This is a genomic window from Rhodococcus sp. P4_F3_2, assembly GCF_056401335.1.
Genome location: NZ_JBFUJN010000012.1, coordinates 55252 through 284111, shown reverse-complemented (window position 1 = coordinate 284111; position 228860 = coordinate 55252). Strand labels below are relative to the sequence as shown.

Below are 228860 nucleotides of genomic sequence, written 5' to 3'. Positions count from 1 at the left end.
TCCCGATCCTGGCTGTCCTCGCGTGTCTCTGGTTGATGTTCAACCTGTCGGTGGAGACCTGGATGAGGTTCGTGGTCTGGATGGCCCTCGGAGTTGTCATCTACTTCGCCTACAGCAGGCAGCATTCGTTGATCGGGAAGCGTGAACGCGGCGAAATCGAGTAAATGTACAAAGATTATTATTTGTCTATCACTTGTACAAATAGCGTAGTACTGTCTATCTCAGGGTGAACTGACTCACAGTTGTCGAGTCGGTCCGAATCGAGGAGGTAGACCGTGTCGACGCACGTGAACTCGCAGTCCGGGCAGACGCTCCCGCCCGAGCAGTGGCGTGACAAGAAGAGATATCTTTGGCTGCTCGGCCTGGTGCCGCCGACGGCGGTCTTCATTGCCGTCGGATTGGTTGCGTTGTTCAACAGTCTCGGGTGGAACGCGGTCTCGCCGGTGTGGTGGTGGATCGGGCCTTTGCTCGTCTACATCCTGCTCCCGATCCTCGACATCTTCTTCGGTCCGGACGGCGAGAATCCGCCGGACGAGGTGATGGAGCGCCTCGAGAACGACAAGTACTACCGGTACTGCACCTACATCTACATACCGTTCCAGTTGGCCAGCCTGGTCCTGGCCTGCTATCTCTGGTCGGCGACCGACCTGTCCTGGCTCGGAATCGACGGGGGACTGGGGCTGATCTCCAAGATCGGTCTGGCGATCAGTATCGGTTGCGTCGCAGGAATCGGGATCAACACCGCACACGAACTAGGTCACAAGAAGGACGATCTCGAGCGCTGGTTGTCGAAGATCACTCTGGCGCAGTCGTTTTACGGCCACTTCTACATCGAGCACAATCGTGGACACCACGTGCGGGTCGCCACGCCCGAGGATCCGGCGTCGTCTCGCTTCGGCGAGAGCTTCTGGACCTTCCTGCCGCGCAGTGTGTGGGGATCTCTGCGCTCGTCGTGGTCCCTGGAGAAAGCCAGGCTCGATCGACTGGGTAAGAAGCCGTGGACAATTCGCAACGACGTCCTGCATTCGTGGTTGATGTCCGTCGTACTCTTCGGTGTCCTCGTCGCCGTCTTCGGGCTCTCGGTGCTGCCGTTCCTGGTGCTGCAGGCCGTCTTCGGATTCTGCCTGCTCGAAACCGTCAACTACCTCGAGCATTACGGACTGAAGCGTCGCCGTCTGGACAGTGGGCGGTACGAGCGCGCCGCACCGGAGCACAGTTGGAACAGCGATCACATCTGCACCAACATCTTCCTGTATCACCTCCAGCGTCACAGTGACCATCATGCGAACCCGACACGTCGTTATCAGACGCTTCGAAGCATGGACGGTGCACCCAACTTGCCCAGTGGGTACGCGAGCATGATCATGCTCGCCTACGTTCCGCCGCTGTGGCGAAAAGTAATGGATCCCAAGGTCCTTGCCCATTACGGCGGTGACATCACCCGAGTCAACGTTCAGCCGTCCAAGCGTGATCGCATTCTCGCCCGATACGGAGCAGCGTGATGAGCAGCTACCGATGCCCGGTGTGTGAATACGTCTACGACGAGTCGAAGGGTGCACCACGAGAAGGGTTTCCGGCAGGAACGCCGTGGGATGCCGTGCCGGACGACTGGTGCTGCCCGGACTGCGGCGTCCGGGAGAAGCTCGACTTCGAACCGATGCCGGCGACGGCGGGGAGTGAATCATGAACGACTACAAGCTGTATCAGTGCGCGCAATGCGGATTCGAGTACGACGAGGCAGTCGGCTGGCCGGAGGACGGTATCGAACCGGGCACTCGCTGGGGCGACATTCCCGAAGACTGGAGTTGCCCGGACTGCGGCGCGGCGAAGAGCGACTTCTTCATGGTGGAGGTCGAGCGGCGGTGAGATGCGTCGGCGTCGAACGGACCTAGGTGCGGCGGTAGTGTCGTCACCATGACTTCGACGCCAACTCGTCTGCCGCAGAAAGAAGCGTCGCGCCTGCTGCTGCGTACGTCGGTGCTCGATTCGATGCGTGAGTTGTTGACCGAGCGTGACTGGTCCGAGGTGACGCTGACAGTTCTGGCCAAGCATGCCGGTGTGAGTCGTCAGACGCTCTACAACGAGTTCGGTTCGAGGCAAGGGCTTGCCGAGGCATACGCGCTTCGCCTTGCCGACGGATTCGTCGATGCGGTGGACGAGGCCATGGTGGCGAACGACGGACGTGCAGTCGAGGCATTGACGGCGGGCTTCGGCTCGTTTTTCGCCTCCAGCGCAACCGACCCGTTGGTGATCTCTCTGCTCACCGGTGAGGCCAAGCCGGACCTTCTTCGCCTGATCACCACTGACAGCGCGGTCATCATCGAACGCGCGTCGTCGCGGCTTGCGGAGAGCTTCCAGCGAGGGTGGATTCAGGCGTCACCCACCGATGCCGGGATTCTGGCCAGGGCGATTGCGCGTCTCGGGCTCAGCTACATTTCGATGCCGCCGGAGTCCGAGGTTTCGGTGGCGGAGGATCTGGGCACATTGCTCGGGCCATTCATCGACGTGGCGCGCGAGGGTCGCGCAGTAGAGGGGCGGGAGAGGGCGTCTAACCGATAGCCTGGTACACCGATAGGCTTGTGCATAGTTTGCACGTCAACCAGGAGAGGCAGATGACGACCTCAGTTTCAACAACGCCCGTGGCCGAGAGCCGTAACGGCATCGACTTCAAAGTTGCAGATCTTTCGCTCGCGGAGTTCGGTCGCAAGGAAATCCGTCTGGCAGAGCACGAGATGCCCGGCCTCATGGCGCTTCGTCGCGAATACGCAGAGGTGTTGCCGCTCAAGGGCGCTCGCGTTTCCGGCTCGCTGCACATGACCATTCAGACCGCGGTTCTGATCGAGACGCTGACGGCGCTCGGCGCCGAGGTCCGCTGGGCTTCGTGCAACATCTTCTCCACGCAGGATCATGCTGCCGCCGCCATCGTCGTCGGTCCGCACGGCACCCCGGAAGAGCCCAAGGGCGTTCCGGTTTTCGCCTGGAAGGGTGAAACCCTCGAAGAGTACTGGTGGGCAGCGGAGCAGATGCTGACCTGGCCGGGCGAGCCCGCCAACATGATTCTCGACGATGGCGGCGACGCCACCATGCTGGTGCTCAAGGGCGCACAGTTCGAGAAGGCCGGCGTCGTGCCGCCGACGGACGACGACCAGGATTCCGACGAGTACAAGGTCTTCCTTGCGCTTCTGCGTCAGTCGCTCGCCGCTGACAAGGGCAAGTGGACTGCGATCGCCGAGTCCGTCCAGGGTGTCACCGAGGAGACCACCACGGGCGTTCTGCGTCTGTACCAGGTTGCCGCTGCCGGCGAACTCACGTTCCCCGCGATCAACGTCAACGACTCGGTCACCAAGAGCAAGTTCGACAACAAGTACGGCACACGCCACTCGCTGCTCGACGGCATCAACCGCGGCACCGACGTTCTGATCGGCGGCAAGGCTGCGYTGGTCTGTGGTTACGGAGACGTCGGCAAGGGTTGTGCCGAGGCACTTCGTGGCCAGGGCGCTCGCGTCGCGGTCACCGAGGTCGACCCCATCAACGCCCTTCAGGCGCTCATGGACGGCTTCGAGGTCAAGACAGTCGAGCAGGCCATCGGCTGGGCCGACATCGTGATCACGTCCACCGGTAACAAGGACATCATCACGTTCGAGCACATGAAGGCCATGAAGCACCAGGCCATCCTGGGCAACATCGGTCACTTCGACAACGAGATCGACATGGCAGGCCTCGAGAAGTCCGGCGACGTCACGCGGATCAACATCAAGCCGCAGGTCGACGAGTTCACCTTCGCCGACGGCCACTCGATCATCGTGCTGTCCGAAGGCCGCCTGCTCAACCTCGGCAACGCGACGGGCCACCCGTCGTTCGTGATGAGCAACAGCTTCTCCAACCAGGTCATCGCACAGATCGAACTGTGGACGAAGCCGGACGAGTACGACAACGAGGTCTACCGCCTCCCGAAGCACCTCGACGAGAAGGTCGCCAAGATCCACGTCGAGGCGCTCGGTGGCACGCTGACCAAGCTCACGAAAGATCAGGCTGAGTACATCGGCGTCGACGTCGAAGGCCCGTACAAGCCGGAGCACTACCGCTACTGACCCGGCGATTCGTCGCTGAGAATGTAGTGCCCGCCGTCCCCCGGTCTGCGCAAGCAGGCCGGGGGATAGGCTTGTCCGCCGTGGGAACACTGGTGGCATTGGAAGGCCTCGACGGAGCTGGAAAGCGAACGTTGATCGGCAAAGTGGAGACCGAACTCCGCCGCGGCGGCACGTCGATCGCGACTCTGGATTTTCCGCGGTACGGAAAGTCGATCCACGCGGATCTTGCTGCCGAGGCGCTCAAAGGATCACACGGAGACCTGGCCGAATCCGTGAACGCGATGGCAGTCCTGTTCGCCTTGGACCGCGCCGGTGCTGCGGCTCGGATCTCGGAACTGTTGTCCACCAACGACATTGTTCTCCTCGACCGCTATGTTGCCTCCAACGCTGCCTACAACGCGGCGCGAGTGCATCAGGGCGTGGACGGCGAGATGGTCGCCTGGATCCGTGAATTGGAGTTGGGTCGACTCGCTCTCCCCGCTCCCGATCTGCAGCTGTACCTCGACGTACCGGTAGCTCTGGCCGAGCAGCGCGCCCGCTCCCGTGAGGCCCAGGACGCGTCGCGTCAGCTCGACGCCTACGAGCGCGACGGCGGTCTGCAGGCCAGAACCGGTGAGCTCTACAAGCAGTTGGCAGCGACGAACTGGGCCTCACCCTGGTGGATCGTGGGGCCGGAGACGGACCCGGCCGATCTGGCACGCAGGCTCGCGGATTTCGCGTGATCGGTCACCCTGGCAGCCGGGATTCGAACTTTCCGGCACAGTAGAGGGAAAGACGCGGCACGCCGCACGGCCTCGTAACGGTCTGATTCATCGCTCCGAGATGCAACGATAGGGATATGAAACCAAGGATTCTGGTTGTCGACGACGACACGGCACTCGCCGAGATGCTCACGATCGTGCTGCGTGGTGAGGGTTTTGATCCCTACGTGGTAGGCGACGGAACCCTGGCGCTCGCGGCAGTGCGTGAGACGCGCCCCGATCTCGTCCTGCTCGATCTCATGCTTCCCGGAATGAACGGGATCGACGTATGCCGGGTTCTGCGTGCGGATTCCGGTGTGCCCATCGTGATGTTGACGGCCAAGACCGACACAGTCGACGTCGTGCTCGGCCTCGAATCCGGTGCGGACGACTACATCATGAAGCCGTTCAAGCCGAAGGAGTTGGTGGCGCGAGTTCGCGCTCGCCTGCGCCGCACCGAAGAGGAACCGGCCGAGCTGCTGAGCATCGCCGACATCGTGATCGACGTGCCGGCGCACAAGGTCAGCCGCGGCAGCGAGCAGATCTCGCTCACACCACTCGAATTCGACCTGCTGGTCGCATTGGCGCGCAAGCCGCGCCAGGTGTTCACCCGTGAAGTCCTCCTCGAGCAGGTGTGGGGATACCGCCACGCCGCCGACACCCGTCTGGTGAACGTGCACGTTCAGCGTTTGCGCGCCAAGGTCGAAACTGATCCCGAGAATCCCGAAGTGGTTCTGACGGTCAGGGGGGTCGGCTACAAGGCCGGACCGCCGTGAGCGGAGTTTCCAGGTGGCGTCGTCGTCTCAATCGACGGCTGACGCCATTTCTGYGGTGGTGTCACTCGATGAGCAACACCCTCGCGCACACGTGGCGACGCTCGCTCCAGTTGCGAGTGGTCGTCTCGACTTTGACGTTGTCCTTGATCGTCATCGTCATTCTCGGTGTCGTGCTGACCAGCCAGATCACCGATCGACTGTTGGAAACGAAGATCACCGCGGCAACCGAGGAAATGGACCGTGCCCGCGGCATCGTCGAAGACCAACTCGCGGGCGTCGACGATTCGACGGCGCTCAACGTTCAATTGGAAAGCGCTGCATCCGGACTGACAAGCCGTCGCAACCAGACCTCGGGCCAGGCCTCCGGGTCGGCCGGCACCTTCGACCCGGTGCTCATCGTGCCCGGGGACGGGCCGCGCCAGCCGACGAGTTCGGGACCGGTCGATCAAATCCCAGACAACCTGCGCGAGTTCGTCAAACGCGGCCAGATCAGCTACCAATTCGCGACGGTGTCCAACCCGAACGGTTACTCCGGTCCCGCGCTGATCATCGGTAGCCCCACCGCGTCGTCGATATCGGGACTCGAGCTGTACCTGATCTTCCCGCTCGCAAGCGAAGACCGGAGTCTGTCGCTTGTTCGAAGCACCCTGCTGATCGGTGGAGCCGTGTTGCTGGTGCTCCTGGCTGCGATTTCGCTGTTGGTTGCCAGGCAGGTCGTGCTTCCCATCCGATCGGCCTCACGAATCGCGGTGCGTTTCGCAGACGGCCGACTCAAGGAACGAATGCCGGTCCGCGGCGAGGACGACATGGCGCGCTTGGCCATGTCCTTCAACGAGATGGCCGAGAGTCTGTCCAAACAGATCACCCAGTTGGAGGAGTTCGGCAGTCTCCAGAAACGCTTCACCTCCGATGTCAGCCATGAACTCCGCACACCTCTGACCACGGTCCGCATGGCAGCCGACCTGATCTACGACGGCAGCGAAAACCTCGATCCGATGCTGCGTCGGTCGTCGGAACTGCTTGTCGCCGAGCTGGACAGGTTCGAGGGGCTTCTGGCGGACCTCCTCGAGATCTCCCGCCACGACGCCGGTGTCGCGGAACTCGCATCCGAACAACTCGACGTGCGTATGTGTGCGCGAGCGGCCGTTTCCACAGTTCGCCATCTCGCCCGCGAATCCGGCACCGAACTGATCGTGGACATGCCGGACGAGCCCGTCATGGCAGATGTCGATCCGCGCCGCGTCGAACGCATCCTGCGAAATCTCCTGGCCAACGCCATCGACCACGGTGAGGGGAAGCCGATTCTGCTTCGCCTTCGCGCCGACGACAATGCCCTCGCCTTCATCGTCCGCGACAGTGGCGTCGGGTTGCGTCCGGGCGAGGAGAAGTTGGTCTTCAACCGGTTCTGGCGATCGGACCCGTCCCGCGTGCGCCGCAGTGGCGGCACCGGACTCGGCCTCGCGATCAGCGTCGAAGACGCGAATCTGCACGACGGCAAGCTCGAGGCCTGGGGCGAACCGGGAGTCGGCGCCTGCTTCCGGCTGACGCTCTCGCGCACCCGTGGCAAGAAAGTCGTGTCGAGCCCACTGCCTCTCAAGCCGACGACCACAAAGTTCGTCCGCACCCCGAGCGAAGCCGACATCGTCGCCGATACCGTCGGCGAGGTCACGTCGTCCCTGCCGACTCCGCGCGAATCGGACTCGCGGAACGAGTCCAACGGTGGGGATCGATCATGATCGGAACCCGCCGCCGTCTGGCACTTCTCGCAACGACGCTCAGCGTGCTGTTGCTGACCGGCGCGTGCGCGAGTTTGCCGGAATCCTCCTCGCCGCAGGCAATCGGAACTCTGGCAACCGCTGTGCCCGGAACCTCCGTCGAATCACCGGCATCGGGGCGAGAGCCGGACTTGCTGGTACGTGACTTCGTCAAGGCGAGTACCGATCCGTCCAACCGGCATGCCGCAGCCCGTCAGTACCTCACCAAAGACGCGTCGGCGCGCTGGGACGACGCGGCCAGTGCCGTCATCGTCGACAAGATCGACACCCTGTCGGCGTCGCGAACCAGTTCCGAAGCGGTGTACACGATTCGTGTGAACAAGGTCGGTCGCCTCGACCCCGGCGGGCTGTACGTCCCCGAAGAGGGCAGCTTCGAAGCGAAGATGACGCTGACGTTGACCGATGGCGAATGGCGTATCAGCGATCTGCCACCCGGTGTGATCATGGAGCGCCCGCAGTTCCTCGGCGCATATCAGCGGAAGTCGTTGTTCTTCCTCGACCCGACCAGCCAGACAGTCGTCCCCGACCTTCGCTGGATCTCCGGCGGACAGGACCAGGTGGCAGCTCAGCTGATCGGCCTCATGATCGACGGACCGAAGGCAGCGCTGGCGCCGGCTGTACGAAACGAACTCGGCAATGGCGTGTCGGTGATCGGTCCGATCACCAAGGCCGACGGCAAGCCGGGACAGGTCGGAGTCGGTCTCGGCGGTGTGCGCATCAACTTCCGTCTGGACAATCCGATGGATGCTGCGACGCGCGGTTTGTTTGCAGCGCAAGTCATCTGGACGCTCGCCAATGCCGATGTCGCGGGACCGTACGTTCTGGAGATCGACGGCGAGCCGCTGGACGCGGCTCATGCGGAAGGCTGGACCACCGCCGACGTCGCGTCCACCAACCCGCTGGCCACCACGAGTGCGACCGTCGGACTGCACGCACTGCGCAACGGTTCACTGGTGAGCGTCAGCGAGCAGGAGGCGACTCCGGTGCCCGGTTTCGCGGGCAATGCGGGCAACCTCACGGCGGCTGCTCTCTCGCGGGACGGCAAGTTGGTCGCAGCCGTCGCAGACACCGCTCGGCCGGATCCAGCCACCCGGTTCGACTTGTCGCTCGGTACATACGGCGATGGTTCCGCTCCGGTGCTCGAAGGCAGCGCCATCACCCGGCCCTCGTGGGAACTCGACAACAACGCGGTCTGGGCGGCGGTGAACGGCAATACCGTCGTTCGGGTCGTCCGCGAACCAGGAACCGGTCGGGTGTCGGTCACCAACGTCGATGTCGGGGCCTTGACGTCGGTCGGCTCCACGATCTCGGAATTGCGTCTCTCTCGCGACGGCGTGCGAGCCGCGATGATCATCGACGGCAAGGTCTACCTGGCCGTGGTCGTGCGCACACCCAGCGGGGTCTACGCCCTGACGAGTCCGCGTGCTGTGGCGTCCGGCTTGGGAAGTACCGCGCTCTCACTCGACTGGAGCAACAGCGACACCATCGTGATCGCGCGCAGTGGAGCCGATATACCGGTCGTCCAGGTCGCGATAGACGGTTCACGAATGGACGCGCTGCCGAGTGGAAACCTGACCGCTCCCGTCACCTCCGTGGATGCGTCGCCGACCACCGAGTACGTCGCCGACGCGCGTGCGGTGTTCCAACTGAACAACAACGACCCCGCCGGGGATCGACGCTGGCGTGAAGTGACTGTGCTGACCGGACAGAAGGCGATTCCGGTTCTACCTGGCTGACGTCTCTGTGCTCTGGTGCATGTCTGTGCTCTGATGCATGTCGGTGCTCTGATTCATGATTCGGCCATGGGGGACAAGAAATTCGGTGCCGGATTGCTCGATCTGCTGTTGCCACGCGAGTGTGGTGGGTGTGGCCGCACGGGGACGCTGTGGTGCGGTGAGTGCGCGGAACTGCTGCGTGACCATCCGGTTCAATTGAGTCCGCGCGTAGACCCGGGCGTGCCGGTCTGGGCACTCGGCCGCTACGACGGCCCCAGGCGGCGCAGTGTGATCGAGATGAAGGAACGGGGTCGTCGGGACCTCGCGACGCCTCTGGGGATCGCTGTGGCCGGTGCATTGGGCACTCTGGAACGGTGGGGCGAGGTCGGCGGCGGGGGTCGTACGCCGATCATGCTGGTGCCTGCTCCCACACGCGCCCGAGCGGCGCGTTCTCGCGGGGGTGATCCGGTTCGCCGGATAGCCGAGAGTGTGCGCGAAAAGAGGGAAGTTGGTTCTGTCGAGGGGCGTCCGGTACGTGTCTGTCCGATTCTCCGGATGACGCGAGGCGTACGTGACTCGGTCGGACTGTCCGCGGCCGACCGAGTGACCAATGTGAACGGTCATGTGTCTCTCGACACCACTGCAGTCTCTTCGATTGTCGGGGACGGCGACATCGTCCTGCTCGACGACGTCCTGACCACGGGAGCGACTGCGGCAGAGTCGGTTCGGGCTCTCGCGCTCAGTGGGATTCGGACAACTCTCGTGCTTGTTCTTGCAGGGGCTTAGATGAATTTCGTTGGAACAGTGGCACTCGCGCGCGTTACGTACTAGCGTCGGCGGCACACCCGAAAATACTGGTAGGAGGTGGTACTTCGATACTGGTGCCGGGCGGATCCCCTCTCGGTACTTGCAGAATTTGCCGCCGCCCACCGTGGGGCGGGGCCGTAATTGGGAGGTACGAGTGACGACCCCTTCGCAAGCCTCGTTTTTCATCGAGGACGCCACCATCGAGCGTTCCGAGAATGCCGCAGCTCCGAGATCCGACGTCGTAGTCAAGGGACGAAATGTCGAGATCCCCGATCACTTCCGAATCTACGTTTCGGAAAAGCTGGCGCGACTCGAACACTTCGACCCCTCCATATTCCACTTCGACGTGGAACTTCAACATGAACGCAACCGACGACAGGCCAAGAGTTGCCAGCGCGTCGAGATCACCGCTCGAGGTAAAGGCCCGGTGGCCCGAGCCGAAGCGTCCGCAGACAGCTTCTACGCCGCCTTCGAATCGGTGATCGACAAGCTCGAGAGTCGCCTCCGTCGAACCAAGGACCGCAAGAAGGTCCATTACGGCGACAAGCGACCGGTGTCCGTCGCGGAGGCAACCGCCTCCCTCGTCGACGCAGACTCACTCGGAGTCACACCGGACATTTCGCTGAACGGCCAAGAGCCGGACGAGTACGACGGCCCGGGACGCGTGGTCCGCACGAAGGATCACCCGGCCGAGCCGATGACCATCGACGACGCTCTGTACGAGATGGAATTGGTCGGACACGACTTCTTTCTCTTCCATGACAAGGAGTCGGACAAGCCGTCCGTCGTCTACCGTCGTCACGCTTTCGACTACGGATTGATCCGCCTGACATGACCCAATCGGTGGTGGGTTTGCTCGCTCGCCGCCGGTAGCGCCTACCATGGAATCCGGCCGGAGTTTTCGGACCCCGGCCGGATTTTCAGTGTGTGACCCCTGTCGCCGAAGATTGAGGACGAAGAAGACTGTGCCGTCGCTGTCGCTATCGAAGCTGCTCCGTGTTGGTGAAGGTCGCATGGTCAAGCGGCTCAAGCACATCGCCGAGCATGTGGAATCTCTGTCGCCCGATGTCGAAGGCCTGACAGACGAGCAACTCAAAGCCAAGACCACCGAGTTCCGTGAGCGCTATGCCGCGGGGGAAACTCTCGACGAGTTGCTGCCCGAGGCATTCTCCGTGGCCCGTGAGACGTCGTGGCGCGTGATCAACCAGAAGCACTTCCACGTGCAGATCATGGGTGGCGCGGCCCTGCACTTCGGCAACGTCGCCGAGATGAAGACCGGTGAGGGCAAGACTCTGACGTCGGTTCTTCCGGCTTATCTCAACGCGATCGCCGGTGACGGCGTCCATGTGGTCACGACCAACGACTACCTCGCCAAGCGTGACTCCGAGTGGATGGGTCGCGTTCACCGCGCCCTCGGCCTCGAGACCAGTGTGATTCTCTCGGGCATGACGCCGGCTGAGCGCCGCGTCGCCTACGCAGCCGACATCACGTACGGCACCAACAACGAGTTCGGCTTCGACTACCTGCGCGACAACATGACGCATTCGCTGGACGACCTGGTCCAGCGTGGCCACGCGTTTGCCATCGTCGACGAGGTCGACTCGATCCTCATCGACGAAGCCCGAACCCCGCTCATCATCTCGGGCCCGGCCGACGGCTCCAGCAAGTGGTACAGCGAGTTCGCTCGCATCGCGCCGCTGCTGAAGAAGGACGTCCACTACGAGGTCGACATCCGCAAGCGCACCATCGGTGTGCACGAGGCGGGCGTCGAACTGGTCGAGGACCAGCTCGGTATCGACAACCTGTACGAAGCCGCGAATTCTCCGCTGGTGAGCTACTTGAACAACGCGATCAAGGCCAAGGAGCTCTACACCAAGGACAAGGACTACATCGTCCGCGACGGTGAGGTCATCATCGTCGACGAGTTCACCGGCCGCGTGCTGGTCGGCCGTCGCTACAACGAGGGCATGCACCAGGCGATCGAGGCCAAGGAGAAGGTGGAGATCAAGGCTGAGAATCAGACTCTCGCCACCATCACGCTGCAGAACTACTTCCGTTTGTACGACAAGTTGTCGGGCATGACGGGTACCGCCGAGACGGAAGCTGCCGAGCTTCACCAGACTTACACCCTCGGTGTGATCCCGATCCCGACCAACCGTCCGATGGTCCGAGTCGACAACGGCGACCTCATCTACAAGACAGAGGAAGCCAAGTTCGACGCGGTGGTCGACGATGTCGTCGAGCGCCACGAGAACGGCCAGCCCGTCCTGATCGGTACCACCAGCGTCGAGCGCTCGGAGTACCTGTCCAAGCAGTTCACCAAGCGCGGCGTTGCACACAACGTCCTCAATGCGAAGTTCCACGAGAAGGAAGCGACCATCATCGCCGAGGCCGGTCGCTCCGGTGCGGTCACCGTCGCGACCAACATGGCCGGCCGTGGTACCGACGTCGTTCTCGGTGGTAACCCGGACATCATCGCGGACATCGCGCTGCGCAAGAAGGGCCTCGATCCGGTCACGACGCCGGACGAGTACGAAGCAGCCTGGGACGCAGTCCTGGACGAGGTCAAGGCTGAGGTCAAGGCAGACGCGGAGAAGGTCCGCGACGCCGGCGGCCTGTACGTTCTGGGCACCGAGCGTCACGAATCGCGTCGTATCGACAACCAGTTGCGCGGTCGTTCCGGACGTCAGGGTGATCCAGGCGAATCGCGGTTCTACCTTTCGCTCGGTGACGAGCTCATGCGTCGCTTCAACGGTTCGGCCCTCGAGTCGATCATGACGCGCCTCAACCTTCCCGACGACGTCCCGATCGAAGCCAAGATGGTCTCGAAGGCCATCAAGAGCGCTCAGACTCAGGTCGAGCAGCAGAACTTCGAAATTCGCAAGAATGTCCTCAAGTACGACGAGGTCATGAACCAGCAGCGAACGGTCATCTACAAGGAGCGCCGCCAGATCCTCGAGGGTGAGGACATGGAGGGCCAGGTCGAGCAGATGATCACTGACGTGGTCACCGCCTACGTCGACGGTGCGACCGCCGAGGGATACGTCGAGGACTGGGATCTCGAGCAGCTGTGGACCGCGCTCAAGACGCTCTACCCGGTCGGCATCGATCACAAGACGTTGGCAGGGGAGGACGGCGCAGGCATCAACAGTGACCTGAGCCGTGACGATCTGCGAACCGCTTTGCTCGAAGACGCCCACGCGGCGTACAAGAAGCGCGAAGCCGAGATCGATGCGATCGCCGGCGAAAACGGTATGCGTGAACTCGAGCGTCGTGTCTTCCTCTCGGTCCTGGACCGCAAGTGGCGAGAGCATCTCTACGAGATGGATTACCTCAAGGAGGGAATCGGTCTGCGTGCGATGGCCCAGCGCGATCCGCTGGTCGAGTACCAGCGCGAGGGTTACGACATGTTCATCGGCATGCTCGACGGATTGAAGGAAGAGTCCGTCGGATTCCTCTTCAACCTGCAGGTCGAGGCAGCTCCGGCGCAGCCCGCGAGCGGAATCTCCGTCACGGCCGGCTCGGCCGCTGCGGCGTCCGCCACGGCGCCCAAGCCGCTCCCGACGCAGGAAGCCGCAGCCAGGACAACCGGAACTGCTGCCCCGACGGCGTTGCGCGCCAAGGGACTTGACGACGAAGGTCCGTCGCGATTGACGTACACCGGCCCGGACGAGGACGGCAAGGCGAAGGCAACGCGTGACTCGGCCGCCGACTCCGGTGACGGGGCGGCCTCGCGCCGCGAACGTCGTGAAGCAGCACGGACGCAGTCGAAGAGCAATCGAGCTCCGAAGTCCAAGCGCAAGCGCTGAGGTTCAGTACAGCTGAGCTACCAGCGCAGTTAGTACTCAGCAGGCTGGACGGTCACACCACGTGTAGTGCGGTGACCGTCCAGCCTGTTCCGTCTGTATGGTCGATCCGACCCGCGACGGCAAATGTCTGCGTGCCTCGTGTGTACGTCGCACAGACTTCGGCGGTACTCTTCGATACTGCTTGAACGTGGGTGCGGTGAACGGCCGCGCCGCCCAGCTTCCGGGCCGAAAATTCCGAAGTATAAAGTCGCGAAACAACTTCCAGGACGGACGGCGTCAATACGCCCTTGAGTTGCCGCGGATTTCGTCGCCGGTCGACGGTTTCGAGAACCAGGCGAAGTGATCGGTTCCAGAAGATGTCGGCACCCGCCAACTGCGGTTCCAGCACGTGAGTGAAACCGGCACTGGACGACGTCCCGTTGTGTGGTGTCTTTCGTGGGCGACGCAGCATTCGGTCGGTTCGGCACTGCGCTCGGTCGGGTCGGCACTGCGGCCGCGTAAGCGCGACGGTATGCGCGTGAGGCTCGAATTGTGGTGCCGGCTCGAGAATGATTGTGCAGTCCTGCTCCATGACATCCCCCCGGATGATCGTGCGTCCGAGATGGTCGTCTCGGACTTCGCTCCCCCGAGCGATGGTGAGAAGCATGACACGAAACGCTCGAGATGTCGCCGTGATCACCATCGCGACTTAGGGTGATGGCGTGCGGGGACTTCTGTTGGATGTCGGTGGCGTGCTGTTCGGTCCGGGATCGGATCTCGACGGCTTGAGCGCGGTCGTGCGCGCGGTGAAGGCCCGCGGAATCGTGACGGGAATCGTCAGCAACGATCCCGGCGGTGCCAATGCTCAGTGGTTGCGGGATCTCGGAGACGGGGTCTTGGTCGACGACGTGATCTTGTCCGGTGATGTCGAGATGGCGAAGCCCGACGCCGAGATCTATCTATTGGCGGCGAGTCGTTTGGGCGTCGAGCCGGAGGACTTCGTTTTCGTGGATGATCTCGAAATCAACGTCCGGGCGGCGGTGGCAGTCGGGATGGTCGGGGTCCACCACGTCGGCTCGGAATCGACCATCGAGGAGTTGTCGATTCTGTTCGATCTCGGCGAAGGAGGGGACACGAAGCCATGGTGAACAGACTGACGACTCAGGATGCTGCTTTCTACTTCCTCGAAGCCGGGACGACGCCGATGCATGTCGGCTCGTTGGGGATCTTCAGGCAACTGCGAAACGGGATCGATCACGAGGAATTGCTTCGTCTGGTCGAAGAGCGGCTCGGATCGGTTCCGCGTTACCGCCAGCGAGTGCGTGAGGTGGCGTTCGGCCTGGCCCGCCCCGTCTGGGTGGACGACTCGGATTTCGACATCACCTATCACGTACGCCGATCGGCTCTGCCCAAACCAGGTTCCGACGAACAGCTGATGGATCTGATCGCGCGGCTGACGTCGAGACCCCTCGACAGCACGAGGCCGTTGTGGGAGATGTACCTGGTCGAGGGGCTGAGCAGAAACAGATTTGCCATCTTCACGAAGTCTCATTCGTCGTTGGTGGACGGCGAGGCGGCTCCAGAGATCAGTCAGGTGATCTTCGATCCGGAGAAGAATCGAGCGCCAGGCCCCGAAGAATTGTGGATGCCCGCCAGGCCACCGAGCGATACCAGCTTGTTGGTCAGTGCAATGGCAGATCTCGTGACGAGCCCGGGGGAGGGGATCGCGCGGGCGCGTGCAGCGTTCAACGACGTGACCACATCCGTCACCGAGGCTGTGAGTGCACTCGGGAAACTCGCGGAAGTGGTTCGAACGGCGACCCAGGTGGCCCCGTCGAGCCCGCTCAACGCCACCATCTCGCGCAATCGACRCCTTGCGGTGGCCAAGACGTCTCTCGAGGACTATCGACGTATTCGCGCGCGGTACGGGTGCGAGATCAATGACGTGATTCTCACCGTCATCGCAGGTGCGATGCGGAACTGGCTGCTCTCGCGTGGTGAGCCGGTGACCGAGGCGACCATCGTGCGGGCGATGGTGCCCATGTCGGTGTACACGGACGGCCCCGAGAGTCCCGACGTCGACGATCCGCAGGCGCCGGGGCATGTTTCGTCGTTCCTCATCGACCTGCCTGTCGGTGAACCCAACGCGGTTGTTCGGCTCTCTCACGTGGCGCATGCGACGGAGGCATTCGCGCGTCAGGGTCGGCGGGTCACCGCGCAGACGATGGTGCGAATGTCCGGGTTTGCGCCGGCGACGCTGCATGCGATGAGCTCCCGTGCGGCCAGTAGTCTGTCGCAGCGAATGTTCAACTTGATGATCACCAATGCGCCAGGGCCACAGTTCCCGCTCTACCTCGGTGGGGCTCGGATGCTGGAGATGTATCCGGTGTCGCCACTGCTCAAGAATCAGACACTCAGCATCGCCCTGACGTCGTACGACGGAAATGTCTACTACGGTTTGAATGCCGACCGTGACGCGATGTCGGACGTCGACGTCGTTCGTTCGCTGATCTTCGAGTCACTCGAGGAATTGACGGATGCGAGTCGGTGACGAACGAGCATGAAGGTGGTCTCATGAGGGTGTACGTACCGGCGACGGTCGAGATTTTGCAGAAGTTGGTCGCAGATCAGGAGTTCGACCCGATGAGCCGGACGGCTTTTGCGGTCACCCCGACTCTGCGTGAGTCGTACGCGGCGGGCGATGACGACGAGTTGGCCGAGGTCGCCATGGGGGAGGCTGCGCGTGCGTCGCTGCGGCTGATCGCCGGAACCGAGGGTGACGTCACCTTCCGGCGTGCTGTCGTTGCCGCCGACGTCGACGATGCCGATGTGAAGTTGCGGCCCGATCTCGACGATTCTGTAGTTCGATTGGCGGGTCCTGTGACGATGGCTCAGGTTGCATCTGTGCATGTCGACCTCCAACAGGCAGAATCGGACATCGAGCGCGCTGCTGGCATAGTCGACGCGGCGGATCTCGGCGATGCTGATGCCGAGTTCACGCTCGGCGACGCGGAGGACCACGAGTTGGCGTGGTACGCCGCGCAGGAGTTGCCGTTCTTGCTCGACCTGCTGTGAATGTGCTTACCGTGAAGTAACCTACGGTACCGTAACCTGATAACCTACGGTACCGTAGGCAGTGGGTTCGGAAGGTGAGAGGTGGAGGTCTGATGGGTCTGAAGGACTGGATCGAGGCACCGGCAGCGTCGGTAGTTCCGGCAGCGCGGTCGAAGCTCAATCTGCTTCGTGGTGCGGCGGCGCGGCTGACCACACCATTGCTTCCCGACGACTATCTGCACCTCGCAAATCCGTTGTGGTCCGCCCGCGAGCTGCGTGGTCAGATCGTCGAAGTCCGGCCTGAGACCACGGATTCGGCGACCATCGTCATCAAGCCGGGGTGGGGATTCGACTTCAACTACCAGCCGGGGCAGTACATCGGCATCGGTCTGCATATCGACGGACGCTGGCATTGGCGGTCGTACTCACTTACTTCGCCTCCCAACTGGGAGAACAAGCGCATTTCCATCGCGGTCAAGGCCATGCCAGAGGGCTTTCTCTCGAGCCACCTCGTCAGCGGGGCCGTGCCGTCGGGAACCATCGTTCGGCTGGCCACGCCTTCGGGCAACTTCGCGTTGCCGGATCCGCCGCCGGAGAAGATCCTGTTCATCACCGCCGGCAGTGGCATCACTCCGGTCATGGGCATGTTGCGGACGATGAACCGGCGCGGTCAATTGCCCGACGTCATGCACATCCACTCGGCGCCGACGGAATCCGACGTGATGTTCGCCGACGAACTCACGGCACTGCACGCCGAGCACGAGGACTTCGTGAGTCACGTTCAGCTCACGCGCCGCGACGGAAAATTCAAACTCAGTTCTCTCGACACGGTCTGCCCCGACTGGCGTGAGCGCCACACCTGGGCGTGCGGACCCCTTCCGTTGCTCGACGAGCTCGAAGACGTCTGGAAGGCGGAAGGCATCGAGGATCGACTCCATATGGAGCGATTCGCGGTTTCACGCATCGACGCCTCGGCGGACGGCGGCACGGTCACGTTCGAGAAGTCGGGTAAGACGATCACCGTCGACGGCGCGACGACGCTTCTGGAAGCCGGCGAGCAGTCCGGCGCCTTGATGCCCTTCGGTTGCCGCATGGGCATCTGCCAGACGTGTGTCGTGCCTCTCGTCGCCGGCCACGCAATCGACCTACGCTCGGGAAAACAGCACGCGGAGGGCGAGCGGATTCAGACGTGCATCTCCGCTGCCGCCGGCGACTGTACGCTGGACGCATAGCTTCTAGGCACACGGAGGACCACGGTGGCCATCACCGATATCAAAGAGTTTTCGCACCTCACCGAGGCCGATGTCGAAGCTCTCGGACGTGAACTCGATCAGATTCGACTCGACATCGAAGACTCTCGTGGAATCCGGGACGCCCGCTACATTCGTCGCGTCATTCGCGTCCAGCGGGCGTTGGAACTCGGTGGGCGTATCGCGCTGTTCGGCAGTCGGTACCGACCGGCATGGCTGGTCGGCACGACCCTGCTGAGCCTGTCGAAGATCATCGAGAACATGGAGCTCGGGCATAACGTCATGCACGGGCAATGGGACTGGATGAACGATCCCGAGATTCACTCCGTTTCGTGGGAGTGGGATCAGACCGGTCCTTCCGAGCACTGGAAGCGTGCGCACAACTACCAGCACCACACGTACACCAACGTCGTCGGGATGGACGAGGACCTCGGTTTCGGGATCCTGCGTATGACGCGTGACGAGCCGTGGAAGCCGATCAACCTCTTCCAGCCGATCGCCAACGTGATCTTGGCGGCCACGTTCGAGTGGGGCATCGCGCTGCACGACCTCACGGCGGCAGCGGAGTTGGAGGGCGCGGAAAAGGGGCAACTGAACTCGCAGGCGAACAAAGACTTCGCGCGCAAGATCTTTCGTCAGGTGGGCAAGGACTTCATCTTGTTCCCCGCGCTGACGGGGCCGGCGTGGAAGTCGACCATGACGGCCAATGCCACCGCGAATCTCGTGCGCAACCTGTGGGCGTACGTCGTCATCTTCTGTGGTCACTTCCCGGACGGCGCCGAGAAGTTCACCGTTGCCGAATTCGAGCAGGAGACTCGTCACGAGTGGTACCTGCGCCAGATGCTCGGTAGCGCGAACTTCAATTCGGGCAAGCTCATGGGACTCATGAGTGGCAACCTGAGCTACCAGATCGAGCACCACGTCTTCCCTGATCTGCCGAGCAACCGCTACCCCGAAATTGCCGTGAAGATGCGTGCATTGTGCGAGAAGTTCGATCTCCCGTACACCACCGGTTCGCTCTTCAAGCAGTATCTCCTGGCGCTGCGCACGATCCACAAGCTGGCCTTGCCGGACAAGTGGCTGACTGCGACCTCGGATAATGCTCCGGAAACGTCCTCGGAACTACGGTTCCGTGACTCAGGGTTCCGGGACGCAGCCATGGCGATGGTCGAGGACCTGCGTACCGATCCGGTCACCGGCAAGCGCCTCGGATTGTTGACCGCACTCAAGTCGCAGGCGCGTTCTCGCATGCCGAAGCGCCGGAAGTGATATAGGTTACATCGGGAAAAACCTAACCTACGGTGCCGTAAGTTACGCTACAGTAGGTGCAGTTGATCTGAACGATTCGAAGTCATGATCGTTCTGCACTTACTACTTTGCGCCTAACTCACTGCTAGGAGGCTTTCCATGGCGATTGCAGATGTCAAGGAATATGCACATCTCACGGACGCCGACATCGAGGCGCTCGGCCGCGAACTCGACGCGATTCGTCGCGACATCGAGGAGTCGCGCGGCGAGAAGGACGCGCGCTACGTGCGCAACGTCATTCGCCTGCAGCGTTCACTCGAAATCGGCGGCCGCGCAGTGCTTTTCGCCAGCCGTCGCCGTCCGGCGTGGCTCGCCGGAGTTGGCCTGCTGACGCTCTCGAAGATCATCGAGAACATGGAACTCGGGCACAACGTGATGCACGGTCAGTGGGACTGGATGAACGACCCGGAGATCCACTCCACCTCGTGGGAGTGGGACGTCACCGGCCCGTCTGCGCACTGGAAGCAGACCCACAACTACCTGCATCACAAGTACACCAACGTCCTCGGAATGGACGACGACGTCGGATACGGACTCCTGCGCGTCACCCGCGATCAGCGATGGAAGCCCTTCAACGCCGGCAATCTGGTCTACAACACGCTGCTCGCGCTGTTCTTCGAGTACGGCATCGCCGCACAGCACCTCGAGCTCGGCAAGGTGGCCAAGGGCCGCGCCGACAAGGAAGAGACCCAGCGCAAGCTCCGCGAGGTCGGCGAGAAGATCGGCAAGCAGGTCCTGCGCGACTACGTCATCTACCCGGCCATCACCGGCCCGGCGTGGAAGAGCACGTTGTCGGCCAACTTCACCGCCAACACCCTGCGGAACGTGTGGACCAACGCGGTCATCTTCTGCGGTCACTTCCCGGACGGTGCCGAGAAGTTCACCAAGGAAGACATCGACAAGGAAACGCAGGCTCAGTGGTACCTGCGTCAGATGCTCGGTAGCGCCAACATCGAGGGCAGCGCGCTCATGGACTTCATGACGGGCAACCTGAGCTACCAGATCGAGCATCACCTGTTCCCCGATCTGCCCAGCAACCGCTACAAGGACATCGCGGTCACGGTGCGTCAGCTCGCGGACAAGTACGACCTGCCGTACACGACGGGCCCACTTGCCGTGCAGTACGCCAAGTCCTGGCGCACCATCGCCAAGCTGTCGCTGCCCAACAAGTACCTCAAGGACACCGTCGACAATGCGCCCGAGACGGCGTCGGAGCGGATGTTCGACGGCGAACTTACGTCGACTGTCGATCCCGTGACCGGGCGTCGTAACGGTCTCAAGAGCGCCATCGCACGTAAGCGCAAGAGTGGAAAGCTGCGCAGCCTTCTCGGCCTGCGCTGATTTCCCGCCTGCGCTGACCAGACGCAACAAGCGGCCCGACACCATTCGACATGGTGCCGGGCCGCTTTGCTGTTCTCGCGCTGGGGCGTCGTGCAGGGGTGTCGCTCAGTACTGATCGTTGGACTTGATCGCTTCCAGCAGTTGTCGCACAGCGACGACGCGTCGAGCGGATTTGCCCTCCAGCAGGTCGAGCTTGCATTCGGGGTCTGCCGGCGGCCCGAGGTGCGTGCATCCGCGCGGGCAATCCTCGATCGCCGCAGCGAGATCCGAGAATGCAGCCACCACGTTCTCGGGCGAGATGTGCGCCAGACCAAACGAACGGATGCCAGGGGTGTCGATCACCCAGCCGCCACCGGCGAGGGGGAGTGCCACCGATTGCGTCGATGTGTGCCGGCCCTTGCCGACGCCGGATACGATGCCGACCGCTCGATTGGCATCGGGGACAAGGCGATTGACCAATGTCGACTTTCCGACGCCGGAATGTCCGATCAGGGCGGTCAACTTGTGCTCGAGGATCTGCGTCAGTTCGTCCAGGGGATCGTCGCGACCGGCGACGACCACTTGGATGTCGAGGTCGGCGAATGTGCTCGCGAATTCCTCGGGTGGTTCGAGGTCGCTCTTGGTCAGGCAGACGATCGGTGTCAGGCCACCCACGTAGGCGGCGACCAGTGCGCGCTCGACAAAACCGGTGCGCGGTGGGGGATCGGCGAGTGCTACGACGATGAGCAACTGCTCCGCGTTCGCGACGACGATGCGTTCGAAGGGATCGGTGTCGTCGGCCGTCCGTCGCAGAACCGTAGAACGCTCGGAGACCCGGACAATGCGGGCGAGGGTATCGGTTTTGCCGGACAGATCGCCGACGATGTCCACCTGATCGCCGACGACGATGGGGGTGCGGCCAAGTTCGCGGGCGCGCATCGTGACGATCAGCCGGTCGGGATCGCCGCCGAGGACGCAACCCCAACGGCCACGATCCTTCGACACCACCATCCCCGATTCGGCCGAGAGATGTTCGGGCCGAGTCTTCGTACGGGGGCGGGATCCGCGGCCGGGACGTACCCGGACGTCGGACTCGTCGTACTGCCGCGGACTCAGAAGCTTGCCTTCGGTGTCGCCGGCGAACTCTCGAGCATGTCGATCCACATGTTCTCGAAGCCGGGCAGTGTCTTGGCTGTGGTTCCGACATCGTCGACGTCGACGCCGTCGACGACCAGGCCGATGATGGCGCCGGCTGTTGCCATGCGGTGGTCGGCATACGAGAGCCATTGTCCGCCATGGAGTTCCGCGGGAACGATCGTCAGGCCGTCGTCGGTTTCGGTGACGGAACCGCCGAGCTTGTTGATCTCGTCGGCGAGGGCGGCCAGACGGTCGGTCTCGTGCCCGCGCAGGTGTGCAATACCTCGTAGATGCGAGGTGCCCTCGGCGAGAGCGGCCAGGGCCGCGACGGTGGGGGTCAGCTCTCCCACGTCGTGGAGGTCGATGTCGATGCCGCGCAGTTTCTCCGGGCCGCGAACGGTCAGCACGCCGTCGGCAAGAGTGACGTCGGCGCCCATCGAGGCGAGGATCCCGCGGATCGCGTCGCCGGGCTGCGTCGTCGACGACGGCCACATCGGGACGCTGACGGTTCCGCCGGTAACAGCGGCTGCGGCCAGGAACGGTGTGGCGTTGGAGAGATCGGGTTCGATCGCCCAGTCCACGGCGCGCACCGGCCCCGGTGCCACCCGCCACGTGTCTGCGTCTCCGCCCGTGGCTGGTGTCGTCACGGAAACTCCGGATTGGCGGAGCATCTCGACGGTCATGTCGATGTGTGGCATGGACGGGACGGGCTTGCCGTCGTGGTGAACGGTGACACCCTCTTCGAAGGCAGCAGCCGAGAGCAGGAGACCGGAGACGAACTGCGACGAGCCGGATGCGTCGATGGTGACCGTTCCTCCGCGTAGGGATCCGGTTCCGGTGACGGTGAACGGGAGTGCGTCACCTTCGATCCGAGCGCCGAGACCGCGCAGTGCCTCCAAGATGGTGCCGAGGGGGCGGGTGCGTGCTTGCTCGTCGCCGTCGAAGCGGACGATGCCGTCGGCCATCGCGGCGAGCGGCGGCAGGAAGCGCATCACGGTGCCGGCCAGGCCGCAGTCGACCTCGCCGCCGCGCAGGGACCCAGGGGTGATGCGAAGCGTGGTCGGATCGCCGGCTTCCTCGACGCCGATGCCGAGGTCACGCAGAGCTGCGATCATCAGGTCGGCGTCACGGCTGCGAAGTGCACCGGTGATCGTGGACGGGCCATCCGCAAGTGCGGCAAGAATCAGAGCTCGATTGGTGATGGACTTGGATCCGGGCAGCGTCACCACTGCATCGACGGGTGCTTGGGCCCTCGGGGCGCTCCACAGACTCAGACTCACATGGTCCATCTTCTCTCATCGGTGGGGGAATGGTCGAAACCGTGCCACCCTGGGTGTCATGTGCGGAAGGTATGCGACCACAGCGGACCCGGCCACCCTGGCGGTGGAACTCGATGCGCTCGACGAGACGGACCACTCGGCGCCCGTCGAAGCCGATTACAACGTGGCCCCCACGACCGAGGTGTTGACCGTCGTCGAACGCCACGATCGGGAGAACCCCGACAGCGATCCGACCAAGAGGATTCGGCGGATGCGGTGGGGATTGGTGCCGTCGTGGACCAAGGAACTGGGCAAAGGCCCGGTCCTGTTCAACGCCCGCGCCGACTCGCTGGCGGAGAAGCCGGCGTTTCGGACCGCCTTCAAGTTCAAGCGTTGCCTGGTCCCCATGGACGGGTGGTACGAGTGGCAGACCGAGGCCACCGGCGGGAAAAAGGCAGCAAAGATTCCTTACTACATGCACCCCGCCGACGGATCACGGCTGTTCATGGCGGGCGTGTGGTCTGCCTGGCGGGACCCGAGGGTCGAGAACGCGAGCCCCGTCCTGAGCTGCTCGATCGTCACAGTCGACTCTCTCGGTCACCTCGAGCAGGTTCACGACCGCATGCCCCTCGCCCTGCCTCGTGACCGCTGGGAGGCGTGGCTCGATCCCGACAACACCGTCGATTCGCCTCTGCTCGAACCGGTGCCGGACCTCTTCGAGCGGATCGACGTCGATCGAGTCCGGCCGCTGGTCAACAGTGTCAAGAACAACGGGCACGAGTTGATCGAGCCGGACGTCGACCGTGCCGGCGAGCAGATCAGCCTGCTCTAGTGGTCAGCCGAGAGCCCAGGTAACGGTCACCTCGAACGAGACCTGCTGGGTTCCCGGGGCGAGAACCATGTCGGACATCGAGGCGTCGGGAGCGCGCATGGTCTGACCGCCGCTCGTGTCGTGTGCCTCGGTGATGGTCACGACGTTTTCGAGCGACGTGCCGGACAGATCCGCGTACTGCTCGGCACGGTTCTTGGCGTCTTCGAAGGCCCGGGTGCGAGCGTCGGCCAGAAGCTGAGAGTCGTCGTCGATGGCGAAGGCGACGTTGCCGAGCCGTGCCGCGTTTCCGCCCGCCGCGATGCCGGCGTCCAGGACAGAAGAGGCCCTGTCGAGATCGCGTACGACGATTCGTACCGAGTTGGTTGCCCGGTAGCCGGTCACGTTGCCGCCGACGAACGGTCCGCCGCTGGCGTCGTACTGCGTCTGGACGGACAGATCGCTTGTCTGTACGTCCTCGGGGGCCACACCGGCGGCGACTATCGCGTCGATCATCTGACGGGCCTTGTCATTCGACTCCGAGACCGCTCCCGATACATCCGGGGCAACCACCTCGATGCCGATGTCGGCATTGAGGATGTCCGGAGCTCCGCGGACCTGCCCTGATCCGACTACCGTGACTTCCTTGGCGGCATTGTCCGAACTCCCGCAGGCCGTCAGCGAGACGGTGAGGGCTGCCGCTGCAGCGGTCAGTGCAAGAGTTTTCAGGTGTGGTCGCATGGTGAGACCGTAGCGACCGGATACTCAGCCCGCCGCGATTTGCGCCGTGACCGCGCCACTCAGCTGCACGAGGTGCGTCGGAGCCAGCTCGATCTCGAGCCCGCGTCGACCGGCGCTGCAGAGGATGCGGTCCCAGTCGAGCGCCGACGCATCGATCACGGTCGGCAGTTTCTTGCGTTGGCCGAGCGGTGAGATACCGCCGAAGATGTAGCCGCTCGAGCGCTCGGCTTCGGCGCGATCGGCCATGACGGCTTTGCTCGCACCGAGGGCAGCGGCTGCGGCTTTGAGCGAGAGCTTGTTCGGGACCGGCAGGACCGCGACGGCGAGCTTGCCGGTGTCGAGTTTGACGACCAAGGTCTTGAAGATCTGTGCGGCCTCGACTCCTACCAACTCGGCCAGTGCAGTGACCGCCTCGTCGCCGAAAGATTCGGCGCGAGGATCGTGGTCGTAGCTGTGAACGCGGTGCGGTGTCTTCGACTTGTCGAGAAGTACGGTCGCAGGGGTCGCTGTTCCGGCCATGAGGAACACCCTATGTGGATCGCCGACAGGTACATCCGACCAGGCCGGGAACAGAGTCGCAGACTCCCGTGTTGGTACCAGTTGATGAAACTTGTCCCGAGAAGCGAAGGAGCGACCGTGCTGGCTGTGTGTGAGCCACCACCGGCCCGTGGGTCGGATCTTCAGTTGGCGGTAACCTTGATCCCTACGGCTAGTGAAGGGATCAGAGTGCTGGAACACGACCGGCCCAAGGACGAACCGTCAGGGGTAACTGAACCTATCGACGGCGCTGTGTCCGAAACGCCCGAAACTGCGGATGAGTTGATTGCCCGGTTCGAGCGCGACGCGCTCCCGCTGCTCGACCAGTTGTACGGCGCTGCCCTGCGCATGACGCGGAATCCGGCTGATGCCGAGGATCTCGTGCAGGAGACGTACGTCAAGGCGTACACCGCTTTCCGTTCGTTCCGTGCCGGTACCAACCTGAAAGCCTGGCTGTACCGGATTCTCACGAACACCTACATCAACTCGTACCGCAAGAAGCAGCGCCAACCCGCGCAGTATCCGACGGACGAGATCACCGACTGGCAGTTGGCCGCCACCGCCGAGCACACCTCGACGGGGCTGCGATCGGCCGAGGTGGAGGCGCTCGACGCGTTGCCTGACGACGACATCAAGGCGGCGCTGCAGTCGCTTCCCGAGGAATTCCGTATGGCCGTGTACTACGCCGATGTCGAAGGATTCCCGTACAAGGAGATCGCGGAGATCATGGGCACACCCATCGGAACGGTGATGTCGCGACTGCACCGTGGTCGCAAGCAATTGCGTGGTCTTTTGGCCGATGTCGCAAAAGACCGGGGATTCAATCGGGACGGCGCGGTCGACACAGCCACAGTCGCAGCCACCGAGACGGAAGGTGTCACACGATGAGTGAGCAGGACGAATTCGAAAGGCTCGACTGCTCGGCAGTCATCGCCGACGTCTGGTTGATGCTCGACGGTGAATGCGACGATTCAAGTCGTGCTCGCCTGCAGCGTCATATCGACGATTGTGGATCGTGCCTCGAGGCCTACGGGATCGAGGAGAAGGTCAAGAGCCTGATCAACCGTAAGTGCGGTGGAGACCACGCGCCGGAAAGCCTGCGTCAGCGGCTCACCGTCGAGTTGCGTCGGACCATCGTCATAACGACTACCGAAACCGACAGCTAGCCCGTCAGCGAAGATCTGAGCGGCAGCAGTCGGAAGGCAGTAACGCCGAGGGGCGGGGAAGAAATGCTCCCCCGCCCCTCGGACGTTTTGTTGCGCTACATGTCAGGCGTTTGGACGCTTGCCATGGTTAGCGGCGTTGCCCTTACGGCTGCGCTTCTTACGACCACGCTTACCCATGATTGGTCTCCCTTCTGTTTCTTTCGCGTCATTGTTTCACGCCGATGCCGGTGTGGTTCCATTGGCAGGTCGATCGAGTGATCCGTCGACGTATTTTCGTGGTCAGAGTGCAGTTCCGACAGAAGTGAGGTTCACGATGGCAGAAGACGTGCGCGCCGAGATGGTTTCGACGGTCTACCAGGTCGTCGTGAGCGAGGGAGACGTCGTTGCGGACGGCGACACCCTGGTCATCCTCGAATCCATGAAGATGGAGATTCCCGTCCTGGCCGAAGTTCCGGGAACGGTGACGACGGTGGGCGTCAAGGTCGGCGACGTGATTCAGCAAGGCGATCTGATCGCCGTGATCTCCTAAGCCGGACGATGTCCACTCTCAGTGACCTCCTCGCCGAACACACCGATCTTCCCGGTGCGGCGGTCGACCATCTCCAGCGCGTCGTGGGGGAGTGGCAACTGCTCGCCGACCTCTCCTTTGCCGACGTTCTCCTGTGGGTGGGCACCGAATCGGAGAAGAACCGATCCGAGGGGACGGTCATCTGCGTCGCGCATTGCCGGCCGACAACGGCATCGACGGCTTTTCCGGAGGACGCGGTCGGAACGGTCGTTTCCGAGTCCGAGCACCCGCAGGTTCTTCGCGCTCTCGTCGAGGGCCGCGTCGTGCGCGGGGAAGACGAGACGTGGCGTGAAGGAATGCCGCCGCGTCGGGAAGCCGTTCCGGTGCGTCTGGACGGGCGAGTCATCGCGGTTCTGAGCCGCGACACCAACCTGTCGCACCAGCGAGCGCAGAGTCCGCTCGAGCTCGCGTATCTCGATTGCGCCGAAGACCTGTGTCAGATGATCAGCGACGGAACCTTCCCGATCCGAGAATCGCGCTCCGACACGAACTCGAGCCCACGTGCGGGCGACGGCTTCATCCGTCTCGATACCGAAGGCACCGTCGTCTATGCCAGCCCGAACGCGCTCTCGGCCTATCACCGGATGGGTCTGAGTTCGGATCTGGTGGGCCAAGACCTCGCGGCGTTGACCCGTTCGTTGGTCACCGACCCGTTCGAGTCTCAGGAAGCTGCGGGATACATCCGAGATACGTTGGCGGACAAGCCCGGTCGCCGTATGGAAATCGAGGCGCGCGGGGCGACCGTTCTGCTGCGAGCCCTGGTTCTCAAGCCGGGCGGCCGGCATGTCGGTGCGGCGGTCGTCGTCCGCGACGTCACCGAGGTCAAGCGTCGTGATCGCGCTCTCCTGAGCAAGGACGCAACCATCCGCGAGATTCACCATCGAGTGAAGAACAACCTGCAAACCGTCGCGGCGCTTCTGCGTCTACAGGCCAGGCGAACCGGCAACGACGAAGCGCGACAGGCGTTGACAGAGTCGGTGAGGCGCGTGACGTCCATCGCCCTCGTTCACGACACCTTGTCGATGTCGGTGGACGAAGAGGTGGATCTCGACGAGGTGATCGACCGGTTGGTTCCCATGCTTTCCGATGTCGCGGGAGTGGGTGTGCCGGTGGCGATTCGGCGTGAGGGCAGTTTCGGAGTGTTCTCCGCCGAGCGCGCCACCCCGCTGGTCATGGTGCTGACGGAGTTGGTGCAGAACGCGATCGAGCACGCTTTCGATCCGGGAGTGACCGGCACGGTCACACTCAGCGCCGAGCGTTCTGCACGCTGGTTGGACGTGATCATCCACGACAACGGGCGCGGCCTGCCGGAGAACTTCGACCTCGAGAAGTCCGATCGGCTCGGACTCCAGATCGTGCGGACTTTGTTGGGCGCCGAACTCGGTGGCTCGCTCGGACTGCACCCGGGAAGCGGTGGCGGCACCGACGCGGTTCTGCGTGTGCCGCTCGGTAGACGCACTGCGCGTTACTGATTCGAGCAGCGTTAGCGATTCGAGCAGACAAAAAGCCCGACACCATGTGGTGTCGGGCTGTCGTCTTCGACTGTGCGGAGGGGCTGTTCTCCGCCGCGAGTCGAACGTCTCGGTTCTACCTAGACGGAAGTGCGTGCACGGGTACGTGCGTTACGACGCTTGAGTGCGCGGCGCTCGTCTTCGCTCATTCCGCCCCAGACGCCTGCATCCTGGCCGGACTCGAGAGCCCAGGACAGGCACTCGGCGGTGACGGGGCAGCGGTTGCAGACAACCTTGGCATCAGCGATCTGAGCAAGGGCCGGTCCACTGTTTCCCACCGGGAAGAACAGTTCGGGATCCTCGTCGCGACAGATTGCGTTGTGGCGCCAGTCCATCTTTTTTCGCTCCTTAATTGGGTGTGTATTCACACCATTTGGTACCAATGAGTTTGTGTGTGCGTCATCAATGTTTCCGCACTGTTACTTGTGAATGCTTTCACGAACTCGCGGTATGTCAATAGGTTTGAACGGGTTCGTGGGCCAACTCACTAATTTGTGACACACCTGACGGCCACCTGGGCGTCACCGGCATTTTACCCGATTTCGACTATTCGGCACCAGAGTTTTTGCAGGTCAAACGTGTTGCCTGACTCACGTCGGAATCGGTGCGAACACTTCCAGTGCATCCGGGACCGAGGTGAATTCGACTTTTTCGCGAAGTCCGATGTAGTCGCCGTCCATCTGCAGTCCGATCGGTCGCGACGATTCGATGGTGATTGTCGGGACGTCGTCGGTGCGTAGAAGGACCTTTGATTTCGGTTCTGCGCCGCGTGCGAGGAGCTGTCGCACAACCCGCAGAGACGGTAGGACTTTGGTGCTCGTCATGGCGAAGATGCCGAGTCCACTGTCGAAGGTCGTTCCCGGATTGGTGTGTACGGGACGCTCTTCCAGATATGTCCACGGGCTCGAGTTCGACACGAACGCGTAGTGGACTCCGGAGACGGGATCCTGATCGGGGAGGTGGACTGTCAGGGCGGGCTCGGCTCGCTTGGCACGGAAGAACGCCGCGATCGCGGTTCGGACATACCGGGCGGGTGTGGCGGCGTCACCGTTCTTACGGCTGGCGTCGACGGCCTCGCATACATCGGCGTCGAGGCCCATTCCGGCGTTGAACGTGAACCAACGGTTGTCGCAGTGTGCGAGCCCGATTCGGCGTCTCGTTCGTTCCGAGAGTAGATCGACGAGTTGGTTTGTGGCGTCGATCGGGTCGGCGGCAATACCGAGTGAGCGCGCGAAAACGTTTGCCGAGCCTCCCGGGACGACAGCGATCGTCGGGATCGGACCGACCGGAACCGATTTCATCGACGCGGGATGCGGTGACCCGAGCAGTCCGTTGACCACTTCGTTGACCGTTCCGTCGCCGCCGTGGACGATCACCGAGCCGAAGCCGTCTTCGTGGGCTTCGCGCGCCAGTTCGGCAGCGTGTCCCCGATGTGTGGTGTGCGCCACAGTAAGTCGCACCCGACTCTCGAGGGCGTGTGCCAACAGGTCACGACCGGCAGCGGTGGTGGAGGTGGCATTGGGGTTGACGATCAGCAGTGCGCGCACGGGGCATGAGCCTATCCGGTGTCGTGTTCTAGGCTGGCCTCGTGCCGAATACCGCCAGTCCGAACGCCCTGCCCAAGACAGTCACATGGGCAGGTGCCCTCGTGACGCTGCAAGGGCTGGTTGCCGCCGGGTTCGCGATCGTCGCAGTGATTCGCGGCGCGACCGGCCACGATCAGAGCGTCACCAACGGATACGGATTTGCTGCCTGGGTCGCGATCCTCGGCGGCGCGGTGTTGGCAGCCGGTATCGCTTTGCTGACGGGCCGCCGGTGGGGCCGGGCAATCGCCGTCGTCGCGCAGTTGCTGCTCCTGCCGGTCGCCTGGTCGCTCCTGACCGATTCGCATCAGGTGCCGCTCGGCATCGTTCTGGGTGTCGTCGTTCTCGGCGCTCTGGGCTGCCTGTTCTCGGCTCCGACGTCTCGATGGATGGCAGCGGAGTACGGAGCGTACGCAGACGAGGTGTCGCCGGAAGAGGGACACCCGGACGAGACCGAAGAGCCGCGGGACAAGTAGGACGGAACGCCTACCCTGCTTCAGTCCTACTCAGCTTCGGCGGCAAGAGCTCCGAGGTGGGTGCCGGTCAGGCGATACGTGGTCCACTCCGTCTTCGCGTCGGCGCCGAGTGACTCGTAGAACTTGATCGAGGGCGTGTTCCAATTGAGCACCGACCAGGACAGCCGGGTGTAGTCGTTGTCGGTGCACTCCTTGGCGAGCGCGGCCAGAAGAGCCTTTCCGTGGCCTGATCCGCGCTGGCTGGGCTTGACGTACAGGTCTTCGAGGTAGATGCCGTGGGCGCCGTCCCACGTGGAGAAATTGCGGAACCACAGCGCCATGCCGACGACGTCGTCAGCCGAATTCACAGCGACGTGCGCGAAGGCCGTCGCGGCCGGCCCGAACAATGCCTCGCCGATCTGTTCCGCCTTCACGGTGCACTCGTCGAGGGCCTTCTGGTAGTCCGCCAACTCGTAGATCATGTCGGTGATCGGCTGGACGTCTGCGGGCGTGGCGCGTCGGATCATGGGGAGAATCTTAAGCCTCAAGCCTCCACTAGCGGCGGCACGTTGTGATGGACGAGGTGGCTGGCGCCGTGCTCGTAACCGAGAACCGTGTAAGCGCCCGGGAACAACGCGAAACGCTTTCCTTCGGTGACCGGGAGCTCGAGCCAGCGGGCGATGAGCGCGCGTGAGAAGTGGCCGTGCCCGATCAGGATCACGTCCCGCTCGGGTAGCTGCGAACGCACCATCGACAGCACCATGTCGGTGCGGGCATGGATCTGATCGGTCTGCTCGCCGCCGGGGCACGGGTGTGTCCAGACGGTCCAATCGGGCACCGTTGCGCGGATCTCGGGCGTCGTGAGGCCTTCGTAGTCGCCGTAGTCCCATTCGGAAAGTGCATCCCAGGTTCGCTCTTCCGGCAGGCCGGCGAGATCACCCGTCAACTGTGCGCGCAGCCGCGGACTCGTCAGAATCATGGGGTTCCGGAGGTCGAGGGTTCGCAAGCGATTTCCGGTCGCGGTTGCCTGCATCTCGCCGAGCGGAGTCAGCGGAACCTCGGTCCGGCCCGTGTGTTTCCCGGTGCGTGCCCACTCGGTTTCACCGTGGCGCATGAGTACGACGCGAGCACCGAGGGGGATCGACGAGGGGGCGGACTGGGAGGTCATGTCGACCATCATTGCAGGCTGCCTCGCGTGTGTAGCTCGCCTCCTGGCGCGAAGTGCGCAAGGATCTACGTGTGACGACGGTTCTCGCAGTGGCGAATCAAAAGGGCGGCGTGGCTAAAACCACTACCGTCGCTTCTCTCGGTGCGGCTTTGTCCGCGCTCGGACAACGAGTTCTGGTGGTGGATCTCGACCCGCAGGGCTGCCTGACGTTCTCGCTCGGACACAACCCGGATCGCCTCGAGCGTTCGGTCAACGAGGTCCTGGCGGGTGATCTCGACGCGGTCGACGCCGTGCTGAAAACGGACGACGGTATGGATCTCCTGCCGGCCACCATCGATCTCGCGGGCGCCGAAGCGCTGCTCCTGATGCGACCCGGTCGAGAGTTCGCGCTCAAGCGGGCGCTGTCTCCGCTCCTGGGTTCCTACGACGTCATCATCATCGACTGCCCACCGTCGTTGGGTGTGCTCACACTCAACGGATTGACTGCGGCGCAGTCGGTTCTGGTTCCACTGCAATGCGAAACCCTCGCACACCGCGGCGTCGGACAGTTGCTGCGTACGGTTCGTGAAGTCCAAGCCATCACCAACCCGGATCTTGTTCTGCTCGGCGCACTTCCGACTCTGTACGACGCTCGAACCACGCACAGTCGCGACGTACTCGCTGACGTCAGTGACCGCTACTCCCTCGCCGTTCTGGCGCCGCCGATTCCACGCACGGTCAAGTTCGCCGAGGCCTCTGCTTCCGGCGCGACGGTCCTTGCCGGGCGAAAGAACAAGGGCGCGGATGCCTATCGAGAACTCGCCGACAATCTCGTAAAGCATTGGGCTGGAAATGAAGTCGTGACTTTCGCGCCGGAACTGGCGCTCTGAGGAAGGCGAGAGCTTCTAGTGCAGCGCGAACAAGGTATCGCCGCGCTGTTCCAGAACCGTCTCGCCCGCACTGGCGAGCACGATCGGCGTCGTCGTCTCACCGCGGTCGACTGCGATCATGCGCTGCACCGCTCCGTCCGACGGGCTGACGGCTGCAATCCCGCCCGGAACAGGGATGAGCATCTGACCGGCGACCATGCTTCCGGGCCCGGACGTTCCGTTGACTATCCACGTCGGAGCCAGATCGCTCAGGCGGAGGTTGACGGTCTGCGAGCCGGTCCACCACGTGATCGAAGCTTTGTCGGCGTGGGTGCGGGCCCCTTCGGTCACCGCTCCCTCGATCGGATAGTCGACGATCGGATTGCCGGTTCCGTCGAAAATGGTGATGCGAGAAGCGGTTCCGTTGGCGGCAGGGAGGTAGACGGCCGTCTTCTCGCCGGCCACGGCAAGCAGGCGGGCGCCTTCGGAGTCGAGGAGAATCGAGGATCCGTACTCTTCGGGTTCCTGGGCGTCCTTCGGTGCGGGGTTCATCACCGTCAACCTGTTGGAGGCTTCACCCGGGCAACGCTCGAGTACCGAGACTCGGTTGGCGCTCGACGCAGCGTCGAGCAGCGTGCATCCGGTGCGGGGTTGCTTGTTCGGATTGACCTTCGCGTCGACCCTGCCGTACTCGAGAGTTCGGACGAGGTCCGAGCGCCACAGTTCCATTCGCTCACTGCCGCGTGAGATCAGATAGGTGCCGTCCGCCGACAAGGTGACCGCGGAATCGGCGTCGCTGTTGCGCTGGTCCTTTCGGGCGCCGGTGTCGGCGACCAGTGACGTGACCTGAGAGCAACCGCGATTGTCCTGATAGACGCTGACGACGCGATCCCACGAACCGATCGCACCGCACAGGGGAATGTTGCGCGCGTATCGCCATACTTCTTCGCCTGTTGCCGGGTCGCGGCCGATCACGTCGGAACCGTCGGCGGTGACGACGGCATTTCCGACGGTGATGGGTGCCGTCGAGTCGGCACTGGGAGATTCCCACGTCTGCTTCAGGACGTCGGGTAACAACACCGACGTCGACAGAGGTGGGAGTGGAGATTCGGCGGTGACCGAGGTGGTTCCGCGCGCATCACTGCGCAACCACACCACGGTCACCGCCACGATTACGGCCAGCGCGATTGCCAGCGCACCGATCACATCTGAGCGAGTACGCCTTTCGGGAGCCAGCACATCGGCAGCTTACTCTGCGGCGCCTGCCGTCGCGGAAGCCGCGGGGCGACGACGCCGACGGCGACGCGGCTTGGCCGCTCCGTCTTCGTCCGAGTTCTCGGTAGCGGTTGCCGCCGGTGCCGAAGGGGGAGCTGTGGTGGCGCCGGCGGTGGTGGACGTCGCGGCGTCGGTCGAAGCACCGGCGCGGGTACGGCGGCGAGTCCGGTTGCGACGAGGCGCGGCCTTCTCTTCGTTGCCGTCGGCGTCGGCCGTCTTCGGCGCGTCTGCTTTGTCCGTTGCTGCCTTGTCGGTTGCAGCCTTCTCAGGGGCGGCCTTGGCCCTGCGAACAGTGCCCTTGGCGTCAGCCGGAATCGACAGCTCTTCGTAGAGGTGCGGCGAGCTCGAGTACGTCTCGACCGGATCGGGGATTCCGAGGCTCAGTGCCTTGTCGATGAGCTGCCAGCGAGGAATGTCGTCCCAGTCGACCAGCGTGACGGCGATACCGGTGCGTCCGGCGCGGCCGGTGCGACCGATGCGGTGGACGTAGGTCTTCTCGTCCTCGGGGCACTGGTAGTTGATGACGTGGGTGACGTCGTCGATGTCGATGCCGCGTGCGGCGACGTCGGTGGCGACCAGCACGTCGACCTTGCCGTTGCGGAAGCCCTTCAGGGCCTTCTCGCGGGCAATCTGTCCGAGGTCACCGTGGACGGCACCGACGGAGAAACCGCGCTCGGCGAGATCGTCGGCGACTTTCTGGGCTGTGCGCTTGGTGCGGGTGAAGATCATCGTCGCGCCGCGGCCTTCGGCCTGCAGAACACGGGCGACCATCTCGGCCTTGTCGAGAGCGTGCGCACGGTAGATGTGCTGGCTCGTGCGGTCGTGCACTGCGGAGGATTCGGCTTCCTCGGCGCGAATGTGCGTCGGCTGCGTCAGGAAGGTGCGAGCCAGGGTGATGATCGGGCCGGGCATCGTGGCGGAGAAGAGCATCGTCTGACGCTTGTCGGGGACCATGCCCATGAGGCGTTCGATGTCGGGGAGGAATCCGAGGTCGAGCATTTCGTCGGCCTCGTCGAGGACGAGAACGCCCACTTTGCCCAGGATCAGGTGCGACTGGTTGGCCAGGTCGAGCAGGCGACCCGGGGTGCCGACGACAACGTCGACGCCCTTCTGCAGTGCCGAGATCTGCGCCTCGTACGGCCGACCGCCGTAGATGGGCAGAACCTGGAGACCTCGGTCGCCGACTCGGAGGTACTTGCTGGCGTTCTCGAGGTCGCGAGCGACCTGGATGCACAGTTCGCGGGTGGGAACGATGATCAGAGCGCGAGGCGTGCCGTCGAGGACAGCCGTGCCGTTCTCGGCGGTGACGATGCGATGCAGGAGCGGGACGCCGAAACCGAAGGTCTTGCCCATTCCGGTGCGGGCCTGACCGATGAGGTCGTCACCGGCGAGAGCCAACGGAAGGGTGAGTTCCTGGATGGCGAAGGTGCGCTCGATGCCGATCTCGTTCAGTGCGCGGACGATTTCGTCGCGGACACCGAGTTCGGCGAAGCTCGGGGGTACATGGGTGTCGTCGAGCTGGACGGAAACGGTGTTCTCGGTTGCTTCGTCTTCGTGGTCGACAGTGATCTTGCTCAGGGGACTAGCCTTTCCTCGTGGCGGTACGCACGCACAAGGTAAGGGGCCAGGCCGTAAATCGGCCGATGTCGATGCCCTCTTTTTCTTCGGTCATGCCTACGCCTCAGCACTGAATTCCACTCGGACGAATTCGAACCGTCCGGAGATCTCGGCGAAGCGGGCAACAACCGTCGATGCAGGTGCGCGCACATTATCGGTGGGGTCCGCGTGAGCACAGTCGTGTCGGCTGACCTAAAGCAGCCGTCCCGGCTAACCATAAGAGCCGGGGGAACTGGCGAACTCCCAAGACCATTGTAGCTGCACGTTGTCCGCCCCTCGCGATGACATGTCGAAGATCACCGAATCGGACATGCGGTCCTTGGCGGTCGCGTCGGCCGTCGAAGCACTACAGTTCGTAGTCATGGGCGCACACGATCTTGATGCTTCGACGGACGCTGGAACCGGAGGCCGAGTCGCTTCCGATCACCCCGGCGTGATCGATTTGTTTGCCGTTCTCGCCTACGGCGAGATTTCGGCGTTCTACCGGTTGGCGGAGGACGCACAAATGGCACCGGACCTGCGAGGCAAGGTGGCGTTCGCCAGCATGGCCGCCGCCGAGATGGACCACTTCGAGACTCTGGAAACGGCGCTGACGGAACGTGGCCACGAGATCTTTGCCGTCATGGACCCGTTCGTTCGTGCTCTCGACAACTATCACGCGTCGACGACACCGTCGACGTGGCTGGAATCGCTCGTGAAGGCGTACGTCGGCGACGGAATCGCTGCCGATTTCTACCGCGAGATCGGGCACTCCCTCCCGGCGGATGTCGCCGAGATCGTCGAGGACGTGCTTTCCCAGACGGGCCACTCGGAGTTCGTGGTGCTCGAGGTGAAGGCAGCAGTGGAGGCCAGCACCCGCGCCAAGGACCGGCTGATGTTGTGGGGACGCCGTCTTCTGGGTGAAGCAATCACGCAGGCGCAGTTCGTGCTGGCGCAGCGTGAGGACCTCACGGATCTGGTGATCTCGGCCTCGGGTGACCTCAACGGAGTTGTCGCGTTGTTCGACGGTATGCAGGCAAAGCACGCCGAGCGGATGGCGATTCTCGGACTCGTCTAGGTGCCTGTTCGCTCTGGGCACAGCGTGCAGAGGAGCGTGGGCGGTCGCTGCTGCATTAGCCTTGCGTCGACAACGGATGTAATTCACGAACAGTTCGGAGGTTGACCGTGGAGGTCAAGATCGGTGTAATCGACAGCCCGCGTGAGCTCATCGTCAACAGCGAACAGACCCCTGACGAGGTCGAGACACTGGTCGCGGCTGTCCTCGGTGGCCGCGAGCCGGTTCTGGCTCTCGTCGACGACAAGGGCCGCAAGTTCCTGGTGCAGGCTTCTCGTGTGGCGTACGTGGAGATCGGTCCGTCCGATATCCGCAAGGTCGGTCGTGAGACTGCCCGCCCATTCTCGTTCGGGTTCCGGTTACTTGGTTTCGGCCTGCAGCGGCACGTGTGAGAGACCGCCCCACGCCAGTGTCACGGTGATTTCCACGGCCTCTTCCTTGGGGATCGGCCGCGCGGCTTCGAGCCAGTACCGCGCCGTGAACTGGCTGGCACCGACCAGACCGACGGCAAGAATACGCGCGCGATACGGATCGAGTCCGGAATCCTGACTGACCAGGTCGAACACGGCGTCGACGCAGGCTTCGGTGGCTTGTTCGACGCGTGTCTGGACCTGAGGTTCGCCCATGATGTCGGACTCGAACACCAGGCGGAAGCCCTGCGAGTCGTTGTCGACGAAGTCGAAGAACGCCTGGACTGCGGCGCGGACACGCTGTTTGTTGTCCGTCGTCGATCGCAGGGCTTGGCGTACGCCCGAGATGAGGCTGTCGACATAACTCTGCAGGACTGCGACATACAGTTCGAGCTTGCCTGGAAAGTGTTGGTACAGGACTGGCTTGCTGACACCGGCACACTCGGCGATCTCGTCCATGCCGGCCGAGTGGTACCCGTTCGCGACGAATACCTCACTTGCAGCTGCGAGGAGCTGGAGGCGGCGCGCATCGCGGGGGAGTCGGGTGCTGCGACGTGTTCCGGCAGGCTTGCCAGCCGTTGTACCGCGATCGGAGTCTGTCCGATCCGCGAGTTCTGTCATGTCGCTTCCAATCTGAGCAAAAGTAAATTCGGTCGGCGCGCGGATCCGCGAGTCGCGTGTGCGTACCCGCCAGTATCCTCCGTCACACCGGTCGTAGCCGAATGAACGATACCGTGTGTCGCCCGGGCGAGTCGCGCGTGCCTCGGTGAGCGAGACCAGCGGTCTTTCTCGTTACAGGACGGGTTGCCATGACACGCCAGGACCAGCATGTTTCGGTCAGCCCGGGCGAGTGACTTGCCGTGTGTGAGATTCTGGACGACGTGACTGACCCAGGGGGACCGCGCATGCGTGGACGAACTACGCAGAACCCTGAACGTGAGGAACGTCGAATGCGTAGCGGAACTGGAGCGCCCCGCGACGAACGTCGGCCAGAGGTGCCGGATGATCGTGCCTACGGCGAACGCGACTATCGCGGCATTTCCTCCCATCAGCCCTTGCGTGCCCAATGGGATCCGACCAAACGAGAAGTGGGCCGAACCCCGCGTAATCCGCGGCCCGACCGGGCAGCGCGAAAGCAGAGCAAGCTCGGGCGCTTCGTCTCGACCTACGGTTGGCGGGCCTACGCGATTCCGGTTCTCGTGGTGCTCACCATCCTTGTGATCGTCGACGCAGTACGTCCGGACGCCACAGACACCGCGAGCAAGACGTCGGCCACTGCCGACCTCGCACACAGCACCGACGGAACCGACGTCATCGGTGCGCCGCCGGCCGGAGACGGAACCTTTGCGTCGTCGATACCGTCCGGCGCTCTCCCCGACGGTGGTCCGTTCACCGTCGCGGGCGGCGGAACGTGGCACGTCGTACCGGGTACGACGGGCAAGGTCGGACAGGGAACCGAACGCGAGTTCACGTACACGGTCGAGATCGAGGACGGCGTCGACACGACCGGTTTCGGCGGTGACGAATCGTACGGACGCATGGTCGATCAGACGCTGGCAAATCCGAAGAGTTGGACCAATGATCCCAAGGTCGCGTTCCGGCGCGTCGACGCGGGCGAGCCGGACTTCCGGATCTCCTTGACCTCGCAGATGACTATCCGTGAAGGCTGCGGATACGAGATCGAACTCGAAGGATCCTGCTACAACCCGAGCATGGACCGAGTCCTGCTCAACGAACCGCGATGGGTGCGAGGCGCCATTTCGTTCCAGGGTGACATTGGTTCGTATCGGCAGTATCAGATCAATCACGAGGTCGGCCATGCCATCGGATACGCCGCTCATCAGCCGTGCGAGACCGAAGGCGGACTCGCACCGATCATGATGCAGCAGACCTTCGGAACCGCGAACAACGACATCGCTAGGCTTGATCCCGAGGGCGTCGTTCCGATGAACGGACTCACGTGCCGCTTCAATCCGTGGCCGTACCCCCGAGCGTGACCGGATCGAGAATCCCTGATCTCGTCTTGAACTAGGAGTGTTTCGCGGTGTCTGCAACACCCGTCGTATTGCCACCACTGGTGGAGCCGGCAGCCGAGTTGAGCCGGGAGGAAGTTGCCAGATACAGCCGGCACCTGATCATCCCGAACGTGGGCATGACCGGCCAGAAGCGGCTCAAGAATGCGCGAGTCCTGTTCATCGGCGCCGGTGGATTGGGTTCGCCTGCACTGCTCTATCTCGCGGCCGCAGGAGTGGGCACCATCGGGATCGTCGAGTTCGACGAGGTCGACATGTCGAACCTGCAGCGTCAGGTGATTCACGGACGCTCCGACGTCGGACGCCCGAAGGCGGTCAGCGCGAAGGAGTCGATTCTCGAGATAAACGAGCACGTCGACGTCCGGTTGCACGAATTCCGCCTGGACAACTCCAACGCGGTCGAACTGTTCTCGGAGTACGACCTGATCCTGGACGGTACGGACAACTTCGCGACGCGGTACCTCGTCAACGATGCCGCCGTCATCGCCGGAAAGCCGTACGTGTGGGGCTCGATCTACCGCTTCGAAGGGCAGGTCTCGGTCTTCTGGGAAGACGCCCCGGACGGCGCGGGACTGAATTATCGCGATCTTTACCCGGAGGCGCCGCCGCCCGGAATGGTCCCCTCGTGCGCCGAGGGCGGTGTTCTCGGAGTCCTGCCTGCGACCGTCGGTTCGATCATGGCGACCGAGGCGGTCAAGCTCATCACGGGGATCGGCGAACCGCTTCTCGGGCGCCTGATGATCTACGACGCTCTTGCGATGACGTTCCGGACGATCCGCCTTCAGCGTGATCCGACCCGCGTGCCGGTCACCGCCTTGATCGACTACGACGCGTTCTGCGGCGTCGTGTCCGAAGAGGCGAGCGCTGCTGCTGTCGGTTCTACGATCACGGCGCCGGAGCTGGAGGCCATGATCGGCGAGGGACGATCGATCGAGCTGGTAGACGTACGAGAACCAGTTGAATGGGACATCATGCATCTGCCGGGGGCGGTGCTGATCCCGAAGGACCGCATCCTTTCCGGTGAAGCTCTGGCGACGTTGCCGCAGAACAAGCAGATAGTTCTGTACTGCAAAACCGGCATTCGTTCGGCCGAGGCACTGGCCTTTCTCAAGAACGCCGGTTTCTCCGACGCAGTTCATGTTCAAGGCGGCGCGATCGCCTGGGCGAACCAGGTGGATGCGAGTCTGCCGGTCTACTAGGCGCGCCTCGCGGGAGGCGGCGCCGCGCACCGGTAGCGTTGGGGTGTGAGCACAGGCCAACCTCCCCAGCACGTGTGCTCCACCTTCGGCCTCCGTGAAGTCGATCCCATCCCACTCGGTGCGGATTGGGACGGCGGGTGGCTGTGTGGAGACGTCGTCCTTTCAGCAGTCGCGGATCATGCCCGCGCAGCGTGGTCGGCGAAGGTGCGAGAGAACCTCGAAGTCGACGGCGTTCGGCTGGCTCGACCGGTGCGTTCGACTGACGGTCGTTACGTCGTCTCGGGCTGGCGCGCTGACACATTCATCGTCGGATCGCCGGAACCACGTCACGACGAAGTGGTCTCGATGTCCTGCCGACTGCATGCGGCGACGGCCTCGCTCGAGCGCCCGCGCTTCCTTGCACAACCGCCGGTGCCGCCGTGGGCCGAGGTCGACGTATTCGTCGCCGCTGATCGCGCGGCATGGGAAACGGTTCCGCTGAGGATCGCGAAGGGCGTCGAGCAACTCGAGACGCCCACTCCGGACGGTCGCAAAAGTCTGGAACTGATTGCCGGGCTCGCTACTTTGCGGAAGCCGGTGCAGAGCCCGGACCAGCTCGTGCACGGCGATCTGTTCGGGACGGTGCTGTTCTCGGGCAGTATGGCCCCCGGAATCACCGACATCACGCCGTATTGGCGACCGGCTGCGTGGGCCGCCGCCGTCGCTGTGGTCGACGCGATCTCGTGGGGCGGTGCCGACGAGGCACTGGTCGGCCGGTGGGAAGATCTCCCCGAGTGGCCGCAGATGCTTCTACGTGCGGTGATGTTCCGCCTGGCAGTTCATGTTCTGCATCCCCGCTCGACGGCGGACGCGTTCCCGGGGTTGGCCCGTACTTCCGACATCGTGCGCTTGCTGCTCTAGATCGGGGCGCCGGTACCGAAGTCCGAGACCAGGCCCTCGAACAGCTCGCGTGCGGCGTTCGAGGCGGCCACGGTGTTCCCGTCGACGACAGCGTTGACGAGGTTTGCGTGCTGCGAGTGGAATCCTTCGCCGGTTGCATCGATGTGCTGTTGGATCGTGGTCTCGATGACGGGGAGCAGGGAGTCGTAGAACTCCAGGTAGACCTCGTTGTGGCTGGCCGCGACGATTGCTCTGTGCAGGGCGACGTCCGCGGTGGTGGCAGCGTCGATGTCCTGACCCTCCCATGACGCGGTGCGAAGCTCGAGTAGTCGCGTCAGTTCGGCGATGTCGTCTTCGGTTCGCCGTGCGGCGGCGAGGGTGGCCGCGGTGATGTCGAGTGCGCGCCGAAGTTCGAGTACATCCCGCTGGTGGGCGCCGGCAAAGTAGTTGCCGAGAGTGCCACCGAGGTCGGAGACAGCAACGACGTAGGTGCCCGATCCCTGACGACGTTCCAGCATTCCGGCGTGAACGAGCGCCTGGACCGCCTCGCGCACGGTATTGCGACCGGTCCCGGTCAGCTCCGACAGTTCCGGTTCGGTGGGGATTTTGGAACCGATCGGCCAGGTCCCGCTCCGGATCTCGTTGCGGAGTTGTTCGGTGACCTGCGAGATGAGACTTGCGCGTCGAACGGGTTGCACGTGGTTGTTTCCTCGGGTCCGGGTAAGTGGTGTGAATGTGACGTTAGATTACCGCGCTTGTGCGAGTTCGTCCGGTCATCCTATGATTTGCCGGTGACTGCTCAACTGGAGAGAACCGAAACCCGCTCGTTGATACAAGGCCGTGTGCTCGTTTTCGCTGCGATTGCGATGTCTGCGCTCGTACTTCGACTTGCGGTGACCTCGTTCTCGCCCTTGGCGGCCGAGATTCGCGACGAGATCGGCTTCTCCGCCTCGATCGTCGGTGTCTTCGGCATGGTTCCGACCGCAATGTTCGCCATCTTCGGTCTCATCACTCCCGCCATCGCGAAACGTATCGGGCTCGAGCGAACGGCCCTCGTTGCGATGCTCATGGCCGGCGTCGGAATGCTTTTGCGCGCCATGATGTCTCAGACATGGTCGTTGCTGGCCCTCTCAGCTCTGGCACTGGCAGGCATGGGAATCGGCAATGTCGTGATCCCACCGTTGGTCAAGCGGTACTTCTCGGATCGCCTCGCCACCATGAGTTCGGTCTACATCGTGGCCGTGCAGATCGGCACCATCGTTCCGGCGTTCGTCGCAGTCCCGGTCGCCGACGCCTTCGGGTGGCGGTTCTCGATCGGCTGGTGGTCCGCCTTCGGCTTCGCCGCAGCAGTGCCGTGGTTGATCACCCTCGCTCGCTCGCGCAAAGCTCGCGCGAACGAAGCCGGGTCCGTCGAGAATGCATCGGATTCGGTTGCGGCAGTGGCAGAACAGCCACGCGGTCAGGTCTGGCGTTCTCCCGTGGCCTGGGGGATGGCCGGCATGTTCGGCATGACCTCACTGATCACGTATTCGATGTTCACGTGGATTCCCTCGATCCTTCGTGACGCCGGAGCCAGTGATGCCTTCGGCGGAACGATGGTCGGAATGTTCTCGGTGATCGGGCTCGTCGCAGCGTTCGGTGCGCCGACCCTGTGCGCCCGCATGGCCAATCCCTTCCCTGTCGTGATCGCGTGTGCCGTCTGCTACCTGGTCGGCATGGGCGGGCTGTACTTTGCCCCGATGGCGGCGCCGGTCGTGTGGGTTGTCGTCCTGGGCCTCGGTCCGAGCACGTTCCCGATGTCGCTCACGCTGATCAACCTGCGTACTCGTTCGCACATCGGTTCCTCGGCACTGTCCGGCTTCACCCAGGGCATCGGCTACTCCGTTGCCTGCCTCGGTCCGCTCCTGTTCGGCGTTTTCCACGACGTGTCCGGTGGATACGCTGCGCCGTTCGGCCTGCTCGTCGTCGCTGTGATCGTGGTGCTCCTGGGCGCCTACCAGGCATGCAAGCCTCGGATGCTCGAGGATTCCTGGCACGCACCTGCGAAAAACTAGCTCACACCCGGTCTTGTTACCGGGTGAGGATCAATTGACTTCGCGGTCATCGCACGCAGCACCGGCGCAATAACCGTTTTCTACCTTTGGGTCTCCAACATATTCAGGAGGCCCTGGTGAGTCATTACATCGAGCATTGGGATGCAGAGGACGTCGACGCCTGGGAATCCGGCGGCAAGGACATCGCGAAGCGGAACCTGATCTGGTCAGTGGTAGCCGAACACGTCGGCTTCTCGATCTGGTCGATCTGGTCCGTGATGGTGTTGTTCATGCCGACGGATATCTACGGCATCGACGCGGCCGGAAAGTTCTTCCTCGTCGCAGTGCCCACACTTGTCGGGTCGGTCCTCCGCATTCCATACACGGTTGCCACCGCACGGTTCGGTGGTCGCAACTGGACCGTCATGAGTGCGCTGTTCCTCTTCGTACCAACACTTCTCACGCTCTACCTGATGATGAATCCGGGTGCGTCGTACACCACGTTCATGTTGGTAGCGGCCACTGCAGGTATCGGCGGCGGCAACTTCGCGTCGTCGATGACCAACATCAATGCCTTCTACCCGCAACGCCTCAAGGGGTGGGCGCTYGGTCTCAATGCCGGCGGCGGCAACATCGGTGTGCCGATGATCCAGCTGATCGGTCTGCTGGTGATCGCCACCGTCGGTAACCGTGCTCCGTGGATCGTGTGCGCTGTCTATCTCGTGTTCATTGCCGCTGCTGCCGTCGGTGCCGCGCTGTTCATGGACAACCTGGGCAACCAGAAGTCGGACCTGCGCTCGATGGCCAAGGCACTCAAGTTCTCCGAGTCGTGGGTGATCAGCTTCCTGTACATCGGTACGTTCGGTTCCTTCATCGGATTCAGCTTCGCCTTCGGTCAGGTTCTGCAGATCAACTTCCTCGCCGGCGGTGCCACTCCGGCCGCGGCCGCGCTGCATGCAGCACAGATCGCCTTCATCGGTCCGCTCCTCGGTTCGATCGCCCGGCCCCTCGGCGGCAAACTGGCCGACCGGATCGGCGGCGRCAAGATCACCATGTGGACGTTTGTCGCCATGGCATTCGCTGCATCGATCCTCGTGACGGCCGGAACGATGGACGACAACACCGCGGGCGTCGCCAGCGCCGGAATCATGGTGACATTCGTTCTCGGATTCATCGCCCTGTTCCTGCTCTCCGGCATCGGAAACGGATCCGTTTACAAGATGATCCCGGCGATCTTCGAGGCGAAGGCTCAGAGCTTCGACCACATGGATCGAAGCGAGAAGGCAACGTGGTCGCGCAGTATCTCCGGTGCTCTCATCGGATTTGCCGGTGCGGTAGGCGGTTTGGGCGGCGTCGGCATCAACCTGGTGCTGCGCGCGTCGTACAGCAGCCCCGCGAAGTCGGCGACCATGGCCTTCTGGGTGTTCCTGGCCTTCTACATCGCCTGCATCGCAGTCACCTGGTTCGTCTTCCTGCGCAAGCCGTCGACGCTGACCACAGACGTCGACGAGGCGAAAGTGGCAGTCACGGCGTGAGCGGTCCGCGGAATCTCAGAACTATCTCGTACCTCAGGGAAGTAGGCGTCATGAGCAAGTCGGTTGTTGTCATCGGACACGGAATGGTCGGACACCGATTCGTCGAGGCACTGCGTTCGCGCGACGAAGCGAACAACTGGTCGGTGACCGTACTCTGCGACGAGCAGTACGCAGCGTACGACCGAGTCGGGCTGTCCTCGTACGTCGGAGCGTGGGACCCCAAGGAATTGGCACTGGCCGGTAACGATTACGTCGGTGACAGCCTGGTCGACCTCCGAGTGGGGGAAGGCGCGCTCTCGATCGACAAAGATGCACGCACGGTCACGACAACAACCGGCGAGACGATCTCCTACGACGCTCTGGTGATGGCGACCGGTTCGTATCCGTTCGTGCCTCCCGTACCGGGGCACGACGGCGACGGATGTTTTGTCTACCGCACCCTCGACGACCTCGACGGTATCCGGGCCGCCGCCGAGAAGGCGGGTCCTGGCGCTGTCGGCGTCGTGGTGGGCGGCGGTCTTCTCGGACTCGAGGCCGCAAATGCTCTCTCGCTCATGGGAATGACGGCACATGTCGTCGAACACAATGCGCGATTGATGCCGATGCAGGTCGACGAGGGCGGCGGCGCACTGCTCGCTCGCCTCGTCACCGAACTCGGTCTCACCGTTCACACCGGAGTCGGGACGGCGGGAATCTCGCAGGCCGACAACGGAATCGTGGTCGAACTATCCGACGGCTCCACCATCGACGCGTCGCTGCTCGTCTTCTCCGCCGGAGTTCGTCCGCGTGATCAGCTGGCCCGCGACGCCGGCATCGCAGTGGGGGAGCGTGGCGGCATCCTGACCGACCTCGGCTGCGTGACTTCGGACGAGAACATCTATGCCGTCGGAGAATGTGCTGCGGTGGAAGGCCGTTGCTACGGTCTGGTTGCTCCCGGCTACACGACGGCCGAGATCGTGGCCGATCGTCTGCTCGGCGGCGCCGCGGATTTCCCGGGCGCCGACATGTCCACCAAGCTCAAGCTCATGGGCGTCGACGTCGCCAGTTTCGGTGACGCGATGGCGACCTCACCGGGAGCTCTCGAAGTTGTCCTCAGCGACGCGTCCAAGGGGACGTACGCGAAGCTCGTGGTCTCCGATGACGCGAAGATCCTGCTCGGCGGCATTCTTGTCGGTGACGCGTCGGCCTACGCGTCGCTGCGCCCGCTGGTCGGTCGCGAACTACCTGGTGACCCGGCGACATTGATCTCGCCTGCGGGGGAGAAGCCGGGTGCAGGCTCGCTGCCCGACGATGCAGAGGTGTGCTCGTGCAACGCGGTGACCAAGGGAGCCATCTGCGGCGCAATCGCGGCCGGCGCATGCGACATTGCTTCGGTGAAGGCGTGCACCAGCGCCGGAACCACCTGTGGCGGTTGCCTTCCCACTGTGAAGCAGCTGCTGGCCGATTCCGGCGTCGTGATGTCGAAGGCACTGTGCGAGCATTTTGCGCAATCGCGGGCCGAGTTGTTCCAGATCGTGCAGTCGACGCAGACCAGAACCTTCTCGGCGCTGATCGCCAAGTACGGCAAGGGCGCCGGTTGCGACATCTGCAAGCCCGTAGTCGCTTCGATTCTGGCATCGACGGACTCCGATCACATCCTGCACCGCCAGCAGGCGTCGTTGCAGGACACCAACGATCACTTCCTCGCGAACATCCAGAAGAACGGTACGTACTCCGTGGTACCTCGTATGCCTGGCGGCGAGGTCACGGGTGAGCAGCTCATCGTCATCGGTGAGGTGGCGCGTGATTTCGGCTTGTACACGAAGGTGACCGGCGGTCAGCGCATCGACTTGTTCGGGGCTCGTGTCGAACAGTTGCCCGCGATCTGGAAGCGTCTCGTCGACGCCGGGATGGAATCGGGTCAGGCGTACGGCAAGTCCCTGCGGACGGTCAAGAGCTGCGTCGGTTCGAGCTGGTGCCGCTACGGCGTTCAGGACTCCGTGGGAATGGCCGTCGACCTCGAGAACCGCTACCGCGGCCTGCGTTCGCCGCACAAGATCAAGTTCGGCGTCTCGGGATGTGCTCGTGAATGCGCCGAAGCGCGTGGCAAGGACGTCGGCGTCATCGCGACGGAGAACGGTTGGAATCTGTATGTGGGCGGCAACGGCGGACAGTCGCCCAAACACGCTCAACTGCTTGCCGGAGGCCTCGACGACGCAACCTTGGTCAAGTACATCGACCGCTACCTCATGTTCTACATCCGCACCGCCGATCGCCTCCAGCGCACGGCGCCGTGGGTCGAATCACTCGAAGGCGGACTCGATCACCTCAAGGCCGTTATTTGTGAAGACAGCCTGGGAATCGGCGAAGAACTCGAGGCTCTGATGGCCAAGCACGTCGAGGGCTACCAGGACGAATGGGCTGGTGTGCTGGGTGATCCGGAGAAGCTGTCGAGGTTCGTCTCATTTGTGAATGCACCGGAAGAAGCCGACCCGACGGTTGTGTTCGACGAGACCGGAGTGCGCAAGGTTCCAGTCCTGATGGGTATGCCGAGCATCCCTACGCGCCGGTAATAGTCGCGTAACCCGTGGGAAACACGGGGTCCGTAGAAACGTAGACAAGAACCCGCGCGACGTTGTCGCCGGATCGACAGGAGGACTTCGATGAGTGTCATCGATGCGCAGATCGCCAAGCTGGATTCGGATCGACTCGAATGGACGTCGGCCTGCCCGCTGAGCCATCTGATCCCTGGACGCGGGGTCGCCGTGCTTCTTCGCGGCGGCGAGCAGGTGGCGCTGTTCCTGCTAGAGGACGGCACACTGCGGGCTGTCAGCAACTTCGATCCGTACGGCCGCGCCGCGGTGATGTCACGCGGACTCGTCGGCGACCGGGACGGTGAACCGATCGTGGTCTCGCCGCTGCTCAAGCAGGCGTTCTCGCTGGTCGACGGCCGAGCGCTGGACGACTCCACGGTTGCGCTGCCGGTATACGGAGTTCGCGTGTGGGCAGGCGTCGTTCAGGTACACAGCCTTCAGATGCAGGGCGTTCGCTCGACTGTCGCCGATGCAGTCTCGTGAGTGACGACATGCCGTTGGCTGGATTCACGGTAGGTATCACCGCTTCGCGCCGCGCCGAGGAATTCGCGACGTTGCTGACTCGTCGGGGAGCGGACGTCGTTCACGCTCCGGCGATTCGGATCATCCCTCTCGCCGACGACCGCGAGCTCGAAAGGGTGACACAGCAGATCATCTCGGATCCTCCCGAGGTGGTTGTCGCCACCACCGGGATCGGATTCCGGGGTTGGCTGGAAGCAGCCGACGGGTGGGGTGAGGCGGAAAATCTCGGATCCGCGTTGGGCTCGGCTCGTCTGCTCGCGCGCGGACCCAAGGCCAAAGGGGCAATCCGCGCGGCCGACCTTCGTGAAGAATGGTCTCCGGCATCCGAGTCTTCCGCCGAAGTGCTCGAACATCTTCTTGCAGAAGGTGTGTCGGGAAAACGAATCGCCGTTCAACTGCACGGCGCCACTACCGAATGGGAGCCGATTCCCGATTTCTGTCAGGTGCTGCGCGACGCGGGCGCCGAGGTCATCGCGGTCCCTGTCTATCGATGGGAGCCGCCGGAGGATCCGACGCTRCTCGACCGGATGATCGACGCCATCGCTTCAGCCGGAATCGACGCCGTCAGCTTCACCAGTGCACCGGCCGTTGCGTCGATGTTGATGCGCGCCGACAAGACCGGGGATCTCGGCGACATTCTCGACGCGATGCGGGGTCCGGTGGCGGCAATGTGCGTCGGCCCGGTCACCTCGGCGCCGCTCGAAGCCTTGAATGTACCGACCACAGCCCCGGCGCGGGCACGTCTCGGGGCGCTCGCGCGACACATCGTCGACGAACTCCCGCAGCGAGCCAACAAGATTCAAGCCGGCGAACACGAAATCAGCATCCGCGGCGGTTGCGTTGTCGTGGACGGTGAAGTGAAGCAATTGCCGCCGGCTGCGATGTCGCTGATCCGCACTCTCGGTGCCAGCCCCGGCCGAGTCGTCTCCCGCGACGAACTTCTGGCTTCTCTTCCCGGTGGCGGCGGCGACACCCACGCCGTCGAGACCGCCGTCGCCCGATTGCGCGCGTGCCTCGGTGCGCCCAAAGCCGTTCAGACCGTGGTCAAGCGGGGCTATCGACTTGCCCTCGACCCCGGCGACTACGTACAGAATCCAGGTGACTATGCAACGCGATGACGATGTACTCGTAGTGGTAGCTCACGGCACGCGTAGCCCACGTGGCGTGGAAATGGTTGCTGCCCTTGCCGAAGCCGTCGGCACGCGCGTCGGACGCACGCGCGTTGCCTTTGTCGACGTGCTCGGTCCGTCACCTTCTGAAGTCCTCCGAGACACTCCGGGGCGAGCGATTCTCGTACCGGCCTTCCTGGCGTCCGGCTACCACGTTCACACCGATGTTCGACGCGAAGTGACGCTCAGTGGGCACTCGGCTGTGACTGTGACGCCCGCACTCGGACCCGATCCGGCGCTTGCGCGCGTGCTGCTCCGACGCTTGACCGAAGCGGGGTGGAGTCCAGGCGACGCGATAGTGCTTGCTGCCGCCGGGTCCTCCGATGCGCGGGCGCTGCGAGACGTCGAGCGTGCCGCGCTGATGCTCGCCGAAGCGGCGGGGATCCGGGTGGACATCGGATACATCGCGACCGGGCAACCGAAGGTAGCCGATGTGGTTGCAGCAGCACGCGTTCGCGGCGCGAAGCGAGTGTTCGTTGCCTCGTACCTCCTCGCACACGGACTGTTTCACGAAAGATTGCACGCTGCAGGAGCCGATGGTGTGACCGAACCGCTCGGCGTCGATCCGGGAGTGGTGGACCTTGTCGTGAATCGGTATGAGAGTGCGCGAAGGGAACTAGTATCGCTGCATGACGTCTCACTCCGTAACGCCGACGTATGCCGACCTGGTCGCCGCAGTTCGTGAATCCGACGTCAAGGCACAGGCTCTCATCGGCGGACTGACCGAAGAGCAGGCGCGGGAGCCCTCCGGGCTCCCCGGGTGGAGTCGGGGACACGTCGTGACGCACATGTCGCGCAACGCCGACGCGCTGGGCAGATTTGTCGCCGGAGTGCAGGGCGGCGAATCGGGGGAGATGTATCCCGGGGGACCGGACGCGCGCAATGCTGCAATCGAGGAAGGTGCAGATCGCCCGGCTGAGTTGTTGGCTCTCGACTACCGCTTCTCGGGAACGAGACTGGTCGACGCGTTGTGCGAGATCCAGGCAGATCGACTGGACACGCCGGTGCCGTGGCGCAAACCTGTGACGGCATTCGATCTGCCGATTCTGCGCTGGAACGAGATCGAGATTCACCTGATGGACCTCGACATCGGCTACACCTGCCACGACTGGCCTGCCGAGTTCGTGGAATTCACTCTCGCCCGTCAGTTGGGCGCACTGGAGACAGCGGTCCCGGGTGTACGTGTTCCTTCGCTGTCGGATGCGGAGACCTTGGCCTGGTTGGTCGGGAGGCCGACGAGAGTGGGACTGCCGACCCTCCCTGCCTGGCCTTTCTGAGACACGGCCTTTCTGAGACACGACCTTTCTGAGGATTAGAACAGGGTGGGGGCGCTGACGTCGTTGCGTGCTTGGGCCAACCGCGCACTCCACCGTTTCACCAACCACATCTCGACGATCTCGGGTTGGGTGCCGGCGGCATAGGCCCAACTGTCGAGCAGTTCGCAGTACCGGCGGTAGCGACGCGTCGTGAAGCCCGTGACGGAAGGATCCTCGAGCCAGCCCTCGTGGATGAGTGTCGAGACGCCGTACTGATCGATCATCTGAGCGCGTCGCCCTTCGTCCTGTACGCCCACCGCCCACATGAAAGCGGCCATGAGTGATACCCCCACGCCGGGGGTGAGCGGCCACCCGGACCAGGTGTCGCGTCGCACGACCGGCATCGACTTGTTTTTCGAACAGTGATCGAGAATGGCTGTGATCTGGGTCAGCGGATCCTCGTCTTCGCGGTGATGCGGATTGAAGACGTTGGGGAACCGCCGCGTGAACCGTCTGCTTTCGTGCGAGCCTTGCCAGGCCGCGCAGAGAAAGAGCAGTCCGAGGCCGTCGTGCTGGGCGACAACGAGGTCGCTCGACGGGCGAAGGTCGTTGCGTTGAACGATGGCTCGGCCTTCGGTGATCACTTTGCCGTCGAGATCACGCCCGCGCAGGCTGATGGTGTGACCGGCGTCGTTCAGGTGCGCGTTCCACCAATCCAGGTCGACGGTTGCTTCGTCGTCGAGGACGTGCAGTGGAAAGGTGCGGGAGCGGCACCACTCGACCAATGCGTCCGGCGGTTCGAATCCTTCGTCGACACGATTCATGGCGCGATGATCCCACGAGTCGCCGACAGGAATTCGTCCGACGCGCAGGTCACCGAGATGGAACCGGACACTCGCGGTACGCTCCGCTCATGAAATTGGCGTCCTCGCAGGTGCGGCCGGCGCTGTGGACGGTAGCCATCGCCTTGACGGCCACGGGTCTGAGCGGATGCATCGGTGCCGTCGATCGGACGGATTTCGACAACCAGATGCGCGAACGTGGCGGTGGGATGACGTCGGAGTTGGTGCGAGGCGGGTTCGACAGCCTCGCACATAGATACGGCGTCGACGCGATATCGGTGACCAGCATCGACATCAGCCCGATCGAGACGCTCGGCGTCACCGTTCGTGACCCCGGGAAGCCGTCACAGCTCGACAGATTCTCTTTCGACGGCGTCATTCTCAGCGAGCCCATCCCCGTGCAAGTCAGTGTCACCGACGATCTCGATGCGCGATCGTTCACGCTGGATCAAGTGCCGGCATTGGCGAATGTCGAGAAGTTGGTCGATGACGCGCTGGCGAGCAGCGGAGTCGACGACGGCGAAGTCTCCGGGATCTCGGTCAGTCGCACCGAGTCGATACAYGCCTCCGTGATGGTGGAATCCCCACGCTCGCGAGTACTTGTGGTCTTCGAGCCTGACGGAACTCCCTTTCTGGTGCAGCCGCTGTGAGCCGCCGAATCGCTCCGTTACTGATCTCGGTAGCGGTGATCGTGGTCGTGGGAATCTTTGCCGCACTGCTGTCTTCGGTGATCTGGCCCGGCCAGGTCGCGCACTTGGCGCCGATCTTCTGTGAAGAACCGACATCGAGCGCGATGGTCGTCTCGGATTCCTTTACCGACGGCGACGGTACGTCCACCAATTTCACGCTGTACTGCGTCGGACCGCGCGGTCAGACCGTTGATGCCGGCTGGCTGCTGCCGTTCTTGGTGCTGTGGGGCGTGTATTCGCTGGTGCTCGCGATCGTGGTCGGCGTGATCGTGCTGGCGGACGTCGGCCGGCGCGGGCGCCGAAACCGCTGACCCCGTCAGCGTGGGAGGACGACCAATTCGGCGACGGCGCCGTCGTCGGAGTGTGCCGGTACGAGTGCAAACGCCGAGCGTTCGATCAACCCCGCAAGGTGCGCGGTACGTACAGACGGATCGGCGCGCCAGCGACCGTCTTCGGATTGTGTCACCGGCAACAGGCGTACCGCATCGGAACTCACCGCAGCGGCGTTCTCGATGATGCCGAGTAGTGGCGGCGGCGTGTCGCTTCCGGTCAAGGCGGCCACGACGGTGGGCAGCATCGTCAACAGGGTGGTCACGGCGGCATACGGATTGCCGGGGAGGCCGAGAACCACCAGACCACTGGGCAGGACGGCCGTTATCTGAGATCCGCCGGGGCGCGAGGCGACTCGCCCGACAATCGTGCGAGCGCCGAGTCGATCGAGCGCACTGCGCATTTCGTCGGCAGCGCCGCCTCCCGTCGCACCGATGACGACGAGTAGATCGGCTTCCTGGTCGACTCCGTCTGCGAGCACCCGCTCGAAACTGTCCGCAGTGTCTCGCAGGTGCGAATTCGCCACGCACCGTACGCCGTTGCTTTCCAGTAGGTAGGGGAGAATCCCGCCGACGGAGTCGCGAGTTTGACCTTCACGCAGTGGACCGGTCCGCCGGATCTCGTCGCCGGTGACTATCAGGCGTGCCCGTACCGGACCACGGACGAGGGCGTCGAACACTTCACCGCTGGCAGCTGCGGAGATCACCGCCGGAGTCACCGCGGTACCTGTCGGGGCGATCGTGAATCCGGTGGTCCAATCTTCCCCTCGTGGTCGAGCGTCGTTGCGGTGCGGCGCATCCGGCAGTCTCCGTACCATCCGAGATGGCTCGTCGACGGACAGATACTCGTCACGAATTACCGAGGTGGCGCCGAGGGGCAGGTGTGCTCCCGTGGCAATGCGAATCGCTTCACCTTCGCCGAGTTCGAGTTGCCCGTCGGCGCCCGCGATGCGGATCTCGGTGCGGATTCGCCAGGGGCCCTCGCCGGAGACCGCGTACCCGTCCATCGCCGAAACGTCTGACCTGGGAAGATCACCCAGGGCGATCAGAGGCTGCGCGAGCGTTGCTCCGAGGCTGTCGGCGAGATCGGCACGGTGCGGCGGCAATGCTGTCAGCGAGTTCCTGACGGCGGCGCGGGCTTGATCGACCGTCAGCCGCGGATGGCTTCGCGCGCGATCGATGTCTTCCGGTGTGTCGCAGTCGGTCGTACCAGCGACACTCAGCGTCGAGAACGGCTCGGTGACAATCGCTTTCATAGGTTGGTTCTCCAGCCCCGAACTCTCCCGCAATGTGGACAGGCGTTGCCGGAGTTCGCGAAATGTCCATGCGGAGAACAGGAATTGGGTTCGGTTGTTCTCGTCCACGGCGCACGTCACCGGATTGTCCGTCGACGTGGCAGCGATCAAGGCATCGACTGATTCGGCCTCGATGTGCGGCAGGTCGGACGCCAGCACCACCACCACGGCGTTATCGGGTAACCGGGTCGCAGACAACCCGGCCCAGATCGCCTCGACAGGGCCGGCTCCGGCCGGAGATTCCTGAGTTTGGGTGATTCCAGGATCAAGTTCAGGTCGATGCGGGCCGACCACGACGACGGCGTCGAGATGTGACGCTGCTGAAAGCGCGATGTCGAGGAGCCTGCGACCGTGTACGAGAAGGCCAGGTTTGTCGACACCACCCATTCTGGTCCCGCGACCACCCGCCAGAATGACGGCGGCAGTCGGCGGCATGGTGGTCATGCCTCCATGCTGCCCCATCGCCGGGGTGAGGACGACCGGTGACACGGGATCAGAAGTGAAACCGTGCCTTCTTCAGGTCGATCCGACCCTCCTTGATCGGTACCCCTTCGAGTTCGAGCTTGGCGATCTGACGATGAGCCAGGTGCGCCGACGGTTTGCCGGAGGCGCCGAGAACCCGATGCCACGGCAGGTCGGCAGAGTCCGTCCGCATGATCCAACCGACCGTGCGAGCACTGGAAAGTCCTGCAGCATCAGCGATATCGCCGTACGTCGCCACGAAACCGGCCGGAATCGACGCGATGAGTCGCCGTACCTCTTCGATCTGCTCTTCGGTGGTGGCTGCCATGTCGGTTCCTTCAGAGCACGCTGCGAACGAGGGCGGCGACTTCGTCGGCCCGCACGTGCGGGACCATGTGGTCACAGTCGAATTCGACGCTGGTCAGATTTTCACCGAGGTGCTCGGTGAGCGCTGCCCGGAACTCGTCGGTGACGTACGGAGGCTGGACTTTCATTGCTTGAACCAGCACGGTCGGCATCGAAGGCGGTGGCAGCACGATCGGGCGAGCGAGTTCGCCCCACCCGGTCACGATCGCGGGCGTGGACAGGCGCCAGTTGACGCGCCCGTTGCCCAGTTGAATCAGGTGCTCGGCCATCTCGACGTCGAGGTCCTGGGTGGAAACCTCACCCCACGAGCCGTGAATCTTCTCGGAGTACGCCTCGGCCGCATCGGTGTAATCCGGTGAGCCGATTGTGAGTTCGGCCACTTCCTGCATGAAAGTCGGATCCAAGCCGATCGCTGGATCGAGCAGAACGAGCCCACGAACGCGTTCCGGCGCGGTGGCCGCGAGGTGAAGCGCCAGCATTCCGCCGAACGAATGCGCGACGATCACCACCGGTCCGTTTGCATGTTCGTCCAGTGTCTCGAGCAGGCTCTCCACGTGGGATTCGATGTTCCACGGGGGAGCCCAGGTCGAGCGTCCGTGACCACGCAGATCGGGCGAGATCCAGCGCGCTTGGGGCAGTTGGTTCTCTGCCATCGACTGCCAACGGCGGCCGTGACCGGTCAGACCGTGCAGCGAAAGGATCTCCGGCGCCCCGACGGGTCCGTAGAGATACGTATGGAGTGCAGACACGAGGTCAATCATGCCGGAAGCAGGCGATGTGTGAGTTGTCGGTGCGCTCTGGTGGAATGCCTGGGTGAGTGAGACGGCAACACGCAGCAAGGTCACCATTCCGCGGGCGCGGTTGGTGCACCGAACTGCGCCGTCTCCGATACCCCGAACGTGGGATGAAGGGACGACGCGGCTCTTCGCGCCGCCGTCCGAGGATCCGTTCCAGCTCGCGTTCGGCCCTGTTTCATTCGGTTCGGCAGCGGCTTGGAATCCCTGGCAGGTACTCGGCAGTCCCGGAACCGGCAAGACGTCCCTTCTCGTGGATCTGGCAGTGCAGAAGATCTCGGGTGGCGAAGATCCTGAATCGGTCCTGGTGCTCACCCAGTCACGCCGAGCCGCGACGCAGGTCCGCGAGCAGATCACCGCTGGGTTGCTCGGGTACCAACAGGAACGCGGACCGCAGGCAACCCGTGAGCCGCTGGTACGCACCGTTCACTCTTACGCCTTTGCCGTTCTCCGGCTTCAAGCCGCAGCACACGGCAACGCGCCGCCACGCCTGATCACCGGCGCCGAGCAGGACTCGGTGCTCCGCGAGATGTTGCGCGGCGACATCGAAGACGGTGCGCTCCGGTGGCCGGAGCGCCTGCGACCCGCATTGGGTTTGAACGGCTTTGCCGTCGAACTTCGAGATCTGATGCTGCGAGCCAACGAGCGCGGGCTCGGCCCCGAAGATCTGGTCAAGCTCGGCAAGAAGCGTGGCCGTCCGGAGTGGGTGGCGGCCGGGCGGTTCGCCGAGGCCTACGAGCAAGGCGTGCTGCTGCGCGGCAGTGTCGGTGTCGAGGCTCCGGAGGCGACGGCGCCGGCGCTCGACGCGGCCGAGTTGATCGGTGCGGCCTTGACCGCGTTCGCCACCGATCCCGAATTGCTTCGCTCCGAGCGCGCTCGGATCCGGCACCTCCTTGTCGACGACGCACAACATCTGGATCCGCAGGCGGCGCAACTGGTTCGGTTGATCGGAACCGGAACTGCGGGCACGGTCATCGCCGGTGATCCCGATCAGTCCGTCTTCGGATTCCGCGGTGCGGATTCGGCGTTCCTGCTCGGACTGGCCGAGCGCGGAGACGAGCGCCAGATCGTTCTGCCCGTCACGTATCGCAACAACGCCGACGTCGCGTCGATCGCGGCCAAGATCGCTGCGCGGCTGCCCGGCAACTTGGCTCATCGCATCGCGGTTCCATCCGATCTCACCGATSAGAATCCGGGACGGGCGTCGGTGCGGGTTCTCGGTACGACGGCCAAAGAGGCGGCAGTCGTCGCAGATACCTTGCGCCGGGCGCATCTGCTGGACGGGATTGCGTGGTCCGACATGGCCGTCATCGTGCGGTCGGTCCCGCGCACTCTCGCCCCTCTCCGGCGAGCCCTGCTCGCGGCGGGGGTGCCCGTCACGACCGCAGCCACCGAATTGCCGCTCGCGCGGCAACACGGAGTGTCCGGCCTGCTGCTGGTCCTCCGGGCGCTCGGCGGCGATCAGTTCACCGGCGACGACGCGCTTGCCCTGATGGCCGGTCCCATCGGCGGCGCCGAACCGGTCACCCTGCGCCGGTTGCGTCGTGGCCTGCGCCGAGTCGAGTTGGCATCGGGAAGTGATCGGGACTCCTCGGAGTTGTTGCGGCTCATTCTGATCGACGAGGATCGTGCGCAGTCCAAGCGCCTGATGGGCAAGCTGACAGACGTCGAAGCTGCGGCCCTCAATCGCGTGCTGTCGGTCCTTCGCAAGGCCCGAGTGCCTCTCGAGCGTGGTCTCGGGGTCGAAGAAGTTCTGTGGGCGGCCTGGCAGGCGACGGGGCTGGAACGGCGCTGGGCGGCCGCGTCGGCGCGCGGCGGACCGATCGGCTCACAAGCCGATCGAGACCTCGATGCCGTAGTCGCACTCTTCGACGCGGCTGCCAACTACGTCGACCGGCTGCCGCGTTCGCAACTCTCCGGTTTTGTCGACTACTTGACCAGCCAGGAGATACCGACCGACTCGCGGAGCCGATCGGTCATCGCTCCCGACGCCGTCACCGTGGTCAGCGCTCACGCCGCGGCGGGGCGCGAATGGGCGGTTGTGGCGGTGGCGGGTGTGCAGGAGGGGCTCTGGCCGAGTTTGCGGGCACGCGGCTCGCTACTGCGTACCGAAGCACTTATCGACCTGGTCAACGGAGTCTCCGACGGCAGTGACTCGGCTGCCGAACGACTCTCGCGAACCGCGCCGCTTCTGGCCGAAGAACGCAGGTTGTTCCTGGTCGCCTGTAGCCGTGCTCGTCGCCGTCTGCTGATCACCGCAGTCGAATCGGCTTCGGGGGACACCGACTTGGTGCCTTCGCGGTTCGTGGACGAATTGATCCGTGGTGACGCGTACTCGGACGACCCGTCCTCCGATCTCGACGTCGTTGCACCCGAGACCGGGGATACCCGGGTTCTGTCGCTGCCTGCACTGGTCGCACAGCTTCGCAGCGTGGTGTGTGATCCCGACATCGCGCATTTCGACCCCGAGAAGCATTCTCGGGCTGCTCGCCAGTTGGCCCGTCTGGCTGCGGCCGGAGTACGAGGCGCGCATCCGGATCAGTGGTACGGCACAGCCGAGCCGAGTACCGCTGCTCCCATGTGGCAGCCCGAGGACGGACCGGTTTCACTGTCCCCGTCCACCATCGAGCTTCTCGAAACATGTCCTCTCCGATGGGTGTTCGAGCGTCATGGTGGCAGCGACGGAGACAACACTCATGCGATCGCCGGTACGCTGGTCCATACTTTGGTGCAGGCACTGGCCGGCCGGATTCCACCGGATCAGGTCGAGAAGGCACTCGAAAACGCCTGGGAATCCATCGATCTGGGATCGCAGTGGTACTCGCGCCGTGAACTCAATCGAACGCGGGAGATGCTGGCGACGTTCACCGCATGGATGAACGCAACTCGCGGTGAGCTGACCGAAGTCGGCGTCGAGGTCGCGGTCGAGGGGGTCCTCGAACCGCGCGAAGAAGGAGCGCCTGCGGTCAAGCTACGTGGCCGGATCGACCGGCTCGAGCGCGACACCGAAGGTCGCCCGGTGGTTGTCGACGTCAAGACTGCGCGAAACCCCGTCAGTAACGAGGCCGCGCAATCTCACGCGCAGTTGGCGGCGTACCAGGTCGCAGCGGCCGAAGGTGCGATTGCCGGCGAACCGGCCACACAACCCGGCGGTGCACGCCTGGTATTCGTGGCCAAGTCCAACAAGAAGGACGGTGCGGCGCAGCGAGTTCAGCCGCCGCTGACGGCCGAAGCCGTCGAGATGTGGCGAGACGTCATTCACAACGCTGCCGCAGCGACCCAAGGACCGCAGTACCTGGCCAGGGTCAACGACGGATGTAGACATTGCCCGGTGCGTTCGAGTTGCCCGGCACACGACGAGGGACGACAGGTGAGTAACTAAGTGGCTGCCGCGACGCAGAAGGCACGCCGACCGAAGATCGACCCTGTCGACCTGGCGGTCGCGCTCGGTCAGCACCCTCCGACGCCCGAGCAGGCAGCAGTGATCGCCGCACCGCTCGGTCCGACATTGGTGGTCGCCGGCGCCGGTGCCGGAAAGACCGAGACGATGGCTGCTCGCGTCGTGTGGCTGGTGGCCAACGGCTTCGTCGACCCCGAGGCGGTTCTCGGCCTGACCTTCACGMGCAAAGCGGCGCAACAGCTCACGTCGCGAATCCGCAAGCGGTTGGCGCGGCTGGCGGGTTCGGACGTTCTGCGGGCACTCGACCCGACCGGCGGAGTGCGTTCCCGGATTCTGGCCGGCGAACCCGAAGTCAGTACCTACCATGCTTACGCGGGACGGTTGCTCTCCGAACACGGACTGCTGTTGCCCATCGAACCCTCGGCGACGTTGTTGTCCGAGACCGAACTGTGGCAGGTTGCGCACCGCGTCGTGAGCGGCTGGGACAGTGATCTGGACACCGACAAGAATCCGGGTTCGATCACCGAGACCGTTCTGGCTCTTGCCGGTCAGTTGGCGGAGCACCTGGTCGATCCCGAGCAGTTGCTCGAGGCACACACCGAGCTGGACAAGCTGATTCACACTCTGCCCGCCGGCCCGAAACAGCGGGGTGGACCGAGCAAGGAGTTGTTGAATTACCTTGATGTGCAACATAAGCGCATCGAACTGTTGCCTCTCGTCGCCCGGCTGGGTGAGACGCTGCGGCGTGAAGGCGCATTGGATTTCGGCAGCCAGATGTCGCTGTCTGCCCGGGTCGCCGCCGAGYATCCCGAGGTCGGGCAGACCGAGCGTGAGCGCTTTCGGGTAGTTCTTCTCGACGAGTACCAGGACACCGGTCACGCTCAGCGAGTGTTGTTGTCCTCGTTGTTCGGTGGGGGAGCCGACGGCCGCTTGGCACTGACGGCCGTCGGCGATCCGATGCAGTCGATCTACGGTTGGCGCGGCGCGTCGGCGGCCAACCTGCCACGGTTCGCAACCGATTTCCCGCTTGCCAACGGAAAGCCGGCTCCGACGCTCGAACTGCTCACCAGTTGGCGTAACCCGCCGGAGGCTCTCGAACTGGCAAACCTGTCGTCGGCACCGTTGCGTCGACGCGGTGTGGCGGTCAGCACCCTTCGTGCGCGACCGGGAGCCGTCGCCGGAGACGTTCGACTGGCGTTGCTGGGCGACGTCGAACAGGAACGTCAGTGGGTGGCGGAGAAGATCGCCGGAGAATACGAGGCGGCACGTGCCGAAGACCGCCCGACGCCCACGGCAGCGGTGTTGATCCGCCGGAACGCCGATGCCGCTCCGCTGGCCGAGGCCTTGCGGTCCAAAGGTCTGCCGGTCGAAGTTGTCGGGCTCGGTGGGCTCCTGCACACACCCGAGGTGGCTGACGTGATCGCCATGCTCCGGGTGGTCGCCGATCCGCTTGCAGGAAGCGCTGCCGTTCGGCTGCTCACCGGCGCGCGATGGCAGATCGGCGCGAAGGACCTGGCCGCACTCTCTCAACGCTCCCGCGAACTTGCCATCTCCGCGGGATACGGAACGGCGGGTGCGGTCACCGACGCCGAGGCGCTCACCTCGGCGGTCCACGATGCTCTGCCCGGGGAGAACGCCGAGCAAGCAGGATTGGTCGACTCGATCTCCGATCCAGGCCCGGCAGAACGCTATTCGGCTCTCGGGTACACACGCATCAACGCGATAGCGGCAGAGTTGGCGTCGTTGCGCGAACGTATCGGCCAGCCGCTCACCGAATTGGTGGCGGAGGTCGAGCGGGTGCTCGGGATCGGAATCGAGGCGGGCGCGCGGACCCGAGTCGGTGTCGTCGGGACCGCGGGCCGCGAGCATCTCGACGCATTCGCCGACGTCGTCGCCAACTACGCGACGCGTCCAACTGCCAATCTGACCGGGATGCTGGCTTTCTTCGCGGCAGCCGAACAGATCGAAAAGGGCCTAACACCAGGCGAAGTGGAGGTGGCGCCGGATCGGGTTCAGATCCTGACCGTGCACTCGGCGAAGGGGCTCGAATGGGAAGTAGTGGCGATCCCGCATGTCAGCGACGGGGTGTTCCCCTCGTCCACCGCGTCCGGATCATGGCTCGGGGCGCTCGCCGAACTGCCACCGTCGTTGCGTGGTGACCGGGCGGTCGACGCGGATTCGGCCGACGGAGTTCCGGTGCTCGACCTCGAGGAGCTCTACAACCGCAAGGACCTCGAGAACGCGATAACGGCGCACAAGAAGGCCTTGTCCAACCGTCGACTGGACGAGGACCGGCGGTTGTTCTACGTCGCGCTGACCAGAACCGAACGGGCGCTGTTCATCTCGGCGCATCACTGGGCGGAATCCGGTTCGGAACCGAAGGGGCCTTCGGAGTTCCTGGACGAGCTGCATCAGATGGTCACGGCCGACAACGATGCCGATGAGGAAGACTCACGCGGTGCGATCGGCGTCGTGGAGGAATGGGCGCCGGCCCCGGAACCCGATACCGAGAACCCGTTGGCCGCCACGCCCCGTACGGCGCAGTGGCCGCCGGATCCGCTGGGTGCGCGGCGCGGCGCCGTCGAGGCCGGAGCCGCGAGCGTCCTGTCCGCACTCGCTTCGCTGCCGCAAGACAGCGAAGAGGCGGAAGAACCGGAGGACGATCCGGAGAACTGGGCCTCGGACGTCGACGTGCTCCTGGCCGAGCGCGAGGCCCGCGCAAACGCGCGTGCCGAAGTGATTCTCCCGGCGCAGCTTTCGGTGACTCAGCTCGTCGACCTCAAGGCAGATCCGGACGAACTGGCGGCTCGCCTACGTCGTCCGTTGCCGTATCCGCCCAACCCGTTGGCTCGTCGCGGAACCGCTTTTCACGCCTGGATCGAGCGAAGGTTCGGTGCGACTCGGCTGTTGGATCTCGACGAGCTACCCGGCGCCGCGGATACCGGCGCGGGTCCCGAGACCGACCTGGTGAAACTTCAGGATGCGTTCTTGCGGTCCCCGTGGGCCAATCGCAGCCCGATCGAAGTGGAAGTTCCTTTCGAAACATCCATTGCCGGAACGGTTTTGCGCGGTCGGATCGACGCTGTGTTCGCCGATCCCGACGGCGGATGGACGGTGATCGACTGGAAGACCGGTGCCGAACCGTCGGCCGCCAACGAGGACGCTGTTGTGATGCAGTTGGCCGCGTATCGGGTGGCCTGGGCCGAATTGATGTCAGCCAGAGCTCGTTCGGCGGGGCGCAACGAACAGTTTCCGGCCGACAAGGTGCGGGCGGCGTTTCACTACGTTCGATCGGGTCGCACCATCGCTCCCGAGAACCTGCCGGACGGTGAGGCTCTCGCTCGCCTCATCCGAACGGCAGGCGCGCAAGATTAGCTTGCGTTTCGACGAGCCTTGAGTGCTTCGGTCACCAGCGGAACCTGCAGTGGGAGACGTGCGATCGAACCGATCTTCTGCGGTGTGGACGTCTTCGGGCTTCGGCACCAGTCGATCGCCATCTGGATGTTGGCGGGGAACACGGCAACAAAGAGCGCGGCGGCAAGGCCCGCGCCGAGCTTGCGGGTCTTCGGCACGGCCAAGGCAGCGCCGATCGCCAGTTCCGCGACGCCGGACACCTGGGTGTAGGTGCGGGCCTGTCCGGGAAGATGGCGGGGAACGGTGCTGTCGAAGAACGAGGGCGCTGCAAAATGCATGGTGCCGGCGCCGAGAAGGAGGGCCGACAAACGAAGAGCGGCCGCTTGGCTGGGAGTGGACGTCGAACCGGTGAAAGGCATTTGCCCAGCCTGCCTCACGGTGGACCTTCTTGCCACTACCGGCGCCACGACCCGCGCGCTATTCGGCGCCCGAGTTCCGAAGTCGATCTTCGAGGGTTACGCTGCCTGCCGATGTCCGTGTAGGTATTTCGTAAGTTCGAGTGAGAGAGTCGATGTATGGCCGGTAAGCTCCGGGCGCGTTTGACCAGGTCGGAAGCATTGACCGATCAGCCTGACTTCGCCCTTGTCGGGGTGCTGCGCATTCCCCAGCTACAGACAAGTCCGGCGCGGGCCATCTACAAGCGAGTTCTCATCGCGTTGGGTGCCCTCGGTGCCGCCGTGTTGATCGTCTACATCGATCGCGCCGGATACCGAGACGCACAGGACAACGAGCTGTCGCTGCTCGACTGCATCTACTATGCGACGGTTTCGCTCTCGACCACCGGCTACGGCGATATCACTCCGTTCACTCCGTCGGCGCGCCTGGTCAACGTCCTGTTGATCACGCCACTTCGAATCTTCTTCTTGATCGTGTTGGTCGGAACCACACTTTCAGCTCTGACCGAGAGTTCGCGTCAGGCGTTCAAAATTCAGCGTTGGAGGCAGCACGTGCGTAATCACACCGTCGTCGTCGGATACGGGACCAAGGGGCGGACGGCGATCGAAGCAATGCTCGGTGACGGTGTACCGGCGTCGGAGATCGTGGTCGTCGATACCGATCAGACAGTCCTCGACTCCGCGGCGAGCAAGGGCCTGGTGACGGTGTTCGGTTCGGCGACGAAATCGGACGTACTTCGGTTGGCAGGTGCGCAGAATGCGTCGTCGATCATCGTGGCCACGAATCGTGACGACACCGCAGTGCTCGTGACACTGACAGCCCGCGAAATCGCGCCGAAAGCCAAGATCGCCGCAGCCATCCGTGAAGCCGACAACGCGCATCTTCTGCGTCAGTCCGGCGCAGACTCGGTGGTCGTGTCCTCGGAGACGGCAGGTCGACTCCTCGGCATCGCGACCACAACGCCGACTGTCGTGGAGATGATCGAAGACCTTCTGACCCCGGAAGCCGGATTCGCGATCGCCGAGCGCGCAGTCGAACGTGACGAGGTCGGCGGCTCTCCGCGTCATCTCTCCGACATCGTGCTCGGGGTAGTTCGCGACGGCCGTCTGGTTCGCGTCGGTTCGCCCGAGGTGGACGCCGTCGAGGAGAACGATCGCCTGCTCTACATTCGCCGCGTCACGAACTGAGTGCTGCCGAGCTTCGTGCGCGCAGTAATGTCGTGAGCGTGAACGACTTCCAGCTGACCGAAACACCGCTGCTCTCACGCTCGAGCGTCGGCCGCGCCGAGGAATTGCGGTCGGATGCCGCCGCACTGACCACGGGTTGGGCGGACGCGCTGCTCGTCCGTGTGAATTCACGGGGTCAGGTCAAGGTCTCACCGGAAGGTCAGTTGGTCTTCGCCGAGGCAACCGAACTGGGTCCGGAACCGGTGCGCGGTGCAGTGTTCCTGGGAATTCGGGAGAATCACCACGTCTGGGCGGTGCGGGTGTCGCTGCTGGCGGGCACGTTGTCCGAATTGCGCATGCTCGGCGGAACACTCGACGACGCGGACGCCGGTTTGTTGACCGGTGCCGTCGCGATTCTCAACTGGCACGACAGTGCCGGATTCAGCGCTATCGACGGCGCACCGAGTGAACCCACCATGTCCGGCTGGTCACGCATTTCCACGTCCACCGGCCACGAGGAGTTTCCCCGAACGGATCCGGCGGTCATCTGCCTGGTGCACGACGGCGGCGATCGAGTTCTACTCGCTCGTCAGCCGACCTGGCCGCAGCGACGTTTCTCGATTCTCGCGGGATTCGTCGAGGCCGGGGAGTCACTTGAAACGTGCGTTGTCCGCGAGATCAAGGAAGAAGTCGGCATCGACGTGCACAGCGTTCGATACCTCGGGAGCCAGCCTTGGCCGTTCCCGCGCTCGGTGATGTTGGGCTTCGCCGCAATCGGCGACCCCGCCGCTCCGCTTCTGTTCGCGGACGGCGAGATCGCCGAGGGCACCTGGTTCACGAAGGACGAGGTGCGTGCCGCTCTCGAACTCGGCGACTGGGGTTCGGAAGCGGACGCGCCACTGCTGCTGCCCGGCTCGATCTCCATCGCTCGCGGAATGCTCGAGAGCTGGGTCAAATAGGAGCTGGGTCAGACAACAGCCTGAAAGGCTCTACAGACCCAGGGCCTGCTTGACCTGGTTGAGCGACGGGTTGGTCGCGACGCTGCCGTCGCCGTACTTCACGGTCGGAACGACGTGATTTCCACCGTTGACGCTGCCGACGAAATCGGCTGCTGCCGGATCGTTCTCGATGTCGATCTCGGTGTACTCGATCCCCGACGCGTTGAGCTGCGTCTTGAGGCGGCGGCAGTAGCCACACCACGTGGTCGAGTAGATGGTCAGGGCAGGCGCATTTTCGGTAGAAGTCACGGCCGATATAACACCACGACCGAGAGCGTTGTTCCGTATCGGCCCGTGTTCTCTTGCCCACATACCGTCGGGCGCGGCGAATGGAGTGTCGGAACGTCCTGCCATGATGGTCCCCATGCCTGCGGACACCGGACTGGATCCAGAACAATCGGCCGCCGTGCTCGCGCCACGCGGCCCGGTGTGTGTCCTCGCGGGCGCTGGAACAGGCAAAACCCGCACCATTACCCGCCGGATCGCGCATCTGGTCGCCGACGGTCATGTCTCGGCCGGGCAGGTGCTTGCCGTGACATTCACCGCTCGAGCGGCCGGCGAAATGCGTGGACGGCTTCGTGAGCTGGGGGTTGGTGGAAGTGGGCCGCAGGTACAGGCTCGCACCTTCCACGCCGCCGCTCTTCGTCAACTCAAGTACTTCTGGCCGCAAGTGATCGGTGACACCCCGTGGCGTCTGCTCGATCGGAAGTTCGCGGTTGTCAGCAGTGCCGCCGCTCGTGTCGGGTTGTCCACCAGTACGGAAAGCGTGCGCGACCTCGCCAGCGAAATCGAGTGGTCCAAGGCCTCACTGATCGCGCCCGAGGACTACCCACGCGCGATAGCCAAGATTCGTCGCGAGGCGCCGGTCGATGCCACCAAGGTTGCGCAGGTATACGCGGCATACGAAGAGCTGAAGGCACGTGGACAGGACGGAATGCTCCTCGATTTCGACGATCTCCTACTTCACACCGCGGCTGCGCTCGAAGAGCATTCGACGGTTGCCGACGAGTTCCGCGAGCGGTACCGCTGCTTCGTGGTCGACGAGTATCAGGACGTCACCCCGCTGCAACAGCGGGTGCTCGACGCCTGGCTCGGCGACCGCGACGACCTGACCGTGGTGGGCGATGCGAATCAGACCATCTACTCCTTCACCGGCGCCACCCCGAACTATCTGTTGGACTTCTCGCGGAAATTCCCCGAAGCGACCGTCGTCCGGCTCGAACGGGACTACCGCTCCACCCCTGAGGTCGTGTCGCTGGCGAACCGCGTGATCGGTGCAGCGCGCGGACGGATCGCCGGGACGCGTCTTCAGTTGATCGGGCAACGCGCTCCGGGGCCTGAGCCGGAGTTCATGGAGTTCGACGACGAGCCTGCCGAAGCGCTCGGCGTTGCGCGGGCGATCAAACGGCTGATCGCGGCAGGCACTCCAGCGGCCGAGATCGCTGTTCTGTATCGGATCAATGCTCAGTCGGAGGCGCACGAGCAGGCACTCACCAAGCTCGGCATTCCGTTCCAGGTGCGTGGTGGAGAGGGCTTTTTCACCCGCACCGAGGTCCGTCAGGCAGTGGCGGCGCTGCGTCAGGCCGCCGGACGAGACGACCTTCCCGAAGGCGCAGACAACGGCGAAGCGCTGGTTTCACTGGTTCGCGCTGTACTCGCGCCACTCGGTCTGACCAACGAAGAACCTTCGGGCACGCAGGCCCGCGAGCGCTGGGCGTCGCTCTCGGCTCTCGTGGCGCTGACCGAAGAACAACTCGTCCACGAACCCGAACTGTCGCTCACCGGGCTTCTACAAGAGCTCACAGCCCGAGCCGAGGCGCGGCACCCACCGACCGTGCAGGGCGTGACGCTGGCTTCGCTTCACGCGGCCAAGGGGCTCGAATGGGATGCGGTGTTCCTGGTCGGCCTCAACGACGGCACCCTGCCGATCCAACACGTTCTCGGCGACGCCAATTCGGGCGCCGACGACGTCGCGGTGGAGGAGGAGCGTCGGCTTCTGTACGTGGGGGTTACCCGCGCCCGCGAGCATCTGCAGCTGTCTTGGGCATTGGCTCGCAATGAGGGTGGACGCAAGTCCCGTCGCCGGTCGAGGTTCCTCAACGGGCTCATCCCCGAGGACTCACCGGCTTCGCGCGTTGCCGCGCCGTCGTCGGGGAACAAGAAGCGTCCGCGCTGCCGCGTCTGCGGCAAACCGTTGATCGGGACGTCGGCGACAATGCTCGGGCGCTGCGAAAAATGCCCGTCCAATGTCGACCTGGAATTGCTCGAGCACCTCAAGGCCTGGCGTCTGGACAAGTCCCGAGAACTCAAAGTTCCGGCCTATGTCGTCTTCAGTGACAACACACTGATGGCTATTGCCGAACAACGACCACAAGACAATCGTGGGCTGGTTTCGATCCCTGGAATCGGGCCGAAGAAACTCGACAACTTCGGGGAAGACGTACTAGCTGTCATTCGCGGCGAACTGCGTGCGGCAACACTCGATATCTGAAATGCGTCCGAATCGACAACGGTGAGTTACATAACCGCAGGTCAAAAATAGGTTGTGCAGATTCGACGAATTCTCTACTCTGGTTTTCAGTGTTACGGGGCAACCTGTGCGCAGAAACTATCCGGACCGACACGAAATGGAGGTGGCAAATAAATGACGAACTTGATCTCGTATGAAGCGTGCGCAAGCGCAAAGTTCGCTGTTGCCGCCCCCATGCTGCCGCGTGCAGCGGGATGGGCGCAGCATGCGTTCCGCCTGCGCCCTCAAGCAGCAGCAAAGAAAGCAGCTGTCGAGTCCGTGTTCTTAAGCCATCGAGGTATTTCTCGGTAGGACACATCCGTTCACTTACGGCCACGGACCCGCAGCCCCTGCGGACCGTGGCCTTTGTGTTGGATACCCCTCTTTATCCGGTTTCCGACTCGGCTCAGGTTCGCACCCATCGAACCCATATCGTGCGACACAGTTTCGCATCCGAGCACTAGGAGACCGAGTTGTCTGCCCAGACAATCCGCGTGGAATCCGAAAACTCCACCACTGCAGTAACTTCCACCGACGTCACTTCGGCTGCAGTCACGTTCATCGAGGTCGCGTCCACCCGCCGCGACCTGCCGTGCCGGGCATCCAACCCCGATCTCTGGTTCGCCGAAGCTCCGGCCGAACTCGAGCAGGCGAAGGCACTGTGCGCGCAGTGCCCCATCCGTTCCCGTTGTCTCAGTGCGGCTCTCGACCGCGCCGAGCCGTGGGGGGTGTGGGGAGGCGAGATCCTCGATCAGGGGGCCGTCATAGCGCGCAAGAGACCGAGGGGGCGCCCACGCAAGCAACTCGTGTGCGCGTGAGAGCCCTATTCGGCGGAGCCGGTGCCTTAGTCGGCGGAGCCGGTGTCATCCAGAACCGGCTCCGCGAACCCTGGCAACCAACGAGTCAGGATTTCCATGTACGGGGCATATGCGTCCAACTGGGCGMATATGCCGACCGAACCGAGAAGAACTCGGAAGATCATCAAATACTCGGCCGGAAGGTTGAGTGCACGGGCCGTTCGGAACTGCGCACTGTTGAAGTCAGTGGCGGTTCCGGCGGCCTTTTGCAGCCACGACCGAGTGAAATGAAATGACTCGGTCTGGATCGGGTCGGTGAAGGGTCGCAGGTAATCCGCGATCTCCTTGTCGGTCACCGTGCGTCCGGGAATCACGAAACCGTTGGCGCGCAACAACTCCGTCAATTCGTCGAATTGTTCCTCGACAGCCAAGCGCACCATCGTGCCGAGAACCCGTGGCAGTCCGTTCGGGAACGGCGCAGCCGCACCGAAGTCGATGACGCCGAGTCGGCCGTCCGCGAGAAGCATGAAATTGCCGGGGTGCGGGTCGCAGTGGAGCAAGCCGACACGGGCCGGAGACGCGAAGTGGAATTCGGCGAGTAGTGCACCGGCAGCATTGCGCTGCTCCGGCGTTCCACTTTCGATGATTCTGGTCAACGGGGTTGCCGTCATCCATTCGGTCACGACCACTTTCGGCGCGCTCGCCACGACGTGCGGGATCACGAATTGGGGATCTCCGTCGAATTCTTTTGCAAAAGCTCGCTGATTGTTCGCCTCGATCCGATAGTCGAGTTCTTCTTCGGTGCGCGCGGTGAACTCCTCGATCACGGGGCGCACATCGACACCGGGCATGACCGAACCGAAGAGACCGGCAAATCTGCCCAAGGTCTTGAGGTCGGCGCGTAGAGCTTCGTCGGCGCCGGGGTACTGAACTTTCACGGCTACGTCGCGGCCGTCCGCCCAGACCGCACGGTGAACCTGCCCGATGCTTGCCGACGCGGTCGGTTCGTCGTCGAACGACTGGAATCGGTCGCGCCATTTGGTTCCGAGTTGCTGATCGAGCATCTTGTGTACTTGCTTGGTCGGCAGCGGTGGGGCGGCGGCTTGGAGCTTGTTCAGCGACTCGCGGTACGGCTCCGCGAATTCCTCCGGAATCGCCGCCTCCATGACGCTGAGCGCTTGGCCCAGCTTCATCGCGCCGCCCTTGAGTTCGCCCAGCACCGCGAACAGTTGCTCGGCGGCCTTCGCGCTCAACTGCGCGTCGATCTCGCCTTTGTCGCCGCCGGCGAGCTTGCGTCCGAAGCCCATGGCGGCGCGACCGGCCATCCCCAGGGGGATGCTCGCGAGTTTGGCAGTACGGGCAGAACTCTTGCGTGGGATCTCGGACACCACACCATCATGTCTGACTGGGGCGTCCTTTGCCCGAAACAGGTGCCAGGTATTGGCAACTGCAAGATATTTGCCGAGGCCAGCGCCTGGTTGTGATCCGATACGGACGGAGCGCGATCTCGAGCGTCGACGACAGACTCGCCGCATACGTCGCCGCTGTCTCGGATATTGCGGAGTCGATCTCGGCCAGGGCCAGCGCGACACTTGCATGGATCATCGCCGATTCCGCGTGGCCGGCGCTGCCGAGTAGCTGCGCGGACAGATGAAGCCAATGAGGGTCGAGTTCGGATCGGATGATGTCGGCGCATCGCAGGCAACTCGACTGGCCCGGCACGACAAGAGGACCGATCACACCGTTGCCGTCGCGGATGCGGACGGAAAGGTGGGGGAGTCCGCAGCGAACGAGATCGCTGACCAGGCGAGGATCAGTGACAACGTCGTCGGCCAGGACCACCAGTTGTTCGTTCCACGTGCGCACGACGTCGGTGTTGCGATACCCGCGCGAGCGACGCGTGCTTACCCCGCCGGTGACCAGGGCGCGCTCGACGGCGTCCGAGAGTGGACCGACACCGTGGATCCGGACGGACACGGTCCTCCTGGCGGCAGTGTGGACGAATCCGGAATCGGTGAGTTGCTCGAGCAACTTCTCCGTCACCGAAGTCGAAATCCCGCGCGTCGATGCTTCCCACAGGATGGTCGCGCGGGATCTGGAGCCGTCCATTTTGCGGAGGATCGACTTCACCGCGCGCGGATCGACCCCGACAGGCAGCGTCAGCAGGACGGCACGTCCGGGTGTCCATCCCAGCTGCAGTCGACCGTCCGGGCGCGACAGAACAGCGATCCGCGGGTCCCATCGGGGTCCCGCGGATCGCTGTGACGTGCTGTTCTGTGTGGTGTCGTCTTGCGTGTCACCGGTCATCGTTCGATGCTGGCACGGCGGGCCGTCGGCGAGTCCGCGTCAGTGACGGTTATCCACAGGACGTCAGCATGGCTGAACTGCGAAAATGTGTCGAGAAGGAATTATTTCTCTTCGTCGTCCTCGCGGGTCTTGTCCATCGCTGCCTCGGCCGCACGCTCTTTTGCCTCGACGGCTTCGAGCTGGGCGATCGGGTCGTCGAAATTGCCGGCTTCGCCGCCGCCGAGGACCCGGGCGACAAATCCGTCCGGTGCGTCGAGATCGCTCGAATCGGGCATGAGGTCGGGATGTGACCAGACGCCGTCACGAACGTCCATACCGGCTTCCGCGGTGAGCTTCTGCCACAACCCGGCCGCTTCACGGACCTTGCGAGGACGAAGTTCCAGTCCGACCAGCGTCGCAAAGGTCTGTTCGGCGGGGCCGCCGGTGGCACGGCGACGCCGCAACGTCTCGCTCATCGCGGCAACACCAGGCAGTCGCTCGCCGAGTGCGGCGGTGACGACCGTCTCCACCCAACCCTCGACCAGCGCAAGCAGAGTCTCGAGCCGTTCGAGAGCGGCTTTCTGCTCCGGGGTGTTCTGCGGCTCGAACGTGCCCTGCTGCATCAATGCTTCGAGCTTGCTCGGATCGGTGAGAGCGGACGGGTCGAGGTCCTTGGCAAATTCTTCCATCGCCGAGAAGTCCATCGTGATCCCGCGGGCGTATTCCTCGACTGTGGCGAGAACGCGCTGTCGCAGCCACGGAACGTGACTGTAAAGGCGCTGATGAGCTGCTTCCCGCGCGGCGAGGAACACCAGAACTTCCTGATGCGGCTGTTCGAGACCCTCACTGAACGCCTGAACCGCAGCGGGGAGTAGGGCCGCGGTGCCCTCTGGTCCGAGGGGCAAGCCGATGTCGGTGGAGGAGAGCACCTCGGTGGACAGTTGGCCGAGTGCCTGGCCCAATTGCGAGCCGAACGCGAGTCCACCCATCTGGCCGAGCATGCCCAGCATCGGGCCCGCCATCTGCTGTGCTTCGGCGGGAAGTCCCTGGACCCACATGCCCGCCACCTTCTCGGCCACCGGATCACAGAGTCGCTTCCACGTGTCGATCGTGTTGTCGAGCCAGTCGTTCGGAGTCCAGGCGAGAGTGCGGCTCGCTCCGGCCGGAAGCGTCGTTGCGGCGTCCAGCCACATCTCGGCCAGATGTGCGGCGTCGGCGATCGCCTTGACATTGCCCTCGGTGATCGGTGTAACCGATCCGATCTGTTGGCGTGCCAGCTTCTTGGCGATGTCGTAGTTCACCGGACCGGAAGTACCGCCCTGGCCCATCGACGAGCCCATCCCGCTCAGCATCTGACCGAACTGGGTGAGCATCTGGCCGAGCTGAGCCGGATCGAATCCCTCACCGCCCGCGCCGAACCCGAACGGCGTGTCACCACCCCCGAACGGATTGCCACCCGCCGCGTTCTTGTCGCGATCGGGATCGTCGTCGGAGTTGGAGAAGCCGAACGGCATATTGCTCATACCTCAACGGTACAAGGCTCGAGCGGTCGGAGTCGCCCTCCGAGTCACGCTGACGGCGAACACGCACGGCGCTCAGGCGGTGCGATCGGTGCTCCGGCGCCTTCGCGCTTTACTCTGGATCAGGTGAATCGACGGATAGTGACGCTCTTGGCCGCACTCGCACCCATCGTCGTGTTGGGAGTCGTCGGAACAATGGTCACTGTTCCTTATGTCGCACTCGGCCCTGGCCCCACCTTCAACACCCTCGGCGACGTCGACGGTAAGCCCGTCGTCGACATCCAGGGGACCGAGGTCGATCCCACCGACGGCAACCTCAACATGACAACGGTGTCGGTTCGCGACGGCCTCAACGTCTTCGAAGCGTTCGGACTGTGGGCGAGTGGCAGCAACGGACTCGTCCCTCGCTCGGAGATCTATCCGCCTGAGAAGTCGAAGGAAGAGATTCAGCAGGCCAACACCGCCGACTTCCAGCAGTCCGAGGACAGTGCCGAGTTGGCTGCACTGCACTTTCTCGGCAAGCCGGTGGCACTCACTGTCTCGAAGGTGACCCCGGACGGCCCCGCTGCGGGTGCCCTGCAAGAAGGCGATGTCCTGGTCAAGATCGGCGACACTCCGGTAACCACCATCACCGGCGTTCAGGACACGGTCGGTGCGATCGCGCCAGGCACCGCGATCGACGTCACCGTCCTTCGCGAGGGTGTGGAGACCGTTGTGCCGGTCACCGTCGGGGCGCGGCCCAACAAGCCCGAATCGGGTTACCTCGGCGTCACGCCCAACGAGGTCCCGGACGTTCCCTTCACCGTGCAGTTCAACCTTGCCGACATCGGCGGTCCTTCTGCCGGACTGATGTTCACACTGGCCTTGGTGGACAAGCTGACTCCAGGGGAGCTCAACGGCGGAAAGTTCGTGGCCGGAACGGGCACCATCGACTCCGACGGCGAGGTCGGTCCGATCGGCGGTATCAGGTACAAGTTGATCGCCGCCTCCGAAGCCGGTGCTGAGACCTTCCTCGTGCCGGCCCAGAACTGTGACGAGGCGAAACAGAATGCGCCGGACGGGCTTCGACTCGTCAAGGTCGACAACCTGCCCGGCGCAGTGGACTCACTCGAAAGCCTCAACACGGGCGGCGACGCACCCCGCTGCTGAAACCTGCCTTGCCGAAGACAGGCTCGGTCAGTCTTCTTCTTTCAGTCTTCTTCGACCTCGTCGAGCGTCGCGTACAACGCGTGAACCAGGTGAGGTGCAAGACCGTCGTAGGTAAGCAGTTCCAGGTCACCGTACGGATCCGCATCCTCGTCGGGACGCATCTGCAGAAGCGACAGCGAAGGACCGTCACGGAGCACGCCGACGAACAGTCGAGCCTCGCGTCGATCGGGATGCGCGTTGGCCGTCAGTCGCGCGACCTCGTCCGCAGCATGCTGATCGGTCAATACCGGCGCCGTGGCGTGATCGAGATCCGATTCCGCCTCGGGCGGCAGGACGACGATCTCCTGAACCAGGATGCAACCCTGCACCGACTCGGGCCAATGCGTCGTTGCCAGGAACTCGTCGAGTGCCCGTGAACCGCCGATGATGTCCTCGGGAAGCGATTCCTGTTCGATCGGTGTGTATTCGGCGCCCTCGGCGAGTTGGTCGAGCAGTCCGGGTTCGGCCGCGGCGAGCATTTCGGTAGGCACCAACGCGTACAGCTTCGGCGGTTGATCCCAGCCTTCGGCGTCGATGTGGTCGACAACTTCATGAACGCACCGGGCGAGGGCACTCGGTGATCTGCTCATATTCTCTTCACTCACACGTTCATCCTCCCACCTTCTGTCCGGCTCCCTGCTCTCCGTGTTGTCAACCCGTGACCGTTGTTACGTAGAGTGGTCGGAAACGGCCAAGTCCACTCGGGCGTGGCCGCAGTGATCGATGCAATCGGTTGCGACGCCACGGCGTCGCCAAATCTTGGAGCGTGGCACGTGGGCATGCGGCCCCCCGCAGGTTTACCCTCTCTGTCCAGACGCAGTCGAATCTTGTTGGTGGTGGCTGTCGTAGTGGCGGCCTTGCTGCTCGTGGGGCCGCGACTGATCGGCATGTACACGGACTGGTTGTGGTTCGGAGAAGTCGGCTACCGCGGTGTCTTCACCAAGGTTCTGCTGACGCGATTCGTGCTCTTCCTCGTGGTCGGAATTGTCGTCGGAGCCATCGTGTGGCTCGCGATGCTTCTCGCGTACCGCGCACGTCCGGTGTTCGTTCCGGTCTCCGGACCCAATGATCCGATCGCGCGCTACCGCACGACCGTCATGTCGCGACTTCGTCTGTTCGGCGTGATCATTCCGGTCGCGATCGGCATTCTCTCCGGTCTCATCGCGCAGGCCAACTGGGTCACCATCCAGTTGTTCCTCAACGGTCAGCCGTTCGGCATCACCGATCCTCAGTTCAACTTGGACGTCGGCTTCTACACGTTCGATCTGCCGTTCTACCGCTTCGTTCTGAACTGGTTGTTCGTCTCGATTCTGCTTGCCTTCGTGGCAAACCTGGTCACCCACTACGTTTTCGGTGGGATCAAGTTGGCCGGGCGTGCTGGGACATTCACGACTGCCGCACGTGTTCAACTGGCTGTCATCGCCGGCACCTTCGTGCTCCTCAAGGCGGTGGCGTACTGGTTCGATCGGTACTCGTTGATGTCGAGTAGTCGTAAGGAACCGACGTTCACCGGTCCGGGCTTCACCGACATCAATGCGGTTCTGCCGGCGAAGCTGATTCTGTTGTCGATTGCGGTCATCTGCGCGTTGGCGTTCTTCGCCTCGATCTTCACGCGGGATCTTCGGATACCGGCCATGGCAGTCGCTCTCTTGGTTCTTTCGTCGGTGCTCGTCGGGGCGGTCTACCCGATGATCGTCGAGCAGTTCTCCGTCAAGCCCAATGCGGCGCAGAAGGAGAGCACGTACATCGAACGAAACATCGAAGCGACCCGTCAGGCGTACGGGATCACGGAAGAAAACGTCGACTACGTCGACTATCCGGGAGTTGGCACCAAGCAGCCCCAGGACGTTCCGGCCGACCGGACCACGATCGCGAACACCCGACTGTTGGATCCGACGATCCTCTCGCCGACGTTCACCGCTCAGCGTCAGCTCAAGAACTTCTACGGGTTCCCGCAGACGCTCAACGTCGACCGCTACGAACAGGACGGCCAGCTGCGCGACTTCGTTGTCGCAGCGCGTGAGCTGTCGCCGAACAATCTTTCCGGCAACCAGACGGACTGGATCAACAAGCACACGGTCTACACGCATGGCAACGGCTTCGTCGCGGCCCAGGCAAACGAAGTCACGGCCGTGCAGGGCGACAGTCAGAACAACACCGGTGGTTACCCGATCTACTCGGTCAGCGACCTGACGACCACGCCCGAGAACGAGAACCTCAAGGTAGACAATCCTCGGTCGTACTACGGCGAGGTGATCAGCCAGTCGGACGCCGATTACTCGATCGTCGGTTCCGTCGACGGCGAGGGACCTCGTGAGTACGACACCGACACCTCTAAGTACACCTACACCGGTTCGGGTGGTGTCTCGATCGGCAACTGGTTCAACCGTCTTGCCTTCGCGGCGAAGTACACCGAGCGCAACATCTTGTTCTCGAGTGCAATCGGCTCGAACTCCAAGATCATCTTCAAGCGTGATCCGAAGGAAAGGGTCGAGGAGGTCGCGCCTTGGCTGACGACCGACGGCGCTGCCTACCCCGCAGTGGTCGACGGCAAGATGCAGTGGATCATCGACGGCTACACCACCGCCCAGGACTACCCGTACGCGCAGCGCAGTTCGCTCGACGGGTTGGTCGAGGACAGTATCGACCAGACGACCGGGCGCCTCATTCCGCGTCAGGAGTTCTCCTACATCCGTAACTCCGTGAAGGCCACGGTCGACGCGTACGACGGCACGGTCACGCTGTACCAGGTCGACGAGCAGGATCCGGTTCTGAAGGCGTGGATGGGAGTCTTCCCGAACACGGTGAAGCCGAAGAGCGAAATCTCTGACGACCTGCAGGCACACTTCCGCTACCCGGAAGACATGTTCAAGGTTCAGCGAGAGATGCTGGCGAAGTACCACGTCGACGATCCGAGTGAGTTCTTCACCAACAACGCGTTCTGGTCAGTTCCGAGCGATCCGACGATCGACACGTCGGCCAACCAACCGCCGTACTACGTGCTGGTGGGCGACAAGGACACCGCGAAGGCGGATTTCCGTCTGACCAGTCCGATGGTCGGGTTCAGTCGTGAGTTGCTGTCGGCCTACATCTCGGTGGCGAACGACAAGGAGAACTACGGCAAGTTCACGGTGCTGCAGTTGCCGACCGATACGCAGACTCAGGRTCCACAGCAGGCTCAGTCTGCGATGACGTCGGATTCGCGTGTTGCTTCGGAAGTGTCACTGCTCAAGCAGTCGAACAAGATTCAGTACGGAAACTTGCTGACTCTGCCGATTGCCGAGGGTGGAATCCTCTATGTCGAGCCTTTGTACTCGCAGCGAAACTCGCAGAACGCGTTCCCTCAGTTGGCGCGTGTACTGGTGAGCTTCAGCGACACCAACGGCATTCGGATCGGTTATGCACCGACCGTCTCCGAGGCGATCAGTCAGATTTGGCCGGGCGCAGGTTCGGCAGCGACTGTCACTCAGCCGGCACCCGATCCGGATACCGGAGCGCAACCGGAAACGCCGACTACTCCGACGGCACCGGCCCCGCCGGCTTCTTCGGATGACGTCACGAAGGCGCTGGCCGAGGTCAATTCGGCAATGGCGGCATTGAAGTCGGCGCAACAGAGCGGTGACTTCACCAGCTACGGTGCTGCGCTCGACCGCCTGCAGAAGGCTGTTGATGCGTACCAGGCGCTGCCGAGGTAAGCGGCGTCAGTTCATGAACAGCAGAAGGCCCACCATCCGATCGGATGGTGGGCCTTCTTRTGTGCTCAGTGAAGCTGTATGAGCTGAATCAGCGCAGTGCTGCAACGATCGGTGCGTTGGCATCGGAGAGCTGCTGGAACTGTGCGGCGAATCCGTACTGGCCGGCGAGGTCACGAGCGGTGTCGTAAGCCTGCTGTGCGGCGGGCTTGAGCTCGGCCGGGATTTCGACGGCGGGAGCAACTGCGGGTGCCTCGGCGACGGGAGCCGGTGCTGCGGCGGGAGCCTCTTCGACTGCCGGCTCGCTTGCGACGGTCAGACGCTGGCCGCAGACGGGCCATGCGCCGGGGCCCTGGCTCTGCAGGGTGTTCTCGGCGACGCGGATCTGCTCTTCCTTGGAAGCGTTGGCGGGCGAGCCGGTGCCACCGTTGGCGGTCCAGGTGCTCTGCGAGAACTGCAGGCCGCCGTAGTAGCCGTTTCCGGTGTTGATGTTCCAGTCGCCACCGCTCTCGCACTGTGCGACGCCGTCCCAGTTGTGGGTGGCTGCGGAAGCGGTGCCGGTGCTCATGGTGAGGGGCACTGCGACAAGTGCGCCGGCTACTGCCAATGTGCCGAATGCACGCTTGCTGATGCTGGTGTACGTCATGTCGGGGTAAATCCTCTCCGCGCTTGCTGACATCGGCGGGCCTGCGGGTCGGCGATGATGCTGACTTTCCCGGGCGCTTGTCTCTCCGTGTCTCTGCCCCTCGAAGGTTTCGGGGGTTCCGATCCCGCGGGGCAGAGTGGAGCAGCGGCGGGTCGGCGTTCGCCCGGTTGATTCGGGCCGGGACCGACCGTACGGGAGCGCTGAACGAGGGTCGATTCGCGATTTTCCGGACCACCTGGTCTTCTCCCATCCAGGATTTTCGGCGTTTGTGCTGGTAGAGCCTTTCCGATGCCGTTTCGAGGTACGTTCGTTACATGCTTGTTATGTGTTGATGCTCACGGGAATTTTGTGAACCCAGTCACCCGATTCTTCGACTTTCAGGCGTGTATTTCGCTCCAGCGCAGGCGATTTGCGTTCCGTTCATCTGCTCGTGTAACTTTGTCAATGCATCGCGGGGTGGAGCAGCTCGGTAGCTCGCTGGGCTCATAACCCAGAGGTCGCAGGTTCAAATCCTGTCCCCGCTACTAGAAAAGGACCGCCGCACTGGATTTCAGTGCGGCGGTCCTTTTTTGTGCGCAGCCGTCGTAGGGTGGCGACGTGCGACTCTCGAAGATTCTTTTGGCGATGGCGGTGACTACTTCGCTGGTGACCACCGCTCTGGCGTTCTCGGCAAGATGATTGCGGCCGACGCTGAGCTGATTGCCGATTCGATTCGCTCCTACGCTGCCGGCGCTGACTCCGTCGGGGTGATCGCGCACAGTGCGGGTGGACTGAGCTCCCGGTACTACGCGAAGTTCCTCGGTGGCTCCGAAGTAGTGGATTCATTCGTTGCCATCGGTGCTCCTCAGTACGGTAGCCCCGGTGGCTGCGTACAAGGCCCTGCCGACGGTTACGACACCTGCATGTTCTCCGAAGTTCTCACCAAGCTCAATGCCGGTGAGGACACTCCTGGATCTGCCTACTATTCGGTGGTGCAGAGCTCAGGCGAGTGGGCGGACGGTCGGTTGGACGGGGGCCAGTGCCGGGTGTACATCGATGGCGTTCCCGGGGCCGGAACCGGAGCAGACCATCTCACCGAGCTCGAGCATCCAGAGGTCATCTCGGGAGCGATCAGCTCTTTGGGGCGCGACTGTGTCGGTACGTTCGTGGACGAGAACGACGGCGACATCACCTGGCCTGACACGTTGTTCCCGTCATTTCGGTAAAGCTTCAGGTCCGGGTTGTTCGGACGAGTAGACCGGCCACGTGCGCGCTCGCGGCAGTTCTCGCTCCCAAGGCGTCACCCGATTCGATGGCCGCGACTATACGAGCGTGCTCGGTGACGGCGATCCGCCGATTGAGCTCGAGGCTCCACATGTCCGAACGGTAGAGATGTGACTGTCCGTCGAGACGATGTAGGGCTTCACTGAGCGGGTGATTGCATGCAGTCTCACGAATCAAGGTGTGGAACTCGAGGTCCAGAGTCGAATCGCGACGCTGATCCGGCGGGCTCTCGAGAAGTTCGCGTTGCACCTGCACCATCTTGTTCAGCTGTGACACGGTTTCATGCGTGGCATTGGCCGTCGCGTTGAACGCCGCGAGACCGTCGAGTACCTCACGCACCTCGAAGACCGCGCGCAGAGACTCTGCGTCAAGCGAATCGACTTTTGCACCCGCATTTCGGGTGTGGACCGCGATGCCCTCGTAGATCAACTGCTGCACGGCCTCGCGGACCGGCGTTCGACTGACATTGAGCTTGCTCGCCAGCGCGGGAACACTCAGTGGTGTCCCCGGCGCCAGCTCTCCCGAAAAGATCAGTTCTCGAAGCGTCTCGTGCACGGACTCGGTGAGCAAAGCTCGTTCGGTGGTGGTCATCTTGTCCTCACTTCGATCCTGCACGATATCGACGGTACCCGGGAGCGCTATCCGGCGGCGCGCACCCGGTCAGCGCTGCGACTGTCGACCTCGGGCGCCGTCGCGCCTTTCAGTCCGGCCACTTTGGCCGCGATGTTCTCGGCGATCGTGATCGGCGGGTATCCCACCTCGCCCGGTTCGAGAGTCCCTGGCAGTGCTTCGATGACGGCGTCGTAGTTTCCGTCGAAAAAGAATGCGGCAGAGCGACGTCGGATGATCTGACCATCGACGATAGGTGGGTCGACTCGGTGCACTGTCGAGCGCCATCGGTCGTTCGTCCAGCGTGCCATTGCGTCGCCGAGGTTGATCAAGAGTGCGCCGTCGGCAGGTTGGACGTCGTGCCATACGCCATCGGCACTCAGAACTTGAAGGCCCGGAACTTGATCTGCCCACAGGATGGTCAAGATTCCGAAGTCGGTGTGAGCGCCCATTCCCGTCATGTCGCCGGAGATGCGGATCTCGCCCTCAGGCAGTGCGTAGTTGTTCATCTTCATCGCGTCGATCGAATGGTCGAGCATCGAATCGAAGTACTCGGGCTGCAATCCGAGGGCGTCGGTAAAGGCGCACATCAGGATTCGTGCCAAGCCCTGGGCATGACGGAAATACTCTTCGATTGCCGGTCGGAATCCGGGCGCGGCCTCTGGCCAAGTGTTGGCGGCGTAGCTGGACTCGGGTAGGTCGACGCCCGGATAGTCGCTCACCTCTGTGCCCACGACTATTGCTTCGTAGAAATCGTTCATCTGGTTCGCAGCGGCGACGCCCAGGCTCATGCTGAGTGATTCCGACTTCGGTGGCGAGTAGCCACGGTTCTCGGACGAGGGACGGCGATAGTTGTTCTTCACCGTCAGTGGGAGAGCAAAGAACTTGTCGAGAGCGTCGGCCAGTCCGTCGGTCGCCGATCGTGGAATGCTGTGTCCGACAATCTGTATGAATCCGACCTCCCGGCACGCGCGATCGAGTTGAGCTGCCACTTCCGCACAGGCAGTGCTGTTGGTGGCGTTTGCAGCCGATGCCTCGCCGGTGAGGTACGGGCTGATATCGATCGTAGGGATTTCGAAGGCGGGAATTTCGTGGGTCATTTAAAGTCCTTGCGGCCGGACGTGTGCCACTTACCGACGAGCACACGTGAGAGGAATCCAAAGGCAGAGAAGACGAGGACGCCGAACACCGACGCGATCACGATCGCGGCGATCAGATCCTCGGACTGAAGGCGGCTTCGGTAGACGTCGAGCAGGGTCCCGATCCCGGGTTGTCCTTTGGCGAAGAACATGTCGCCGATGATGGCACCGACGACAACAAGGCCGGAGGCGGTGCGGATGCCGGTGAGAATGGCCGGCATTGCCGCTCGCAGTTCGAGTTTCACCAGTCGATCCCAACGCGAGGCGCGGCCGAGGGTGAAGAGTTCGTGCAGTCCGCGATCGACCGATTGCAACCCGAAGTGTGTGTTGGTGATGATCGGGAAGGCCGCGATGAGAACGCAAACCAGGGTGCGCGCGGTCATGCCGTAGCCGAACCAGAGCCCGATGAGGGGGACGATGGCGAGGATGGGAATGACCTGCAGCACAACGGCATATGGATAGACGATCCGCTCGATCCACTTGGCCTGGCTCATCAGCACGCCGGTTCCGACGCCGACTGCCACCGCGACGACGAAGCCGACCAGCGCAACCTGTGCCGTCACTGCGAGGGCTTCGAGCATGGGAGAGAGGTGTTTCCAGTCGAGTAGCGACTTCGTCAGTACTTGACTCGGCGGCGGAAGGAGAAATCGACGTTCCGGGGTGAGAACGAGGTAGCTGACGATCGACCACGCTGCGACCGCGCCGGCAAGTGAGAGCAGCGGATAGAGCAGGAAGGTGCCGAGCGCTCTCATTCGAGAGGGCCGTCCGGACTGTGCCTGTGCTTGCGCCGTGGTCGCAGAATCAGTACGAACGGCGGTATTGCGTACGGTGGTGCCCTGTTGTACTGCAAGGACTTCGGTCATCGTGAGCTCCCATGGAGGCTGGCCGAGATCTCGGCGACGTGTTCGGTGTATCGGGCGTCGTAGCGCAGTTCCGGGCTACGCGGGTACGGGAAATCGATGTCCACGACCGAATGTATTCGTCCAGGCCTGGCGGTCATGACGACCACCTTGTTTGCGAGGTACACGGCCTCGGATACCGAGTGCGTGATGAACATCGAGGTGAACCCTTTGTCGGTGTAGAGCCTTTGGAGTTCTACCTGCATCTCCAGTCGTGTCATCTCGTCGAGCGCACCAAAAGGTTCGTCGAGCAGCATCACAGCGGGTGCGAGGGTGAGCGCACGCGCCAACGAGACACGCATCTTCATTCCGCCTGACAACGCATTGGGCAGTTGTTTCGCAAAGTCCGCAAGGCCGACTGCGCGGATTGCCTCGTCGGCGCGCAACTTTCGCGCTGCTTTGTCGCCGCCACCGAGTTCAGCCGATAATTCGACGTTGGCCTGCACGGTTCGCCAGGGGAGGAGAGTCGGCTCCTGGAAGATGAAGCCAACTGATTCGGTGTCGAGGGCAACCGCACCACTGGTCGGTCGCTCGAGGCCGGCCGCCATGCGCAACAAAGTCGACTTGCCACAGCCTGAGGGTCCGACCACGGCGACGAAGTCTCCTCGCTCCACGTCCAGATCGATGCCGTCCAGCGCGACAGTGCCGGTATCGAACTTCTTGACGACATCGGAAAAGACCATCTGCATCGGCGCGGTGAGCTTGCGAGCGTCGGCATCCTGCATCGTGTTCGCGAGTTCCATCTGAGCCTCCGGTCGGTAATGCATGCAAAAGTTCTTCAATATGTAGGAACTATCTTGAATTGCATGTATGTCGCCTAGATTTCTGAATGTAAATGTGAGGTGACATTGCAGGTGAAGCGAGAATACTGGCGCGCGTTACCTGATGGAAACAACGAGGCGATTGCATGTAATCCACGTGCTGCAGAGTGTGCTCATCGGATCACCCTTCTTGGTTCGCCCACATCCCAATTGTTTTCACGAAGGAGACGCTGTGTATTCAAATCGCAAGGTGCATTCCAATCGCAGAAGTGTGGGAGCGGCGGGCGCGGCACTGGCCATGTGTGCAGCCATCGGATTGACTGCGTGCAGCTCCAGTGAGGCTGAGACGGCGAAAGCGGAATCTCTCGAACCAGCTGCCGAGGCGCAGAACCTTGCGGGTCTCTGTCCGGAAAACATTGTGGTTCAACTCCAATGGCAGCCACAGTCGGATATGGGAGCGCTCTTCGAGATGCTCGGTCCCGGCTATTCGGTCGACACCGACGACAAGTCCGTCAGTGGGACTCTTGTCGCCGGAGGGAAGGACACTGGAGTCGACCTGACCTTGCGGGCCGGGGGACCGGCAATCGGGTTCCAATCCGTCAGCTCCCAGATGTACGTCGACGATTCCATCACTCTCGGCTTGGTGCACGGGGATCAGGTGATCGCGGCAGCGGCAAGTCAGCCCGTTGTGGCCGTCACGCCATTGCTCAAATACAGCCCGGCAATCCTCATGTGGGACAAAGAGTCTCATCCGGAATGGACGAGTGTTGCCGATATCGGCAAGTCCGACGCGAGTGTCGTCGTTTCCAAGGAGCAACTCTTTCCGCAGTGGCTCGTGGCGAAAGGACTACTGAAGCAGTCTCAGCTCGACACGAGCTACGACGGAGCTCCCTCGCGATTTGTCGGTGACCCGACCATCGCTCAGCAAGGATTCGCGAATTCGGAACCGTACACGTACGAGAAGGAGACGCCGGCGTGGGACAAGCCGGTTTCCTATGACCTGCTGAAAGATTCGGGTTTCGACATCTACGCGTCCAATGTTTCCGTTCGTGCCGACAAGGTCGAGACACTCTCGCCGTGTTTGAGCAAGCTGGTTCCGATCATTCAGCAGTCCACCGCGGACTACATCACTGCGCCGGATGCGGCGAATGCTGCCATTGTCGACGTCGTCTCGCAGGACGTGTCGTTCTCTCCCTACACCGAGGGCGAAGCAGCGTTCAGTGCCCAGCTCCTGAAAGAGAAAGGCCTGATCGCGAACGAGGCAGACGGATCCGTCGGCACGTTCGACATGACGCGAGTCGCTCACACCGTCGAAGAACTGAAGCCCATCCTGAACGCCGGGGGTGCGTCGATACCGCAGTCATTGACTGCAGAAGAGATCTACACCGACAAATTCACCGATCGGTCCATCGGAATCCGCTGAAGGAGCTCATTGCAAATGACGTACGACATGACAGAACTCAACCGCGAGACCCGCATGGGTGGCCTGGGCACGGAGACCACCGACCGTGAGGTCCGAAGAATCGATCTCTCGGATTTCGAGAACCGGCGCAGCGAGATCGCCGAGGAGTTGTGGTCGGCAGCGACCGACATCGGATTCTTCCAAATCGTCAATCACGGAATCGATCTGGACCAGGTCCGCGAGGCTTTCGCGGCGGCCGAGCGATTCTTTGCACTGCCCACCGAGGTCAAAGCGCAGTATCCGCTCAAGAAGGGTTTCAACTCCGGCTGGGAGAGCATGACGCAGGTGCGTCCGTCCATCGGAACGCCTGATCAGAAAGAGTCCTACCAGGTGACCCGCCCGCATATGGGTGATCTGTGGCCCACTGCAGACGAATTGGGTGGATTCCGCGAAACGATCCTGGACTTCGAAGCCAAGTGCTGGGGCATTGCGATGGACCTGTTGTCGTGCTTCGCCGAGAAGCTGGGATTCGAACGAGACTTCTTCACCAGGGCACATGACCCGTCGGTGGCCACCTACCAGAGCACACTGCGACTACTCCACTACTTCCCCCTTGCCGCCGACGCAGATGTCGAAGGGATGTGGCGTGCCGGAGCGCACACCGATTTCGATTGCCTGACATTGCTTTTCCAGCGTGACGGTCAGGGCGGGTTGCAACTGTGCCCGGGCAAGGAGATGGACACCCAGGAATGGACGTCGGTGGTGCCGGCCGAGGAAGCGATCACCTGCAACATCGGCGACATGCTGATGAGATGGAGTGATGACGTCCTGCCGTCGAATTTTCATCGAGTCAAGAGTCCCGGAGTCACCGATTATCGGGGAGCCCGCTACAGCCTCGCGTTCTTCGCTCAGGCGAACCGCGACGTGACCATCGAGGGGCCGGCGGGCAAGTACCCGCCGATCACTGCCGAGGACTACATCGACCAGCGAGTACGCGCGAACTTCGCGCGTTGATCCGTATCCCTTCCGTTACACACTTTCAGGAGAACTGGCGATGACTACCGCGCCCAAGAACATGACCGACGCGATCATCCGGGACGTGACGTTGTACAGCGGCGGGCAATGGCTGACCGGCCGCGACGTCGTCGTCTCGAATGGGGTGGTCGAATCGATCGAGAAGTCGACCGGCACCGCCACACCTGGAAGTGTGGACGGATCGGGGGCGTATCTGATCCCTGGGTTCGTCAACACCCATACGCACCTTCAGCAGTCACTGATGCGTGGGATCGCCGAAGGGACACCGCTTCTCGAATGGCTACTCGCGGTCGCAGAAGAGTCGGTTCAGATCACGCCGGAGCGCGCATACACGGCCACTGTCGCAGCCTCGCTGGAGGCATTGCGCAGCGGTACGACGACCCTGGTCGAACACATGTGGCCGCACCCGTCCAGCGAGGTTCACGACGCTGTGATCCGGGCGTTGCACGACACCGGGATTCGTGCGGTGCTGGGACGCGGAACCGCAGACCGGGCGGACAAGACGAGGAAGTGGGGCTTCGATCCGCGGCTCATGCAACCACTCGGAGATGTTCTCGCACATACGGATCAGATGATGCGCGACGTCGCCGGTTCCCGCATTGACGTGGCAGTCGCGGTACCCAACCCACGTTCGCTGACCCCGGACGGGATGTCGGAAGTGCGTGAGTTCGCGCAGGCTCGCGACCTCACGGTCTCGATTCACCTGCTCGAGACGCAGACCGACAACACGATGTGTACCGAACACGCGGGCATGAACGCGGTCGACTACCTCGATTCCCATGGGTTCTTGTGGGACCGGGTGCTGGCGGTCCACTGCGTCGAACTCGACGACCGTGGTCAGAAGGTGCTGGCGGAGCGCGGCGTTGGAGTGTCGTACAACCCCGTCAGCAACATGCGCCTCGGTAGCGGAATCGCGCCCGTCCCGAGTTTCCTCGACGCGGGGATCGCGGTGGGGTTGGGTGTGGACGGCGCAGCCAGCAACGACACTCAGGACATGCTCGAGACGCTGCGCACCGGCGCCTACGTGCAGCGAGCCGCGCGCGGCCGCGCCGACCTGTTCGGCTTCGAAGCCATGATCGACATCGCATCCGGCGGTGCAAACGCAGCACTCGGTCTGCCGGCCAGGTCTGGCGGGATCTCCGTGGGCGATCCYGCCGACCTCACCATGATTCGGTTCGAACGCGACTTCGGTTGCCTCCCGGTGCGAGATCCGGGCGCGTCCATTCTCACGACGGGCAGTCGTCAGATCGTGGACACGGTGTTGGTTGCGGGCGAGGTCGTGCTCCGCGACGGGCACTCCACTCGCGTCGACGAGGCGGAATTGATCCGGACGCTCAGCGCTTTGTGACTGTGCTCAGTCTTCGCTGATCTCCATCTCGATCAGGACGCGGCGCAACAGCTTTCCGGTGGCGTTGCGGGGAAGTTCGTCGATGAAGACGATCTCGCGGGGAACCTTGTAGCGCGCGAGATTCGACCGGACGTGATCCTTCAGCTCGTCGGAGTTCTGGTCGGCGCCGTGGGCGACGACGACAAACGCTCGCAGGCGGTGCCCGAAGTCGGCGTCCTCGACTCCGATGACTGCCGCTTCCAAGACGTCCTCTCGATCGGCGAGCAGGTTCTCGACTTCGAGCGGGTAGACGTTCTCGCCACCGGAGACGATCATGTCGTCGTCGCGGCCGTCGACGAAGAGGAGGCCGTTGGCGTCGAAGTGTCCGACGTCGCCGGTCGAGAGAAGTCCGTCGATACGTTCCTTGTCACGCCCGTCGGTGTATCCCTCGAAGCTCAGCCCGCTGGCGACGAAGATTCTGCCGATCGTGTGTGGGGTGGTGATCTTCTTGTTGTTCTCGTCGAACAGTTCGACGTGACAGGTCACCGGCGCGCGGCCCGCGGTTCCCGGCGCAATGGTCAGATCCTCGGGAGTCGCGACTGTCGCCACCGCGACCTCGGTGGATCCGTACAGGTTGTAGAGGACGTAGCCGAACGAGGCCGTGACTCGCTTGCACAGATCGGGTGAGAGTGACGAACCTGCCGAGAAGATGATCTTCAGGTTCGACGTGTCGTACTTGGACAGCACGTCGGGACCGAGGTCGATGATCCGAGTGAGCATCGTCGGGACCACGACCAGACTGTCGCACTTGTATTGTGCGACAAGTTTGATCGTGTTCTCCGGGTCGAACTTTCGATGCATGACGACGGTCTGGCCGAGCGCCAACGCGAGAGCGAACTGCGAGACGCCGGTTCCGTGGAAGGCGGGGGCCGCCATCATCATGGTCTGTCCGCGGCGCAACGGCACGCGGTCGAGGAACTGTGCCGACGCGAGAGGGGAGGTGTGGCCACGCGGCGCGCCTTTGGGAGTTCCCGTTGTGCCGCTGGTGAGGAGGACGAAGCCACCGTTCTTCTCGGGTGCCGGCACCGACGACGTGGTGCGTCCGGCGATGGCCTCGTCGAGAGTAGCTGCCGTGGAACCGTCCGCGGCCGTGCCCTCTGGCCAGGAACGATAGACGACGACGTCGTCCGGCAAGGCATCGGCGATGTCCGCGAACTCGTCGTCGTAGACGAAGGCGACCACCTTCTCACGCGCTGCGACGTCCACGAGTTGGGGCCGAGCGAAGCCCGTGTTCATGAGAACGAGCTTCGTTCCGTTCTTCGCTGCCGCCAGCATGGTCAGGACCAAGCCTCGATGGTTACGGCACATCGCACCCATGACGGAGTCGGACGTGATGCCGTCGGCCTGCCACGCCCGGACCAACGCGTTGCTCTGACGCTCTAGCTCGGCATAGGTGATGGGTCCGCGCTCGTCGATGATCGCCACCGCGTCGTAGCCGTTCTCGGCGTGTGCATGGACCGGCCCGGCAAAGGGTCCGTACTTGTCCACGGCTGCAATGGATTTGAGCCCGCGATCGAGGCGAGGGAACGGGACGAGTCCGGCTCGGAACATGACCCCCGCCGCGCCGATGGTGTCAGTGACCTTGGTGACCAATCCGGGCATACGTGAACCTCTTCCGAGCGTCGTTGTAGCCACCTCGAAAGGTGGCGGGGCGGAGTGTTTCGGGATCGGGTCTGTGCGACCGTCACTTCAGTTCGACCGTCACTTCAGTTCGGCGGACGACTTTCCGAGCAGGCGGCGTGCGACGATCAGCTGCTGGATCTGCTGGGTGCCCTCGAAGATGTCGAGAATCTTCGAGTCGCGGCCCCACTTCTCGAGCAACGGGCGCTGCGAGTAGCCGTAAGTGCCGGCCAACTCGACTGCCTTGAGCGTCACGTCGGTGCCGGTGCGGCCGGCCTTCGCCTTGGACATGGACGCTTCGAGCGAGTTCGGCTTCTTGTTGTCGGCCATCCACGCCGCGCGCAGAGACAGCAGGTACGCGGCCTCCCAGTCGGCTTCCAAACGGATGAACTCGGCTGCAGCTGCATGCTGGTTGTAGACCGGTGTGTCGTAGGAGATCTCGACACCGGCTTCGGTCAGGATGCCGCGCAGTTCTTCGAGAGCCGCGCGTCCGACGCCGACGGCCATGGCTGCAACGAGGGGCCGGGTGTTGTCGAACGTCTGCATGACGCCGGCAAAGCCCTGCTCCACGTTGACCTCCGGGCTGCCCAGGATGTTGTCCGCTGGAATGCGGCAATCCTGGAGCAGGAGTACTGCGGTGTCGGAGGCCTTGATGCCCAGCTTGTGCTCTAGGCGAGCAACGCTCAGGCCCGGTGCGTCACGCGGAACGACGAACGACTTGATGGCCGCTCGGCCCTTCGACTTGTCGACCGACGCCCACACGACGATGTGCGTCGAACGCTCACCGGCGGTGACGAAGATCTTCTCGCCGTTGAGAACCCACTCGTCGCCGTCGAGAACGGCGGTGGTGGTCACGGCGGCGGAGTCGGAACCGAAACTCGGTTCGGTGATGGCCATCGAGGCCCACACTTTGCCGAAACGTTCGAGCTGTTCGTCGGTTGACACTGCGGCGATCGCGGCGTTGCCGAGCCCCTGGTAGGGGATCGAGAGCATGAGTCCGACGTCGCCCCAAGACGTTTCGAGCGAGTTGAGGAGCGCAGACATGTTGCCGCCGTTGGCGTTGCCACCCTTGGCGCTCGCGTCGGACCGTCCGCCGCTGGCACCGCCGATGTCTCCACCGGAATCGGAGAGGCCTTCGACCATGGCGGCCATGGTGTCGAGCTCGACCGGGTACTCGTGCTCAGCGAGATCGTACTTACGTGAAATGGGTCGGAAGATCTGCGCCGCGACCTGATGTGCCTGGTTCGCTGATGCTTTGAGCTTCTTGGGAAGTTCGAGGTTGATCATCGTGGTTCTCCTGGAAGTTCAGCGGCGTCAGATGAGGACGATGCCCTCGGCAACGCCGATGGCACGGAGGTCGCGGTACCAGCGCTCGACCGGGTGTTCCTTGGTGAACCCGTGTCCACCGAGGAGTTGCACACCGTCGAGGCCGATCTGCATGCCCTTCTCGGAAGCCAGCTTCCGGGCCAGAGCGGATTCGCGAGCGAAGGACAAGCCCTGCTCGGCGCGTGAAGCGCCCCGAAGCGTGACCAGGCGCAGTCCGTCGAGTTCGATGCCGATGTTGGCGACCATGAAGGCAACCGCCTGGCGGTGGCTGATCGGCTCGCCGAACGCTTCGCGCTCGTTGACGTACGGAATCACGTAGTCGAGAACTGCCTGGCTGGTTCCGACGGCCATGGACGCCCAACCGAGGCGAGCCAGGCGAATCGCGTCGGCGTATTCGGCCTTGCGCTGCTCGGCGTCACCGTCGCCGAGCAGTGCGGACTCCGGCACAGCGACATCGGTGAGGATCAGGCGACCCAGGCCTGCGGCGCGCAGTCCCATGCTGGGATCTGCTTCGACGACGAGTCCCTTGGTGTCGGATTCGACGATGAAGAAGGACGGCTTGCCGTCGAGTTCTGCGGCGATGACGAAGAGCTCGGACGTAGCCGCGGCGGGCACCAAGCTCTTGACGCCGTTGAGCTTGTAGCCGCTGGGGGAGCGCACTGCCTTGGTCTGCAGGGCAAACGGATCGAACAGTGCGCGTGGTTCGTTGACCACCACTGCTGCGCCGGGGACCTGCTCGCCGGTGAAGGCCGGAAGGTAGGTCTTCTGCTGCGCGTCGGTGCCCCACTGCGTCAGTGCGACTGCCACACCGCTCGGTGCGAGGATCGGAAGTGCAAGTCCCATGTCTCCGTGCGCAAGTGCCTCGGCAACAAGAGAATTGGTGACTGCGCCGCGATCGGCGGCTGCTCCGTCGAGTTCTTCGGGAACGTTGATCAGCGTGATACCGAGCTCGGCCGCGCGCTTGGAGAGATCGGCGGGGGCCTGCGCTGCGCCGTCGGCGTCGTGCGCTGCGGGACGCAGGATCTCGGCCGCGAACTCGCGCACGGTCTCGACGATCATCTTCTGGTCGTCGTCGGGGGTCAGATCGAAGTAGTCGGCGTTCTTGCTCGGGTTGTCGGGCAGGCGCTTGGGTGCGCCGTTGCCAGAGACCTTCTGGAATCCTCGAGTGGCGGCACCCAGGGTTTTGAAGCCCGTCTTGGTGCCCTCGTAGGTCACGCGATCGATGGTCTGACGCAGATTGAACTTCTCGGCCAGTTCCGAACCGGTGATCTTGGTAAGCACACGCATGGCTGCGCCCATGGCGTCGCGTTTGATCGGGTTCAGGCCGACGGCGGACGTGTCGCGGGGCGCACCCTTGGCGCCGCCGCGCTGCGCGCCCGATTCGCTGCGCTGAGCGCTCTTGTCGGGGGCAACACTGTCTTGCTTGGTCATGATCACCAGCTGTTTCTCGGTGTTGGGGCGTTGGACGATCCTTATCTTACTCATCAGTAAGGTCTGTTGTCGAGAAACCGCGAAATGATGCGCGTCATAGGCTCGAGGGGTGAACCGGACAGAGGTGCCAGATCGGATACAGCGGTACGTGCGCTACACGCCGTTGGTGGTGGTCCCGTGCCTGTTGATCGCCAGCACGTATCCGGGGGAGTATCGAGTTCCCCTCACCTACTGGATTCTGTCGATGCTGTYGGCGCTCGCCTTCGTCGCCGGCCGTCGATGGCCGGTCTTCGCGTCCCTGGTCATCTCGGCGCTCGCCGTTCCGATGTTCGTCGCCGACGCCTGGGGGCTGTCCGAGCTTGTTCCGTATCTCGGGGCGGTCGCCGTCGTCGACGTCACGATGCGGGCCGAGCGTAGAGAAATGGTTGCCGTATCGGCAGCAGGATGGTGCGGTTCGGTGCTCGCGGGGATCTGGTTCGAATCTCACGAAGCGTTCTGGTCTGTCACGACGGCTGTGAAAGTGCTTGCGTACGTGGGGTTGCCACTGCTGCTCGGGCTGTATCTACGCTCGCAGCGTGAATTGGCCGCGAACAATCTTGCGCAGACCCGCGCTGCGGAGCGCAGTGCGCTCGCCCGCGAACTGCACGACCTGGTTGCGCACCACATGGCATCGATCGTCCTGAGAATCGGCGTGGCTCAACATGTCTTGGCGCCCCAGGACGAGGCCGTGCGTGAGGTCCTCGCGGATGTGCGTGGGACTGCGTCCGATGCGCTGGCCGATATCCGTCGCCTCCTGGTCGCACTTCGTGATCCTTCGCTCGGTGAGGTCGCTCTGGTCGAGCCGGATGCCGTCGAGGCGGAAATCGAGGCGGCGATAGATCGTGTGCGTGCGGCGGGTTTCGAGGTGCAGGCAGTCTTCGATGCCCAGGAGAATGTCGAGTCAGGCGCAGCCGATCTCGACGCGATCGGGAGGCTGACGTTGTTGCGGGTGATTCAGGAATCACTGACCAACGTCATGAAGCACGGCGACAAGAAGGGGCTGGTATCGGTCTCGGTCGGTCGCGAAGACAACCGGGTGCATGTCAGGGTTGTCAACCACGTCGAGGGATCGCCTCGGAGTGCAGGTCATGGCCTGGTGGGAATGCAGGAGCGTGCGGAGTTGGTCGGCGGCGAGATGACCGCGGGCACCAACAGTGACGGGAAATGGGAAGTGCACGTGAGTATTCCACTCGTTGTCTCGGGCGATGTCTCGTGATCAGCGTGCTGATCGTCGACGACCAGCGACTTGTGCGCGCCGGTTTGCGGATGCTGTGCGCGGCAGCCGAGGACATGACCGTGGCCGGTGAGGCGTCGAACGGCGTCGAGGCGGTAGCGCTCGCTGCAGAATTGGATCCCGACGTGATTCTGATGGACTTGAGAATGCCCGGGCTGGACGGGATCGGTGCCACGCAGCAGATCGTCAAGGCCGGTCGTCGAGCGCGCATTCTCGTGCTGACCACCTTCGACGACGACGATCATCTGTATCCCGCACTCGCCGCGGGGGCTTCGGGGTTCTTCGTCAAGGACACCGAACCCGCCGAGCTGCTCGGCGCCATTCGGCGGATCGCCGAGGATGAGATGGTGTTCACTCCGGAACTTCTCCGCCGCGTTGTGGATCGAGCGGTGATCGGTGGTATCGCAGACACTGCTGTGACGGGCAAGGTTCCGTTGACCGATCGCGAATCGCAGGTCCTCGCACTGGTGGCAGAAGGGAAGAGCAATCAGGAGATCGCGGACACGCTGCATCTCGGTGTGACCACGGTGAAGACGCACGTGGCGAACCTGATGTCGAAGACCGGTTGCGACAATCGGGTTCGCCTCGCCGTGTACCACTTGCAGAACTTTCAGTGACCGGAGTGCGAACCAGACGAAGGCATCGGCATGTCCATCGGCATGTCCATCTGCATCGGAGCCGCCTTCTGCCCCGGTTCGAGGACGAGGAATTGGCCCATCATCCCTTGGTCCTCGTGCATCAGCAGGTGGCAGTGGAACATGTACGGGAACGTGGGATCGGTGTACTCGGACCACTGCAGTGCGACGCGAACCCTGCTGCCCGGCGGTGTGTAGACGGTGTCCTTGAGTCCGCGCAAGTGCGGCGGGGGAGTGCGACCGTCGACGTCGAGGATCTGGAACTGTACGTCGTGGACATGGAAATTGTGTGGCCAGTTGTCCTTGTTGGTGATCGTCCACACCTCGGTCGCGCCGACCTCGGCCTCGAAGTCGATGCGGTTCATGTCCATTCGTTGCCCGTTGATCATGTACCACTGCAGATCGAAGGTTCGGGAAACGCTAGCCTTCGACGGATCGAGACGCGGTAGTACGGCCAACTGCGCCGGGAGAGTCGACCGTGACGTGCGGCTGGCAACCCCCCGCAGTTCGATGATGTCGAAGCGGTCGTTCATGCCGAAGTTCTCGGCGTCGGAGGAACTCACGCCACCGCCGTCCTCGATCGGGAACGACACCAGTGTGGTCGTCGCACCGGGGTCGACGCGAACCACGATCTCGGCTCGTTCACCGGGGCTGAGCTGAATCCGCTTGATCGCAATCGGTGATTCGAGCAGTCCGCCGTCGGTGGCAATCAGATCGAACGTGCGGTCGTCGGGGAACCCCAGGTTGTAGAGACGGCCGGAAGAGCCGTTCAGGATGCGCAACCGGACGACCCCGGTGGTGACGTCGAGGTAGGCGTCGGAGATGCCGTTGGTGACGATCGTGTCGCCGAGCAGGCCGATGTCGGTCGGATCTGATTCGTCGAAGCTGCCGTCGGCGAGGAATCGACGATCCTGGATTATCAGCGGAACATCGTCGACACCATAGGTTTTGGGGATGTCCAACGCCCGGGTGTCGGCATCGTCGATCAGGAACAGTCCGGCAAGACCGCGCTGCACGTGCCGTTCGGTGGATCCGTGCGGGTGTGGGTGATACCACAGCGTCGACGCCGGCTGACCGATCGTCCACGCCGGTTCCCAGCGTCCGCCGGCTTCGATGGTCTGGTGCGGGCCACCGTCGTATCTGGCGGGCAGATGCATGCCGTGCCAATGGACGGTCGTGGGCTCTGCCAGTGTGTTGTCGATCGTGAATGCGACAGATTCTCCGCGTTCGGCGCGGACGGTGGGCCCCAGAATGGATCCGTTGAAACCCCAAGTGTCGGTGAGTTTTCCCGCGACGATCTCGGTGGTCCCGGCACCGGCACGAAGTGTGAAGTGGCGAACACCTGCGTCGTCGACGGTGGATTCGGCAAGCGGCGGAATCGGTAGCGGACGCGAAGTTCCGGCCTCCGCCAACGTGGCGCTCTTCGCTGCCGGGTCGGCGCCGCAGCCCACCGCGAGCCCGAGGGGCGCTGCGGCCAGACCGAACAGAATCGTGCGCCTGGAAATCCGGTTCATCGTTCTCCTGGAAGTAGTGCGTGATCAACTACTTCCAGTCAACGGGCCGAGATGTCGTGCCGAATCCTGCCGACGGGCCTGTCGGAACTCCTCCCTCGGACCCTTGCGGCGGGTGGGATGTTCTGGTATCCGGGTGGTTACCGCAGGCGGGCTAGAACGTCTTCGTGCAGCAGTCCGTTGGTGGCGACCGCGCTGCCGCCGTGCGGACCTGCGCCGCCGTCCAGATCGGTGAACGCGCCGCCGGCCTCACGGACCAATACGTCGAGCGCTGCCAGATCCCACAGGGAAACCTCGGGTTCGGCAGCAATGTCGACGGCGCCTTCGGCCACTAGGCAGTAGGAGAAGAAGTCCCCGTAACCGCGCACGCGCCAGACGTGGTCGGTGAGTTCGACGAACTGATCGCGAATTCCGCGGTCCTTCCACCCCGAGAGGCTCGAGAAGCTCAGGCTCGCTGACTCGCTGCGATCGACGGCGGATACCTGGATCGCCCGCGCATCACTGTCCCCGAAGGACGTATGTGCGCCCAAACCTGTTGCAGCCCACCATCGCCGATTCAGGGCGGGTGCGCTCACGACGCCGATAACGGGGACGCCGTCCTCGAGCAAGCTGATCAGCGTGGCCCACACCGGTACGTTGCGGACGAAGTTCTTGGTCCCGTCGATGGGGTCGACCACCCACTGCCTGCCCTCGAAGACTGCGTCGCCGCCGAATTCTTCGCCCAGTACGGAATCCTCCGGTCGGTGCTCACCGAGTGTCGCGCGCACTGCACGCTCGACAGCGAGGTCGGCGTCCGAGACAGGGGTGAGGTCCGGCTTGTCGTCGACTCGAAGATCGAGCGCACCGAAGCGGGCGCGAGTGATCGCGTCAGCCTCGTCGGCGATACGGAGGGCGAGTGCGAGGTCGGATGCGCGATCGGTCACGGGTACACAACCTACCGGCTCAAACCGGGAGGACTTCGTTCAGCTTTCCGGTGGCGACGTCGAAGACGAATCCGCGTAGGGAGGTCGTCGCGGTGACGAACGGACTGTTCTCGATGCGCTTCAACGACTGACGGACGTCCTCGTCGATGTCGGGGAACGATTCGGCAGCCCAGTTGGGTTTGATGCCGATCTCGTCCTGGATGGATCGCTTGAAGTCGTCGTCGGTGAACGTCAGCATTCCGCAGTCGGTGTGGTGGATGAGGATGATCTCGGTAGTTCCCAGCAGACGCTGGCTGATGGCGAGGGATCGGATCTCGTCGTCGGTGACGACTCCACCCGCATTGCGGATGACGTGCGATTCACCTTCCTGGATCCCCAGCACCCGATAGACGTCGATGCGGGCGTCCATGCAGGCGAGAACGGCAACGTGCTTGCTGGGTGGGAGGGGGAGCGGACCGGTGAACTGCTCGGCGTAGGCGGCGTTGTTCTGCAGGTATTCGTCGGTGACAGTCATCACTCCAGTAGGTTCCCTCGGACCCTGGTTGGCAAGGCTTCCAGTCGCGGTGATCCCAATAGGTGACGCACGGGGGAGCGGACAGGGTGACGCACAGCAGAGCCCAGGTCGGCACCCGGTAGCCTTGAGAACCGTGCATCCCGACGTAATTGCAGACCTGAACGCCCTCGACACCACCCTTCGCACCTGCGAATCGGTTGTGGACGTCGAGGAGCTGCGCCGACGCATCGACGAGCTCGAGCACCAGGCGGCCGACCCCGGTCTGTGGAACGACCAGGAACACGCCCAGCAGGTCACCAGCCAGCTCTCCCACGCCCAGGCGGAGCTTCGCCGCATCGTTGCACTGCGCGAGCGGCTCGACGAGATGCCGATCCTCTACGAACTGGCAGAAGACGAAGGCCCCGACGCGGTGGCCGATGCCGACGCCGAGCGGGCGAGCCTGCGTGACGACATCGCGGCGATGGAAGTCAAGACCATGCTGTCGGGCGAGTACGACGAGCGCGACGCACTCATCAACATCCGCTCCGGCGCCGGCGGTATCGACGCCGCAGACTGGGCCGAGATGCTCATGCGTATGTACATCCGCTGGGCGGAGAAGCACGACTACGGCGTCGAGGTCTACGACACGTCGTACGCCGAAGAAGCCGGACTCAAGAGCGCGACGTTCGCGATCAAGGGCCCGTACACCTACGGAACGCTGTCCGTCGAGATGGGCACCCACCGGCTCGTCCGAATCAGCCCGTTCGACAACCAGGGGCGTCGCCAGACGTCGTTCGCCGAGGTCGAGGTCCTGCCGGTCGTCGAGACGACCGACCACATCGAGATCAACGAGAACGACATCCGCGTCGACGTCTACCGCTCGTCCGGTCCGGGTGGCCAGTCCGTGAACACCACTGACTCCGCCGTTCGACTCACACACATCCCGACGGGAATCGTCGTCACCTGTCAGAACGAGAAGTCGCAGCTCCAGAACAAGGTGTCGGCGATGCGCGTCCTGCAGGCCAAGCTGCTCGCGGTCAAGCGTCAGGAAGAGCGCGCCGAGATGGATGCGCTCAAGGGCGACAGCGGCAGCTCGTGGGGCAACCAGATGCGTTCCTACGTTCTGCATCCGTACCAGATGGTCAAGGACCTGCGTACCGAGTACGAGGTCAACAACCCGTCGGCAGTGCTCGACGGCGACATCGACGGGTTCCTCGAGGCCGGCATCCGCTGGCGCATGAGCGAGAACCAGTCCGCATAGCGTTCGGATACCGAAAGGCACGATGACTTTACTTCGACCTGGGCAGAACCTGCTCGATTGGCTTCAAACCACCGGTTTGTCCGTCCTCATGACCGTGCTCGGCGCGATGATTCTCGCYCGGTTGGTCAGTTGGGGCGGCAACAAGGTCACCGACCAGATCGACTCCAACTATCAGTTGGGCGATGCGCTGGTTCGCTCCGAGGCGACCAAGCATCGCCACTCGGTCGCGCAGGTCATCACCTGGGTGGTCATCACGTTCATCTACGTGATCGCGACGCTGAAGGTTCTCGACCAATTGAATTTGCCGATCGGCAGTCTCGTGGCGCCGGCAACTGTTCTCGGTGCGGCGCTCGGTTTCGGTGCACAGCGCGTCGTGCAGGACATTCTTGCCGGTTTCTTCATCATCACCGAACGCCAGTACGGCTTCGGTGACACCGTGCGACTTGCGATCACCGGCTCCTCCGACGACGCCGAAGGTGTCATCGAGGACGTGACCCTGCGCGTGACGCGGATGCGAAACTCCGACGGCGAGGTCATCACCGTTCCCAACGGCCAGATCGTGAAAGCGACCAACCTGTCCAAGGACTGGGCACGCGCCGTCATCGACGTTCCGGTTCCGGCGACTGCCGACCTCACCCGGGTCAACGAGGTACTTCGTCAGGTCGGAGTCGACGCGATGGCTGACCGTGGACTCAAGAAACTGCTGCTCGACGAGCCCACTGTCATGGGCGTCGAAAGCCTCGAGGTCGATCAGGTCAACGTGCGGATGGTTGCGCGCACGCTGCCTGGCAAACAATTCCAGGTCGGGCGAGCACTTCGTGTCCGCGTCGCCGCAGCACTGCGACGTCAGGGGATCACGGTGTCACCGGATCTGCACACCGCACGGACCGAGGAGGCGAGCGAATGACCGATCAGGAACCGCGCCGCGGACTCGACCGCCTGATTCACCTGGACTGGCTTCCGTCACGGATCTTCGGTGGCCGGATGCGCACCTCGACGTTCATTCTCGTGGTCGCCTGGATCCTCACGTATCTGCTGCACACGTACCTCAATCCGGAGGAAACGGCAGCAACTCCGCCGCCCAGCGTCGACACGTCCGTCACCGAGCCGTACATCGCTCCATCGGTCAAACCGTCGACGACGACCCCCGTGCCGTCCTCGACCGAGCAGACGACCACCTCCGAGGCTCCGTCCTCGGAATCGAGTACGGGCAGCTCCGGTTCTCCGACGCCGACTTCTGGTCCTGCGCCTGCTCCGGGAAACGCCGAACAGTCCGCGACCACGGTGCCGACGACTCCTGCGACGACGACCGTCCCGCAACCTGGTGCGGCAATGCAGGCACCGACGTCGGTGCCACAGTCACCTGCGACCACCGGTACCGGATAAGGACGAGGGTGCTCGCGCGTGGCGCCAAGGTCACCGTTAGATAACGGCTAGACTGGCTAGTTGTGATCAGCATGAAGAATGTGTCGAAGTCCTACAAGGCCTCCACCAGGCCGGCGCTCGACAAAGTCAGCGTGGAGGTGGAGAAGGGGGAGTTCGTCTTCCTCATCGGCCCCTCCGGCTCTGGCAAGTCGACGTTCATGCGGTTGCTGCTCAAGATGGAGTCGCCCACGTCCGGTGACATCGAGGTCGCGGATTTCCACGTCAACAAGTTGGCGGCCCGCCGCGTGCCGAAGCTTCGCCAGAGCATGGGCTGTGTTTTCCAGGACTTCCGCTTGCTTCAGCAGAAGACGGTGTCCGAGAACGTCGCCTTTGCGTTGGAAGTCATCGGCAAGCCCCGCAACGTCATCGCGCGCACTGTGCCCGAGGTCCTCGACATGGTCGGTCTGGCCGGCAAAGCCGATCGACTGCCCACCGAACTCTCCGGCGGTGAGCAGCAGCGCGTCGCCATCGCCCGCGCATTCGTGAACCGCCCGCTCGTGCTGCTCGCCGACGAGCCCACCGGCAACCTGGACCCCGAAACGAGCCAGGACATCATGCTGCTGCTCGAGCGGATCAACCGCACAGGCACCACCGTCGTGATGGCGACCCACGATCACCACATCGTCGACTCCATGCGTCGACGCGTCATCGAACTCGATCTCGGCAAGGTGACCAGAGACGAAGCGCGGGGTGTGTACGGCGTCGGCAGGTAGCGCCGACTACGACCACACGTCCCGTACGCCCACCGGTTGTCGTGAAACAACCGGCCTCTCGAAAAGGAATCGGATTCCCCGATGCGCGCCAGCTTTATTTTCAGCGAAGTCCTGACCGGCCTACGCCGCAACATCACGATGACCATCGCCATGATCTTGACGACGGCAATCTCCCTCGGTCTCTTCGGCGGTGGTCTGCTGGTCGTGCAGATGGCAGGCAAGACCCAGCAGATCTTCCTCGAACGCGTCGAGGTGCAGATCTTCCTGACCGACGACATCTCTTCGGCTGATCCCGGTTGCGAGCAGGAGATCTGCAGTTCGTTGCGCAAGGAACTCGAGCAGACTCCGTCCGTCGTCGCGGTTCAGTACCTCAACCGCGAAGACGCCGTGAAGGATGCCACCGAGCGCGTGTTCAAGGACCAGCCCGAGCTGGCAGCGCTGGTGAGCCCGGACAGCTTCCCGGCGTCGTTCAAGGTCAAGCTCAGTGACCCGGAGCGGTTCGGCGTCATCAACGACACCTTCGGTTCGAGGCCCGGCGTCGAGAGTGTGCTCAATCAGCGCGAGTTGGTGGACCGACTGTTCAGCGTGCTCGGTGGAGTGCGCAACGCAGCGTTCGCGATCGCGATCGTCCAGGCGATCGCGGCCATCCTGCTGATCGCCAACATGGTCCAGATCGCCGCGTTCACGCGTCGTACCGAGGTCAACATCATGCGGTTGGTCGGCGCGACGCGGTGGTACACCCAGCTTCCGTTCCTTCTCGAAGCCGTCGTGGCGGCCTTGATCGGTGCGGTGCTCGCCATTGCCGGACTGTTCACGGCGAAGAACGTCTTCATCGACGGGGTCCTGTCCGATGTCTACGAAGCCAACATCGTGGCGCGGATCTCCAACAGTGACGTGCTGTTCGTCTCGCCGATCCTCGTGCTTGCCGGCGTCGGAATGGCCGCGGTGACGGCGTACGTCACACTGCGTCTGTACGTCCGCGAATAATCGGTTTGCACGAGCTTCTATGCTGGAACAGCAAGAACCATTCGACAGCAAGACAGCGGACTGAGAGGCCCGGACAGTGAAGGAAAAGGGCCGCAAGGTCATTGCGACCAATCGCAAAGCACGCCACAACTACACGATCATCGACACCTACGAGGCCGGTATCGCGCTCGTCGGGACCGAGGTCAAGAGTCTGCGTGAAGGCAAGGCGTCGCTCGTCGATGCGTTCGCCACCGTGGACAACGGCGAAGTGTGGTTGCGCTCGTTGCACATTCCGGAGTACACGCAAGGCACGTGGAACAACCACTCTCCGCGCCGCACCCGAAAGCTCCTGCTGCACAAGCGTGAGATCGAGCACCTCGTCGGCAAGACCCGCGAGGGAAACCAGACACTGGTTCCGCTGTCGATGTACTTCAACGACGGCAAGGTCAAGGTCGAACTCGCGCTGGCAAAGGGTAAGCAGGACTACGACAAGCGCCAGGACATGGCCAAGCGGACCGCCGAGCGCGAGGTGACCCGCGAGCTCGGTCGTCGTATCAAGGGCATGCGCTGACCTCCATCCTGCTTGCCCTCGTGGCGGCAGTTGCCTACGGAGTCAGCGACTTCGTCGGGGGAGTTGCATCACGACGAGTTGCCGCACTGCGTGTGGTGATCGTCTCGTATCCGCTCTCGCTCGTCATCGTTCTGATCGCAGCACCTTTCGTTTCCGGGACGCTGACGCTGAACGGTTTGATCTGGGGCGCGATCGCGGGCGTCACGAGTGGTCTGGCGGTGTGGTGGTTCTATCTCGCGCTGGCAACTGGCCCCATGTCGGTGGTCTCGCCGCTGACAGCTGTTCTGGTGGCGGGTATTCCGGTCCTCGTCGGATTCGCATTCGGTGAGCGGCCGGGGTTGATCGCGTACCTGGGTATTGCCGTCGCGCTGGTCGCCGTCGTCCTGGTCAGCCGCGAGTCGCCTGACGACACCGCGGGTGAGGTCGCCGGCGGAATCACTCTCCGCTTCACCAGGCAAGTGGCGCTTCTGACCGTCGGAAGCGGTGGCGCATTTGCTCTCTCGTTCATCGCACTTCACCAGATCGGCGAGGGCAGCGGGCTGTGGGCGTTGGCCGTATCTCGCGGCGCCGCGACCGTCGTGGTGTGGTTGGTCGCGCTGGCGGCCGGTCACTTCGTTCTCCCACGAGGCGAGCCACTCAAACTCGCGGTGTACGTCAGCGTCCTCGACGTCGTCGCGAACGGGACGATGATCTACGCCTTCCAAGGCGGAATGCTCTCACTGGTCAGCGTGATCGGTTCGCTGTATCCGGCTGCGACGGTTCTGCTCGCCATGGTGATGCTGGGCGAGCGGGTAAGCCGCGTGCAACAAGCGGGAATGCTGTTGGCGCTGGCGGCAGTCGGCATGATTGCCGTCGCGGGCGCCTAGATTCTTTCGAGTTCCAGCGTTTTCAGTCCTAGTGTTTCAGCCGCGTCTGTCGGCCGGCGCTGCGCGTAGGTGAACACGCTCGCCCTGTTTCCCGAAGAGACTGATCGCCTCCGCAGGTCGGCTGTCGGCAGCGCTGATGCGGTGCGGAATGTGGGTGTCGAACTCGGCGGCCTCACCTGCCCCCATGATGAAATCCCGGTCGCCGAGTTGGAGTCGGATGCGCCCGGACAGAACGTAGACCCACTCGTAGCCCTCGTGGGATCCCGGTTCGCGATCGTCGTCGGTGGGGGAGATGATCATCTTGTAGGCCTGGAGGTTGCCGGGCTGACTGGTCAGCGGAATGACCGTCATGCATCCGACCGTTCGAGGTTCTTCTCGAACGCGGGGGTCCTTGATCTTGCTGTTCACCAGGTCGTCCAACGGGACGCCGTGTGCCTTGGCGATCGGCAGCAGCAACTCCAAGTTGGCTCGGCGAGTACCGGATTCGAGTCTCGAGAGTGTGCTGACGCTGATGTCGGTGGTCTCCGACAGGTCGGCCAGGGTCATGTCGGACTGCTGGCGCAACGCACGTAGGCGAGGGCCGATGCCGGCTAGAACGGCTTCGAACGATGTTTCGGTCATGGATCTATTTTGCCAAAGTGGCAACAGTGTTTGTCAAGAACGCGATCTCTTGTCATTCTGGATTCATGACGCAGAACTCATTCGACGTAGCAGTAATCGGAGCCGGCGCGGCAGGGCTGAACGCCGCACTCATCCTTGGTCAGGCACGCAGGTCCGTGATCGTCTTCGACAACGGATCACCACGGAACGCGGCCGCCGATCACATGAACGGATTCCTCTCCCGCGACGGCATGAACCCCGCCGAATTGTTGACCATCGGCCGAGGTGAGGTCCGCAAATTCGGCGGCGAGTTCCATGACGGCACCGTTGTCTCCGTGACACGGGACGGCGAGAAGTTCTCGGTAGAACTGGCTGACGGCAGCAAGATTCAGGTGCGCAAGGTCCTCGTTGCAACGGGTCTGACGGACCGCCTGCCGGTCGAACTCGAAGTCTTCGGCGAGCGTTGGGGCCGCGACGTGTTGCACTGCCCGTACTGCCACGGGTACAGCGTGCGCGATCAGCCGCTTGGTGTCATCGCCAAGAGCGCGGAATTTGCGATGCACCAGGCCCTCATGGTTCGCCAGTGGTCCGACGACGTAGTTCTCTTCCTCCATCGAATCACCGAACTGAGTTCCGAAGATCGGGAAAAGCTTGCAGCTCGCGATATTTCGATCGTCGAGGGTGAGATCGCTGGTCCCGTCGTCGAGGATGATCGGTTGGTGGGCGTGCGGTTGGCCGACGGCACTGTGGTCGCGCGTTCGGCGGTCTTTGTCGGTGGCGCTCTCACGATGGACCCCAACGATGCGATCTTGCGCGCATTCGGCGCGCAGCGCGCTGAGACGATGATGGGCGATTTCGTCACAGTCGACATGATGGGGGCGACGAGCGTGCCCGGCGTGTTCGCTGCGGGCAACGTCGTCGACCCGGGTGCCCAGGTCATCATGGCCGCAGCCGCCGGGGCGAAGGCTGGAGCGGGGATCAACATGATGTTGACCAACGACGACCTCGAGGTTGCACTCGCGCTTCGCAGTTGAATTGTGCGTAGCGTGGGGTGATGGACGCAGTGAGAGTGTTGATCACGGGTGCGACCGGATACATCGGCGGACGTCTTGCCCCTCGTCTGGTCGAAGAGGGCCATCGCGTTCGAGTGGTGGTGCGCAGCCCGGAGAAACTGCGAGATGTGCCCTGGCATGATTCGGTGGAGATCAAGCGTGGGGATCTGACCGACAGTGCCTCCCTCTCAGGTGTTTTCGACGATATCGACGTGGTCTACTACCTCGTTCACGCCATGGGCGGTGGAGGGTCGTTCTCGGATATCGACAAGCGAAGCGCGGAGAACGTCGCCGCCGCTGCTCGCGATGCGGGGGTGCGCCGGATCGTCTACCTGGGCGGGCTTCATCCGTCCGACCGAGAGTTGTCGACTCACTTGCAGTCTCGGCTCGAAGTCGGTCGGATCCTCCTCGACTCCGAGGTTCCGACAGTTGTATTTCAAGCTGGGGTGGTGATCGGATCGGGTTCGGCGTCCTTCGAAATGGTGCGCCACTTGACCAATCGGCTTCCGGTGATGACCACACCCAAGTGGGTGCACAACAACATTCAGCCGATCGCGGTGCGTGACGTACTCCACTATTTGATCGCAGCCGCGGCGACAACGCCGGAGGTCAACCGCGCCTTCGACATCGGTGGGCCAGATGTCATGCAGTACGGCGAGATGATGAACACCTACGCCGACGTCGCAGGATTGGTACGCCGACGCATCCTCGTCTTGCCCGTCCTCACCCCGCGTCTGGCAGGTCACTGGGTGGGATTGGTCACGCCGATCCCGCGGGGCTTGGCGATGCCACTGATCGAATCACTGCAGAACGACGCGGTGATGCACAACCACGACATCGACGACTTCATCCCGCCTCCGGCCGGTGGCCTCACACCGTACCGGGAAGCTGTGCGTTTGGCGCTTCGCAAGATCGAGACCGGTGAGGTGGAGACGGCGTGGTCCGGTGCGACGATCGCGGGAGCGCCGTCCGATCCTCTTCCGTCCGACCCGGACTGGGCAGGGGAGGCAGTTTACGTAGACCACCGCGAACGTGACTGTGCTGCGGATCCGAAAACCCTCTGGTCGGTCGTCGAGTCGATCGGCGGCGAGAATGGTTGGTATTCATTCCCTTTGGCGTGGGCCATCCGGGGGTGGATGGACCGCGCGGTCGGCGGGGTCGGACTGCGCCGGGGTAGGCGGGATCCACGTCGGCTCAACACCGGTGAAGCCCTGGACTTCTGGCGGGTCGAAGAAATCGATCGAGGCAAGTTGCTCCGGTTGCGCGCCGAGATGAAGGTCCCGGGCGGAGCATGGTTGGAGTTGCGAGTGTCGGAAGGTCCGGCGGGTGCGGATGGACGGCCGGTGGGTTCGCATCTCGATCAGCGTGCGGTCTTCTTCCCTCGCGGGCTCGCCGGCCGGGCGTACTGGTACTCGATCCTGCCTTTCCACGGAGTTGTCTTCCAGGGGATGATCACCAACATCACCGGTGCTGCAGAGCGTGAGACCGCAGCTATCAGGGAATCAGCTGCGGCGAAGGACACGGAAAGTGCCGCCGATTAATTGGTATGACTTCCGAACTTCGGCGCGTTATAGTGAATAGCCCCACGAAAGACGCGGGGCACACACGGGGCTGAACGGTTTCGACTGCGTGTGTTGAGTTAGGGGAAGCGTGTCGGTGCAGGCAAGAGACCACCGTAAGCGTCGCTGCAAACCTATAAGCGCCGATTCCAATCAGCGCGACTACGCTCTCGCTGCCTAAGTAGCGAAGCGTGTCTGTCAGCCCGGGGTTGCCCTCGACCCGGTTCCTGGCATCAGCTAGAGGGCTTTACTGTTCGGCTCGGTCACGGAGTCGAATGGGACATCAAACAGTGACGAGCACACGCTCTCCGGCCCGACCTTTTTGCGGTCTTGCTGCGGCACTCTGCTGAGCGCCCGGGACTTCTTGCGATCAGGAGCCGAAGAATCCCAGGTCGACCGAGCCGACGAAGCCGGGAGCTTCCTTGGCCAGCGGCTTTCCGTCCAGATCGGCAGGCAATGCAACGCCCAGGCTTTGGAGGATGGTCGGCGTGATGTCGGCGATCGTGTACGCGTCGGTGGTCTTGCCGGCCGCGTATCCCGCACCGCGTGCAACGACGAATGTCGTTGCTTCCGCCGGCGTCTGGCCGCCGTGCCCTCCAGCAGGCTTGTGGCCGTGATCCGCAGTGACCAGAACCGTCCACTTCTCACCGGTCTTCGCTGCGCGTTGATCAACGGCATCGACAATCTTGCCCACCTGAGCGTCGACCGAGGCAATGGACTCTTCGTACGCAGCGCCGTTGGTGCCGCCGCTGTGCCCCGCGCCGTCCACCTGATCGAGTTGGGTGAAGATCAGGTCAGGTCCCTTGTCGGTGATGTCGCGGGCGACGGCGTCAGCGGTCGCAGCATCGGTGGCCGCTCCGGAACCTGCATCGGCAGTGGTGACGACAACGTCGGCTTTCGGCGTGCCGCTGGATGCGATGTTGTCGATGCCGCCCCAGGTGGAGATCGACTCGGTGAGCAGAGAGGGCTGTGCTGTTTCCAACCGTGTGAACACGCTCGGGTAGAGGTCGAAGCGGGCGCCTGCGTACGTGTTGTCCTTGACACCGTGCTTGGTGTCCCAGACTCCGGTCAGGATGGTCGACCACGACGGTCCGGAGATGGTGGTGTGGCCGAGGATGGAAGATTCTCCGCTGGTTCCTTCGGCGATCAGCTTCTGGAGACGGGGAGCGTCGGCGGTCTTGATGTGGCTGAGCATGGTGCCGTCAAGGCCGATGACAACTGTCTTCTCGGCGGCCGACGGATTGAGGTCGGACGATCCGGGAATTGCTGCAGCAGTTGCAGTTCCGGCAGCAACAGCGCCGGCGAGGAGGAGTGTGATAGCGGCTGAGGTGCGTGCGATTTTCTTGGTCACGCTCAAGATATTGCGATAGGACTAGACCAATTGCACTACCTGAATGCGAGGGTTGTCCGATTGTTCACGACGGATTCAGATTGGACTAGACCAATGTTTGCTCACGCGGCCCAGCCGTCGAGGATGACGCTGACCGCGTGATCGAGGTGGAGGGGCTCCCCGCTCCACGCCGGCACGATCGCGTCGTCGGGTACGTCTCCGCGCAATAGGTCATCGGCGAACCCCTCTGTTGGCGGTGCTGGGTCGATGACGTCTCCATTGGCGTAGTGGAACTCGAACTTCTGCTCGCCGAGTGCAGAGATCGTGAACTTGCCGTCGTGCAGCGCGCGGTGGCAGGTACCGCAAAGCATGATCAAATTGTCCAAGTCCGTATTGCCGCCGCGTCCCCAGAATTTCACGTGATGTGCGTGCAGGAAGCGGGTCCGTCCGCATCCTGGTGTGCGGCAGCATCCGTCGCGGTAGTTCAATGCCAACATTTGTTTAGCGCTGACGACGCGAGTCCGCCGACCTAGATTCAGAACGCATCCTTCCTTGGTCGTACCCAGGCGAAGCTTGGCGTTGCAGAGCACTTCCTCAGCGGCATTTTGAGGCAATGCGGGTCCGCTCGGCACTCGGACGGTGTTCGCTTCGTGGAAGAACACAACTTCGTTCGCGGCGGCCTTGGTCGTGCGGTCCGTGACTGAGGCGGTGGCGAGCTCTGCCATCGCGACGAGACCTGGCCCGATATTTCCGACCGGGTTCTTTGCGGCCTTCTCGTCGACGGGGCGGACGGCGGCGATTCGGGTGCGTTCACGTTCCGCCACAGCTAACGCTGCGAGGATTCGGGCGCCGTCCTGTGCAGGCAGGCGTCCTTTGATGACAAATTCGCCCGTATCCGGGTCCCAATGCCAGCGGACCTGAAGATGTTCGACCGCTTTGGTTTTGCCGGATTCGTTGTCGGTTGCTTTACGCAGACCTGCGGCGAGACGATCGATCTGGGCTGCGGGCGCCTCACATCCGAACCGAACCATCTGCTTTTCGTTGGAAGGCGTGGTGACCCGGGTGAGGGCGCGAACCTTCGAGTAGGACAGGCGGCCTTGCTCGAAGGCCTTCCGCATCTCGGGCAAAGGTCGGAGCGCTTTGGCGACGCGAACGTATTCACGGCCGGTGTGCAGGCTCATTCCGCACTTCCACGACAACCAGTGGGCGCACGAGTGCAGTCCCGGACCGGTCCATCCGCGGTCTTCGTCGAATTTCGACAGGAGGGCAAGGAATCGAGCCGTGGCCGCGGCGATCTGGCCGGCGAGGGCGCAGATTTCCGAGCCGAGCTGATCCACGTCGTCTCGGTTGGAACCCTGCGTATCTTCATCGATCGGTGGTGCGTTCTCGGTTAATGCTGCGTTCATGGTTGCCCCCCGGCTCGCGTCCGACATCATTTCGAATGTACGTTCGATGATAGATGTGGGTGCCGACACCTTCACGGATACGGGGTGAAAGCGTCCCCGCGGGGACGTCTAACTGCTTCCGATCGAGTACTCGGTGTAGGTGCCGACATCCTTGAAGCCGAGGTTTCGATAGAGCTGTGCGCCGTCGCTGGACGCCTGAAGTACTGCTGTTCGGGCACCTCGCTCGCGGGCGATGTCGAGTGCGACAAGGGTGACCGCCGAGCCGAATCCGCGTCGGCGAGCCGTTTCGAGTGTGACGACGCCATACAGGCCGGCGACGCCGGCGGCAAAGTGGACCTCGGCTCCGGCGACAGGCTGGGAGTTCGCGTACCCCACGACAAACGAACTCCGCGAACGCTCATCGAGGGCGGCATCAGCGGTGTCTTCGAAGAATCCAATTACTGCGGCTGAGGGCGGCGACCAGTTGGCGGCCATCACGGCGGCGTAGTCGGCGAGCTGGGTACGAGTAGTCACCCGATGAACGGAGAGTTCTGGGACAGGCGTCGGATGAGGGACGACGTCAAGGTCCGCCGTCATCGCTCGTTCTTCCTCGGAGCGCACGCAGCCGAGGGCGGACAGGCGAGCCCCGAGGTCAGAGGGATTATCGCGGGGTCCGGTCCACCAGGAGAACGGACGTCCGGTTGCCCGAATCGAGGCGAGGATGTCGATCAGTCGCCGATCTTCGGGCCCGTCGGCAGGTACGGCGAAGCGAGCACGAGCGATGATGTTGAAAGTGTCGTCGGCGAGGCCGCTGTCTGCGACGACAACGTCCGCAGTGACCGTGACCGATGCAGTCGGCAAGTGTTCATGCAGGTGGCAGGCATGGGAAACCAAGTTGGCGTCCATGGCGTCGAGGACGTCACCGACGAGTGCTTCACGATTCACAAAAGAAATTCTACGAACCCCATCCAAATGGTTTTCGGCTCCGAATGCCATGCATGACGCCCAACCGACGGCAACAGCAGGACGGTGACCAGCACCTGGTGGTGCTCGTGCTGCCTGGAGGAAAGGTCTCGAGCCATCGCCCGGCTCGCGCCTGGCATCTGTCCAACCTTCGGATGCGCCCGTTCACCGCTCAGCTTCGCCGCTCCGGTGTGAGAGCGGTGCAGGCTCGCTATCGGGTGCGTGGTTGGAACGGTGCCGAGCGCAGTCCGGTCGCTGACGCTCGAGCCGCACTCGACGCGATAACGAAACGTAATGCACAAGCTCGGGTGATTTTGCTGGGCCACTCGATGGGCGGACGGGTCGCCGCCGAACTGTGTGGCGATCCGGCGGTGGTCGGTGTGGTTGCGCTGGCGCCGTGGTGGCCCGATGGAACGTCGGTGAATCTGCGTTCGGACACACCACTGGWTGTGCTCCACGGCACGGCCGACTCGTGGACCGACTCGGCAGCGTCTCGTCGGAAAGTTGACGAACTGCAGAAGTCGGGTAAGAGCGCTGAATGGATCGGCATCGACGGCGCAGGCCACTTCATGCTCCGTCGGGCGGCGACCTGGCATCGCCTCGTCGCGGATGCAATCGCAGGAATGAGTCGCGGGGTAGCCGCAACAAAGATGGGAGAACGACGATGAGTTCCGACAAGCGCAAGGTGGCCGTCGTCGGTAGTGGTGTCGCAGGTCTGACAGCGGCGTGGGTGCTCAGTAAGGACAGTGACGTCACCCTCTACGAAGCGGATTCACGGCTCGGCGGGCACGCGGACACCCATTCGGTCACCGACCCGGAAGGGCGAAGCCTCGCCATCGACACGGGGTTCATCGTCCACAACGATCGCACCTATCCGACATTGTTGCGATTGTTCGCAGAACTCGATGTGCCTACGCAGGAATCCGATATGAGTATGTCGGTCAGGTGTGGGGGTTGCGGGCTCGAGTACTCGGGGGGCCAAGGGTTGCGCGGCGTTCTCCCGACGCCGGGGCTCCTTGTCAACGGCAGCTTTCTGTCCATGTTGATGGAGGTCAAGCGCTTCCATCGCCGTGCCCGCGCCCTGCTCGACAACACGGATCCGTCGGCACCCGACCAGACACTGGGAGTGTTTCTGCGCAGCGGCCGGTTCTCCGACTACTTCACCGCTCACTTCATGACTCCGCTCGTGTCGGCAGTCTGGTCGTGTGATCCCGGCTCGGCGCTGAAGTATCCCGCGCGGTACCTGTTCTCGTTCCTCGATCACCACGGAATGCTGAGCGTCACTGGATCGCCGACCTGGCGAACAGTCACCGGTGGATCGGGCGAATACGTTCGTCTCGTCGCCAAAAGTATCGGGGATATCCGCCTGAACACGCCAGTTCGCGCCGTCCACCGGTTCGACGATCGCGTCGACATTCGTGACGGCGACGACCAGATCCAGACCTTCGACGCAGTTGTGGTCGCAACGCATCCGCAGCAAGCACTGAAGATTTTGGCGGATCCGACGCCTGCCGAATCCCAGGTCCTCGGCGCAATGCCGTACTCCGTCAACCACACCCAACTTCACACCGACGAAAATGTGCTGCCCGGCAACACCAATGCGCGCGCGTCGTGGAACTACTACATCCCTGAATGCAACGCGAAGCCGGATCACGTTCTGGTCAGCTACGACATGACGAGGTTGCAGCGGCTGCCGGAGACCGGTCGGCGCTACCTGGTGACGTTGGGGGGAGACGAAATGGTGTCCCCGGACTCGGTGATCGATCAGATGACCTACGAGCATCCGCAGTACACACCCACCTCCGTCGCCGCTCAAGCGCGGCTTCCCGAGTTGGACTCGGACGTGCTCGCGTTTGCCGGTGCGTACCACGGATGGGGTTTCCACGAGGACGGTGCACTGTCTGGCCTGCGTGCCGCCGAACGCGTCGGAGGTCGGTGGCCGTGACTGCACCCATCACGCCGTCCATCGTTCATACGAGCATCCGACACGTACGAACGGAGCCGTTGCACAACGAGTTCGAGTACCGAAGCTACAGCTGGCTCGTCGACGTCGACGATCTGCCCGAGCTCCCGAAGGCACTGCGATCCTTGGCGAAGTTCGACGCCGGAGATCACCTCGGCGACCCCACCCGATCGATTCGTGCCAACGTCGAGTCTTTTCTGGCAACTAACGGATTGGAGTTCGCCGGCGGCCGCATCCTCATGCTTGCGAACGCACGTGTTCTCGGGCATGTGTTCAACCCACTGAGTGTGTTCTGGTGTCTGAACGACGACGGCAGTCAGCGGTGCGTCGTTGCCGAGGTTCACAACACCTACGGCGAGCGGCATTGCTACCTGCTCGAAACCGACGAACGCGGCGGGGCTCGCACGTCCAAAGAGTTCTACGTGTCTCCGTTCAACGATCTGGACGGCGAGTACCGGATGCGATTACCGCTACCCGACACCGCGCTCGCGCTCTCGATAGTTCTGGCCCGTGACGGCAAGGCGCCATTCGTAGCCACGGTGTCCGGTCGTTGTGTGCCGGCGACGACGCGCGAGATCGTCCGCAGTGCGCTCTCCATCCCGCTGGCTCCGCTCCGAGTCGCCGCGCAGATCAGATTTCAAGGAATCCGGCTGTGGGCCAGGCGCTTACCTATCGTTCCCCGACCGCAACATCACCCGCAGGAGGCAGTGCAATGACCACGACCACTCTCGGCACCGAACCTTCCGCTCACACGATCGAATCCGAGCGGTGGCCGGGCGTTGCCACGGTGCCCAGCGGTTTCAAAGTGAGGGTTGCGTCGCCGGTTGCCCGCGCTCTGTTCCACAAGGCGGTCGCGCGCTTGCCGCTGCGCGTTCAGATGCCCAACGGTGAGTTCTCCGGTGGAGGTAGTCCGGATTCGCCGTTGATGGTCATCCACCGTCCAGACGACTTCGCTGCTCGTGTGGGCGACAGTGGGTTGATCGGATTCGGCGAGTCGTACATGGCGGGCGATTGGGAAGCCTCCGACCTCACCGCGGTCCTGGAAGTCTTCGCCTCCCGGGTGGCGACGCTGATTCCCGACTTCCTGCAGCGGCTACGAGGCCTCTACATTCCGAAGCAGCCTCGCAGTGAGCGGAATTCGACGCAGAACACGCGCTCGAACATCTCCCGGCACTACGACCTCTCGAACGAGATGTTCGAACTGTTCCTCGACGACACCATGACGTATTCCAGTGCTCTCTTCGAGGATCTGTCGGTGGGAGCTACCCCGTCGTGGGACGCGTTCGCAGCGGCTCAGCATCGGAAGATCGATCGCCTGCTGGACGGTGCGGGTGTCGGTCCCGGTTCGCGAGTACTCGAAATCGGCACAGGCTGGGGAGAATTGGCGATCCGAGCAGCCGAGCGCGGAGCAACGGTGCGCTCAGTGACACTGTCGGTCGAACAGCAGGAATTGGCGGCGAAGCGGATAAGCGCTGCGGGACTGGCCGATCGCGTTCAGGTCGACCTTCTCGACTATCGGCAAGTGCAGGGGGAGTACGACGCCGTCGTGTCGGTCGAGATGATCGAGGCTGTCGGCCACCAGTACTGGGGAAGTTACTTCCAGACGATCGACGCCCTGCTGGCGCCGGGTGGGCGCGCGGCGATCCAAGCCATCACGATGCCGCATGATCGGATGCTCGCGACCCGCAACACCTACACCTGGGTGCACAAGTACATCTTCCCCGGCGGATTTCTCCCGTCGGTGCGGGCGATAGAGGACGTCACCGAACGCATGACAACCCTTCGGGTGCGTGAGCGGATGTCGATGGGCGATCACTACGCGCAGACGTTGCGGCTGTGGGACGAGCGTTTCAGTGCTCGCACCGACGAAGCGTCCGCGCTCGGGTTCGACGCAGTGTTCGCGCGCATGTGGCATTTCTATCTCTGCTACTCCGAGGCGGGGTTTCGCTCGGGATATCTCGACGTCCAGCAAATTGTTCTCGATCGGAGGAATCAGCGATGACCGCCACGATGGATCGAACGGCACAAGGTACCGGCGTTGCGGGCCGTCTCTCGGACATCCTCAGTCCACTTGTCGGCGGCGAACTTCCGGTGAGATTGACTGCCTGGGACGGCAGCACAGCAGGTCCGGAAGATGCTCCGAAAGTGACGCTCTACAGCCCGAATGTGCTGCGACGCTTGCTCTGGAATCCCGGCGAGTTGGGAGCGGCGCAGGCATATGTTCTCGGTGAACTCGACGTCGAAGGCGATCTCGGTGATGCGCTCACACACGTGTGGAAGGTCTCTGCCGAGCGGGGGTTCGGGTCGATCACCCCGACCCCGTCTCTCGTCCTGGCCGCGGTCAAGGCTGCGCGATCCTTCGGTGCTTTCGGGAGACCTTTGGCTCCACCGTCGTCGCAGGCTCAGGTGAAGGGCCGCTTGCACAGTCTCGCCCGCGACCGCGAAGCGATCGGGCACCACTACGATTTGTCGAACGATTTCTACCAACTGATCCTCGATCAGAACATGGCGTACTCCTCGGGCTATTGGACTTCCGATGCGCCGGAATACACGCTCGAAGACTCACAGACAGACAAGCTGGATCTGGTGTGCCGCAAGGTCGGTCTCGATCGGGCGCGAGGCCTACGGTTCCTCGATGTCGGCTGTGGTTGGGGCTCGCTGAGCCTGCATGCAGCGCGTGAGTACGGCGCTCGGGTTGTCGGCATCACGATCTCGGCGGAGCAGAAGGCTTTTGTCGACGCGAAGATCCGCGCACTCGGTTTGGAAGACTGGGTCGAGATCCGGCTCCAAGATTATCGTGAGATTCCAGACGGTCCCTTCGATGCGGTCGCGTCGATCGAGATGGGTGAGCACGTCGGTGAGGACAACTATCCGACATACGTGAAAGCGCTCCACGACAACGTTATTGCCGGTGGCCGTGTGCTGATTCAGCAGATGTCACGCACCGGTGCGCACCCCGGGGGAGGTCCGTTCATCGAGTCGTTCATCGCGCCGGACATGTACATGCGGCCGGTCGGTCGCACTGTTGCGATGATCGAGGAGGGTGGACTCGAAGTCCGGGACGTGCACGCCCTGCGTGAGCACTACGTGCGGACCGTCGACGCGTGGATCGAGACCTTCGAATCGAACTGGGATCGCGTCGTGGATCTCGTGGGTGTCGAAGTCGCTCGGGTGTGGCGTCTCTACCTCGTCGGCGGAGGAATGGCATTTCGGGACGGCAGGATGGGCGTCGATCAGATTCTGTCGGTCCGGCCGCACGGTGATGGTCGATCGGATATGGAATCGGTCCGGCCGCAGTGGGTGTCGCGGCGATGAACGGATTCGACTGGGGCGCATTCGGAGTGGTCACGCTCACGAGCCTGTTGGCGATCGCCGTCGGAATGGCAGTGACAGCCACCATCGGTGTACGGATCGGGCGGCACAATGTTGTCGACGTGTCGTGGGGCGCCGGCTTCGTTCTGATCGCGCTCGTGTCCGCGGTAGTTGGAACCGGCGACCTCTGGCGCCGGTTGCTGATGCTTGCGCTGGTGGCGATCTGGGGTCTGCGGTTGGCGACGCACATGGCGATCAGATCCCGCGGCAAGGGTGAAGACCCGCGGTACGAAGAAATGCTCGGACGAGCGACGGGTAATCGAACGCTGTATGCGATCCGCAAGATTTATCTCACGCAGGGGATTTCGTTGTGGTTCGTCTCCCTGCCTATCCAGGTCGCAGCAGTATCGAACGGTAGCTTCGGGCTTCTTGTTGTGCTCGGAATCGTGCTGTGGATTGTCGGCGTCACGTTCGAGACGGTCGGCGACCGGCAGATGGAGGAATTCAAATCCGATCCGGGTAGCCGTGGCCACATCATGGATCAAGGCTTGTGGGCGTGGACGCGGCATCCCAACTATTTCGGCGACGCATGCGTCTGGTGGGGGATCTTCCTCGTCTCGGCGTCCGTGTGGCCGGGAGTGGTGACTGTCCTCTCGCCGATCGCCATGACGTACTTCCTGGTCTTCGCCACCGGTGCGCGGTTGCTCGAGCGACATATGGAACAGCGTCCGGGTTATCGCGAGTATCAGCAGCGGACAAGTTACTTCATTCCGCGCCCGCCGAAAGCCCGATCCGGGACGTAGGCTCTTTCGGGTGAGGCGAGAGCATGGGTGATCTGAAGCTGCCGGGTGCGGTGGGAGCGGTTGCCGTCGGCGGAGCACTGGGGGCACTGAGTCGATACGGGCTGGGGGAGCTCTTTCCCCACATCTGGACGACGCTGGTCATCAACGTCGTCGGCTCGTTCGTTCTCGGTGTTCTCGCGGCCCTGCTCGTCCACAACAAGGTTGGGTACCTCTTTCTCGGCACCGGGTTCTGTGGCGGCTTCACCACTTTCTCGTCCTTCGCGGTTCACGCCGTGACGGAGAGTCCGTGGCGATCGATTCTCTATGTACTCGGGACACTGATTCCCGCGATCCTCGCCGCTGCACTGGGCAAAGGGCTCGGTGAACGCTGGATCCGCGCGCGGGACGGAGCGTCGGCATGACAGTTCTCCTGGTGGCACTCGGCGGCGGCGCTGGTGCGAGTGGCCGGTACCTGTTGGCGCGGTATGTGCCCGCGTACAAGGGATTCCCGGCTGCGACGTTCGCCGCCAACGTGATCGGCTGCTTCCTCCTTGGATTGTTCACCGGGGCAGCTCTTTCCACCGAGATGGCTGCACTTCTGGCGACCGGATTCTGCGGTGGCTTGTCCACCTACTCGACCTTTGCGAACGAAAATGTCGGGATGGTCGAGAGGCGCCAGACGGCCCTCTCGCTGATCTACATCGTCGTCAGTTTGATCGTCGGACTGTCCGCTGCGTGGTTGGGAATCCAGATCACGGATTGACCGATCCGGCGTCGAGCGTGCACGCCACGCGGCCAGGGTAGACAATTGTCCACAGTCGCGTCGACACAGTGGTCGACCACCGGGCCGAGGGGGATTCGTGGCGCACGAACGAGCAGGACAAGTGGCTCTGCCAGAGGATCTGATCGACGTTCCTCATCTGGTCACCGCGTATTACACGCGCATCCCGGATCCCGAGAACCCGATGCAGCAGGTACTTTTCGGCACTTCGGGACATCGCGGTTCCAGTCTCGACGCGGCGTTCAACGAAGCTCACATCCTGGCGACAACCCAGGCGATTGTCGAGTACCGTGCTTCGCAGGGCATCGACGGACCACTGTTCATCGGCCGCGATACACATGCGCTCTCGGAGCCTGCCTGGCTGTCGGCCTTGGAGGTCCTGGTCGCCAACGACGTCGTCGTCCTCGTCGATTCACGTGATGCCTACACGCCCACCCCGGCGGTCAGTCACGCGATCTTGCGGTACAACTCGACGGGACCGGAGGCAAAGGCCGACGGCATCGTCGTGACGCCTTCACACAATCCGCCGCGTGACGGCGGCTTCAAATACAACCCGCCACACGGCGGACCCGCGGATACGGATGCGACGTCGGTTATCGCCGATCGAGCGAACGAGCTACTGCGCAAGGGGCTTTCCGGGGTACGGCGTGTCACGGCGGCGCAGGCACTGGACCGCGTTGAACGCTACGACTTCCTCCGGTACTACGTCGAAGACCTCCCCTCTGTCCTCAACCTCGATGCAATCCGCGATGCCGGAATCAGGATCGGTGCAGACCCCCTCGGCGGGGCAAGCGTCGATTACTGGGGCGCGATTGCCGAAACTCACCGACTCGACCTCGAAGTGGTGAATCCTCTCGTCGATCCGACCTGGCGATTCATGACGCTCGACACTGACGGCAAGATCCGCATGGACTGCTCGTCGCCCGACGCGATGGCGTCGCTGATCGGAATTCGGGATCGCTACGACATCGCGACCGGAAACGATGCAGACTCCGACCGCCATGGCATCGTCACGCCCGACGGCGGTTTGATGAACCCGAATCACTATCTCGCCGTTGCCATCGAGTATCTCTTCGCGAACCGGCCAGGGTGGCGCGCAGACACCAAGGTGGGCAAGACACTCGTGAGTTCCTCGATGATCGACCGCGTGGTCAGCAGTGTGGGCCGCGAATTGCTCGAGGTTCCAGTCGGTTTCAAGTGGTTCGTTCCCGGTCTGCTCGACGGGTCCGTGGGATTCGGCGGCGAGGAAAGCGCCGGTGCATCCTTCCTCCGCCACGACGGTTCGGTCTGGACGACGGACAAGGACGGCATCATCCTTGCGTTGCTCGCGTCGGAAATCACCGCAGTGACGGGAAAGTCTCCGTCTGCGCATTACGACGCGTTGGCCGAGAAGTTCGGGAGCCCGGCGTACGCGCGGATCGATGCGCCCGCGACACGCGCACAGAAGGCGGTCTTGGCGAAACTGTCTCCCGATCAGGTGAGTGCGACCGAACTGGCGGGTGAACCGATCACGGCGACACTGACCGCGGCGCCCGGAAACGGCGCGGCGATCGGTGGTCTCAAGGTGACGACAGAGAACGCGTGGTTTGCAGCGAGGCCGTCCGGCACGGAGGACGTGTACAAGATTTATGCCGAGTCGATGAAGGGCGCCGATCATCTGGCTCAGGTTCAGGCAGCGGCCAAGGACTTGGTGTCCGGCGTCTTGAAGGCGAACTAGCTCGCGGACCGATCGTGTCGCCCGGCTAGAATTCCGGGCGACATGAAAACTCGTGCAGCCAAGCTGCCACAGGAAATTTGGGTACTGGTCGCCGCCAGCTTCGTCATCGCCCTCGGATTCGGGTTGGTCGCTCCGGCTCTACCTCAGTTCGCGCGCAGCTTCGACGTATCGGTCACCGCCGCCACGATCGTGATCTCGTCTTTCGCATTCATGCGATTGGTGTTCGCGCCGATGAGCGGCACTTTGGTACAGAAACTCGGTGAGCGTCCGGTCTACATCGTCGGCCTTTTGATCGTCGCGGTCTCGACCGGTGCGTGCGCTTTCGCCGGGGAGTACTGGCAACTTCTGCTGTTCCGGTCGTTGGGCGGTATCGGGTCGACGATGTTCACGGTGTCGGCTCTCGGGCTGATCATTCGCATGTCACCGCCGGACAGTCGCGGCCGCGTCTCGGGGCTGTACGCGACAAGCTTTCTCATGGGATCGATCGGCGGCCCGCTGGTCGGCGGTGCGCTGTTGCAGTTCGGTCTGCGGATGCCGTTCATCATCTACGCAGTTGCGCTGGTGATCGCCGCGCTCGTTGTCTTCGTGAGCCTGCGTGGATCTCACCTGGCGTCACCGGACAAGGCTGTCGATGTGAAGTCGATGACTCTCGCAGAAGGGCTTCAGTCGCCGGTGTACCGGGCAGCGCTCGGATCGAACCTCGCCTTCGGCGGGGTGATCTTCGGAGTTCGCGTTGCCATGGTCCCTCTGTTCGTCGTGGAGTTCCTCGACCGAGACCCGTCGATAGCGGCCTACGCTCTCACGATCTTTGCCGTCGGAAACGCGTTGGTATTGATCGTGTCCGGACGACTCTCGGACCGCTTCGGACGCAAGCCCTTTGTCGTGAGCGGTCTGCTCATCTGCGGTCTGGGAACCATCGCAATGGGATTCACCGACAACCTTGTGGTGTTCTTCGCCATCGCCGCAGTGACTGGTGTCGGCTCCGGGCTCATGAGTCCGGCCCAGCAGGCCGCGGTTGCCGATGTTGTCGGATCGACGGCCCGAGGCGGACCTGTTCTGGCGGTATTCCAGATGATGTCCGACATCGGTGGGGTAGTGGCGCCGATTTGTGCCGGGCTGATCGCCCAGCATGTGTCGTACTCGGCGGCCTTCGCGGTGATGGGAGCCGTAGTAGTCGTGTCGGCGACGGGTTGGTTGTTCGTTCCGTCGCGAACGAAGCCCGTCGAATCCGTCGTCGAAGATCTGACTGATGTGACGGTGCTAACGGATACTCCTGCGCGGACAAACCTGGACTGACCGGGCATTCTGTACTCTCGATCGGGTGGCAATTCGCATCGTGAGTCTTGTGGCCCGATTGGGTTTGGCGGCCGTTTGGCTGATTTCCGGGGGACTCAAGTTCTTTGATCCCGTGCAGACGAAGATCGCGGTGCGCGCCTATCAACTGTTGCCCGAGTCGCTGGTAGGTCCGGTGGCGACGGCTCTTCCCCTGGTCGAAATAGTGCTGGGCCTGCTGATCCTCGTCGGGTTGGCGGTGCGAGTATCCGCTGCGGTCTCGGTGGTCATCCTCACGGTTCTCATTGCGGTGATCATTTCGGTGTGGGCCAGGGGATTGTCCATCGACTGCGGATGTTTCGGCGGCGGAGGTGCAGCCGACGTCGGCGCTTGGGACTATCTGAAGGAGATTCTCCGGGACCTGGGCTTCTTGGCACTTGCCGTCTGGCTGCTCGTGTTCCCGCGTTCGCCGCTCGCATTGGGGCCCGGATCACGCGCGGCGTTCTCAGTGGATACTCAGTCTTCAGTGGCAAGGTAAGCAATCGGTAAATCGTTTCGACGCACGAAGGACTGCATCAGCGTGAGCACCAAGAGCAGCAAGAACAAATACTCGCCGGAACCGGTCTCGAGCCGCTCCACTTACATCATCGGTGGCCTCGCGGTGCTCGTGATCGCGGCCCTCGTCATCGGCGGTGTCTTGTGGACGAACAGCAAGAACAAGCCCCAGAACGACGGCTACGGCTCCGTGCAGAGTTCCGAAGTTGCCGTCACGGTGCAGGACAACGGAGTGGTGCTGCTCGGCAAGCCCTCCGCCGCGACGACCATTGATCTCTTCGAGGATCCGCTGTGCCCGGCCTGCGCTGCCCTCGAGCACCTCAGTGGCCAGGCTCTCGCGGCCGCCGTCGACAACGGTGACGTCGCCGTGCGGTACCACATGCTGAACTTCCTCAACCGGGCGTCGGGCAGCGGTGACTACTCCACACGGGCCGGCGCCGCTCTGCTCTGCGTCGCTCAGGGTGGTGACGCGATCGCGTACTCCGCATTCCACAACAAGCTTTTCGCGACCGACACGCAGCCTGCCGAGGGCGGCAGCAGCGATCACACCAACGACGACCTCGCCCAGATCGCTCGTGATGCGGGCGCATCCGAGGACGTGGCAACCTGCATCTCTTCCGGCACCAACGTCGAAGCCGCCGCGGCTAATGCCGCAGCCGCGACGAGGAGCGGCCGCTTCGCTCTGACCAGGCGATTTGTTGCCCAGGAGTCAAGTGGTGTAACTTTCTTCCAGCAAGCGGAAAGCAGAAAAGCCGCTGCGAGTTCGACTGTTAGAGTGAATTGAATACGGGGCTATGGCGCAGCTGGTAGCGCACCACACTGGCAGTGTGGGGGTCAGGGGTTCGAGTCCCCTTAGCTCCACCCGAACAAATGCTCTGCACCAATCGGTGCAGAGCATTTGTTGTTTTCGAGCCAGTGTTGTCGACCCTGCGTTTTTCGAGTCTCTATTGCATGCAGCACAGTTCTGCCTAGATGTGTCGACCGCCATAACGCCAGGGCGTCAATGTTCAATAACGTCCGCGATGAGGCCTGATCATCCCGTGCATTCTCAGCATGGGGACCGTTGGCGGAACGGAGAATCATGAGTGCACACGTGGTCATAATCGGGGCAGGATATGCGGGCGTCATGGCAGCGAAGCGGCTCCATCAGGGCTGGCTACGACGCGACGGTCTCGTTCGACAGGGCGCTACCGCGTGCGGCACACCGAGTCTTCGGAGAGGTGACGACGATCGAGGCGGCGCTCGGCAGGCTCACCCTCGACGACGGCAGCGTGCTCGACTACGACTACTTGGTCTACGCAGTCGGAAGTAGGCAGTTACCCAGCACGATCGCCGGGGCGGACGAGCACGGGTTCGGCGTCGCCGAATTCGAGGACGCGGTCCGCCTCTCGTCCAGGCTGGCGACTCTCGACGAGAAGGCTGCGGTCTGCGTTGTCGGCGGCGGTCTCACCGGAATCGAGACTGCCGCAGAATTGGCTGAGCATCGAAGCAGCCGAATCACTTTGGTGACCGGAGGAATCGTGGCCCCGGACCTGTCAGAGCGTGCTCGATCGGCAATTCTCAGAACATTGACCGACCTTGGGGTTGATATTGTCACCGAATCCCGGGTGACTCGGATCGACGGTTCGTCCTGCGAGCTAGCGGGAGGTGTACGGGTTGAGGCCGATTGCACGATTCTCGCGACAGAATTCGGTGTCCCCGAGCTGGCGCGCCGAAGTGGCCTCCCGGTCGACGATCTCGGTCGTCTGAAGGTCGACGATCGACTGGAATGCTCGTCCCACCCCAACATCTTTGGTGCGGGCGATGGCGTCGCAGTCGGTGATCTTTCACTGAGGATGAGTTGTCAGGCCGCGATCCCCTTGGGAGTCCATGCGGCCGAAACGATCCTGCATCGACTCGAAGGTTCCGCGCCGCGCCCGGTGACTCCGAAGTTCGCAGGCCGGTGCATCAGTCTCGGGAGGCGGCGAGGTGTGTTCCAGCGGACCACTCGTGTCGACGAGTCAACGGGAGTGGTCATTGCGGGCAGGGCGGGTGCGTTCGTCAAGGAAAGGGTCTGTTCGTCGACGACCGAATGGGCTGTCACTCCACGCCGCTCTCCCTTCTACAGCTGGACGTGAGCCGCAGTTGGTCACGCTCGATCGCAGACTCGATCGATGATCGCCGCAGTCTTGCGGACGTACGGTTGACGGACGACGTCTTCGTGACACGCGTCGACGTCGTCGAAATCGAGGGAGCCTGTGGCGATGAGTGACCAGATCTCACGTCCACGGTTGTTGGTGGCTCCACGGATCACCGTGACAGGCGCGGCGCACGTTCGCATCCGATGCTTCCGGAGCGCCTGGCCGCCGATGTAGAGGAACACCGTCCACTGGGTGGCCGGTGGGTACTGCAGAATGCCGGCGAAGAGCGTGCGGATCCACATCGCCGCGACGGTGCGCCTGGTCGGCTTCCATCGAGTATTGGTGGATGGTTGTGGTGCGAGATCGACGATCGACGGATCCAGGCTGATGCCCGCTCGACCGGCCAGTCGTGCGGCAGTCTCGGTGGAGATTCTGGTGTCGAGAACGGTGACGTGCTCGACAGTGTCACCGGACTCGGACAGCTGTGACGCCATCTCCAGCGCCACGTAGCCGCCGTACGAGTAACCGGCGAGGAGGTATGGCCCGGTGGGCTGAATCTTCTTGATTTCGAATATGAAACGGCGGGCGCTTGCTTTCACTGACCGGTCGGGTAGTCCGCGAGATTCGAAGCCATGTGGCTGAAGTGCGTAAACCGGCCGATCGGTGTGAAGCGCTTTCGACAAGGTGGACAGCGTCGTCGATGGGCACCCCGCTCCGTTCATGATGAACAGCGGTCGCCCGGACCCTTCGAGCTTCAGCGGAACCATCGTGTTGTGACAGACACGATCATCGGGATCGATTCTGCACCGATCCACCAGCGCTGCAAGGTCTTTGACGGTGCTGGCGGCCGCGAACTCCGCCGCCGTGATCCGGATCCGGAACATGTCGTGAATCTTTGCCACCACTTCGGTTGAAGCAAGCGAATCGCCACCGAGTTCGAAGAAGTCGTCATCACGGTCGATGGAGTCGATACCGAGAATCGACTCCCAGATCGAGGACAACCACAATTCGGCGGGCCCGGCGAGAGTCGGTGGAGTGGACCGCACCTCGACGGAGGGCAGCGCTGTTCGATCGACCTTTCCTCTTTCGTTGCGCGGCAACGCTGGCATCAGAACAAAATGTCGGGGGAGCATCCAGGCCGGCAGATATGTCGCCAATTCGCGCCGCATCTCGGCGCCCGACCGTGCCATCACGGCTTTGGTCAGGACCACGTAGGCGACAATCTCCGGTCGATCGTTCTCGAGGACGACAGCCACGAAAACATCGGAGACGCCGGGAATTCGACGAATATGCGCCTCGACTTCCATCGGCTCTACCAGATAGCCCCGAATCTTGACGGCGTCGTCGACGCGTCCCCGCAGTTGTAGTTCGCCGCGTTCGTCGATACGGCCCCGGTCACCGGTCCGGTAGATGCTCACTCCGTCGCCGAGGCGCGTGAATCGTGCCGCAGTGCGATCCGGGTCACCGTGGTATCCATCGGCAAGATCGCTCGAGACAACCTGTATCTCGCCGATCTCTCCGTCGGGGAGAGGCACGCCGTTCACATCGACGATCTGTACATCCTTGCCGTCGCGAGCACGTCCGGCCGGAACCACTCCGACGGGTAGTTCGGAATGTGGTGGGAACGCGTTGTACGCGACGACACCGGTCTCGGTGGTGGCCAGCCAGTTGACGTACGTGACGCGAGCGAAGCCGTGACTGCGATGGCGCGCGTAGTCCTCGCCGTGCACTGCTTCCCCGTACGTCACGACGACCCGCAGCGATCCGAGCGAATTATCCGGTGCTTCATCGGATTCGAGGCTTGACCATGCCCGCAGGAATGACGGCGCGCAGTGCGCGGTCGTGATCGAATTCTCGATCAGCCAGTCGTCGATTCCCGAAACTCCGTCTACGCGTGGATCCCAGCAGAAGACCGTGACGCCGTTCATCAGTCCCATGATCAGGGCCGTGATTCCGGCTCCGAAACTGACGGGCAACAGGTTTCCGATGTGATCATCGGGGCGCAGGTCGATTGCTGCGGCAAGTTCGTCGGCTTTGTTCAGGCACATGGAGTGGCTCAACACGACTCCCTTGGGCGCTCCACTGGTCCCTGATGTGAACGCGATCATGGCAGGGTCGGAACTCGATGGTTCCAGCGCGTTGTCGAAACGGAAGCCGGTTGCGGCCGATTCGTCGAGGATCGACTGCAGCGCGACGGCGCCCGAGGCGCTCATGATGTGCGCTCGCCGGGCCTCGGGGAGTTGTGGGTCGATCATGACCAAGGGCCGACCGGAAATCAGAGTAGCGAGGATGGCGGGCACCGACTCGGCGGTTGGTTCGAGATCGACCGCAACCGGGCGAGCCCCGTGTGACCCACGCAGGCGAAGTTCGCGGACCAATGCATCGGTCCGGAGTTCGAGTTCGGCGAAAGTGATCCGGTCGCGTGGAGTCACGACGGCAACGCTGTCGTGCTGCATCGAGGTGACTCGGCGCCACCTCGACTCGATCGTCTCGTCGATGACTGCATAGCGAGTGCGCTCGAGACCTAAGTCGACAACCTTCATCACAGTAGCTCCGTCCGACTTTCAGCTATCTTTGAGCAAAGACTACATAAGGTTTGTGAAGTAGGTCCATAACAAACCGAAAGTAGTTTTACATACGTCCCCATCCTCCAGTCCGTCAGCTCCGAATACCTTGAGGAACCAATGCCGATCGAGCGTTGTACAGACGAGGAGCAATGACATGAAGTGGTCGGGGCGAAGTGCGATTGCGATTGCGGGAGTGTGCGCCGCAGCGACGCTGTTTTCGGGAACCGCGCAGGCGAGCCCACTCTGGGAACCTCTGCAGCCGGTGGCGAACCTGGACGCCGCGCGCTACGTAGGGGAATGGAACCAGGTGGCGGCGATTCCTCAGCCCTTCAACCTCGCGTGCGCGAAGGACACCCGGGCGAGTTACGGGATCGTCGATTCGTCGAACGTGAGCGTGAAGAACACGTGTACGACGTGGACCGGCCAAGCCAACGAGATCGTCGGGAATGCCCGAGTTACCGATCCAGCAACGGGTGCCCAGTTGCATGTGAGCTTCCCCGGGGTGCCCTCGCAGGAGAGTTTGGACGGTCCGCCCAACTACATCGTCACGTATATCGCCGACGATTATTCGTGGGCACTGGTGGGCGATCCACTCAGGCTTTCCGGGTTCGTGCTCTCACGGTCCCCGATTGTCGACGCGGCCGGCTGGAGTGAGATCCGTCGGGTCGCCGAATCCCGTGGATACAACGCGTGCACGATCTTGACGTCACCGACCACCGAGGGCACGTCGGACATCCGTCCGCTCTGCACGGTGTGAGTCTGCTGTCAGCGTGAACCTTCCGGAGCCACACTCCACTACGATCACTGATTGGTACGTGTGGTTTCGGAAGGTTGCGTGGTGGCGAAGAAGCAGATTCCCGTAATAGTCGTCGCAGGCTTTCTCGGTTCGGGAAAGACGACGCTGCTCAACCATCTTCTGCGCAACAACGACGGTGTACGCATCGGCGTGATCGTCAACGACTTCGGCTCCGTCAACATCGACTCGATGATGGTCGCCGGTCAGGTCGATTCGATGGTCTCTCTCAGTAACGGCTGTTTGTGCTGCGCTGTCGACGTCTCGGACATGGACGAGATGCTGAACAAGTTGGCGCACCGGCAATCCGGGATCGACGTCATCGTCATCGAGGCGAGCGGGCTTGCTGAGCCGCGGAACATGATTCGACTCGTCCTCGGAAGTGAGAACCCGTCTGTCGTCTACGGCGGCCTGGTGGTCCTGGTCGACGGAGCCAATTTCTCCACCGTTCGCCGCGAACATCCCGAGCTCGATCAACATGTCCGCCTGGCAGACCTGGTGGTAGTCAACAAGATCGACAGCGTTCCGGTCTCCGAGCGTGAGAGATTCACGGCCGGAATTCGCGAGTTGAATCCGCGAGCGCCGATAGTGGAGACGGCGCATTCACGGATAGACCCTGCTCTGCTGTTCGATTCCGGTGAGGTGACCCCTCCCGCTCCGGGCGATCAACTGAGCCTCGACGAGCTCCTGCGCGAGGGGCACGACGACGATCACGAGGACGGCTCGTGTCACCACGATCACCTGCACCACCGCTACGAATCGGTTGATTTCACGTCGGAGATGCCACTCGATGCCAGGGCTCTGACGCATTTCCTCGAGAATCAACCGCCGGGGGTGTACCGCATCAAAGGATTCGTGAACTTCGAGATTCCGGGTTACACAGGAAAATTCGAGATCCAATCGGTGGGTGATCATGTTCGGATCACGCCGCTGCGGTGGAAGTCGGGCGAACCTCGAACCACGCAACTGGTTGTGATCGGTACCGGGATGGATTCGGGAGTGGTCGGCAGCGCACTCCGCGCCTGCGTGCGCGAGGAAACGGTCGAACCGCACCCCGACGCCATGCTGGGATTGCACCGCTATACCGTCGGGGCGTGAGTGAATCAGATGTATCCGTGTACGAAGCGATTCGGCGACGGCGAGACGTTCGCGCCGAGTTCTCGGGAGAGGTCATCCCCGACGAAACTCTGATGCGCATTCTCGACGCCGCCCATCGCGCGCCGAGCGTGGGAAACACGCAACCGTGGGATTTTGTCGTCGTTCGTAATCCGGAGACGCTCAATACCTTCGCGGCACACGTCGCCGATGCCCGGCTGAAGTTCGCGCAGTCTTTGCCCGAGGATCGCCGATCGACGTTCGACCCCATCAAGATCGAGGGAATCGCCGAGAGCGGTACCGGCATCGTCGTCACTTACGACCCGTCACGCGGTGGCCCGAACATCCTCGGCCGTCATACCGTCGACGACACCGGACTGTTCTCGGCGGTACTCGCCATTCAGAATTTGTGGCTCGCCGCAGTGGCCGAGGAGATCGGCATCGGCTGGGTTTCGTTCTACGACGAGAAGTACCTCACCGAACTCATGGGCATTCCGTCGCCCGTACGCCCCATTGCGTGGCTGTGCGTCGGGAAGGTGACTGAGTTTCAACAGGTTCCGGATCTCGAGCGCTTCGGATGGCGACAGCGCCGGCCATTGGCCGACGCTGTCCACTACGAAACCTATTGAGTTGTACCGGGTGGCCTAGCGCGCGGGACGGCCCCCGGTGGAGCCTGCGGTGCGAGCGCCGCCGCCGGTGCGGGGACGGCGAGCGCCGCCGCCTGCATGTTCCTGACGGGCAACTCCGCCGGTGCGAGCACCGCGTGACTGACCGCCCTGTCCGGAGCGAGCCTGACCCGAACGTGCTGCGCCGCCGCGTCCACCCTGGCCGGCGGGACGCTGTCCGCGTCCACCGTTCGGCTGGGCCGGAGCCTTCGGAGCCGGCGTGACGTGCGGTGCGATGTCGCCGACCAACTTGACGACGTGCTCGGAGTTGGCAGTCGAACGAACCGGGGTCACCTTGATGGCTGCCTTACGCATGAGGATCGCGAGATCCTTACGCTGCTCGGGCAGAACCACGGTGACCACGTCGCCGGCGCTGCCTGCGCGAGCGGTGCGACCACTGCGGTGCAGGTACGCCTTGTGCTCGGCCGGCGGATCGACATGGACGACCAACTCGACGTCGTCGACGTGGACGCCGCGCGCTGCGACGTCGGTGGCGACGAGGACGCGCGCTTCACCGGCGGAGAATGCCGCCAGGTTACGGTCGCGAGCGGCCTGAGAGAGGTTGCCGTGCAGGTCCACTGACGGGATGCCCGACTCGGTGAGCTGGCGAGCCAACTTGCGTGCCTGGTGCTTGGTGCGCATGAACAGGATGCGACGACCGGTACCGGAAGCGAGCTTCTCGACCAGAGCCTTCTTGGCTTCGACGCCGTCGACGTCGAACACGTGGTGCGTCATCGCTGCGACGGGGGAGTTGGCCTCGTCGACCGAATGCATGACCTCGTTCTTGAGGAAACGCTTGACGAGCTTGTCGACGCCGTTGTCCAGCGTTGCAGAGAACAGAAGGCGCTGCCCGTCCTGCGGGGTGGACGAGAGGAYGCGGGTGACGACGGGCAGGAAGCCGAGGTCGGCCATGTGGTCGGCCTCGTCGAGCACGGTGATCTCGACGGCGTCGAGGCTGACGAATTTCTGCTTCATGAGGTCTTCGAGGCGACCGGGGCAGGCGACGACGATGTCGACTCCGGCCTTGAGAGCCTGAACCTGGCGGTGCTGCGAGACGCCACCGAAGATGGTGGTCACGCGCAAGTCGTATGCGGCGGCCAACGGTTCGAGGGTTGCGGTGATCTGGGTGGCGAGCTCACGCGTCGGTGCGAGCACCAGGCCGAGCGGTCGACCCGGACGACGCTTGCCCCCGGACAGTTCGCCGGCGAGGCGGGAGACCATGGGGATGGAGAACGCGAGGGTCTTGCCGCTTCCGGTCTTTCCGCGGCCCAGTACGTCGCGCCCCGAAAGAGTGTCGGGGAGGGTGTCGATCTGGATCGGGAACGGAGAAGTGATTCCGCCGTCTTCGAGAGCTTTCACCAGCGGTGCGCGCACACCGAGGGCTGCGAAGGTGGTAGCGGGCGTAGAGATGTCAGACAAGTGTATTCAGAGCCTTTCGGGCACGTGTTCGTGCCCGGATGCCGACACGGGAATTAACCGGTCGAACAATCAAGCACAGTGGTGGCGGCGCTGCCGGTCGGCAGGCTTCTTCGCCGTAAGAAGAGCGGGTGCATTGAGCACTCAGCAAGAAAATTTGCGTTCTACGACGCTGGATGCCCGATTTCAGGCACCTAGTGATCGCAACTCTACCTTCTCGGAGCGTTCGACCTACAACCCGACCCATTCGGAGACGCCGTTTGCGAAGTGTTGCCGCTTCCAGATCGGTACCTCGTGCTTGATGCGCTCCACCAGTTCGGCGCACGCGGCGAACGCCTCCGCTCGATGCGGGGCGGCGACGGCGGCGACCAGTGCGAGGTCACCGATCTCGAGGTGGCCGACGCGATGGATCGCGGCAACCGGCAGGCCGGTCGAGGCTGCAACCTCTTGGCAGCACGTCTCGAGAAAGCGTTCCGCGTCCGGGTGTGCCTGGTACTCCAACGCTGAAACTGCTTGACCTCCATCGTGATTGCGCACCGTTCCCGTGAACACCACAACAGCGCCGTTCTTCGGACCGGCAACGGCGGCGTCGACGGTGTCTGCGTGAATCGGTTGCTCGGAGATCCGAGCCAGTAGCTCACTCATCGTGTGCTCCTCCGCCTGCGACCTGCGCGAGCAGGTGATCGATGATGGGTTCGAGGACGGCGAGACCGTCCTTCACTCCACCGGGAGAACCCGGAAGATTGACGATGACCGTCGTACCTGTGAGACCTGCCACACCACGGCTCAGTGACGCGTGCGGGGTCTTCTCGAGGCCCTTGGTTCGGATCGCTTCTGCGACCCCGGGCAACTCACGGGTCAAGACTGCCCGGGTAGCTTCCGGCGTTGCATCCGTGGGGGAAGCACCGGTGCCGCCGGTGCTGATGACAAGCGACGGGGAGCCCTCCTTGGCGTCAGCGATGCCTGCCGCGATGTCTGCGTCGGCGTACACAAGCGGTCCACGCACCTCGAAGTCCCGCTCGCGTAGCCAGGCTGCGATCGTCGGTCCGGTGGTGTCGGGTCTGGTTCCGTTCGCGCCACCGGTCGAAGCGACGAGGACGGTTGCGGATCGTGGCGAGGCGAAGGCGTGCGCCGGAGATGTCTGTGAGTTCTGAGTGTCGCGGGTCCAATGTCCGTGTTTACCACCGTCTTTGGTGAGCAGGCGAACACCGTTCATGGTGGCTCCGGGATCGACCGCTTTGACCATGTCGTGCAAGGTCAGGCCGGCTACCGCGACGGCGGTGAGTGCTTCCATCTCGACGCCGGTCTGTCCGCGAGTCTTTGCCGTCGCTTCGACGGTGATCGAGGTTTCGGTGAACCCGAATTCCACCTTGACCGACGAAAGCGCGAGCTGATGACACAACGGGATCAGCTCGGACGTCTTTTTTGAACCGGCGATTCCGGCAATGCGCGCGGTGGTGAGGACATCGGCCTTGGGCATGCCGTCGGCGCGGACGAGGCGAACTACCTCGGCGGTCGTGACGAGTTCACCGGCAGCGACGGCGATGCGCGTCGTCTCGGCCTTGGCGCTGACGTCGACCATGCGCGCTCGGCCTTCGCTGTCGACGTGTGTCAATTCGGTCATGAGTGTCCTTTGAATCAGATCGAGTGAATCAAATCGAGGAAGTCGAGAGCGGGAGGACATCGACGAGATCGCCCGCTCCGAGTTCGGTCACGGCAGCGGGGACGTCGATCAGGACGTCGGCCCACGCCATTGCTGCAACGAGGTGCGAGCCGGGTCCGGCCACGAGTTCGATACCGTCCGCAGTTCTACGCGCGCGCAGGAACTGGCGCTTGCCATCCACCGAACGCAGCGGTGCAGTAAGTGGCAGCCGTTCGCGCGGGATCTCGGGCAGACCCGCGGCCCGGCGCAGTTCGCCGCGGGCGAAGACCTCGAACGAGACCATCGTGCTGACCGGGTTGCCCGGGAAACTCAGGACCGGCACTTCGTTCACGACTGCAGTGCCTTGCGGGCCACCAGGTTGCATTGCGACGTGGCCGAAGTGTGCACCCAGAGGGGTGAGAGTTTCCTTCACCACCTCGAAGTCGCCCATGGACACCCCACCGGAGGTGAAAACCAGATCGGCGACCGAGGTTGCGTACGAGAGTAATTCGCGGAACTCGGCGGGGTCGTCGCTGCTTCGGGCGACGGAGACGACATCGGCGCCGTTGGCTTCGGCCAATGTTGCCAAAGCTGGGCCGTTGGAATCGTAGATCTCGCCGGGTTCGAGAGTTGTTCCGGCACTTTTCAGTTCGGCGCCCGTCGTAATTATCGCGACCCGTGGCTTCGTGTACGTGTCGAGCGAGGCCAGGCCCACAGCACTCAGCGCGGCGATATGGCGAGGTTCCAAGTGTGTTCCGGCCGTGACCAGTAGCATTCCGGCAGTGATGTCACTGCCACGTTCGCGAACGAATTCGCCTACAGACCTGCCCCGTTCGATGGTGACCACGTGTTCGGTGACGCCCGTGGTGTCCTCGACGGGAACGACGGCGTCGGCACCCTCGGGGAGCGGCGCACCGGTCATGATGCGAAATGCCGATCCTGGAAGGTGTTTCGGTGGTTTTCCGCTTCCAGCGGCGATCACGCCTCGAACCGTCAGTGTGGTCGGAACCGAGGCCACAGAAGCAGCATCGACCGCATATCCGTCCATCTGTGAGTTGCGGAAGAGGGGCAGGTCCACCGGCGATGCGATATCCGAGCAAGTTATGCGCCCCAACGCTTCTGCCGTCGGAACCGCCGACGGAGAGAGGGTGTGCAGGCCGGTGAGCAATCCGGAGATGTGCGCAGCGTGTTCCTCGACCGAACGCGCGCTCATGACAGTAACCTCGACAACCTCGACATGTTTTGATCCTAGGCGGTGTGGTCCGTCCGACACACGGAGTACGGCTTTCGGTCATACTGGAGCAATACGGAAGTTGGTGAAGTGATGACAGTGGTCTCGATGGGAATTCCCACCGTGCGGTTTGACGCTGCCTCCCTCGCCGGTCGTCCCGAGACGGATCTCCTGGTCGACAGGTTCGGGCGTGTTGCCAGAGATCTGCGAGTCTCGATCACCGAGAAGTGTTCACTTCGTTGCACGTATTGCATGCCGGAGGAAGGCTTGCCGGCCATTGCTGCGGAAGACCTTCTGAGTGCCGACGAGATCGTTCGAGTAGTCGGAATCGGTGTCGAACGAGTCGGTATTCGCGAGGTGAGATTCACCGGCGGCGAACCGCTGATGCGTAGTGACCTCGAAAAGATCATCGCGGGGTGCGCCGCGCGCGTGCCAGGTCTTCCACTTGCCATGACCACCAACGCCGTTGGGCTCGAACATCGTGCCGCAAAGCTGGCTGCAGCTGGTTTGACCCGCGTCAATGTTTCCCTGGATTCGGTTGATCGCGCGCACTTCGCGGAATTGACGCGTCGAGACAGGTTGCCTTCGGTTCTCGCGGGAATCCGAGCGGCCGCGGTGGCTGGCCTTGCGCCGCTCAAGGTAAATGCCGTTCTCATGCGCGAAACGCTCCATGGCGCGGCGGACCTTTTACAGTGGTGCCTCGACGCCGGAGTCGAATTGCGGTTCATCGAACAAATGCCTCTCGATGCAGACCATGCTTGGGCGCGCGAGAACATGGTGACTGCGGCTGAATTGCTGTCGGTATTGAGTGACCGTTTCGAATTGGCCGCAATCGGTCGCGAAGACCCGTCGGCTCCTGCTGAAGAATGGCGTGTCAACGGGACTGAAATGACGGTGGGGATCATCGCTTCGGTGACGCGCTCGTTCTGCAGTGATTGCGATCGGACGCGAATGACTGCAGAGGGGACAATTCGGTCATGTTTGTTCAGTGACCGTGAAGTTGATCTGCGTGCCGCGCTCAGGGCCGGAGCAAGTGACGACGAACTTGCGGATTTGTGGCGCGGTGCGATGTGGAACAAGTGGGCAGGGCACGGCATCGACGCCGCGGACTTCGTTCCGCCGGAAAGAAGTATGGGAGCGATTGGTGGCTGATCCGCATTCGATCTCGGTTCGTTACTTTGCTGCTGCAGCGGATGTATCCGGTTGCCGTAGCGAGGTAGTCGCCATTTCGCCCGACAACACACTTGCCGAGTTGGTGGCGGTCTTGGTCGGGCGATACGGACCGGAGATGGAGCGAGTGCTGTCGGTCTCGGCTTTCCTCGTCGGTGACGAGTTGACCCGCGACGTCTCTCGAGCCTCCGGTAGCGCTGTCGATATTCTTCCGCCTTTCGCTGGAGGCTAGTCCGAGAATTGCCGGCGTAGCTATTTGTGGGCTGCCGTCGTATTGTCCTTTTTCGGTTTCCCGGTCCAAATATTTATATCTTGATCACTCCAGCTCAAGTGGCACCTATCTCCGTTTTCTCCATTGTTGGTCAATTGTCCAGCATTGGTCGTTTTGTTTAGTTTCTCCTACTTTTGGGGGAGTAAATGCACTTCTAATTGCCCAGGTGAATTGTCATCTGTTTGGATGACAAAAGAAATACCTTCGCTGTTGGTAATTGTCGACATGTGTTAATTTTGGCGCAATTCCACTCGGGATATGTGAAAGGTATTTCAATGTCGATTAATTCCACGCGCCGTGTCGGAGTCGTCATAGCGCTCCTCGGGGCAGCTGCACTCACCGCTCCGGCAATTGCTACTGCGCTTCCGTCCACCGGTTCTCTCGGCTCTTCTGCGCCGGAAGCCTCGTGCTCGACCCTGTCCACCGAAGCGACGCCGAACGGGTGGGGCATCCCGTTCACCGACGAGAAGGATCAGACCGCGTCGTACTCGGCCGACAACGTTCTCGACAAGGACGGTTCACTGAAGCTGGCCGTCGACGGTACCGGCGATCGTTCGGTTTCCTACCATTCGGCCGGCGGTATCAAGCTGTCCGACGCAGTCAGCAAGGCGATCGGTTTCGCCGAGCGCGCCGCCACGCCGACTGCGGCGTTCCAGCTCCGCCTCACCGGAACCACCGGCGGAAAGTTCGAGAACGGATTCACCACCTTGGTGTGGGTCCCGGGACCGGACGCGACGCCGACGGCTGACGGCGGCGTTCACGCGGATCTCCAGAAGGGCGTGTGGTGGAGCACTCAGAACATCGACGGCGCCAAGGACCGCGTGTCAGTGCCTTTGGCTGACATCGTCGCCGCGAACCCGAAAGCGGTAGTCGACCACTACGGCGTCAGTGTCGGGACCGGTTCCGCTGCCACCTCGACGCTGGTCGATGCGGTGCAGTTCAACGGATGCACCACCAACTTCGCGAAGAAGGATCCGGCTTCGGGAACGGGTTCGCTGGGCGACGTCTTCGGCAGCCTGTTCGGTAGCTAGTCGCTGGTAAGAGTTACTTCCACCAGTCATCCAGGGGTGTGACCGGCACCGTGCGCTTGTGACGAGTGTTGGCGAACATCTTCTCGAGCTTTTCGGCTACCTCGGAGGAAACGTCCTTTCCTTCGAGGTAGTCGTCTATCTGTGAGTACGTGACGCCGAGGGCAACTTCGTCGGGCAGCGCGGGTCGGTCGTCCTCGAGGTCGGCGGTCGGCACCTTGCGCCACGTGCTCTCGGGTGCGCGCAATTCCTGCAGTAGCGCAGCGCCCTGACGTTTGCTCAGGCCGGTGAGCGGCGTGATGTCGACGCCGCCGTCACCGAATTTCGTGAAGAAGCCGGTAATCGCTTCTGCGGCGTGGTCGGTACCGATCACCAAGTAGCCGAGCTGACCGGCAATCGCATATTGAATGACCATTCGTTCGCGCGCCTTGATGTTGCCACGGACGAAGTCGCGTAGTTCGCCGTTCCCCAACGCCTCGGAGGCCTCACGGGCTGTGGCGTCGGCGCCAGGCTTGACGTTGACCGTGAGAGAGCGGTCCGGCTTGATGAAGCCGAGTGCGATCTGAGCATCGGATTCGTCGGCCTGCGCGCCATAGGGGAGTCGAACGGCGACGAACTCGGCCTCGTGGCCTTCTTCACGAAGTTCAGCGACCGCGCGTTGGGCGAGGGCTCCGGCGAGCGTGCTGTCCTGACCTCCGCTGATTCCCAGAACGAACCCTTTGGCGGGGGTCGAGCGCACGTAGTCCTTCAGGAACTGGACTCGYGCGCGAACCTCCGCTGCGGCGTCGATTGTCGGCTTTGTGCCGAGTTCTTCGATGATGCTTTCACGCAGTGTGGCCATGAATGGACTCTAGCGATGTGAGCAGGCGCGTGCAGTGCCACCGTATCCGGGGCGGTACGGTCGCGCACATGAGTGCGAACAACGTTCTGGTGGTCAGTGCGACGAAGTCGGAAGCGGCATACGTGCCGCAAGGATACGAACTGCTGATCACGGGGATTGGAAAGGTCAGTGCTGCAACAGCAGTCGCCTCTGCTCTCGCGCGGTACGAGCGGGAGAATCTGCCGCTGGTCGTCAACATCGGGACCGCCGGTGCGCTGCACGCGCACCACGGTGGCCTCTATGTTCCCGGGGTTGTCATCAATCACGACATCAGCAGCACCGCGATCCGAGCGCTGGGGCACGACGTCGCGGACCGTTTGGTACTCGCCGGCGGTGACGACTCGGTGTTGGCGACCGGCGACGCATTTATCGCCGACACTGCGACCCGGGACGCTCTCGCTCAGCGAGCCGATCTGGTCGACATGGAGGGGTTTGCCATCGCATTCGCCGCGCAGGCTGCGGGTGCTACCTGCCGCCTCGTCAAACATGTCAGCGATCACGCGGACGACTCGGCCTTGGACTGGCCCGCGATGATCGATGCCAGCGCCCGCGAATTGGGGCGCTGGCTGCTCGACAACGTCTGATCGAGCCTGCAGCGTCTGGTCAAGCCTGCGCAGTCAGTATCAATCCGGTGTTGTCGGGCTTGCGCAGGGTCAGCGTGTCGGCGTCGACGGTGTAGCTCACTTCACCGTCGAGTACCGCCAGGATCTGACGCTCGATGTCCATGTTCTCCTCGGGGCAGGCCATTCGCGTGGTTGCCATCGGCGTGAACGTGACTGTGGTGTCGGATACCTGGGCGCTTCCGGTCATGCGATTGCATCCGGTGGTTCCGCTGACCGAACCGTCTGCGGCAATCGTGAGTTCGGGAGCTGACGTCTCCAGAGCCAGGCTCGTACTGATCGCATCGGGACTGATGAGTGACGTGACGGTCCACGTCGTGCCCTGCAGAGGTCGATCCGGCGTGACGATCTTCTTGTCCTGCAGAGTCACTGTGGCGTCGTCCGATGTCAGGGTGAGGGTGTCGCCGTCGAGGCTCCACGTCGGCGCGGAGGTCAGCAATGTTGTTGTCCAGGCGTCGGATTCGGCGATGCCGGGAGGGCAGCCCATCATGGTCGACGCCATGGTGCCGGTGGTCAGCTTGCCTTCGGTGAACTCGATCGAGCCGTTTGCCGTGTTGCATCCGGCGCTCGCGGACACTCGACCCGCTTGGCTGAAATCGAGAGTCAGCGGGCCGCCGCCGGGAATTTGTGTTCCGTCGACGGAGGTCGAGATGAAGACGCGGCCGGAGGGGTCCGTCTTGTCCTCGGGGGAGTCGGACGACGCGGAGCAACCGCTTACCGCGGCGATGGTCAGGAGGCCGATGACGGCAGCTGCGATGCGCATGGGCTCACATTAAGTGGTGGGACGGATCTGGGGAGTCAACATCGAGTAACGCGCCGGGCAAGGTCTTCCCAGCCGGCGGCCAGGCGCTCGGTGGTCATCCCGAGATCGCGCACCTGATGAAGGACAAGCGACGCTTCGAGCGGTGCCAACAGTGCTGAAGCGAGCAGATCGAGGTCGCCCTCGACACCGGCTCCTCGAAGAAGTCCGATGACGTGAGCGATGCCGAGCGCCCGGGCCGGACCGCCGAAGCGGTATTCAGGAGCGTTTTCCGCCGCTCGGAGGACTTCGCCCTGTACTTCCACCATGGCGATCCGGGCTCGTCCGAACGCGATGAGGCGCTCGATCGGCGGCGCGCCAGGACCCAACGGTGGGGGGCCGAACATGAATGCCTGCTGCAGTTCTCGCTCGGTGTGATCGAGCAGTGCCTGCATCAGTCCCGATCGATTGCCGAAGCGCCGAAAAACTGTGCCCTTGCCCACACCGGCCCGGCACGCGACGGCATCCATCGTGACCGCGTCGACACCTCGCTCGGCGACGAGGAGGGCTGCGGCGTCGAGCAGAAGTACGCGGTTACGTGCTGCGTCACCGCGCTCGACGGGTACGGCGCCGATCTGGGGGAGGGGGATTGCGCTCACGGGATCAGGTTACAGGGCCGGGGAATGTAAGTGGACCGCGGTCCGTTTAGTTGATATAACTTTCAACCGGAGCCACCAACCGCACCACTCTCGAAGGAATCTCGTTATGTCACAGACCAATGTTCTCGTTCTCGTCGGCAGCCTGCGCGCCGGATCCGTCAATCGCCAGCTTGCCGAGACGGCTGTGTCCGCCGCACCCGAGGGTGCAACGCTGACGGTCTTCGAAGGCCTCGCCGACGTCCCCTTCTACAACGAAGACATCGACGTCGAGGGTGCTTCCATTCCCGCTGTCGACGCACTGCGCGCCGCTGCGAGCGACGCTGACGCGTTCCTGCTCGTCACCCCCGAATACAACGGCACCATCCCCGCTGTTCTGAAGAACGCCATCGACTGGATCTCGCGTCCGTACGGTGTCGGTGCAGTCAAGGACAAGGCTGTCGCAGTCATCAGCGCTTCGCCCAGCGGTAACGGCGCCAAGTGGGCACACGAAGACACCACCAAGGCAGTCCGCATCGCCGGCGGCAAGGTCGTCGAGGACACCGCACTGAGCATCGGTGGAACCGGCGCACTGTTCGGTGAGCTGCACCCGCGTGAGAATGCAGAGGTGCTCGCTCAGGTCTCCAAGGTCGTCTCCGACCTCGTCGACGCCAGCAAGCAGCTCGTCAACGCGTAATCCGTTTCACGAGTGAGGGCCATGCCGGAAGGTATGGCCCTCACTCGTATGCGAGTCACGCCCATATGCGCTAAAGCCCTTCGCGTTCCATCGCGTCGTCGACGGCGTCGCGAACCGACTCGAAATCCTTGCCGGCCATCATCGCTTCGCCCATCGCGGCATCGATACGGTCGGCGACGACGGCGTACCGACGCTCCCAGTTCGCCTTGTCCTTCCGCCAGTAACCCATCACGTGCATGCGGGGTGCCGGGATTTCCCATGTTCGACGCAGATGGGCGCGGATGCGTCTGGCGGTCGCGGCCTCGACTGCGCACCAGATGTAGCCCTCGCCGGGAGGCAGGGGAATGGCAGCCAATTCGGCGAGCAGTGAGTCTGCTTCGTCGATCCATCGGTAGTTAGCGGCGGCGCGCGTCGTGAACGTCTGCTGTTCGCTCGGCGCGGGCACCTGTGCAATGACGTGGATCGGTAGACCGTCGGGTGCTTCTTCCAAGATCCGCCCGATCGCAGGCAGTGCGGCGTGATCGGCGACGAGTAGCAGCCAGTCGCACTCTGCCGGCGGCTTGAACCACCCGCTCGCAGTCGAAAGATGGACGGTCTCGCCCGGTTGCGCATTCTCGGCCCAGAGCGCAGCTCCGCCGTGGCCGTGGAGAACGAAGTCGATCTCCAGTTCGTTCTTCGAGGGCTGCCAGCGCCGGACCGTGTAACTACGGGCGTGAGGGGGGTCGAGGGGGAATCTGACGAGCACCCGTTCGTCGGGGCTCCCGCTCGTCTCGAAGTCGCTCAGGCCCGCACCGCCGAAGGTGATTCTGCGCATCTTAGGTGTCACCTGCTGCGTTCTCGTCACGGTTGCCTGGTGGCGCGGAGCTTCGTCCTTCGGGGGTGTTTCCACGACGCTCATGGTAGGTCCGAGTAGTGGTTTTCAGATGCTGTCGGGCCTGCGGCCGAAATGTGACGGGCGACACGCCGACGCGCCGGAAGATGTGTGCGCTGAACTGGGGCTACCTGGGAATTTCAACGATGTGACTCACAACATCTCGCGTTATGTGTTTCTGTCGGCCACTAGGTGTAGTGTCTTGAGCACTGAGAGACCACAACGCGGAACGCCTCGAGCGAGACTCCGGCAATCGGTCGAATCGGTGCTGAACATCACTACATCGGCCTTTGTTGGCTAAGCGAAAGAGGGACTCTCATGAGCATCACCGTCTACACCAAGCCCGCTTGCGTTCAGTGCAATGCCACCTACCGCGCCCTCGACAAGGCCGGTCTCGAATACAACATCATCGACATCACCGAGGATGCCGAAGCCCGCGACTACGTCATGGCTCTCGGGTACCTCCAGGCGCCCATCGTGGTTGCCGGTGAAGATCACTGGTCGGGTTTCCGTCCCGATCGCATCAAGACCCTGACCGTCGCTGCTTGAAGCGCCGCAGTGTCGGCGGTGGACACCTCCGCCGACACATCTGAGTAGTTCCGGGCACCGTACAAGAAATGGTGACAACCGATGACTTCGCTGGTCTATTTTTCCAGCGTGTCGGAGAACACCCACCGATTCGTTCAACGTCTCGGCCTGCCTGCGACACGTATACCTATCCATGACCGTGACGGCTCATTTCGTGTAAACGAGCCCTATGTGCTGATTCTGCCCACCTATGGTGGCGGGGTCACCGTGACAGGGCGCGACACCAGTTATGTGCCGAAGCCGGTCATTCGTTTTTTGAACAATCCACACAACAGGTCGTTGATCAGAGCAGTGATCGCGGCGGGAAACACCAATTTCGGTGAGTCCTTTTGCTATGCAGGAAACATCATTTCCCAGAAATGCCACGTTCCTTTTCTGTACCGGTTCGAACTCATGGGCACTGCCGAGGATGTCGACCGAGTACGAGAAGGCTTGGGGGAGTTCTGGAATCATCTCGAAACAGAGAAGGAGCACGGGCAGTGGCGCCAACCATCACTGACACGATCGCGGCAGGAAGCGTAGAGCGTGATGCACGCGGCGGCGATTCCACCAACGGTCTCGACTACCACGCACTCAATGCCATGCTCAACCTGTACGGCGCCAACGGTGAGATCCAGTTCGAGATGGATGTCGCTGCAGCCCGTCAGTACTTCTTGCAGCATGTCAACCAGAACACCGTGTTCTTCCACAACCTCGACGAGAAGCTGGACTACCTCGTCGAGGAAAACTATTACGAGCCCGAGGTTCTCGATCAGTACTCACGTACTTTCGTGAAGTTCCTGATCGATCACGCGTACGCCAAGAAGTTCCGCTTCCCGACGTTCCTGGGTGCATTCAAGTACTACACCTCCTACACGCTCAAGACCTTCGACGGTAAGCGCTACCTCGAGCGTTTCGAAGATCGTGTCTGCATGGTTGCGCTCACCCTGGCCGCAGGCAACGAAGACCTGGCCGTCGAACTCGTCGACGAGATCATCGCCGGACGCTTCCAGCCCGCCACCCCGACGTTCCTGAACTCGGGCAAGAAGCAGCGCGGCGAGCCCGTGTCCTGCTTCCTGCTTCGTATCGAAGACAACATGGAGTCCATCGGTCGCTCCATCAACTCGGCACTGCAGCTGTCCAAGCGTGGTGGCGGAGTTGCCTTGCTGCTCACCAATGTTCGTGAGCACGGCGCACCGATCAAGAAGATCGAGAACCAGAGTTCGGGTGTCATCCCGATCATGAAGCTTCTCGAGGACTCGTTCTCCTACGCCAACCAGTTGGGTGCGCGTCAGGGCGCCGGCGCCGTGTACCTGCATGCGCACCACCCCGACATCTACCGCTTCCTCGACACCAAGCGTGAGAACGCCGACGAGAAGATCCGCATCAAGACGCTCTCTCTCGGCGTCGTGATCCCGGACATCACTTTCGAACTGGCGAAGAAGAACGAGGACATGTACCTGTTCTCGCCGTACGACGTCGAGCGCATCTACGGAGTTCCGTTCTCCGACATCAACGTCTCCGAGAAGTACTACGAGATGGTCGACGACAAGCGAATTCGCAAGTCCAAGATCAAGGCTCGCGAGTTCTTCCAGACCGTCGCCGAATTGCAGTTCGAATCGGGCTACCCCTACATCATGTTCGAGGACACGGTGAACCGGGCAAACCCGATCGAAGGCAAGATCACTCACTCGAACCTGTGCTCGGAGATCCTGCAGGTTTCGACGCCTTCGCTGTTCAACGACGACCTGTCCTACTCGAAGGTCGGCAAGGACATCTCCTGCAACCTGGGTTCGCTGAACATCGCGAAGACCATGGACTCGCCCGACTTCGCGAAGACCATCGAAGTGTCGATCCGCGGATTGACGGCAGTGTCCGACCAGACACACATCTACTCGGTGCCGTCGATCGAGCAGGGCAACAACGACTCTCACGCCATCGGCCTCGGTCAGATGAACCTGCACGGATACCTCGCTCGTGAGCGGATCTTCTACGGCAGCGAAGAAGGCATCGACTTCACGAACATCTACTTCTACACCGTGCTGTTCCACGCACTGCGTGCGTCGAACAAGATCGCCATCGAGCGCGGCTCGTACTTCAAGGGTTTCCCGGAGTCGAAGTACGCCTCGGGTGAATTCTTCGACAAGTACACCGACCAGGTCTGGGAGCCTGCAACCGACAAGGTTCGCGGACTCTTCGCCGATGCGAAGCTGCACATCCCCACCCAGGACGACTGGCGTGAGCTGAAGGCTTCGGTTCAGAAGCACGGTATCTACAACCAGAACCTTCAGGCCGTCCCGCCGACCGGCTCGATCTCGTACATCAACTACTCCACCAGCTCTATCCACCCGGTGGCGTCGAAGATCGAGATCCGCAAGGAAGGCAAGATCGGTCGCGTCTACTACCCGGCGCCCTACCTGACCAACGACAACCTGGAGTACTACCAGGATGCCTACGAAATCGGGTACGAGAAGATCGTCGACACCTATGCTGCGTAGTGGTTACTACCGAAAAGGCGCACAGGGGTATCAGGCCGGCGGACGGCCTGGACCGTGCATCTTGCCGGCATTCTTCGGCATTCGACCGTGCTCGGTGAGTGCGCGCCGAAGGAGAAACTCGATCTGGGCGTTGGTACTTCGGAGATCGTCGGCGGCCCAGCGGGCAAGCGCGTCGTGCACCGCTGGGTCCAACCGAAGCAGGATCTTCTTACGCTCCGATCTCGGAGCTGGATCCGTGGCCATGTGGCCTTTCCTTTACTGGTAGAGCGAACCGGTGTTCAGCACCGGTTGTGCGTCGCGGTCGCCGCACAGCACGACCAGAAGGTTACTGATCATTGTGGCCTTGCGTTCCTCGTCGAGTTCGACGACGTGCTTTTCCTCGAGCTGCTTGAGTGCCATGTCGACCATGGACACCGCGCCTTCGACGATTTGCTTGCGTGCGGCGATCACTGCACCCGCTTGCTGGCGCCGAAGCATTGCGCTGGCGATCTCGGGTGCATACGAGAGCCTGTTGATGCGTGTCTCGATAACTTCGACACCCGCCGCACGCACGCGGGCGTGAACCTCCTCCGACAAGGTGGTGGTGATGATATCGGCGTTCTCGCGCAACGAGACTCGGCCTTCGGCGTCGTACGGGTAGCTGCCGGCGATATGGCGGACTGCCGCCTCGGTCTGCACCGAGACGAACTCCTCGTAGTCGTCCACCTGGAATGAGGCGAGCGCTGTGTCGGCAACTTGCCAGACGACCACCGCCGAGATCTCGATGGGATTTCCGTCGGCGTCGTTCACTTTCGCCTGACCGGTCTCGTGGTTTCGGATACGCGTAGAGATCGATCGACGGACCGTCAGCGGATTTGTCCATCGCAGGCCCGGCGTGCGCAGGGTGCCGCTGTACGAGCTTCCCAGGAGTTGAAGGACTCGGGCTTGATTCGGTTGCACCAAGGTCAGGCCCATCAGCAGGGGGAGTGACGCGATGAACAGCACCACACCGACCGGAATCAGGGCGAAGAGTCCCAGAACTCCGCCAACGACGGACAGCGCGATTCCGGCCAGGAAGAGAAGTACGCCGCCGAGGAGCATCCAGCTGCCGGACAGGTCCCAGCCTGGGCGTTCGGCGATCGTTGTGGTGGCGACTCCGGTCGGTTTCTCGGCCACGGTGGGTGTGCTGGTCATGCGGGACTCGCTTTCCATCGGTAAGTGATATTTAATTGATATCACATTTTTTGTACTCGTGGAGGGGCGCGTGCGACACATGTTGTTGTGTTGGCATCGCGGACCCGACACAACGGGTAGTGTTCAGGCAAGCCAACATTCGGCAGTATCTCTCTCGCTAGGTAGGAATTATGGTCAAGCTGGTCAGTCGCGTTTCCGCCATCAACTGGAATCGCGTCCAGGACGAGAAGGACGCCGAGGTATGGGATCGCCTCGTCAGCAATTTCTGGCTGCCCGAAAAGGTGCCGGTCTCCAACGACATCCCGTCCTGGGGAACGCTGACCGCGCAGGAGCAGCAGCTCACCATGCGCGTCTTCACGGGCCTGACGCTGCTCGACACCATCCAGGGAACGGTCGGCGCCGTCAGCCTCATCCCGGACGCGATCACTCCCCACGAAGAAGCGGTGTACACCAACATCGCCTTCATGGAATCGGTGCACGCGAAGAGTTACAGCTCGATCTTCTCGACGCTGTGCTCCACCCCGGACATCGACGACGCGTTCCGCTGGTCGGAGGAGAACCCCAACCTGCAGCGCAAGGCGCAGATCGTTCTCGACTACTACAACGGCGAGTCGCCGCTCAAGCGCAAGGTCGCCTCGACGCTCCTCGAGAGCTTCCTCTTCTACTCCGGCTTCTACCTGCCGATGTACTGGTCCTCGCGAGCCAAGCTCACCAACACCGCAGACCTCATCCGCCTCATCATCCGCGACGAGGCCGTGCACGGGTACTACATCGGCTACAAGTACCAGAAGGGCCTCGAACAGCTCACCGAGGCCGAGCGTGAAGAGCTCAAGAACTACACGTTCGAGCTGCTCTTCGAGCTCTACGAGAACGAGGTCGACTACACGCAGGACCTCTACGACGGCGTCGGCCTGACCGAGGATGTCAAGAAGTTCCTGCGCTACAACGCCAACAAGGCGCTCAACAATCTCGGCTACGAAGGCCTCTTCCCGAAGGACGAGACGGACGTCAATCCGGCTATCCTGTCGGCACTTTCACCGAATGCGGACGAGAATCACGACTTCTTCTCCGGCTCGGGAAGCTCCTACGTCATCGGCAAAGCCGTCAACACCGAAGACGACGACTGGGATTTCTAGAGCGACCCGCTCGGGATTTCTAGAGCGACCTATATACCGAAGCCCGACTCCTGCACACGCGGGAATCGGGCTTCGGTCGTCGATGGGGGAGTGGGTCAGCGCAGAAACCACGCTTCCGGCTTGTCCAGCAATGCTTTTGCGAGGCGCAGACGCGAGGTTTCCGTCATGTCCGAAGGCAATTCGCTCGGCGCGAACCACGCGACCTCGAGGTTTTCGTCGTCCGCCACGTGTGCATCTCCGCCGGTCCACCTGGCCAGGAAGCAGACGTCGAGGTACTGGGTCACGTCACCATTGGGGTACGTAATGGGTTCTGTGACATCGACACTCGTGATCCGAATCAATTCGGCGTCGACGCCGGTTTCTTCCTTCGCCTCCCGCACCGCCGCCGCCGACGGTTCCTCTCCGGGCTCGAGAACGCCGGACACGACGGCCCACTGACCGTTGTCGGCGCGGCGGGTGAGCAGGACCCGGCCGTCGTCGTCGCGGATCACGACGCTCACGCCGGACAGCCAGAGCGGCGCATGACCGACCTTCTCGCGCAAAGCGACAATGAATTCCGGGATCGGCATGATCAGAACCCGACCGTCACAGTTGTGGCGAGCCGCCTCGAATGTGGGAGTAGCGGTTCGTTCCAGTCAGCTCGCATATCCGTTCAAGGTTCCCTTCAAGTCCGCCAATACGGCACGGGCGGCAGTCATCCCGTTTCCGTTCCAGATTTCGTCTTCAGCRACGAACACACGCCGGTCGGTGGCGGCGGCGAGGTCCTGCCACTGGTCGCTCTTCATGATCTCGGTGCCGTAGGTACGGCCGTTCGGCCCGTCGAAGAGTACGTAGATCAAGTCACCTTCGGCGGCGCTGAGATCGTCGGCCGGAATCGGTGCTGTGGTCGCATCGGTCAATCGCTGCGCCGGTGGGCGCCGGACGCCGACGTCGCTGAGGATCTGTCCGGCGAAGGATGCGGGACCCTCGATCTGCAGGTCCTTCGAACCGAACCGAACCACTGATGCCTGCGTCTGTGATGCATTCAATGCGTCGCCGAGTTGCACGACGTCCTGCTGGTAGCGGTCCAGCTCCGTCGCAGCCGCGGACGAACGGCCAAGTGCCTGGCCGGCGAGGGCGAACTGCGCTTTCCAGTACACGGGATCCGCGCCGGCGAACACGGTGGGGGCGATGGCGTCGAGTTGCCCGTACAAACCGTCGGACGCCGGACTGGACCCGAGGATCAAGTCCGGCGCGGCGGCCTTCACGGCGTTGACGTCGGGTGCGCTCACGGGGCCGACGCTCGGAATCTCCGAGATGCCGAAACCGAGGTACGACGGTTGAGGCGAGTCGACACCGGTCGCGGCGCCCACTACCCGCTCCCACAGACCGAGGGCGCACACGGCGTCCATCGAGACGCTGTCGAGGACCACGATCCGTTGGGGATCGGAAGGAACCTCGGTTTCACCCGCAGTGTGTACGACTCGACGCTTCACCCCGGGGCCCGCTCCCGGGTCGGCTTGCGTCGGCGTCGGGCACGCGGTGGCGGTGTCGCGTTCGATGCCCATCACGCCGGCACCGGCGATCGACGTAGTGGTCCGGACGATGGTGCTCGCGGGATCGTCCGACGAGTCGGACGAGCAACCACCGAGGACGAGCATCGTGGCGGCGATCCCCAGGATCGAGACACGACGAATGGACGTGCGGGCGGACGTGCGTGAGAGAACGGACGTACGTGAGAGAACAGACAAGTCGACGGCTTCCTGTGTGAGCGGGCGCCGTTCAGGTTAGCTGTTCGACTCAGCTGTTCTGCTTGTCCACCTCGAACGTGTCCGAGAGGTCGTCGAGGATCATGTGGGCGCCCTGGATGCTGACCGGCGACATCCAACGTGAATCGTCCACGTCGACCTTGCGTCCTCGAAGGGTCTGCCACAGCGGGCTCTCGAGGAACGGCTTCGCAGCTTCGGCGCTCTTGCCCTCGGCGTCCTGCCAGGTGCTGATGAAGATGACGTCCGCGTCGGCTTCGTTGATCAGCTCGGGGCTGATCTTCATCATGATGTTTCCGGCATCGGCGGGGTCAGGTCCCTGGTTGTCCGGGCGCTTCAATCCGGCGTCCTGGAGGACGATGCCGCTGAACGAGGTGGTGCGGTAGAGGCGTGCCGTCGGTTCACCGGCGAATCGGACTACCGAGATGACCGGGTTGTTCGCCTTCTCGTTGATTTCCTTGCCGACGATGGCTGCGCGGGTTTCGTACTCGGTGATCTTCGCCTCGGCCAGTGACTCCTTGCCCAGCGCTTGACCGACCAGGCGGATGTTGTCCTTCCACGTCGGGCCGGTCGTCTGAGTGAAGACGGTGGGTGCGATTGCGGACAGTTGTTCGTAGTTCTTCCCGTCGCGGACCTCGGCGGAGATGATGAGGTCCGGCTGCAGTGCGGCGATCYTCTCGAGGCTTGCACTGCTGACCGTGCCGACCGAGACGGCGTCCGCGGCGAATTCCTCCCGCGAGGATCCGAGGTAGTCGGGCAGACCGGGCTCGCGGTAGTCGACGTAGCCGACGAGCGGGGATTCGAGGAGAAGGACGGCGTCGGTGAAGCTGTTGTCGAGCGCGACGATCCGCTGGGGTGCGGCCGGGATTTCGGTGCTTCCGCGGAAGTGCTCGACGGTGCGGGGGAATGCGCCCGACTCGGTCGAGGTGGTGGTTGCAGCGGGCTCGTCGTTACTCGAGCAGGCTGGAACGACCAAGGCGATCGAGGCTGCGACGGCTACCAGCGCGGCGCGGCGGGGAAAGAATTTCACTGAATACTCCTGAGGTGAGTTAGGCGAGGGTGACCTTATCAGTGGAGGAGTTGGCCGAAAACGGACACCGACCGAATTCTTCGACGCGCACGACACGCCGATTCGGAAGTGGGTTCGGACTCCCGGGGGAACATAAACCGCAGGTCGTTCGTTCGGTGCCGTGAAAAACGGATGCTCGAGTACGACGCAGAGTAGGACCGGGTCGCGGTGCCTCGGAGTCACGGTCTACGATTCGATGAGCGCAAGCCAGAAGCCGTTGTCCGCAGCCCGGGCGACGGACCCTGCGGGCGCAACCAAGGGCTCTTTGACGGAGTCTGCGGAGCGACCAAAGGCACATTCAGGAGGATCAGTGACTGCCGTAGCGCCCCAGCCAGTCCCCACGATAGCGCCGGCCAGGCCTTACCCGCCGCGGCAGGGACCCAAGGGCTCATTCATTTTCAAGATGATCACGACCACCGATCCCAAGGTGCTCGGAATCATGTACTTGGCGACTTCCATCGCCTTCTTCCTCATCGGTGGCCTCATGGCACTGATGATGCGTGCCGAACTTGCTGTACCCGGCATGCAGTTCCTTTCCAACGAACAGTTCAACCAGCTGTTCACCATGCACGGCACGATCATGCTGCTGCTGTACGCGACCCCGATCGTCTTCGGCTTCGCGAACTACATTCTTCCGCTCCAGATCGGTGCACCCGACGTCGCGTTCCCGCGTCTGAACGCGTTCAGCTACTGGCTGTACCTGTTCGGCGCGATCATCACGACGGCCGGATTCGTCACGCCCGGTGGCGCAGCAGACTTCGGTTGGACGGCATACACGCCGCTGACCAGCGCGCTGCACAGCCCCGGCGTCGGCGCCGACCTGTGGGTCTTGGGTCTGGCTGTCGCCGGCCTCGGCACCATCCTCGGTGGCGTCAACATGGTCACCACCGTGATTTGCCTGCGCGCACCCGGTATGACCATGTTCCGCATGCCGATCTTCACCTGGAACATCTTCATCACCAGCATCCTGATCCTGCTGGCGTTCCCGCTGCTGACCGCTGCATTCATGGGCCTGTTCGTCGACCGCCATCTCGGTGGACACATCTTCGACCCGGCAACGGGCGGTGTGCTGCTGTGGCAGCACCTGTTCTGGTTCTTCGGTCACCCCGAGGTGTACATCATCGCGCTGCCGTTCTTCGGCATCGTCTCGGAGATCTTCCCGGTCTTCAGCCGTAAGCCGATCTTCGGCTACAGCGGCCTGGTGTACGCAACGTTGGCCATCGCCGCTCTGTCGATCGCAGTGTGGGCTCACCACATGTACGCGACCGGCGCTGTTCTCCTGCCCTACTTCTCGTTCATGACGTTCCTGATCGCCGTGCCGACAGGTGTGAAGATCTTCAACTGGATCGGCACGATGTGGAAGGGGCAATTGACCTTCGAATCGCCGATGCTGTTCTCGATCGGCTTCCTGATCACCTTCCTCTTCGGTGGTCTGTCGGGCGTCATCCTCGCGAGCCCGCCGCTCGACTTCCACGTCACGGACAGCTACTTCGTCGTCGCCCACTTCCACTACGTGGTCTTCGGTACGGTCGTGTTCGCCACGTACGCCGGTATCTACTTCTGGTTCCCGAAGATGACCGGCCGCATGATGGACGAGCGCCTCGGCAAGTGGCACTTCTGGACCACGTTCGTCGGCTTCCACGGCACGTTCCTCGTCCAGCATTGGCTCGGTGCCGAAGGTATGCCGCGTCGTTACGCCGACTACCTGCCCTCGGACGGGTTCACGGTTCTGAACTCGGTGTCCACGATCTTCGCGTTCGTACTCGGTGCCTCGACGCTCCCGTTCATCTGGAACGTCTTCAAGAGTTACCGCTACGGCGAAGTGGTCACCGTCGACGATCCGTGGGGCTACGGAAACTCGCTGGAGTGGGCGACAACCTGCCCGCCGCCGCGTCACAACTTCACCGAGTTGCCGCGCATCCGCAGCGAGCGTCCGGCCTTCGAGCTGCACTACCCGCACATGGTGGAGCGAATGCGCGCAGAAGCGCACGTCGGCCCCGGTCACGGTGGGAAGAACGCCAGCACCGTGCTCGAAGATGCTCGTCACGAGCCGCTCACAGTCGGGGACGAAGGCGACCCCGGCACCGACAGCCGCTCCTGAGCGAAGTAACACACTGAAGTAATCAGCGAAGGCCCCGCCCGAGTAACGGGTGGGGCCTTTCGCTTGGCACAATAGTGACGATCAAGACGCGAACGAAGAAACGATCGGAGTTTTCGGTGGGTGCCTCTGACACCACTGTTCTGGTGACTGTGACCGGGCCGGACCGCCCTGGCGTCACCTCGGTACTGTTCGCGGCACTGTCGCGGCACGATGTGCGTCTGCTCGACGTGGAGCAGGTGGTGATTCGAGGTCGACTGACACTCGGCGTCATGGTGGCCTGCCCGAACGATCCCGAAGCCCTTCAGGAAGAGCTCGAACAGGCGATGGCGACGGTCGGAATGAACGTCGACATCGAAATCGGTGCCGATCCAGGTCGACCTGCAGTGTCCACTCACGCGGTCGTTGTTCTCGGCAGCCCCGTCAATGCCCGCGCAATGCGCTCGGTAGCACGCGAACTCGCGAAGCAGGGCGCCAATATCGACTCCATCCGTGGTGTCGCCGACTATCCGGTCACCGGCCTCGAACTCAGCGTCAGCGCAGCCGATACTGTCGACGGCGACGCGAAGCTGCGTACCGGACTCGCCGAGGTCGCCGCTCTCGAAAACGTCGACATCGCAGTCGAGCGCGCAGGACTGGCTCGCCGGGCCAAGCGTCTGATCGTGTTCGACGTGGACTCGACGCTCGTTCAGGGCGAGGTCATCGAGATGCTCGCCGCGAAGGCCGGCGTCGAGGACGAGGTCCGCGCCGTCACCGAAGCCGCGATGCGCGGCGAGATCGACTTCACCGAATCACTGCACCAGCGTGTGGCGACACTCGCCGGTCTCGACGCGTCCGTCATCGACGAGGTGGCAGAGAGCATCGAACTGACGCCGGGGGCGCGCACCACGATTCGCACCCTGCGCCGCCTCGGATTCCACTGCGGCGTGGTGTCCGGCGGTTTCCGCCAGGTCATCGAAGGCCTCGCACACGAACTCGAACTGGACTTCGTGCACGCCAACACCCTCGAGATCGTCGACGGCAAGCTGACCGGACGTGTGATCGGTGAAATCGTCGACCGCGCCGCGAAGGCCGTTGCGCTGCGCAAGTTCGCCGATCAGGTCGGTGTGCCGATGGAACAGACTGTCGCCGTCGGTGACGGTGCCAACGACATCGACATGCTCAACGCCGCGGGACTGGGTGTGGCGTTCAACGCCAAGCCCGCGTTGCGGGAGGTCGCGGACGCGGCTTTGTCGCATCCCTTCCTCGATGCTGTGCTGTTCATTCTCGGTGTGACCCGCGACGAGGTCGAGGCTGCGGACGCCGTCGACGGTGGCGTACGACGCGTACCGATTCCATGAGTTCCGATCCAGCAGTCAGTTCCGATCCCGATTCTCGCTGGCGCGAGCGCCACGCGGTGTTGGCCGCTGGGTACGGTGGGCGAGACGATCCCGCGGATCCGGCACTGGTGTTGGCGATGCCGATCATTCTCCACATCCCGAAGGCAGACCCGCCGAAGCGCACTGCACTGCTCGAGGCTGCCGCAACGGCGGCAGTGGCGCTGTGCCTGGACGAACGCGTCGGGTTCACCGAAGACGGGGAGCCCGGCCCGTGGCACGAGGACTATTCGGCGTGGGTGGGTGCCCGGATCCGGAAAGTGTCTCGCCGAGCGCGTGGAGCCCAGTGGCTCGCCGCGCAAGAGGTACCGGGAATCACCGTCGACGTGGATGGCGCCCAGGCGCGGGCTCTGGTTCCCGGGCCGGTCGGAGAACTGGACCCGCGAATCAAGAAGTTGCAGATCGGTGGCACCGACCTGGAGCACGACGAGCCTGGCCAGCCCGAGCCCGGTCTTCCGGTGCTGTGGATCGACTCGGAGCTCGAGATGACGGTAGGCAAGGCGTCGGCACAGGTAGGGCATGCCTCGATGTTGTTGGCAGCGGCCATGTCCGAGAAACAGTGCTGGGCATGGGCGCAGAACGACTTTCGCTGCTCGGTACGCGACGCAAGTCCGAAACAGTGGGCCGAGGCAGTAGACCGATTGAAGCGGTCGGAGGCTGTGGCGGTTCGTGATGCGGGCTTCACGGAAGTGGCACCAGGCTCCATGACAGTCATCGCGGTTCCGTAGAGACCTAACCGACCAGTCCAGTATCGACAACTTGGCTATGGATGAACAGTCCAGTGGCCTTCAAGATGGTCGAGTGTTGATACGGAGATTCGCCTCGCTGTTCGTTGGTCTGTGGTTGTACGGCTTCTCGATGGCCATGATGATCACAGCCGGCCTCGGACTGGACCCCTGGGATGTGTTCCATCAGGGCGTGGCCGAGCATGTTTCGCTGAGTTTCGGCGTGATCACTGCGATTACCGGTGCGGTGGTACTGCTGCTCTGGATTCCGATCCGTCAGCGGCCAGGGTTCGGCACGGTCGCCAATGTCGTGGTCATTGCAATCTCGGTGGATACTTCACTGGCCTTCTTGCCGGTCTTTGATTCCATGCCAGTTCGCGCCGCGATCATGGTCGCGGGAATCCTCCTCAACGGACTGGCCAGCGTTCTCTACATCGGGGCAGGCATGGGGCCGGGTCCCCGCGACGGGTTGATGACAGGACTGGTGGCGCGCACCGGCTTGTCGGTCAGGCTCGTGCGTACCAGCATCGAAATCGCGGTCCTCGCTACCGGATGGCTCCTCGGTGGAACGGTTGGCGTCGGAACAGTGTTGTACGCCTTCGGGATCGGGCCGACCATTCAATTACTGATCAAGGTGCTGCCGGATTCCATGACAGCAGCGGTTACCGGCGGACGTGTCACGGAACGTAAGGCCAAGACCGTGGGTCCGGTCAATGAGATCTCCGTGCCGACGGGAACTTCGGCCGTGGAGGCGGGTTCGCCGGTCGGTGACGCCGAATCGAACGATGCAGTCAATGTGCCGTCGAACCATTCCGGAGTGCCGACGGTGACCTGAACCGGTCCACCGGAATGCAGGATCAGGAGCCAACTGTCGTCACCGAGTGGGCGCCCGGTCCGAGTGTGAGACCGAACGTCGGCTCCGTCGATCCAGGCCTGCAGCGTTCGGTGACTCTCGTCGTACCATGCGGTGTCGTCGAACTCGACGCCGGCAGCGTCGAACCAGACGAGGTCCGGGTGCTCCAGTCTTCTTCTGCCTTCGAAGAATTCGGGCTGACGCAAGGCCGGTGCCGCTCGGCGTAATCCGAACGCTCGGGAGACGAACTGCACCAACGACTGATCGGCCGCCGTCCAGTCCAGGGCCCACGAATCGGCTGGGGAGGCAAGTGTGGGAACACAATACGCGTTGTTGTTTCCGCCGAGACTGTGGCCGAACTCGTCTCCGGCGGTGAGCATCGGTGTGCCTGTCGACAGCACGAGCGTGGCCAGTAGCGCCCGTACATGACGTGCCCTGGCGTCCTGAATCTCGGGATCGATGCTCGGGCCTTCGATTCCGTGGTTGAACGAATCGTTGTGATCGGCGCCGTCACGATTGTCTTCACCGTTGGCTTCGTTGTGCTTGTGGTTGTACGCGACCAGATCGGCGGCGGTGAACCCGTCGTGCGCTGTGACGAAGTTGATCGACGCCCATGGGCGACGGCCGCTGCCGGCAAAGATGTCCTCGGACCCGGCGAGGCGCGACGCGACCTTCCGGACGCTGGAGCCGCCGTTCCAGAACAGGCGAATGGTGCTGCGGTACTTGTCGTTCCATTCCGACCATTGGAGTCCGAAGTTTCCGACCTGGTAACCGTCGGCAGTGGCATCCCACGGTTCGGCGATGAGCTTGCACCGGGTCAGTACCGGATCGGAGGAGATGGCCGACAAGATGGACGCCCGCTGGTCGAAGCCGCCGCCGCGCGGCCTACCCAACGCGCTCGCGAGATCGAATCGGAAGCCGTCGACACCCATTTCGGTGGCCCAGTAGCGGAGGCTGTCGGTGATCATGCGGACGGCGATGGGGGAGCAGGCGTCGACCGTGTTGCCGCACCCGGTCAGGTCGATGTCGCGGCCGTCGCCGTCGAGAAGGTAGTAGCCGGGGCCGTCCAAACCTCGCCAGCTGACGCTGATTCCGTCGACACTCTGCTCGCAGGTGTGGTTGTAGACGACGTCGAGGATGACCTCGATGCCTGCCGCGTGTAGTGCGTCGACCATGATCCGGAACTCGGTGACTTCGCCGCCCGGAGTTGCCGCGTATCCGGGATGCGGGGCGAAGTACGACGCCGTCGAGTATCCCCAGTGGTTGCGCATCCCTCGCTCGCGGACGCTCTGTTCGGTCAGAAACGCCTGTACGGGAAGCAGTTCCACGGCGGTGACGCCGAGTGAGACGAGGTGATCGATCACGGCCGGTGCCGTCAGGCCGAGGTACGTTCCGCGGTGGGCGGCGGGTACTCCTGGATGACTGGCGGTGTACGCGCCCACATGCAGTTCGTAGATCACGCTTTCCTCCCACGGCGTCTCGAGGCGGGCTCCGGCGGGCACGAGGCCGGGAGTCACCACGGACAGCGGCACGTGGCCGAGCGAGTCGAGGGTAGACGGGTCGCCGAAAGGATCGTCGGCGTACGACAGGAGGGCACGGTGGTCACCGAGTTCCCCCTCGATGCGGCACGCCCACGGATCGATGAGCAGCTTGTGTGGGTTCAGTCTCAGTCCGGCGCGCGGATTCCACGGGCCGCTTGCCCGAATTCCGTATCGCTGCCCCGCACCGATCCCGGCGATGATCCCGTGCCAGATTCCGTACGTGTGTTGCCGGAGTTCGACGCGATCTTCGTTTCCGTCCTGGTCGATCAGGCAGATCTGGACGCTCGACGCAGCTGGTGCGTGGACCGCGAACTGGGTTCCGGAGTCCACGATGTTGGCGCCGAGTGGGAACGGAGACCCGGGCGTCGGGGTGCGAGTTTCGATGAGAGGCGACACGCAAGATGATCCTGCCGTGAACGGCCGGAGAATGTGCGGGAAGATGTTCGGGTGCCGCTACCTGATCCAGATCTGCTCATCGATTTCGACAACGTACTCATCCGTCGGGGAGGGTCCACTCTGGTGGGGCCCGTCACCTGGAAAGTGGAGCTGGACGAGCGATGGGTGGTGCTCGGACCCAACGGTGCCGGCAAGACCTCGCTGCTGCGCATCGCGGCCGGTGAGACTTTCCCGACCAGTGGTTCTGCCCACCTCCTCGGCGAAGTTCTCGGCAAGGTCGACGTCAACGAGTTGCGCCCGCGAATCGGTTTGTCCTCGTCGTCGTTGGCGAACCGCGTGCCCGGCGACGAGAAGGTCAGCGACCTAGTCGTGTCGGCGGGCTACGCCGTTCTCGGTCGGTGGCGCGAGGAGTACGAATCCATGGACACCTCGCGCGCTGTGGAGATGCTCGAAAGCCTCGGCGCCGAGCACCTGGCGGATCGCACGTACGGGACGCTTTCCGAAGGCGAGCGCAAGCGCGTCCTCATCGCGCGAGCCTTGATGACCGATCCCGAACTTCTTCTCCTGGACGAGCCCGCCGCCGGGCTCGATCTCGGTGGACGTGAGGAACTTGTGGCCAGACTCGCCGAACTGGCTGCCGATCCGGACGCCCCGGCTACCGTTCTGATCACCCATCACGTCGAGGAGATCCCGCCGGGATTCACTCACGCACTCCTTCTCAAGGAAGGTGAGGTCGTCTCTCAGGGCCTTCTGGACGACGTCATCACCGCCGAAAATCTGAGCGCGGCATTCAGCCAGTCCATCAGCCTCGACAAGGCGGACGGCCGATACTTCGCGCGCCGCGCAAGGCCGTCAGGAGCTCATCGCGCGTGAGCTTCAGTGGGACCTGAAATGCGTTCCAGATCACAGATCGCGTAGGTTCGCGAAGCATGGCTAACGAGAATGCAAACGCTGTCCCCGAGCCCAAGGATGCGTCGACCGTCATCTTGGTGCGCGATGCCGAATCCGGGATCGAGATCTTCCTGCTTCAACGAGTACAGGGGATGGCGTTTGCCGGGGGCATGACGGTCTTCCCCGGCGGAGGCGTCGACAAGTCCGATGCGACGGCAGAGGTCGAGTGGGCCGGACCGTCGGTCGAGTGGTGGGCCGAGCGGTTCAGCACGGATGTGGCTCGGGCGAAGGCTCTCGTCTTGGCTGCGGTGCGGGAAACGTTCGAGGAGTGCGGCGTTCTGCTCGCCGGACCGACCGGGGACACCGTCGTCGCGGACACGGCCGGCTACGCCCAGGACCGCGTTGCTCTCGAAAAGCACGAGCTGTCGTTCAGCGATTTCCTGAAGAAGGAGAACCTGGTCCTGCGAACGGATCTGCTGCGGCCGTGGGCGAACTGGATCACGCCGGTGGGCGAGACCCGCCGCTACGACACGCGCTTTTTCGTCGCAGCGTCACCGACCGGACAGATCGCGGACGGGGTCACCTCCGAGGCCGCCGAGGTGCGTTGGCAGAGCCCGCGGGACGCGCTGGCGCATTGGCGGGAGGGTGGCAGCATCCTGTTGCCGCCGACGTGGAGTCAGCTGACCGAATTGGCCAAGTTCAGCTCGGTGGCGGAGATACTCGCAGCCGAGCCGGAGATTCCCGTCATCCTGCCTACGTTGATCACCGACGAGGAGACTCTGCGCGTCGAGTTCCCGAATCAGGACGGTTACTACGTCGCCGGGCCGCATCCGTGGTCGGTCAAGGCGGCAAAGTAACCTCTCGATCATGGCTGAATTTGTGACTCTCGAGGTTTCCGAAGGCATCGGCACCATCCGTCTGGCGCGCCCGCCCATGAACGCTCTGAACCGTCAGGTCCAGGACGAGTTGGCTGCTGCCGCACATGCTGCGACCGTCGACAAGGCAGTCAAGGCCGTCATCGTCTACGGCGGCGAGAAAGTCTTCGCAGCAGGTGCCGACGTCAAGGAAATGGCCGAGATGGATTACGGCCAGATCCGTGACGCCATCGGTGGCATGCAGGCCGGGCTCGGCGCCGTGGCGTCCATCCCGAAGCCGACCGTTGCCGCGATCACCGGATACGCACTCGGTGGCGGACTCGAAGTTGCACTCTCGGCCGATCGCCGGATCGTCGGAGACAACGCCAAGCTCGGAGTTCCGGAGATTCTGCTCGGAATCATTCCCGGTGGTGGCGGAACGCAGCGCATGGCTCGTCTGATCGGACCGGCCAAGGCCAAGGATCTGGTCTTCACCGGCCGTTTCGTCGGGGCTGACGAGGCGTTGGCCATCGGTTTGGTCGACGAGGTCGTCGCTCCCGACGACGTGTACACCGCCGCTCGCACGTGGGCCTCGCAGTTCGTCGGGGGAGCGTCACGTGCGTTGGCTGCTGCCAAGGCAGCCATCGACGAGGGTCTGAACACCGACCTGGAATCCGGGCTCAAGATCGAGCAGCATCTGTTCGCCGGATTGTTCGCGACCAAGGATCAGGCGATCGGCATGGAGTCGTTCATCGCCAACGGTCCGGGCAAGGCCGAGTTCACGGGCGAGTAGGCTCCCCTAAACTAGAACTTGTTCATCTCTTACCAGCGAGTAGGATAGCCGCCATGACAGCCAGCCCGAATGACGACGCAACCGTCACGCCGCCCGCCGCTACCGACACCTCGGTAGTCGACCCCGCGCCGCGGCCGCACGCCACGGCCGAAGAGGTCGAGGCCGCTCGTAAGGACACCAAGCTCGCCCAGGTGCTCTACCACGACTGGGAAGCCGAAACCTACGACGACAAGTGGTCCATCTCGTACGACGAGCGCTGCATCGACTACGCACGTGGTCGTTTCGACGCCGTCGCGGGCGATCAGCCGCTCCCGTACGAGCGCGCCCTCGAACTGGGTTGCGGCACCGGATTCTTCCTCCTGAACCTGATGCAGGGTGGAGTCGCCAAGACCGGTTCGGTCACCGACCTCTCGCCCGGCATGGTCAAGGTCGCACTGCGCAATGCAGAAAGCCTCGGCCTTCCGGTCGACGGCCGTGTTGCCGATGCCGAGACCATTCCGTACGAGGACAACACCTTCGACCTGGTCGTCGGCCACGCCGTGCTGCACCACATTCCCGACGTCGAGAAGTCGCTGCGCGAGGTCCTTCGTGTCCTCAAGCCCGGCGGCCGTTTCGTCTTCGCCGGTGAGCCCACGACTGTCGGTAACTTCTACGCCCGCTGGCTCGGCCGCGCGACGTGGGAAGCAACCACGCGCGTGACCAAGCTGCCGTTCCTGGCAGATTGGCGTCGCCCGCAGGAAGAGCTCGACGAGTCCTCTCGCGCAGCAGCGCTCGAAGCAGTCGTCGACATCCACACGTTCGACCCCACCGACCTCGAGAACATGGCGAAGTCCGCGGGAGCCGATCAGGTCCACGCTGCCACCGAGGAATTCGCCGCGGCGCTTCTCGGATGGCCGGTCCGTACCTTCGAAGCAGCTGTTCCGCCGGAGAAGCTCGGTTGGGGCTGGGGACGTTTCGCTTTCGGTGGTTGGAAGACGCTCAGCTGGGTCGACGAGAAGGTGCTCCGCCACGTCGTTCCTCGCGGATTCTTCTACAACGTCATGATCACCGGCGTGAAGCCCGGCAACTGAATTGGGTTATGACTTCACCCTCGGCGACGTCGACTATCTCGGAAGTGATTCCGGCGTAGCTGCCTTGGCCGAGGTGGATCAGCTCGAACTGTCCACGCGTACGCGTCTGGCCGACATCGGCCGGGCGCGTACGCGTTTCGGTGATCACATGCCTGCGCTCGTGGACACCGTCCTGCTTCGACGCAAGGCCGCTTCGAAACTGCCCGGCAGTGATCAGTGGTTGTTCACGGACGACGCGATGCAGCAGGCCACTCCCGGTGTTGTGGCGGCGCACCGCGCGCAGCGTCTGATCGGGCGCGACGTCCACGACGTGACGTGCTCAATCGGCGCCGAACTGCATGCCTTGACCGGAGTTGCGCATCGCGTGATCGGCAGCGACATCGATTCCGTTCGCCTGGCGATGGCACAGCGCAATGTGCCGAGCGCAGCGTTGTTGCGGGCCGACGCGCTCCGCCCGACGACACGCGACACCGTCGTACTGGCGGACCCCGCCCGGCGATCGGGCGGTCGCCGCACTCACGATCCGGCAGCGTTGATGCCGCCGCTACCGGACCTCATCGAGGCGTACTCCGGCCGTGATCTCGCGGTGAAGTGTGCTCCCGGACTCGATTTCGACAATCTGGGCTGGGACGGGGAAGTCGAGGTCGTCTCGCTCGACGGCGGCGTCAAGGAAGCCTGCCTGTGGTCGACGGGACTGGCCGAGTCCGGCGTCACGCGTCGAGCTTCGGTGCTTCGCTCCGACGGGAGCGGGTGGGCGATCACCGACGCCGAGGACGACGTGATTCCGGAGCAAGCTCCGGGGGAGTGGATCATCGACCCGGACGGAGCGGTAGTGCGAGCAGGCCTCGTGCGCCACTACGCGGCCAGACACGGCCTCTGGCAGCTCGATCCACGCATCGCTTATCTGACCGGTGACAGCGTCCCTGAGGGAGTTCGCGGATTCCGGATCCTCGAGCAGATCAAGTACTCGGAGAAACTGCTCAAACAGACACTGTCCAAGCGGGACTGCGGTGTGGCCGAAATTTTGGTGCGAGGAGTCGACGTGGACCCGGCAGTGCTGCGTCCACGGCTCAAGCTCAAGGGCTCGCGTGCACTGAGCGTCGTGATCGTGCGGATCGGACGATCGGCGTCGGCCTTCATCTGTGAGGCTTCCCGCTAGCTCACTTGAAGACGAACAGCTCACCGATTGCGCTGGGCGTCAACACTTCGCCCTTGGGGCCGATCGAGGTGCCGACGGTGAAGCCGACTGCTCCCGGCAACGTGTCCTGATCCACCGTCTCACCGGTTTCGGTGTCGAAGGTGATCAGGCTCAGTCCGTTCTCACCCTCGCGGACGACGGTGTATCCGGTGTTGCCGGCGGTCTGCGCCGGAACGCCCAGTTGCAGAAGGTCTTTACGTTCCCAGGCCAGTTCGGCGTGATCTCCCTCGTCGCGCACGGCAAGGAGGTGGCCCTTGTCGCCGCCGGCGGGAATGATCAAACCGTCGTCGGACGTCGAGGCACTACCGGCCGAGTTGAAGCCGATGTCGTAACTCCACCTGGTGTCACCGGTTTCGGCGTTCACTGCCCAGAGAGATCCGTTGTTGTCGGTGGCGTAGACGGTCTTGCCGTCCTTCGACAGGTCCGGGCTCGACGCCGTTCCACCGGGAAGCGCGTCGGTGGACCACTCGCGGGTGATGGACGGATTGTCGCCGCCCGTGTACTTCATGGCGACCAGATCGGCTGCCTGAGAACTGGGTCCGTAGAAGGTGAAGTAGAACTTGCCGGTGCCCAGGTCCACTGCCGGGGTATTGGCCACCGGGCAGCCGGACGTGCCGAGGAAGCACTCGTTCAAACCCTTGTTGTCGGGAATGAGTTCTGCATTCGCGCCCTGGTCGATCGACGGCGGCGGGATCAGGTCGAACGACGGAACCACTTTTGCGCCGGTCTGCGGGTCGAGCACGTTGATCTGACCCAATTGGGTGATGAACAACAGGTTTCCGTCGCCGGTGAACTGTGACGAGAGAGGAGTGCCCACAACGAGCGTGCGCCAACGCAATTGACCAGTCTCGGTGAAGGACATCATCGCGCCGCTCTCGCCGACGTAGACATTGGTGGCCGTGTCGACGATGGGTGTGGACGCGACTACTCCGTCGTTGAGTCGAGCGCACCACTTCTTGCGACCCGTATCCATCTGGAACGAGAAGAGATTGCAGCCGTTCTCGGTGCGGGCGGTGACGAAGCTCTGGCCGTTCGCGGCCACCGAGGCGTACGCGGCAACCGGACCGCCGAGAGGGCGTGACCATGCGAACTCGACATCGCGTGATCCGGTGACCGGGCTCGTGTCGCTGTTGCGGGCGTCGGCATGCATGGCCGGCCAACCCGCCGACGCGTACCGGTCCACCCGTCCGTCGTCGCTGCCGCAACCGGCGATCAGGGCCGCAGCGATCGCCGTCGACACCATCACGGACGACCGTAGGACCCGCCGCATCACAATCTCCCTGCCTTCACTTGATCAAGAGCCCTCGGTAACTGCACAAGCCCGGACCAGAGACTATCCCGACCGGGGCAACGTGACGGGGCACACCCCGAGGGTCGGTGAGTCGGCCCCACGTAGGCTGAACACTCATGACGAGCATGTGGGGCGCACCGTTGCGCACTCGATGGCGGGGATCACGCCGAGGCGACAGCGATCAGGCCAAGTTCTTGACGGTCGATTCCCTCAAATGGGTTCTGGCGAACAAGGCGTACACACCCTGGTATCTGGTGCGGTACTACCGTCTCGCCAAGTTCAAGATGGCCAACCCGCACGTGATCCTGCGTGGCATGGTGTTCCTCGGCAAGAACGTCGAAATCCATTCGACCCCGGACCTGTCCCGCCTCGAGATCGGGCGCTGGGTACACATCGGCGACGGCAACGCGATCCGTTGCCACGAAGGTTCGCTGCGCATCGGCGACAAGGTCGTCTTCGGCAAGGACAACGTCGTCAACACCTACCTCGACATCGAAATCGGTGCGTCGACGCTCGTAGCCGACTGGTGCTACATCTGCGACTTCGACCACCGCATGGACGACATCAACACACCGATCAAGGACCAGGGCATCGTCAAGGGCCCCGTCCGTATCGGCCCGGACACCTGGGTGGCAGCGAAGGTCACCGTGCTGCGAAATACCCGCGTCGGACGGGGTTGTGTGCTCGGTGCGCACGCCGTCGTCAAGGGAGACATCCCGGATTTCAGCATCGCGGTCGGCTCGCCCGCGAAGGCGGTCAAGAACCGCAAGTCCGATTGGGAAGCCGGCGCTGCCGATCGTGCGAAGTACATCGCGGCACTCGAGGACATCGCACGCAAGAAGGCTGCTGCGGACGCTGCCGACGCGTCGTCGACGTCGTAGCTCACTTTTCGGCAGAACCAGCGATTACTTTCGGCGCCGCCACCGGTCTGTATCGGTATCGGCGCCGAAAGTCTGCGCCGGTGAAAGGAGTGCCGACATGAGCGAACAGACACCCGAATGGGTCGTGGCGCAGCGCCGCGAACTGGTGGGATTTCTCGAAGGCCTGAGCGCGGAGCAGTGGAACGCGCCGACCCTGTGCGACGGGTGGCGGGTCCGCGACCCCGACGCGTCGGAAGTCGGTGAGCAACAACTGCTTGCCTCGCTTCGCGACAACGTCGCACACCCGTGGAAGCCGCCGGGCGGTGGCTTCGAGGGCGCACTCTCACACGACGTGATTCACGGTCAGGACATTCGCGTGGCACTCGGCGACGACTACGTGGTGCCCGAAGACCGGCTCACTCGTGTGCTCAGCGGACTCTCACCCAAAACCGTGAAGTATTTCGGAACTGACCTCGACGGCGCTCGGTTGCGCGCCGACGACCGAGACTGGACGTACGGTGCCGGCGCCGAGGTTCACGGAGCGGCGCAGGACTTGTTGCTGGTGTTGTGTGGCCGGATGTTGCCACCAGGCCATCTGCTCGGGGATGCGAGTTCTCGCTTCACCGCGCCCCTCCCGACCCGCTGAGGTCAGCGCTTCAGCGACCAGGGAGCGGCCGCTCGGGAATCTGCGGCCGCGCCAACGGCTGCCGCACCCGACGCTTTGCGCCCGCGTAGACGTGAGCAGTCTCCTCGGCGACCTGATGCCAGTCGAAGTCCGACGTCAGGCGTGCCCGGGCGGCCACTGCCCGTTCCTGCGCCCCGGCGGGATCGTCGAGAACCTCGCGGACCGCCGAGGTGAGCCCGGCGATGTCACCCGGTTGGAACGACATCCCGGTCACCCCGTCGACTACCGCTTCGCCCAGTCCGCCTGCGGTGGACGTGATCAGCGGAGTGCCGGCTGCGGCCGCTTCGAGGGCGATGATCCCGAACGGCTCGTAGCGCGACGGCAGGACAATGGCGTCCGCTCCGTGCAGCCAGCTGAGCAGTTCCGTGTGATCGAGGTTGCCGAGAAAGTCCACTGCCCGCGCGACGCGATGTGTGCGCGCCTGTTGGTAGAGCCAGGTGAACTGGGTGCCTTCGCCCGCGATCGCGAGGGTCGTGCCGGGGTGGCTACGACGGATTCGGGGGAGTGCCGCGATAGCGTCCTGCACACCCTTCTCGTATTCCAAGCGGCCGACGAAGAGGAGTTTCGGCGGCCCTGACCGCGGTCCACGTTCGCGAAAGCTCCACGTGGTCACGTCGATTCCGTTGCGGATGACAGTGATCGGCGGCAGCGTCGGACCGTAGAGTTCGGTCACTTCTTCCTGCATGGACGCCGAACAGGTTATGAGAGAGTCGGATTCGTTTGCCAGCCACCACTCGACCGAGTGGACCTGGCGGTTGATGCGTCCGGAGATCCAACCGCTGTGGCGACCCGCCTCGGTGGCGTGAAGGGTGGAAACCAGTGGGACGTCATAGAATTCGGCCAAGGCGATCGCCGGATGTGCGACCAGCCAGTCGTGTGCGTGCACGACGTCCGGTTGCCAGCCCTCGCCCACTCCTGGCTTGTGCAGCGCCATCCCGGCACGGACCATCGCGTGACCCATCGCGAGGGTCCACGCGAGCATGTCCTCGCCGAAGACGAAGTGTGCCGGGTCCTCGGCCACTGCGACGACCAGTACGCCTTCGGAGATGTGCGTGACCGTCGGGTGCGTCGACGCGTCGGTGCCGGAGGGGCGGCGCGAGAGAACCACGACTTCGTGGCCTGCAGCCGCAAGCTCGGTGGCGAGATGGTGGACGTGTCGGCCGAGGCCGCCGACAACGACCGGTGGGTACTCCCACGAGACGATGAGAATCTTCACGACGCGCTCCCGTTCACCAGTTCTGTGTCAGGCAGGCGGCGAGCATCCAGCCCCGGGAACAATCCGTCGGCGCGATTCCAGCCTTCGGCCAGCCGCTCGGCCACGGCATCGCGGCCGGAAACGAGCGCTTCGGAGATTTCCCTGGTCGCGTGGGCGTGCTTGTGTGCGCGTTCGCGGGCGTACCCCGCGGCCGAATCCTTGCTCACCATGAATGCCCAATCGCTCGAAACTGTCATCAGTGTCTCGCGAAGGACCTGATCGTTGACCCGGTTTCGCAGTTCCGGTCGGCCGGGTGCGTTGTCGCGGCCGCGAGACTTGTCCACGGTGGTGAGGGCGGTATCGACCACCTCGGAGTTCAGTTGCACGAGGTCGGACACCTGATCGCCGGCCCATACGCGCCAGTCCTTGCCCGATCCCCAGGACGAATCCTCGAGCTGAACGGGTTCGCCCACGTATCCCGATTCCTTGGCGTCGGCGAGGGTGCCGACGCGAATTCCGGCTTCCGGAAGCGCGCGCAGGAGCTTCTCGAGCCACTGCGGGCCTTCGTGCCACCAGTGCCCGAACAGTTCGGTGTCGAATGCTGCGACCACGAGGGCGTCGCGGCCGATGCGGGTGGATTCACTGCGCAGACGCGCCCGAACGGTTTCGACGAAGTCGGCGACGTGCTTGTCGACGGCGGCGGCGGCGAGTTCGGGGTCGTACGGCAACTTGTCGGCGGAGTCGACGGTCCGTCCGGTGACCCGCGACGGCTTGAGGCCCGTCTCGTGGTCGTAGGTGTGGAAATCGCGGTAAGCAGCGTGACCCGGATATCCGGATTTCGGGGACCAGACGCGGTAGCTGACCTGCAGGTCGCGGCCGAAGGCAACCACGTCGGATTCTCGAACCGGGCGACCGAGGGACGTGTCGCCGCGCAAGGCGGGACCGTCGACCATGAAGTGGGTGACGCCCGCTTCGGCGTACCCGCGCTCCATGCCCGGGGTGTACCCGCACTCGGGCCCCCAGATCCCGGTCGGAGTGTGGTTCCACCGGGCATGCGCGTCGGCGAGACCTTCGCGGAGGGAGAACGCACGCAAGCGAGGGTCGAGCAGCGGTTGGAACGGGTGGGCCAGCGGCCCGCCGAGAAGCTCGAAGGCCTCGCGGTCGATGAGGTCGCGGAACACGGGTGAGGCGCCGTGCTGCCAATGAGTCTCGAAATCTTCGAGAGCCGCTGCGGACGCTCGGTGTTCGCGCGCTCCGAGTTCGCGGTGCGCTGCGTCCGGCATGCCGGCGGCCTCGTGTGCACGGATCTGCCAGTTGCCGAGCCAGTGATGCATACCGGCGAGGCAGTGGGGATCGTCCAACTGGGCCGCGAGCACCGGCGTGATTCCCAGCGTCAGCAGGTGCGATCGGCCCTCGTCGGCCAGTCGTCGTAGCGCGGCGGCGAGCGGAATGTACGACGCAGCCCAGGACTGGTAGATCCATTCCTCGCCGACGGGCCATCTGCCGTGGTTGGCGAGCCACGGCAGATGGGAGTGCAGAACCAGGGCGAACATCCCCGGTTCGGTGACGGGTGTTGCGTTACTCACTCGCCGGATTCCTTCACGGCAGTTTCCTTCGCAGCGCTGTCTTTCACGGCGATAGCGACGAGGTCGAGGCTGTCGTCGATGTCGGGTTCGCTGATGCTGAAGTCGTCGACGGTGATGCCCTCGACGTCGCGGGTGAGATCTTCGGGCCAGGGCTCACCGGCCAACGCGCGGTCGATCTGCGCGTTGATGAATGATCCGCCGTGCTTGGCGTCGAGTTCCTTCAGGCGTGAACCGTGGTGGACGCCGGTCATCAACTGAACGCGGAATCCGGCGTCTTCGAGCAATTCGGTCATTTCGGCGGCGTTGAGCTCACGAGTGTGGAAAGGGTTGAGCGGCGTGTCGCGGCCGGGGGAGAACGTGATCCGGTTGGGGGTACTGATCAGAAGTTCACCGCCGGGAGCGAGAACTCGGAAGCACTCGCGCAGGAACTGACCCTGATCCCACAGGTGCTCGATCACCTGAAAATTGACGACGACGTCAACCGAGTTGTCGGCCAGTGGAAGCTCGGCGAGGTTGCCGTGGAGCATCTCGACGCGGGGGTAGCGCGCGCGGACGTGTTCGACCGCGGAGATGTCGTAGTCGAGGCCGGTAACCTTCGTTGCGATGTCCGCAATCATGTTGGCGCCGTAGCCTTCTCCGGATCCGGCCTCGAGGACTCGGCGGTCCGTGCAGCGCTCCAGAAGTGCGCGGTACACCACTTCGTGGCGTCGGAACCAGTAGTTCTCCTCGGGGATTCCTGGCACGGTTCGTTCGCCCGTCAAGGGCAGGGGTGCGTCCTCGTGGTTGCTGACACTCGTTTCACTCACCCGTGCGAGATTAGTGCCATCCGAGTAGAACGTGTTCGCCGTGGTCCAGATCACTGCTGTCAATTCCTGTTCGTGCCGTTATGGTGGACGAGGTTCCACGTTAAGTTACCCACCGGTAACTTAACGTGGGGTAATCTAACGCACAGCCGACGTGAGCCGAGAAATTCGCCCGTGGGGAGACCTGTCGGACTCTCTTTTCGGACGCTCGGACTGCGCGAGCACCACAGACGATTTATCAGGTGAATTACACACAGGAGGTCGACGAAGACCCATGACGAATATCGTTGTTTTGATCAAGCAGGTCCCCGACACATGGTCCGAGCGCAAGCTGACCGACGGCGACTACACGCTTGACCGTGAAGCCGCTGACGCAGTCCTCGACGAGATCAACGAGCGCTCCGTCGAAGAAGCACTCCTGATCAAGGAAGCTCAGGGCGGTGAGGTAACGGTGCTGTCCGCAGGTCCCGACCGCGCCACCGACGCTATCCGCAAGGCTCTGTCGATGGGCGCCGACAAGGCCGTCCACATCAACGACCCGGCACTGCACGGCTCCGACGCGATCCAGACCGCATGGACGCTCGCTGCTGCTCTCGGACAGATCACCTTCGAGAACGACGAGCCTGCCGACCTGATCATCGCCGGCAACGAGGCCACCGACGGCCGCGTCGGCGCTGTTCCGGCCATCATCGCCGAGTACCTGGGCATCCCGCAGCTCACGCAGCTGCGCAAGGTCGTCGTCGCCGACGGCAAGATCACCGGTGAGCGCGAGACCGACGAGGGCGTCTTCGGCCTCGAGGCTTCGCTGCCCGCGATCGTCTCGGTCACCGAGAAGATCAACGAGCCGCGCTTCCCGTCCTTCAAGGGCATCATGGCCGCGAAGAAGAAGGAAGTTCTCGTTTACACGCTGGCCGACCTCGGAGTCGACCCGGAGACCGTCGGAGTTGCCAACGCCGGCACCACCGTGACGTCCTCCACCCCGAAGCCCCCCCGTACCGCTGGTGAGCGCATCGCCGACGAGGGAGACGGTGGCACCAAGATTGCCGCTTACCTCGTCAGCAACAAGGTCATCTGATCGCGCCCTTCTAGACATCCAGCAGAAGAACTCAGGGAGAGTTAAGTCATGGCAGAAGTACTTGTGCTCGTAGAGCACGCAGAGGGTGCGCTGAAGAAGGTCAGCACCGAACTCATCACCGCTGCACGCGCACTCGGTGAGCCGTCGGCAGTTGTCGCCGGCCCCGCGGGCACCGCAGCAAAGCTCGCCGACGCTCTGGCAGCAGCCGGAGCCGAGAAGATCTACGTCGCCGAGTCCGACGACATCGACGGCTACCTCGTCACCCCCAAGGTCGACGTTCTCGCCGCTCTGGTCGAGTCCACCAGCCCGGCAGCAGTCATCACCGCAGCCGGCACCGAGGGCAAAGAGGTTGCCGGTCGTCTGGCCGCACGTCTGGGCTCCGGACTGCTGACCGACGTCATCGAGATCAAGGCTGACGGCACCGGCGTCCACTCCATCTTCGGTGGCGCGTTCACCGTCGAAGCCAAGGCCAACGGCGACGTTCCCGTCTACTCGGTTCGTCCGGGTGCAGTCGAGGCTGCTCCGCAGGCCGGCGCAGGCGAGCAGATCACCGTCGAGGTTCCGGCTCAGGACGAGAGTGCCGTCAAGGTCACCTCGCGTGAGCCCATTGTCGGCGGCGACCGCCCCGAGCTCACCGAGGCGTCGGTTGTCGTCTCCGGTGGACGTGGCGTCGGCAGCGCGGACAAGTTCTCCGTCGTCGAAGAGCTGGCCGATTCCCTCGGTGCTGCAGTCGGTGCTTCGCGTGCCGCTGTGGACTCGGGTTACTACCCCGGACAGTTCCAGGTCGGTCAGACCGGTAAGACGGTCTCCCCGCAGCTGTACATCGCGCTCGGCATTTCCGGTGCCATCCAGCACCGCGCCGGCATGCAGACGTCCAAGACCATCGTCGCGGTCAACAAGGACGAAGAGGCACCCATCTTCGAGATCGCCGACTTCGGCATCGTGGGCGACCTGTTCAACGTCGCACCGCAGCTCACCGAAGCTGTGAAGTCCCACAAGGGCTAAAAAGCACAAACTGCTGTGCGCCTTTATCAACCCCCCGCGGTTGATAAAGGCGCACAGTGCTTTATTCACCCGGCCTGCATCGGCATGTCACTTCGTCGATACCGAGACGCCGTTCGCGCTCGATAAACCTTGCGCATGACAATTACGTCAGTCCTTCGCTCCGCGAGTGACAATCTCGGCCGTGAGGTCGCCCAGCCGAGATATTCCCTGATCGTCTCCTCCGACCGCGAGCATCGTGTCGCAGCGCAGCGCCTTCGATACCGAGTGTTCGCCTCCGAGCCAGGCTTCTCCCTCCCGGCGTCGGCCGGGGTCTTCGAACTCGACGCCGACGGCTTCGACGAATTCTGTGATCATCTACTCGTTCGTGACAACATCACCGAGGAGTACGTCGGCTGCTACCGAATGCTGCCGCCGGATTCCGCTGCGGCGGCAGGTGGGTATTACACCGCAACCGAATTCGACATCTCCGCGCTCGATCCGGTGGCGAACAGGATCGTCGAAATGGGTCGCGCGTGCGTCGATCCCGCGCACCGCACCGGATCCGTCCTGAGCCTGATGTGGTCGGGCATTCTGCACTACCTCGAACTGACCGGATACGAGTGGGTGATGGGCTGCGTCTCCGTGCCCATCTTGCCGAGCCCCGATTCAATTGCCGGCGCCGATGTCCGCGGCGTCCGTGACTTCGTGATGAACAAACACGCCAGCCCTGAGTCGCGGCGGGTGACGCCACGAAACTCGGTGGTCCTCGGCGGTCTGACGCTCGACGAGATTGCCTCACCGGAACGCGTGACGATGCCGCCGTTGCTCCGTGGCTACTTGCGGATGGGCGCGATGATCTGCGGGGAACCTGCTCACGATCCTGAGTTCGGTGTGGCCGATTTTGTTGCGCTGCAAGGCCTTCACTCCGCCAACAAGCGCTATCTGGAACGGCTGCGATCGGCGGCCGCCGCACACGAATCGGGGATCGGCTGATGACCGCGACGGTGCCGTACTGGGTGCCGACGAGCCCCTGCGGCGACGGGTGCCTACCTACGGACGCACCCGGTGTGTCGAGTATCACCGTGATGGCCCGCGGGATCATGGTCGGCGCCGCACTGGTGACTGCGCCGGTGCTCTCGGCCGGCTGGCTGCTCCCGCGCACCTGGCGTACGGAGATGCAACGCGGATACTCGCGCGCGTTGCTGCGTTGTCTGGGAATGAAGCTCACGGTCGACGATCAGCGGTTGGGGCGCGCCGAACCGGCGGGCGTGATGGTTGTCGCCGGTCACGTGTCGTGGACCGACGTCCTCGTCGCGAGTGCCGTTGCCCCGGCCAACTTCGTCGCCCGTGCCGACCTGCTCGACTGGGCAGTGCTCGGTGGTCTCGCGCGCCGGATGCGCGTAGTGCCCATCGATCGCGCCCGACTGCGTGAACTTCCCGGAACCGTCGACGTCGTTCGCGAACGACTTCAGCGTGGTGTCCGCGTAATGGTGTTTCCCGAGGGAACGACCTGGTGCGGGCGGGCGTACGGAGGTTTTCGCCCGGCGATGTTCCAAGCTGCCGTCGACGCCGAATGCCCGGTTCAGCCGATGGCGATCCGCTACGAGAACGCCGACGGTTCCCTGTGCACCGGACCGTGCTTTGTCGGCACCGAAACTATCGGTCAGTCCATCCGTCGGATCCTGCGTCAGAAGAACGTCGAGGTGAAGGTCAGGCTGGCTCCGCTCGAGGAGGCAGGGGAGTGTCGAGTCGACCTCGCGCAGCGATGCGAGAGAGCCGTACGTGGCGTCGAAACCATCGATTTGGCAGCTCACGACATCTTCGACCCCGCACCGGAACTCGTGACACAAGCCGTGGGACAAATCGATACCTCCCCGGCAATGACCGCTTAGCCTGCTGAGCGAGGCTGGGCGAACTCTCGTGCTGGGCTATCCTTGTCAAGCCATGACTCTGCCTGCACACAGTGCCCACGCCGGATTTCCGGTGTACCTCGATCATGCCGCCACGACTCCGATGTCGGCAGCCGCTATCGAGGCGATGACCGATACCTTCAAAACCGTGGGCAACGCGTCCTCGCTGCACGGTTCCGGCCGTGCGGCCCGGCGCCGCGTCGAGGAGTCGCGGGAATCGATCGCTGCCAGCCTGGGTGCGCGGCCTTCGGAGGTCATCTTCACCTCCGGCGGAACCGAGAGCGACAATCTCGCGGTCAAGGGCATCTACTGGGCTCGCCGTGACGCCGATCCGCGACGCACTCGCATCCTGGCCAGCTCCGTCGAGCATCATGCGGTGCTCGACGCCGTCGAGTGGCTCGAGCAGCACGAGGGCGCGCGCGTGACGTGGTTGCCGGTCGACGAGAACGGTGTCGTCGACCCGCAGACCTTGCGCGACGAGCTTTCCGTCCACGCCGACGAGGTAGCACTCGTGACGGTGATGTGGGCCAACAACGAGGTCGGCTCCATCATGCCGATCGTGGAGTTGGCGGAGATTTCGGCTGAGTTCGAGATTCCGATGCACAGCGACGCGGTTCAGGCCGTTGCGCAATTGCCGGTCGATTTCGCGGCGAGCAAGTTGTCCGCGCTGAGCATCGCGGCGCACAAGTTCGGTGGTCCGCACGGCGTCGGCGCACTGCTGCTCGGACGCCAGGTTCCGTGTGTGCCGCTCCTTCACGGCGGCGGACACGAACGTGATCTGCGTTCGGGCACTCCGGATACTGCGGGCGTTGTCGGGATGGCTGCGGCGCTGCGCGCAAACGTCGAGAACTTCGATTCCAGCACAAGGGAATTGGCGCAGTTGCGTGACCGTTTGATCGACGGAGTCCTGGAGATTCTTCCCGAGTCGGTGCTCAACGGCCCGACCGGATCCGATCGGCTTCCCGGTAACGCGCACTTCACCTTCCCCGGCTGCGAGGGCGATTCGTTGCTGATGCTGCTCGACGCAGCCGGTATCGAATGTTCCACCGGTTCGGCTTGCACCGCCGGTGTGGCCAGAGCCAGCCATGTCTTGATCGCGATGGGCGTCGAATCGCCCGTCGCGCGTGGCTCACTGAGATTTTCGCTCGGACATACGTCGAGTGTCACCGATGTGGACGCGCTGATCGCTGCGCTTCCACAAGTAGTAGAGCGCGCTCGGGCCGCCGGTCTTGCCGGTGCCGGTTCGCGTGGAGGGGATCGCTGATGCGAGTACTCGCAGCCATGAGCGGAGGTGTCGACTCCGCTGTCGCCGCCGCCCGCGCTGTTGCCGCCGGACATGACGTCGTCGGCGTTCATCTTGCGCTGTCCACGGCGCCGGGTGCATTGCGGACGGGTTCGCGTGGATGCTGTTCGAAGGAAGATGCCGGCGACGCCAGGCGCGCTGCCGACGTCCTCGGAATACCCTTCTACGTCTGGGATTTCGCCGATCGCTTCAAGGAAGACGTGATCGACGACTTCGTGGCGTCGTACGCAGCGGGTGAGACCCCCAATCCGTGCCTGCGGTGCAACGAGAAGATCAAGTTCACCGCACTGGCCGACCGTGCGGTCGCTCTCGGCTTCGATGCCGTGGCGACCGGTCACTACGCGCGCCTCGAAGGCGGCGTCCTGCGCCGGGCGGTCGACGCGGACAAGGATCAGTCGTATGTCCTCGGTGTGCTGACGGCTGATCAGCTTTCGCGCGCGATGTTCCCGATCGGTGACACACCGAAAGAACAGATCCGCGAGGAAGCCGCCGAGCGCGGTCTGGCTGTGGCGAACAAGCCTGACAGCCATGACATCTGCTTCATCCCGACCGGCGATACCCGAGCATTCCTGGGTGCGCGCATCGGCGTTCGTCCCGGAAGCGTCGTCGACGCCGATTCGGGTGAGGTCCTCGCTGCACACGACGGCGTACACGGCTTCACGATCGGACAGCGCAAGGGGCTCGGCGTCGAAGGTCCCGCAGGTGACGGCCGTCCGCGGTACGTGACCGCGATCGAGCCCGAAACCGGAACGGTGCGAGTCGGTTCGGCCAAGAATCTCGACGTCTGGGCCATCTCGGCCCAGCGCGCGATCTGGACCTCGGGCCAGGCGCCGGAAGGCCCCGTCGAGTGCATGGTGCAGGTTCGTGCGCACGGCGGACTGGCGCAGGCCGTCGCCGAGGCCGTCGACGACGGTACTTCGGGCGGCGGCATCTCCATTTCGTTGCGCGAACCACTGACCGGCGTCGCGAAGGGCCAGGCCGTCGTGCTGTATCGCCCCGACAGCGAACTGGGCGACCAGGTTCTCGGCAGTGGCACCATCTCCGGCACCGAATCCGAGCCGAACGCACTGTGACACAGCAGGTTTCCATCGGTGGCCTCGTCACCGGAATCGGATCCTGGCCGGGCACGGACGCCCGCGAAAGCGCCGCAACCATCCTTGGTGAACTGGGCGGTTTCCCACACCTGGTGGAGTTGCCGAGCCGCGGTCTCGGCGCTGACATGGTCGGCCGAGCAGGCGCGATTCTGGTCGACATCAACCTCGACGCCTCGACCCGCGCCTATCGCGTCGTGCCTCGGCGGGGCAACGTCGCGAAGCGAGCCGAGGACTTCCTGAATCAGGATCTCGACGCACTCGAGGAAGCCTGGGAATCGGCCCGTCTGGTCGGCGGAGACCACGTGATCAAGCTTCAAGCTGCCGGCCCGCTGACACTCGGCGCCGAGATCGAGGTTGCAAACGGTTCGCGAGTTCTCGTCGACCGTGGGGCACTCCGGGACATCGCCGAATCACTTGGTGAGGGGCTCGCGCGCCACGCCGCCGAGGTCACTCGTCGTACCGGTGCCCGAGTGGTGATCCAATTGGACGAGCCGCAGATCGCGGCAGTGCTGGCCGGTTCACTACCCGGGCGCACCAAGATGGAGAGCGTTCCGGCTCTGCCGGAACCCGAGGCGCTCGCCGTTCTCGACTCGACGATCAGCGGTTGCGGATTGCCCACAATCGTCCACAGTTGCGGCGCCGACATGCCGTGGGATCTGCTGAGGCGAAGCCAGGCGTTCGGCGTGAGCTTCGACATGTCGCTCATCGGCTCACGTGATCTGGACGGCATCGGCCAGTTGTTCGACGCCGGCAAGGAATTGGCGCTCGGTCTGGTTCCTTCCGCCCCGCCGGAAAAGCCGGTGACGTGGAAAGAGTGCGCGATGCCCGCCGTCACCCTGATCGATCGTCTCGGATTCTCGCGTGAACTCCTGCAGAACCAGGTCGCGGTAACCCCAAGCTGTGGTCTTGCGGGTGCGAGCCTCGAGTGGAGTCGAGCCGCCCTTCGGCTGTGCACAGACGTCGGCAAGGCATTGGTGGACGATCCGTCGGCGTTCTGATGTGTTGCGTTCTGATGTGTTGCGTTCTGACGTGGAGTCGTGTGGTGTGTCGGTGTGAACCGATAATCTTCTAGCTGTGACTGATACCGCGGATGCAATGCAGCCAGCGCCCAACGAGGCGCGCGAGCAGTGGACGGAGCTGGCCGAAGAGGTACGCCAGCATCAGTTCCGCTACTACGTTCGTGACGCGCCCGTCATTTCGGACGGTGCATTCGACACATTGCTCGGGCAGCTCAATGCTCTCGAAGAGCAGTACCCGGATCTGCGAACTCCCGACTCTCCGACGCAACTCGTCGGCGGCGGATTCGCGACGGACTTCACGTCCGTCGATCACCTCGAGCGGATGCTCAGCCTCGACAACGTCTTCGACGAGTCCGAACTCCGCGGATGGATCGCCAAGGTAGAGCAGGAAACCGGGCCGGAACTGCACTATCTCTGCGAAGTGAAAATCGACGGTGTCGCGCTCAATCTCGTCTACGAGAACGGCAAACTCGTGCGTGCGGCAACCCGCGGCGACGGTCGTACGGGCGAGTTGGTCACTCTCAATGCCCTGACGATCAACGACATCCCGGAGCGGCTCACCGCCACGGACGAATTCCCGATTCCAACCTTGCTCGAGGTGCGAGGAGAGGTGTTCTTCCGCCTCGAGGACTTCGCGGCACTCAATGCCTCCCTCGTGGAGGAGGGTAAGGCGCCGTTCGCCAATCCGCGCAACTCTGCGGCGGGCTCCCTGCGTCAGAAGAATCCTGCCGTCACCGCGCGTCGTCGCCTCGGCATGATCTGCCACGGGTTCGGGCGCATGGAAGGTTTCGAGCCGGCTTCGCAGTACGACGCCTACGTGGCCCTCTCCGCCTGGGGGCTGCCGGTGTCCACGCACACCTCGCGGGTGGTCGGCGCCGACGCCGTGGTCGAAAAGATGAAGTACTGGGGAGAACATCGCCACGACGTCGAGCACGAGATCGACGGGTTGGTGGTCAAGGTCGACGAGATGTCGTTGCATCGACGTCTGGGCACCACGTCTCGCGCACCGCGGTGGGCGATCGCATACAAGTACCCGCCGGAAGAGGTCACGACCAAGCTCCTCGACATCCGGGTCAGTGTCGGCCGCACGGGTCGCGTGACGCCGTTCGCGTACATGGAACCCGTCACGGTAGCGGGTTCCACTGTGTCCTTGGCCACGCTGCACAACGGATCCGAGGTCAAGCGCAAGGGTGTGCTGATCGGCGACACCGTGGTGTTGCGTAAGGCCGGAGATGTGATTCCCGAGGTCCTCGGACCCGTGGCAGACGTGCGTGACGGTACCGAGCGCGAGTTCGTCATGCCGACGCATTGCCCCGAGTGCGGCACGTTGTTGGCACCCGCGAAAGAGGGCGACGTCGACGTGCGATGCCCTAATCAGCAGTACTGCCCGGCGCAGTTGCGCGAGCGCGTGTTCCACGTCTCGGGGCGCGGAGCATTCGACATCGAGGTGCTCGGTTACGAGGCCGCGACCGGGCTGCTGGAGGCGAAGGTCATCGGTGACGAGGGCGATCTCTTTTCACTCGACGCCGAGAAACTGATCGAGGTTCCCATCTTCCGCACCAATGCGGGAGCACTGTCTGCCAACGGAAAACGCTTGCTGGCCAACCTGGATTCGGCCAAGGACAAGCCGCTGTGGAGAGTGCTTGTGGCACTGTCGATTCGGCACGTCGGCCCCACTGCCGCGAGGGCGTTGGCCGGCGAATTCGGTTCGCTGCAACGTATTCGGGAAGCGTCGGTCGACGAGTTGGCTGCAGTCGACGGTGTCGGATCCACAATCGCCGCCGCTGTCGTGGAGTGGTTCTCCGTCGACTGGCACCAGCAGATCGTCGACAAGTGGGCTTCGGCCGGAGTGCGTATGGAGGACGAGCGAGACGACTCGATTCCGCGCAATCTCGAGGGTCTCTCGATCGTCGTCACCGGTTCGCTCGAGACGTACTCGCGAGATCAGGCGAAGGAAGCGATTTTGGTGCGCGGCGGTAAGGCGGCTGGGTCGGTCTCGAAGAAGACTGCGTTTGTCGTCGTCGGTGAAGCGCCCGGTTCCAAGCATGACAAGGCAGTCGAATTGGGTGTGCCGGTGCTCGACGAAGACGGCTTCCGGCGGTTGCTCGAAGATGGCCCGGATGCGGTTGCTCCCACCGATTTGGACGAATCAGAGTGACTTTGTCCGATTTCTGAGATTGGTGTGCTGGGTGCGATAGTGACGCCATGATCGAGATTCGTGAAGTTCTACCGGCTGAGTTCGAGACCGTCGGGGAACTGACTGTGCAGTCGTACGTGGGTGGCGGATTTGTCGCCGGCGGATCGCCGTACGCGGAGCGCCTGCGAGACACCGCAACTCGGGTGGAGCAGGGGCGGGTGCTGGTTGCCGTTCTCGGCGAAGAGGTCGTGGGTTCTTTGACGATCGCCGAACCCGGCACGCCCTTCGCGGATGTTGCGCAGAAGGGCGAACTCGAGTTCCGCATGCTCGCGGTCTCGCCGCAGGCTCGGGGATCGGGCGCCGGAACCGCATTGGTTCGCGCAGTGATCGCCGAAGCCTACGACCGAGGCGATCACTCGGTGGTCATCTCGACGCAGCCCGAGATGGTCGATGCTCGTCGCATCTACGACCGCAACGGGTTCGTCCCCGATCCCGAGCGCGCGTGGGAGCYGATTCGCGGTATGGAGCTGACGGTCATGGTTCGCGGTCTGGCCTGATTACCCAGCCTGGTCAGCCCAGCACTGTCGCGACGATTCCGGCGAGATAGCCGAGGCGGGCTATCTCCGAAGGGCGAAATTCGGGTCCTCCGGGACGACCGAGCATGAGGACGCGATTGCCGGAGCCGAGCGGTGCGGCAGCGAGGCTGGTGTTCATCTCTCGCCAGACGTCCGGAACCCAGTCGGCCTCGCCGTCGAGGGCGGTGGGCTTGTCCAGTGGCATCCACGGAATGTCGGTGGCATGGGTTTCCGGCGCGCCGGCGCTACCGACGACGCGGTACGCACCGTGCTTGCCGATGTCCGCGACGACGCACCAGCCGACTCGCAGTACACGCGGCGCGCCGTCGACGAGGACCTGTAGTCGATCGTTTCGGGCTGTCGCAACGGAATCGATGAGTTCGAGCTCACGATGGGTGTCGAGAATCCCGGCGTAGGGGCGGATCGAATCGACCAGCACGTCGGGCAGATGCTCGGCAGCGGTGATCAAGGTGTCGGGCAGTGCGCCCGGTTCGACGTCGACCACGAGGTCGTCGATGGCAAAACCGTCGCCTCGCTCCACGACGTCGAGGGAGAGGATGTCTGCGCCCACGGATCCGAGAGCTACGGCGAGCGCGCCGAGGCTGCCGGGTCGGTCGGGCAGTTGGACGCGAAGCAGGTACGACACGTGCGTGCCTTTCGCTGATCGGTTCTCGCCCGGATCACGTCGACCCGGGCCACACCCATCTTTGCACTTGCTCAGCACGCGTTGGTGGGCGCCGCGGCGGGGTCACACCGGGTGCACATGCTTGTCACACGAGCGAAACACGAGGTGGATTCGACGTGGCGGTGGACACAGTAGGCGTGCGTACCGGTCGACACAGCAGGCGTGCTTACAGGTCTGTCGCGGCGAGGAACTAGGCTGGACCGGCAATGTTCACGTCCTCTTCCGAAAGGGGCCCCGCGGTGCCTGCCATCTCCCGTGACGAGGTCGCGCACCTCGCGCGGCTGTCCAGACTCGCCCTGTCCGATGCCGAACTCGACGAGTTCGCCGGTCAGTTGGATTCGATTCTCAACCACGTCAAGGTGGTCACCGAGGTTGCGGCCGACGACGTCCCGCCCATGGCGAACCCCAATGCCGTCACCAACGTGACGCGCCCCGACGTGATCGTGCCCGGGTTGACCCCCGAGCAGGCATTGTCCGGAGCACCCGCAGTCGAACAGGATCGCTTTGCGGTTCCGCAGATCCTTGGAGAGGGCGAATGACCGATCTGACCACGCTGGACGCCGCTGAGCTGGCCGGCAAGATCCACTCGCGTGAGGTGTCCTCGGTAGAGGTCACGCAGGCGCATCTCGACCGCATCGCTGCCGTCGACACCGAGTACCACGCCTTCCTGCACGTTGCCGGTGAACAGGCTCTCGAAGCCGCCGCAGCAGTGGACAACTCGCTCGCAGGCGGAAACGAACCCGCTTCGGCACTCGCCGGAGTTCCGATTGCGTTGAAGGACATCTTCACCACGACGGACATGCCGACCACCTGTGCGTCGAAGATTCTCGAAGGCTGGGTTGCGCCGTACGACGCGACCCTGACGAGCAAGCTTCGCGCTGCGGGCATCCCGATCCTCGGCAAGACGAACCTCGACGAATTTGCGATGGGCTCCTCCACGGAGAACTCCGCATTCGGTCCGACGCGTAACCCGTGGGATGTCACCCGCATCCCCGGCGGATCCGGTGGTGGTAGCGCTGCAGCGCTCGCGTCCCGTCAGGCCCCGTTGGCCATCGGCACCGACACCGGCGGTTCGATCCGTCAGCCCGCTGCGGTCACCGCGACGGTCGGAACCAAGCCGACGTACGGAACTGTCTCGCGCTTCGGGCTCGTCGCGTGCGCCTCCTCGCTCGATCAGGGTGGCCCCTGTGGTCGCACCGTGCTCGACACCGCTCTGCTGCACGAGGTCATCGCCGGACACGATCCGCGTGACTCCACGTCCATCGACGCCCCCGTGCGTCCGGTGGTCGCTGCGGCACGTGAGGGTGCAGCCGGGGACCTGCGCGGCGTCAAGGTCGGTGTGGTCAAGGAACTTCACTCCGACAGCTACCAGCCCGGCGTCATCGCTTCCTTCGACGCTGCTGTCGAGCAACTCAAGGCTTTGGGCGCCGAAGTTGTCGAGGTTTCGTGCCCGAGCTTCGAGCACGCGCTCGCGTCGTACTACCTGGTGCTGCCCAGTGAGGTCTCGTCCAACCTGGCCCGCTTCGACGCCATGCGCTACGGACTGCGCGTCGACGAAGGCAACATGAGTGCCGACCAGGTCATGGCGGCAACCCGCGCCGCCGGTTTCGGCCCGGAGGTCAAGCGCCGCATCATGATCGGTACCTACGCACTGTCCTCGGGCTACTACGACGCCTACTACGGTTCGGCGCTCAAGGTTCGTACCCTCATCGCACGCGATTTCGACAAGGCCTACGAGAAGGTAGACGTACTGGTCTCGCCGACCAGCCCGTTCACGCCGTGGAAGTTGGGGGAGAAGGTCGGCGATCCGTTGGCCATGTACCTCTCCGACCTGTGCACGCTGCCGACCAACCTGGCCGGACACTGCGCGATGTCGGTGCCATCGGGTCTGTCCGCGGACGACAACCTGCCGGTGGGCTTGCAGATCATGGCGCCCGCCATGGCTGACGAGCGCCTGCGCCTTTATTAACCCCCCGCGGTTAATAAAGGCGCACAGCAGTTTCAGGAGCAAGTCCCCAAAGCTGTCCCCTGATCGGTTCCGTAGCGGTGGCCGTGACCGGCGGGTACACCGAGCGAACCGAGCATGTCGACGGTGGTCTGCAAGAACGTGACGCCCGGGATCCACTGCGGGATCGGGCCGTCCTGCACGGCACGGCTCAGATCCGGCTTCTGCGTCGCGAGGGCGGGGGACCACCACACCACCGGGTCGGACGTGTTCGCGAGGACGGTTGCGCCGTCCGTTCGTGTCGCGCCGGCCGGGGGACCGGCCCACAACACGTCGCACGGGACGGTGGCACTGCTCTCGGACAGAGCCTCGGTCAGTGCGGCGCTGCCGCCGACGGCGCCGAGGCTCTGTCCGTAGAGGAACAGGTCCGGTCGCTCTTCGGCAGGCATCGCGGCAATGTGGCTTCCGACAGCTGTGAACAGGGCGGTGGCTGATTCTTCGGCGTCGTCGCGGCTGAACAGGAATGTCGCCCAACTGGGTGCGTCGGAGTATTGCTGTCCGACTATCGCGACGTCTCCGCCGAACCGTTGCTCGATACCGTCGACTGCGTGGGTGTCGATCCAGCCCGAGCCGGTCGGAACGGCCACCACGACGCTGTTGCGGGCGAAGCCGCCGACGCGATCGAGCTCACTCACGGCGAGAGCGGCACGCGATGCGGCATCGGGTGCGGAATCCACACCGGCGTAGACGCGCACCGAGTCTTCGCCTGCAGCAACGAACTTGCGTCCCTCCGCGCCCATCGAGGTCCACGAGATGAGCGATTCGGAGCTGCCTGTCGCGGAGGTCGAAAGTGGCTGTGTCAGAGCGGTGTCGATGTACGCGTTGGACTTGTCGAACGAATCGGCGAGACCGTTCCAGACGGCGGGACCGACGACCAACTGCACGCCGAGGACTCCCATGACCAGTGCGCCCACGCTCCGCGCGAAACCCATCCACCGCAGCGCCTTCGAAAGTCCGACCCCGAGGCCCCAGAGTGCAAGGGCGGTCAGCGAGGCAATGCACCCCGCCTCCACCCAGTGGATCAGCCCGGCAGGCGGTGCGCCCATCGCTGCTCGCAGCGAGTTCTGCCAACCGGCGGCGGCGAACATCGCAACTGCGGTGCCGGCAGTCGACAACCCGAACGCGGTGATGCGCCAATGACGTTCGTCGAATCGGGCCTTGACCCGGTCGGGGACGAGCCGACGGGCTACCGCGGAGAACGCCCACATCGCCAGTAGTCCGATCGCGACGAGCAGACCGCTGAACACCCCTTGGAGTACGGCTGATCTCGGCAGCAGTCCAGGGGCAAGTGAGACGGCGGACATCGCTGCCACGGCGACGCTCGCGGACACCCGGGGGAGTGCGAGCGCCCCGACTCGGGCGAGGACGGGGGTCCGTGACGCATTCAGAACGCTCATGCTGCAATCGCTTTCGGGGAGAAGGAGAACTCGTTCGACGGATCGAGGCGCCGCGATCGCATCAGGGTGAAGCCGAGGGCGGAAACTGCCAGAACTCCGGCCGTGCCGTAACCGAACCCCGATTCCGCGACCGGAGTCAGATAGCTTTGGCGCCAAGAGTTTCCGTTCACCGCTGTGACGGCGACATCGGCCATCGCGAAGCAATACCCACGTGAGAGAAAGGACGTGCGGTCTTCACAGGCCGCATGCATTCGCTCGTCGAGCTGACCGTCGAGGACCTGGCGGGCCCACGGCCCCAGTTCCGTTCCGTGCGAATGCGCGTAGCGGAGTAGGTCGTACCCGAGATCGTGTGCTTTGCAGGCCGAGTCGAATTCGTCGGGAAGCGGAATCGGTGACGAGCAGTCGCCGTGGGGGTTGGCGAGGTATCCGTCGACGACGGTAGGCGTGTAGCCGGCAAATGCGGCGAAATCCGACGGGATGGTGGTCGCAGCATCAGAGGCATCCGCGGTAGTCACAGTGGCGATCGCCCTGGATGCGTTCGAATTCTCGGTGCGCGGCGGCTCGGCTCCGCTCGCTCCGGCAGTGACGGTGATCGCTGCCGTTGCCGCAAGCGCCAGGGCAGCCCAGGTGCCGGCGCTTCGAGAGAGGTCTTTCACTCGTGTGATCCGCATGCCGTTCACGCTATGAACGGACAATCCTGGCGGTCATCGCTCTGGAGAGGGGTTCTCCGACGTGCGATCGGGTGAGAATTCCCTCCCCTGTGATACCTCGGAGGTAGGGGGATCTCACTCTGCAGTATGAGGACTTTCCGGGTTCGCCTTCATAGGCTTGACGGGTGATCAAGGTCCGAAGGAAGAACAGAGGCGCACCGGGTGTGCCCGCGCCGACATACACCACTGCCGGGTCGGTGCTGTCCGGCCTCGACGGGGCGGTCGTACATTCGGAGAAGGTGCGCCGGGCAACCAGTTTCGTGGCCCGCGGTCAGTTCTGGAACATCGTCATCGTAGTGATCACTCTGATCCTCTATTCGATTGCCTGGCCGACACTGCAACTGACGCATCATGTTTCGCCACCGATCATGCCGTTCGTCGCCGCGTTGGCCGCCTTTCCGTTTGTCCTGATCCGGATCAACGCTCCATTGGGGTGGGCGGTGTCGGCGGTGTCGGCACTGATCATCCCGTTGGTGTTCGACAACACGACTGGTTACGACTACCCGTGGCAGGTCGTCCACATCATCGTGCTGATGTCGTTGCTCGCCGCGGTGAGTCTGCGGGCGCCCATTCAGGTTGTCGGCGTCGCCTGGATCGCCACGGTGCTGCTTTTCCTCGGCAACGCTCCGGGAAGCGACGGAGCCGGTTGGGCCGTCGGGCTGAGCGCCCTGGTGGTCTTCTGCCTGCTGATCCGCTGGTTGGTTCTCTCGCGCCGTCAGTTGGCCAAGCAGGAGGAAGTCAGTGAACTCGAACGCACACGGCGCACGATCCTCGAGGAGAAGGCGCGGATCGCCCGGGACTTGCACGACATCGTGGCCCACCACATGTCGATGGTGGTCGTGCAAGCGCAGAGTGCGCCGTACCGACTCGATGCGGTCACTCCCGAGATCCGGACCGAATTCGAATCGATAAGTGAGACAGGGCGAGCAGCGCTCAACGAGATTCGTGGTCTCCTCGGAGTGCTGCGCAGCGACGGTGACTCCGTGGTGACGGCCCCGCAACCGGGCGTCGATCAGTTGGACGAACTGCTGCTCGGCAGTACCCGTGCGGGACTTCCGGTGTCGTGGCGAGTCGACGGAGATCGAGCGTCGGTCTCGGAATCCACGGGCCTTGCGCTCTACCGGATCATTCAGGAGTCGATTACCAATGCGGCCAGGCATTCACCAGGCGGACCCATCGAGGTCGCCGTGGCGTTCGGCCCGCAATCGGTGAGCGCGCTCGTGAACAACGGGCCTTCGCCATTGGGTGGCAATCAGCACTCGGCGTCGGAAACCACTGGTGGCAATGGAATACGCGGAATGCGTGAGCGGGCTTCGGCGGTGGGCGGCATGCTGTTGGCAAACCGGCGCGAGGACGGAGGGTTCGAGGTCCGGGCCGAGTTGCCGTCGATGCCCGCCTAGGCTGTCCGAGTGCCCATCACAGTATTCATCGCAGACGACCAGGCGATGGTTCGACAAGGGTTCGGAGCCCTACTCTCCGCCCAGCCAGACATCAGCGTGATCGGCGATGCGCCGGACGGCAAGATCGCCGTCGCCGAGGTCGCGCGATTGCGTCCGGACGTGGTGTTGATGGATGTTCGCATGCCCGAGATGAACGGACTCGACGCTGCCCGCCAGATTCTGTCCGCAGGATGGGAACCGCCGGTGCGAGTCCTCATGCTCACCACTTTCGACATCGACGACTACGTCTACGAGGCCCTGAGCGTCGGAGCGAGCGGGTTCATGCTCAAGGACGCACCGGCTGAGGAACTGATTCGGGCGGTACGCGTCGTCGCCGAAGGGCAGGCCTTGCTGGCGCCGACGGTGACGCGTCGCCTGATTGCCGATGTGACCAGCCGGCGGGCCGCACCGCGCGCACGGCCCGCAGCGCTCGATGCGCTGACCCCGCGTGAGCGCGAGGTCCTCGAACTGATCGCCCGCGGATTGTCCAACGTCGAGATTGCCGAGCGGCTGTTCGTCGCCGAGCAGACCGTCAAGACCCATGTCGGGAAGGTGCTGTCCAAGCTCGATCTGCGCGATCGCGCCCAGGCAGTCGTGTTGGCGTACGAAAGCGGGCTCGTCACGCCGGGTTAGGGGTCCCGTGCGGCGCGGCGTTGCGGCTCGGCAACGCCGCTATCCTGCGGCAATACGGTGACTGGGGGAAGATGGACACCAAGATCCACAATCCGGTCACGAGAGGTGCTGCACTATGCGAATCGGAATCCTCACGGGCGGCGGCGACTGCCCGGGCTTGAACGCGGTCATCCGCGCCGTCGTACGTACGTCGGCCGGTCGTTACGGCAGTACCGTGGTTGGATTCCGGGACGGCTGGCGAGGATTGCTCGAGGACCGCAAGGTCCCGCTCGACTCCGATGACCGCATCAACCGCATCCTCACCCGCGGCGGCACGATCCTCGGCACCGCTCGCGTGAACCCCGACAAACTCCGTGCGGGCCTCGATCAGATCAAGCAGACCCTCGACGACAACGGGATCGACGTCCTGATCCCGATCGGCGGCGAAGGCACACTCACCGCGGCCAGTTGGCTTTCCGAGAGCGGCGTACCCGTGATCGGTGTGCCCAAGACGATCGACAACGACATCGATTGCACTGACGTGACTTTCGGTTTCGACACCGCCTTGGCTGTCGCCACCGACGCCATCGACAGACTCCACACCACGGCTGAATCGCATCAGCGCGTCATGCTCGTCGAGGTGATGGGCCGGCACGCGGGCTGGATCGCGCTGCAAGCCGGACTGGCGTCGGGGGCACACCTGACTCTGGTTCCGGAACAGCCGTTCGACGTCGACGAGGTGTGCGCGATGGTCAAGAAGCGCTTCCAGCGTGGCGACTCCCACTTCATCTGCGTCGTGGCTGAAGGTGCGATGCCCGATCCCGCGTCGATGACTCTGCGCGAAGGTGGCATCGACGAGTTCGGCCACAAGATCTTCACCGGTGTCGCGCAGCAGCTCGGAAACGAGATCGAGCGCCGGATCGGCAAGGAAGTTCGCACCACCGTCCTCGGGCACATTCAGCGCGGTGGCACCCCGACGCCGCACGACCGCATCCTCGCCACTCGCTTCGGCGTTCATGCCACCGATGCAGCTCACCGCGGAGATTTCGGTCAGATGGTCGCGTTGCACGGAACGTCCATCGACCTCGTTCCGCTCGCCGAGGCGACCCGCAAACTCAAGACGGTGCCCAAGGAGCGCTACGAGGAGGCAGCCGCATTCTTCGGCTGAGCCGCAGACGCATAAACTGATCACCATGACTGCTGTCGATGCGCCCGACATCCTCGATTACGACGAAGTACTGACCAAGTACGAGCCTGTGATGGGTATGGAGGTGCACGTAGAACTCGGCACCGCGACCAAGATGTTCTGCCCGTGCCCCACCGAGTTCGGTGCCGAACCCAATACCCAGGTGTGCCCGGTCTGTCTGGGCATGCCCGGTTCGTTGCCAGTGGTGAACGCCGCCGCTGTCGAGTCCGCGATCCGGATCGGCCTTGCGCTCAACTGCTCCATCACGCCTTGGGGCCGATTCGCACGCAAGAACTACTTCTACCCGGATCAGCCGAAGAACTACCAGATTTCCCAGTACGACGAGCCGATCGCAACCGAGGGATACCTCGACGTGATCCTCGACGACGGGACGACGTGGCGTGTCGACATCGAGCGCGCACACATGGAGGAGGACACCGGTAAGTCCCTCCACGTCGGTGGCGCTACCGGCCGTATCCACGGTGCGAGCCACTCACTGCTCGACTACAACCGTGCGGGTGTGCCGCTGGTGGAGATCGTCACCAAGACCATCCACGGTGCCGGTGAGCGCGCACCCGAGGTTGCCCGCGCCTACGTGACTGCGCTTCGTGATCTGCTCAAATCACTCGACGTCTCGGACGTGCGGATGGATCAGGGATCGATGCGCTGCGACGCCAACATCTCGCTGATGCCGATCGGCGCCAAGGAACTCGGAACGCGTACCGAGACCAAGAACGTCAACTCCCTCAAGAGCGTCGAGGTCGCAGTTCGCTACGAAATGCGCCGTCAGGCAGCAGTTCTCGACGCCGGCGGCGAGGTCATCCAGGAGACCCGCCACTTCCAGGAAGCCGACGGCACCACGGCCGCCGGACGCCGCAAGGAAACGGCCGAGGATTACCGCTACTTCCCGGAACCGGATCTCGAGCCTGTTGCTCCGAGCGCCGAGTGGGTCGAAGAACTGCGCGGCACCTTGCCGGAGCTTCCCTGGATTCGCCGCGCGCGGATCCAGAAGGACTGGGGAATCTCCGACGAGGTCATGCGTGACCTCGTCAACGCCGGCGCCATCGATCTGGTGATTGCGACCACCGAGGCCGGTGCTTCGCCCGAGGCAGCGCGCTCCTGGTGGCTGTCCTACCTGTCGCAGCAGGCCAACACCCGCGGCGTCGAACTCGGCGCTCTGCCGATCACCCCGGCGCAGGTTGCGCAGGTCGTAGCTCTCATCGACAGCGGCAAGCTCAACAACAAGGTCGCTCGCCAGGTCGTCGATCACGTCCTCGACGGCGAGGGTGACCCGGAGCAGGTTGTCGCGGCCCACCCGGAGCTGGTCGTCGAACGTGACGAAACCAAGCTCAAGGCAGCCGTCGACGAAGCACTCGCGGCCAACCCTGACATCGCGGACAAGATCCGCAGTGGCAAGGTCCAGGCCGCCGGAAAGATCGTCGGCGACGTCATGAAGGCCACCCGAGGACAGGCAGACGCGGCTCGTGTGAAGGAACTTGTCATCGAGGCGTGCAGCTAGCGCACACTGAATTTCTGACACTGATGCCCGGCCGAATCGAATTCGGCCGGGCATCAGTGTTTTTCCGCTGTCGTTTTGCCGCTGTCGGTCTACAGACCAGGGACCACAACCGCACGGCCGCTGAGCGTTCCGGCAGCCAGTCGTCGATACGCTTCGGCACCGTTGTCGAGACTGAAGGTCTCCACCGCGATGTCGAAGATGCCGGCGTGGGCGAGGTCGATCAATTCGATCAACTCGTTGCGGGCACCCCAATACGGAACTGTCACCGAAGCCTCGTAAGGACTTTGGAAGAACCCGACTTTGGCGTGGGCCTGGCCGTCCCCGATCCCGACGATCGTGACGTCTGATCCGACGCCGGCGACAGCCATCGCGGTGTCGATGGTGGGCTGGTAGCCGACGAAGTCGAGAACCAGTGCGGCGCCTTGACTTCCAGTGATCTTGCGGACGTTCTCGGCCGCGTCCTTGTCGGACAGAACCACTTCGTGAGCGCCTACCTTGGTTGCCAGTTCGAGCTTGTCCGCGCTCACGTCCAAAGCGATGACCGTTGCCGCCGAGAGGTGACGGAGGAGCTGAATAGCGACGTGGCCGAGACCGCCGGTACCAATGACAACCGCGAACGAGCCTCCGCGAAGTTTCGGCAGAGAACGCTTGATCGCGTGATACGGCGTCAGACCGGCGTCGGTCAGCGGCACCGTCTTGACCGGGTCGAGGTCACCGATCGGGACAAGGTGGCGAGGAGAATCGACGATCATGAACTCGGCCAACGCGCCGGGTGCACCGAGACCGGGAGGATTGATTCCGAGTTCTTGGGCGCGAGAGCAATAGTTCTCGAGTCCTTGTGAGCAGTGCCAACAGTTGCCGCAACCCCAAGGCCCGTAGACGACGACATTGGTTCCGATGTCGAGACCTTCGACACCCTCGCCGACGGCGGCGACCTTGCCTGCGCCTTCGTGGCCGAGCGTGAGCGGAAGGCCGTAGGTGTACTGCTCTTCGGGCAGGCTCATGATGAAGTCGTCCGAGTGGCAGACGCCGGCAGCGGTGACTTCCAGGAGCACTTCACCTGGACCGGGCTCGGGTTTGGGAATCTCCGTGAGTTCGGGTTCCGCGCCGATTCTCGTGTACTGGATTGCCTTCATACCGACTCCTTTGTCGTGGTTGGCCAACCGCTCCTGGCACATGCGGGGTGTTTAGCCCCGCTAACAAAAGAGTACGCATCTGTGCATGTTCGGTCACGGGATCCGTGACCGAACAGACATGGCGCTTCGGCGATCGCGGCTCAGTCGATCCCGCCGCTGCCACTCGGCATCGGGATCTTGACCACCTTGTCGTCGTTCGGCCCCGGCTCGCCCGCGGTCTTGTTGATCGTGCTCGCCCACATCAAACCGTCGGATCCGAGCGCCAAACCGCCCAGTTGGCCGTACGTGTCTTTCGCCACTGCCGACGGCGCGGTGGTGATCGCTCCCGTTCCGGGGTCAGCGGCCAATGCGGAGATCGCTTTGCCGGCCCCCAACGCGACAGCTACCACTCCCTGCGCCGCAATGCACCCCCCGACGCCGGGCCGGTCGGGCCAGGTCCAAGCGGGCGACGTCACTGTGCCGTCGGAGCCGACGCGTTGGAGGCGATCTTCGAGAGTGGTTCGGTCGGTGACCCAGGTCGCGATGCCTGGATCGACACACACGCCGCCGCCGTTACCGATTCCGGACAGAACAACTTCCGGGCGAGGCGGCGCAGCGTTTGGCGTCAACGATCGGACTCGCAACAGTTTCCCCGCCAACGAGCCGGGATCCTGAGCAACCGCAGGGTTGCCGGTATCGCCTGTCAGGACCATGAGCTGGTCCGGGGCCGCGAACTCGAGTGATCCGCCGTTGCCGCTTGCACCGCGTGGGATTCCACCGAGGACCTCCTTGGCGGTGTCACCGGGAGCAATGCGGACCACCCGGTTGTCGGTTCCGGTGGTGACGTAGGCATAGATCAGGTTGTCTTCGACAAATGTGGGGGAGAGGGCGATGTCGAGCAGTCCGCCGTCGCCGCTGCCGTCGACGTCGATTTTGGCAACCTCGACCGGTGTCGTGTTGGGGGCTACCTGCATGATTCGGCCGGTTCGCCGTTCGGCCACCAGTCCGGAGTTTCCGTCCGGGAGTGTGACGAGGCCGCCGGTGGTGTCGAGACAGGTTGCGATCACGGCGGTGTCGGCGTCCTGACACGGCCCGAGGGGGCCGGTCCGCGGCGCCGGCGGCGTGGTCGACGGCGGTGGGTTCTCCGGCTGCACTTCGGCGCTTGCCTGGTTGGTCGGTTCGGGTGTGAACGGCGAGGCAGTCGATTCGTCGAAGTCCGCGCAACCTGCGAGCAACGATGTCCCGAGCACCAGAGCCAGTGCGCCCAGCGCTGCATGCCTACCCGTAGTCATGCCCAAGACGTTACGTAACCCACGGCAGATGCCGCCACGCCGGACCAAGGTTCCCCGTCGAGTTCRTGAATCGGCCATAGGCTCACCTACGTGACTGACGAGCGAAAAGATCCCAGCGAGTTGTCGGATGCGGACAAGCCGACGGGCAACGTGTCCAGTCCGTATGACTCGCCCACCGAACAATTTCCGACGGTGAGCGTCAAGAATCCGTTGCCGCGGACCGACGACGATCTCGATTTCGGTTCCACGAACGCCAACTCGCTGACCGAACAGATACCGACATACCGAGCGCCGGGCGCGGATCAGCCGACAGTGGCTCTCGAGCGAGAAACGGCGTACGACGCTCCGATCACCGCCGTCCCCACCGCCGAAGCCGTGGCAGGGACCACCGAGACTCCGCGGGGCCGAGGCACTCTCGACCTCGGTTTGCTTGCACTGCGTTTGGCCGTCGGCGGAACAGCACTGGTGCACGGTCTGCAGAAGTTGACCGGTATCTGGAACGGGCCGGGTCTGGGCGGTTTCGAGACGATGCTGGCGGATGCCGGGTTCCAGCAGGCGAAGTGGATGGCGATCCTCGGCGCCGTCGGTGAGGTCGCAGGTGGCGCCCTCCTGCTCCTGGGGTTGCTGACTCCCGTTGCGGCAGCATCGGTTCTGGCCGTGATGATCAATGCGTGGGCGCTGCGTCAGGCGAGCGCACCTGGACTGGAGTACTTCGCCCCGGCCGGTACCGAGTACGAAATGCTGCTCGGAATCTGTGCGGGCGTCATCATTTTGACGGGTCCCGGCCGTATTTCGCTCGACGGTCGTCGTGGCTGGGCAACCCGCCCGTTCGCTCCGAWTCGGAGAGCGGCGGTTCGTCTGTGAAGGATCAGTCCTTGACGAGTACCGGGTCGGCGTTCGCGGACGGGATGGCTGTTCCGTCCTTGAGCTTGCGACCGAGGACCGACTTGCGGTGACCGTAGGCGAAGTACACGAGCACACCGATGGCCATCCAGACGAGGAACCGGATCCAGGTCTCGACCGAGAGGTTGAGCATCAGCCAACCGCAGGCGAGCACGGCGACGATCGGCACGAAGGGCACCAGTGGGACGCGGAATCCGCGCGGCAGGTCGGGGCGGGTGCGGCGTAGGACGATGACACCGACACAAACCAGGACGAATGCGAACAGCGTTCCGATGTTGACCATCTCTTCGAGCGTGCCCATCGGGAAGAAGGCTGCCAGGACGGCGACGATGCCACCGACGATCAACGTGATGCGCATCGGGATGCCCTTGGCGTTGGTCTTGGCCAGGCTGCGCGGCATGAGGCCGTCACGGGACATTGCGAAGAGGACGCGGGTCTGGCCGAGCATCATGACCATGACAACTGTCGTGAGGCCGGCCAGGCCACCGAAGTTGATGGCGGTTTGTGCCCAACCGATTCCGTTGGCCTCGAATGCGGTTGCGAGGGTGGCGCTGGAATCGCCGACCAGAGGACTGCCGTCCTTGAGTTCGGTGTACTTGACCATGCCGGTCAGGACGAGTGTGACGGCAACGTAGAGAACGGTGACGATGGCGAGCGAGCCGAAGATTCCGCGTGGCAACGACTTCTGCGGGTTCTTGGTTTCCTCGGCCGTGGTGGCGACGACATCGAAGCCGATGAAGGCAAAGAACACGAGGCTGGCTGCGGCGAGCAATCCGTAGGCGCCGTAGCTACTTCCGCCTGCACCGGTCAGCCAGGAGAACAAGGTCTGATGGATTCCGCTTGCAGAGCTCTCGGATCCTTCGGACGGCGGGATGAAGGGAGAGTAGTTCTCCTTCTTGATGTAGAACGCGCCCACGACGATGACGAGCAGGACTACTGCGATCTTGATCGCGGTAATGATCGCGGAGACTCGCGAGGAAACCTTGGTGCCGATCGCGAGAATCAGGGTGATCGCGCCGATGATGAGCAGTGCGCCCCAGTCGAAGCTGATCGACCCGATGTGGGCGGTGGTGCTGCCGCTCGCCCCGATGACGTTGCCGAGGTACAGCGACCAACCCTTGCCGACGACGGCGGAGGCGAGAGCAAACTCGAGGATGAGGTCCCAGCCGATGATCCAGGCTGCGAACTCACCGAACGTCGCGTAGGAGAACGTGTATGCGCTGCCTGCGACTGGAACGGTGGAGGCGAACTCCGCATAACACAGCGCGGCAAGGCCACAGGCGATCGCAGCGAGAACGAATGCCAGTGAAATCGAGGGTCCTGCGACATTGCCTGCGGTTCGAGCAGTCAGCGTGAAGATGCCTGCGCCGATGACGACGGCGACTCCGAATACCGTGAGGTCCTTCGCGGTCAGTTCCTTCTTGAGCTTTGTCTCAGGCTCGTCGGTGTCCGCGATCGATTGCTCGACGGATTTGGTGCGCCATATGCCGACTCCGGGCATGTATTGCTCCTTGGTTGTTTCCCGTCGACCTTGTGGGTGGCGGGCGGTGGCTGACTGTCGTCGTTGTGATGTGCGTCTCAGCGACCTGATGAGGGAACCACTGGTGAGCGCCGTGTGCAAGTCAGCTCGCTCGAACTGACCGAAATGATCACCTGACTGGAAGTCATCCCCCCTCATGTATCTGAATTGATCAGCTGGTGTCTGGAACCCTACGTCCAAGTGAATTCGCTCACGAGCCGGACGCGCGATTCAGTCTGAAATGTCTGATAGCTCATATCGTTCCGTTCGTGTTCCGCGTGTCGGCCGACTATTCGGTACCTGTCGGTCGGTCTTGCGGTCAATGAGTCTCATAGTTGCGGTACGTCCGTACCAGAATTATGTATATGTGTATCCGCGCAAGACGGCTGACAGGCCACTGAACCCACTACGGCGCAGTGGCGTTCGGTGGTGGTACTCCGACGCCTCTCGACGCTTCCGAACTCGACCGGATGTGCGATGTCGCGGAATTCCGTATGGGCGCTGACCTTTCATCCGTTCTCGTGTGAAAGAAGTCCCTGGACGCTGCGCCGGCTCAGGTCGCTATGCGCAAGTTCCTACGTGTCGGCGTGGTTGTCGAAGGTGCTGCCGACGATGCGTACCAAACCGACGGGATGATCGGATTGGTTTGTGGTGCATGCTCGTACAACACCGGAGGAAGATTTTCCGGAGGAACTGGCGCGAATCTGATCCCGATTCATCTCGCACGCTGACAGAAAAGATCCCCGGCCGAAAAGCGGCCGGGGATCTTGTGTCCGTTCGTGGCAGAACTTACGGAACGTAGCGAACCGCTCCCTTGTCGGCGGACGTTGCCAGAGCGGCGTAGGCGCGTAGGGCTGTCGTCACGGTGCGCTGACGATCGACCGGCTGCCACGGGCGCTCGGAGGCCTCCATCTTCGCGCGTCGCTCGGCGAGGACGTCGTCGTCGACCAGGATCTCGAGCGTGCGCGAGGCGACGTCGATGCGGACCTGATCGCCGTTCTGGACGAGTCCGATGACTCCGCCTGCGGCAGCCTCGGGGGAGATGTGACCGATGGACAGTCCGGAGGTTCCGCCCGAGAAACGACCGTCGGTGATCAGTGCGCATTCCTTGCCGAGGCCTGCGCCCTTGAGGAAGGCAGTGGGGTGCAGCATTTCCTGCATACCGGGGCCACCCTTGGGGCCTTCGTAACGCACGACGAGAACGTCGCCGGCCTTGATCTTCTTCTGCAAGATGACCGAGACGGCTTCTTCCTGAGATTCGACGACGAGCGCCGGGCCCTGGAAGGAGAACAGTTCCTCGTCGATGCCGGCCGTCTTGAGGATTGCGCCGTCGAGTGCGATGTTGCCGCGCAGGACAACCAAGCCGCCTTCGACGGTGTAGGCGTTCTCGACGTCGCGGATGCAGCCGCCGGCCGCATCGGTGTCGAGAGCAGACCAACGGTTGTCCGTGGAGAACGGTTCGATGGTGCGCACGCCGCCGGGAGCCGCGTGGAAAAGCTCGATTGCCTCGTCGGTTGCCTTGCCGGAGCGGATGTCCCAGTCGTCGAGCCACTGGTCGAAGCTCTTGGTGTGCACGGTGGACACATCGGTTTCGAGGAGTCCGCCGCGGCGAAGCTCACCGAGCAGCGCGGGGATTCCGCCGGCGCGGTGGACGTCCTCCATGTGGTAGTCCGAGTTGGGGGAGACCTTGGACAGGCACGGCACCTTGCGGCTGATCGCGTCGATGGTGTCGAGGTCGAAGTCGACCTCGCCTTCCTGCGCCGCAGCCAGCGTGTGCAGGACGGTGTTGGTGGAACCGCCCATGGCGACGTCGAGAGCCATTGCGTTGCGGAACGCTGCCGGGGTCGCGATGTTGCGCGGCAGCACCGACTCGTCGCCGTCGCGGTAGTACTTGAGGGCAGCCTCGACCACGGTGGTGCCCGCACGAGAGAAGAGTGCGTGACGAGCCTTGTGAGTTGCCAGCGTGGAGCCGTTGCCCGGCAATGCGAGGCCGAGGGCTTCGGTCAGGCAGTTCATGGAGTTGGCGGTGAACATGCCCGAGCACGAGCCGCATGTCGGGCACGCGCTGCGCTCGACCTCGTCGAGGCCTTCGTCGGACACGGCATCGTTGGCAGAGGCCGAGATCGCCGTGATGAGATCGGTGGGGGCTTGGGCCACGCCGCCGACGACCACTGCCTTGCCTGCTTCCATCGGACCGCCGGAGACGAACACGGTCGGGATGTTCAGACGCATCGCGGCGTTGAGCATGCCGGGAGTGATCTTGTCGCAGTTGGAGATACACACCAGTGCGTCGGCCGTGTGGGCGTTTGCCATGTACTCGACCGAGTCGGCGATGATCTCGCGGCTCGGGAGCGAGTACAGCATTCCGCCGTGGCCCATTGCGATGCCGTCGTCGACTGCGATGGTGTGGAACTCACGAGCGACGCCGCCGGCCGCACTGATGGCCTCGGCAACGATCTCGCCTACGTTCTTGAGATGCACGTGTCCGGGTACGAACTGGGTGTACGAGTTCGCTACGGCGACGATCGGCTTTCCGAAGTCGGAATCCGTCATTCCTGTGGCGCGCCACAGGGATCGGGCTCCGGCAGCATTACGTCCGATGGTGGTGGTGCGTGACCTCAACGGGGGCATGGGCGTGTTCCTTATGTGATCGTTGCTGGTCCACTCAAATAGAAGCGAGGGCCTTCCAACGCTACTCGCGTGTTACGGGCGCTTCTCTTCGGGCTGGTCCTGTGAGTTCTCGGCGACCTCGGATTCTGCTTCCGCTTCTGCAGCTGCTTCTTCCTCTTCGGCTTCCTTGGCGGCGAAGGCTTCTGCCGCCGATGCATAGGGATCAGTGATGCGGCCGCCGCTGGCGATCGCGATCTCGGGAAGCCTGACGAAGCTGACCGCMGGCAGGGTCACCTCGGTTCCGTCGGTGAGTTCCGCGCGCGCCCAGCTGCGCTTCGGGAAGCGGAAACCCTTGACGTCGTCCCAGGCGAGGGTGCGCTTGGAGAACGTCGAGCGGACCTCGAGGCCGTCAGGGCTGACGGTGGTGCGCAGTCGCGCGACGAGATAGACGGCGATGATCGGAAGGATCAGCAACCAGCTGAAGGCGACGGGCCACCCGAAGATCGGGAAGCTGACCGCGAACAGGAGGAACGCGCACGCCATGTAAGCGAGCTGCGAAATGCGGATGACGTGCCGAAGTGGTTTCGGCGTGTGGGATGATTGAACCGGTGGCACGGGCTGCTGCGAAGTTGACACCTCTACATCTTCGCATTGCAGCCGATGTATCTCAGATTCTGGGACGGTCGACTCACCAAGTTTGCCGTTCGCGACTAGCGCCTCTACTGTCGAGTGCGTGAAACAGAATGAGTTGCTCGTAATCGGCCGGCGCGTCGTCGCCTGAGTCGATTTTTCAACTCACCAGATAACGACGCGCCACCCTCGCTCAGCAGATGCTGACGGGGGTTTTTTGTTGCCCGGAGCCAGAATCAGAGGATTTCCCAGTGAGCGCACCAACAGCACGGCCTCAACCCACGCCGCGCAAGTCAGGGACACCGAGCCCGACAACCGCGGCTGCCGCAACCCAGACGGCCAACCGTCGCCAGCTCCCGCCTGAGCGGGTAACCGGCGCGCAGTCTGTGGTTCGAGCCCTCGAGGAGCTCGAGGTCGACACGGTATTCGGCATTCCCGGCGGTGCCGTGCTCCCGGTTTACGACCCACTCTTCGATTCGGTCAAGGTCCGCCACGTGCTCGTGCGCCACGAGCAGGGTGCAGGCCACGCTGCCACCGGTTACGCCCAGGCGACCGGCAAGGTCGGCGTCTGCATGGCTACCTCGGGTCCCGGTGCGACCAACCTGGTCACGCCACTGGCCGACGCGCAGATGGACTCCGTTCCGATCGTCGCGATCACCGGACAGGTGGCGCGCTCGCTGATCGGTACCGACGGCTTCCAGGAAGCCGACATCTCAGGCATCACGATGCCGGTCACCAAGCACAACTTCCTGATCACCGACGCGATCGACATCCCGCGCATCATGGCCGAAGCCTTCTACCTCGCGGCCAGCGGTCGCCCCGGCGCCGTCCTGGTCGATATCCCCAAGGACATCCTGCAGTCGCAGACCACGTTCTCGTGGCCGCCGGAGATGCGTCTGCCGGGCTACCGCCCGGTCACCAAGCCGCACGGCAAGCAGGTTCGTGAAGCTGCACGTCTGATCGCCGACGCGAAGTCGCCGGTTCTGTACGTCGGTGGCGGCGTCATCAAGTCGGACTCCTCGCCGGAGCTGCTCGAATTGGCAGAGCTGACCGGTATCCCCGTTGTCACCACGCTGATGGCCCGCGGCGCGTTCCCGGACAGCCACGACCTCAACTGCGGTATGCCGGGAATGCACGGCACCGTTGCCGCAGTCGCCGCTCTGCAGCGCAGCGATCTCCTGATCACCCTCGGCGCGCGTTTCGACGACCGCGTCACCGGTCAGCTGAATTCCTTCGCGCCCGACGCCAAGGTCATCCACGCCGACATCGATCCGGCAGAGATCGGCAAGAACCGCTACGCCGACGTCCCGATCGTGGGCGACTGCAAAGAGGTCATCACCGAACTCATCGAGGCTATCCGTGCCGACATGGCCACGGGCACCACGTTCGAACTCTCGGAATGGTGGGCGTACCTGAACGACATCCGTCGTACCTACCCGCTGAGCTACGACCGTCCCACCGACGGTCAGCTGAGCCCGGAGTACGTCATCCAGACCGTCGGCAAGCTCGCCGGACCGGATGCCATCTACTGCGCTGGCGTCGGCCAGCACCAGATGTGGGCCGCGCAGTTCGTCGGTTACGAGAAGCCGCGCACGTGGCTCAACTCGGGCGGGCTCGGCACCATGGGGTACGCGGTTCCCGCAGCCATGGGTGCCAAGATGGGCATGCCCGACACCGAGGTGTGGGCGATCGACGGCGACGGCTGCTTCCAGATGACCAATCAGGAACTCGCAACCTGCGCACTCGAAGGTATCCCGATCAAGGTTGCCCTCATCAACAACGGCAACCTCGGCATGGTGCGTCAGTGGCAGACACTCTTCTACGAAGAGCGCTACTCCAACACCAACCTCGGAACGCACGGCGCCATCCGCATCCCGGACTTCGTCAAGCTCGCAGAAGCATTGGGCTGCCACGGAATTCGTGTCGAGCGTGAAGAAGACGTCGAAGCTGCGATCCGTGAGGCGCAGTCCATCAACGACAAGCCTGTCGTGATCGACTTCATCGTCACCGCTGACGCACAGGTGTGGCCGWTGGTCGCTGCCGGAACGAGCAACGACGAAATCATGGCGGCCCGGGGCATCCGGCCGCTGTTCGACGACGACGAGGCAGTTGCCGAGCCCGCCGTCATCCACGAAGCCATGTCACGCGAGCAAGCCGGACCCGCCGCGGGCACAGGGGAGGATCAGAAGTGAGCACCAGTCACACCCTCAGTGTTCTCGTCGAGGACAAGCCAGGCGTGCTGGCCCGCGTCTCCGCACTTTTCTCCCGCCGCGGATTCAACATCGAATCCCTTGCGGTGGGCGGAACCGAGATCCCCGAGATCTCACGTATGACCATCGTCGTCACGGTCGACGAGTTCCCTCTCGAGCAGGTGACGAAGCAGCTCAACAAGCTGATCAACGTCATCAAGATCGTCGAGCAGGACGGTGAAGCATCCGTCGCTCGCGAGCTCGTGCTCATCAAGGTGCGCGCAGATGCAAGCGTGCGCACGCAGGTCATCGAAACGGTGAACCTGTTCCGCGCCAAGGTGATCGACGTCTCCCCGGAGTCCGTCACCATCGAGGCGACCGGTACTCGGTCCAAGCTGGATGCACTGCTGCGGATGCTTGATCCGTACGGTATCCGGGAGATCGTTCAGTCCGGGGTCGTGGCAGTCGGTCGAGGGCCGAAGTCGATCACGGCCACCCGCTAGTACTTTTAGACACGTAAAAATCCAAGGAGAGGTTGAGAACTGTGGCAGTCGAGATGTTCTACGACGACGATGCCGATCTGTCGATCATTCAGGGCCGCAAGGTTGCTGTGATCGGCTACGGAAGCCAGGGCCACGCCCATTCGCTGAGCCTGCGTGACTCGGGCGTCGATGTGCGCATCGGCCTCAAGGAGGGCTCCAAGTCCCGCGAAAAGGCGCAGGAGCAGGGCCTGACAGTCGGTACGCCGGCCGAGGTTTCCGAGTGGGCCGACGTCATCATGGTGCTCGCACCTGACACCGCTCAGGCCAGCATTTTCAAGGGCGACATCGAGCCGAACCTCAAGGACGGCGACGCGCTGTTCTTCGGTCACGGCCTGAACATTCACTTCGACCTGATCAAGGCTCCGGAGTTCGTCACCGTCGGCATGGTTGCCCCCAAGGGGCCGGGCCACCTGGTGCGTCGTCAGTTCGTCGACGGCAAGGGCGTTCCCGCGCTCATCGCCATCGACCAGGATCCCAAGGGTGAAGGCCAGGCTCTCGCTCTGTCCTACGCCAAGGGCATCGGCGGAACCCGCGCAGGCGTCATCAAGACCACGTTCAAGGAAGAGACCGAGACGGACCTCTTCGGCGAGCAGGCTGTGCTCTGCGGCGGCACCGAAGAACTGGTCAAGACCGGTTTCGAGGTCATGGTCGAGGCCGGCTACGCACCCGAGATGGCGTACTTCGAGGTTCTGCACGAGCTCAAACTCATCGTCGACCTCATGTACGAGGGTGGCATCGCCCGCATGAACTACTCGGTGTCCGACACCGCTGAGTTCGGTGGATACCTCTCCGGGCCGCGCGTCATCGACGCCGACACCAAGGAGCGCATGAAGGCGATCCTGGCCGACATCCAGTCCGGCGAGTTCACCCGTCGTCTGGTTGCCAACGTCGAGAACGGCAACACCGAGCTCGAAGGCCTGCGCAAGGCCAACGCCGAGCACCCCATCGAGGTCACCGGCAAGAAGCTGCGCGACCTGATGAGCTGGGTCGATCGTCCGATCACCGAAACCGCGTAATTCGTAGTTTCACGCTCCACGTCTCCACTGGCCTGATGTCGCGCCGGTTCAATTACGTTGAACCAGCGCGGCATTGGGCCGGAGTCGTTTTCCGGGCCGGCTGAGTCCGGATTCATATTCCATCGAGAATTCGCCCGCGAAAGTGTCCACTATGTGGTATCGCCTACCGCGTTGTGGATTCGAAGTGAGCGCGCACTAAACTATCGGTGGTTAAACCACCTTCACACCCACCTAATCAGGGAGTTTGCACGTGAGCCAGCCTGGCCGTCCCGTTGTTCTGATCGCCGACAAGCTCGCGCCGTCCACAGTCGAGGCGCTCGGTGACGGTGTGGAGGTGCGTTGGGTCGACGGACCCGACCGCCCGGCGCTGCTCGCCGCGGTACCCGAGGCCGACGCGATTCTCGTCCGTTCCGCCACCACCGTCGACGCCGAGGTTCTGGCCGCAGGCACCAAGCTGAAGATCATCGGCCGCGCCGGTGTCGGCCTGGACAACGTCGAGATCCCCGCAGCCACCGAGCGCGGCGTGATGGTCGTCAATGCACCGACCTCCAACATCCACTCGGCAGCCGAGCACGCAGTTGCTCTGCTCATGTCGACCGCTCGCCAGATTCCCGCAGCAGACAAGACACTGCGTGAGAACACCTGGAAGCGAAGCAAGTTCAACGGCGTCGAGATCCTCGGCAAGACCGTCGGCGTTGTCGGACTCGGCCGCATCGGCCAGCTGTTCGCGCAGCGTCTCGCCGCGTTCGAAACCACCATCATCGCGTACGACCCCTACTTGCCCGCAGCTCGCGCCGCGCAGCTCGGCATCGAACTGGTCACCATCGACGAGCTCGTCGAGCGCGCCGACTTCATCTCCGTGCACCTGCCCAAGACCAAGGAAACGGCCGGCCTGATCAACGCCGAGCGTCTCGCCAAGGCCAAGGACGGCGTCATCATCGTCAACGCCGCCCGCGGTGGTCTGATCGACGAAGACGCGCTCTACGACGCACTGGTCTCCGGCAAGGTCCGCGGCGCCGGTCTCGACRTGTTCAGCACCGAGCCGTGCACCGATTCCAAGCTCTTCGAGCTCGACAACGTCGTCGTCACCCCGCACCTCGGAGCATCGACGTCCGAGGCTCAGGACCGCGCAGGCATCGACGTGGCGAAGAGTGTTCTCCTCGCTCTGGCGGGCGAATTCGTTCCCGAGGCTGTCAACGTCTCCGGCGGCCCCGTCGGAGAAGAAGTTGCTCCGTGGCTCGAGCTGGTCCGCAAGCTCGGTCTCCTCGCTGCGACGTTGTCGCCCGAAGCTGTGCAGACCGTGCAGGTTGTCGCCACCGGCGAGCTGTCTGCCGAAACCGTCGACATCCTCGGCCTGGCCGCACTGCGCGGCGTGTTCTCCGCCAGCAGCGACGAGGCCGTCACGTTCGTCAACGCTCCGGCACTGGCCGAGCAGCGCGGCGTCACCGTATCGGTCGAGAAGCACTCCGAGGCTCTTGCTCACCGCAGCGCGGTCGAGGTTCGCGCAGTTGCCGCGGACGGCACGGTCACGTCGGTCACGGGCGCACTCACCGGTCTGCAGCAGGTCGAGAAGATCGTCAACATCAACGGACGCAGCTTCGACCTGCGCGCCGAGGGTCACAACATCGTCGTTCACTACAGCGATCGCCCGGGCGTTCTCGGTGTCCTCGGCACCGTTCTCGGCAACGCGGGCGTGGACATCCTCGCCGCAGCACTGAGCCAGGATGCCGAAGGCGAAGGCGCAACGGTCATCTTGCGCGTCGATCGCGTCGTCGGAGACCCTTTATTAACCGCCCGCGGTTAATAAAGGCGCACAGTTCTACTGAGATGAGGACTCCATGAAGCTTGCGGTCATTCCGGGCGACGGAATCGGTGTCGAGGTCACAGCCGAAGCACTCAAGGTGCTGGGTAAGTTGGTTCCGGATCTGGAAACCACCGAATACGATCTCGGTGCCCGTCGCTACAACGCCACCGGCGAGTTGCTCCCGGCGGAAGAGCTGGACCAGATCCGTCAGCACGACGCAATCCTGTTGGGCGCCATCGGTGATCCGCGGATCGTCGCACCCGGCATCCTCGAGCGTGGTCTGCTGCTGAACATGCGTTTCCAGCTCGATCATCACGTGAATCTTCGCCCCGCACAGCTGTACCCGGGTGCGCTGTCGCCGTTGGCGGCCCAGCCGGAGATCGACTTCGTCGTGGTTCGTGAAGGCACCGAGGGCCCGTACACCGGTAACGGTGGAGCAATCCGCGTCGGCACCGATCACGAGATCGCGACCGAGGTGTCGATCAACACCTGGTTCGGCGCCGAGCGTGTTGTTCGTTATGCATTTGCGTTGGCGCAGACACGTTCCAAGCACCTCACCTTGATTCACAAGACCAACGTGCTCTCCAACGCGGGCGCAATCTGGACGCGTGCGATCGAGACAGTCGGGGCCGAGTACCCGGACGTCGAGACCGCGTACTGCCACATCGACGCTGCCACCATCTACATGGTGACCGACCCGTCGCGGTTCGACGTCATAGTGACGGACAACCTCTTCGGTGACATCATCACCGACCTGGCCGGTGCCGTGACCGGTGGAATCGGTTTGGCCGCAAGCGGAAATATCGACGCGTCCGGTACCAACCCGTCGATGTTCGAGCCCGTGCACGGCAGTGCTCCGGACATCGCCGGCAAGGGAATCGCAGATCCCACCGCCGCGATCCTCTCGGCCGCACTGCTTCTTCGCCATCTCGGACGCGAGGACGACGCCGCTCGCGTCGAGGCTGTGGTCGCTGCCGACCTGGCAACGCGCGGCGAAGGCCCCATCTCCACGACCGAGATCGGCGACCGGATCGCCGCAGCGCTGTAAGGATTTCTTTCACGAGACTGACGCGCGTAAGCCTTACGGCTTGCGCGCGTCAGTCGTTTCCGACACCCCGATAGACTGGCCAGTATGCGTCTTGGTCGAATTGCCAGTCCCGATGGTGTTGCGTTCGTCAGTATCGAAGGTGAAGAGGATGCCCTCGTCGCCAAGGAAATTGCGGAGCACCCGTTCGGGAACCCCACCTTTACCGGCCGTAGTTGGCCGCTTGCCGATGTTCGTCTGCTGGCTCCGATTCTCGCCAGCAAGGTGATCTGTATCGGCAAGAATTATGCAGATCACATCGCGGAGATGGGCGGAGAAGCTCCCGCGGATCCCGTGATCTTCCTCAAGCCCAATACGTCCATCGTCGGCCCGGGCGCCCCGATCGTCTTGCCTCCGACGTCCAACGAGGTGCATTTCGAGGGTGAACTCGCGGTGGTCATCGGTCAGCCTTGCAAAGACGTACCCGCGGCGAAGGCGTTGAGCGTGGTCCTGGGCTACACGATCGCCAACGACGTATCGGCGCGAGATCATCAGCGTCACGACGGGCAATGGACGCGCGCGAAGGGCCACGACACCTTCTGCCCGCTCGGTCCGTGGATCGAAACCAGCCTCGATGCGTCCGACGTCGACATCAAGACCGAGGTGAACGGTCAGGTCAAGCAGGACAGCAGCACCGCCTTCCTGCTTCACGACATTCCGAAGATCATCGAGTGGATCTCGGCGGTGATGACCCTCCTGCCCGGCGACGTCATCCTCACCGGAACCCCCGCCGGAGTCGGCCCGATCGTCGACGGAGATTCCGTGTCGGTCACGGTGTCGGGGATCGGCACGCTCACGAACCCGGTGACCGCAAAGAATTGATCTGACCCGGTTCGTTCCGTCATGTCACTACGAAGGCCCCATTCCCACCGGATGGGGCCTTCGTCGTGGTGTGAGTCGAGAGGTGTCTGTCAAAGAAAAGTTGCAAGATGGTAACTAACGTTCGGTGGCCGATTGGGATTGCCTTCCGGTTCGAGGTAATCGGGCCCTGGGACTGACCTGCGGGTTTCATGAGCCAGGCGAAGCTTCGTTCCTGATCCTCCTGGCGTTATGTCTGATTTAGCCAGGTTGAGAGAGTTCGCCTCGCGGTTTGCTGCCGCGGCTGACAACAGACCAAATTCCCTGAAATGTAACGCTGAGCAGTAGGGTGACCGATAACTGAAGAGAAGCCGATGGGGCAATCGAGTGGATTGCGCAGAAACGTGGTGATACATGACGACCTTCGCGGAAGGCTCCCGGACAGCGGCAGGGCAAGCGCAGAACGGTCAGCGGCCGGTGTGGCGAGACAAGAAGCGCTACCTGTGGCCACTGGGTTTGCTGGTGCCCCTCAGTCCGTTCGCTGCGTGGTTCCTGGTCGACAAATTCAGTCTCGGGCTCTTCTGGGCCATCGGGGCCTGGCTCATCGTGATCGTCATTCCCCTGATCGATCTATTGGCGGGCGAGGATGGTAACAGCCCACCGGACGAAGCGATCCCTGAATTGCAAGAGGATCGTTTCTACCGCTGGTGCACGTATCTGTTCCTGCCCCTCCAATACGTCGGTCTCGTGTTCGTCGCCTGGTGCTGGGTGAATGCACCGATGGCGGCGGGGGAGAAGTTCGCGCTCGCGATGACTGCCGGCGTGGTTGCCGGTGTGGGGATCAACGCGGCGCATGAATTAGGGCACAAGAGCGAGAAGCTCGAGAAGTGGCTCGCGAAAGTAGCGCTGGCGCAGTCCTTCTACGGCCATTTCTACGTCGAGCACAACCATGGTCACCACGTCCGTGTCGCGACGCCGGAGGATCCGGCCAGTTCGCGATACAAGGAAAACTTCTGGTTCTTCTTGCCGCGCAGTGTCATCGGCGGCCTGCGCTCGGGATGGCGGATCGAAAGCGCTCGCCTGCAGCGTCAAGGCAGACGGACGTGGAGCTATCGGAACAACATCCTGAACGCGTGGGCGATGAGTGTTGTCCTGTTCGGCAGCCTGATCGCGGTGTTCGGGTGGGAAATCGCACCGTGGCTGGCCGTTCAGGCGATTGCCGGATTCACGTTCCTCGAGACCGCCAACTATCTCGAGCACTACGGCTTGCTACGTGCGAAGCGGCCTGACGGCTCGTACGTTCGCTGCTCGCCCGAGGACAGCTGGAACAGCGACCACGTCGTCAGCAATCTGTTCCTCTATCAACTTCAGCGTCACAGTGACCATCACGCGAATCCGCGTCTGCGGTACCAGAGCCTGCGCAGTGCGGCCGAAGCGCCGCAACTTCCAGCGGGTTACGCGGTCATGATCGTGTGCGCGTGGGTGCCGCCGCTGTGGCGAAAGGTCATGGACAAGCGACTACTCGCCTACTACGACGGTGACATGACACGTATCAACGTCTTGCCGGGTAAGTGATCGGCGGGGTGGAGGAAGCGCTGCGGGACTAACCTGTAGTACGACCATCCATCATCGCCGAGCCAAGTGAGCCATGACCAACAGCGAAGTACGCGTCCGTTTCTGTCCGTCACCCACCGGAACCCCGCACGTAGGTTTGGTGCGCACCGCCTTGTTCAACTGGGCATTCGCACGACACCACGGCGGCACGTTCGTGTTCCGTATCGAAGACACCGATGCGCAGCGCGACAGTGAAGAGTCCTACCAGGCCATCCTCGACGCCCTCCGCTGGTTGGGGCTCAATTGGGACGAGGGCCCGGAGGTCGGTGGGCCGCACGCACCGTATCGCCAGTCCGAGCGTCGCGACCTGCATCTCGACGTCGTTGCCAAGTTGCTGGCCGCGGGCGAGGCCTACGAGTCCTACTCGACCAATGAAGAGGTCGAAGCGCGACACAAGGCGGCCGGACGCGACCCGAAGCTCGGATACGACAACTTCGATCGCGACCTCAGCGACGAGCAGCGCGCTGCCTACGTCGCCGAGGGTCGCAAGCCGGTCGTCCGCCTCCGGATGCCCGACCACGACCTGACGTGGAACGACCTGGTTCGCGGCGAGACCACGTTCAAGGCAGGCACCGTTCCGGACTTCGCGTTGACTCGCGGGAACGGTATTCCGCTGTACACGCTGGTCAACCCCGTCGACGACGCGTTGATGAAGATCACTCACGTACTGCGCGGTGAGGACCTGCTGTCCTCGACCCCGCGTCAGCTCGCGTTGTACGAGGCTTTGATCCGCATCGGTGTCGCCGATTTCACACCGTCGTTCGGGCACCTGCCTTTCGTGATGGGTCAGGGCAACAAGAAGCTTTCCAAGCGCGATCCCGAGTCCAACCTCTTCATTCACCGCGATCGGGGCTTCATTCCCGAGGGACTGCTGAACTACTTGGCGCTGCTCGGGTGGAGCATCGCCGACGATCACGACGTCTTCTCTCTCGACGAGATGGTTGCGGCCTTCGACGTCTCCAAGGTCAACTCCAACCCCGCGCGCTTCGACCAGAAAAAGGCCGACGCGATCAATGCCGAGCACATTCGCTTGCTCCAGCCGGCCGACTTCGCGGCCCGCCTGAAGTCGTTCCTGGTGGAGCACGGCCACATCAGCGCCGACGTCGATGAAGCCACGTTCACTGTTGCGGCGGACCTCGTGCAGACGCGCATCGTCGTCCTGTCCGACGCGTGGGATCTGCTGAAGTTCCTGTTCGTCGACGAGGCGTCGTTTGCTCTCGATCCGGCCGCGGCGGCAAAGAACCTGAAGGAAGACGCTGGTCCGGTTCTGGACGCGTCTCTTGCGGCGCTCGAGGCCACCTCGGAGTGGACTGCGGCCAGTATCGAGGAAGCACTCAAGAAGGCCCTCATCGAGGATCTGGAGCTCAAACCGCGTAAGGCCTTCGCTCCGGTTCGGGTCGCGATCACCGGCTCTCACATCAGCCCTCCGCTGTACGAGTCGATGGAATTGCTCGGTCGTGAGGTCTCGATTGCTCGGTTGCGCGCCGGTAGGGCAGCGGTAACCGCCTAGATCGGACTGTCTTCCGGCCGAAAATGAAGCAAAAACCTCCGGTGACCATACGATTTGGTATTTGGGGCAGGGGTACTGGTAATCTTCTTTTCGGCCGGAGACGAGCCGCCAAGCACAACAGCGAAGCGGATCGGGCAAGGCTGGTGAGCAAGACCTTGGGGTATGGTGTAATTGGCAACACAGCGGTTTCTGGTACCGCCATTCTAGGTTCGAGTCCTGGTACCCCAGCGGAAATCCGGTCGATTTTGTGGCCGGACTCAGACAAGCTAAGCTTGCTGAGCATCCAAGAGCAAGACTGAATACCACGTTTAAAAGCGTGTCCTGGCCCCGTCGTCTAGCGGCCTAGGACGCCGCCCTCTCAAGGCGGTAGCGCGGGTTCGAATCCCGTCGGGGCTACAAAGGAAAGACCCTCCGATCATTGATCGGAGGGTCTTTTCGTATGTGCCGGAAATGTCTCCGGCGATGCGAAAAACGATCACCCCCAGTCGAATTCGACTGGGGGTGATCGTCATCTCACTCTGTTGTCCGCGATCGGCTATCCGCTCTTGCGGCGGAACTCTCGCTTGTGATCGGCCGGGCCATGCGTGTTGTGGACCTTGGACTGTCCGTCGCGATGGTCGGTCGATTTGGCGTTCTGATGATTCTTCCGTTCGAGGGCTTCACGGAACTTTCGTTTGGTTTCCTCCGATTGGGATTCGGGTTCCGACGGGGTGTTGCTGTCGAGATCGCTCATATGCTCACTCCTTGTTGTTGGGCCTGTTGGTGAAACTACGCCGGCCCGAATTCGAAAGCTCGTGAATTTCGCTTCACGAATCTCGGGGTCTACGGCGATGGTGCAGTAGAACCGGAAAGAGGCATCGCCGGCATCCCGAGCTTGCGGTGATCCCACGAACGAGTTCGATCGGGAACGAACCGTACCGCGACGCGCTTGTGGAGCATCGCGTCGACGGCCGGGCGGAGATCTTCCGTGTACGGGCCCGTGTATCGCTCCCAGACACTGATTCCCACGGCAAAGAGAGCTTCCGGATCCTCGACGATCACTCCGGTGCCCTCCATCGAGACTCCTCGCAGCGTGTCGTACGTCAGACCGTCTTCGATCAGGACGGACATACGGGTGTCCCGGCGAAGATTGACCGCCTTCTGCGACTTGGCTTTGGTTTCGAACCAGATTTCGCCGTCGACTATCGCGAACCACATCGCGATCAGGTGAGGCATTCCGTCGGCGCTCAACGTCGCCATCGTTGCCGTACGGCTCTTTTCGACGAAGCTCGAAATTTCGGCCTCGGTCATCGTGATCTGACTACGCTGCTTTCCTGCCATGGTCGCGTCGTACTCCTACGTGCTCGAGGATCTGAAGGCCTTACTGTGTCACGAATTACAGACGCTTGTGGAGCGCTTCGGCAGCTGCGAGAAGGTCCGCCGCCCAGCGGGCTCCCGGTCGTCTACCCATCCGATCGATGGGGCCGGAGACCGAAATCGCGGCAATGACAGCGCCTGCCGAGTCTCGGACGGGAGCCGCGACGCTGGCGACACCCGGCTCACGTTCGGCTGCACTCTGTGCCCAGCCGCGCCGGCGAACCTCGAGGAGCACTCGTTCGCCGAACGACGCATCGGCGAGAACGGTCCGTTGGGTTTGTGGATCTGCCCATGCGAGAAGGACCTTGGCGCCGGAACCGGCATTCATCGGCAGCCTGGCCCCGACGAGAACTGTGTCGCGAAGGCCCGTGGGCGGTTCCATCGACGCGACGCAGATGCGTTGGGTGCCTTCCCGACGGTACAGCTGGACGCTTTCGCCGGTGATTTCGCGAAGGCGGGGGAGGATGAGTCCGGCCGCAGCAATGAGTGGATCATTAGCGGTGGCAGCGAGTTCGGCGAGTCCGGGCCCTGGGCACCACTGACCGTCCGAGTCGCGTGTGAGGAGTCGATGGACTTCGAGACCGACGGCGAGTCTATGGGCGGTCGCGCGCGGCAAACCGGTTCGTGCACAGAGTTCGGTGAGGCTGCACGGTTCCTCAGCTACTGCATGAAGAACGCCCATTGCTTTGTCCAGGACGCCGATGCCGCTATGCTGTCTCATAGGTCGATACCAGTTTCTCGCATAGTGGGATGATAGCGCATTTCCTGGTGGACTAGCGCATTTACAGAAGGGCTAGTGCATTTCCTAGGGGCAGCCTGCATCTGCTGCGAGGGCTGGGGACCTACTTCACGCGCGGCGGGCCAGCCCGTAGTCCGCCGACGCGAGGCTACGTACAGAGGTGGAAGACATGGCACAGAAAGCACGCACTCTCGCCGAGAAGGTGTGGGACGACCACGTTGTCGTGAAAGGGGAGGGGCAGGATCCCGACCTCATCTACATCGATCTCCACCTCGTTCACGAAGTGACGAGCCCGCAGGCCTTCGACGGACTTCGCTTGGCAGGACGCCCGTTGCGCCGTCCCGACCTGACGATCGCCACCGAGGACCACAACGTTCCGACGATCGACATCGACAAGCCGATCGCCGATCCCGTGTCCAAGACTCAGGTCGACACCTTGCGCCGAAATTGCGAGGAGTTCGGAGTTCGCTTGCACCGCATGGGCGATCTCGATCAGGGCATCGTGCATGTGGTCGGACCGCAGCTCGGCCTGACTCAGCCGGGAACCACCGTGGTGTGCGGCGACAGTCATACGTCGACGCACGGCGCATTCGGTGCGCTCGCAATGGGAATCGGCACCAGCGAGGTCGAGCACGTGATGGCGACGCAGACATTGTCGTTGCGCCCCTTCAAGACCATGGCGATCACGGTCGACGGCGAGCTGCCTCCTGGCGTCACGAGCAAGGACTTGATCCTGGCAGTCATCGCCAAGATCGGCACCGGCGGCGGCCAGGGCTACGTCCTGGAGTACCGCGGCGAGGCCATTCGCAAACTGTCGATGGAAGCTCGTATGACCATCTGCAACATGTCGATCGAGGCCGGAGCCCGAGCGGGCATGATCGCACCGGACGAGATCACTTACGAGTTCATCAAGGGCCGTCCGCATGCACCGTCGGGCACAGAGTGGGACGAAGCCGTCGCCGCGTGGGAGTTGCTCAAGACCGACGAGGGCGCCGAATTCGACAACGAGGTCCACATCGACGCAAGCGCATTGACGCCTTTTGTCACGTGGGGAACCAATCCGGGACAGGGTGCACCGCTCGGTGACCGTGTGCCCGATCCGGAACTGATCGTCGACGAGAGCGAGCGTCAGGCTGCCGAGAAGGCGCTCACCTACATGGGTCTCGACGCCGGCATGGCGCTTCGGGATGTTGCTGTCGACACCGTCTTCGTCGGTTCGTGCACCAACGGACGCATCGAAGATCTGCGCGCGGTGGCCGAGGTGCTCGAGGGTCGCCATGTGGCAGAGGGCGTTCGGATGCTCATCGTTCCCGGCTCGATGCGGGTGCGTGCTCAAGCCGAAAGTGAAGGTCTCGGTGAAATCTTCACGGCGGCAGGGGCCGAATGGCGCCAGGCCGGTTGCTCGATGTGCTTGGGAATGAACCCTGACCAGCTTGCTCCCGGCGAGCGTTCGGCATCGACGTCCAACCGGAATTTCGAAGGCCGACAGGGTAAAGGCGGTCGGACCCATCTGGTTTCCCCGCTCGTCGCGGCTGCCACGGCGGTCCGCGGAACGCTCTCGGCACCGGCCGATCTGGTCTGACCCACTTACCATCTCGAGGAGAATTTCGATGGAATCCTTTACCACGCACAAGGGTATCGGCGTCCCGCTGCGACGCTCGAATGTCGATACCGATCAGATCATCCCTGCCGTGTACCTGAAACGGGTGACGCGCACGGGATTCGAGGACGGGCTGTTTGCAGGCTGGCGCACCGACCCCAACTTCATTCTCAATCTGGCTCCGYACGACAAGGGAAGTGTCCTCGTAGCCGGTCCCGATTTCGGCACGGGCTCTTCGCGTGAGCATGCCGTGTGGGCTCTCTCCGACTTCGGATTTCGGGTCGTCATCGCTTCCCGGTTCGCCGACATCTTCCGCGGGAATGCCGGAAAAGCCGGTCTCGTAGCGGCGCAAGTCGAGCAGAGCGACGTCGAATTGCTCTGGAAGTTGCTCGAAGAGCAGCCCGGACTGGAATTGACAGTAGATCTCGAGAATCGGACCGTGAGCGCCGGAACTACGGTGGTGCCGTTCAATATTGACGACTACACACGGTGGCGTCTGCTGGAGGGTCTCGACGACATCGGACTGACATTGCGGCAGGTAGAAGCGATTTCCGAGTTCGAAAAGTCAAGGCCTTCATGGAAACCGACTACCCTTCCAGCCCGAATTTCGCAGGGCTGAACCGAAATCCGCAACTCCGCGCGGGAAGAGAAATAGGTCACCATTTCGCAGTCACGTTGAATGAGAATTGGCGTGGCACATAGACTCTTGCCGTTATCAGGTTTACCGTGGTTCTCAGTCGGTCCGACGGTGGACCACAATTAGCGGAGGAATTTCAATGAACAAGGCAGAGCTCATCGATGTTCTGACTGAAAAGCTGGGTTCGGACAGGCGCACAGCGACCGACGCAGTGGAGCACGTCGTGGACACCATCGTCCGCGCCGTCCACCGTGGCGAGAGCGTGACCATCACCGGCTTCGGAGTCTTCGAGCAGCGTCGTCGTGCAGCACGTGTTGCACGCAACCCGCGTACGGGCGAGACCGTCAAGGTCAAGCCGACGTCGGTTCCGGCTTTCCGTCCGGGTGCGCAGTTCAAGGCTGTTATCGCTGGTGGACAGAAGCTTCCGGCCACCGGCCCGGCAGTCAAGCGTGGCGTAGCAGCACCGGCCACCAAGGCTGCAGCCAAGAAGGCTGCTGCCAAGAAGACCGCAGCCAAGAAGGCTCCGGCMAAGAAGGCTCCGGCCAGATCTGATCCGCGGCTGCACCTCTTTTTGCTGTCTGGGAGAAGTGTGAATTCTCCTGTGTTTCAGTGCTTTGCAAAACTACCGAATCGAACTGGGGCCGGTTGGTCCAAATCCCTCAGGAGTTGGCGACTTTGGGGAGCGGGCTGTCGAGGTGATCGGCGGCGACGAGACGGCCGTCGAGGAACGAGAGCACCCAAGTGCTCGCCTTACGGTTGCGTGCAGAGGGCAGTGTTACACCGGCCGTATCAGCCCACCAGCGCATCAAATCGGGGATGACGCCTCCTTGGCTGCAGATCACTGGAGTGCCCTCCAGTGCGGCGATCTGCAGCGCACGTGCCCGAGCGGCGTCGGGATCGGCCTCGTAACCTTCTTCGGTCAGAAGAGGTTCCGTCGAAATCTCGACACCCAATGCCTCCGCCAACGGCATTACGGTGTCGATGCAGCGCGTACGGTCAGCCGCGAAAACCGAATCGGCTCCGAAGATTTTCAGCTGTTCGACCAAGGCGGCGGATTGTTCTTTGCCCTTGGCGTCGAGTGGACGCAAATTGTCGTCGCCCTTGTACCGCTTACGGCTTCCAGCCTTTGCGTGGCGGACGAGTAATACCGTTTTCGTGTCAGGCCGAATGGAAACGAAGCGGCGAAGAATCATTCGATCCATCGGGTAGGAAAGATGATCGGCGACCTCGGCGACCGGAAGCCAATAGAGAACATCTACTTCGTTATTCGGCCCGAAATCTCCGTCGACTGCTTCGGCCGACCAGTATTCGACTCGTTTGAGTTTGCGATGTCCCGGGATCGGGTACGTCACGCCACCGAGGTGCCTTCCGAAACGTCCGGTGATCGAGGTCTCTTCGCGGACCTCGCGAACTGCTGCGGTCAAGAAGGTCTCGCCTGGATCGAGCTTTCCTTTGGGGAATGACCAGTCGTCGTACTTCGGTCGATGTACGACGGCGATCTCGATGGCGGAAGGATCCTGGGGAGCCTTCCGCCACAGAACCGCGCCTGCGGCAAAGATGTTGGCTTTGACCGGCTTGTCGCTCATGGTGTGATCCGAGCCCGTCAAGACCCGCTGGCGGTGCGGCTGCGCATCAACGACTGTTGATGCTCACGTACGTCCTCACCGCGTTCGGGGGCAGCTACCCAACTGCCGTCCGGATGCAGTACCCAGCAGCGAGTTCGCGGATCGAGCGCGGAATCGAAGATGTCACCGAGTTGCTTCGACAGTTTCGGATCCTTGACCTGCACCATGACCTCGACGCGGCGATCGAGGTTGCGGTGCATCATGTCTGCGCTGCCGATCCAGAATTCGTCGGCCGAGCGGAAGTGGAACATTCGCGAGTGTTCGAGGAACCGCCCGAGAATGGAACGTACTTCGATGTTTTCGCTGAGGCCCGGAACACCAGGCTTGAGCGCGCAGATTCCGCGGACCACGATCTCGACGGGGATACCGGCCTTGGACGCGCGGTACAACGCGTCGATGACCTGCTCGTCGACCAATGCGTTGGCCTTCAAGCGGATACCGGCATCGCGGCCTGCGAGCTTGTGGGCGATCTCGTTGTCGATCCGCTCGATGATCCCGCGGCGAACCCCGTACGGCGCGACGAGAAGGTTGCGGTAGCTCGTCTTGCGGGAGTATCCGGTCAACGAGTTGAAGAGGTCGGTGAGGTCGGCACCGATCTCCGGTGCTGCGGTGAGCAATCCGACGTCCTCGTACATGCGCGCGGTCTTCGGGTTGTAGTTGCCGGTGCCGATGTGGCAGTAGCGACGAATTGTGGAACCTTCGCGCCTGACGACGAGGCACGTCTTGCAGTGAGTCTTGAGACCGACGAGACCGTAGACGACGTGAACGCCGGCCTGCTCGAGTTTGCGTGCCCACTTGATGTTGGCTTGCTCGTCGAAGCGCGCCTTGATCTCCACGAGGGCAACAACTTGCTTGCCGGCCTCGGCGGCGTCGATCAGTGCGTTGACGATGGGGGAGTCGCCCGAAGTTCGGTACAGGGTCTGCTTGATCGCGAGTACCTGCGGGTCGGCAGCAGCCTGTTCGATGAAGCGTTGAACGCTGGTGGAAAACGAGTCGTAAGGGTGGTGGACGAGCACGTCGCCCTCGCGCAGGGTCGAGAACACACTCTTCGGTGTCTCACGCTCGCCGAACGCCGGATGCGTCGCCGGGACGAACGGAGCGTCCTTGAGCGCCGGGCGATCGACGGCGTAAACCTGCCAGAGGCAGGACAAGTCGAGGAGCCCGGAAACCTCGATCACGTCAGCCGGATCGACGTCGAGTTCACGCAGAAGCAGTTCGAGCATGTGCTCGGTCATGTCGTCGGCAACTTCGAGGCGAACGGGCGAACCGAAACGACGACGCGCCAATTCACGTTCGAGTGCCTGCAGCAGATCCTCGTCCCGATCCTCTTCGACCTCGAAATCGGCGTTGCGTGTGATTCGGAAGGCGTGATGTTCGACGATTTCCATTCCGGGGAACAGCACGTCGAGATGAGCCGAAATCAGTTCTTCCATCGGGAGGAACGAATCGATGGTGGACGAAGACGTCGTGCTCTTGACTCGCACGAACCGGCCGACGTTGTCGGGAACCTTGACGCGAGCGAAGTGTTCGCCGCGGGTGACGGAGTCCTTCACTGTCACGGCGAGGTTGAGGCTCAGTCCGCTGATGTAGGGGAACGGGTGGGCGTGATCGACTGCCAACGGCGTCAGTACCGGGAAGACCTGCTCGTGGAAATGCGCCGATAGCCGGCCGTGATCGTCGGCGCTGAGGTCGGCCCATCTAACAATTGAAATGCCTTCTGCCGCCAGGGCAGGGCGGACCGAGTCGAGAAACACGTGTGCGTGCTTGTCGGCGAGTTCCTGGGTGCGACGCGCAATGAGCGCCAATTGTTCGCGTGGGGAGAGGCCGTCGGCGGACCTGACCGACAGTCCCGTCTCGTCGCGGCGCTTGAGTCCGGCGACCCGTACCATGAAAAATTCGTCGAGATTGGAAGCGAAGATGGCGAGGAACTTTGCGCGTTCGAGCAACGGCAGTGACTCGTCGGCAGCCAATGCGAGAACACGGGCATTGAAATCGAGCCAGCTGAGTTCGCGGTTGAGGTAACGATCCTCGGGAAGTCCGACGAGCAATTCGGGTAGCTCTGCCTTGGTAGCTGCAGGGGGAGCGCCCGGGATGTTGGTGGCGACCGCGACGGCCTGAGATCGCGGCGAGGTGGCCGCGCCGTTCTCGTGCCGGCCGGAGCTGTGGTCTCCGTCCGACTGGTCTTCGGAAATACGGTTTTCGAGTGCTTCGCCATTGCTCACTCGTCGATCATCCCCCACAATCGCGCGGTCCGACAATCGATGAAAGAAAATTCATCGACTGTTCGACGGCGTGGCCTTGAGTCTGGTCAACGAAGCCAATGTCGCGGGGCCTACTCCCAGTGCGCGCACGGTGTCGAGATCGGCGTGGGTGTCGACGTCGGTGCGCAGTCCCGGCCATTGGCCGTTGAGTGGACGAGCACCTGAATTAGCATGTCCCCGTGCGGATTCCGGACCGAATCGGGGGTCGAGCGCACTCTCGCCACACGCAAACAATGCGGAAGTGCCGGTGCCGTGGTGATCGACGACGACTGAACGTCCACCGCTTCGGGCGGCGGCCACGGCCTCCGTCAGTTCGCTCGGTCGCATCGCGGGCAAGTCGGCTTGCAGCACAACGAGGTCGACCACTCCGCGTTTGGCTCGGATATCGGCGGCCGCTGCACTCAACGCTGCGTTGAGGGTTTCCTCCGCGCGCGGTGAGGCGCCGTTGGTCAGCGAGATGTGGGGAGCTGGATCGGCGTAGACCGTCACGCCGACGGAATACGCAAGAGCGGCAACGGTCGGGTCTGGGGTGACCACCGTGACGGTGTCGATGGCAGAGACGGCGGCAACGGTCGCGAGGGTGTCGTGAAGCATGGCCAACACGAGGTCTGCACGCGCGTCCGCGTCGAGTTCGCCCGCGAGCCGGGACTTGGCCGATCTCAAGGACTTGACGGCCACTATCGCATGCATGGGGCGTTCGATCTCCGTGCGCGCATGCGGTGTCTCCACGACGTGTGGGTACGGGGGTTCCGCGCTGTCCATCCCTCGATCTTGCCAGTCATCACGCTCGGTGTCCGCGGCTGCCCACCGCAGTGCACCACAGGCGATACTCTGTGCAGACGATTTTTCTGGCGGCGACCCGCTTCGCCGGGTAGACGGGGTGAGCGTGTGAGTAAGGCAGCTGTATTGGGCGCAGGTTCGTGGGGAACAGCGTTGGCCAAGGTGATGGCCGAGGCCGGAACCGACGTGACGATGTGGGCCAGGCGTGAAGAGGTSGCGAAGCGCATCGACACCACGCACGAGAACAGCGACTATCTGCCAGGCATTGCTTTGCCTTCGTCGATTCGCGCGACCCACCACCACGAGGAGGCGATGGCAGGCGCTGACTTCATCGTGCTGGCGGTTCCCTCGCAGTCGCTACGGGGAAACCTGGAGCAGTGGAAAGGCTCGATCGGACCCGATGCGACTCTGCTGAGTCTGGCCAAGGGAATCGAGACCGGGACGCTCATGCGCATGAGCCAGGTCATCGTGTCGGTGACCGGCGTGGAACCGGGGCGCGTCGCGGTGCTCTCGGGCCCGAATCTTGCACACGAGATCGCCAGCGGGCAGCCAGCGGCCACGGTGATCGCCTGCTCGGATTCCTCGCGTGCCCTCGCTCTCCAGGATGCTTGCGCTACCGGCTATTTCAGGCCGTACACCAACTCCGACGTCATCGGTTGCGAGATCGGTGGCGCGTGCAAGAACGTGATCGCGCTGGCCTGCGGCATGGCCGCCGGTAGTGGATTCGGCGACAACACGGTTGCCAGCATCATCACCCGTGGTCTCGCCGAGACGATTCGGCTCGGTGTCGCGCTCGGCGCCAAGGCGTCGACGCTTGCAGGCTTGGCGGGCGTCGGTGACCTGGTGGCGACCTGCACGTCCGAGTTGTCGCGAAACCGGACGTTCGGAGAGCGACTCGGACGGGGCGGGTCGATGGAGTCGGCACAGAAGGCAACCAACGGTCAGGTCGCCGAGGGCGTGAAGTCGTGTACGTCGGTACGCGCACTCGCTGCCGGCTACGACGTGGAGATGCCGTTGACCGACGCGGTCCATCGGGTGTGCCACGAAGGCATGGCCGTCAGCGATGCGATCGGTCAGTTGCTCGGACGCCGGACGAAGCCGGAATGAGTGAAATTAATGTGAGTGATTTCGAGGGTTACGGGGATTCGACGCGCAGTGTGAGCGCCGTTGCGCGCGAACACGCTGCGGGTCAGCCCATGCAGCTGGGTCCGATATTTGCTGCGCCGTACCAACTTTCGGTGGACGAAGGCTCCGAGTCCGATACCTATGCTCGAGCGTCGAACCCGGGTTGGCGCGGACTCGAATCGGCGCTCGCGGCGCTCGAAGGAGCGGACCACGCACTCGTCATGGGGTCGGGGATGTCTGCGATCACCGCGACCTTGCGCAGCGTGCTCGTCGCCGGGGATACCGTCGTCGTGCCCTCGGACGGGTACTACCAGGTGCGGTTGTACGCGAACGAACGGTTGGCTCCGTTGGGAATCACCGTTCGCGAAGTCTCGACCCTGCAGATGGGCGACGCGAGTTTCGGGGAACTGCTCGACGCGTCACCGGGTCGCGTGGTCGTCGTCGCCGAGACGCCGTCCAACCCGGTGCTGGACGTGGTCGACCTTCGCGTGCTCGCCGACGTGTGCCACCGAGCGGGTGCGCTGCTGATCGTCGACAACACGACTGCGACACCGCTGGGGCAGCGCCCGCTCGAATTGGGTGCCGACGTCGTGGTGGCCAGCGGTACCAAGGCACTCAGCGGGCACAGTGACCTCCTGATGGGTTACGTCGCTACTTCCGATGCGGCGGTGAGTCAGCGGATCGAGCGTGAGCGACTTCTTTCGGGAACAGTGCTCGGCCCCTTCGAGACGTGGCTTGCGCACCGGAGTCTCGGCACGGCAGGCCTGCGATTCGGGCGTCAGTGCGACAACGCGCTGGCCCTGGCAGAGATGTTGGCCGGACACAAAGCGGTCCGGTCCGTTCGTTATCCCGGCCTTCGCGGTGACCCGTCCTACACAACGGCATCCGGTCAGATGAAACGATTCGGCGGATTGGTGAGCGTCGAGTTGGATTCGGCTCAAGCATTCCACTCGTTCGTCGAAGCGAGCAATCTCGTCACGGCCGCCACCAGCTTCGGTGGGATCCACACGACGGCGGATCGTCGTGCGCGCTGGGGCGATCCGGTCAGTGCGGGTTTTGTCCGAATCGCTTGTGGCATCGAGGACACCGCCGATCTCCTGGCCGACATCGAGCGCGCGCTCGACGCGTGAGCGGACCACGTCGATGATTTCCGGCCCGGCCCGATCGCGTGCCGAAGTCGATTCGGCGGTACGGTTTGACGCGTGAACAGCAGCCGTACCCGCGTGGCCGTGATCTTCGGTGGCCGGAGCAATGAGCATTCAGTGTCCTGTGTTTCCGCCGGAAGCGTCCTGAGCAACCTCGACCCGGATCGGTACGACGTCGTACCGATCGGCATCACAGTCGACGGTTCCTGGGTCCTCGGGTCGAGCGACCCCAGCTCCCTCGCGATCAGCGGGCGCGCGTTGCCGTCGGTCGACAAAGACGGAACGTCGGTGGTCCTCAGCGCGGACCCCACCCGCGAGGGCGAGGTCATCTCCTTCGACGGCTCCGACGCCGGTGCTGTGCTCGCGTCGGTCGACGTCGTTTTCCCCGTTCTGCATGGGGCTTACGGCGAAGACGGCACCATTCAGGGATTGCTCGAACTTGCCGGGGTTCCGTATGTCGGACCCGGAGTCCTGGCCAGCGCCGCCGGCATGGACAAAGAGTTCACGAAGAAGCTTCTTGCCGCTGAAGGACTTCCCGTCGGAGTGCAGGTCGTGCTTCGACCGGGAATCGCAACGCTGACCGAAGAGCAGAAGGCGGAGTTGGGCCTTCCCGTGTTCGTGAAGCCCGCTCGTGGTGGTTCGTCCATCGGCATCACCCGGGTGAGCAATTGGGACGGTCTGGACGGGGCGATCGCTCATGCGCGCCTGCACGATCCCAAGGTGATCGTCGAAGGCGCGATCATCGGCCGTGAGGTGGAATGCGGCGTCCTCGAATTCGCGAACGGTGACGTCAAGGCGAGTGTGGTCGCTGAGATCCGGATGCCGGATTCCGACACCGATTCGGACGCGTTTTACGACTTCGACACCAAGTACCTCGACGACGTCTGCGAATTCGACATCCCCGCGAAACTCGACGAGTCGGTGAGCGACCAGATCAGGGAGCTTGCAGTCCGCGCGTTCAAGGCACTCGATTGCCAGGGACTCTCGCGAGTCGATTTCTTCGTCACGGCTGACGGCCCGGTGATCAACGAGATCAACACGATGCCCGGGTTCACTTCCATCTCGATGTATCCGAAGATGTGGAACGCCACCGGAATCGATTACCGCACTTTGATTTCGACACTGGTCGACACCGCCATCGCTCGCGGTACCGGACTTCGCTGATCAGGGAACCGCGACCGGCGCCGGGTCGAGGGGCTTCTGTTCGAGAGTCGCCGTGATGGTGTCGGAGATCTCCTGAATCGGCGTCGGGCCGGTCCCGTCGGGGATCGTGATACCGATGTACTCACCGCGGTCTACGGCAAACCAAGTGCTCGCAGCCAGACCGACGTCGGTTCCCGAGACCTGGAACCATTGGACACCGTTCACAACCTGAAGTGCTGCAGCCTGGTCGAACTCGGTCGGACGGTCGAGCCCGCAGCGCAACACGATCGGCTCACCTTCGCTGCGCTGCCAAGCTGCCGCTCCAGCCGGAGCGGGGTCAACCAACTCGGCTTTCGTGAAGTCGTCGATCTTGTCGGGGAGCGCACCGAGGAGGGAAACGCAGGCCTCCGACTCCGCTGCCGGTGCCGGTACGGGTCCCAGCGCTACCGGCGAGAGTTCAGGGTTGTTTCCCGCTACGACGGCCGCGATCACCACTCCGACGATCAGGGCTACCGGGAGCGCGATGGCGGTGGCGATCAGCGCCGGACTGCGGCGCTCGGACGGATCGTCGTCGCTATCGGGGTCGATGTCGGCGTTGTCTGCGGTGGAGGTGTTTTCTGCCATGCTCAGTTCTTCGCTCGGGTCCTGGTCCAGTCGATCAGCGGTCTCGTCACTTCGCAGGGCACGTCGGTGAATCGGTAGGATTGCCGACACACGCGTGAGCTTGCAGAAGCATTCACGACCACAGCTAGAAGGTACCGCAGGCCGCTTACGAGCGAATTGCGTCGGCATTGGAGACACTCATCGCATCATCTGAGTTCGCTGCATCATCTGAGTTCACAGCATCATCGGAGTTCGGGTCAGAGCACACTGTTGAACAGGTGGGGGAGTTCGACGTGATCGCGCGATCTCTGGTCGGCCGAATCCAACCGGTCACCACCGAACTGGGGCCGGGCGACGATGCCGCGATCGTGACGTCCGGAGACGGCCGTGTGGTTGTCTCGTCCGACATGCTGGTCGAAGGTCGGCATTTCCGAATGGATTGGTCTTCGCCACGCGACATCGGCCGAAAGGCAGTGGCACAGAACGCTGCGGACGTCGTCTCGATGGGAGCACGGCCGACGGCATTCACCGTGTCTCTGGGATGCCCGCCTTCGACTCCGGTCGACGTGATCGACGCAATCTCCGCGGGAATCTGGGACGCGGCAACTGATCTGGGGGCCGGCGTGGTCGGCGGTGACCTGGTCCAGTCGCCGGTAGTCGTGGTGTCGGTGACCGTGCTCGGCGATCTGGGTGGCCGTCCGGCAGTTCTGCGTTCGGGAGCAAAGATCGGTGACAAGATCGCGGTCGCCGGGTTGTTCGGTTGCTCGGCAGCAGGGTTGGCTCTACTGCTCGACGAAGCCGTATTGCTCGACGAGGCCGAAAGCTTTCCAGATCTGCTTGCCGCTCATCGTGTTCCGAATCCGCCGTATCAATCGGCATGGGACGCCGCAGAATCAGCACATTCCATGACGGACGTATCCGACGGATTGATCGCGGACCTTCGACATCTCGCAGAGGCCTCGCACGTGCGGTTCGACATCGTCTCGGCCGCGGTTCCCACCTCATCCGATGTCGCATCGGCGGCCGAGGCGCTCGACGTCGATCCGCTGGACTGGATCCTCTCCGGTGGTGAAGATCACGGATTTGCAGCAACTTTCGGGCCTGAGGTCGAGATTCCGTCGGGTTGGACTGTGATCGGTTCGGTTGCGGCCGGTTCCGGCGTGAGCGTCGACGGTGCACTTCGCGAGAGCGGCGGGGGATGGCACAGCTTTTCGACCACCGGCACCACCGCGGTATAGGTTGCTTTCATGGCTGTATATGCACTTGGAGACAGAGTTCCGGACATTCATCCGGACGCATACGTTCACCCGGACGCGGTGGTGATCGGCGCTGTGACTCTCGCGGTGGGCACCTCGATCTGGCCGCAGGCGGTATTGCGTGGTGACTACGGAACCATTTCGGTGGGAACCGGATCCAACATCCAGGACGGAACTGTCATCCATTGCACCGCCATCGATGCGACTGTCATCGGTTCCGGTTGCGTGGTGGGCCACAACGCGCACATCGAGGGGTCGACCATCGAGGACCACTGCCTGATCGCATCGGGATCCGTGGTTCTCAACGGAACGGTGATCGGGACGGGGTCGATTGTCGCCGCGGGTGCGGTGGTGGCCAACAAGATGCAGGTTCCCCCGCGCAGCATGGCACTCGGTGTGCCCGCCAAGGTCCGTGCGGGATACGAAGTTCCGCTCGGCCACCTCGACGGAAACGTCAAGATGTACGCAGCCAATGCGGCGTACTACCGCGACGCGTTGCGCAGGCTCGACTGATGGCGCCGCTTGCAGAGATCGTCGATCCAGGGTGGGCGCGGGCACTCGAACCGGTCTCGGAGCAGATCTCCGCGATGGGTAAGTTCTTGCGCGAAGAGATCGCTGCGGGACGGGAGTATCTGCCTGCGGGAGAGAACGTCTTGCGTGCATTCACGAACCCGTTCGACGACGTTCGGGTGCTCATCGTCGGTCAAGATCCCTATCCGACGCCCGGTCATGCTGTCGGGTTGAGCTTTTCGGTTGCCCCGGACGTGCGGCCGGTTCCACGAAGTCTCGGTAATATCTACAAGGAGTATCACCAGGATCTCGGGTTGCCGATACCGCCGAACGGCGATCTGACGCCGTGGTCGAAACAAGGTGTGCTGCTTCTCAATCGCGTACTCACCGTGCAGCCGGGTCAAGCCGCTTCTCATCGTAAGAAGGGCTGGGAGCCGGTGACCGAGCAGGCTATCCGCGCTTTGGTGGCGCGGTCGTCACCGATGGTGGCGATCTTGTGGGGTCGTGACGCGGCCACTATCGCGCCGATGCTGGGCGACACACCGATCATCGAATCAGCGCACCCGTCACCGCTTTCGGCTTCGCGCGGCTTCTTCGGTTCGCGCCCGTTCAGTCGTGCGAACGAACTCTTGACCGGACTCGGGGCCGACCCGGTCGACTGGAATCTGGGCTGATCGAACTGCGCCTGCACTCACCTGGCATGCCGAACGTCGTGACACGACATTCGGCATGCCAGCTGACTAGGCCTGCTTTGCGGAAGTGAAATCGGGGCGACGCTTGTCGACGAATGCGTCGACACCCTCGCGCCCGATCGGGCTGTTCGCCGCGAGGGCGATGGACGCAGCCTCGGCGTCGAGTTGCTCGGCGAGCGAGTTCGTCCGCGACGAACGCAGCAGTGCTTTGATTCCCGAGTACGACGTACTCGGTCCGTTGGCCAAAGCGCGGGCGAGGCGAGCTGCCTCTTCCTGGACCTCGTCGTCGCCGACGAGTCGGGTGAGGATCCCCAGGCGGACGGCTTCGTCGCCACCGATCACCGAATCGTTGAGAAGAATCTCGCGAGCGCGTGCCACGCCGACGATGCGGGGGAGTGTCCACGACATTCCGCCGTCCGGGGTGAAACCGATGGAGGGGTACGCGGGGCGGAGCTTGGTGCCGGTGCCGCCGATTGCGACGTCGGCGAGGCAGACCAGGCTCATTCCGGCGCCGGCAGCCCATCCGTGGACCCCGGCCACCACTGGAGCGGTCGCGGCGTCGAGCGCGCGAACGAACACGTGGAAGACACGGGCAACCTCGGCGACGTACTCGCCGCGGTCAGGGGCTGCGGCGAACGCACGGACGTTGCCGCCGGCACAGAAGTTTGCGCCTTCGCCGACCAGAAGGATGCTCCCGATGTCGTTTCCGACTGTCTCGAGCGCCTGCGCGCCCTGAACCAGTCCTTCGTCGTCGAGGGAGGTGCCGTTGGCGGCGGTGGAAATGGTGATGCGGAGTACGCCCTCGTCGAGGGTCACTTTGCTCAGGTCATCGATGGAAGTCACTCAACGCACATTACGGGTGTCGGACAGCCATACGAAACACGGGGACACATAGATACAGACACATAGAAACAGCTCTGCCCCCGTCACCGAAGTGACGGGGGCAGAGCCTGCAATAGTTTGTGCTCGGGCAATCAGCCCCGAGCGACCTTGCCTGCCTTCAGGCAGGAGGTGCACACGTTGACCTTACGGGTGTTACCCGGGGCAACCTCGGTACGAACAGACTGAATGTTCGGGTTCCAGCGACGATTGGTACGCCGGTGCGAGTGCGAGACCGACTTACCGAAGCCGGGCCCCTTGGCGCATACGTCGCAGACGGCAGCCATAGTCGCGAACTCCTTGTTAGAAATGAATATTGAAGTGGTTACCCTACACGGTAGGGCAGCCAGAATTACAATCCGAATATACTCGACTTCGAACCGATCCTTGACCGCTCACTGTGCAGTCGAACGTGAAAACAGTCAATCCGCAACAAACAAAGTGCAGCATTATTTCGTGTAGCCCGTTCGAGGCAACCGTGTAAGAGTAACCGCTTCCGGCCCGAATGGCCAAACCGCCCGGTAATGACGGTTGCGCAGAAGCGTCGGACTACCCTCGACTGCACCGATCACCGATCTCTTTTTCATCGTCAGTCTTTCCATCGTCTGTCTGTCCATCGTGGAGGGGAACCGTCAGTGGGGGAAGTGCAACGCGTCGCCGAAGAAGCGGAATCCGTCGCGGACGGACATCTGCTGCGGCGCTGGGCCCGCCGGGCGGTCGACAGCCTCCAGAAACGTCGCGGTGAGATCAACAGCCTCAACGTCTTTCCCATCCCTGATTCGGATACCGGCACCAACCTGTTGTTCACGATGCGGGCCGCGCTCGATTCCGCCGAGACGATCGAGGACGACGTCCGCAGTGCAGGCCGCGTCGCGAACGCGCTGGCTCGGGGCGCGGTGTCCGGTGCACGGGGTAATTCCGGAGTGATCCTCTCCCAGGTGATCCGGGGTATCGCGGAGAGCGTTCAAGGCGAGCACATCGACGGCCGTAGCTTTGCGAACTCACTGACCACGGCGACGGGGCTGGCTTCTCGGGCTGTCTCCGATCTGGTGGAAGGCACCATCGTCACGGTTCTGCGCGCGTCGGGTGAGGCAGCGCAGGAGTGCGTCGACACCAGGACGCCGAGCGGCGAGGATCTTGCTTCCGTGGTTGCCGCCGCTGCCGATGCGGCTGCGATCGCGCTGAACAAGACCCCGGAGCAACTGGACGTTCTGGCGTCGGCCGGGGTGGTCGATGCCGGGGGATTCGGTCTGGTTCTGATCCTCGACGCTTTTGTCGAGGTGGTGACCGGGAAGTCGCAGGTTCGCGAGGATCTGGGGACGCCGGACCCGAGGTCGAGCGCAGTTGTCGACGTCAGCGCATTCGATCACGATTGGGCTCACAAGAGCCCGATCGAATGTGGTGATCACTCGGAACAGGATTTCGAGGTCATGTACCTCGTCGACGACTCGGACGACGATCGCATGACGGCGCTGCGCACGCGACTGTCCGTCCTCGGAGATTCGACGGTCATCGTCAGCGACGGCTTCGGTGGCTGGTCGGTGCACGTGCATTGCTGCGATGCCGGTGCAGCCGTGGAAGCCGGCCTCGAAGCCGGGAAGGTCCACGGTATTCGCATCAGCAGTTTTCTCGTCGACGAACGCGACCAGTTGGTGGCACGGGCGGAGAGGCGATTCCCGGGTGCCGGTGCCCGCGGCGTTCTGGCCGTCGTCGCCGGTGAGAGTGCGGCGGCGTTGTTCGAGAGTGAGGGTGCGACGGTTCTTCGGTGCGACGACGCGCCGGTGACACGTGCGCAACTGCTCGGCCGCATTCGTCAGATGGAGCGAAGTGAAGTTCTGGTGCTGCCGAACGGAGCCTTGACGGCTCAGGAACTGGTCGCAGTCAGTGCCGCTGCACGCGATCCGCTTCACCAGGTTCTGCTGCTGTCGACATCGTCGATGGTTCAGGGCTTGGCCGCACTTGCCGTTCACGACGCTCAACGCAACGTCGCCGACGACGGCTTCACGATGTCCGAGGCGGCGGCTGCGACGCGCTGGGGATCATTGCGAATTGCGGTCGAGCGTTCGCTGACGTACGTCGGGACGTGTGATCCGGGTGACGCGATCGGTCTGATGGGGCACGAGGTGGTGCTCATCGGTCCCGACGTCGCGGAGTCGAGTGCGCGACTGGTCGACCTCGCGCTCGGATCCGGTGGCGAACTCGTGACCCTACTCATGGGCGCCGACGCGCCGGACGACCTGGCCGGGCAGCTCGAGGCGCACGTCATCGCGCACCATCCGGGCGTCGACGTGCTCGTCTATCAGGGTGATCAGCCGGGTGACCTGTTCCAGTTGGGTGTGGAGTGATCGAATCGGGTCTGTCGGTGACTACTGATATACGAACACATGTGCTTACCGCGACACTGTGCTGGAGGAACTGATGGCGACGCTCGCCGACCCACTCGATCGGCTGCTGGGAAAGAAGACCGCGGACGCGCTCGACGAGGCATTCGAGATTCGGACGGTCGAGGACCTGCTGCGTCACTACCCACACCGGTACGCGTCGGCAGGCAAGGAACTTGCCGAGAAGGAGCCGCCCGAAGGTGAGCACATCACCATCATCGCGCGGGTGGCGTCGGCGGCGGTCGTGAAGATGAAGAACCGTCCGGGGCAGATGTTGCGAGTATCGCTCGCGACTGATTCGCAGACCGTCGACGTCACGTTCTTCAACCCGCAGAAGGTGCGGCACGTCATCAAGCCCGGCGTGCGCGCGATGTTCTCCGGGACGGTGAAGTACTTCCGCGGCAAGTGGTCTCTCACCCACCCGAGCTACCTGATTCTCCCGGAACCTCGTGTCGGCGAGGAGGATTCGGTAGTTCCGCTTGCATCCATCAAGGGGGCCGGTGACCTTGCCGGTCTGGCTCGCGCAAACCAGGATCCCGGCGCCGAACTCGACCTGTCCGTCTTCGACCGCGCATTGATCCCGCTGTACCCGGCGACCCGCGAGGTCGAGAGCTGGACCATCATGCGGTGCGTGCGGCAAGTGCTCGACCAACTCGATCCGATCGAGGAGCCGTTGCCCGCCGAGACTCGGGCCGAGCACGGATTCATCGGTTTGGACGAGGCGCTGCGTACCGTTCACCTCCCGGATACCAAGGAGGACATCGAACGATCTCAGGATCGTCTGCGTTTCGACGAGGCGCTGTCTCTGCAGTTGGTTCTCGCGATGCGTCGTCACGACAATTCCGAGCGTGTGGCACCGGCCTGCGCTCCGGTTGCCGGCGGGATCGCGGACCAGTTCGAGGAGATGCTCCCGTTCACTCTGACGGAGGGACAGCAAGCAGTCGCGGAGGAGATCTCCAGCGACCTCGCTCGCCCACACCCGATGAGCCGGCTTCTTCAGGGCGAGGTCGGGTCAGGCAAGACCATCGTGGCTCTGCGCGCGATGCTGCAGGTCGTCGACGCCGGTTATCAGTGCGCGTTGCTCGCACCGACCGAGGTCCTGGCAAATCAGCACGCGCGATCACTGCGCAAGATGATGGGCCCGCTGGCCGCAGGCGGTGAACTCGGTTCGGCCGAACATTCCACCCGTATCGCCCTTCTGACCGGCTCGCTGCCTGTCGCTGCGAAGCGCGCAGCGCTGCTCGAAGCCGTGACCGGCGATGCCGGGATCGTCATCGGTACCCATGCGCTCATCCAGGACAACGTGGAGTTCTTCAACCTCGGCATGGTTGTCGTCGACGAGCAGCACCGCTTCGGCGTCGAGCAACGTGATCAGTTGCGATCACGTGCCCGTGAAGGTCTGAGTCCGCATCTGCTGGTGATGACGGCAACGCCGATTCCGCGAACCATCGCCATGACGGTGCTCGGCGACCTCGAGGTCTCGACTCTGCGGGAACTACCGCGTGGGCGAACCCCGATCAAGAGCAGCGTCGTGCCCGCGAAGCAGAAGCCGCAGTGGGTGGATCGCGCATGGGAACGAATCCGTGAGGACGTTGCCGCTGGCCGTCAGGCGTATGTCGTGTGCTCACGCATCGGCGACGGTGAGCAGGGTGCCGGTGAGGACCAGTTCACCGAGGAGAAACAGCCCGAGACCAAGTCGGCAGTCGACGTCTTCGAAGAGCTGTCGAGTGGCCCGCTGGCTGATCTGCGAGTCGGGTTGCTGCACGGTCGACTGCCTTCCGACGAAAAAGACGTCGTGATGAGCGCGTTCAACGTCGGTGACATCGACGTCCTCGTCTGTACGACTGTCGTCGAAGTCGGTGTGGACGTTCCGAATGCGACGGTGATGGTGATCGTCGACGCCGAGCGGTTCGGCGTCAGTCAGCTCCATCAGCTGCGCGGACGAGTCGGTCGAGGCAAGCACCAGGGGCTGTGCATCCTCGTCACCGGAAGCAATCCCGGCGGACCGGCGTACGAGCGGCTCTCGGCGGTGGCAGCGACCAACGACGGGTTCGAACTGGCGCAACTCGACCTCGCGACCAGACGTGAAGGAGACATTCTCGGTGCGGCGCAGTCGGGCACAACCTCGAATCTGAGACTGCTTTCCCTCATGGCCCACGGAGACATCCTCGAGTCCGCCAGGGAGTTCGCTCAGGGAATCGTCGACTCCGATCCGTCGCTCGAGGATCATCCCGCCCTCGCTTCCATGGTGACCGCTGCCCTGGACTCCGACCGGATCGAGTACCTCGAGAAGTCGTGACGGGTATGACGACAAGCTGAAATCGAATAGCACGAGGACCACCGGGTTGGTTTCTCGATTCAGTCCGAAATATGAGACTCCGCATGTAGACGCAAGATGAAATCGGGGTAGTTTTCTCGAATGTTCTCCAAAGTGCTCGTCGCGAACCGCGGCGAAATTGCGATCCGTGCCTTCCGCGCCGCCTACGAACTAGGTGCCGGAACCGTCGCGGTGTTCCCGTACGAGGATCRGAACTCGATCCACCGGCTCAAGGCAGACGAGAGCTACCAGATCGGGGAGAAGGGTCACCCCGTTCGGGCGTATCTCTCAGTCGAGGAAATCGTCGCCGCCGCCAAGAGTGCCGGAGCCGACGCCATCTACCCCGGTTACGGCTTCCTTTCCGAGAACCCGGATCTGTCGGCGGCGTGCGCCGAGGCAGGCATCAAGTTCGTCGGCCCGTCCGCCGAGATCCTCGAGTTGACCGGAAACAAGGCTCGGGCCATCGCAGCGGCAAAGGCCGCCGGTCTCCCCGTGCTCGCGTCCTCGGAGCCGTCAGCGGACATCGACGAGTTGCTCGCGGCCGCCGAGGACATGACCTTCCCGATCTTCGTCAAGGCCGTTGCCGGCGGTGGTGGACGCGGAATGCGCCGCGTTGCGGAGCGCTCACAGCTCAAGGAATCGATCGAAGCCGCAGCGCGCGAAGCGGAATCGGCTTTCGGCGATTCGACGGTCTTCCTCGAGCAGGCCGTCATCGACCCCCGGCACATCGAAGTGCAGATCCTCGCCGACGAGCAGGGCAACGTCATCCACCTCTTCGAGCGTGACTGCTCGCTGCAGCGTCGCCACCAGAAGGTGATCGAGCTTGCTCCGGCGCCCAATCTCTCGGAAGAGTTGCGCGCCAAGATCTGTGCCGACGCCGTCGCGTTCGCGAAGGAGATCGGGTATACGTGCGCGGGCACCGTCGAGTTCCTCCTCGACAAGCGCGGCAATCACGTCTTCATCGAGATGAACCCGCGAATTCAGGTGGAGCACACCGTCACCGAAGAAGTGACGGACGTTGACCTGGTCCAGTCGCAGCTCAAGATCGCGTCCGGTTCGACGCTTGCAGAGCTTGGTTTGTCACAGGACACGATCAAGCTTCGCGGCGCGGCGCTGCAGTGCCGCATCACGACCGAGGATCCGGCCAACGGATTCCGCCCGGACACGGGCCGCATCACCGCGTACCGCACCCCGGGCGGAGCCGGTATCCGCCTGGACGGCGGCGCCACGCTCGGAGCCGAGGTCGGCGCGTACTTCGACTCGATGCTGGTCAAGCTCACCTGCCGTGGTCGTGACCTCGAAGCCGCTGTCGCGAGGGCTCGCCGCGCGGTCACCGAGTTCCGCATTCGTGGCGTCTCGACCAACATTCCGTTCTTGCAGGCGGTTCTCGACGACCCGGACTTCCGTGCTGGACGCGTGACGACCTCCTTCATCGAGGAACGTCCTCAGCTGCTGACTCTGCGTTCTTCGGCAGACCGCGGCACGAAGATCCTGACCTACCTCGCGGATGTCACTGTCAACAAGCCTCACGGTGAGCGGCCCTCGGCGGTGTACCCGCAGGACAAGCTGCCCAAGATCGATCTTTCGACGCCTCCTCCTGCCGGTAGCCGTCAGCGCCTGCTCGAACTCGGACCCGAAGGTTTTGCGAAGGCACTGCGTGAGCAGAAGGCCGTCGGCGTCACCGACACCACCTTCCGTGACGCGCACCAGTCGTTGTTGGCCACGCGAGTTCGAACCAGCGGACTGCTCGGAGTAGCCGGGCACGTTGCGCGGTTGACGCCGGAACTGCTCTCGATCGAAGCCTGGGGCGGCGCGACCTATGATGTGGGACTTCGCTTCCTGCACGAGGATCCGTGGTACCGGCTCGCCGCACTCCGCGAGGCGATCCCGAACATCTGCCTTCAGATGCTTCTTCGCGGCCGAAACACCGTGGGCTACACGCCGTATCCCGAAAAGGTCACGCGCGCATTCGTTCAGGAAGCCACCGACACCGGTATCGACATCTTCCGAATCTTCGACGCGCTCAACAACGTCGACCAGATGCGGCCTGCCATCGACGCGGTGCGTGAGACCGGAACGGCCCTCGCGGAGGTGGCGCTGAGCTACACCGGTGATCTGTCGGATCCGAACGAAACTCTGTACACGCTCGACTACTACCTGAAGTTGGCCGAAGAGATCGTCGATGCCGGCGCTCACGTGCTCGCGATCAAGGACATGGCAGGCCTGCTGCGCGCGCCGGCAGCTACCAAGCTGGTGACGGCGCTACGCAGCAACTTCGATCTGCCGGTTCACGTTCACACGCACGACACTCCCGGTGGACAGCTGGCCACGTACTTCGCAGCGTGGCAGGCGGGCGCCGACGCAGTCGACGGTGCTTCCGCGGCACTGGCCGGAACCACCAGCCAGCCTGCGCTCTCGGCCATCGTCGCCGCTGCCGCGCACTCCGAGTTCGACACCGGACTGAACCTGCAGAACGTGTGCGACCTCGAGCCGTACTGGGAGGCGCTGCGAAAGGTGTACGCGCCGTTCGAATCCGGATTGCCGGCGCCGACGGGTCGCGTGTACACGCACGAGATTCCGGGAGGCCAGCTCTCCAACCTCCGGACGCAGGCCGTTGCTCTCGGTCTCGGCGACCGGTTCGAAGAGGTCGAAGCCAAGTACGCCGACGCGGACCGCATGCTCGGGCATCTTGTGAAGGTGACGCCGTCGTCGAAGGTCGTCGGCGACCTCGCGCTCCATCTTGTCGGTGCCGGTGTGCCTTCGGAGGAGTTCGCCGCAGATCCGGCGAAGTTCGACATTCCCGACTCCGTGGTGGGCTTCCTGCGCGGTGAACTCGGTACGCCTCCCGGTGGTTGGCCGGAACCGTTCCGCAGCAAGGCACTCGAAGGACGTGGCCAGGCCAAGCCGGAAGCGACGTTGTCCGCTGAGGACGAGGTGCTGCTAGAGGGCTCGTCGAAGGACCGTCAGGCGACGCTGAACCGTCTGCTGTTCCCCGGCCCGACAAAGGAATTCCTCGAACACCGCGAGAAGTACGGTGACACGTCGCGGCTTTCGGCAAACCAGTTCTTCTACGGTTTGCGGCGCGGCGACGAGCACCGGGTCGAGTTGGCTCCCGGCGTGGAGCTGATCATCGGTCTCGAGGCGATCTCCGAGCCCGACGAGCGCGGCTACCGCACTGTCATGTGCATCCTGAACGGCCAGCTGCGCCCGGTCTCGATCCGCGATCGCTCCATTGCCAGTGACGTACCGGTGGCGGAGAAGGCCGACAAGAACAACCCGGGCCACGTGGCTGCACCGTTCGCGGGCGTCGTGACGCTCGCGGTCAAGGAAGGCCAGAAGATCGAGGCCGGCGACACCGTGGCCACGATCGAAGCGATGAAGATGGAAGCGGCGATCACCTCGCCGCGCGCCGGCGTCGTCTCGCGGATCGCGATCAGCGCCGTCCAACAGGTCGAGGGCGGAGACCTGCTGGTAGTCGTCTCGACGGGGGAGAGCGCCGCAGAGTGACACGCATCATCTCGGGACTCGCGGGCGGTCGACGCCTGCGAGTCCCGCCGAGCGGCACCCGTCCGACGTCGGATCGGGTTCGTGAGGCGCTGTTCAGTGCTCTCGAAGCGCGCATCGATCTCGAAGGGTGCGCGGTTCTCGACCTCTTTGCGGGTTCGGGTGCTCTCGGCCTCGAGGCGCTCTCGCGGGGAGCCGAGCACGTTGTTCTCGTGGAATCCGATGCCAAGGCTGCTGCCGTCATCAAGGCGAACATCGGCACTGTCGCGTTGCCGGGGGCGACGGTTCGCGCCGCTCCGGTTGCGGCCGTGGTCTCGGGTCCGAGTGCGCGTGAATACGACATCGTGATCGCGGACCCACCGTATGCGGTAACCGACGAGGCCGTCGTGTCCATGCTCGCTGATCTGCAGGCCAACAAATGGGTGGTGGAGGGCACGATCGTGGTACTCGAACGATCGTCGCGCTCCCCGGAGACCGTGTGGCCTCAGGGCTACGAGCCGATCAAGGCCAAGAACTACGGTGAAGCCCGCATCGAGCTGGCCACCTGCTACGGTCTGGACTCATGACTGGCGCCGTCTGCCCCGGATCCTTCGACCCTGTGACCAACGGTCACCTCGACGTAATCGGAAGAGTTGCTGCGCAATTCGACGAGGTCGTGGTCACCGTGCTGATCAACAAGAGCAAGCGTGGCATGTTCACGATCGACGAGCGGATCGAGATGCTCGAAGACGCGACGAGCCACCTGCCCAACGTTCGCGTCACGTCGTGGCACGGATTGTTGGTCGACTACGCGAAACAAGAAGGACTCAGCGCGATCGTCAAGGGTCTGCGCGGCGCGAACGACTTTGATTACGAGCTGCAGATGGCTCAGATGAATCAGAAGCTCACGGGCGTCGACACGCTCTTCGTTGCCACGAACCCGACCTACAGCTACCTGTCGAGTTCTCTGGTGAAGGAAGTTGCGACCTTCGGCGGCGACGTCTCCGACATGCTCCCGGCCAAGGTGCATTCTCGGCTACTCGCGCGTATCGCCGAACGAGCAGCCGAAAACAGCTGATCCCCGACACACCGACCACGACGACACCCCGTTGGCCGTTCTTCCGGCAAACTTGGACAGGAACGGGCACAGGTCCGAGTGGACCGGTGACGATGTGGGCCGATTTCGGCCGGTAGAGATTGGGGTTGCTTGTGTACCGCGTATTCGAGGCACTGGACGAACTGGTCGCAATTGTCGAAGAGGCGCGCGGTGTTCCCATGACCGCAGGGTGTGTTGTGCCTCGCGGTGACGTACTCGAGCTACTCGACGACGTCCGGGACGCAATTCCGAGTGAGCTGGACGACGCTCAGGACGTCCTCGATCATCGCGACAAATTGGTCGGTGACGCGCGAGCAAACGCCGAGAAGACAGTCAGCAGCGCCAATGCCGAGGCAACCTCGACTGTCGAGAACGCACGCGACGACGCCGACCGGATTCTGTCCGATGCCAAGGCTCAGGCCGATCGCATGGTTGCCGAAGCACGCGCGCACGCCGATCAGTTGGTCGAGGACGCCGAAGCAGAAGCGGAACGGACCGTCACCGACGGCCGTCGTGAGTACGAGGCCGTCACCGGACGGGCGCGTGCCGAGGCCGATCGGATGATCGAGTCCGGCCAGGCCTCGTACGAACATTCAGTGGCGGAGGGAACGGCGGAGCAGGCTCGTCTGGTGTCGCAGACCGAGGTTGTCCAGTCAGCTCACGCGGAATCCGCGCGAGTGATCGACGCCGCTCATGCCGAGTCCGACAGGATGCGTTCGGAGTGTGACCTGTACGTGGACACCAAGTTGGCCGAGTTCGAAGAGTTCCTCACCGGAACGGTTCGATCGGTCGGGCGTGGTCGTCAACAGCTTCGAACAGGTTCGGGAGTCCCCGACTACCAGGACGACGATCGTCGTTCGGAGCGTCGTCGCTAGAGCGAACGAGACAGTCGAGGGTGGGTCGTCCGATATGGGGCGGCCCACTTTTTCGTGGACGGAATTGGGATTTGCGTTGTAGCTGCCGTATTGTGGAGTGGTTGCCCATACCAGTTTCAACAGTTAGGTGAGTTCTCTTTGTCAACGCATCGTCGTAGTTCGTCGCATCAGTCAAGTGATGCGGGATTTTTGCTGGACACGGTCAAGCTCGGTCGTCGTCCAGGGTCGATGCGTACCGTCGAGAGAACAATTCAGTCCCCGAACCGTATCGGTCTCGATCTGATCGCGATCGAAGCGGGCGCGGACATAGATCTCGATCTTCGTCTCGAAGCAGTGTCCGAAGGCGTTCTCGTCACCGGAAACGTGCACGCACCCACCAAGGGTGAATGCTCGCGGTGCCTTGAACCTTTCACCGACACCGTGGACATCTATCTCACGGAGTTGTTCGCTTACCCGGACAGCACCACCGAGGAGACGACGGAAGAGGGAGAGGTCTACGCGGTCGAAGACGACGAAATCGACCTCGAACCGGTCATCGTCGATGCAGTCGGTCTGGCGCTTCCGCTCCAGCCTCTGTGCAGTGACGATTGCCTGGGATTGTGCTCAGAATGTGGCATTCGCCTGGCGATTGCGGAATCTGGGCATGGGCATGACATACTTGATCCTCGCTGGGCTGGTCTCGCGGCCAAATTTGGCGTGGAATCAAACACCAGCGAAAATCTTGTGATCACCGAAGCCGAGGAGAAGTAGAAGTGGCTGTCCCCAAGCGCAAAATGTCGCGATCCAACACGCGGTCGCGTCGTAGCCAGTGGAAGACCACTGTGCCCACCCTCGTTACCTGCCCCAACCGTGGCTGTGGCGAGCAGACCCTTCCCCACATCGCATGCCCGTCATGCGGTACTTACAAGGGCCGCCAGGTAACCGCTGCTGTCTAGTTCTCCCCGGAGAAAGACTATGACGAGCGAAAATACAGTTTCAGCCGCCGGCGGCGAGGGCAATCACGACAAGCTCCTCGCCGCTGTCGGCGTAGATATAGAGCCCGGTCTTCTGACCCTGGCTCTCACGCACCGCTCGTACGCGTACGAGAATGGCGGTCTGCCCACGAACGAGCGCCTCGAATTTCTCGGGGATTCCGTTCTCGGCGTCACGGTGACCGAAAATCTTTATCTGTCCCACCCTGACAAATCCGAAGGTGATCTGGCGAAGATTCGTGCCAGCGTGGTCAACATGCATGCACTCGCCGAGGTTGCCAGGACTCTGGGTGAAGGTGGACTCGGAGCTCACCTGCTGCTGGGTAAGGGCGAGGAAATGACGGGCGGCCGTGACAAGCCGTCCATCCTCGCCGACGGTATGGAGTCGATTCTCGGCGCCATACACCTGCAGCACGGCATCGATACTGCGAGACGTGTTGTTCTCGATCTGTTCGACGATCTACTCACTCGCGCACCGCTTCTCGGCGCGGGTCTGGATTGGAAGACGAGTCTGCAGGAACTGACCGCAGAACACGGTGCCGGAGTTCCCGTCTACGAGATCACCGCTACCGGACCCGATCACGACAAGGAATTCACGGCCACAGTTCTCATCAGTGGCAAGCCCTTGGGCGTCGGTGTCGGTCGTTCCAAGAAGGAAGCCGAGCAGAAGGCAGCAAGTTCGGCATGGAAGACGATGTCGGAGAATGCCGCTGCTAGCGCAGTCGCTGCTGACAACCC

General features: G+C 63.2%; 213 protein-coding genes, 4 tRNA genes and 3 pseudogenes (2 of these 220 only partly in view). 145 read left to right on the top strand and 75 right to left on the bottom strand.

Features of this window, described 5'->3' with window-relative positions:
* From AC1DWA_RS15450 to secA, 13 genes are all read left to right on the top strand, one after another.
* On the top strand, nucleotides 1-164 hold the 3' end of the coding sequence (locus tag AC1DWA_RS15450; RefSeq protein ID WP_019747776.1) for an amino acid permease. Its footprint begins 1333 nt before the window's first position; the window shows 164 of its 1497 coding nt (coding positions 1334-1497); its start codon lies off the left edge, out of view; the stop codon is at nucleotides 162-164.
* Between the two features lie 111 nt (nucleotides 165-275).
* Nucleotides 276-1502, top strand: coding sequence for an alkane 1-monooxygenase (locus tag AC1DWA_RS15445; protein ID WP_020907102.1), 1227 nt, complete (start codon nucleotides 276-278; stop codon nucleotides 1500-1502).
* Entirely contained in the window at nucleotides 1502-1687 is a 186-nt protein-coding gene (locus AC1DWA_RS15440; protein ID WP_003940827.1) for a rubredoxin, read from the top strand. Before AC1DWA_RS15445 ends, AC1DWA_RS15440 begins: the two co-directional genes overlap by 1 nt.
* A complete protein-coding gene (locus tag AC1DWA_RS15435; RefSeq protein WP_084326458.1) occupies nucleotides 1684-1866 on the top strand; it encodes a rubredoxin in 183 nt (60 codons plus the stop codon). Before AC1DWA_RS15440 ends, AC1DWA_RS15435 begins: the two co-directional genes overlap by 4 nt.
* A gap of 48 nt (nucleotides 1867-1914) precedes the next feature.
* The gene (locus tag AC1DWA_RS15430) at nucleotides 1915-2559 is read left to right on the top strand and encodes a TetR/AcrR family transcriptional regulator (protein ID WP_477846064.1); all 645 of its coding nucleotides are present in this window, start codon (nucleotides 1915-1917) and stop codon (nucleotides 2557-2559) included.
* 53 nt (nucleotides 2560-2612) lie between these two features.
* The gene (gene ahcY / locus AC1DWA_RS15425) at nucleotides 2613-4091 is read left to right on the top strand and encodes an adenosylhomocysteinase (protein ID WP_021332564.1); all 1479 of its coding nucleotides are present in this window, start codon (nucleotides 2613-2615) and stop codon (nucleotides 4089-4091) included.
* Nucleotides 4092-4171: 80 nt separating this feature from the next.
* Nucleotides 4172-4813, top strand: coding sequence for a dTMP kinase (locus AC1DWA_RS15420; RefSeq protein ID WP_211917008.1), 642 nt, complete (start codon nucleotides 4172-4174; stop codon nucleotides 4811-4813).
* A gap of 116 nt (nucleotides 4814-4929) precedes the next feature.
* Nucleotides 4930-5607: an MtrAB system response regulator MtrA gene (mtrA, locus tag AC1DWA_RS15415; protein WP_003941013.1), complete on the top strand. Its 678-nt coding sequence runs from the start codon at nucleotides 4930-4932 to the stop codon at nucleotides 5605-5607.
* Nucleotides 5604-7343, top strand: coding sequence for an MtrAB system histidine kinase MtrB (mtrB, locus tag AC1DWA_RS15410; RefSeq protein ID WP_477916792.1), 1740 nt, complete (start codon nucleotides 5604-5606; stop codon nucleotides 7341-7343). The genes mtrA and mtrB overlap by 4 nt, the downstream gene beginning before the upstream one ends.
* A complete protein-coding gene (gene lpqB, locus AC1DWA_RS15405) occupies nucleotides 7340-9118 on the top strand; it encodes an MtrAB system accessory lipoprotein LpqB (protein ID WP_020907106.1) in 1779 nt (592 codons plus the stop codon). Before mtrB ends, lpqB begins: the two co-directional genes overlap by 4 nt.
* Before the next feature lie 33 nt (nucleotides 9119-9151).
* Nucleotides 9152-9883: a ComF family protein gene (locus AC1DWA_RS15400; protein ID WP_024487220.1), complete on the top strand. Its 732-nt coding sequence runs from the start codon at nucleotides 9152-9154 to the stop codon at nucleotides 9881-9883.
* 175 nt (nucleotides 9884-10058) lie between these two features.
* The gene (gene hpf / locus AC1DWA_RS15395; protein WP_003940893.1) at nucleotides 10059-10739 is read left to right on the top strand and encodes a ribosome hibernation-promoting factor, HPF/YfiA family; all 681 of its coding nucleotides are present in this window, start codon (nucleotides 10059-10061) and stop codon (nucleotides 10737-10739) included.
* A gap of 130 nt (nucleotides 10740-10869) precedes the next feature.
* Nucleotides 10870-13713, top strand: a complete 2844-nt coding sequence (secA, locus tag AC1DWA_RS15390) for a preprotein translocase subunit SecA (RefSeq protein ID WP_046378336.1) — start codon at nucleotides 10870-10872, stop codon at nucleotides 13711-13713.
* Nucleotides 13714-13765: 52 nt separating this feature from the next.
* On the opposite strand, the gene AC1DWA_RS15385 is transcribed toward secA, so the two are convergent.
* Entirely contained in the window at nucleotides 13766-14359 is a 594-nt protein-coding gene (locus AC1DWA_RS15385) for an Rv3235 family protein (protein ID WP_046379867.1), read from the bottom strand.
* Nucleotides 14360-14414: 55 nt separating this feature from the next.
* On the opposite strand from AC1DWA_RS15385, the gene AC1DWA_RS15380 reads away from it, so the two are divergent.
* The 6 genes from AC1DWA_RS15380 to AC1DWA_RS15355 all read left to right on the top strand — a co-directional run bounded on the left by AC1DWA_RS15380 (nucleotide 14415) and on the right by AC1DWA_RS15355 (nucleotide 20645).
* Entirely contained in the window at nucleotides 14415-14840 is a 426-nt protein-coding gene (locus AC1DWA_RS15380) for an HAD-IA family hydrolase (RefSeq protein WP_020969221.1), read from the top strand.
* Nucleotides 14834-16243, top strand: coding sequence for a WS/DGAT/MGAT family O-acyltransferase (locus tag AC1DWA_RS15375; protein WP_477916790.1), 1410 nt, complete (start codon nucleotides 14834-14836; stop codon nucleotides 16241-16243). The genes AC1DWA_RS15380 and AC1DWA_RS15375 overlap by 7 nt, the downstream gene beginning before the upstream one ends.
* A gap of 23 nt (nucleotides 16244-16266) precedes the next feature.
* A complete protein-coding gene (locus AC1DWA_RS15370; RefSeq protein WP_070386989.1) occupies nucleotides 16267-16767 on the top strand; it encodes a DUF6912 family protein in 501 nt (166 codons plus the stop codon).
* A gap of 92 nt (nucleotides 16768-16859) precedes the next feature.
* A complete protein-coding gene (locus AC1DWA_RS15365) occupies nucleotides 16860-17978 on the top strand; it encodes a ferredoxin reductase (protein ID WP_003940928.1) in 1119 nt (372 codons plus the stop codon).
* A gap of 24 nt (nucleotides 17979-18002) precedes the next feature.
* A complete protein-coding gene (locus AC1DWA_RS15360; protein ID WP_020907111.1) occupies nucleotides 18003-19265 on the top strand; it encodes a fatty acid desaturase family protein in 1263 nt (420 codons plus the stop codon).
* A 138-nt stretch (nucleotides 19266-19403) separates the two neighbouring features.
* Complete coding sequence (locus AC1DWA_RS15355; RefSeq protein ID WP_019747790.1) at nucleotides 19404-20645, top strand: fatty acid desaturase family protein; 1242 nt, start codon at nucleotides 19404-19406, stop codon at nucleotides 20643-20645.
* Between the two features lie 105 nt (nucleotides 20646-20750).
* Here AC1DWA_RS15355 and rsgA read toward each other — a convergent pair whose 3' ends face one another.
* Nucleotides 20751-21788 carry a ribosome small subunit-dependent GTPase A gene (rsgA, locus tag AC1DWA_RS15350; protein ID WP_007731200.1) on the bottom strand — a complete coding sequence of 346 codons (1038 nt, stop codon included), beginning with the start codon at nucleotides 21786-21788 and terminating at the stop codon, nucleotides 20751-20753.
* Nucleotides 21737-23050, bottom strand: coding sequence for a 3-phosphoshikimate 1-carboxyvinyltransferase (aroA, locus tag AC1DWA_RS15345; RefSeq protein WP_397509946.1), 1314 nt, complete (start codon nucleotides 23048-23050; stop codon nucleotides 21737-21739). Before aroA ends, rsgA begins: the two co-directional genes overlap by 52 nt.
* Before the next feature lie 49 nt (nucleotides 23051-23099).
* On the opposite strand from aroA, the gene AC1DWA_RS15340 reads away from it, so the two are divergent.
* Nucleotides 23100-23852, top strand: coding sequence for an SOS response-associated peptidase (locus tag AC1DWA_RS15340; RefSeq protein ID WP_355332456.1), 753 nt, complete (start codon nucleotides 23100-23102; stop codon nucleotides 23850-23852).
* A gap of 3 nt (nucleotides 23853-23855) precedes the next feature.
* Here AC1DWA_RS15340 and AC1DWA_RS15335 read toward each other — a convergent pair whose 3' ends face one another.
* Entirely contained in the window at nucleotides 23856-24569 is a 714-nt protein-coding gene (locus AC1DWA_RS15335; RefSeq protein ID WP_477846063.1) for an SIMPL domain-containing protein, read from the bottom strand.
* Nucleotides 24570-24593: 24 nt separating this feature from the next.
* Complete coding sequence (ybaK, locus tag AC1DWA_RS15330) at nucleotides 24594-25088, bottom strand: Cys-tRNA(Pro) deacylase (RefSeq protein WP_355332453.1); 495 nt, start codon at nucleotides 25086-25088, stop codon at nucleotides 24594-24596.
* A 207-nt stretch (nucleotides 25089-25295) separates the two neighbouring features.
* Here ybaK and AC1DWA_RS15325 point away from each other — a divergent pair, with 207 nt between their 5' ends.
* Together AC1DWA_RS15325 and rsrA are read left to right on the top strand one after the other, a co-directional pair.
* A complete protein-coding gene (locus tag AC1DWA_RS15325; RefSeq protein ID WP_019747795.1) occupies nucleotides 25296-25994 on the top strand; it encodes a sigma-70 family RNA polymerase sigma factor in 699 nt (232 codons plus the stop codon).
* A complete protein-coding gene (gene rsrA, locus AC1DWA_RS15320; RefSeq protein ID WP_003940722.1) occupies nucleotides 25991-26272 on the top strand; it encodes a mycothiol system anti-sigma-R factor in 282 nt (93 codons plus the stop codon). The genes AC1DWA_RS15325 and rsrA overlap by 4 nt, the downstream gene beginning before the upstream one ends.
* Nucleotides 26273-26374: 102 nt before the next feature.
* Here the strand turns inward: rsrA and AC1DWA_RS15315 are convergent, their stop codons facing one another.
* On the bottom strand, nucleotides 26375-26449 hold the full coding sequence (locus AC1DWA_RS15315; RefSeq protein ID WP_022597109.1) for a 50S ribosomal protein bL37: 75 nt from the start codon (nucleotides 26447-26449) through the stop codon (nucleotides 26375-26377).
* Between the two features lie 136 nt (nucleotides 26450-26585).
* On the opposite strand from AC1DWA_RS15315, the gene AC1DWA_RS15310 reads away from it, so the two are divergent.
* Together AC1DWA_RS15310 and AC1DWA_RS15305 are read left to right on the top strand one after the other, a co-directional pair.
* The gene (locus AC1DWA_RS15310) at nucleotides 26586-26801 is read left to right on the top strand and encodes a biotin/lipoyl-binding carrier protein (protein WP_007731208.1); all 216 of its coding nucleotides are present in this window, start codon (nucleotides 26586-26588) and stop codon (nucleotides 26799-26801) included.
* 8 nt (nucleotides 26802-26809) lie between these two features.
* The gene (locus AC1DWA_RS15305; RefSeq protein ID WP_019747797.1) at nucleotides 26810-28312 is read left to right on the top strand and encodes a sensor histidine kinase; all 1503 of its coding nucleotides are present in this window, start codon (nucleotides 26810-26812) and stop codon (nucleotides 28310-28312) included.
* 119 nt (nucleotides 28313-28431) lie between these two features.
* On the opposite strand, the gene AC1DWA_RS15300 is transcribed toward AC1DWA_RS15305, so the two are convergent.
* The gene (locus AC1DWA_RS15300) at nucleotides 28432-28686 is read right to left on the bottom strand and encodes a WhiB family transcriptional regulator (RefSeq protein WP_003940950.1); all 255 of its coding nucleotides are present in this window, start codon (nucleotides 28684-28686) and stop codon (nucleotides 28432-28434) included.
* Between the two features lie 255 nt (nucleotides 28687-28941).
* Complete coding sequence (locus AC1DWA_RS15295; RefSeq protein WP_019747798.1) at nucleotides 28942-29898, bottom strand: diacylglycerol/lipid kinase family protein; 957 nt, start codon at nucleotides 29896-29898, stop codon at nucleotides 28942-28944.
* 41 nt (nucleotides 29899-29939) lie between these two features.
* Here AC1DWA_RS15295 and AC1DWA_RS15290 point away from each other — a divergent pair, with 41 nt between their 5' ends.
* The gene (locus AC1DWA_RS15290) at nucleotides 29940-30410 is read left to right on the top strand and encodes a hypothetical protein (RefSeq protein WP_020907115.1); all 471 of its coding nucleotides are present in this window, start codon (nucleotides 29940-29942) and stop codon (nucleotides 30408-30410) included.
* A 26-nt stretch (nucleotides 30411-30436) separates the two neighbouring features.
* Here the strand turns inward: AC1DWA_RS15290 and AC1DWA_RS15285 are convergent, their stop codons facing one another.
* Together AC1DWA_RS15285 and AC1DWA_RS15280 are read right to left on the bottom strand one after the other, a co-directional pair.
* Nucleotides 30437-30916 carry a GNAT family N-acetyltransferase gene (locus tag AC1DWA_RS15285; RefSeq protein WP_003940724.1) on the bottom strand — a complete coding sequence of 160 codons (480 nt, stop codon included), beginning with the start codon at nucleotides 30914-30916 and terminating at the stop codon, nucleotides 30437-30439.
* Nucleotides 30917-30933: 17 nt separating this feature from the next.
* Nucleotides 30934-31557: an acid phosphatase gene (locus AC1DWA_RS15280; protein WP_019747801.1), complete on the bottom strand. Its 624-nt coding sequence runs from the start codon at nucleotides 31555-31557 to the stop codon at nucleotides 30934-30936.
* 71 nt (nucleotides 31558-31628) lie between these two features.
* On the opposite strand from AC1DWA_RS15280, the gene AC1DWA_RS15275 reads away from it, so the two are divergent.
* On the top strand, nucleotides 31629-32426 hold the full coding sequence (locus AC1DWA_RS15275; RefSeq protein ID WP_003940948.1) for a ParA family protein: 798 nt from the start codon (nucleotides 31629-31631) through the stop codon (nucleotides 32424-32426).
* Between the two features lie 15 nt (nucleotides 32427-32441).
* On the opposite strand, the gene AC1DWA_RS15270 is transcribed toward AC1DWA_RS15275, so the two are convergent.
* Nucleotides 32442-33644: an Rv3212 family protein gene (locus AC1DWA_RS15270; protein ID WP_477916787.1), complete on the bottom strand. Its 1203-nt coding sequence runs from the start codon at nucleotides 33642-33644 to the stop codon at nucleotides 32442-32444.
* 9 nt (nucleotides 33645-33653) lie between these two features.
* Entirely contained in the window at nucleotides 33654-35258 is a 1605-nt protein-coding gene (locus tag AC1DWA_RS15265; protein ID WP_030244557.1) for a DEAD/DEAH box helicase, read from the bottom strand.
* 400 nt (nucleotides 35259-35658) lie between these two features.
* On the opposite strand from AC1DWA_RS15265, the gene AC1DWA_RS15260 reads away from it, so the two are divergent.
* Both AC1DWA_RS15260 and AC1DWA_RS15255 read left to right on the top strand, forming a co-directional pair.
* The gene (locus AC1DWA_RS15260; protein ID WP_029255047.1) at nucleotides 35659-36354 is read left to right on the top strand and encodes a ferritin-like fold-containing protein; all 696 of its coding nucleotides are present in this window, start codon (nucleotides 35659-35661) and stop codon (nucleotides 36352-36354) included.
* 107 nt (nucleotides 36355-36461) lie between these two features.
* On the top strand, nucleotides 36462-36743 hold the full coding sequence (locus AC1DWA_RS15255) for a DUF3107 domain-containing protein (RefSeq protein WP_477916785.1): 282 nt from the start codon (nucleotides 36462-36464) through the stop codon (nucleotides 36741-36743).
* Here AC1DWA_RS15255 and AC1DWA_RS15250 read toward each other — a convergent pair.
* On the bottom strand, nucleotides 36711-37382 hold the full coding sequence (locus tag AC1DWA_RS15250; RefSeq protein WP_003942309.1) for an HTH-type transcriptional activator FasR: 672 nt from the start codon (nucleotides 37380-37382) through the stop codon (nucleotides 36711-36713). The two genes, AC1DWA_RS15255 and AC1DWA_RS15250, sit on opposite strands and share 33 nt — an antisense overlap.
* Before the next feature lie 329 nt (nucleotides 37383-37711).
* Here AC1DWA_RS15250 and AC1DWA_RS15245 point away from each other — a divergent pair, with 329 nt between their 5' ends.
* Genes AC1DWA_RS15245 through AC1DWA_RS15235 form a run of 3 tightly spaced genes read left to right on the top strand, consistent with a single transcriptional unit; the run spans nucleotide 37712 to nucleotide 40893 of the window.
* Nucleotides 37712-38758 carry a DUF3152 domain-containing protein gene (locus tag AC1DWA_RS15245; protein ID WP_153212496.1) on the top strand — a complete coding sequence of 349 codons (1047 nt, stop codon included), beginning with the start codon at nucleotides 37712-37714 and terminating at the stop codon, nucleotides 38756-38758.
* 47 nt (nucleotides 38759-38805) lie between these two features.
* The gene (moeZ, locus tag AC1DWA_RS15240; protein ID WP_019747808.1) at nucleotides 38806-39993 is read left to right on the top strand and encodes an adenylyltransferase/sulfurtransferase MoeZ; all 1188 of its coding nucleotides are present in this window, start codon (nucleotides 38806-38808) and stop codon (nucleotides 39991-39993) included.
* A gap of 45 nt (nucleotides 39994-40038) precedes the next feature.
* Nucleotides 40039-40893 carry a TIGR02569 family protein gene (locus AC1DWA_RS15235; RefSeq protein WP_007731227.1) on the top strand — a complete coding sequence of 285 codons (855 nt, stop codon included), beginning with the start codon at nucleotides 40039-40041 and terminating at the stop codon, nucleotides 40891-40893.
* On the opposite strand, the gene AC1DWA_RS15230 is transcribed toward AC1DWA_RS15235, so the two are convergent.
* Nucleotides 40890-41570, bottom strand: coding sequence for a FadR/GntR family transcriptional regulator (locus tag AC1DWA_RS15230; RefSeq protein ID WP_020907120.1), 681 nt, complete (start codon nucleotides 41568-41570; stop codon nucleotides 40890-40892). The two genes, AC1DWA_RS15235 and AC1DWA_RS15230, sit on opposite strands and share 4 nt — an antisense overlap.
* A 93-nt stretch (nucleotides 41571-41663) precedes the next feature.
* Between AC1DWA_RS15230 and AC1DWA_RS15225 the strand changes: the two genes are divergently transcribed.
* The 7 genes from AC1DWA_RS15225 (at nucleotide 41664) to AC1DWA_RS15195 (ending at nucleotide 49981) form a co-directional block, all read left to right on the top strand.
* A complete protein-coding gene (locus tag AC1DWA_RS15225; protein WP_019747810.1) occupies nucleotides 41664-42926 on the top strand; it encodes an MFS transporter in 1263 nt (420 codons plus the stop codon).
* Between the two features lie 113 nt (nucleotides 42927-43039).
* Nucleotides 43040-44440, top strand: coding sequence for an MFS transporter (locus AC1DWA_RS15220; protein ID WP_477916810.1), 1401 nt, complete (start codon nucleotides 43040-43042; stop codon nucleotides 44438-44440).
* Between the two features lie 50 nt (nucleotides 44441-44490).
* Nucleotides 44491-46992, top strand: coding sequence for a nitrite reductase large subunit NirB (gene nirB / locus AC1DWA_RS15215; RefSeq protein WP_020907121.1), 2502 nt, complete (start codon nucleotides 44491-44493; stop codon nucleotides 46990-46992).
* Nucleotides 46993-47082: 90 nt separating this feature from the next.
* Entirely contained in the window at nucleotides 47083-47496 is a 414-nt protein-coding gene (nirD, locus tag AC1DWA_RS15210; protein WP_021343732.1) for a nitrite reductase small subunit NirD, read from the top strand.
* Nucleotides 47493-48653, top strand: a complete 1161-nt coding sequence (locus tag AC1DWA_RS15205; RefSeq protein ID WP_019747814.1) for a uroporphyrinogen-III synthase — start codon at nucleotides 47493-47495, stop codon at nucleotides 48651-48653. The genes nirD and AC1DWA_RS15205 overlap by 4 nt, the downstream gene beginning before the upstream one ends.
* A complete protein-coding gene (locus tag AC1DWA_RS15200; protein ID WP_477846116.1) occupies nucleotides 48640-49389 on the top strand; it encodes a sirohydrochlorin chelatase in 750 nt (249 codons plus the stop codon). Before AC1DWA_RS15205 ends, AC1DWA_RS15200 begins: the two co-directional genes overlap by 14 nt.
* Nucleotides 49334-49981: a maleylpyruvate isomerase family mycothiol-dependent enzyme gene (locus AC1DWA_RS15195; protein ID WP_020907123.1), complete on the top strand. Its 648-nt coding sequence runs from the start codon at nucleotides 49334-49336 to the stop codon at nucleotides 49979-49981. The genes AC1DWA_RS15200 and AC1DWA_RS15195 overlap by 56 nt, the downstream gene beginning before the upstream one ends.
* Nucleotides 49982-50016: 35 nt before the next feature.
* Here AC1DWA_RS15195 and AC1DWA_RS15190 read toward each other — a convergent pair whose 3' ends face one another.
* Nucleotides 50017-50784: an 8-oxoguanine DNA glycosylase OGG fold protein gene (locus AC1DWA_RS15190; RefSeq protein WP_477846061.1), complete on the bottom strand. Its 768-nt coding sequence runs from the start codon at nucleotides 50782-50784 to the stop codon at nucleotides 50017-50019.
* Nucleotides 50785-50873: 89 nt separating this feature from the next.
* Here AC1DWA_RS15190 and AC1DWA_RS15185 point away from each other — a divergent pair, with 89 nt between their 5' ends.
* Together AC1DWA_RS15185 and AC1DWA_RS15180 are read left to right on the top strand one after the other, a co-directional pair.
* A complete protein-coding gene (locus tag AC1DWA_RS15185; protein WP_134998777.1) occupies nucleotides 50874-51452 on the top strand; it encodes a hypothetical protein in 579 nt (192 codons plus the stop codon).
* Complete coding sequence (locus AC1DWA_RS15180) at nucleotides 51449-51802, top strand: hypothetical protein (RefSeq protein ID WP_020907125.1); 354 nt, start codon at nucleotides 51449-51451, stop codon at nucleotides 51800-51802. The genes AC1DWA_RS15185 and AC1DWA_RS15180 overlap by 4 nt, the downstream gene beginning before the upstream one ends.
* A gap of 5 nt (nucleotides 51803-51807) precedes the next feature.
* Here the strand turns inward: AC1DWA_RS15180 and AC1DWA_RS15175 are convergent, their stop codons facing one another.
* Genes AC1DWA_RS15175 through AC1DWA_RS15165 form a run of 3 tightly spaced genes read right to left on the bottom strand, consistent with a single transcriptional unit; the run spans nucleotide 51808 to nucleotide 54704 of the window.
* Nucleotides 51808-53559, bottom strand: a complete 1752-nt coding sequence (locus tag AC1DWA_RS15175) for an NTP transferase domain-containing protein (RefSeq protein ID WP_060938632.1) — start codon at nucleotides 53557-53559, stop codon at nucleotides 51808-51810.
* A gap of 49 nt (nucleotides 53560-53608) precedes the next feature.
* The gene (locus tag AC1DWA_RS15170; protein ID WP_019747820.1) at nucleotides 53609-53905 is read right to left on the bottom strand and encodes an MGMT family protein; all 297 of its coding nucleotides are present in this window, start codon (nucleotides 53903-53905) and stop codon (nucleotides 53609-53611) included.
* 10 nt (nucleotides 53906-53915) lie between these two features.
* Nucleotides 53916-54704: an alpha/beta hydrolase gene (locus AC1DWA_RS15165; RefSeq protein WP_195849581.1), complete on the bottom strand. Its 789-nt coding sequence runs from the start codon at nucleotides 54702-54704 to the stop codon at nucleotides 53916-53918.
* A 52-nt stretch (nucleotides 54705-54756) separates the two neighbouring features.
* Between AC1DWA_RS15165 and AC1DWA_RS15160 the strand changes: the two genes are divergently transcribed.
* Both AC1DWA_RS15160 and AC1DWA_RS15155 read left to right on the top strand, forming a co-directional pair.
* Nucleotides 54757-58119: an ATP-dependent helicase gene (locus AC1DWA_RS15160; protein ID WP_477916783.1), complete on the top strand. Its 3363-nt coding sequence runs from the start codon at nucleotides 54757-54759 to the stop codon at nucleotides 58117-58119.
* Nucleotides 58120-61512: an ATP-dependent helicase gene (locus AC1DWA_RS15155; RefSeq protein ID WP_477916781.1), complete on the top strand. Its 3393-nt coding sequence runs from the start codon at nucleotides 58120-58122 to the stop codon at nucleotides 61510-61512.
* Here AC1DWA_RS15155 and AC1DWA_RS15150 read toward each other — a convergent pair.
* Nucleotides 61509-61910, bottom strand: coding sequence for a DoxX family protein (locus AC1DWA_RS15150; RefSeq protein WP_477846060.1), 402 nt, complete (start codon nucleotides 61908-61910; stop codon nucleotides 61509-61511). The two genes, AC1DWA_RS15155 and AC1DWA_RS15150, sit on opposite strands and share 4 nt — an antisense overlap.
* Before the next feature lie 156 nt (nucleotides 61911-62066).
* On the opposite strand from AC1DWA_RS15150, the gene AC1DWA_RS15145 reads away from it, so the two are divergent.
* On the top strand, nucleotides 62067-63134 hold the full coding sequence (locus AC1DWA_RS15145; RefSeq protein ID WP_003942296.1) for a potassium channel family protein: 1068 nt from the start codon (nucleotides 62067-62069) through the stop codon (nucleotides 63132-63134).
* A gap of 38 nt (nucleotides 63135-63172) precedes the next feature.
* The gene (nudC, locus tag AC1DWA_RS15140; protein WP_477846059.1) at nucleotides 63173-64072 is read left to right on the top strand and encodes an NAD(+) diphosphatase; all 900 of its coding nucleotides are present in this window, start codon (nucleotides 63173-63175) and stop codon (nucleotides 64070-64072) included.
* Nucleotides 64073-64102: 30 nt separating this feature from the next.
* On the opposite strand, the gene AC1DWA_RS15135 is transcribed toward nudC, so the two are convergent.
* Nucleotides 64103-64360 (bottom strand): mycoredoxin, encoded by a 258-nt coding sequence (locus AC1DWA_RS15135; protein ID WP_003942350.1) that lies wholly within the window; start codon nucleotides 64358-64360, stop codon nucleotides 64103-64105.
* A gap of 103 nt (nucleotides 64361-64463) precedes the next feature.
* Here AC1DWA_RS15135 and AC1DWA_RS15130 point away from each other — a divergent pair, with 103 nt between their 5' ends.
* Entirely contained in the window at nucleotides 64464-66602 is a 2139-nt protein-coding gene (locus AC1DWA_RS15130; protein WP_029537946.1) for an ATP-dependent DNA helicase UvrD2, read from the top strand.
* Between the two features lie 512 nt (nucleotides 66603-67114).
* Complete coding sequence (locus tag AC1DWA_RS15125) at nucleotides 67115-67438, top strand: WhiB family transcriptional regulator (protein ID WP_003942321.1); 324 nt, start codon at nucleotides 67115-67117, stop codon at nucleotides 67436-67438.
* A gap of 26 nt (nucleotides 67439-67464) precedes the next feature.
* Here the strand turns inward: AC1DWA_RS15125 and AC1DWA_RS15120 are convergent, their stop codons facing one another.
* The 3 genes from AC1DWA_RS15120 to AC1DWA_RS15110 form a co-directional block, all read right to left on the bottom strand.
* Entirely contained in the window at nucleotides 67465-68808 is a 1344-nt protein-coding gene (locus AC1DWA_RS15120; protein ID WP_477916779.1) for an ABC1 kinase family protein, read from the bottom strand.
* Nucleotides 68809-68812: 4 nt separating this feature from the next.
* The gene (locus tag AC1DWA_RS15115; RefSeq protein WP_477846058.1) at nucleotides 68813-69724 is read right to left on the bottom strand and encodes a hypothetical protein; all 912 of its coding nucleotides are present in this window, start codon (nucleotides 69722-69724) and stop codon (nucleotides 68813-68815) included.
* Between the two features lie 101 nt (nucleotides 69725-69825).
* Nucleotides 69826-71226 (bottom strand): zinc-dependent metalloprotease, encoded by a 1401-nt coding sequence (locus tag AC1DWA_RS15110; RefSeq protein WP_019747829.1) that lies wholly within the window; start codon nucleotides 71224-71226, stop codon nucleotides 69826-69828.
* 123 nt (nucleotides 71227-71349) lie between these two features.
* Here AC1DWA_RS15110 and AC1DWA_RS15105 point away from each other — a divergent pair, with 123 nt between their 5' ends.
* Nucleotides 71350-72372, top strand: a complete 1023-nt coding sequence (locus AC1DWA_RS15105; RefSeq protein ID WP_042951437.1) for a YlbL family protein — start codon at nucleotides 71350-71352, stop codon at nucleotides 72370-72372.
* A 41-nt stretch (nucleotides 72373-72413) separates the two neighbouring features.
* On the opposite strand, the gene AC1DWA_RS15100 is transcribed toward AC1DWA_RS15105, so the two are convergent.
* Entirely contained in the window at nucleotides 72414-73016 is a 603-nt protein-coding gene (locus AC1DWA_RS15100) for a PPA1309 family protein (protein ID WP_019747831.1), read from the bottom strand.
* A gap of 174 nt (nucleotides 73017-73190) precedes the next feature.
* On the opposite strand from AC1DWA_RS15100, the gene AC1DWA_RS15095 reads away from it, so the two are divergent.
* Complete coding sequence (locus AC1DWA_RS15095) at nucleotides 73191-76106, top strand: UPF0182 family protein (RefSeq protein ID WP_477916808.1); 2916 nt, start codon at nucleotides 73191-73193, stop codon at nucleotides 76104-76106.
* An 88-nt stretch (nucleotides 76107-76194) separates the two neighbouring features.
* Here AC1DWA_RS15095 and AC1DWA_RS15090 read toward each other — a convergent pair whose 3' ends face one another.
* Nucleotides 76195-76749 (bottom strand): transglycosylase family protein, encoded by a 555-nt coding sequence (locus AC1DWA_RS15090; RefSeq protein WP_019747833.1) that lies wholly within the window; start codon nucleotides 76747-76749, stop codon nucleotides 76195-76197.
* A 450-nt stretch (nucleotides 76750-77199) separates the two neighbouring features.
* Between AC1DWA_RS15090 and AC1DWA_RS15085 the strand changes: the two genes are divergently transcribed.
* A tRNA-Met gene (locus tag AC1DWA_RS15085) sits at nucleotides 77200-77273 on the top strand.
* Nucleotides 77274-77423: 150 nt separating this feature from the next.
* Nucleotides 77424-77954 carry an esterase/lipase family protein gene (locus AC1DWA_RS15080; protein WP_477846057.1) on the top strand — a complete coding sequence of 177 codons (531 nt, stop codon included), beginning with the start codon at nucleotides 77424-77426 and terminating at the stop codon, nucleotides 77952-77954.
* Nucleotides 77955-77958: 4 nt separating this feature from the next.
* Here AC1DWA_RS15080 and AC1DWA_RS15075 read toward each other — a convergent pair whose 3' ends face one another.
* Genes AC1DWA_RS15075 through AC1DWA_RS15060 form a run of 4 tightly spaced genes read right to left on the bottom strand, consistent with a single transcriptional unit; the run spans nucleotide 77959 to nucleotide 81402 of the window.
* Complete coding sequence (locus tag AC1DWA_RS15075; protein WP_020907137.1) at nucleotides 77959-78603, bottom strand: GntR family transcriptional regulator; 645 nt, start codon at nucleotides 78601-78603, stop codon at nucleotides 77959-77961.
* A gap of 47 nt (nucleotides 78604-78650) precedes the next feature.
* Complete coding sequence (locus AC1DWA_RS15070; RefSeq protein WP_477846056.1) at nucleotides 78651-79721, bottom strand: isopenicillin N synthase family dioxygenase; 1071 nt, start codon at nucleotides 79719-79721, stop codon at nucleotides 78651-78653.
* Entirely contained in the window at nucleotides 79718-80623 is a 906-nt protein-coding gene (locus tag AC1DWA_RS15065; protein ID WP_477846055.1) for an ABC transporter permease, read from the bottom strand. The genes AC1DWA_RS15070 and AC1DWA_RS15065 overlap by 4 nt, the downstream gene beginning before the upstream one ends.
* Nucleotides 80620-81402: an ABC transporter ATP-binding protein gene (locus tag AC1DWA_RS15060; protein WP_019747838.1), complete on the bottom strand. Its 783-nt coding sequence runs from the start codon at nucleotides 81400-81402 to the stop codon at nucleotides 80620-80622. The genes AC1DWA_RS15065 and AC1DWA_RS15060 overlap by 4 nt, the downstream gene beginning before the upstream one ends.
* 250 nt (nucleotides 81403-81652) lie before the next feature.
* Between AC1DWA_RS15060 and AC1DWA_RS15055 the strand changes: the two genes are divergently transcribed.
* The 3 genes from AC1DWA_RS15055 to AC1DWA_RS15045 are packed head-to-tail and all read left to right on the top strand — an operon-like array spanning nucleotide 81653 to nucleotide 85205.
* Entirely contained in the window at nucleotides 81653-82843 is a 1191-nt protein-coding gene (locus AC1DWA_RS15055; RefSeq protein ID WP_477846054.1) for a nitrate ABC transporter substrate-binding protein, read from the top strand.
* A 15-nt stretch (nucleotides 82844-82858) separates the two neighbouring features.
* Nucleotides 82859-83836 (top strand): isopenicillin N synthase family dioxygenase, encoded by a 978-nt coding sequence (locus AC1DWA_RS15050; protein WP_020907141.1) that lies wholly within the window; start codon nucleotides 82859-82861, stop codon nucleotides 83834-83836.
* A 40-nt stretch (nucleotides 83837-83876) separates the two neighbouring features.
* Nucleotides 83877-85205, top strand: coding sequence for an amidohydrolase family protein (locus AC1DWA_RS15045; protein ID WP_020907142.1), 1329 nt, complete (start codon nucleotides 83877-83879; stop codon nucleotides 85203-85205).
* Between the two features lie 6 nt (nucleotides 85206-85211).
* Here AC1DWA_RS15045 and AC1DWA_RS15040 read toward each other — a convergent pair whose 3' ends face one another.
* From AC1DWA_RS15040 to AC1DWA_RS15030, 3 genes are all read right to left on the bottom strand, one after another.
* A complete protein-coding gene (locus AC1DWA_RS15040; protein ID WP_003942348.1) occupies nucleotides 85212-86846 on the bottom strand; it encodes an acyl-CoA synthetase in 1635 nt (544 codons plus the stop codon).
* A gap of 99 nt (nucleotides 86847-86945) precedes the next feature.
* The gene (locus tag AC1DWA_RS15035) at nucleotides 86946-88151 is read right to left on the bottom strand and encodes an acyl-CoA dehydrogenase family protein (RefSeq protein ID WP_003942363.1); all 1206 of its coding nucleotides are present in this window, start codon (nucleotides 88149-88151) and stop codon (nucleotides 86946-86948) included.
* 27 nt (nucleotides 88152-88178) lie between these two features.
* Nucleotides 88179-89627 (bottom strand): acyl-CoA dehydrogenase family protein, encoded by a 1449-nt coding sequence (locus AC1DWA_RS15030; protein ID WP_050655137.1) that lies wholly within the window; start codon nucleotides 89625-89627, stop codon nucleotides 88179-88181.
* Nucleotides 89628-89730: 103 nt separating this feature from the next.
* Here AC1DWA_RS15030 and AC1DWA_RS15025 point away from each other — a divergent pair, with 103 nt between their 5' ends.
* Together AC1DWA_RS15025 and AC1DWA_RS15020 are read left to right on the top strand one after the other, a co-directional pair.
* Nucleotides 89731-90876, top strand: coding sequence for a sensor histidine kinase (locus AC1DWA_RS15025; protein ID WP_477916777.1), 1146 nt, complete (start codon nucleotides 89731-89733; stop codon nucleotides 90874-90876).
* Nucleotides 90873-91511, top strand: coding sequence for a response regulator (locus tag AC1DWA_RS15020; RefSeq protein WP_477846052.1), 639 nt, complete (start codon nucleotides 90873-90875; stop codon nucleotides 91509-91511). Before AC1DWA_RS15025 ends, AC1DWA_RS15020 begins: the two co-directional genes overlap by 4 nt.
* On the opposite strand, the gene AC1DWA_RS15015 is transcribed toward AC1DWA_RS15020, so the two are convergent.
* From AC1DWA_RS15015 to AC1DWA_RS15005, 3 genes are all read right to left on the bottom strand, one after another.
* A complete protein-coding gene (locus tag AC1DWA_RS15015; RefSeq protein WP_477846051.1) occupies nucleotides 91505-93043 on the bottom strand; it encodes a multicopper oxidase family protein in 1539 nt (512 codons plus the stop codon). The genes AC1DWA_RS15020 and AC1DWA_RS15015 overlap by 7 nt on opposite strands.
* Before the next feature lie 137 nt (nucleotides 93044-93180).
* The gene (gene hisN, locus AC1DWA_RS15010) at nucleotides 93181-93963 is read right to left on the bottom strand and encodes a histidinol-phosphatase (RefSeq protein WP_019747847.1); all 783 of its coding nucleotides are present in this window, start codon (nucleotides 93961-93963) and stop codon (nucleotides 93181-93183) included.
* A gap of 19 nt (nucleotides 93964-93982) precedes the next feature.
* Nucleotides 93983-94477 carry a beta-class carbonic anhydrase gene (locus AC1DWA_RS15005; RefSeq protein ID WP_019747848.1) on the bottom strand — a complete coding sequence of 165 codons (495 nt, stop codon included), beginning with the start codon at nucleotides 94475-94477 and terminating at the stop codon, nucleotides 93983-93985.
* A gap of 133 nt (nucleotides 94478-94610) precedes the next feature.
* On the opposite strand from AC1DWA_RS15005, the gene prfB reads away from it, so the two are divergent.
* The 7 genes from prfB to AC1DWA_RS14970 all read left to right on the top strand — a co-directional run bounded on the left by prfB (nucleotide 94611) and on the right by AC1DWA_RS14970 (nucleotide 100258).
* Nucleotides 94611-95717 carry a peptide chain release factor 2 gene (prfB, locus tag AC1DWA_RS15000; protein ID WP_003942364.1) on the top strand — a complete coding sequence of 369 codons (1107 nt, stop codon included), beginning with the start codon at nucleotides 94611-94613 and terminating at the stop codon, nucleotides 95715-95717.
* 22 nt (nucleotides 95718-95739) lie between these two features.
* A complete protein-coding gene (locus AC1DWA_RS14995) occupies nucleotides 95740-96624 on the top strand; it encodes a mechanosensitive ion channel family protein (protein WP_019747849.1) in 885 nt (294 codons plus the stop codon).
* Nucleotides 96621-97103 carry an Rv3103c transmembrane domain-containing protein gene (locus AC1DWA_RS14990; RefSeq protein ID WP_046378360.1) on the top strand — a complete coding sequence of 161 codons (483 nt, stop codon included), beginning with the start codon at nucleotides 96621-96623 and terminating at the stop codon, nucleotides 97101-97103. The genes AC1DWA_RS14995 and AC1DWA_RS14990 overlap by 4 nt, the downstream gene beginning before the upstream one ends.
* Before the next feature lie 71 nt (nucleotides 97104-97174).
* The gene (ftsE, locus tag AC1DWA_RS14985; protein ID WP_020969258.1) at nucleotides 97175-97855 is read left to right on the top strand and encodes a cell division ATP-binding protein FtsE; all 681 of its coding nucleotides are present in this window, start codon (nucleotides 97175-97177) and stop codon (nucleotides 97853-97855) included.
* A gap of 81 nt (nucleotides 97856-97936) precedes the next feature.
* Nucleotides 97937-98842: a permease-like cell division protein FtsX gene (ftsX, locus tag AC1DWA_RS14980; RefSeq protein WP_003942367.1), complete on the top strand. Its 906-nt coding sequence runs from the start codon at nucleotides 97937-97939 to the stop codon at nucleotides 98840-98842.
* 76 nt (nucleotides 98843-98918) lie between these two features.
* A complete protein-coding gene (smpB, locus tag AC1DWA_RS14975) occupies nucleotides 98919-99392 on the top strand; it encodes an SsrA-binding protein SmpB (protein ID WP_003942330.1) in 474 nt (157 codons plus the stop codon).
* A gap of 8 nt (nucleotides 99393-99400) precedes the next feature.
* A complete protein-coding gene (locus AC1DWA_RS14970; RefSeq protein ID WP_075832889.1) occupies nucleotides 99401-100258 on the top strand; it encodes a DMT family transporter in 858 nt (285 codons plus the stop codon).
* Between the two features lie 36 nt (nucleotides 100259-100294).
* Here AC1DWA_RS14970 and AC1DWA_RS14965 read toward each other — a convergent pair whose 3' ends face one another.
* Nucleotides 100295-100879, bottom strand: coding sequence for a helix-turn-helix domain-containing protein (locus AC1DWA_RS14965; RefSeq protein ID WP_020907208.1), 585 nt, complete (start codon nucleotides 100877-100879; stop codon nucleotides 100295-100297).
* 65 nt (nucleotides 100880-100944) lie between these two features.
* On the opposite strand from AC1DWA_RS14965, the gene AC1DWA_RS14960 reads away from it, so the two are divergent.
* Together AC1DWA_RS14960 and AC1DWA_RS14955 are read left to right on the top strand one after the other, a co-directional pair.
* Complete coding sequence (locus tag AC1DWA_RS14960; protein WP_031332072.1) at nucleotides 100945-101892, top strand: NAD(P)/FAD-dependent oxidoreductase; 948 nt, start codon at nucleotides 100945-100947, stop codon at nucleotides 101890-101892.
* A 20-nt stretch (nucleotides 101893-101912) separates the two neighbouring features.
* On the top strand, nucleotides 101913-103451 hold the full coding sequence (locus AC1DWA_RS14955) for an SDR family oxidoreductase (RefSeq protein WP_020969261.1): 1539 nt from the start codon (nucleotides 101913-101915) through the stop codon (nucleotides 103449-103451).
* Between the two features lie 388 nt (nucleotides 103452-103839).
* On the opposite strand, the gene AC1DWA_RS14950 is transcribed toward AC1DWA_RS14955, so the two are convergent.
* The 3 genes from AC1DWA_RS14950 to AC1DWA_RS14940 all read right to left on the bottom strand — a co-directional run bounded on the left by AC1DWA_RS14950 (nucleotide 103840) and on the right by AC1DWA_RS14940 (nucleotide 107129).
* The gene (locus AC1DWA_RS14950) at nucleotides 103840-104820 is read right to left on the bottom strand and encodes an alkaline phosphatase family protein (protein WP_069145916.1); all 981 of its coding nucleotides are present in this window, start codon (nucleotides 104818-104820) and stop codon (nucleotides 103840-103842) included.
* Nucleotides 104821-104921: 101 nt separating this feature from the next.
* Nucleotides 104922-106205, bottom strand: coding sequence for an HNH endonuclease signature motif containing protein (locus AC1DWA_RS14945; RefSeq protein ID WP_477846050.1), 1284 nt, complete (start codon nucleotides 106203-106205; stop codon nucleotides 104922-104924).
* A gap of 108 nt (nucleotides 106206-106313) precedes the next feature.
* Nucleotides 106314-107129: a GNAT family N-acetyltransferase gene (locus AC1DWA_RS14940; protein ID WP_019747857.1), complete on the bottom strand. Its 816-nt coding sequence runs from the start codon at nucleotides 107127-107129 to the stop codon at nucleotides 106314-106316.
* Nucleotides 107130-107182: 53 nt separating this feature from the next.
* Between AC1DWA_RS14940 and AC1DWA_RS14935 the strand changes: the two genes are divergently transcribed.
* From AC1DWA_RS14935 to AC1DWA_RS14870, 14 genes are all read left to right on the top strand, one after another.
* On the top strand, nucleotides 107183-107815 hold the full coding sequence (locus tag AC1DWA_RS14935; protein WP_477916774.1) for an alpha/beta hydrolase: 633 nt from the start codon (nucleotides 107183-107185) through the stop codon (nucleotides 107813-107815).
* Nucleotides 107812-109092, top strand: a complete 1281-nt coding sequence (locus AC1DWA_RS14930; RefSeq protein WP_019747859.1) for an NAD(P)/FAD-dependent oxidoreductase — start codon at nucleotides 107812-107814, stop codon at nucleotides 109090-109092. Before AC1DWA_RS14935 ends, AC1DWA_RS14930 begins: the two co-directional genes overlap by 4 nt.
* The gene (locus tag AC1DWA_RS14925; protein WP_024487210.1) at nucleotides 109083-109826 is read left to right on the top strand and encodes a DUF1365 domain-containing protein; all 744 of its coding nucleotides are present in this window, start codon (nucleotides 109083-109085) and stop codon (nucleotides 109824-109826) included. The genes AC1DWA_RS14930 and AC1DWA_RS14925 overlap by 10 nt, the downstream gene beginning before the upstream one ends.
* A complete protein-coding gene (locus tag AC1DWA_RS14920) occupies nucleotides 109823-111112 on the top strand; it encodes an SAM-dependent methyltransferase (RefSeq protein ID WP_019747861.1) in 1290 nt (429 codons plus the stop codon). Before AC1DWA_RS14925 ends, AC1DWA_RS14920 begins: the two co-directional genes overlap by 4 nt.
* A complete protein-coding gene (locus AC1DWA_RS14915) occupies nucleotides 111109-112425 on the top strand; it encodes a class I SAM-dependent methyltransferase (protein WP_477846049.1) in 1317 nt (438 codons plus the stop codon). The genes AC1DWA_RS14920 and AC1DWA_RS14915 overlap by 4 nt, the downstream gene beginning before the upstream one ends.
* Entirely contained in the window at nucleotides 112422-113225 is an 804-nt protein-coding gene (locus AC1DWA_RS14910) for a DUF1295 domain-containing protein (RefSeq protein WP_046379875.1), read from the top strand. Before AC1DWA_RS14915 ends, AC1DWA_RS14910 begins: the two co-directional genes overlap by 4 nt.
* Nucleotides 113226-113248: 23 nt before the next feature.
* Nucleotides 113249-113626, top strand: a complete 378-nt coding sequence (locus tag AC1DWA_RS14905; protein WP_019747864.1) for a fluoride efflux transporter FluC — start codon at nucleotides 113249-113251, stop codon at nucleotides 113624-113626.
* Entirely contained in the window at nucleotides 113623-113967 is a 345-nt protein-coding gene (crcB, locus tag AC1DWA_RS14900; protein WP_019747865.1) for a fluoride efflux transporter CrcB, read from the top strand. The genes AC1DWA_RS14905 and crcB overlap by 4 nt, the downstream gene beginning before the upstream one ends.
* A gap of 97 nt (nucleotides 113968-114064) precedes the next feature.
* Nucleotides 114065-115702: a phosphoglucomutase (alpha-D-glucose-1,6-bisphosphate-dependent) gene (pgm, locus tag AC1DWA_RS14895; RefSeq protein ID WP_046378364.1), complete on the top strand. Its 1638-nt coding sequence runs from the start codon at nucleotides 114065-114067 to the stop codon at nucleotides 115700-115702.
* A gap of 42 nt (nucleotides 115703-115744) precedes the next feature.
* The gene (locus AC1DWA_RS14890; protein WP_029255079.1) at nucleotides 115745-116998 is read left to right on the top strand and encodes an MFS transporter; all 1254 of its coding nucleotides are present in this window, start codon (nucleotides 115745-115747) and stop codon (nucleotides 116996-116998) included.
* Between the two features lie 25 nt (nucleotides 116999-117023).
* A complete protein-coding gene (locus AC1DWA_RS14885) occupies nucleotides 117024-117512 on the top strand; it encodes a MauE/DoxX family redox-associated membrane protein (RefSeq protein ID WP_019747868.1) in 489 nt (162 codons plus the stop codon).
* 42 nt (nucleotides 117513-117554) lie between these two features.
* Nucleotides 117555-118313: a DsbA family protein gene (locus AC1DWA_RS14880; protein ID WP_477916772.1), complete on the top strand. Its 759-nt coding sequence runs from the start codon at nucleotides 117555-117557 to the stop codon at nucleotides 118311-118313.
* 4 nt (nucleotides 118314-118317) lie between these two features.
* A tRNA-Ala gene (locus AC1DWA_RS14875) sits at nucleotides 118318-118390 on the top strand.
* A 254-nt stretch (nucleotides 118391-118644) separates the two neighbouring features.
* Nucleotides 118645-119646, top strand: coding sequence for an NAD(P)/FAD-dependent oxidoreductase (locus tag AC1DWA_RS14870; protein WP_244891379.1), 1002 nt, complete (start codon nucleotides 118645-118647; stop codon nucleotides 119644-119646).
* Between the two features lie 11 nt (nucleotides 119647-119657).
* On the opposite strand, the gene AC1DWA_RS14865 is transcribed toward AC1DWA_RS14870, so the two are convergent.
* The gene (locus AC1DWA_RS14865) at nucleotides 119658-122192 is read right to left on the bottom strand and encodes an AMP-binding protein (protein WP_029255080.1); all 2535 of its coding nucleotides are present in this window, start codon (nucleotides 122190-122192) and stop codon (nucleotides 119658-119660) included.
* Between the two features lie 178 nt (nucleotides 122193-122370).
* On the opposite strand from AC1DWA_RS14865, the gene AC1DWA_RS14860 reads away from it, so the two are divergent.
* The 3 genes from AC1DWA_RS14860 to bluB all read left to right on the top strand — a co-directional run bounded on the left by AC1DWA_RS14860 (nucleotide 122371) and on the right by bluB (nucleotide 124733).
* Entirely contained in the window at nucleotides 122371-122973 is a 603-nt protein-coding gene (locus AC1DWA_RS14860) for a lipocalin family protein (protein ID WP_021334361.1), read from the top strand.
* Nucleotides 122974-123054: 81 nt separating this feature from the next.
* A complete protein-coding gene (locus tag AC1DWA_RS14855; RefSeq protein ID WP_029255081.1) occupies nucleotides 123055-124107 on the top strand; it encodes a CobW family GTP-binding protein in 1053 nt (350 codons plus the stop codon).
* Entirely contained in the window at nucleotides 124104-124733 is a 630-nt protein-coding gene (gene bluB, locus AC1DWA_RS14850; protein WP_019747874.1) for a 5,6-dimethylbenzimidazole synthase, read from the top strand. The genes AC1DWA_RS14855 and bluB overlap by 4 nt, the downstream gene beginning before the upstream one ends.
* A 15-nt stretch (nucleotides 124734-124748) precedes the next feature.
* Here bluB and AC1DWA_RS14845 read toward each other — a convergent pair whose 3' ends face one another.
* The 4 genes from AC1DWA_RS14845 to AC1DWA_RS14830 form a co-directional block, all read right to left on the bottom strand.
* Nucleotides 124749-126188, bottom strand: coding sequence for a DEAD/DEAH box helicase (locus AC1DWA_RS14845; RefSeq protein ID WP_477916770.1), 1440 nt, complete (start codon nucleotides 126186-126188; stop codon nucleotides 124749-124751).
* 228 nt (nucleotides 126189-126416) lie between these two features.
* A complete protein-coding gene (locus tag AC1DWA_RS14840) occupies nucleotides 126417-126830 on the bottom strand; it encodes a molybdenum cofactor biosynthesis protein MoaE (protein WP_003944730.1) in 414 nt (137 codons plus the stop codon).
* Entirely contained in the window at nucleotides 126823-127809 is a 987-nt protein-coding gene (gene moaCB, locus AC1DWA_RS14835; RefSeq protein WP_046378366.1) for a bifunctional molybdenum cofactor biosynthesis protein MoaC/MoaB, read from the bottom strand. Before moaCB ends, AC1DWA_RS14840 begins: the two co-directional genes overlap by 8 nt.
* A gap of 28 nt (nucleotides 127810-127837) precedes the next feature.
* Nucleotides 127838-129040, bottom strand: coding sequence for a molybdopterin molybdotransferase MoeA (locus AC1DWA_RS14830; protein WP_019747877.1), 1203 nt, complete (start codon nucleotides 129038-129040; stop codon nucleotides 127838-127840).
* A gap of 111 nt (nucleotides 129041-129151) precedes the next feature.
* Between AC1DWA_RS14830 and moaA the strand changes: the two genes are divergently transcribed.
* The 3 genes from moaA to AC1DWA_RS14815 all read left to right on the top strand — a co-directional run bounded on the left by moaA (nucleotide 129152) and on the right by AC1DWA_RS14815 (nucleotide 131530).
* On the top strand, nucleotides 129152-130210 hold the full coding sequence (gene moaA / locus AC1DWA_RS14825; protein ID WP_477846048.1) for a GTP 3',8-cyclase MoaA: 1059 nt from the start codon (nucleotides 129152-129154) through the stop codon (nucleotides 130208-130210).
* Complete coding sequence (locus AC1DWA_RS14820) at nucleotides 130203-130460, top strand: MoaD/ThiS family protein (protein WP_003944706.1); 258 nt, start codon at nucleotides 130203-130205, stop codon at nucleotides 130458-130460. The genes moaA and AC1DWA_RS14820 overlap by 8 nt, the downstream gene beginning before the upstream one ends.
* Nucleotides 130461-130774: 314 nt before the next feature.
* Nucleotides 130775-131530: a hypothetical protein gene (locus tag AC1DWA_RS14815; RefSeq protein ID WP_446696090.1), complete on the top strand. Its 756-nt coding sequence runs from the start codon at nucleotides 130775-130777 to the stop codon at nucleotides 131528-131530.
* Between the two features lie 13 nt (nucleotides 131531-131543).
* On the opposite strand, the gene nadE is transcribed toward AC1DWA_RS14815, so the two are convergent.
* Nucleotides 131544-132368: an ammonia-dependent NAD(+) synthetase gene (gene nadE / locus AC1DWA_RS14810; protein WP_046378368.1), complete on the bottom strand. Its 825-nt coding sequence runs from the start codon at nucleotides 132366-132368 to the stop codon at nucleotides 131544-131546.
* A 68-nt stretch (nucleotides 132369-132436) separates the two neighbouring features.
* Here nadE and AC1DWA_RS14805 point away from each other — a divergent pair, with 68 nt between their 5' ends.
* On the top strand, nucleotides 132437-132991 hold the full coding sequence (locus AC1DWA_RS14805; RefSeq protein ID WP_019747881.1) for a nucleosidase: 555 nt from the start codon (nucleotides 132437-132439) through the stop codon (nucleotides 132989-132991).
* A gap of 19 nt (nucleotides 132992-133010) precedes the next feature.
* Here the strand turns inward: AC1DWA_RS14805 and AC1DWA_RS14800 are convergent, their stop codons facing one another.
* Both AC1DWA_RS14800 and AC1DWA_RS14795 read right to left on the bottom strand, forming a co-directional pair.
* Nucleotides 133011-133790: an META domain-containing protein gene (locus tag AC1DWA_RS14800; protein WP_070796204.1), complete on the bottom strand. Its 780-nt coding sequence runs from the start codon at nucleotides 133788-133790 to the stop codon at nucleotides 133011-133013.
* Between the two features lie 35 nt (nucleotides 133791-133825).
* Nucleotides 133826-134425, bottom strand: coding sequence for a TetR/AcrR family transcriptional regulator (locus tag AC1DWA_RS14795; RefSeq protein WP_019747883.1), 600 nt, complete (start codon nucleotides 134423-134425; stop codon nucleotides 133826-133828).
* Nucleotides 134426-134531: 106 nt separating this feature from the next.
* Between AC1DWA_RS14795 and AC1DWA_RS14790 the strand changes: the two genes are divergently transcribed.
* Nucleotides 134532-135098, top strand: coding sequence for an NAD(P)H-dependent oxidoreductase (locus AC1DWA_RS14790; protein WP_019747884.1), 567 nt, complete (start codon nucleotides 134532-134534; stop codon nucleotides 135096-135098).
* Nucleotides 135099-135168: 70 nt separating this feature from the next.
* On the opposite strand, the gene AC1DWA_RS14785 is transcribed toward AC1DWA_RS14790, so the two are convergent.
* Nucleotides 135169-135996, bottom strand: coding sequence for a siderophore-interacting protein (locus AC1DWA_RS14785; protein ID WP_477846047.1), 828 nt, complete (start codon nucleotides 135994-135996; stop codon nucleotides 135169-135171).
* Nucleotides 135997-136287: 291 nt separating this feature from the next.
* On the opposite strand from AC1DWA_RS14785, the gene nrdH reads away from it, so the two are divergent.
* The 3 genes and pseudogenes from nrdH to nrdE all read left to right on the top strand — a co-directional run.
* Entirely contained in the window at nucleotides 136288-136518 is a 231-nt protein-coding gene (gene nrdH / locus AC1DWA_RS14780; protein WP_019747886.1) for a glutaredoxin-like protein NrdH, read from the top strand.
* An 81-nt stretch (nucleotides 136519-136599) separates the two neighbouring features.
* Complete coding sequence (gene nrdI / locus AC1DWA_RS14775; RefSeq protein WP_019747887.1) at nucleotides 136600-137079, top strand: class Ib ribonucleoside-diphosphate reductase assembly flavoprotein NrdI; 480 nt, start codon at nucleotides 136600-136602, stop codon at nucleotides 137077-137079.
* Nucleotides 137037-139031, top strand: a pseudogene (gene nrdE, locus AC1DWA_RS14770) (class 1b ribonucleoside-diphosphate reductase subunit alpha); the annotation flags it as partial. The gene nrdI and the pseudogene nrdE, both read left to right, overlap by 43 nt.
* A gap of 33 nt (nucleotides 139032-139064) precedes the next feature.
* On the opposite strand, the gene AC1DWA_RS14765 reads toward nrdE, so the two are convergent.
* Nucleotides 139065-139277: a type II toxin-antitoxin system antitoxin gene (locus AC1DWA_RS14765; protein ID WP_003944723.1), complete on the bottom strand. Its 213-nt coding sequence runs from the start codon at nucleotides 139275-139277 to the stop codon at nucleotides 139065-139067.
* 12 nt (nucleotides 139278-139289) lie between these two features.
* Nucleotides 139290-140207 carry an SPFH domain-containing protein gene (locus AC1DWA_RS14760; protein WP_003944699.1) on the bottom strand — a complete coding sequence of 306 codons (918 nt, stop codon included), beginning with the start codon at nucleotides 140205-140207 and terminating at the stop codon, nucleotides 139290-139292.
* 170 nt (nucleotides 140208-140377) lie between these two features.
* Here AC1DWA_RS14760 and nrdF point away from each other — a divergent pair, with 170 nt between their 5' ends.
* A complete protein-coding gene (gene nrdF, locus AC1DWA_RS14755; RefSeq protein WP_003944744.1) occupies nucleotides 140378-141343 on the top strand; it encodes a class 1b ribonucleoside-diphosphate reductase subunit beta in 966 nt (321 codons plus the stop codon).
* A gap of 95 nt (nucleotides 141344-141438) precedes the next feature.
* Here nrdF and AC1DWA_RS14750 read toward each other — a convergent pair whose 3' ends face one another.
* From AC1DWA_RS14750 to AC1DWA_RS14740, 3 genes are all read right to left on the bottom strand, one after another.
* Nucleotides 141439-141912 (bottom strand): NUDIX hydrolase, encoded by a 474-nt coding sequence (locus tag AC1DWA_RS14750; RefSeq protein ID WP_019747889.1) that lies wholly within the window; start codon nucleotides 141910-141912, stop codon nucleotides 141439-141441.
* A 66-nt stretch (nucleotides 141913-141978) separates the two neighbouring features.
* Nucleotides 141979-143073 carry an iron-siderophore ABC transporter substrate-binding protein gene (locus tag AC1DWA_RS14745; RefSeq protein ID WP_214500023.1) on the bottom strand — a complete coding sequence of 365 codons (1095 nt, stop codon included), beginning with the start codon at nucleotides 143071-143073 and terminating at the stop codon, nucleotides 141979-141981.
* 49 nt (nucleotides 143074-143122) lie between these two features.
* On the bottom strand, nucleotides 143123-144118 hold the full coding sequence (locus AC1DWA_RS14740; RefSeq protein ID WP_477916768.1) for an ABC transporter substrate-binding protein: 996 nt from the start codon (nucleotides 144116-144118) through the stop codon (nucleotides 143123-143125).
* A 349-nt stretch (nucleotides 144119-144467) separates the two neighbouring features.
* Here AC1DWA_RS14740 and ctaD point away from each other — a divergent pair, with 349 nt between their 5' ends.
* The 4 genes from ctaD (at nucleotide 144468) to yczE (ending at nucleotide 149191) form a co-directional block, all read left to right on the top strand.
* Entirely contained in the window at nucleotides 144468-146258 is a 1791-nt protein-coding gene (gene ctaD / locus AC1DWA_RS14735) for an aa3-type cytochrome oxidase subunit I (protein WP_020907234.1), read from the top strand.
* Nucleotides 146259-146374: 116 nt separating this feature from the next.
* Complete coding sequence (gene serB / locus AC1DWA_RS14730) at nucleotides 146375-147595, top strand: phosphoserine phosphatase SerB (protein ID WP_020969288.1); 1221 nt, start codon at nucleotides 146375-146377, stop codon at nucleotides 147593-147595.
* Entirely contained in the window at nucleotides 147592-148359 is a 768-nt protein-coding gene (locus tag AC1DWA_RS14725; RefSeq protein ID WP_046378372.1) for an aminoacyl-tRNA hydrolase, read from the top strand. Before serB ends, AC1DWA_RS14725 begins: the two co-directional genes overlap by 4 nt.
* A 37-nt stretch (nucleotides 148360-148396) precedes the next feature.
* The gene (gene yczE, locus AC1DWA_RS14720) at nucleotides 148397-149191 is read left to right on the top strand and encodes a membrane protein YczE (RefSeq protein ID WP_029255092.1); all 795 of its coding nucleotides are present in this window, start codon (nucleotides 148397-148399) and stop codon (nucleotides 149189-149191) included.
* Here yczE and glgX read toward each other — a convergent pair.
* Nucleotides 149104-151146 (bottom strand): annotated as a pseudogene (gene glgX, locus AC1DWA_RS14715) (glycogen debranching protein GlgX); the annotation flags it as partial. The gene yczE and the pseudogene glgX sit on opposite strands and share 88 nt — an antisense overlap.
* Nucleotides 151147-151197: 51 nt before the next feature.
* Here glgX and AC1DWA_RS14710 point away from each other — a divergent pair.
* The 5 genes from AC1DWA_RS14710 to AC1DWA_RS14690 are packed head-to-tail and all read left to right on the top strand — an operon-like array spanning nucleotide 151198 to nucleotide 155913.
* A complete protein-coding gene (locus AC1DWA_RS14710) occupies nucleotides 151198-152019 on the top strand; it encodes an ABC transporter ATP-binding protein (protein ID WP_003944728.1) in 822 nt (273 codons plus the stop codon).
* Between the two features lie 56 nt (nucleotides 152020-152075).
* Nucleotides 152076-152894 (top strand): NUDIX hydrolase, encoded by an 819-nt coding sequence (locus tag AC1DWA_RS14705; protein ID WP_153212476.1) that lies wholly within the window; start codon nucleotides 152076-152078, stop codon nucleotides 152892-152894.
* A 10-nt stretch (nucleotides 152895-152904) separates the two neighbouring features.
* Nucleotides 152905-153684 carry an enoyl-CoA hydratase/isomerase family protein gene (locus tag AC1DWA_RS14700; RefSeq protein WP_338480716.1) on the top strand — a complete coding sequence of 260 codons (780 nt, stop codon included), beginning with the start codon at nucleotides 152905-152907 and terminating at the stop codon, nucleotides 153682-153684.
* 53 nt (nucleotides 153685-153737) lie between these two features.
* A complete protein-coding gene (locus tag AC1DWA_RS14695) occupies nucleotides 153738-154754 on the top strand; it encodes a class I SAM-dependent methyltransferase (protein ID WP_003944733.1) in 1017 nt (338 codons plus the stop codon).
* A 1-nt stretch (nucleotide 154755) separates the two neighbouring features.
* Nucleotides 154756-155913, top strand: coding sequence for a THUMP-like domain-containing protein (locus AC1DWA_RS14690; protein WP_243617150.1), 1158 nt, complete (start codon nucleotides 154756-154758; stop codon nucleotides 155911-155913).
* A gap of 1 nt (nucleotide 155914) precedes the next feature.
* On the opposite strand, the gene AC1DWA_RS14685 is transcribed toward AC1DWA_RS14690, so the two are convergent.
* Nucleotides 155915-157222 (bottom strand): outer membrane protein assembly factor BamB family protein, encoded by a 1308-nt coding sequence (locus tag AC1DWA_RS14685; protein WP_007729417.1) that lies wholly within the window; start codon nucleotides 157220-157222, stop codon nucleotides 155915-155917.
* A gap of 137 nt (nucleotides 157223-157359) precedes the next feature.
* Here AC1DWA_RS14685 and AC1DWA_RS14680 point away from each other — a divergent pair, with 137 nt between their 5' ends.
* Together AC1DWA_RS14680 and AC1DWA_RS14675 are read left to right on the top strand one after the other, a co-directional pair.
* A complete protein-coding gene (locus AC1DWA_RS14680) occupies nucleotides 157360-158124 on the top strand; it encodes an acyltransferase (RefSeq protein WP_019747901.1) in 765 nt (254 codons plus the stop codon).
* Between the two features lie 97 nt (nucleotides 158125-158221).
* A complete protein-coding gene (locus tag AC1DWA_RS14675) occupies nucleotides 158222-158749 on the top strand; it encodes a maleylpyruvate isomerase family mycothiol-dependent enzyme (RefSeq protein WP_477916765.1) in 528 nt (175 codons plus the stop codon).
* Between the two features lie 10 nt (nucleotides 158750-158759).
* Here the strand turns inward: AC1DWA_RS14675 and AC1DWA_RS14670 are convergent, their stop codons facing one another.
* Genes AC1DWA_RS14670 through AC1DWA_RS14660 form a run of 3 tightly spaced genes read right to left on the bottom strand, consistent with a single transcriptional unit; the run spans nucleotide 158760 to nucleotide 162375 of the window.
* Nucleotides 158760-160004, bottom strand: coding sequence for a glycosyltransferase family 4 protein (locus AC1DWA_RS14670; RefSeq protein ID WP_020969294.1), 1245 nt, complete (start codon nucleotides 160002-160004; stop codon nucleotides 158760-158762).
* A complete protein-coding gene (locus tag AC1DWA_RS14665; protein WP_021343881.1) occupies nucleotides 160001-161536 on the bottom strand; it encodes a 1,4-alpha-glucan branching protein domain-containing protein in 1536 nt (511 codons plus the stop codon). The genes AC1DWA_RS14670 and AC1DWA_RS14665 overlap by 4 nt, the downstream gene beginning before the upstream one ends.
* A 29-nt stretch (nucleotides 161537-161565) precedes the next feature.
* Nucleotides 161566-162375: a class I SAM-dependent methyltransferase gene (locus tag AC1DWA_RS14660; protein WP_477846046.1), complete on the bottom strand. Its 810-nt coding sequence runs from the start codon at nucleotides 162373-162375 to the stop codon at nucleotides 161566-161568.
* Nucleotides 162376-162646: 271 nt separating this feature from the next.
* Between AC1DWA_RS14660 and AC1DWA_RS14655 the strand changes: the two genes are divergently transcribed.
* From AC1DWA_RS14655 to AC1DWA_RS14615, 9 genes are all read left to right on the top strand, one after another.
* Complete coding sequence (locus AC1DWA_RS14655; protein ID WP_019747906.1) at nucleotides 162647-163447, top strand: electron transfer flavoprotein subunit beta/FixA family protein; 801 nt, start codon at nucleotides 162647-162649, stop codon at nucleotides 163445-163447.
* 48 nt (nucleotides 163448-163495) lie between these two features.
* Nucleotides 163496-164452, top strand: a complete 957-nt coding sequence (locus AC1DWA_RS14650; RefSeq protein ID WP_003944698.1) for an electron transfer flavoprotein subunit alpha/FixB family protein — start codon at nucleotides 163496-163498, stop codon at nucleotides 164450-164452.
* A 135-nt stretch (nucleotides 164453-164587) separates the two neighbouring features.
* Nucleotides 164588-165424 carry a GNAT family N-acetyltransferase gene (locus AC1DWA_RS14645; RefSeq protein WP_477846045.1) on the top strand — a complete coding sequence of 279 codons (837 nt, stop codon included), beginning with the start codon at nucleotides 164588-164590 and terminating at the stop codon, nucleotides 165422-165424.
* On the top strand, nucleotides 165424-166323 hold the full coding sequence (locus AC1DWA_RS14640) for a lysophospholipid acyltransferase family protein (RefSeq protein WP_047890161.1): 900 nt from the start codon (nucleotides 165424-165426) through the stop codon (nucleotides 166321-166323). The genes AC1DWA_RS14645 and AC1DWA_RS14640 overlap by 1 nt, the downstream gene beginning before the upstream one ends.
* A gap of 52 nt (nucleotides 166324-166375) precedes the next feature.
* Nucleotides 166376-167605 (top strand): cysteine desulfurase family protein, encoded by a 1230-nt coding sequence (locus tag AC1DWA_RS14635; RefSeq protein ID WP_019747909.1) that lies wholly within the window; start codon nucleotides 166376-166378, stop codon nucleotides 167603-167605.
* Nucleotides 167605-168717 (top strand): tRNA 2-thiouridine(34) synthase MnmA, encoded by a 1113-nt coding sequence (mnmA, locus tag AC1DWA_RS14630; RefSeq protein ID WP_477846044.1) that lies wholly within the window; start codon nucleotides 167605-167607, stop codon nucleotides 168715-168717. Before AC1DWA_RS14635 ends, mnmA begins: the two co-directional genes overlap by 1 nt.
* Nucleotides 168714-169736, top strand: a complete 1023-nt coding sequence (locus tag AC1DWA_RS14625) for a uroporphyrinogen decarboxylase/cobalamine-independent methonine synthase family protein (protein ID WP_021343883.1) — start codon at nucleotides 168714-168716, stop codon at nucleotides 169734-169736. Before mnmA ends, AC1DWA_RS14625 begins: the two co-directional genes overlap by 4 nt.
* Nucleotides 169737-169833: 97 nt before the next feature.
* Nucleotides 169834-171915, top strand: coding sequence for an NAD-dependent DNA ligase LigA (gene ligA, locus AC1DWA_RS14620; protein WP_477846114.1), 2082 nt, complete (start codon nucleotides 169834-169836; stop codon nucleotides 171913-171915).
* Nucleotides 171916-171962: 47 nt separating this feature from the next.
* A complete protein-coding gene (locus AC1DWA_RS14615; RefSeq protein ID WP_477916763.1) occupies nucleotides 171963-172451 on the top strand; it encodes a GNAT family N-acetyltransferase in 489 nt (162 codons plus the stop codon).
* Between the two features lie 13 nt (nucleotides 172452-172464).
* Here AC1DWA_RS14615 and AC1DWA_RS14610 read toward each other — a convergent pair whose 3' ends face one another.
* Complete coding sequence (locus tag AC1DWA_RS14610; RefSeq protein WP_020969299.1) at nucleotides 172465-173115, bottom strand: ACT domain-containing protein; 651 nt, start codon at nucleotides 173113-173115, stop codon at nucleotides 172465-172467.
* Nucleotides 173116-173393: 278 nt separating this feature from the next.
* Here AC1DWA_RS14610 and gatC point away from each other — a divergent pair, with 278 nt between their 5' ends.
* Nucleotides 173394-173693 carry an Asp-tRNA(Asn)/Glu-tRNA(Gln) amidotransferase subunit GatC gene (gene gatC / locus AC1DWA_RS14605; RefSeq protein WP_003944747.1) on the top strand — a complete coding sequence of 100 codons (300 nt, stop codon included), beginning with the start codon at nucleotides 173394-173396 and terminating at the stop codon, nucleotides 173691-173693.
* Entirely contained in the window at nucleotides 173690-175123 is a 1434-nt protein-coding gene (gene gatA / locus AC1DWA_RS14600; RefSeq protein ID WP_477916761.1) for an Asp-tRNA(Asn)/Glu-tRNA(Gln) amidotransferase subunit GatA, read from the top strand. Before gatC ends, gatA begins: the two co-directional genes overlap by 4 nt.
* A gap of 32 nt (nucleotides 175124-175155) precedes the next feature.
* Here gatA and AC1DWA_RS14595 read toward each other — a convergent pair whose 3' ends face one another.
* Nucleotides 175156-176556: an alpha/beta-hydrolase family protein gene (locus AC1DWA_RS14595; protein WP_408989210.1), complete on the bottom strand. Its 1401-nt coding sequence runs from the start codon at nucleotides 176554-176556 to the stop codon at nucleotides 175156-175158.
* Complete coding sequence (locus tag AC1DWA_RS14590) at nucleotides 176553-177227, bottom strand: hypothetical protein (RefSeq protein WP_029255103.1); 675 nt, start codon at nucleotides 177225-177227, stop codon at nucleotides 176553-176555. The genes AC1DWA_RS14595 and AC1DWA_RS14590 overlap by 4 nt, the downstream gene beginning before the upstream one ends.
* Before the next feature lie 164 nt (nucleotides 177228-177391).
* Between AC1DWA_RS14590 and AC1DWA_RS14585 the strand changes: the two genes are divergently transcribed.
* From AC1DWA_RS14585 to gatB, 4 genes are all read left to right on the top strand, one after another.
* Nucleotides 177392-178666, top strand: coding sequence for a sensor histidine kinase (locus AC1DWA_RS14585; RefSeq protein ID WP_047890156.1), 1275 nt, complete (start codon nucleotides 177392-177394; stop codon nucleotides 178664-178666).
* Nucleotides 178667-178675: 9 nt separating this feature from the next.
* Nucleotides 178676-179338: a response regulator gene (locus tag AC1DWA_RS14580; RefSeq protein ID WP_007729374.1), complete on the top strand. Its 663-nt coding sequence runs from the start codon at nucleotides 178676-178678 to the stop codon at nucleotides 179336-179338.
* 115 nt (nucleotides 179339-179453) lie between these two features.
* Nucleotides 179454-180485 (top strand): ATP-dependent 6-phosphofructokinase, encoded by a 1032-nt coding sequence (locus AC1DWA_RS14575; RefSeq protein ID WP_019747919.1) that lies wholly within the window; start codon nucleotides 179454-179456, stop codon nucleotides 180483-180485.
* Nucleotides 180486-180510: 25 nt separating this feature from the next.
* Entirely contained in the window at nucleotides 180511-182022 is a 1512-nt protein-coding gene (gatB, locus tag AC1DWA_RS14570; protein ID WP_019747920.1) for an Asp-tRNA(Asn)/Glu-tRNA(Gln) amidotransferase subunit GatB, read from the top strand.
* 89 nt (nucleotides 182023-182111) lie between these two features.
* On the opposite strand, the gene AC1DWA_RS14565 is transcribed toward gatB, so the two are convergent.
* Complete coding sequence (locus AC1DWA_RS14565; protein WP_019747921.1) at nucleotides 182112-183158, bottom strand: NAD(P)-dependent alcohol dehydrogenase; 1047 nt, start codon at nucleotides 183156-183158, stop codon at nucleotides 182112-182114.
* Nucleotides 183159-183298: 140 nt separating this feature from the next.
* Nucleotides 183299-184429: a PQQ-dependent sugar dehydrogenase gene (locus AC1DWA_RS14560; RefSeq protein WP_029255105.1), complete on the bottom strand. Its 1131-nt coding sequence runs from the start codon at nucleotides 184427-184429 to the stop codon at nucleotides 183299-183301.
* A 90-nt stretch (nucleotides 184430-184519) separates the two neighbouring features.
* Between AC1DWA_RS14560 and AC1DWA_RS14555 the strand changes: the two genes are divergently transcribed.
* On the top strand, nucleotides 184520-185293 hold the full coding sequence (locus AC1DWA_RS14555; protein ID WP_477916759.1) for a DoxX family protein: 774 nt from the start codon (nucleotides 184520-184522) through the stop codon (nucleotides 185291-185293).
* A gap of 4 nt (nucleotides 185294-185297) precedes the next feature.
* Here the strand turns inward: AC1DWA_RS14555 and AC1DWA_RS14550 are convergent, their stop codons facing one another.
* From AC1DWA_RS14550 to AC1DWA_RS14540, 3 genes are all read right to left on the bottom strand, one after another.
* The gene (locus AC1DWA_RS14550; RefSeq protein WP_019747924.1) at nucleotides 185298-186833 is read right to left on the bottom strand and encodes an amino acid permease; all 1536 of its coding nucleotides are present in this window, start codon (nucleotides 186831-186833) and stop codon (nucleotides 185298-185300) included.
* A gap of 807 nt (nucleotides 186834-187640) precedes the next feature.
* Entirely contained in the window at nucleotides 187641-189482 is a 1842-nt protein-coding gene (gene ilvD, locus AC1DWA_RS14545; protein WP_019747927.1) for a dihydroxy-acid dehydratase, read from the bottom strand.
* Nucleotides 189483-189554: 72 nt separating this feature from the next.
* Entirely contained in the window at nucleotides 189555-190076 is a 522-nt protein-coding gene (locus AC1DWA_RS14540) for a PH domain-containing protein (protein WP_042951494.1), read from the bottom strand.
* Nucleotides 190077-190342: 266 nt separating this feature from the next.
* Between AC1DWA_RS14540 and AC1DWA_RS14535 the strand changes: the two genes are divergently transcribed.
* From AC1DWA_RS14535 to AC1DWA_RS14490, 10 genes are all read left to right on the top strand, one after another.
* Entirely contained in the window at nucleotides 190343-192283 is a 1941-nt protein-coding gene (locus AC1DWA_RS14535; protein WP_477916757.1) for an acetolactate synthase large subunit, read from the top strand.
* Nucleotides 192280-192783 carry an acetolactate synthase small subunit gene (gene ilvN, locus AC1DWA_RS14530; RefSeq protein WP_003944718.1) on the top strand — a complete coding sequence of 168 codons (504 nt, stop codon included), beginning with the start codon at nucleotides 192280-192282 and terminating at the stop codon, nucleotides 192781-192783. The genes AC1DWA_RS14535 and ilvN overlap by 4 nt, the downstream gene beginning before the upstream one ends.
* 53 nt (nucleotides 192784-192836) lie before the next feature.
* On the top strand, nucleotides 192837-193838 hold the full coding sequence (ilvC, locus tag AC1DWA_RS14525) for a ketol-acid reductoisomerase (protein WP_029255107.1): 1002 nt from the start codon (nucleotides 192837-192839) through the stop codon (nucleotides 193836-193838).
* 250 nt (nucleotides 193839-194088) lie between these two features.
* Complete coding sequence (gene serA, locus AC1DWA_RS14520) at nucleotides 194089-195642, top strand: phosphoglycerate dehydrogenase (protein WP_477916755.1); 1554 nt, start codon at nucleotides 194089-194091, stop codon at nucleotides 195640-195642.
* A 34-nt stretch (nucleotides 195643-195676) separates the two neighbouring features.
* Nucleotides 195677-196690, top strand: a complete 1014-nt coding sequence (locus AC1DWA_RS14515) for a 3-isopropylmalate dehydrogenase (protein ID WP_397509919.1) — start codon at nucleotides 195677-195679, stop codon at nucleotides 196688-196690.
* A gap of 84 nt (nucleotides 196691-196774) precedes the next feature.
* A complete protein-coding gene (locus AC1DWA_RS14510; protein WP_020969311.1) occupies nucleotides 196775-197548 on the top strand; it encodes a fumarylacetoacetate hydrolase family protein in 774 nt (257 codons plus the stop codon).
* Between the two features lie 390 nt (nucleotides 197549-197938).
* Nucleotides 197939-199099 carry an alkane 1-monooxygenase gene (locus tag AC1DWA_RS14505; protein WP_020969312.1) on the top strand — a complete coding sequence of 387 codons (1161 nt, stop codon included), beginning with the start codon at nucleotides 197939-197941 and terminating at the stop codon, nucleotides 199097-199099.
* Nucleotides 199100-199172: 73 nt separating this feature from the next.
* Entirely contained in the window at nucleotides 199173-200648 is a 1476-nt protein-coding gene (gene gltX, locus AC1DWA_RS14500; RefSeq protein ID WP_019747934.1) for a glutamate--tRNA ligase, read from the top strand.
* Between the two features lie 156 nt (nucleotides 200649-200804).
* Nucleotides 200805-200876, top strand: a tRNA-Gln gene (locus AC1DWA_RS14495).
* A gap of 95 nt (nucleotides 200877-200971) precedes the next feature.
* Nucleotides 200972-201044: transfer RNA gene (locus AC1DWA_RS14490), tRNA-Glu, on the top strand.
* Between the two features lie 139 nt (nucleotides 201045-201183).
* Here AC1DWA_RS14490 and AC1DWA_RS14485 read toward each other — a convergent pair.
* The 3 genes from AC1DWA_RS14485 to AC1DWA_RS14475 form a co-directional block, all read right to left on the bottom strand.
* Nucleotides 201184-201381: a DUF5302 domain-containing protein gene (locus AC1DWA_RS14485; RefSeq protein ID WP_007729345.1), complete on the bottom strand. Its 198-nt coding sequence runs from the start codon at nucleotides 201379-201381 to the stop codon at nucleotides 201184-201186.
* Between the two features lie 89 nt (nucleotides 201382-201470).
* On the bottom strand, nucleotides 201471-201968 hold the full coding sequence (locus tag AC1DWA_RS14480) for a pyridoxamine 5'-phosphate oxidase family protein (protein ID WP_021333071.1): 498 nt from the start codon (nucleotides 201966-201968) through the stop codon (nucleotides 201471-201473).
* Between the two features lie 55 nt (nucleotides 201969-202023).
* The gene (locus AC1DWA_RS14475; RefSeq protein WP_007729342.1) at nucleotides 202024-202725 is read right to left on the bottom strand and encodes an IclR family transcriptional regulator; all 702 of its coding nucleotides are present in this window, start codon (nucleotides 202723-202725) and stop codon (nucleotides 202024-202026) included.
* Between the two features lie 178 nt (nucleotides 202726-202903).
* Here AC1DWA_RS14475 and leuC point away from each other — a divergent pair, with 178 nt between their 5' ends.
* The 3 genes and pseudogenes from leuC to AC1DWA_RS14460 form a co-directional block, all read left to right on the top strand.
* Entirely contained in the window at nucleotides 202904-204325 is a 1422-nt protein-coding gene (gene leuC, locus AC1DWA_RS14470) for a 3-isopropylmalate dehydratase large subunit (RefSeq protein ID WP_259118621.1), read from the top strand.
* Nucleotides 204326-204353: 28 nt separating this feature from the next.
* Nucleotides 204354-204962: a 3-isopropylmalate dehydratase small subunit gene (gene leuD / locus AC1DWA_RS14465; protein ID WP_477916753.1), complete on the top strand. Its 609-nt coding sequence runs from the start codon at nucleotides 204354-204356 to the stop codon at nucleotides 204960-204962.
* Nucleotides 204963-205119: 157 nt separating this feature from the next.
* A pseudogene (locus tag AC1DWA_RS14460) lies at nucleotides 205120-205530 on the top strand (HU family DNA-binding protein); the annotation flags it as partial.
* 109 nt (nucleotides 205531-205639) lie between these two features.
* Here AC1DWA_RS14460 and AC1DWA_RS14455 read toward each other — a convergent pair.
* From AC1DWA_RS14455 to cofC, 3 genes are read right to left on the bottom strand one after another with little or no spacing between them, the layout of a single operon-like run.
* The gene (locus AC1DWA_RS14455; RefSeq protein ID WP_019747939.1) at nucleotides 205640-206566 is read right to left on the bottom strand and encodes a bifunctional NUDIX hydrolase/histidine phosphatase family protein; all 927 of its coding nucleotides are present in this window, start codon (nucleotides 206564-206566) and stop codon (nucleotides 205640-205642) included.
* Nucleotides 206567-206583: 17 nt separating this feature from the next.
* Complete coding sequence (locus AC1DWA_RS14450; protein WP_003942685.1) at nucleotides 206584-208827, bottom strand: RNA degradosome polyphosphate kinase; 2244 nt, start codon at nucleotides 208825-208827, stop codon at nucleotides 206584-206586.
* 51 nt (nucleotides 208828-208878) lie between these two features.
* Entirely contained in the window at nucleotides 208879-209628 is a 750-nt protein-coding gene (gene cofC, locus AC1DWA_RS14445) for a 2-phospho-L-lactate guanylyltransferase (protein WP_024487353.1), read from the bottom strand.
* Between the two features lie 126 nt (nucleotides 209629-209754).
* Between cofC and AC1DWA_RS14440 the strand changes: the two genes are divergently transcribed.
* From AC1DWA_RS14440 to AC1DWA_RS14430, 3 genes are all read left to right on the top strand, one after another.
* Complete coding sequence (locus tag AC1DWA_RS14440) at nucleotides 209755-210753, top strand: NAD(P)H-dependent glycerol-3-phosphate dehydrogenase (RefSeq protein WP_019747941.1); 999 nt, start codon at nucleotides 209755-209757, stop codon at nucleotides 210751-210753.
* On the top strand, nucleotides 210750-211901 hold the full coding sequence (locus tag AC1DWA_RS14435; protein ID WP_060938661.1) for a cystathionine gamma-lyase: 1152 nt from the start codon (nucleotides 210750-210752) through the stop codon (nucleotides 211899-211901). Before AC1DWA_RS14440 ends, AC1DWA_RS14435 begins: the two co-directional genes overlap by 4 nt.
* Nucleotides 211902-211973: 72 nt before the next feature.
* Nucleotides 211974-213080, top strand: coding sequence for a D-alanine--D-alanine ligase family protein (locus AC1DWA_RS14430; protein ID WP_019747943.1), 1107 nt, complete (start codon nucleotides 211974-211976; stop codon nucleotides 213078-213080).
* On the opposite strand, the gene AC1DWA_RS14425 is transcribed toward AC1DWA_RS14430, so the two are convergent.
* Nucleotides 213081-213773: a DUF3515 domain-containing protein gene (locus AC1DWA_RS14425; protein WP_078377411.1), complete on the bottom strand. Its 693-nt coding sequence runs from the start codon at nucleotides 213771-213773 to the stop codon at nucleotides 213081-213083. It abuts the gene before it with no gap.
* 77 nt (nucleotides 213774-213850) lie between these two features.
* Here AC1DWA_RS14425 and AC1DWA_RS14420 point away from each other — a divergent pair, with 77 nt between their 5' ends.
* Genes AC1DWA_RS14420 through AC1DWA_RS14410 form a run of 3 tightly spaced genes read left to right on the top strand, consistent with a single transcriptional unit; the run spans nucleotide 213851 to nucleotide 216102 of the window.
* Nucleotides 213851-214900, top strand: a complete 1050-nt coding sequence (locus tag AC1DWA_RS14420) for a thiamine-phosphate kinase (RefSeq protein ID WP_477845816.1) — start codon at nucleotides 213851-213853, stop codon at nucleotides 214898-214900.
* A 9-nt stretch (nucleotides 214901-214909) separates the two neighbouring features.
* Nucleotides 214910-215431, top strand: a complete 522-nt coding sequence (locus tag AC1DWA_RS14415) for a gamma carbonic anhydrase family protein (RefSeq protein ID WP_477845817.1) — start codon at nucleotides 214910-214912, stop codon at nucleotides 215429-215431.
* A complete protein-coding gene (locus tag AC1DWA_RS14410) occupies nucleotides 215431-216102 on the top strand; it encodes a uracil-DNA glycosylase (RefSeq protein WP_477845818.1) in 672 nt (223 codons plus the stop codon). The genes AC1DWA_RS14415 and AC1DWA_RS14410 overlap by 1 nt, the downstream gene beginning before the upstream one ends.
* Nucleotides 216103-216168: 66 nt before the next feature.
* On the opposite strand, the gene AC1DWA_RS14405 is transcribed toward AC1DWA_RS14410, so the two are convergent.
* Both AC1DWA_RS14405 and rpmB read right to left on the bottom strand, forming a co-directional pair.
* Nucleotides 216169-216963 (bottom strand): enoyl-CoA hydratase-related protein, encoded by a 795-nt coding sequence (locus AC1DWA_RS14405; protein WP_019747947.1) that lies wholly within the window; start codon nucleotides 216961-216963, stop codon nucleotides 216169-216171.
* A 131-nt stretch (nucleotides 216964-217094) separates the two neighbouring features.
* Complete coding sequence (gene rpmB / locus AC1DWA_RS14400; RefSeq protein ID WP_003942669.1) at nucleotides 217095-217286, bottom strand: 50S ribosomal protein L28; 192 nt, start codon at nucleotides 217284-217286, stop codon at nucleotides 217095-217097.
* Nucleotides 217287-217634: 348 nt separating this feature from the next.
* Here rpmB and AC1DWA_RS14395 point away from each other — a divergent pair, with 348 nt between their 5' ends.
* From AC1DWA_RS14395 to rnc, 9 genes are all read left to right on the top strand, one after another.
* Nucleotides 217635-219344 carry a DAK2 domain-containing protein gene (locus AC1DWA_RS14395; RefSeq protein ID WP_378666151.1) on the top strand — a complete coding sequence of 570 codons (1710 nt, stop codon included), beginning with the start codon at nucleotides 217635-217637 and terminating at the stop codon, nucleotides 219342-219344.
* Between the two features lie 73 nt (nucleotides 219345-219417).
* Nucleotides 219418-221679 carry an ATP-dependent DNA helicase RecG gene (gene recG / locus AC1DWA_RS14390; protein ID WP_029255116.1) on the top strand — a complete coding sequence of 754 codons (2262 nt, stop codon included), beginning with the start codon at nucleotides 219418-219420 and terminating at the stop codon, nucleotides 221677-221679.
* A gap of 120 nt (nucleotides 221680-221799) precedes the next feature.
* Nucleotides 221800-225204: a pyruvate carboxylase gene (locus AC1DWA_RS14385; RefSeq protein WP_477916751.1), complete on the top strand. Its 3405-nt coding sequence runs from the start codon at nucleotides 221800-221802 to the stop codon at nucleotides 225202-225204.
* The gene (gene rsmD / locus AC1DWA_RS14380; protein WP_477845819.1) at nucleotides 225201-225767 is read left to right on the top strand and encodes a 16S rRNA (guanine(966)-N(2))-methyltransferase RsmD; all 567 of its coding nucleotides are present in this window, start codon (nucleotides 225201-225203) and stop codon (nucleotides 225765-225767) included. The genes AC1DWA_RS14385 and rsmD overlap by 4 nt, the downstream gene beginning before the upstream one ends.
* Nucleotides 225764-226258 (top strand): pantetheine-phosphate adenylyltransferase, encoded by a 495-nt coding sequence (gene coaD / locus AC1DWA_RS14375; RefSeq protein WP_003942776.1) that lies wholly within the window; start codon nucleotides 225764-225766, stop codon nucleotides 226256-226258. The genes rsmD and coaD overlap by 4 nt, the downstream gene beginning before the upstream one ends.
* Nucleotides 226259-226389: 131 nt before the next feature.
* A complete protein-coding gene (locus tag AC1DWA_RS14370; RefSeq protein ID WP_003942696.1) occupies nucleotides 226390-227151 on the top strand; it encodes a DivIVA domain-containing protein in 762 nt (253 codons plus the stop codon).
* Nucleotides 227152-227340: 189 nt separating this feature from the next.
* Entirely contained in the window at nucleotides 227341-227901 is a 561-nt protein-coding gene (locus AC1DWA_RS14365) for a YceD family protein (RefSeq protein WP_007729319.1), read from the top strand.
* A gap of 2 nt (nucleotides 227902-227903) precedes the next feature.
* A complete protein-coding gene (gene rpmF / locus AC1DWA_RS14360; protein WP_007729318.1) occupies nucleotides 227904-228086 on the top strand; it encodes a 50S ribosomal protein L32 in 183 nt (60 codons plus the stop codon).
* A gap of 19 nt (nucleotides 228087-228105) precedes the next feature.
* On the top strand, nucleotides 228106-228860 hold the 5' portion of the coding sequence (rnc, locus tag AC1DWA_RS14355) for a ribonuclease III (RefSeq protein WP_019747952.1). The gene runs 19 nt beyond the window's last position; only the first 755 of its 774 coding nucleotides appear in the window; the start codon lies at nucleotides 228106-228108; the stop codon falls past the right edge of the window.

What these genes read in the sequence shown, in the direction of transcription:
- rpmB (WP_003942669.1), bottom strand. Translation starts at nt 217,286, where the DNA reads ATGGCTGCCGTCTGCGACGTATGCGCCAAGGGGCCCGGCTTCGGTAAG.
- AC1DWA_RS14515 (WP_397509919.1), top strand. Translation starts at nt 195,677, where the DNA reads ATGAAGCTTGCGGTCATTCCGGGCGACGGAATCGGTGTCGAGGTCACA.
- AC1DWA_RS14455 (WP_019747939.1), bottom strand. Translation starts at nt 206,566, where the DNA reads ATGAGCGACAAGCCGGTCAAAGCCAACATCTTTGCCGCAGGCGCGGTT.
- AC1DWA_RS15435 (WP_084326458.1), top strand. Translation starts at nt 1,684, where the DNA reads ATGAACGACTACAAGCTGTATCAGTGCGCGCAATGCGGATTCGAGTAC.
- AC1DWA_RS15310 (WP_007731208.1), top strand. Translation starts at nt 26,586, where the DNA reads ATGGCAGAAGACGTGCGCGCCGAGATGGTTTCGACGGTCTACCAGGTC.
- AC1DWA_RS14760 (WP_003944699.1), bottom strand. Translation starts at nt 140,207, where the DNA reads ATGACCAGCACACCCACCGTGGCCGAGAAACCGACCGGAGTCGCCACC.
- ftsE (WP_020969258.1), top strand. Translation starts at nt 97,175, where the DNA reads ATGAAGAATGTGTCGAAGTCCTACAAGGCCTCCACCAGGCCGGCGCTC.
- AC1DWA_RS14595 (WP_408989210.1), bottom strand. Translation starts at nt 176,556, where the DNA reads ATGAGCGTTCTGAATGCGTCACGGACCCCCGTCCTCGCCCGAGTCGGG.
- AC1DWA_RS14435 (WP_060938661.1), top strand. Translation starts at nt 210,750, where the DNA reads ATGAGTGAAATTAATGTGAGTGATTTCGAGGGTTACGGGGATTCGACG.
- AC1DWA_RS15175 (WP_060938632.1), bottom strand. Translation starts at nt 53,559, where the DNA reads ATGACCACCATGCCGCCGACTGCCGCCGTCATTCTGGCGGGTGGTCGC.
- AC1DWA_RS14505 (WP_020969312.1), top strand. Translation starts at nt 197,939, where the DNA reads ATGACGACCTTCGCGGAAGGCTCCCGGACAGCGGCAGGGCAAGCGCAG.
- AC1DWA_RS15305 (WP_019747797.1), top strand. Translation starts at nt 26,810, where the DNA reads ATGTCCACTCTCAGTGACCTCCTCGCCGAACACACCGATCTTCCCGGT.
- AC1DWA_RS14860 (WP_021334361.1), top strand. Translation starts at nt 122,371, where the DNA reads ATGAAGTGGTCGGGGCGAAGTGCGATTGCGATTGCGGGAGTGTGCGCC.
- AC1DWA_RS14955 (WP_020969261.1), top strand. Translation starts at nt 101,913, where the DNA reads ATGGACGCAGTGAGAGTGTTGATCACGGGTGCGACCGGATACATCGGC.
- AC1DWA_RS15005 (WP_019747848.1), bottom strand. Translation starts at nt 94,477, where the DNA reads ATGACTGTCACCGACGAATACCTGCAGAACAACGCCGCCTACGCCGAG.
- AC1DWA_RS15080 (WP_477846057.1), top strand. Translation starts at nt 77,424, where the DNA reads ATGATTGCGGCCGACGCTGAGCTGATTGCCGATTCGATTCGCTCCTAC.
- AC1DWA_RS14930 (WP_019747859.1), top strand. Translation starts at nt 107,812, where the DNA reads ATGAGTTCCGACAAGCGCAAGGTGGCCGTCGTCGGTAGTGGTGTCGCA.
- AC1DWA_RS14915 (WP_477846049.1), top strand. Translation starts at nt 111,109, where the DNA reads ATGACCGCCACGATGGATCGAACGGCACAAGGTACCGGCGTTGCGGGC.
- AC1DWA_RS14890 (WP_029255079.1), top strand. Translation starts at nt 115,745, where the DNA reads ATGAAAACTCGTGCAGCCAAGCTGCCACAGGAAATTTGGGTACTGGTC.
- AC1DWA_RS15035 (WP_003942363.1), bottom strand. Translation starts at nt 88,151, where the DNA reads ATGATCAACCTCGAACTTCCCAAGAAGCTCAAAGCATCAGCGAACCAG.
- AC1DWA_RS14415 (WP_477845817.1), top strand. Translation starts at nt 214,910, where the DNA reads ATGGCTGTATATGCACTTGGAGACAGAGTTCCGGACATTCATCCGGAC.
- AC1DWA_RS15385 (WP_046379867.1), bottom strand. Translation starts at nt 14,359, where the DNA reads ATGCTTCTCACCATCGCTCGGGGGAGCGAAGTCCGAGACGACCATCTC.
- AC1DWA_RS14550 (WP_019747924.1), bottom strand. Translation starts at nt 186,833, where the DNA reads ATGCCCGGAGTCGGCATATGGCGCACCAAATCCGTCGAGCAATCGATC.
- AC1DWA_RS14705 (WP_153212476.1), top strand. Translation starts at nt 152,076, where the DNA reads ATGGCTAACGAGAATGCAAACGCTGTCCCCGAGCCCAAGGATGCGTCG.
- moaA (WP_477846048.1), top strand. Translation starts at nt 129,152, where the DNA reads ATGACAGTGGTCTCGATGGGAATTCCCACCGTGCGGTTTGACGCTGCC.
- AC1DWA_RS15190 (WP_477846061.1), bottom strand. Translation starts at nt 50,784, where the DNA reads ATGAATCGTGTCGACGAAGGATTCGAACCGCCGGACGCATTGGTCGAG.
- AC1DWA_RS15370 (WP_070386989.1), top strand. Translation starts at nt 16,267, where the DNA reads ATGAGGGTGTACGTACCGGCGACGGTCGAGATTTTGCAGAAGTTGGTC.
- AC1DWA_RS15200 (WP_477846116.1), top strand. Translation starts at nt 48,640, where the DNA reads ATGCAACGCGATGACGATGTACTCGTAGTGGTAGCTCACGGCACGCGT.
- AC1DWA_RS14815 (WP_446696090.1), top strand. Translation starts at nt 130,775, where the DNA reads ATGTCGATTAATTCCACGCGCCGTGTCGGAGTCGTCATAGCGCTCCTC.
- nirD (WP_021343732.1), top strand. Translation starts at nt 47,083, where the DNA reads ATGAGTGTCATCGATGCGCAGATCGCCAAGCTGGATTCGGATCGACTC.
- AC1DWA_RS14910 (WP_046379875.1), top strand. Translation starts at nt 112,422, where the DNA reads ATGAACGGATTCGACTGGGGCGCATTCGGAGTGGTCACGCTCACGAGC.
- ilvC (WP_029255107.1), top strand. Translation starts at nt 192,837, where the DNA reads ATGTTCTACGACGACGATGCCGATCTGTCGATCATTCAGGGCCGCAAG.
- AC1DWA_RS14680 (WP_019747901.1), top strand. Translation starts at nt 157,360, where the DNA reads ATGACGAGCATGTGGGGCGCACCGTTGCGCACTCGATGGCGGGGATCA.
- AC1DWA_RS15165 (WP_195849581.1), bottom strand. Translation starts at nt 54,704, where the DNA reads ATGATTGACCTCGTGTCTGCACTCCATACGTATCTCTACGGACCCGTC.
- AC1DWA_RS14510 (WP_020969311.1), top strand. Translation starts at nt 196,775, where the DNA reads ATGCGTCTTGGTCGAATTGCCAGTCCCGATGGTGTTGCGTTCGTCAGT.
- AC1DWA_RS14800 (WP_070796204.1), bottom strand. Translation starts at nt 133,790, where the DNA reads ATGCGCATCGCAGCTGCCGTCATCGGCCTCCTGACCATCGCCGCGGTA.
- AC1DWA_RS15145 (WP_003942296.1), top strand. Translation starts at nt 62,067, where the DNA reads ATGGCCGGTAAGCTCCGGGCGCGTTTGACCAGGTCGGAAGCATTGACC.
- cofC (WP_024487353.1), bottom strand. Translation starts at nt 209,628, where the DNA reads ATGGACAGCGCGGAACCCCCGTACCCACACGTCGTGGAGACACCGCAT.
- AC1DWA_RS15015 (WP_477846051.1), bottom strand. Translation starts at nt 93,043, where the DNA reads ATGAACCGGATTTCCAGGCGCACGATTCTGTTCGGTCTGGCCGCAGCG.
- AC1DWA_RS14485 (WP_007729345.1), bottom strand. Translation starts at nt 201,381, where the DNA reads ATGAGCGATCTCGACAGCAACACCCCGTCGGAACCCGAATCCCAATCG.
- AC1DWA_RS15365 (WP_003940928.1), top strand. Translation starts at nt 16,860, where the DNA reads ATGGGTCTGAAGGACTGGATCGAGGCACCGGCAGCGTCGGTAGTTCCG.
- nrdH (WP_019747886.1), top strand. Translation starts at nt 136,288, where the DNA reads ATGAGCATCACCGTCTACACCAAGCCCGCTTGCGTTCAGTGCAATGCC.
- AC1DWA_RS15260 (WP_029255047.1), top strand. Translation starts at nt 35,659, where the DNA reads ATGGGCGCACACGATCTTGATGCTTCGACGGACGCTGGAACCGGAGGC.
- AC1DWA_RS15075 (WP_020907137.1), bottom strand. Translation starts at nt 78,603, where the DNA reads ATGACCACCACCGAACGAGCTTTGCTCACCGAGTCCGTGCACGAGACG.
- lpqB (WP_020907106.1), top strand. Translation starts at nt 7,340, where the DNA reads ATGATCGGAACCCGCCGCCGTCTGGCACTTCTCGCAACGACGCTCAGC.
- AC1DWA_RS15335 (WP_477846063.1), bottom strand. Translation starts at nt 24,569, where the DNA reads ATGCGACCACACCTGAAAACTCTTGCACTGACCGCTGCAGCGGCAGCC.
- AC1DWA_RS14750 (WP_019747889.1), bottom strand. Translation starts at nt 141,912, where the DNA reads ATGCCGATCCCGGAATTCATTGTCGCTTTGCGCGAGAAGGTCGGTCAT.
- AC1DWA_RS14475 (WP_007729342.1), bottom strand. Translation starts at nt 202,725, where the DNA reads ATGAGACAGCATAGCGGCATCGGCGTCCTGGACAAAGCAATGGGCGTT.
- aroA (WP_397509946.1), bottom strand. Translation starts at nt 23,050, where the DNA reads ATGGACCATGTGAGTCTGAGTCTGTGGAGCGCCCCGAGGGCCCAAGCA.
- AC1DWA_RS15060 (WP_019747838.1), bottom strand. Translation starts at nt 81,402, where the DNA reads ATGGAACTCGCGAACACGATGCAGGATGCCGACGCTCGCAAGCTCACC.
- AC1DWA_RS15440 (WP_003940827.1), top strand. Translation starts at nt 1,502, where the DNA reads ATGAGCAGCTACCGATGCCCGGTGTGTGAATACGTCTACGACGAGTCG.
- AC1DWA_RS15400 (WP_024487220.1), top strand. Translation starts at nt 9,152, where the DNA reads ATGCATGTCGGTGCTCTGATTCATGATTCGGCCATGGGGGACAAGAAA.
- AC1DWA_RS14480 (WP_021333071.1), bottom strand. Translation starts at nt 201,968, where the DNA reads ATGGCAGGAAAGCAGCGTAGTCAGATCACGATGACCGAGGCCGAAATT.
- AC1DWA_RS15070 (WP_477846056.1), bottom strand. Translation starts at nt 79,721, where the DNA reads ATGACCCACGAAATTCCCGCCTTCGAAATCCCTACGATCGATATCAGC.
- AC1DWA_RS15285 (WP_003940724.1), bottom strand. Translation starts at nt 30,916, where the DNA reads ATGATCCGACGCGCCACGCCCGCAGACGTCCAGCCGATCACCGACATG.
- AC1DWA_RS15090 (WP_019747833.1), bottom strand. Translation starts at nt 76,749, where the DNA reads ATGACGTACACCAGCATCAGCAAGCGTGCATTCGGCACATTGGCAGTA.
- AC1DWA_RS14805 (WP_019747881.1), top strand. Translation starts at nt 132,437, where the DNA reads ATGAGTGCGAACAACGTTCTGGTGGTCAGTGCGACGAAGTCGGAAGCG.
- AC1DWA_RS14575 (WP_019747919.1), top strand. Translation starts at nt 179,454, where the DNA reads ATGCGAATCGGAATCCTCACGGGCGGCGGCGACTGCCCGGGCTTGAAC.
- AC1DWA_RS14695 (WP_003944733.1), top strand. Translation starts at nt 153,738, where the DNA reads ATGACAGCCAGCCCGAATGACGACGCAACCGTCACGCCGCCCGCCGCT.
- AC1DWA_RS14675 (WP_477916765.1), top strand. Translation starts at nt 158,222, where the DNA reads ATGAGCGAACAGACACCCGAATGGGTCGTGGCGCAGCGCCGCGAACTG.
- AC1DWA_RS14865 (WP_029255080.1), bottom strand. Translation starts at nt 122,192, where the DNA reads ATGAAGGTTGTCGACTTAGGTCTCGAGCGCACTCGCTATGCAGTCATC.
- AC1DWA_RS15195 (WP_020907123.1), top strand. Translation starts at nt 49,334, where the DNA reads ATGACGTCTCACTCCGTAACGCCGACGTATGCCGACCTGGTCGCCGCA.
- AC1DWA_RS15355 (WP_019747790.1), top strand. Translation starts at nt 19,404, where the DNA reads ATGGCGATTGCAGATGTCAAGGAATATGCACATCTCACGGACGCCGAC.
- ybaK (WP_355332453.1), bottom strand. Translation starts at nt 25,088, where the DNA reads ATGGCCGGAACAGCGACCCCTGCGACCGTACTTCTCGACAAGTCGAAG.
- AC1DWA_RS14635 (WP_019747909.1), top strand. Translation starts at nt 166,376, where the DNA reads ATGACTCTGCCTGCACACAGTGCCCACGCCGGATTTCCGGTGTACCTC.
- AC1DWA_RS15115 (WP_477846058.1), bottom strand. Translation starts at nt 69,724, where the DNA reads ATGACCGGTGACACGCAAGACGACACCACACAGAACAGCACGTCACAG.
- AC1DWA_RS14655 (WP_019747906.1), top strand. Translation starts at nt 162,647, where the DNA reads ATGACGAATATCGTTGTTTTGATCAAGCAGGTCCCCGACACATGGTCC.
- rsrA (WP_003940722.1), top strand. Translation starts at nt 25,991, where the DNA reads ATGAGTGAGCAGGACGAATTCGAAAGGCTCGACTGCTCGGCAGTCATC.
- AC1DWA_RS14840 (WP_003944730.1), bottom strand. Translation starts at nt 126,830, where the DNA reads ATGAGTGAGCTACTGGCTCGGATCTCCGAGCAACCGATTCACGCAGAC.
- crcB (WP_019747865.1), top strand. Translation starts at nt 113,623, where the DNA reads ATGACAGTTCTCCTGGTGGCACTCGGCGGCGGCGCTGGTGCGAGTGGC.
- AC1DWA_RS14870 (WP_244891379.1), top strand. Translation starts at nt 118,645, where the DNA reads ATGCGGGCGTCATGGCAGCGAAGCGGCTCCATCAGGGCTGGCTACGAC.
- ftsX (WP_003942367.1), top strand. Translation starts at nt 97,937, where the DNA reads ATGCGCGCCAGCTTTATTTTCAGCGAAGTCCTGACCGGCCTACGCCGC.
- AC1DWA_RS14945 (WP_477846050.1), bottom strand. Translation starts at nt 106,205, where the DNA reads ATGAACGCAGCATTAACCGAGAACGCACCACCGATCGATGAAGATACG.
- AC1DWA_RS14990 (WP_046378360.1), top strand. Translation starts at nt 96,621, where the DNA reads ATGACCGATCAGGAACCGCGCCGCGGACTCGACCGCCTGATTCACCTG.
- gatB (WP_019747920.1), top strand. Translation starts at nt 180,511, where the DNA reads ATGACTGCTGTCGATGCGCCCGACATCCTCGATTACGACGAAGTACTG.
- gltX (WP_019747934.1), top strand. Translation starts at nt 199,173, where the DNA reads ATGACCAACAGCGAAGTACGCGTCCGTTTCTGTCCGTCACCCACCGGA.
- AC1DWA_RS15065 (WP_477846055.1), bottom strand. Translation starts at nt 80,623, where the DNA reads ATGACCGAAGTCCTTGCAGTACAACAGGGCACCACCGTACGCAATACC.
- AC1DWA_RS15250 (WP_003942309.1), bottom strand. Translation starts at nt 37,382, where the DNA reads ATGACAGAACTCGCGGATCGGACAGACTCCGATCGCGGTACAACGGCT.
- nrdI (WP_019747887.1), top strand. Translation starts at nt 136,600, where the DNA reads ATGACTTCGCTGGTCTATTTTTCCAGCGTGTCGGAGAACACCCACCGA.
- AC1DWA_RS14650 (WP_003944698.1), top strand. Translation starts at nt 163,496, where the DNA reads ATGGCAGAAGTACTTGTGCTCGTAGAGCACGCAGAGGGTGCGCTGAAG.
- yczE (WP_029255092.1), top strand. Translation starts at nt 148,397, where the DNA reads ATGGATGAACAGTCCAGTGGCCTTCAAGATGGTCGAGTGTTGATACGG.
- AC1DWA_RS14765 (WP_003944723.1), bottom strand. Translation starts at nt 139,277, where the DNA reads ATGGCCACGGATCCAGCTCCGAGATCGGAGCGTAAGAAGATCCTGCTT.
- ilvD (WP_019747927.1), bottom strand. Translation starts at nt 189,482, where the DNA reads ATGCCCCCGTTGAGGTCACGCACCACCACCATCGGACGTAATGCTGCC.
- AC1DWA_RS14725 (WP_046378372.1), top strand. Translation starts at nt 147,592, where the DNA reads ATGAGTTCCGATCCAGCAGTCAGTTCCGATCCCGATTCTCGCTGGCGC.
- AC1DWA_RS15110 (WP_019747829.1), bottom strand. Translation starts at nt 71,226, where the DNA reads ATGAGCAATATGCCGTTCGGCTTCTCCAACTCCGACGACGATCCCGAT.
- coaD (WP_003942776.1), top strand. Translation starts at nt 225,764, where the DNA reads ATGACTGGCGCCGTCTGCCCCGGATCCTTCGACCCTGTGACCAACGGT.
- AC1DWA_RS14960 (WP_031332072.1), top strand. Translation starts at nt 100,945, where the DNA reads ATGACGCAGAACTCATTCGACGTAGCAGTAATCGGAGCCGGCGCGGCA.
- AC1DWA_RS15130 (WP_029537946.1), top strand. Translation starts at nt 64,464, where the DNA reads ATGATGGTCCCCATGCCTGCGGACACCGGACTGGATCCAGAACAATCG.
- mnmA (WP_477846044.1), top strand. Translation starts at nt 167,605, where the DNA reads ATGCGAGTACTCGCAGCCATGAGCGGAGGTGTCGACTCCGCTGTCGCC.
- nirB (WP_020907121.1), top strand. Translation starts at nt 44,491, where the DNA reads ATGAGCAAGTCGGTTGTTGTCATCGGACACGGAATGGTCGGACACCGA.
- recG (WP_029255116.1), top strand. Translation starts at nt 219,418, where the DNA reads ATGGCGACGCTCGCCGACCCACTCGATCGGCTGCTGGGAAAGAAGACC.
- AC1DWA_RS15300 (WP_003940950.1), bottom strand. Translation starts at nt 28,686, where the DNA reads ATGGACTGGCGCCACAACGCAATCTGTCGCGACGAGGATCCCGAACTG.
- moaCB (WP_046378366.1), bottom strand. Translation starts at nt 127,809, where the DNA reads ATGACCGAATTGACACACGTCGACAGCGAAGGCCGAGCGCGCATGGTC.
- gatA (WP_477916761.1), top strand. Translation starts at nt 173,690, where the DNA reads ATGACCGATCTGACCACGCTGGACGCCGCTGAGCTGGCCGGCAAGATC.
- AC1DWA_RS15040 (WP_003942348.1), bottom strand. Translation starts at nt 86,846, where the DNA reads ATGCCCGGATTGGTCACCAAGGTCACTGACACCATCGGCGCGGCGGGG.
- AC1DWA_RS14920 (WP_019747861.1), top strand. Translation starts at nt 109,823, where the DNA reads ATGACCACGACCACTCTCGGCACCGAACCTTCCGCTCACACGATCGAA.
- AC1DWA_RS14905 (WP_019747864.1), top strand. Translation starts at nt 113,249, where the DNA reads ATGGGTGATCTGAAGCTGCCGGGTGCGGTGGGAGCGGTTGCCGTCGGC.
- AC1DWA_RS15050 (WP_020907141.1), top strand. Translation starts at nt 82,859, where the DNA reads ATGACGTACGACATGACAGAACTCAACCGCGAGACCCGCATGGGTGGC.
- ligA (WP_477846114.1), top strand. Translation starts at nt 169,834, where the DNA reads ATGCAGCCAGCGCCCAACGAGGCGCGCGAGCAGTGGACGGAGCTGGCC.
- AC1DWA_RS15340 (WP_355332456.1), top strand. Translation starts at nt 23,100, where the DNA reads ATGTGCGGAAGGTATGCGACCACAGCGGACCCGGCCACCCTGGCGGTG.
- mtrA (WP_003941013.1), top strand. Translation starts at nt 4,930, where the DNA reads ATGAAACCAAGGATTCTGGTTGTCGACGACGACACGGCACTCGCCGAG.
- AC1DWA_RS15280 (WP_019747801.1), bottom strand. Translation starts at nt 31,557, where the DNA reads ATGACCTCCCAGTCCGCCCCCTCGTCGATCCCCCTCGGTGCTCGCGTC.
- AC1DWA_RS15170 (WP_019747820.1), bottom strand. Translation starts at nt 53,905, where the DNA reads ATGGCAGCCACCACCGAAGAGCAGATCGAAGAGGTACGGCGACTCATC.
- AC1DWA_RS14785 (WP_477846047.1), bottom strand. Translation starts at nt 135,996, where the DNA reads ATGAGCGTCGTGGAAACACCCCCGAAGGACGAAGCTCCGCGCCACCAG.
- AC1DWA_RS15430 (WP_477846064.1), top strand. Translation starts at nt 1,915, where the DNA reads ATGACTTCGACGCCAACTCGTCTGCCGCAGAAAGAAGCGTCGCGCCTG.
- AC1DWA_RS14790 (WP_019747884.1), top strand. Translation starts at nt 134,532, where the DNA reads ATGTCACAGACCAATGTTCTCGTTCTCGTCGGCAGCCTGCGCGCCGGA.
- AC1DWA_RS15245 (WP_153212496.1), top strand. Translation starts at nt 37,712, where the DNA reads ATGCGTAGCGGAACTGGAGCGCCCCGCGACGAACGTCGGCCAGAGGTG.
- AC1DWA_RS14665 (WP_021343881.1), bottom strand. Translation starts at nt 161,536, where the DNA reads ATGTTCGCCCTGGTTCTGCACTCCCATCTGCCGTGGCTCGCCAACCAC.
- AC1DWA_RS14685 (WP_007729417.1), bottom strand. Translation starts at nt 157,222, where the DNA reads ATGCGGCGGGTCCTACGGTCGTCCGTGATGGTGTCGACGGCGATCGCT.
- nrdF (WP_003944744.1), top strand. Translation starts at nt 140,378, where the DNA reads ATGGTCAAGCTGGTCAGTCGCGTTTCCGCCATCAACTGGAATCGCGTC.
- AC1DWA_RS15150 (WP_477846060.1), bottom strand. Translation starts at nt 61,910, where the DNA reads ATGCCTTTCACCGGTTCGACGTCCACTCCCAGCCAAGCGGCCGCTCTT.
- AC1DWA_RS14700 (WP_338480716.1), top strand. Translation starts at nt 152,905, where the DNA reads ATGGCTGAATTTGTGACTCTCGAGGTTTCCGAAGGCATCGGCACCATC.
- AC1DWA_RS14410 (WP_477845818.1), top strand. Translation starts at nt 215,431, where the DNA reads ATGGCGCCGCTTGCAGAGATCGTCGATCCAGGGTGGGCGCGGGCACTC.
- AC1DWA_RS14565 (WP_019747921.1), bottom strand. Translation starts at nt 183,158, where the DNA reads ATGAAGGCAATCCAGTACACGAGAATCGGCGCGGAACCCGAACTCACG.
- AC1DWA_RS14590 (WP_029255103.1), bottom strand. Translation starts at nt 177,227, where the DNA reads ATGCGGATCACACGAGTGAAAGACCTCTCTCGAAGCGCCGGCACCTGG.
- AC1DWA_RS14965 (WP_020907208.1), bottom strand. Translation starts at nt 100,879, where the DNA reads ATGACCGAAACATCGTTCGAAGCCGTTCTAGCCGGCATCGGCCCTCGC.
- AC1DWA_RS14640 (WP_047890161.1), top strand. Translation starts at nt 165,424, where the DNA reads ATGACCGCGACGGTGCCGTACTGGGTGCCGACGAGCCCCTGCGGCGAC.
- AC1DWA_RS14645 (WP_477846045.1), top strand. Translation starts at nt 164,588, where the DNA reads ATGACAATTACGTCAGTCCTTCGCTCCGCGAGTGACAATCTCGGCCGT.
- AC1DWA_RS14560 (WP_029255105.1), bottom strand. Translation starts at nt 184,429, where the DNA reads ATGACTACGGGTAGGCATGCAGCGCTGGGCGCACTGGCTCTGGTGCTC.
- AC1DWA_RS14830 (WP_019747877.1), bottom strand. Translation starts at nt 129,040, where the DNA reads ATGAGCGCGCGTTCGGTCGAGGAACACGCTGCGCACATCTCCGGATTG.